Source organism: Ruegeria sp. A5, from assembly GCF_056543005.1.
The window spans coordinates 56,271-236,181 of sequence record NZ_JBQGAV010000007.1; the positions used below are offsets into that span (position 1 = coordinate 56,271).

The following is a 179,911-nucleotide window of genomic DNA, read 5'->3' on the forward strand; positions in this document are numbered from 1 at the left end:
TGTACGGGCATGAGGCGGAAGAGGGCGGTATTGTCATTTCGGGTCGGGTGGAGGTGACCGTGGGTGATAAGCGCAAGGTACTGGGACCAGGCGATGCTTATTATTTCGACAGTCGCACCCCGCACCGGTTCAGGCAGGTCGGCCCCGAAGTTTGCCGGGTCATCAGCGCCTGTACTCCGCCTACATTCTAAGCATCACGGCAGAAATTTCAGCACTATGCATCATAGTGTTGCAGTATCTCCTGGTTTGATCCACAGTATGATGCATAGTGCGGGAAATTCCTGCAGATAATCCAGGGTGTCCGCCGCCCAATTCAGAGAGTACCGGAATGAAAAAGAAACCTGCCACTCTGCCACGTGGCTATCGCACCTGCACCGCATCGCTTGCCGTCGCCGACGTCGATGCCGCGCTAACTTTCTACGAAAGCGCCTTTGATGCGAAGATACAGGCCTATGACGCGGATGAGGCCCCCGGCTTTGCCTCGATCAAAATCGGCAACTCGATGCTGTTTGTCACCGCCGGATGGGGTGTGCACGGCCCCGCCGTTCCGGGCACAGTCACACCGATTGGACATCATATGTATGTCGAAGATGTGGACACTGCCCTTGCAGCCGCGTTGGAAAGCGGTGCCAGCCTGATCGCTGAGGCGGCGGACACCTATTGGGGCGAACGCTGCGCCACGATTGCCGATCCGTTCGGTCATGTCTGGACGTTGGCGACCCGCGTCGAAAACCTGAAGCCAGCGGATATCAGTGAACGGCGCAAAGAGCTGCTGGACGCGGCGCAGATCGAGGCTGCATGAACGACGCCCCCCTTCCCACATTCACGATCCGTCAAAACGATCTGGCCATTCTCGCGGCTGAGGGTCGCATCGGCGACTATCCGGTCGCCGTTCGCACGGCGCGTGAGGTGATCAGCGGTGGCTTTGCCAACCACTCGGCGCATCCCAATACCTGGACTGTATACTTTCTGGTCGATGGCCAATGGGCGCTGGTCGAATCCACGCGCGGGCTGCGGCGGGAGTGGTCCAGCCTTGATCGGCTCGAGAAATGGCTGCGCAGTTGCGGATTCCGGTTCTTCTGGGTTCGCAACGACATCGATTTTGTGGAACCGCAGGCAGAAGATACCGCCGAGGAAGCCGCAGTATGAAGGCAGTCGCCTCGGAAAACCATAGCCTGAGGACAGCAGGCTTGCGTGACCACACGGTTTTATGTTCCGATGAAGAACGCCGGATCAAATCGGCGGTCGCAATCGGCAAGAAAATGAGAAGAAACGAAAAATGACCCCTTTTGCGATAACCGGAATCCAGATGCATGTCGGTGCGTTGCAGTCGAATGTCGACGCGATGCTGCACCGGATCGACATTATGATGGCGCGGTTCCCTTGGACCCAGATGGCCCTGTTCAGCGAACTGGCGCCTCATGGTCCGCTCGACCGGTTTGCCCAGCCCTTTCCCAATGACGACCTGTCGCGCTTTCAGGATGCCGCTCGGCGTTATGGGATCTGGCTGATCCCCGGTTCGATGTTCGAAAAGCACGAAGATGGACGGATTTTCAACACCTCGGTGGTGATCAATCCCGAAGGTGAGATCGTCTCAAAATACTCCAAGATGTTCCCGTTCAAACCTTATGAACAGAACATCGCATCGGGTACCGAATTCTGCATCTTTGATGTGCCGGATGTGGGCCGGTTTGGCCTGTCGATCTGCTACGACATCTGGTTCCCCGAAACCACCCGCCACCTGACTAGCCAAGGGGTCGAGGTTCTGCTGCACCCGGTTCTAACCGGCACAACCGACCGCGAGGCCGAGCTGTCGATCGCCAAGGCGACCGCTGCGCAGTTCCAATGCTATGTGTTTGACGTGAACGGGCTGGCCGCCGGGGGCGTGGGCCGCTCACTGGTCGTTGATCCCTCGGCCACCGTGCTGCACCAGTCTGCGGGACAGGAGGATATCTTCCCTATCGAGATCGATCTTGATCAGGTCCGCCGCCAACGCGAGGTCGGACTGAAAGGTCTGGGGCAGGTTCTCAAAAGCTTCCGCGACCGCGAGGCGGAGTTCCCGGTCTATGACCGTACTAGCGGGGCGGATGCCTATCTGCACACGCTCGGCCCGCTGCGCATTCCGCAGAAAGGCGACGTTGCGGGCGTCGCTGCATCCGACCCCAGAACGGCGCTGGGATATACTGAAGACGCCGCGACCAAGCCCGACAATCTGTATCTCTACAAAGGGCGCTCTGGCACAGACTGATACCGGCCCAGCTTTTCGGTATCGGCAGAAAGGAAAAATTTCATGCACGGCATTTCCGATAGCGAAAAGCTCCACACCATCTCGGACTACTACAGCGCCTCGCAATTGAGGGCAGACCGATGGAGCGCGCTGCGGGAAACGGCCGAGTCCCTGGATCAGGGCGGTAACGAAAAAGATCGGGACCGGGCACGGCAGTTGCTGCAGGCGCTGGCCCCGATCGAGGTGTATTTCGCTTTTCCGGGCGGATCGGCGTTCGACTATCTGCGTCGTTTGCAGGACCATGGAAACTTTGGCGATTTCTCAACCGCCGTGCGCCGGGTGTCGCGGGCGCTGACCTCAGGGGCCTATCGTCGCCGCTCGATCCCGTTGATCGCGGATGAGACCGAGGTTGATGAGTTCGAGGACGAGTCCACCCAAAGCCATGAAGCCCGCGCGCTGGGCCGCCCATATTTCGAGGTGATGATCGTTGACAAGGTCAACGAACATCAGGAACGGTTCCTGCAAACCAGCCTGCAACGGATGCGCCGCAGCGAAGATCCGTTTATTTATGAAACCGTTGTCGTTCCCAGTGTCGAGGATGCGCTGATCGGGGTTCTGTTCAACCAAAATGTACAGGCGGTCATTGTTCGCCCGGGCCTTAGCCTGAAGTCCAAGAACGAAACCAATGTTTTGGGCCGCTATATCAGCCTCTATGGCGAGGGCGCCGATCTTGATGCGCTGTCCCCCTCGGAATACGGCCCTGAAACCTGCCGCAGGATCGGCATGCTGCGCCCCGAGCTGGACGCTTATCTAATCACCGACCGTTCGGCGGAAGATATTGCCGGTCTCGATCTGGGCCTGTGCCGGCGGGTCTTCTACAATCAGGAAGACTTTCTGGAATTGCACCTGAACATCCTGCGCGGGGTGCAGCGGCGCTATAAGACGCCGTTCTTCACGGCGCTCAAGGAATACTCAAAACAGCCCACGGGCGTGTTCCACGCGATGCCGATCAGCCGGGGTAAATCGATTAGTCGCAGCCACTGGATTCAGGACATGGGGGCGTTCTACGGATCGAACATCTTCATGGCCGAAACCTCAGCCACCTCTGGCGGGCTGGATTCTCTGCTGGAACCCAAAGGTCCGATAAAAGAGGCGCAGGAGGCTGCCGCCCGCGCATTCGGCTCTAAACAGACGTTTTTTGCCACGAATGGCACCTCGACCTGCAACAAGATCGTGGTGCAAGCTCTGGTCCGGCCCGGAGACATCGTGCTGATCGACCGCGACTGCCACAAATCGCACCACTACGGCATGGTGCTGGCGGGAGCGAGCGTGGTCTATATGGACAGCTATCCGCTGCATGATTACTCGATGTATGGCGCGGTACCGATCCGAGAGATCAAGCACAAGCTTTTGACCCTGAAGGCCGAAGGCAAGCTGGATCAGGTTCGTATGGTGCTGCTGACCAACTGCACATTCGACGGCATCGTCTACAACGTGCAGCGGGTGATGCAGGAATGTCTGGCGATCAAAAAGGACCTTGTGTTCCTGTGGGATGAGGCCTGGTTCGGTTACGCGCGCTTTGCCCCGAATTCGCGCGTACGCACCGCGATGCGATCGGCCAATATCCTGCGCGAACAATTCCGCACCCCAGAACATGCCGAGGCTTATGCCAACCAGCAGGAGGAATTGAAGGGCGCGGATGATGAGACCCTACTGAACACCCGCCTGATCGCTCCGCCCGATGCGCGTGTTAGGGTCTATGCCACACAATCAACGCATAAAACGCTGACTGCGCTGCGGCAGGGCTCGATGATCCACGTCAATGACCAGCAGTTCAAAGGTGCGGTCGAAGAGGCGTTTCACGAGGCCTATATGACCCACACCTCGACCTCGCCCAACTATCAGATCATCGCCTCGCTGGATGTGGGCCGCAGGCAGGTCGAGATCGAAGGGTACGAGTTCGTCCAGCGGCAGGTCGAAAGCGCGATGGCGATCCGCCGGGCGGTGACGACGCATCCATTGCTCAAGAAATACTTCCGTCTGGTCACCGCAGGCGACATGATCCCCGAGCAATATCGCGAAAGCGGCATGACCAGCTATTTCGATCCCGATCAGGGCTGGGCCGATGTCTGGGATTGCTGGGCTAAAGACGAATTCGTTCTTGATGCCACACGTATCACGCTCCATGTGGGCGCAACCGGCTGGGATGGCGATACCTTCAAGACCAAGATCTTGATGGATAAATACGGCATCCAGATCAACAAGACCTCGCGCAACACCGTGCTGTTCATGACCAATATCGGCACCACGCGCAGTTCGGTCGCCTATCTGATCGAGGTGCTGGTCGAGATCGCCAAGGAACTGGACGATCTGATGGACGACGCCTCGAAAATGGAAAAACGGGCCTTCGACAAGCGCGTCAGGAACCTGAGCGAACACGTCCCGCCTCTGCCCGATTTTAGTCGGTTCCACGATGCATTCCGCTGTGAAGCAGGTACCGAAGCCGGTGATATCCGCACGGCGTTTTTCTTGTCCTATGACGAAGACAATTGCGATTACGTCGAGCCCGACAAGGAGATGTTGGAACGGCTCGAAGCCGGGGAAGAGATGGTCTCGGCCACCTTCGTGATCCCCTATCCGCCGGGTTTTCCCATTTTGGTACCGGGGCAGGTGATCAGCCCTGAAATTCTCAAATTCATGCAGGAACTGGACGTGTCAGAGATCCACGGATTCCGCGCTGATCTGGGCCTGCGCATTTTTACCGAAGACGCTTTGAAGTCAGTAAAGAACCCCTAAGGGGTCAGGGAGGACAACAATCATGCCAAAGAAGGTGCTGAAAAACATCTCGGAAATCCGCCGGTATTTCCATACCAACAAGGACCCGATCTATTTCGTATCGGCAACCAATTTCAACCTCTTGGGGCTGGATGAATGGGTGATGAACTTCACCTATATCTGCTACATGGATTGCTTTGACGGGCGACATCCGAACGTGTTTGTGCCTTCGGAAATGCCGCATGATGAGTTTCAGTCCATCGAAGACATCAACAATTATCTGCTGCAGCACAAAGAGGTCATCGACCTGGTCAAGCGGCGCGGCGGCAAGCCCAAGTTCGTCTTTCTGATGTTTGATGAGACGACCGAGAAGCTCGTCAAGGAGCTTGGCGGTCAGCTGTGGTTCCCCAAAGCCAAGCTGCGCACCAAATGTGACAACAAGATCGAAACTGTCCGTATCGGCAATAAGGCGGGTGTGCCTTCGGTGCCCAACACGCTGAGCGTTGTCAAAAGCTATGATCACCTGAAAAAGATCTGCGAAAAGGCCGGATTGGGGAATGATCTGGTGCTACAATCCGCCTTCGGCGACAGTGGCCATACGACGTTTTTCATCAAGTCCGAGGCCGATTTCAACAAGCACAAAGACGAGATCATCGGCGAAGGCGAGATCAAGATAATGAAGCGGATCGATTGTCGCGGGGCGGCGATCGAGGCCTGTGCGACCTCGGAGGGTACCATCGTTGGCCCGCTGATGACTGAGCTTGTGGGCTTCAAGGAACTCACGCCTTACCGCGGCGGCTGGTGCGGGAATGAGATTTTCTCGACCGCTTTCCCACCTAAGGCCCGCGAACAGGCCCGGCAGCTGACGTTCCAGTTCGGTGAAGAACTGCGGAAATCCGGCTATCGCGGCTATTTCGAACTCGACTTCCTGATCGACAAGAAAACCGATGAGCTGTGGCTGGGTGAACTGAACCCCCGCATCACTGGCGCCAGTTCGATGACCAACCACGCGGCCTTTGCACACGCCGATGCGCCGCTGTTTCTGTTCCATCTGCTGGAGTTTTCAAAGAAGCCCTTCGAGCTGGATGTCGAGGAACTGAATGCCCGCTGGGCGGATCCGGACATGATCGACAGCTGGTCGCAAATGGTAATCAAACACACCGATGACAGTGTCGACCGGATCACGCAGGCCCCACAGTCGGGCATCTACAAGATGCTGGAAGATGGCCGCGTCGTGTTCGACCGCTTCGACTATCACCGCCGCGCGGTGGGCGAGAACGAAGCGTTCTTCCTGCGTATCTCGAATGTCGGTGATTACCGCTATGAGGGTGCTGATCTGGGTATCCTCGTGACTCGCGGGCGGTCGATGACCAAGGGCTTCAAACTGACAGACAAATCGAAGAAGTGGATTCATGGGATCACTTCGGCTTATACGGCTGAACCGCTGCCCGCCGCACAACCGATGGAAGACCCCGCCTTCAAAATCATGTAGAAAGCCCCATGGCGCTTGTTTTTCGCTCAATTGACGAAGCGCAGCCCGGTCCCAAGCTGGCCGGGCTGTTTGCCGAATACTGGCCCGCCTACCGCAAATGGTGGGCGCAAGAGGGGTATTCGGCCCGCCCCACCTATCGCGAATGCCTCCGCGCGTTGCAAAAACACATGCCCGAGATTCTGCCGCTGTACGAAGAGATCGTCGAACTGGTCGGCGGCAGCGATAGCCAGGCACGGTTTCTCAGCTTTTACTGCCCGCCGAAATATCTTTCGGGCTGCAGCCAGGCGATTTGGCGTGGCAAGACACCGTTTCTGGTGCGCAATTACGACTACCATCCAAAAACCTTTGACGCTGCTCTGCTGAAAACCCAATGGGGCGGGCGCGGGATCATCGGGATGAGCGACGGCGTTCTGGGTCTGCTTGATGGCATCAACGATGCCGGTCTGACAGTCTCGCTCACCTTTGGCGGGCGGCGCGAGGTCGGCGACGGCTTTGGCGTGCCGCTGATCCTGCGCTATGTCCTTCAAACCTGCGAGACCACTGCGCAAGCGGTTGACTGCCTGTGCCGCATCCCTTGTCATATGAGCTATAACGTCACCGTTCTGGATGCGAAACACAATCACAGCACGGTGTACCTTGCCCCGGACCGGCACCCGCAAATCTCGGACCAACCAGTGGCGACAAACCATCAGGGCCATGTCGAATGGTCCACCCATGCGCGCTTTACGGCCACCGTGGAACGCGAAAGGTTCTTGCTCAACCGTCTCAACCAGCACCCGGAAAGCGAGAAGCGGTTTATCGATGCGTTCCTGCGTCCGCCGCTTTATTCAACGGCTTTCAGATCAGGTTTCGGCACGCTCTATACTGCGGTCTATCGGCCTGCGAAGAAGCAGTTGCAACTGCTTTGGCCCGGTGCCAGCTGGGACTTGTCCTTCGATGGCTTCAAAGAGGGTGAGCTGAGCCTGATGTTGCCCGACGAGGCCGAGCCTGCAGTCTGACAAGCGCGGTCGCCCTTCTAAACTTCTTGCTCTTGGACGGGCGACGCAATAATGGGAGCGCGACGCGCGGCAGTTTCAAACAAGGCCCGGCGGGATCAACACCACATATTTCTATGACGCGATAGGACCACGGAAAGCATGACCGGTACCTCCCCAAATTGGCTAAGATTGCTTCCTTACTTCGCCACCGCATTGGTGATGGTCCTGGTCTGGTCCTGGTATCTGACTGATCTGGGTGTTGGGAACATCTATCACTACGATGAATTTTACACTTATGACCGCAGTACAGGCTTTGCGCGCAATGGGGACTGGCTGGCGGTTTATTCCAACAACGAACCTAGCCTAAAAAAACCGCCCATGCAGTATTGGATGTCTGCACTGCTGATGGAGTTTGGCGTATCCGATATTCTGGCCTTGCGCCTGCCGTCGATGATCTTTGCGCTGGGCGCGCTGATGGCAACGGCCGTACTGGCGCGGGTGATGATCCCGGACAGCCCCTGGGCCATGCTGCCTTCGGTCCTGCTGGTGGCCACGTCGCTTCAGTTCTGGCAACACGCCACATCCGCGATGCTTGATACCGGTGCGGTTTTCTTTTCGACCCTTGGAATTGCAGCCCTGCTGGCAGCATTGGAAAAGCCGAAATACTGGCCTTATTTCGGCGCAACTCTGGTGTTGGCCGCTTTGCAGAAAAGCCCAACCCCGCTGGCCTTTCTGGCGCTGGCACTACTGACGCTGAAGTTGACCAACAGATGGCAGACGGAACCGTTCAGCGAGATCTGGCAGAACAGAACGTTTCGCCGGACGCTCAAGATTGCGATCCCGCTGGCCTTCGCCTGGCCGATCCTGCAAGAGCTTCGGTTCCTCTTTGGCGACTCGCTGGATGGCAACATCAAAGGCGAGATGCTGGATCGTTTTCGCCCATCGCTCAGCGATCGCGGCTTCGGGAAGCTCTATGATCTGATCATCGCCGGCGAGCCGTGGTTGCGGCTGCTGGGTTTTGTCGGCATCTGCGCTCTGCCATTTCTGCAAAAGCGGCCCAGACTTCTTGCTGCAACAGGGATAGCCGCGTTCTTCGTCATCATGATGTGGGCCGCAGCCGGCAAGGTTTATGCACGCTACACCCTGCTGATCCTGCCGATGCTGATGGTCGCCGCAACCGGTTTGTTGTTTTCGGTCGAGCGCCTGCGCTGGGCCGGGATGGTGGCCGCGCTGGGTCTGGTCTTTGTTGCAGGCGGCCTGTTCTATGACCGCGATGCCACCGATCTGGGCAAGGGCCGCGTGCGCTTGGGCGTGCCCGAGGCCGAGATTCTGACCCCTTTGGGTGCAATGTTGCAGCCGGATGAAACCCTGCTGCTCTGCGCCTATGACCGCGAGTTGCGCGTACCGCCCGGGGCCGCATCGGTCTTTGCTTCCAACGGTAGGCGCTTTGTCTACCTCAGACGGCTGGAGCTGCACAAATACCTCGACAGGTTCGGCTATACCACCGGCCCTCTGCGAGGGCTCTGTTCGGAGGGTGAGTTGTCTGAGCTGGCACCTGACCTGATCGGGCTCGAGACGCAGCCAACTGCGGTTGAGGGTTTGGTCTATTGGTCAGCAACCGGCGTCACGCCCGCCCCTGAATAGGAGACACGGTGCAATCCGCCCCATCGCTGAACAATGCCCCAACAAGTTGCGCAGATGTTGGCCTGCGATGCGGTGGCCACTTGAATTTTCGCCGTTGATCCCGCAAAAGCCCTGAGACTGAAACAAGTAAAGCTACCCACCATGCATGCTGATCATGATGCCAACGCTGACAATCGACCCACCGTGTCGATCGTGATTCCCATGCATAACGAACAGGGGGCTGTTCCTGGTCTTATCCAGGGCATCTGCGCTGCTGCGGCCGAATTGCCAGCGTTCGAGATTGTCGCGGTTGATGATGGATCGACCGATGGCACTTTTGCGGCGCTGCAACAGATGCAGAAAGACTGTCCGCAACTGCGCATCCTGCAGCACAAAACGGCCGGTGGCCAAAGTGCTGCCGTGCATTCCGGCGTCAAGGAAGCACGCGCGGATATCTGCTGTACGCTGGATGGCGACGGACAGAACCCGCCGGAAGAGTTGCCAAAGATCTGGGCGCCGCTGGTGTCGGGTGGCGATGCCTCGATTGGCCTGGTGGCGGGGCAACGGGTTGGCCGACAAGACACTGCGTCAAAGAAGCTTGCCTCGCGCTTTGCCAATGCACTGCGGGGCTGGATGCTGAAAGACGGCACACGTGACACCGGCTGCGGTTTCAAGGCGTTCCGACGGCAGGCTTTCCTTGATCTGCCCTTTTTCAATCATATGCACCGTTATCTGCCCGCTCTGTTCAAGGCTTATGGCTGGAATATTGCGCTGGTGGATGTGGCGCATCAGCAGCGTTTGTCGGGCGAATCCAAATACACCAATTTCGGGCGGGCCATGGTCGGCATCTGGGATCTGTTCGGCGTCGTCTGGCTGACCCGCCGCGCCAAATCCGTTTCCGCAACCGAGGCGTCCCGGTCATGAAAGAAACCATTCTGGAAATCCTGCATGTCGACAGCCCGACCGAGGCGCTCTGGGTCTTTATCGGTCTGGCCGGTCAGCTGATGTTCAGCGCCCGGTTTATCGTGCAATGGATCACGTCCGAGCGCGCCAAGAAATCCGTCATCCCGATGGCGTTCTGGTACCTTTCGATCGGCGGCGGGCTTATCCTGCTGAGCTATGCGATCTATCGCCGTGACCCGGTCTTTATTCTGGGTCAGTCGATGGGCCTGTCCATCTACCTGCGCAACATCTTCCTTATTCGCGCTGAAAACCGCTGATTGATCGTAACGCTTCTTTACGACCTGCCACCCATTACAAGTTTGTCGGCTGCACCCGTTCAGCGGGTAGCGGCCTACGGCCGCGTTGTGTGAACAACCTCTTATTGTTTCTGAAATTTTCGTGCTAGTATCCCGCGAATAGATTTTCAGAATTGTACTCGGAGGATATTTTCTCTTGCCCGATAGCTCACCCCGGTTGTTCAGATTGCGCCCTTTGGAAAAGGCGGATCTGGGAACAGTTGCGCGCTGGTTTCAGGATATCCATGACCTGGCCCTGTTCGACCGTACGTCGCGCATTCCGCAGAACCTGGTACAGACCGAGCAAAATTGGGAAGACGCGATAAACGCCTCAAAGGACTGCTGCAAATGCTGGTTCGCAATCGAATCTGACAGTGGTGATCTGGTGGGGATGACCGGGCTTGAAGCAATTTCCAGCGTCAACAGGGATGCGGTGGTTCCGGTTTTTGTCGACAAATCCATCCGTCGACATGGCGTGGCGGTGCGTTCGGTTGCGCTGATGCTGGATTTCGCATTCCGGCAATTGGGGCTGAACCGTATCACCTCGTATTACCGGGCCGACAATCACAGCAGCCGCGATCTGATCCAGCGAATCGGCTGCGAGATCGAGGGCACGATGCGTCAAGCCTGGTTCGCGGATGGGCAGTTCCATGACATGGTTGTCGTCGGCATGTTGCAGCAGGACTGGATCGCGCGTCGAGAGGTGCTCGCGCAGGAGTTAGGCACCCAAACAGTGGTCAGTTTTGATGCCTCTGGGTGGTCTTGGCCCCCCGATTCCGGTGCAGATACCTAAAATGTTACGTATTCTGAGTCATTTTTTGCTAAAACAGTCCTGTCGGATTCGACATGACAACACAATTGAGTATTGCCAGTGAACACGACCGGTTCGGACGCATCAATAAAACAGAAACTAGGCGCGGTGCTTTTTGCCGACGTTGTCGGCTATTCCCGCCTGATGAGCGAGAACGAGATGGATACGTATAACGCGTTGAAGTCTTTGCTTTCGCAGCTTGAATCGGCTTGCTCAAAGTATCAGGGCAAAATCATCGAAGTGCGCGGTGACGGCATCCTTGCCTTATTCGACACGGCGACCAGTGCAGTAGAGTTCAGCATCGAACTGCATCGGATCGCTGCGGAACATAATCAGGCGCGGGATGACGAGCACAACATCAAATTTCGCGCTGGCGTTCACATGGGCGAAGTTCTGATGGACGAACGCGGCATCCATGGTGACAACGTCAATATCGCTGCCCGCCTGCAGGAGATTGCCGAGCCAGAACGGGTTTATGTCAGCGCAGCCGTCTATGAACAGATCCGTAACCGCCTGCGCTATGGCTATGAATTCCTCGGTCCCAAGCAGCTCAAGAACATCATGTCTCCGGTCGCGACCTACTGTGTCCGAACCGAGGTCGAGGGTGCAACAATGGCCGCAACCCTACGTCCTGAGATGCAGCTGGAAGTGCTTGAAAGGCCCGATAACCCGTCGGTTGCGGTGCTGCCCTTTACCAGCCAAGGCGGGGATGAAGATGACAGCTGGGTCGCCGAAGGGCTGACCGACGACATCATCATGAACCTGTCCAAGTTCCGGAACCTGTTCATCATTGCCCGGAATTCCTCGTTCTTCTTCAAGACCCAGTCGATGTCGCCGCAAGAGGCCGCTCGGCGTCTGAACGTGCGCTATATCGCGCGCGGCAGTGTGCGCCGCTCGTCCAGTCGTATCCGGATCACGGCCGAGCTAATCGACGCCAACACCGAACGCACCATCTGGGGTGAACGGTTCGACCGTAAGCTCGATGATATCTTCGACATCCTGGATGAGGTGACCGAGTGCATCGTTGCCGCCACTGCAGTCATGATCGAGTCGCATGAAAAGCTGCGCATGGTGCAGGCAATCCCGTCAGACCTGCGGGCTTATGGTTCGGTTCTGCAGGGGCAGCACCATATTTTCAAATACACCCGCAACGACAACCGCAAGGCGCAGCATTGCTACGAATCCGCGCTTGAGCGCGACGGCGGGTATGCACGGGCCGCGGCGGCGCTGTCACGCACGCTCAACATCGATTGGCGCTATTCATGGACCGAAGACCCAAACAGCGCGCTGGACAAGGCCCTGTCGCTGGCTCAGCGCGCGGTGGAGCTTGACCCCACAGATGCGCGCGGGTTTGGAGAGCTGGGCTATGTGCAGCTTTATCGTAAAGAGCATGACTCGGCGATCGAATCCTACAAACGCGCCCTGCAGCTTAACCCCAACGATGCGGACATGCATTCGGACTACGCCGATGCGCTGGCCCATTGGGGCGACAACGAAACCGCCATCAAACATCTGCAGCAGGCGATGCGCCTGAACCCCTATTTCCCCGATCAGTACCTGTGGCATCTGGGCGGGGCCTATTATAATCTCAAACGCTATGACGACGTGATCTCATGCGTGAACAAGATGAACAACCCGACCGAGGGGCAGCGCGTGCTGGCCGCCAGCTATGCCCATAAGGGCGAGCTGGAAATGGCCCGCCAGATCGCCGACAAACACCGCGCAGCGCATCCCAATTTCTCACTATCGCGCTGGGCCAAGGTTCAGCCAGACCGCCTGTCTGACGACACGCAGCATTTTGTCGAGGGGCTCAAAAAGGCCGGGTTCTGAGCTGCTGCCCGATCTCGCCTATAAAAATCAACTCGCCTGTTCGCGGTCGAACTGCATGCGTAACCGCCTGACTTCATCCATTTGTTCATGCGACCAGAAGACGAGCGGTTTCAGCATTTCAAGCAAGCTTCTGCCCAAAGGTGTCAATTCATAAGACACTGCCACTGGCGGTCCGGGATCGACGGTGCGGGTCAAATAACCATCACGTTGCAACCCGCGCAGGTTTTCGGTCAACACACTTTGTGTGATGTCTCCGATACAGCGCTTGAGATCGCCAAAGCGTTTCGGCTCATCCTCCAGCGCAAGGATGATGATCATCCGCCATTTGCCCGTCACATTGGACAGTACGGAACGGATTGAGCAGTTGGAAGCTTCTGCCTTGTTGGCAACACCAATTGGTAGCATCTCAGTCTCTGGTATTGTTTCGAAACTTAATCGCACAATAGCGTCACGTTGGCCTCGGTACAACTCCCTGAAAATTCAGGCAGTAGCCTCAAGCATACCAGGTCATTTTAAAGTACGTAATTGAAATGTAGTATGGATTTGCTACCACGTATCCAGTAGATACGAATCACAGGAAATCAACATGTCCCCCAAAGAACTTGTAATCGCACTTTTTACGGCTGCCTTTGCTGAACATGATCCGGAGGCAGTGCTACAGCTCGTTACCCCGGACTATATTCAGCACAACCCGCAAGTCCCGACCGGAGCCGAAGGCCTGGCCGGCCTGATCCCTTTGGTCGAACAATCCGGGATGACTGCAACTACCCACCGGGTCATCACCGAGGGCGATATCGTTGTATTGCACAGCACGTTCGACAACGCGGACGCTTTTGGTGCACCGACCCTCGCCGCCTTTGACATATTCCGCGTCGAGAATGGCAAAGTTGCTGAACATTGGGACAATTTGCAGCCCGTTCCTGAAACAACAGTGTCGGGCCGTGGCATGACAGATGGGCCGACCGAGATCACCGATCTTGAGAAAACAGAAGAAAACAAGGCGCTGGTTCTGGGGTTTGTGCGTGACGTTCTGGGCGGTGCCGCGCCCGAGAAAGCCCCGATGTATTCCGAGGTCTACATGCAGCACAATCCAATGCTTGCCGATGGCATCGATGGCCTGATCGAGGGCACCAAAGCCTGGGCAGAGCAGGGGAATGTGATTACCAAATTCGAGCCGCAGATTGTGGTGGCCGAAGGCAACTTTGTCTTTGTCGCCTCAGATGCCACCGTCAGCGGGAACCCTTGGGCTTTCTTCGACCTATGGCGCGTCGAAGATGGAAAGATCGTTGAACACTGGGACGTCGTTTCACCTACGCCAGCCGAAATGGCGCACGAAAACGGCAAGTTCTGATCTTCGAAAGGGATGGCGGGTCAGGCATAAATGGCCCGCCAACCCAAAGCAGACGTTGGAATAAAACCAAACGTCAATCGGTCAGGATCATTTCAGCCTTCCTATTCACCACGCGCCTTTGCGCCGCTGACTTTGGCACCTGACACCTTAGCACCGGACACCTTGGCCCCGCTGACCTTCGCGCCCGAGACCTTGGCCCCGCTCACCTTGGCGCCCGAGACCTTGGCTCCGGACATCATCGGTGCGTCATATTCAAAATAGACGTCCAGCAGCACGTCTTCGATCTGACCGGCTGCGATATCCATGCGGATGGTGTAATCGGCCTGATCGTAGTTCCAGACGCGAATATCATTGGCCATCTGGTAATCCGCTGCCGCGACGCCCGAAACCGAGGGGTTCATCGGCGCGCGTGCGGCCTGTTGTGTGGTGTCCGGCGCGTTAGCGTCATTGCTGGTCTGCAGCTTGAAGCCATGGGGCAGGTTGCCACCCGTCGCGCTCTCGCCTTCGCCATGCACCAGAAAGATCGTGGGTTCCGGCATCTCGTAATAGGTGCCGTCATAGGCGAAGCCGTAAATCCGGGCCAGTCGTGCATCGCCTCCGAACTGGTCCCCGATGAAATTATTGACGCCGCGACCCCTCCGGCGGCCATCCTGTTCGATGAACAGCTGCTCCGAGTGACGGTTCGCGATCTGCTGCCAGTGGGTATGTTTGAACTGACGTCCGCGACGGATGTAGACAAACGAGTCGTGCGGAACCTTCTTCCGCTTGTCGAACTTGAACTTGTCGCCGTCCTTGATGACCTTGTAGATGCCGGACTTTTCGTTTGCCGCATCCCCGACCTGGACCAGAACACGATCGTCTTCCCGGACATGTACGCCGTCGATTTTGGTGAATTTCTTACTGAAGTCGTAGTCTTCCTCAACCTCTTCGGCCAACCGGACCGAGCGTTGTTTCAGTTTTAAATCACTTAACTCTCGCCCAAACAGTAATACCTCGGAAAAACTGAGTAAGGACTCAGACATATCACTTTCTCCCTATCGGGGGTCGACGCTGCCGATTGCCTCGCCTGTCCCGGTTTGCGCATTCAGTGCGCGTTGAATGTCACTATTATCACCCCGTGCGCGTAACCTGCCACAATAGCGGGGGAAAAACAAAGACTTTAAGGTTCATTCACCTCGGGTGACAGCGTACGAACCGACGCGGCATGGCTCGTCCCGTCGGGCTTGGTCAAACGGGGGCCGGGCGCTGTCAATCCGATGTGGCGCATGCGGAAATTGCCTTCGATAATCTGCCGGAATGCGCCGTCGGTGACCTCGTGATCGACCATGACCAAGGCGCGTTCAACGCCGAAGTAGCTCAGCATATCGGGGTCCAATTTCTCCCACGCATCTGCAAGATAGGACCCCAGCAAATCACGCGCTTCGATCAGGGCAACCCGAAAGCCTTCGGGGTCGGCTGCGTAATGTTCGTCGAACAGGTCCTGCATGATCGCATTGTATTCGTCGGTCCCTTCCAACTCGTCCGAGAGCTCCTCCATCTCCGGGTCGATCACGTCATGTGCTACCAGTCGTTCGTGGTAGATATCGACCAGAATATCGAACATCGCCCCGGTGAGTGGTTCCGACAGGGCGTGTTCGCTGGACCATCCATGCGAGAATTCAGAAAGCGTCCGGTCATTGGCGGCGATCCGAATTTGCGAGTTCTGCGACAGCTCGGCAAAGCGGCTCAGCCGGTTATAGGTATAAAGGTTGCCGCGCGTGTTTTTCAGCAATTCATCCACGACTGAGCCGAAATGCAGCGACGCCAACAGCGCCACCATATCGGCCGCCGATTCATGGAACCCGTAATATTCGCCGGTCGCGTCCTCTTCGGATGGCATGCCGACCACGCTGTAGATGATGGCATGGCCGATCTCATGCGCGACCACATCGAAGTTCAGGCTGTAGGGGCGGTATTCGTCACCGATATCGCGAGTGCCACCGGTTTCCAGAAATCCCCAACCGATATGCGCGTTATCTAGACTTGGCAGCAACGATAGCTCAAGCCGCTCGAAATCACGCGCGAAATGCCAGGGGATCGGGCGATTAAAATAGCCCTCCCACACATCCATGGTGAAATGGGCCGCTCCGAACAGATGGGCGGCTTCAAAGGCCGGGTCCTCGGGATCGATATGGATGAAATTGCCAAACTCATCGGGCTCGGGCGGCGGCAGGATATAGCCGTCCCATGCGGGCAGATACATCTCGGGGCCGTCTTCACCCTCGATCATCGCGCCATAGGGGGTCGTTTTGTCGACCGGGTACATCGCATACATGCGGGGGCCCGATGGGCCCGGGCCTATGGTCCCTTGCGGGGCCGATATTTCGACCAGTTCGGGCTTGGAATTCGGCTCTAAAAAGGGCGATTGCGGATATAGTAAGAACCGCGTGCCGGGGGGGTCATTCTCTGAATAGTCGGGCCAGATTGCCAATTTTCCCTCCCGTTATCCGCCGGTGTGCAGACCGGCTGCCAATCCGGGCTCTTGGTCAACCGGATCGCCACCAGCTTGGCAAAACATGAACTCGGCGGCAATCAAATCAACCAAGGCATCGCGCCCCTCAAGGCCAAGCCCGATCGCGTAGGAGTCAAGATCATCCGGCACCCTCTGGTCAAGACGTGTTTCAAAATACCAGATCAAGGCGCGCGTTCGAATAGCAGCGTTGCTTTGGTCCGGCGGCAACGCCGCTTTGCGCTGGGCCCGGTCGCGCAACGCGCTGTAGTCGCCCGAGCGTCGAAGCTCGGCTAGCAAAGCGGCATCCATTGTCTCGGCCAGCGTTTGGATTGCGATATCGACACGGGATTTGTCGGCCAGCATCGCCTCGTACTGCGTAAGGGTCAGGTCATTTTCTTCCAGCCATTCAAGCAAATCCGCGTGGCGGGGTAGCCGGGCCTCCAGCCGATGTTCGGTCATCTGCTTGACCACGGCGTCTTTATCCGGGTCCAACCCCTGTCGGAGGGTCTCGTCCTTGGACAGCAAGCCTAACGCTGCGCGATCACGCAGATGCGCGTAGAGAACCGGATCAAGCCGCAGCTCATCCACCAACGCCCGCGCCTCGCTATCCTGTTGTGCGGCTTCCCCATCCACACGGGCGCAGAGGTCACGCCAGACCAGCGTCCGTTCGGTGCGATTTGCGTCTGACACATTCGTTCCAGCATTCAGAAAGCGGGCCATCTCAGCCAGCATCGCGCGGGCGTCATCCCCTTTCGCATCCACCTGCCCCTCGGGTAACCATCGTAGAAAGGGTTGCGGGTCAGAAGTGCCCTCAAGGATGCGATCCCAAACCCGGTCACGGTAGTGCAAGTCTTTCGCCTTTTGCTGCAACGCGTCGCCCGTCTCTGACGACAACACACCCGCTGTCTTGGCTTGCGCAATGGTGGCGCGGATCGAGACCATAGGCTCGCTCAGCGGTGGAAAGCCAAGCTCGGCAGGGCCGTGCAGCACTGCCACTTCGTCGTCATCCTCGATTGTGCCGCTCAGGTAGTCCTCGAATATCTGCCCGATGCCGATCATCCCGAAATCCGCCAGCTCTGCCGCGCGCAGTGCACCCATGCTGGCACTGCCAAAGACTGGTACACCTTGCTCCAAGGCCCACAGGATTTCCTTGTGCCAGACCGAGGGCACCCCGTCGAAATACCCGTCTATAATCCCGATGGCACGCGGCTTTTCCCGCACTGCCCGATACACATCGCCCTGCTGAACCGGGGGTAGGATAGTGGCGTTCAGATGTTCGCGCACGGCTTCGGCCCGTAGCGTCGGCCCGACAAAAACAACCACACTCATGACATCACCGCTCGCGCACGGGGGCCTGCGACAAAGTCGGGATCGTCATGGGGCGCTTCCAAGCCCGGTATCACCGCGCGCACCACTGCGATGTCAATTTCGGGTCGCGACAGATCAACAGTGACCACCTGATCTATGCCTGCCTCGGACAGGCGCGCCAGCAACAAAGACAGGTCATCCGTGAAAGATCCGGTCACGTAGGTTGGGCATTCGGTGAAATCACCGATAGGCGCCGAGCCATCGATCAGTTCGCGGATGTATCCGCTGCGCCAGTTCCGGGCAGTGTCCGAGAACTCTTCCGGGTCCAGATCATCCCGCGCCCCTGAGATATAGGTCAACCGTGTTTGCGCCGCTTCGGTCAGCGCCCGCAGTAGGGCAATGGCGCGATCCGGGTGGCAGCCGTCGCCGATGCCGATATGGCCCGTCGTGCTTCCGCCCTCACAGATCGCGCAGCGAAAGCTGGCGATGCCGATGTCCGAGGTCGTTTCCCAGATTCCCAAATCCAGCCCCGCCGCAGTAATCTGTTCCATCGCCTCAAGGCAACGCGGGTCGTCCACTGTACGGGGATCAACACGCGGGGTTGCGCCCCGGTGGTGCCACAGCGTTGTGGCGTCACGCTCGATCAACTCGCAGATCGCGTGGCAACTGGCTTCGGTCACGTTGTTACCGGACGCCAGCCCGTTTGTCGTTCGCGGAAACGCCCGCTGCCCAGCCACGGGCGAGGTGGTATAATCGGTGTCCACCATCTCATACGGCACCCAGCAGGGCTGGCCCGAGGGCAGATCGCGCCCCAGCACCCACAGTATCGCCTGATGAGGGTCGAACTGCCCGCCGGTGACGCTGGGCAGACGGTCGGCATCGATCACATACTCCACCGCCAGATCAGCAAAGCTGGACAGCCGTAGCGGCAGTTCGATCCGCTCTGCGTGCCAGGATTCAATCGCTTCCATCACGCCCGAAGCCCGGGCTGCGCTCAGCGACAGCCCCTTGCCCAGCGACACCGCGACCGAGCGCGAGTTTGGCCGCGTCACCATCACTGTCGGCAATCCAACCCGGTCCAGTCCCGTCAGGTTGGCGATCCGGGTTATGCCCATCTGCTTGAGGAATGGTTTGACGATGGCCAGGGTCTCTTCCGGGTCGCGCAGCCGGTGGGTGTCTAGCACATAAGACTTCTGCGAATTCCCGGACATCCAAATGACCTTGCCAAATATCTGATAAACCATCGTAACCCGCCGGGCGGATCATGTCGGCGTCAGGATGCGGGATGAATGCGTAGTGGTCAACCGCGCACCGGCCCGGCAATCCACGCTTGCATGACCCGCGCGCTGCCGTTAAACGAGCTTCCGCATCGCCTCAATAGCTCAGCTGGTAGAGCAGGTCCTTCGTAAGGACAAGGTCGGGGGTTCGAGTCCCTCTTGAGGCACCATTATTTCAATTTTAATTGTTTATTATCAATAATATAATCGACAAGAGTTGCATTGCACCCACCCTTGAACCCACCCACTGGCCCTGTGCTCAAGTTGTTCCGGTGGGGTTATCTGTTGGCGTAGCCGTACCGTCTTACCCTGGCCGCTATCCGCATGTCCTTGGCGTCCAGCATCAACAGGTCAGTGGCCTGAAAGTGGTCCAGCGGATCTGGCGCGGCCTGTAGGATATGGCCGCCGATGATGCTCTTTATCTCGGGCAGAAACTGGTCCGACCAATGCCTGTTGACGGTGTAAAAGCTCATATCAAATCTCTAAAAAGAAAACGGGCGCAGAGAATACCGCACCCGATGGAGATGCCCGTCACGCGGCCTCCTCTTTGACCTCCTTCAGCGCCTTTTCTGCGGCCCTGATTGTCTGTTCCATCGGAGCCAGACCCTCGATGTAGGCCCTCATACTAATCTCGATTGCCCGCATTTCTTGATCATCGAGCAATTTCAGATTCTCCGTGAACTGAATCACTTTTTTTTTGAGACTAGCGGAACTCTGCAGCCATGCCTTTCGGATCGCCGCACGCCCGCCAGTCGATAGAAATACCTTCTTCTTTGCACCACAGCAGAAAGACATCATTCACGAGAATATCGCCATCCTCATCGAAACTCAGACCAGGGTCCGGCAGGTCGAACCATCGGCAAAAAGCCGTCACGCGCTGCTGGCAGGTAATCAAGTCAGAAAAATCTGTGACAAAGATGTCTGGGTTTGCGTCCAACTCTGTAATTTTGGTCTCAGCGTTCATTGCACTTGCCCTTTCCCAGTGGGTTCAAAGCCCGGTTGCATGTCGAGGGTGTCGGAGTACCGCCCCGCTTCACCGAAGTATCTTTTTGATAGTTGGTAATTTCGGTTTTCTAGTGATAATGATGAATGTGTTTTTGGGTCTTTTTGAGGCCAATTTAATGAGTTTGGATGATCTCGGAAGCAAGTGTTGAGCACTGACAGAAAATATCGCCCCGAAATTGATGGATTGCGATGCTTGGCCGTGATGCCCGTAATCGCGTATCATGCGGGACTTCCATTTTTGAATGGTGGGTACGCTGGTGTAGATGTATTTTTTGTCATTTCGGGTTACTTGATCACCAGTATTCTAATAGGTGACCTCGAACACGGACGGTTTTCGATTGCGCGATTCTACGAAAACCGCGCTAGGCGAATTTTACCTGCACTGTTGGCTGTAATACTTGCCTGTATCCCTTTTTCATGGTTTTGGATGACGCCGGATCAGTTCCAAGCTTTTGCAAAGAGCATAATATCCGTTAACTTGTTTATTTCAAACCACTACTTCTGGTCCGAAACCGGCTATTTTGACAGCGCTACCGAGCTGAATCCCCTCATCCACACTTGGAGCCTCGCAATAGAAGAACAGTTTTATTTGTTCTTACCAGTGCTACTGTGGCTGGTCTGGCGGCTCGGTAGGCACCCGACTATGTGGGTTATCGCCGGATTGACCCTTGCAAGCTTTTCGCTTTGCCTCTTTGGCATAACTCGAAAACCGGACATGACGTTTTTCTTGCTCCCGTTCCGAGCATGGGAACTTGGAGCCGGGGCACTGTGCGCGTTCTCGACTATTGGTGAGAAGCGTGGCTTGCAAAATCTGTTTGGTTGGTTGGGTCTCGTTATGGTTCTTGCGTCTATGGCAGTGTTTAATCATGAAACACCGTGGCCGTCGCAAGCAACGCTGTTACCAGTGGTCGGGACTGCGCTAATCATACTGTTTTGCCAGAAAGAGTCGGGTGCAGGTGCAATCCTTTCGTCACGTCCGTTTGTAGCAATCGGCCTTATCAGCTATTCAGCTTACCTATGGCATCAACCTTTGTTTGCTTACGCGCGAATAAGAAGTCTGAGTGAACCCTCAACTGGACTGATGGTCGTACTGGGCGCTTTGACACTCGCCTTAGCGGCCCTGAGTTGGAGATTCATAGAACAGCCATTTAGAAATAAGAACCGACCTTTCCCGCCAAGACGCCGACAAGTATTCGTCTTCTCCGCCACGGGGATGTTCCTGCTAGTGAGCATCGGCGGGTTAATCTTATGGGATGAGGGTGTCCCCAACCGCATATCCAAAGAACAATTGGCGTTTCTGGAACGCCACGAGCTAAATAGCAGCTGCTACTCAACCAACACCCGCGACCTTTCCAACCATCCGAAGAAAGCTTGCTTGTCCGGTCCACTTAATAAGCCTTCGGTTGTCATCGCAGGCGACAGTCACGCGGCTCCAATAGCCCAAATTCTGCAAGACCCATTAGCAGGCAAGGGGGTTACCAGCTACGCTTGGTCGTTTGTCGGTTGTGTTCCGATTCCGTCTCTTCATGCAAGAGTATTCGAAAAGCACACCGGTTGTGTCGAGTACAACAATAGGTTGAGGTCCTATTTGGATACTCTAGATAATCCAGTCCTGGTGCTTTCGGGCAGATGGCAAACTTATCTCAGAGAAGAGGCTTTTGATAACGGAGAGGGTGGAATTGAGAAAGGCCGCAGCTTCACTGTTGACGTAGTAAAGAATAGCGGAGCTTCGCAGGTGGATATTGAAAGAGAACGAGCCGTCTTGACAGCCTACCGTGAGGAGTTGCTGAGTTTGTTGGAGCGGTATCGAGTGTTGTTGGTTTACCCTGTACCAGAGGCAGGTTGGAATGTACCTCTGCTCGCATTCAAGAAGGCGCGTTTCACGAATCAAAGTAGCAGCGACATCTCTACTGACTCTATTGCGTTTCAGAATCGAAGTCGTGATGTTGTTGAGCTATTTGACGGTATCCAACACCCTAATCTTTATAGGATTAGGCCACATGAGGTTCTTTGCGATAGTTTTCAGTCCTCGAGATGCATGAATCAATTGGATGGTGACTTGCTATATAGCGATGACGACCACCTGTCACCCGCTGGCGCAGCGCTTCTATTACCGTTTCTGTTGGAGCAACTGGATACCGCGCTCAACTACCATTAGCACCTGCTTGTGCAGCACGTAAATGCTAGTGGGACAAAGTGAAGTTTGGTCATCCCGAATCTGACCAATGTTACAGACCGCCCCAGCAGAATAGTCCAAAATAGGTGCAGTTAATGAGTTAGCGTTGGTGTATTTGAGAACGCGGAATTTACAACATCCTCCCTGAGAAAGGGGCGCGCTCTTGGGCGTACCTCCTTTCTTTACCGCCTCGCGTGCTGCGAATTGCACCAATGGCTTTAGATTTCTGCCCCAAGAACGTCTCTTGAGTGCCCAATTTCACTTACTTCGGACAGCTATGGTGTTTGAGTGCAGTGAATGAGTAACAAGGTGAGTTCCAGATGAAGTTTGTCCCCGCTACCGCCCAATCAGTCGTTGTCCACGCGTACGAGCTAGCTGCCAACGAAATGGAAAAGAGCATGGCAATGTGGGCGGGTAGTCAACTCATGGCGCTTTACGACAAGCGCTCGGTGCTTTTGCAGGAACATGCCGACATCTGGGACGAGAAGCTCAAGACACGAGACCCTCTTTCTACGGCAAAGAGATGAATTCGGCACCTCAGAAGACATGAGGGCGGCTTCGGAATAGTAACCGCTGCGGGTGCGGGTGGTCACTGCCCTATGGATTTTATAGAGTTCCGTCCCTCCACTGCTGGTACCTCTTATTTCTCTTTGATGCCTGAGAGATAAAGTATGGCGGGTGGTGCACTTGGACCTACTTTCTGGCGGTACATACCAAGCTTGATTTTACCGACGGTGCCAGTCCCGAGTGTGCGACCTTTCCATTGGTAAACTACAGCGTCGTTGACCCATACAATAAAGTGCCCGTCGTCTGATGTGGACCACTTTGCGTCAACGTTTATCTTGTGCCAGCGACCTGTTAGGCTCGAAGCTGGAATCATGGTTCGAACAAGGCTTTCGTAGTTCCAATCAGTACTTTCGACACGCTTTAGCGCTATGAGTTTGTTGCCACGCACGGCGAACTGAAACGGATGTGAGTTTGCGCCCATCATAGAAAACTGGGTTACGATTATCTGCTGAGCACCTCTGTCGGTAAATCCAGGAGCAAAATAAACGTACCACTCATATTTTTTTCGCTGCCCGTTCTTGAATGCACTGTACTTCGCAAACTCGACCCTTTCGTTATTTTTAGAGCAATCGTCCCACTTTCTTTCACGTCCACAGTCCCCATAGCGAAGTTCCATTCGGACGGCTTTTCCATTGAAGCTACCCGGAGGATTGGCAACAATTTGAGCACCGTATGCCCTCGCTGGCGTCCACTTCTCGCGAACCAAATTATGGAACCCTTTTCCAACTACTTCTTTTGGAGCCTGTCCGCTCTTGACTACGCGTGTGATGGATTCCGCTTCTAGTTCGTGCGGTGTTATAATGAAGGCTAAGACGGCGAACGCCGTAATTACTGCAAATCTGAGCATTGGATCTCCAACAAATTGACTACAAACATTGTGGATACGCGGCCTATGGATAAACTGTATTTCAAAGATTATCAGACTAGTTAGACCAATTACCTCGGAGACTTACCCGGCCCGGATCGGGCAATAACGGGATATTCCGTAAATAGCCAAAGGTGACGGGGGATCACCTTTACCGGCTGAAAACTCAGCCCGTTATACAGGTGGTGCAACTTACCCCACCAGTCCTTGCCCGTAAATCGCCGTAAATATGGTGCCGCTCTGTTGTCGCCTCTATCATCAGGCGTAAGGCACCGGTTATTCGGGATGTTCCGAAAAACGCAAATCTGCCCCGACCCCCTGCTACATCTGCTACATGGGATTTGCTCCACCGTGGAGCGAACACCCCGAACAGCGTTCGCAGTGTCCCGCCCCCAAGCCTCGATACACGAGCTGCTGAGCCGGATTAGGTTGCGCGCGACTGGTAGGACAATTAGCGGTTTCTGTTCAGCCATCCCATTCTTCCCAACCTTTTCCTGGGCCAATGTAAGCACGCCGCGTCGATACATGGCCACATTCTCGGCAACTAAAGCGACTAATCTCACCTATCGCAGGACTGAAAACTCCACCAAGCCAAGGTCCGGCCAAATTCTTTACAACCGGGTCGTATTGAAAGGAAAGACTGACACAATCGGCGATGCCGCCGCACTTGAGGCAGGTTGCGATTTCATGGCCTCGTTTTTTGTCGAATTCCATGGATTATTCTACGCACAGCCTTGACTATCCGGCAACATTTCTCGCTCAGCCTAAATCAGCCTATTTTACGCTCACGCCGCTTCCGTACTGCCATCTTGCGACAACCTTCCTTGCGATGATTGGCGTCCCCATTTGACGATCCTTGAAGCGCCGCACTTGGGCAGGTAAATTATCCGAATGGAACCTGTATTCTGGCGCTTGCTATTTTTAGCCATCTGGGGCGGACTTATGTACCTATGGTATCTGGTTTGGTCCTGGTTCGTCGTTGACGTTCTGCATGCGTCCGTCGTGAACTGGCTTTCGCCTGCGTTGATGCTGACATTGCTGGTCGGAACCGTATGGTACTTTGCATCAGGGCGTGCTGCCCGCGACAAGGCCCGTTCCGCCCGTTCTCAAGACGAAATCGAGTAAGCCGGAAGTCACGTTTTCCGCACGTGTTGACTGCTGAAGAACAAGCGCCTCCTGAAGCAATCCCCTGACGACTTCATCGCGTGCCCTACCTTGAAGAGACAGGATGCCGCCAATCTCGGCATTGGCGTTGCGCCTGCGCGGCCCGTAGAGGATGGAATCGACTGCGGCATTGCCCACGTCGTCTATAGCCCGTTTCGCCCGTGAGAGCGGCCCTGGACGCCTACCTGTGTCCGTATCACGAAGGTCCACCAGTGCCCCCGCCGCCTCATCGCGAAACTGCGTCTGTGATCCCTCTAAAACGTCTCCACGTGTCTTTGCGAACGCGCTTTCAGCACGAAGGCGCTTGATAACCTTTTCCGCTGCTTCATCCCCTAGAACAAGGCGCAGCTTCTGGTCGTTCCTCCGGCGTTTTTGAACCTGTCGATAGCCCACCATGCAGACGGCAACGGCCTGTGCCATTGATTGGCAATTTCTCACAGATGCCGTTAGTGGTTCGCGCTCCGCAGCGGGTGACTGTGAGTGTCTTTTTACCTTCCATCTGCTCGCCATTTTCTGTCCGTTTCGCCTGCACATCTTTCAATTGAAGGTACTATATTACCCCAAGGAAGGCAAGAACGGGACAGGAACATCCACGCAAACGTGAGGTAAAATAGCACTTAACGACTTTTAGAAATTTACCTTTGTTTTCAAGGAGAAGTTAAATTAGGTTTCGGGGAAATAGGATTTGGCCGGTACGAACCAAATTTGAGGCAGGATCCCGTTGAGCCTGTTGTTGAATCAATCCAAGTTGGGGCATCGGCCAAACCTTAAGAAGCTGACTAGGTGCGAACACTATGGATTCACTTAAGTTAAATGAAATTCTGAGGTACTTGGCCACGGGTGCTATTCCTCCAATCTATTTGGTGATTGGATTCAAAGAACCTCTAAATTACTTGCTACAAGAGAATGCCCCAAGCATAGCTCTGGCGGGTATGTTTTTGATTTCCTTCTTAATCGGCTCTGCTTCATATTCCATGTATCGCGCATTACTTTACCCCGGCTTACTTTATTGTGCCGTGCGCATTGTGGGGAGCGACTCGACGCCACACGATATGGATATTACTCGATGGAAAAACCTCGCCAAAAATGGAAACTTGCAGAAATACTTATCTGAATGGGCATCGCAAATTCACTTCATGTATGTTTCATCCGTCCTAGGTCTCTTAACAATTGGGGTAGCCAGATTGGAGAACCTTTCCGCAACAGAATCAAACAGCTACCTGGTTGCGATTTCACTGCTCTCATTCGTAGCGGCCTTCATAAGCCATTGCCGCTATCTCAAAAGAGAAGCCGCGACCTTTGAGAGAGACGCTCACATCTGATTGCATTGGCCTGGTGAGGAGCACATGAACGGGACTGCTTCGGGTAAGTTGACGGAGTGGCTAGGTTGTCGTCATCCGTGCTGATTACTTTGTTTAGCGCCCCTCGCTGTGAGAAACGACCTGACCTTCGCTGTCGGACCCACGAAACGCAACAACAACCTGTGGAAGGTCAAACTTGTTTCCTGCATTGTGGAAAGGAAGGGCGGCGCAAACCTTAGGGTAATCTTAGGGTGGTATTCCCAATAGCGACAAAATTAGCGCATTGGTTTTGCCGACTAAGGGCTTGGTATTGCTTTTTTCTTTGGGAGTTGCGTAGCATTCCCACGCGATACTGCGCATGAAATGGTGCAGGATCGAAGCAACGGGGGCTACTGTGGCGGCGTACTCTGAAGCAAGGTCAACGCTCAAAGGGATCGAGGTTCCATTCGACCTCGTTGGAAAGCCTGCCGGTGTCTTCTTTCTGTTAAACGAGATTGAGCGCCGGAAATCGCATGCAAAAAAGGCGACGGATAGCGGGCCGTTCGAACTGAAGCCATTCATGCTAGTGGATGAGTTTATCTTTAATCAGCGTGCTTGAGACATGGGTTCCATTTCAGACTACATCTGACGTTTTTACCACTCGTTAACCAACTTTTGGGCATGGTCCTAGGATTGGTGCATGGAGCGGTAGCCATGAAAAAGTCGGCGATACTGGACAATCTTAAAGAGGTCATAGGCCGCGATAAGAAGAGGTTCGGCAAGTTAGTTAAGTATGATGGCCAGAGCGGCTTTTCAGAGGAAGAATTGAAGGGATTGGATGAGCTATATGCACGCTCCGCTCCGCCCGACGCTATCACTGAACCAGCACACCCGCCGTCATACGTTTACCGAGACCGACTTTCACCAAAGAATGCTGCTGGTGGTGGCCTGATTAAAGACGAGGATGGAGTTAACCGGCCTCACTATTGGGGACATCGTGAGCGACTGCGGCAACGCTTTCTCAAAGGCGGTCACGATCCAATGCCGGAATATGAACTTCTAGAATTGCTGCTGTTCAACGCAATCCCGAGGATCGATGTAAAGCCGTTGGCAAAACGTCTGTTGGCTGAGTTTGGTGACCTAAACGGTGTTATCGCGGCCTCAATGCATCGCATTCTCAAGGTAGATGGGGCTAACGACTGGGTTTACTATCACCTGCGCGTTGTCGAAGCCTTCGGGCACAGGATGGCTCAGGCGCAGATAATGAAGCGGGATGTTGTGTCCTCATGGGAGGCCCTGGTAACCTACTGCCGTACCGCAATGGCGCACCGCGAAGTTGAGCAATTCCGGGTTCTCTACATGGATCGGAAGAATGTTCTGATTGCTGATGAGGAACAGGCCAAGGGCACTGTTGACCACGTACCGGTGTACCCGCGTGAAGTCGTGAAACGGGCTCTGGAATTAAACGCCAGTTCGCTCATCCTCGTCCATAATCATCCATCAGGCGACCCCACGCCCAGCAACTCCGATATTGTTATGACCGAAAGGATAAAGGACGCCTGCGATACTATGGGCATTGTTATTCATGACCATGTTATTATTGGGAAGAAGGAAGAATATTCCTTTAGTACTAATGGCTTGCTCATACGTGTGTAGCAGCATAGCTGTTTATGACTGAGTACTATTGAAAGACTTGCCATGATTGAACTCACCTTAGTTTTAGCACTGTGTGTATTCATCGGTAGCTCGATTGGAAAAGTACTTACTTGGTGGGTAAACAAGAAACTGGATCAGCGCGCAGAACGTCGGTCTAATACTGCAGAGCAAGGAAAACCGTCTTGAAACGTTTTGTCTGCCTGATTGCCTTGCTAACCGCGTGCGCTTCAGAAGGAATTGTGTCTTCCGATATCTATGTCAGAGATGCTGATACGATTGTTCTATTTGGGAAGAATGGGACACCCGTTCGCTTTGAAGGTGTCGATGCTCCTGAACTGGAAACCCAGGCGGGACGAGTTAGCAAGGCTTGGATGATAGATTACCTGCAAGGCAAAACCGTGCGATGTGACCTGACCGGCGAGATGAACGGCGACCGCTACATAGGTACATGCTACGCGGACGGTGAAAATCTTAGTGCCGCTGTAATCAAGGCGGGGCATGCTTTGGATTGCCAGAAGTTCAGTGGTGGCCGATACAAGCACCTTGAAACCACCGAGGCCAAGTCACGGATCAAGCGGGCCAGTTATTGTAGGTAGTCGCGATGGTCAGTGATGATACAGTTGGTTAGTTGAAAATGTTAGATTGAGGCGACTATGATTTCTTTTTTGGTAGGTGTAGGTCTTCAATTCTTGGCAAATCTGCTGCTTGGATATGGTGGCCTATTCCTTGCCTATTATACGCTCGCCGAAGACATCAGGCCGGTCGTACAAGATGCAATTGTAAAAAGGTTATTCTGGATACTTCCTGTTCTTGGAGTTGGGCTTATCATTATCTTAGTTGGTATCGTGCCCTTGCCCTTTATCGTTTATGTGGACGTAACCAACTTAGGCCGGGACGAAGATATAGCACTGTTTCAGTGCATAATGGACACCTACAAACAAGCCTTCGGTGCTTTCATCCAATCGCTCTTTTCAAGATCAGATGAGTTGACCAGAATTCTCGAGGCTTGTTTCCTCGAACGCACTGGGCAGCAGTTGCCCAATGATCCGGGTGGTTTTGGATACAAAATAGAACTTGTGCCATGGTCTGCAGGTCGCCTTACCGGGATGATTCTTAGTATTATTGCTATGATGATTTTGCTTTTTCTCTCCCGAAGCTATTTGATGCGAACAGAGCCGAACACTACTAAAATCACCAATGCTTTTACGGCGATTATAGTTGGGGTGATGCTGCAGATTTTCTTACAGGGCACATCTGACCTCTTCCAGACAAAATTCCAAGAAGCGCCTGCGGTCATTCCTTATCTCCCTGTTTCTGATTTGGCCAAGAATGCTGGGAGTGAATAGCCATAAGCCTGAACGACCCCTCGCCACACAGGTCAGCCTCACCTTGAGCAAATTCTAAATTGAACGTCTCGGTCAACGGAACAATCAAACGAGCATCGAGAAGATACAACGACACCGCATCCCGAGCGCCGCGAGATAGCACGTTGTCTGCATTCCAACCCCAGTGTCCCCGTCCGGCATGAGTATTTAGCCAGCAATGTATCTCGCCAAGCTTGTAGCCGAACCCTTCTTCAGGAACCTGCACACGCACCCTGATAGGGAAGTATTTTTCATCTGCTGCTTTCTTCGGGGATCTGCTGCGCGTGACCATTACGCTTCGATAACGTCGATTAACTCCGGCCCGTCATCATCGCGGCCAATCGGTGCAACCTTGTGATAGCGCATCCGTCCATCCCATTCCGTGCCCAAGTTCTGCGCTTCGTCGTGGTCAATCTCACCCGACATCCACGGCACAAGGTTCTCATTCGTCAGAATAACCGGCGACCGTGCATGTATGTGTTCGATTTGATGTAGGGCAGGGCGCGTGAGGATTGTACAGGTGTTCAGACCCGATGAGAGGCGCGAGTAGAGGCCTGCGAAGTACATGCAGGGGTCATTGGTATCTGTCTTGATAACCCACGGCTGCTTGGCCCCGTTAGGACCTGTCCATTCATAGTAGAAACTGGCCGGGATAATGCACCTGCTGCTTTTCCAGGCGACCCGGAACGAACCTAGCTTATGCGCTGTTTCAATCTTCGCGTTGAAAGTGGTTAGCTTCCACTGTTTCACGTCTTCCTTGAACCAGTGCGGTACAAGCCACCAGCGCGCCGTAGAGCTTATCAGTCGGTCGTCGTGGATTAACGCCATATCCAACATCTGAGTTGGCTTGACGTTCCAGCTCATGGACAGGTCTTTGGCGTTTGGATCGCGCTCAGTTGGGATAGGAACGCCATTCACGATCCAGTTCTGCAGGGCATAGAGTTCCGCCCAGGTCATTTCAGGTCTGCCGAGTCGTCCGCACATCGTTCGAGCATAGCGAAACTAGGGGAACGTTTGGTGAACTTTTTCAAGTGTGATATGTATCAGTATCAGACTGGAGGAACACTATGCATAGCCCTTCTTCGCCCATCACCTCTTTTCGTGCCGGACTATCGGCACTTAGCTTATCCGAGCAAAAGGCGATATTCGATTGTCTGCCCGCAGCCATCCAATTCAGCATGTGGCAAGACCGACTGCTAGAAGGGGCTTCCGAATTATCGGATAGTTCGCAATGTAAATTACTGCGAGAACTGAGTGATATCCTTTCGCCCGAGAGCTATTCCGACCAAGAAAGGAACCAGGCAGTAATTGCACAAATTGACAGTATGTCAGCGCTTGCAGAAAGAGTATTCCCGGATCACTCCGTTTTCCAGAAATACACACAAAGACTGGGCGATAACGCGTGCGAAACCACAACCATTGAACAAGAAGAAGATGCATTGCCCACTTGTACTTGCTCGTCATCAAGATCCTGTATGTGGCGACACAACGATTGTGGTGCAATTCAAGAATGCCTCGCGGGCGGATGTAATCCCACTGTAAGAGGTTGCGGCATTCTCTGGCTACAAGCTTGCGATGGATTGTGTACTGGCAACTGGTGCTAAGACTTTAAGGGCAACTGCACAGGGACAATGTGGTTCTCTGATGCATCAGCAATTCAATATCTAACGCGCCAGGTAGCGACGGCTGAGCCTGCCGACACCCCCCATTTATAGTGGGCTGAATATGGCGGGCCACTTGTGGTATACTAAGCTGGCCTCCCAATCTGGGAGTAGGGGAAGAACCCACCGTCTCACAAATGATTGAGAGTGAAGGTGGTGAGGGGCTGGATGAGGGGGTCTTAGCCAGCCCCTCTCTCTTGAGGGGGTATACGGTGTGGTAGTGTTGTTCCGTTAAACCCAATCTACCCCGCTAGCGCCTTGTCCGAAATTGGGGGATTCCCGTAGACCCCTTATTTTCTTATCTCAGACACAATTCAAACACGCTGCACCGATACCAAGCAGGTGCGGCGCGTCGTGATGGGATTAGCGATTTCTATGAGGGGGTACGAGTTTGGCGCGTCGTACACCTCATCGCCATGGCTTTAGTGCTTATCAAATCGAAAGCCACATGATGCGGGAGTTCAATTGAACGTTATGGCAGCTCAAAAGAGTTCGGGCATGTGATTTCTCGATACCGCCAGCCTCCAGAAAGTGGCAGAAAGACAATCGTTCGGGCTTGAGAGGAAATTTGGTTGCTGATGCGAGTATTCGTACCTTTGTTCGTTTTTTACGCAAGTATTGCGAGTGCGGCACCGGATTGCCAGGAACGTACGTACGGTCAACCACGAGAAACAGAGTTGTACGAGCTACCAACAGAGCAGGAGGTGGGCTCCGTAGAAAAAACCGTTGCTGCCATTCCAGAAGGAGATTTGACAATTTCTCCAAGACCTCAATTGCGCCCATGCAAGTTTCGCCAATTCGAAATCGGACGCAAAATGATGCGTGAACGCGGAGCCGTTTGCGGCGATTGGACTATAATCGGAGAAAATCGCAAGCCTTTTTCAGGGAGACGTCGCGGGTGCGGCATTGCCGAACCTGTGCGCATTCGTATCGTGTCAGATGTTTATCTCAGCCAACTGGCGCTATTGGATTGCAAGACAGCTATTACGCTGAAGGCATGGTTGGAGAACACAGCAAAACCGGCTTTTGCGGATCTGAGAGGTGGCCTGAAGGGATTGCGCTTGTCCGGACACTACGCATGCAAGACACAGAACAATCAACCTGGCGCTCGCCTTTCTGCACATGCTCGTGGACATGCGATAGACATATCTTCCTTCATACTAATGGACGGCACTGTAATTACTGTTGGCGACGGTTGGGCGAACAATGCGACAAGCGCTGTTTTGCGTGAAGTTCACGCAGGTGCCTGTGGTTTATTCAGTACAGTACTTGGGCCAGACTCTGACCGCTATCATAAGGGGCATTTCCACTTTGATACGACGCGCCGCCGCAACGGGCCTTATTGCCGATAACCGCCACTATCTAGAAGTTGTTCTAGTTCTCGAGCCAGACGCAGATGCTCATTGACGGCTTTCCTCAGCTCCTGAGCTTCACGGCTGCGCATACCGTGCTTATAGGCCGGGTTGGCTTTGCCAGAACCATGTCCACCGCGTGCGCCATGCATTCGGCAGACAGTCCAGCCGCTGACCGCTGGGTTTTTGCAGGGAAGTCCCGTGCGTTTGGACTTCGCAGTGCATCGTGGGGCTGCGTGCGCCCTTTCCATGGGGTTGGTGGCATCTTTCATTTTTTGCCTCCCCCCGTCTCGACGTTACCAACAATAGCTTGTCCGCCGTCTTCAACGTTCACGTGCTGAACGGTGACCGTCTGTTTACCGCCGTTTCGGTGCTTGCGAAGGGTTTCAACCTGGGCGGCGAATGTACGCGAGAGTTTGTTGAATCCCGTGTAGTGGAGTTGGGCTTGAGGGATTGTCTCCGTGGCACCAAGCCACCGGGCCGACCGAATTGTTGCGACATGTGTGGCTGCCATCTGGACTGCCAGCATTCTCTCAACGGCATCTCGTGGCGCGATGTCGTGGATGATGGAAATCATGAACGCCCGCTCATCGTTTATTTCACCCGCGCTACCAGATTCCGCGTTGTTCAGTGCTTTCAGGCAATGAGCCATCAAAGCACTAGCCAGTTCATCGCAGTCGGTTCCGAACACTTCCCTTAGCCCGTCGTGCTTGGTTAGCTCGACAATGTTACCTTCTTTGTTGCTGCCTTCGAATTTGACCCCAGATTTGCTTGGCTCGCTTTTCTTGGGGACGATGTCGCCTTTGGTTTCGTCAGTCATTGCTCATGCCTCGCTTGTTGGATTGTTGGTGCAAAAGGTGTCCGTTTCCCCCAGACCCCCTGGTAGATTAAGGATGTCATCAATATTGAGCCGGGAGCCCCGCCGAAATGGGGTGTTTCCGGCACAATTTTTGAGCCGCCCTGTCATCATTTTTGTGCCGCCTCTGCTGTCCCCGGCACAAATTTAAGACGGTGCTGTCATGATTTTGATGACGGGGTTTTTCTTTTCCGTTGGTCCCATTGGGGTTGTGAATCGGGGCTTTCACAACCGGGAAATCCGCGCCTTCAGACCACTGCTTGTACAGCCTGCGGCCACTGTGGCCCTGTGCGGTAGGCAAGGATAACTCGGTGAGTTCAAACAGCGGGGAAGTAGCTACACCACTGTCACCAAGTTTGGGTGGCGTGGTTACTGCGATGAAGCCCTTGGCCTGCAATTCGCGGAAACCATTTGCGACGGTATTGCGCGTTACACCAAGACGCTCTGCCGCCTGCCGGACACTTAAACTGATCCTGCCGTTATTGTTATTGTCTGGGCCACGCCATTCCAGCTTTAGCCAAGGATACAGCGCCTGCGCGGTTGACGAGAGGGCCCGCCAAGCGGGCTCCTCCATCATGTTACGAACAAGCTTTGTGAAGTGCTCGCCGCGTTTCTCATTTCGCTTATCGCGCCCCATCTACGCAGCCTCCGCCTTGCTGAGCGCGTCTATGAACTCCGGCAGCAATGAGGCCCGGAATGACACGCCCTGTTTGCCGGGGCGCATGTCTCCGTCTTCTGAGATGAAGTAGACGCGAATATTGATGAGGTCGTGCCCCCGGAATTCATCCCGGCTGGCACGGTATTTCTCGCGACTGTTCTTGGGGATCTGTGTAATGAGGGCCATTAGCGGCCCTCCCTAAAATACAATGCAGCGACAATGCGAGCGGCAGCCTCAGTGAGGCCGTGCTTGCGGCGAAGAGTAGATACTTGCAGGTCAACGGTTCTCATGCCGCCACCTCGCCGGTTTCAATCAACTCGACCTGCGATACCAGAACATAGATGCCGAACTTTTGGCGTCCGGTGTCTGCATCGCCACGATACATCTTGCATTCGATGTTCACACCATCGTCGCGGCGCAGAGGTAGCACCTGGTCCGACAGGCGACAGTAGCTGGCGGCGTAGAGCGGCGACCGCATCAGCCCCTCAAGGACTTGGCGCTTGTGCTTGGATGCGCAGATTTCGCGCGGTTGCTGGCCCGGATCTGTGACCCGGTAGAGTGCCGGAGCCGTCAGGTTTGGAAGGTCTGCCCAGCGGTAAACGCGTAGCGCGTTGGCCGGAGGGAGTTCGAAGTCTGGTTTCTGCTCAGTACTCATTTTTTGCTCCTTGGTTGTTGCACCAAGGGCGAGAAACGGTTACAATCGCAACTATCCTGCCAGCCGCAATTGCATGCCGCCCGCGCCCTGTTCCTGGGTGCGGGTTTTGACTACGCAGCAACCTGTTTCTCGATTGCAGCGTCGATATCGTCTTCGTTCCAATAAACGCGTAGACCGAATTTGATTGGCTTAGGAAGACGACCCAGTTCTACATCGCGGTAGACGCTGGACCGGCTGCGACCACCTAGTTTGACTTGCAGGTCTTGGAAGGAAAGCAGTTTCATAGCTGTGCACCGTGTTGCTTCGTGGTGCACCAAATTTGGTAGAAAGCTATGTTTTTCGCATACGCCCTAATTCAGTAAATGGTCCGGACAAGCCGGAAGGAGAATTCTTCAAAGCGCCAACACTAACCAAATAATCATCAACTATGTGATGCCATATTGCGTCGGCACGCTCCCGAAATCCTTTAAACTTCGCATGCGTGCACCATGACTCTAGTGCTTTGTACTGCACATCTACCCCATGCTTATTCGCCACCATTGACACTGCGTCGCAAGCACTCAGGGTCGTTGGGCCGTCATGGCGCGTGAGTGTCAATTCAAAGAAGTCTCTTATGTCGAGTGCAATTTGGCGCATTAGAAATTTCTGAGTGAAATCTTGAGACAGCGGTGGTCCTCTGCGCTTTGCTCCAGGAAATTTGCCTAGAATGAGCATGTGGGCTTTCATTCTAAGGCTTTGTGGCATTTCTGCTCCTTCGAACACATTGCTTGCGCAAATGGATTTCAAAACGTCCAGCGCCTCAGGCAGCTTCTGCGCTGCACCTCCGAGAAAAACAGATGCTGCCTCATTGACTTCGTAATACACACCACCGCCCTCCGAAGGGACCGTGCGAATTCCCGGAATAAACGAGATTATCAAATGGGTGTACGAAACGTTCAAAAACTCCCCTAAGCCTTGCCCGCTCTGCTGAACGAGCTCTGTGAAAAGCTCATCTACTTGGATTGTGGCCTCATCAAAGCGAGTTTCCAATTCGGGACTGACCATTTCTCCTCCTTAGCCGCTAAACCCAGTCAAAAGAAGGGACCATCTCTTCATGAGAGCTCGCCGCTGCTCCAAGAAATCCGTCCGCTTGTACGACCGCTCGACAGAACCACCGACAACATGCCCGAGACAAGTTTCGGCAACCTCAAATGGCACGTTCTGCGTCTCTGCCACCCAATCCCGAAACGATGACCTGAACCCATGTGGACGCTCAACCAGTTCACTCCGTTTCATGTACGACCCCATCGTCATGTCCGATATCACGCCGCGCCGGACACCTGGGAACAGTATACCATCTCGCGCCATCGGTTTGGCTTGCTCGATAACCGCAAGGGCCTCTGCTGATAGTGGCACTCGGAAATCCTGTGTCGCATCTCTGCGGCCCTTCATCGATGCTGCCGGGATGGTCCAAACATCGCCGTCAATCTGATCCAGATGCAGGTTACGAAGCGGATAGGATCTAACTGCGGTGAGTATCAGCAAACGCAGAGCAAGCTCCGTTGTCGTTCCACCATCGAGACTTTGATAGAACGCAGGAACATCCTTCCAAGGCATAGCGGGGATGTTTTTTGCCTTGTGGCGCTGCTTACCCAATAGGGCCTTGGCTTTATCCGTCGCTTGTAGATCCACATCCAAACCAAGTGCTGCCGCGTGGCGCATCACGATAGACAACCGGTTCATGGCCTTTCGTGCCGTGTCCGCTTTGTCGTGCCAGATAGGAGCAAGCGTGTCGCGGATGTCCTTTTGATCCAGTTCGACAACAGGGACTTTGCCAAGTTTTGGCAACACATGAAGTTCCAAAGGTGAAAACCAGCGCCCTGCTTTACCGTCGCCTTTCAACTCCGCCTTTCGGCTTTCGAAGGCGTCTAGGGCAACATCCTTCAGAAGATGTAGTTTGCTTGCTTCCTCCCGTTTGAGGCGTTCCCGCTCCTTGATTGGGTCAGTTCCTTTGCGAGCCACAGCTCGCCAGTTCTCGGCTTCCTGGCGAACTTCCTTAAGCGACACCTCTGGGAATGAGCCCAAACCCATCTCCCGCCTGCGACCATGCACTGTGACACGCAAGAACCATTGAGCCCCGCCATCCTCGCGCCGATGGAACCACAGCCCGCCGCCGTCGGAGTATTTCCCCGGCGGTGCCGACTTCAGCGTCGATGCGCTGAGCTTGTTTAATGGCCGTGACACTCATCCACCTCTCTATCCACCCTCTATATATAGTATACGATGGGGCATAGTGGAACACGGTGGTACAGTTAAATCACTGAAAAACAACAACTTAGTAAAAATCTGGGGCATGGTGAAACACCCTGAAACAAGGATTAGATGCCCTCTTGAGGCACCATCCTCTTACGACAAGTCTTACCCGCGCTCAGATACTCATCTCGATACGCGCGCCCGGAAAACGCGATATCAGCGCTTTTGCTTTGGCACGTGGGGTCAGGCATAGGGCGGTTGAGAGCCCGTCTGCCAATGCTGCCTGCGAGGCTGAGATTGATACAGCCTGATAGGGCGCACCCAACCCTTTCGGGTTCAGGATATGCCCCTGATCGCCCTGCAGCATGGTGCCTTCGGGGGCCGAGGTTGCGACGGCGCGGTCCTGCAGTGTGATCCGTTTGGCGACAGCACCGTCGGGCTTGGCCAGCCCGACGCGCCACGGCTCGCCATTGCTCCGCTGGCCAAGGGCGGCGACTTCGCCCATATCCACCAGCACATCGCGCAGATCGAAGGATCGCATCAAAGCGGCAATCCGGTCAGTGATCGCACCTTGAGCAATCCCGTTCAGGGTAATCGCCGAGCGTCCGGGATGCGGCAGGCGGATCTCACCGGCGCTTACGTGAACCTTGTCCCAACCAATCGTCTGGCGTGCACGTTCCACTTGCGACCCCGCCGCGCCACTCGCGAGCGCTAGCCACAGGGGCTGGATCGTCGGATCAAACACCCCGCGCGAAGCGTCGTGAAGCGTGGAACACAGGCTCAGCACCTCCAGCAGCTCAGGCGCCGGGGTGACCAGGTGGCCGATCCGGTTAAGCTGACTGATCTGCGAGTGCGTCCGGTAGAGGCTGAATATATCCTCCAGCCGATTCAGCTCTGCCTCGACCGCAGCAAAGATCGGCGCGGCCTGTGCGTCCGTCGAGCCTTCCAGCCTCAGGCTGGCGGGTGCGCCCAGCGCAATACCGCGCCATTGGGCGACGTTGCCAGCAGCGGCGGGTACGGCGGCGCAGGCGGCTGAGATGGCCAGGAAACGGCGGCGGGTCAGAAGGGTCATGCGGGGGTCTCCAGCGCGAGGTCCAGATCGACGGGGCCCAGCACTTCGGCATCGGGAATATCAGACAGTGGCAGGGCAGCGCCGCCATATTCGGCAATGAACGCCTCTGCCGCGGCGGGGTCGCCAAAGGGCACGACTTCGCGCGCACCCATGCCGCCGGCCACATCGGCGCCGACGACAAAGGTCGCACCATCGGCTGCGATCCAGTTGGAAATCCCCGGTTGCCGCCAGCTGGGCGCGACGCTCATGTCACTGACATAGACAGCGGTGATCTTGGCATCACGTTCGGGGCTTTTCAGATAGGCCAGCATGTCGCGCACCTGCGCAAAGAACAAAGGCGCGGGATAGCCTTCCAGATGGATCTGCCCTTTGGGCCCGCCGTGTTCCGCGATGTTCATCTGGCAGAAATAACTCAGCGCATCCGGGGTGAGATCAACCGGGTCGGGGGCCTCGGCCACCTCTTCTTTGCAGGCCGTCAACGCGACCAGAGCGATCAGGGCAAGGTATCTCATGGCTCAACTCTCCGAAATGCGAGACGCGCAAGGGCAAAGCCCAGCACCGGCCAGATCAGCAGCGAGGCGGGCGCGGCCCAGACCGGCAGGGCCTGCGCTGCTCCGGTCATGCCCGAGGCTATCGCAACGCCCTCGGTTGCGGCGATGTTCCACAAACGGAATGCGTCGGCCGGGTTGGCCACCATCACCCACGGAAAGACGGATTGGGTGAAGGTGCCGCCCTTGTCCATGACGACGGCCCCCAACAGGCCCAGATCATAGAGGACGACAAAAACCAGCCAGAGCCCGGCCGACAAACCTGCCGCCGCCGTGGCCCCCTTTGCCAAAGCGGACAGCAGGTATCCCAGCGCCAGAAACACGGCGCCCAGCAGGATAGATGTGAGGATCAGGCGGACCAGAGCCATCAGGCTTTCCGGACCCGCGCCGCCAAAGAAGGCGGCCACCGCGCCTGCGGTGCCGAAACCGATGGTCATGGCGAAGGCCAATGCGGCCAGATGGGCGGTGAACTTGCCCAACAGGATTTCTCCGCGTCCTGCCGGGTAGGACAGCAGCAGCGACAGGCTGCCGCGATCCACATCGCCCGCGATGGCGTCAAAGGCGATCATCAGCGCCAGCAGCGGCGCAAGGTAGACCGACAGCGTGGTCATCGAGGCCACCGAAACGGTCAGCATGTCGACGCCTAAAGTGCCGGTTGGTGCGCTGCCCGCAAAGGTCAGCGCCAAGGCGAACAGAACCATGATCAGCGTGGCGACCAGCAGCCAGCGGTTGCGGCGCAGGATCAGCATTTCTGTGCGGGTGATGGCGAGGAAGCGGGTCATTGCAAATCCTCCTGTGCGTAGTGGCGATAGAGGTCTTCCAGCTTGGGCGGCGTCATTTCCACATCCGCCACCGCGTCGCCCAACCCGGCGATCCGGCGCAGCGCCTCCATCTTGTCTTCGGGTGCGCAGAGCAATTCAACGGATGCCCCATTGATCCGGTTGCCACCCAGTTCAGCGGCCAGCACATCAGGATTGGCACTGGCGCGCACCTTCAGGCGGATCGGCAGACCGGCCAGAGCCGACAGATTGTTCAGGGTGTCATCAGCGACCATCCGACCCTTGCGCATGATGGCGATGCGATCAGTACGGGCCTCGACCTCGGTCAGCGCATGGCTGGCGATTAGAACGGCTGTGCCTTGGGCAGCCAGCTCGTCGATGATGGCATAAAGGTCCTGCCGCGAGATCGGGTCCAGCCCGCTTGTCGGCTCATCCAGCAAAGCCACTTTCGGTTGTCCCAGCAGCACCTGCGCCAGACCCAAACGTTGCCGCATGCCTTTGGAATAGGTGCCGATCCGACGGTCCAATGCGTCGCTGAGACCAACGCGCTCCAACAGGCCAAGCACGTCGGCCTTTGCACCTGAAAGCTGCGCAAACAGGGTCAACTGCTCGCGCCCCGTCAAGGCGGGATGAAATGACACCGCTTCGGGCAGATAGGCCGTCTCGCGACGCGCCTGAGCACTACCGGGGGTGGCGTCTCCGATCCGAATGGCTCCGCCATGGATCGGCGTCAGGCCGAGGATAGATTTGATCAGCGTCGACTTGCCAGCACCGTTATGGCCCAACAGCGCAACGCGCTGACCGGGGGCAAGAGACAGGGTGATATCGTCAAGAACGCGGTTTTTTCCACGGTCCTTGAGAACATGGTCGATTGACAGGGCCTTATCCGTCATGAGGCACCTTTTTCATAGCTGGGAGTTCAGGGGCTTGCATCAATGGGTTGCTGTCCATCACGCCCCCCGGCAACAACGCCGGGAAGGCCGATTGCGACCAGCGCACCAGTTGCACGGCAGGCGAGCCGAGCAGCAGTTTGGCTGAGGGTTGGGTCCACAGCACATGGTCCATACTGTCATTGGGGCGATAGGGGGCATCGGCAATGCCGTTGCCATCCACATCATAAGCGGCGAAATCGGACCAGTAGTTGCCGCGTCCGTCTTCGGACCACTCGACCCATTTGGTCGAGACATATTTCACCTGCGTCCGGTTTCCGATGAATGAATTGCCAACGATGCGGTTGCGCTCGCTGCCAGCGGTAAAGTGGATGCCGATGCCGCATCCCTCAAACCAGTTATCGGTGAACTCGTTCTTGTTCGAGTTATAGAGGAAGGTGCATTTCTCTTTCGCACCTTTCACAACGTTTCCGGTGATGGTGCTTTTGTTGGCATAGTTCAGCATGACGCCATGTTCGCGGTCGCCGATCGAGACGTTATTGGCCACGGTCACATTGGTCGTGAACATCACCGCGTAGCCCAGATCATTGCCGATCGAGACGTTGTCGCTGACCACCGAATTGTCGGCATACATGTAATGCACGGCAAAACGCAGATCGCTAAACAGGTTGCCGGTGAAGGTGTTCTTCTTCGACGAGTTTACAAAGATTCCGTCGCGGCCATAGCGGATATCGTTGTCCTCAACCACCGCACCCGGCGCGTTCCAGACATAGACGCCATTGCCACGCTCGTTCATGCGCTGGTCTTGCCGCCCTTCAATCCGGTTTCGCCGGACGATACTGTCCTTGGCCCCATGGATGTCGATGCCATAGAGATTGCCCAGCAGCACATTGTCTTCGACCACCGGCGCATGGGCCGTCTTGGTCAACTGGATGCCGCTGTCGATCCCGTCATGGTCCGAGCCCGATCCGATCACCGTCAGACCGCGCACGGTCACACCCGGCCCGGTCACGGTGATGACGCTGCCTTCGCCTTGTCCGTCGATGGTGGCCTGTCCCAGCCCGTCAATCGTGACGGGCCGGTCCAGAACCAGCGTTTCTGTGTAAACGCCGGGGCTCAGGCGGAGGGTGTCCCCATCCGCCGCCTGCGCCAGTATCTCGTTGATGGCCCCTGCCCGGTTGGGCACATCCCAATCCGCCGCCCAAAGGGGCGAGCCGAGCAGGAGCGGTATGAGCAGGGACCAACGCATGGTTACGCGCTCCGCGGCTCAACGAACATCCGGCCGCGCATCTCCATGTGCAGCGCGTGGCAGAACCACTGGCAATAGAACCAGTGCACGCCCGGACGGTCGGCAATGAAGGTGACCGAGGCGGTGGCCTGCGGCGCAACCTCCATCGCGATGCCGAAGTTCGACAGGCACAACCCGTGGGTCACGTCATCCACGTCATCCAGGTTGGTGATATACAACGTTACCTCGTCACCCTGTTTGACGGTGAACTTCTCAAGGCTGAACACCGGCGCGGTCGAGGTCATGTAGACCCGCACCTTGTTGCCATCGCGGATTGGCTCCTCGGCGCCCTCTTCAAGGTCCACACCATCGGCGGCAGCCTGCTGGCGCGCTTCTTCCCACATCGGGTCGTTGCGATCCCAGACATTGACCGGGTTCACCTTGGACCGGTGCACGAGGATCGAGTCATGCGGTTCCGCGAAGGTCGGGCCGTCATGGACCACCTTCATCTTATCACCCGAGATATCGATCAACTGCTCGTTTTCCGGCTTCAGTGGTCCGACGTTCAGGAAGCGGTCTTTCGAGAACTTGTTCATCGAAATCAGCCACTTGCCATCAGCCTCAGCCGTTTCGCCCATCGAGGTCGAATTGTGGCCCGGCTGATAATGCACATCCACTTTGTCTAGGATCGGATCAACATCCGCACCACCGTAGGCTTCGATGGCCTTGGCGATGTCCCACTTCACCACCTGGCTGTCCAGGAACAGGGTGGTGTAGGCGTTGCCCTTGCCGTCAAACGCGGTGTGAAGCGGGCCCAGACCCAGCTGCGGTTCCGCCACGATGGCCGAGCGTGGATCGGCATTGTCGGCAAACAGCGCATCGACCTTTTCCACATCGATCACGGATACGGTCGGGGACAGCTTGCCGTTGATCATGATGTGTTTCTTGTCGGGTGCTGCGTTCACTCCGTGCGGCGAGTTCGGGATCGGGATGTAACGGGTCAGGTTACCGCCCGCCTCTTTGCGCCCGTCCACGACCTTGACGCCGTTCAGCTCCTGATAGTTGCCAGCAGCAATCGCGTCTTCGATGCCTTTCAGGTTGAACACGACCACGTGGTCCAGCTCATTCTCGGTCATCTCGGCCAGGTTCATACCCATTTCCGAGTTATACGAGGTCGAGAATGCGTATTTGCCCTGATAGTCGCAGTCAGTGTTGTCGAGGTTGCCCGACACCATCACCTGCCATGCGATCTCCATCGTGTCACCGTCGATGGCAGTGAAGATGTTCACATATTGCGACGGATCATCGAGGATCTCGCCATCATTGACCAGCGGTGCCTCGTGTTCGCCATTGGCGAAGATATAGCCGGTACGCGGGTATTTCTGCGGACGCAGACCGTGGATGTCATGCGCGTTCGGGATTTCGATGATCTTGTCGCATTTCATCACGTCGCAGCGGATGCGCGCGACGCGTGTGTTGGCCTTGTCATTCATGAACAAATAGCGGCCATCATAGGTGCCATCGGTGAAGGACATGTGCGGGTGGTGCAGGTCGCCATTGTCGTAGGTGACTTTGCCATTGGCGGCCAGGTACTGCTTGGTCTCTGGCAGCAGCCCTTCGGTCAGGATCTTCAGCGACTCGTTGGTCTGGCCCCAGCCGGTGGCCGAGCAGCGGTTGAATACCGGAATGCGCATCAACTCGCGCATCGACGGCACGCCGAGGATACGCACCTCGCCGGTCTGACCCGAGGACCAGAAGCCGTAATATTCGTCCAACTCGCCGGGCTCCAGCGCGGCATTGGCGGCGGCGCTGGCCTCTTTCGCGGTCATCAGGGTGCTGCCCAGACCGGTCCCGGCCAACACGGCGCCGGTTGCAGATGCACCCAGCAGTCCGCGGCGTGTGACGTTCAGTTTCTTATCGTGTTCCGACATGATCGTTCCTCCTTTTTAGGAAACGGTTTGCGGTTTGGCGTTCGGATGGTTCGCCGGTGGTTGTCCGAGGGGGGTTTTCGGTTGAACCGACCCTGTCTTGGCCCGCCGTTTCAACTGGCGGATAACGACGGGACATTTGTCCTCGGACTGGTAGAGCACCTGACAATGCAGGCAGGTGACGCACTCGTTCGGATTGATCTCACCGGTGGGGTGGATCGCCTGAACGGGGCATTCGTTGGCGCAGGTCTGACAGGGGGTGCCGCAATCCTTGTAGCGGCGCAGCCAGTCGAACATGCGGATACGGGCAGGGATCGCCAGCGCACCACCCAAGGGGCAGAGATAGCGGCAATAGAACCGTTCGATGAACAGCCCGATCCCCAGCAGGGTCAGCGCAAAGACCACGAAGGGCCAGTCGCGCATGAATTTCAGAATAATCGCGGTCTTGAACGGCTCGACCTCGGCATAGGTTTCAGCCAGCGGGATCGAGACAAAACTGATCCCGAACAACACGAGGAAGATCATGTATTTCGCGGGCCAGAGCCGCTCATTCAGGCCCCAGGGCAGTGTCCATTGCGGCACCTTGAAGGCCCGCGCGATCTTGTTGGTCAGTTCCTGCAGCGCGCCGAACGGGCACAGCCAGCCGCAATAAGCACCCCGACCCCAGAACAGCAGCGCGGCAGCGACAGCGAACCATTGGATGAAGACCAACGGGTCCAGCAAGAAGGCATCCCAAGAGAAGCCGGTGCGCAGACTGCCTGCCAGCGCCATCAGGTTCACCACGCTCAGCTGCGCATTGGCGTACCAGCCGATGAAGAACAGCGTCATGGTCAGGTATCCGATGCGGAACCAATAGAAGACGCGGGCGTTCATGGTGGCGTGGAACTGGAAGAAGAATGTCGCCGTCAGCACCAAAAGCATGACGCCCAGCACCCCGATCTCAACCGTGCGGTCCTTCCAGATGCGTTTCCAAAGCGCGGCCTTGGCTGCTGCCTCGCCGGTGGCGTCATCGACAACTACTGGCGCCGCAACGGGCAGCAGATACTGCTCGGGCAGTTTGTAGCCCAGATCGAAGGTCAGAAAGGTCTTCTCAACCGCGCCCACAGCCCGCTGCGCCAACAGTTGCAGGCGAAAGGGCTCGGCCGGATCAAACTCGGCCTCAGCGGGGATCTTGAAGATGTCCAATTCCGTGAAACTTGGGGCATCGGGTGCCGCAACCTTGCCCAACCGGCGCTGCTGCTTGTCGAAGAATCGCACCGAATTGTCGCCTTGGATCAACTGAATCCGGTCGAAAATCCCGCCCCGGACATAGCCCGAGCCCTTGAAGCTGTAGGCCCCACGCCCCAGCACCAGAATGGCCTGCTCGCCTTCGTCCAGCCAGTCGACCATGTTTTGATATTCGGCCTCACCCAGCAGCGACTTGCCGATCGACGGCACGGATACCAACGCCATATGCATATCAATATAGGTGTCATCTGGTTCGCCGGGTTCAGGGCGTTTGATGGCGCGCTGATCTCCGGTGGCTTCGAACGCAGCGTTGACCTGCCCGATATCCAGCGTTAGTCGCCGGACCGAGCCGTTGCCGGACAGGGTGTTCCAGTCGTATACCGCATCCTGCGCCAGATCGACTTCGCGTTTCGGCCCATCGGCCTGCAGCGGAGACAAACCGCCCAACCCCAGCGCCCGCGCCACCTTGATGCCGCCGCGCACAAGACTGTCATCAATCACCATGATCGTGACGGTGGCCCCCGAGATGATATCGAGGTCATGCCCCTCACCGCCGGTTTCAGCCTCAACCTTCAAGTCCAGACCGGCATAGCCTTCGGTCAGCTCAACCATGCGCGCGTTGGGGATGCCAATCAGAACGATGGGCTCCGAGTGTTTGACCAATTGCACACCGGTTAGCACCGCTTGATCATCGATGGCGGCGACCACATGGATCGGTTTGCCGGAATAGCCGGTGGTGCCAACGAAGTCAGAGGTTAGGAAGGCCCAGGCAACGGTCTCGCCGGCCTTCAGAACGGGTGCAACCGGAACGTCATCGCGGACCGGCCCAATGGCATCAGCACCGGGGGCCAGATCGGCGGGTTCAATCTCGGGCAGGAAGCTGGCGAGGCTGTCGGCATGGGCACTGATCGCCATCAGGCAGGACAGGGCAAGGGCCAGCATTATATGGATTGCGCGACTTACGGCCACGGCGCATCTCCTATACTTAGGGTGGACGCCATGGACGCGCGCAGGGCGCGTTCAGCAGTTTCTTGGGTCGGGCGCGGAGGTCCCCGGGTTTCGGGCCACAGCTTATGCGACTTGTACAACATGGAAGATTTGCTGTTCTGAAGCTGTACAACACGGAAGTTTCCGATTTGCGGTATCTGCACCAGCTCGGGTGCGGGCGCTGCACTGGTGACAGCGCACAGCGCGCAATCGGCGCATTTTGGGCAGTACGCGGTCGGGTCTTCGGTGTCCTCCTCAAGATCAACTTCAACCCAGACCGCGCCGCCTTCCGAGCAGATCTCCATCCAGACACTTTCACCGGGACTCGCCAGCGCCGGTCCAAAGGCCTGCAACAACAGAAGGAATATGCCTGCCAACCCACATGCCGCGCGAGTTGCGCGTACAGGGAGATTGTGCAGAGGGATCAGGGCAGGCATGGAGTCTCCGACTCGGAAAGCTATGCCTTTGGGGTATTGGATTCTACCGAGTCGCGACTTGACTTAGGTTAGGTGAAGCAATTTTCTGATTTTCTTTTCAAATCAATCGTCTGCCTCATCCATCAGGCCACGCACCCAGCGCCCTGCCAGCCATGAGGCGGGCACGCCCAAGGGGATGGACCATAAGATCGCAGGTACTGGTTCAATGGCACCAAACCCCGCGCTGTGCAGGATCAGCCCAGCCAGAAACAGGTTGATGGCCACGGTCAGAGCCGTGGCAGGATAAAGCAGGATGGCCAGCTTCCAGACCGGCCATTTGCCTTCAGTGGCTGGTGCCTTCCGAGAAGGTGATTTTGTTCCAGACATTGTACTTCCCAGACGGTTTGCGCATCGGCAGGCGGCGGACCTCTTCCAGCGTTTGCGCGTCATAGACGATCACCGCGCCGTCATCTTCCCAGATCGAAACCAGCGCGTGACTGCCATCCTTGGTAAACTCGACATGAGCCACGGTCTTGCCCGGCGCGGGGCGCAAAGTTTTCACGATTTCAAGGCTTTGCTTGTCGATCACGTGCATGGCATCCTTGTTCGGGCCAAAGAACACATCGGCCCAGACGTAAGGCGAGTTCTCATGGCTGCGCATGAAGAATCCTGGCCCTTCGGTTTTGATCCGCTTGACGGTTTCCCATGTTCCCATGTCGATCACCGAGACCGTGCCATCGGTCAGATGCGGCGTAGCCATCACGGTGGTGTCGCCCTGCTGCCAGGTGATCCCCGAACCTAAGTGAGGCATACCCGGCAGGTCCAGATCTGCGATCTTATGACCGATCACCAGATCAATCACCTGCCCGCCCTTGCCATCACGCGAGGCGCCCATAACGTATTCATAACTTTGATCGAAAAAGAAATCGTCCAGATAATCAGGCGTGGTGATCTTGCGCACGGGGAACGGGTCAGGGTTCTTGAACTGCCCCTCGATGCGGAAATCGTGGCCAATACCGGATTGCGGCGGGTTGGCCCCGTAGAACACCTCCCAAATCTCGGGGACATCCTTCAGCGCCAGAACAAAGCTTTCGCGCGGCGGTGCCTGATAAACGGCGGAAACGCGGCTGGGAACGCCCTTTTTGCTTTTGACTTCAATGACTTTCGCGACCGACAAGTCCTCTGTCGACAGCAGGGTCAGTGAGTTCGGTAAATAGTTCGCTACTGCCACCCATTTGCCGTCACCCGACATGGCGATGTTGCGGCTGTTTAACCCCGCGCGCACGCGGCCCACCTGTTTCAGCGCCCAGATATCATATTTCTGCACCCAGCCATCGCGCGACATGATGAAGACATAGCGCCCATCGGGGCTGAACTTCGGCCCACCATGCACGGCGAACGGGGTTTCGAACCGATCCAGAACCTCGAACGTATCACCGTCCAGCACACTGACATGATGATCGCCTGTTTCCACCACCAGCGTGATGTTCATCGGGTCGCTGTACCAGACAGGCGCGTCAACCGATACGTACTCATTATCCAGAGTCCGGCTGGCCATGATATCGGCCTCACCCCATTCGGGATCGGTCTCCAGCGGAGATTTCAACCATCCCGCCAGTTCCTCGATCTGCAACGCGTCCAACTCGTGCGAAAACGCAGGCATCTGGGTGGCCGTACGCCCTTCGGCAATCACCGCCGCCACGCGTGGCCCACGCATCCGTTTCAACGTCTCGGGGATCAGCGCCGGACCGACCCCACCCAGACGGTTTTCACCATGGCATGAGGCACAGAATTCGGCATAATCCGAAGGTGCATCAGCCCAAGCTGCGCCGGTCAGCAGCAGCGAGCAGAATGTGCCGATTTTCAAGGTGTCAAAAGAATTGATGCGCCGGATCATGGCTTTTCCCTCGGAACGGCGTGACCTGCAGACGCTCGCCTGCGCCCTGCACGCCGATTTCTTCGTTTGATAGATAGCAGGCCGGGTCCTCGGCCCACGGGTCGCCGGTCAGTTGCAAGGCACGGATGCGGGTGTTGCCACCGCAGACATCCTTTAACTGACAGGCCCCGCAACGCCCCTTCAAAGGACGCGGACGGGTACGCAGCATGGCGAGCATCGGGTCATCGCTGGTCCAGAGTTCCGAAAACGATTTGGTCTTCACATTGCCAACAGTGTAATCGGACCAATAGGTATCGGGATGCACGCGGCCGAGGTTGTCGATATTGGCCACGCCCAAACCGCTAGAGTTGCCACCCCACGCCGCAAGATGTTCCCGCACATTGGCAGCTTTGTCATGGTCGAAATGCAACCGAACCCAGTTCAGGAAATACCCGGCATCGGCATCGTTATTGCCAGTCACGATATCCAGCGGACGGCCGCCCGAGACGGCTTCCCACGCACGTTCCAACAACAAATCCAAACCCTTACGAGTGCGCAAATGCTCGGCATCCTCGCCTCGGTTCTTGTCACCGCGCCCGGCATAGACGAGGTGAGACAGGTAGAACTTGTCGACACCCTCATCGTCGCACAGTTGCAGCAGGTCAGGCAGGTGATGTTGCGTACCTTCGGTCAGGCAGAACCGCAGGCCCACCTTGATACCGCGTTTCTTACATTCGCGTACGCCGCGCAGAGCATCGGCAAAGGCGCCTTCGACGCCCCGGAACCAGTCATTTGTGGCCCCGATCCCGTCCAGCGAAATGCCGACATAGTTGAAGCCCACGTCGGCGATCATGTCGGCGGTTTCGTCGTAAATCCGCGTACCGTTGGTCGACAGTGCCAGCATCGGCACCAGATCGCGGGCGCGTTTGGCGATGTCGAAGAAATCGAACCGGTCCAGCGGTTCCCCACCCGAGAGGATCAGGGCCGGGACGCGGAATTGGCCCAGATCCTCAAGGGTTACCATGGCTTGCTCGTGACTGAGCTCACCGGGGAACGCGACATCTGCTGAAACGGTGTAACAGTGGCGGCATTTCAGATTGCAGCGCCGCGTCAGGTTCCAGATCACTACCGGCTTCACCGGGCCGGGACGGCGTCTGCGCACCGGTGTCGGTTTGACGAGCTGCTGCATGTATTCGGTCAGGCGGAACATGTCTCAGCCTTTCTTTTTCAACCGCAGCCCTGTCTTCTTCAGGATGCGCGTGGAATAGAGGATGTCCTTGGCCCGGCAGGCATCGCCCAGAATTGCGAAGATCTCGGCGCGTTTTTTCTCGACTTCGTCCCGGTCAGAACCGTGGACCATGGCGAACAGGTTATAGGGCCAATCGGGCAGGGCGCGGGGACGTTCGTAGCAGTGGGTGACAAAGGGCAGCGCCCCGATCCGTGCGCCCAATTCCGCGACCTGGCTGCCGTCTACATCCCAAACAGTCATCCCGTTTGCCGTCATCCCCAGCTTGTAGTGGTTCGGAGCGGCGGCGATACGGCGGATAACACCATGCGATTTCAGCTCCGCCAGACGATACAAAAGGGCATCCTCGTCCAACCCAAGTGTTTCGGCAACGGCTGCATAAGGCGCTGGCACAAGCGGCAGGCCGCTTTGCAGCGCTTCGATTATTTCTCTGTCCTGAACGTCGATCATGCTGCCACCCGGAAGCCGATGAAAAATTCCTGTAGTTTGGGGAAACGGAGAACTTCGATCCCCGTTTCCCGTTCGATCGCATCAGCGGCGGCCTCGATCCCTTCAGGCGTTTCGGTAGCCAGCACGAACCACATGTTCAGCCGGTGCGTACGCTCATAGTTATGGGCAACCTCGGCGTGCGCATTGACTTTGGTCAGGACGGTTTCGAATTCATCCTCTGGCACGGCCATGGCGCACAGGCAGAACGCTCCACCCATTGCAGCAGCGTCGAAAAACGGGCCGAAACGTGTGATGATCCGCTGCTCTTTCATTCGTGCGAGACGGGTTAGGAGTTCGTCTTCGGGAATCCCAAGTTCCTGGGCTACACTGGCAAAGGGATACGCGGTCAGCGGCAGGTCGTCCTGCATCCGGTTCAGGATTACGCGGTCGGTCGCGTCCATAGTCATGCTGCTGCCTCTTTCGGTTGGATCAACGCGCCGGTCTGTTTGAAACAACGGGTCGAAAACAGCACTTTGTTCCGTGCGCCTGCCAGTTCGGGCAGAGCGGCGGCTGCGGCCAGAACCTCCATCGCTTCGGGGCGCGAGCGTGCATGGATCATGGAATAGAGGCGATAGGGCCAGACATCCTTGACCGGGTTGCGCTCATAGCAAAGCGTCACGCCGGGATAGGCCGCCAGCGCCGGTCCAGCCGTGTCCACCTGTTCGGGCGGCATGTCCCAAACAACCATCGCATTGGCTGACCAGCCGAGCGCCCGGTGGCGCACGATAACCCCGAGACGAGAGATTATGCCTGCTGTTTGCAGCGCTTCGATACGCCCCATTACGTCGGAATCATCTCTGCCCAGCGTTTGTGCCAATGCGGCATAAGGAATCTCTGTCAGGGTCAGGCCCGAGCTGAGCGCCTGCAGCAACTCGCGATCTCCGGGCTGCATGGCTGAGCGATCCACCTTACGAAGGCCAGGAACATTGCGTGTTTTTCCCGACATACGAAAGCCCAAATCGACGTTGAATGGACGTACGAGGCGCAGGTCCAGAACCCGCAGTCCGGAACGCTGCGATATCCGTGCAAGGGTGTCATCGACATGGGTGCGATCCGGGCCGGTTGCGACGAACCAGAGGTTCCAGTCATCCTCCCGCTGGTAGTTGTGGTTCACGCCCGGTTCGGCGTCGATCAGGGCTGCAATCTCTTCCAACCGATGTTCGGGGGCCGCAACAGCGGCCAAGGTGCTGGCCGAAACCGCGCCCGGAGCGATGGTGGCACCCACGCGTGTAATCCGCCCGGTGGCCTGCATGCGAGTAAGGCGATCAATCACCTCGGCTTCGTCCAGCCCTAGCAAAGACGCCAACACCTGGAACGGACGCTCTGTAATCGGAAAGTCGCGCTGAAACTCGTCCAGCAAACGGCGGTCGATGGGATCGGTGATGTGTTGCATGTCAAAGCCCCATTCTGTGCGCACGGGCGGTGAAGAAAATGCCGGATGGGCTGTCGGCGTCGATCTCGCGCAGTTTTTCAAACGTTTGCGTGTCGTAGACCATAACCTTGTTGGCGTCGCGCACGCTGATCCAGACCTCATGCCCTCGCGGAGTGAACTCCATATGCAGTACGGCAGGGCCGGGTTTGAATTCGTGAATGATCTCCTTGGTCACAGAATCAATAACCTGAATGGTGTCGTTCAAAGGGTGGGCAAAGTTTACCCAAACCTGCCGCCCGTCAGGACGGGCCATGGCAAAGACCGGCTGACCATGGGTCTGCGTACGTCCGGTCTCGGTCAGAGTGTCGGCGTCGATCCACAGAACCTCGTGATGGCCGACGGCAGGCAGCACAAATTCGCGCCCCGTCAGCGCCCAGCCTTCGAGGTGAGGCATCTTGTAGACCGGCATCTCCTCTTGCCCGCGCCCATAGTTGGGCAGCACGCGGATGGGTTCGGGCGTCTCGGCCCAAAGGTCCAGCGCGGTCAGGCCATCCTCGCCAAACAAGCCGGTGATATAGGTGCGGCCATTTGCGGTGATCAGCGCGTCGTAAGGATTCTTGCCCATGTCGGGGATCTTGGTGATCGCGGGTGCGCCGTTGGAGAAATCAGCAATCCAGGTTTCGCCCGTGTCCCACATGGTAAAAACAAACCGGCGGCCGGGTGCATCGACCAATCCGATGGTTTTGCTGTCGGTAGGAATGTCCGCGACCATCTCTAGCGTGTCCGCATCGAAGACGCGCACACCGCCAGGTTCATAATTCGATACAGCGACCAGCTCGCCGTCATCCGAAATGGCACCGCCAATGGCGTTGCCCGCCTGCACGACCCGGTTCACGATCTGGCGGGTGACGATATCCACCTTAGTCAGGCCGCCGTCTCGTCCAAATACATAGGCAAAGCGTTCATCGGGTGAATAGACCAGCGAGGCATGGGACAGATCGCCCAGACCTTCGATCCGCGCCAGCGCTGCGCGGTCGGATTGGTCCACCAGAAGAACCGAGCCCTTGGCGCGTTCGATCACAAGTCCTAGGTCGCCGGTCGCCGTGGGTTCAGCCTGGGCGGTGGTCATCATAAGGGTGGCGGCGAGGGTAAGGATGAGCTGTTTCATTGTGCCTCCTGTGCCAGCAGGTAACGGGCGATCCATTCGGCCTCTTCTTCGCTGATCAAGGGCCGCCATGGGGGCATCGCGGTGTCGGGGATGCCGTCGAGGATCACGCCGGTCAGTACCTCGGCATCGTAGTGTTCCAGTGTTTTGGACCGCAGATCGGGGCCGAGGCCGCCTTTCAGCGATAACCCATGGCATGAGCCGCAATCCTGATGGACAAGGCGTTTCAGTGCGTTGGGGTCAAGCGTGTCAGCAGCGAAGGCCGTGGTGGCAACAAGCACTGCGGAAGTGAGAACAGCACGTGCTGCCCATCCTTTGCGTCCTCTCACAGCCGGTTGCTGTGCCGGCCTTCCGGAACCGAACTTAGCCATGCGCCTGCTCCAAAAGGTCGGCCACAGGCCGTTCTGCATAAAGTGAAACTACCTTGCCGATGATGAACAGCGTGGGCGCCTTTAGCCCGGCCTTGCGCACATCAGCGGCCAGCCGATCCAGCCGGGATACCATCCGGCGCTCATCAGGTGTGGTCGCTTTGCCTACCGCCAAAACCGGAGTTGAGCCGGGCAGGTTCTCGGTCATCAGTCCCATGGCGATCTGGCCGATATTGGCGACGCCCATATAGACGACTAAGGTCGAGTCCGGGTCGGCCAGACGTTTCCAATCCAGATCCAGCACCTTGTCGGCCTGTCGGTGCCCGGTGACATATTGCACCGATGTCGCCAACCCGCGATGGGTCAGCGGCACGCCTGTCGAACAGGATGCCCCCTGCGCTGCGGTAATGCCCGGCGCGTATTCGACTGGGATGCCGTTTGCCATCAGGTGCGCGGCCTCTTCCGATCCACGCCCGAAGATCATCGGATCGCCGCCCTTGAGGCGAGCAACGGTGTGACCGGCGCTGGCTTCTTCGACGAGGATTTCGTTGATGCGATCCTGCGGCACGGTATGACACTTGGGGGCCTTCCCAACCGGGATCAGCCGTGCGCCATCAGAGTGCAGATTGAGGATATCGGCCGAGACCAGACGGTCATAGACCACCACGTCCGCCTCTTGCAGCATCCGCAGCGCGCGCAGGGTCATCAGTTCGGGGTCACCGGGGCCTGCGCCAATCAGAAAAACCTTACCGCTCATGTGCAAACTCGCTTGGTCTGAATGTCTTCGGAGCCCGGAATTCCTGCGCGATCAGGGGACGTTGCTGGGTGAGCCGGGCGTGTCATGCGGCCAGACTGGCGTAATCGGAAAGGAACCTCCTTGACTAAAGTTAAGGAGCGCGGGAATTGCCCCGCGCTCCTTTCGGCTTGCCTGTATGATTGCCTCGGCTCAGGGTTCGACGGTGATCATGCCGATCATGTTCTGTGTCTCCCAATGTGGGCCGCACAGATAGTCCTGCGGACCCGGGATGAGGAAGGTCAGGTCAACCGTCTCCTCAGGAAACAAACGGTCGCTTTCGGGCTCGCTGCCGTCTTTCAGTAGGACCGAGTGACTGGTGCGCTTATCGACATTCACCCAGCGCACGGTTGTGCCCGGTTTCACGGTTAGCTCGGCTGGGCAGAACGTGTATTTGTACATCAGCACCACATCGGCATCCTCAACGGCGGAGGAGGGCTGACCGAACAGCTCGACATAGCGCTCTTCGGCTTCGGCACACAGCGCGGCGGTGTCCTCTGCCCATGCGGGCGCGGCCAGAAGCAGCAGCGCAGGGAGAAGGTGTTGGGGTTTCATTGTCCAAGTCTCCTCTTTTAAGCGGAAGGGGCCGGATTGCCCGGCCCCTCTTCCTTATTGTTTGACGACGTTGATGAAGGCATTGTCGTCGTCCAATGCCAGGCTGGTATCCAGCGTCACGTGGTGGAACCGTGCGGCGGCAAAGTCATCGTGGATGGCAAAGCCCACCGTATAGGTCTGACCGGCCTCCAGCGGCACGTCACCGGCTGCGCCCGAGTTCAATGGGCGGGTGAAGACCACGGTCCACATACCTGCATCAAGGCTGGCCGAGGCGGCGATCTCACCGTCATTGACCACGCGCTGTTCCAGCAGATAGCCGTTGGTGGCGCTGCCGTCCGCGTAGACGCGCATCAGGTCCAGATAGGTGCCATCGGCCAGATACTGCTCGATCTGATCGGCGGCCTGCAGCTTGTCCCAGCCACCCAGCGCCTTACCGCGGCGGCCTTTGATCTCGACCTCGGTGCGGCTTTCGCTGATGTATTTGGTCACAGTGTCCTGCGTGCTCAGCCGACCCGAGACATCGCCGTTTGCGGCAATCGCATCGGCACCCGGATCAAAGGGCATATAGGAGTTGTCCGCGTGGCACGAGGCCCAGCAGCCGACCTGATCGCCCAGCTCAATCCCAGTGCCGGTGATCATCATGGCCACCTTGATCTGGTTGTCCGGGTCCATCTTGCCGCCATCGACAAAGGGGGCGGGGTTGTGGCCCGCATCCGGCCATTGCAGACGGATATAGAGGGTCTCATCATCATGCGCGGCTTGAACGGTGGCGTCTATCACGCCGCGTTTGCCCGGGATCGGGGTTGGTTCCAGATCCCCACCGGCCACGATCTTGTTGCCGATCGCGTCCAGTTCGGCGGCGTGACAGGTGGTGCACTTGTCTCCGCCCTTGGTCAAAGGACGTGCTCCGCCGTGGGATCTGCCGTTCTGAACCCATTCAAACGAGGCCTGACCGGGATAGAACAGTTTCATATCTGAACCGGGGACAGCGGCCCAATCGATATTTGTGCCAACATCGCTGCCGCCACCTGCCGGGGCTGCGGCTTCTTCGCCAGAAGCTTTGGCACGCTCTTCCGCGACGGCTGCGTCAACCGCTGCTGCGATCTGGGCCTGTACGGCCTCTTGCTGGGCTACACGCGCGGCTTTCTCAGCCTCGGCATCGGCGGCTTCTTTGGCTTCGATGCGTTCGAGACTTGCCAGGTATTCGGCAGGAATTTCGCGAATGAAAGCGGGGTTCGGGGCTTCCAGTTCTTCCAGATACTCTTCATCCGCCCGGTCACGGGCGTCCGAATGCGCAATCCCCTTGTGGCAGTCAATACAGGTCTGACCAACGGTCATCGCGTTCAGGTGCTGCTGACGGGCGCGGGGTTTCTGGAACTCGGGCATCATCGACTCGAAGTCATGGCAGTTGCGGCACTCGCGCGAGTCCGTGGATTTCATCCGCTCCCATTCATTCATAGCCAGATGTACGCGCTTGGCTTCGAATTTCTCGCGCGTGTTTATGGTGCCGACCACCTTGCCATACAGTTCTTTGGACGCCTTGATCTTGCGGATGATCTTGTGAGTCCAATCCTTGGGCACGTGACAGTCGGAACAGACCGCGCCTACGCCCGAACGGTTCACGTCGTGGATTGTGCCGGTGTATTCTTCGTAAACGAAATCTCGCATCTCGTGGCACGAGACGCAGAATTCCTTGGTGTTGGTAGCTTCCATAGCGGTGTTGAACCCGCCCCAGAAGATGATGCCGGCGGCAAAGGCCGCAGCGATCCCGGCCACGGGCATTCCCCACAGGAAATACCGGCGCCAGATTGGTTTTTTCTTTTCCGGTTCGGAGGTCATATCCGGTCTCCGTTTTGGCTTCTTTTTCTGGCCCTGGATGTCAGGCCTGTGGATTTGGCTGATGAGTCAAACGAGGAAAGGGCGGGCGAGGGGCCCGCCCTTTCCGGTGCTGAGTACAAAACCCGTCAGGTGACGTGGTTCGAACGGTTGTAGACGTTGAACTTGCCGGTGGGTGCAAACAGTCCCTTCACGCGGCCGATCTCTTCCAGCGTCTTGGCGTCGAAGATCACGATCTCTCCATTTGGCTCTTTCGAGGTCGACCGGTTCCACTTGGACACCCAAACCTCGGATCCGTCTTGGTTGAACTCGAAGTGAACGGCGACGTTGCCTTCCTCTTCTGTGATCTGGATCGTTTTCACGATCTCACCGGTTGCCTTGTCGATGACCTGCACCGATTGCTGGATCTCAGGCTCGGGGTGCTTGGTCTGGTCGGCCCAGATGTAGTCCGAGTTCGGATGGGTCCGGATGAACAGGCCGGGTCCGTCGGTTTCCACCTCATAGCAGACCTTCCAGGCATCGTCCGGGCGGCCTTCGGGGTCGTTGCCCCAAACGGTAACCGTGCCTTCGCCCAAGTGGGTCGTACCGGCAACAGGACCGCAATTCGGGTCATCCCAGTTGGCGCCCGGGCCGGGGTGCGGCAGCGGCGCGGTATCGATCATAGCTTCCAGCTTGTGAGTCTCGGTATCGACCACGACCATCTTGTTCGACGCGTTTGCGGCGATCTGGAAATAACGGCCGGTCGGATCAAAGAACCCGTCATGCAGGAACTTTGCGCTGTCGATCTTGTCGATACGCAGGTTGTCCAGATCGGAGTAGTCCACCTGCCACAGCTGACCGAGTTCCTTGACGGCCACGATCCACGTGGGCTCGTTCGGGGTGGTGTAGATGGCGGCCACGCGGGCCTCTTCCACATAATCCCCGTCCACGTTGTAGCCGCGGGTCGAGACAACCTTTTTCGGCTCCATGGTTTCGGCGTCGACGATGGCGAAATGAGGGGGCCAATAGGCGCCACCGATGACGTATTTACCGTCACCCGATACCGCCACGTCGCGAGCGTCATAACCAATGGTAACCTCGGCAACCAGCATGTTCTCGGGGTTCTGCCACAGGTCGATCTTGGTCATCTTCCCGTCGCGGCCCATGGTGTACCAGAAGCGGCCCGGGTTTTCCGGTTCTTCCAGTTTGTGATGTTCCGAGGCTTTCAGAACGTGCACCGCATAACCGGTCGGGATATGCGCCAGCACTTCCTTGGTGTCACCGTCGATCACGGCCACCTTGCCCACGTCACGCTCGATGACCACGAAGAAGTTTTCCCAGTTGCGGCCATGCAGCGGCTCGGTCGGGTAGTCTTCGGGTTCGACATAGACCTTGCGGGTCGCCATCATCTGCTCAAGCGACATTTCTGGCGGTTGGGGCGGCTCCATCTGGATGTAGGTCGCCATATCGCGGATTTCTTCTTCGGACATCACGTCCGAGAAGTTGTTCATCCCGCCTTCGGTGCCCCATGCAATGATTTTTTCCAGCCGCTCCTGCCCCAGTTTCAGGGTGCCCGACTCGGTTACGGTACCATCGTCATTCTTCGTTTCAACCAGCGGCTCAAGGCTTTTGCCGGTTGCCCCTTTGCGCAACACACCGTGACAACCGGCGCAGCGTTCAAAGTAAAGTTGTTTTGATGATTCAAAGGCTTCCTTGCTCAGGGTTGGCTCTTCGGCAAAGACTGGCGCAGCGACGCTGCCCAGCAACATTGCCAAACCGACCCCTAAGGCGCGGCCAGTTCTGTTGTAGCTGATTCCAAGTGACATGATCACTCTCCATTTGCTGGTGAGGCAGGTCCTAGGGTGAAACATCACGCGTTTGTCATCCTTGACGAAAGTCAACGGAACGCGCGCAAATTGGAAATTGACGGGCTATAATGAGCCATAAAACAAAGGGAAAACCTGAGTTTCAGGGACATGTTTTTCGGATGCTTGATTTCGGTTAAGTCCATCACTGGTCGGCCTTGCTAAACCTGTTCCAACAGCCATTGAGGCCGAGGAGAACAGGCATGTCGGCAGTGATCGCGCGCGTATTGGGCGAGGGGTTTCGCATCTTTTTCCTGTCCGCCGGACTTTTTGGTCTGTTCGCGGGAGGCGCGTGGGGTTTTTGGTTGATGACGCAGACCGGGTTGGTCGGATACGAAGACCCAACCTATTCCATGAGTCCCCCAATGTGGCACGCGCATGAGATGATCTTTGGCTATGCCACAGCAGCTCTGGGCGGGTTCTTTCTGACGGCTGTTCCCAACTGGACCGGGACCCCAGAGGCGCGCGCCCGGTTCATCATGCTGGCTGCAGGTCTCTGGTTGGCCGGGCGGGTAGCGATGTGGTTCTCCGGTGCGCTGCCGCCTGTTCTGGTCGCTGTGTTCGATCTGGTCTTTGTTCCAATTCTGGCGGCAAAGATTGCTACTCAGCTGATCCGACGCCCCAAACCGCAGAACATGGTATTCCTTTTGCTGCTCAGTGCGATCTGGATTGCCAACTTGTTAACCCATTTAGAGTGGATCGGTGTGACCAGCGATACGCTGGACATCGGATTGCGGGCGGGGTTGCTGACGCTCTGTAGCCTAATCGCGATACTTGGTGGGCGCATTACGCCAGCTTTCACCCGAAATGCGATGAAACGCGCGGGAGAGCCCGAATCCAACTGGCCTATTTCGGTAGGAGCGTTTGATAAAGCCGCCATGGGGCTTGCACTGTCACTGCCGCTGAGCGTGCTCGTCTTTGGAATCGGACCTGTATCAGGCGCTATCGCGCTGATGCTTGGCGTTGCTCAGATCCTGCGCATGGCACGTTGGCGCGCACGCTGGGCACTGCGGCAGCCGATCCTGATCGCGTTGCATCTGGGGCTGGGCATGCTGGCGCTGGGCCTGATCCTGTGGGGGCTGGCAGTGCTGGGGTTCGGCAGCGAGATCGGGGCGCTGCATATTTTGGGCATTGGTTGCGTCGGCGGCATGACCCTTGCCGTGATGAGTCGGGCCGCCCTCGGCCATAGTGGCCGTGCCCTCGTGGCCTCGCCACCCATGGCGATCGCTTACGGTTTGATGGCGGCAGCCGCAGTTTTGCGCTGGGTCGGGTCGGCGTTTGACCAGGGATATCTGGTTGCGATGCTGGCCTCAGATGGGCTGTGGATCTGCGCCATCGTCTTGTATCTGGTTGCGATGTGGCCCGCGTTGACCGGGCCACGTCTAGCGGCCTGAGCAACGGTTCTTAGATTAAGAAGGTCGGAGCAACGCCCTGTCATTTTTAATATGCCGTTGCAGCAAAGTATGGATTTGTCTTCCGCGTTTTGGAATCTGGCGGGCTGCGATTGGTTGATGGTCTGGCAAAGCTAACTCTGGGAAGAGCGCAACAATTTCGGCCAGCGCCTCGGGCTGTATTCCTTTCAAGGCTTGCTTGCCTGTGAATAGGCTTTCTGACGGCGCGCCTTCCGCAAGCACGATCTCATGCCGGTCGAACAGAATATGGAAATACACCACGCCCTGAGCTGTCTCGTCGACGGTTATGCCATGTATGCCGACCAGCTTATGGGCTGGGACCAGAACCTCCTCGCTGTCGAACATGCGAACGGCGATACTCGAACGGATCAACATGCGATGCTGCGGCGAGACCAACAGATCACGTCGCGGCAGGTTGCTTCCCAGGCTGCCCGCTGTGATTCGGATCGGGCGCAGCTTGGGATTGAGCGCAAATTCAGACCTATCCAGAGCGCGCGCGCCGATCCAGCGAATTGGTTGTGGTCCATGATCCAAGGTGACAACCTTGTCACCAGCGGAAAGCGTTTCTATCGCGACATCACCATCAGGTGTCGCGATAAGCGTTCCGGCGGAGAAACAAGGAACATCAACGATGGAACCGGGGTCAGTCGTGTCCGGTGCGTTGCTCGGTGTAACGTTGACGACGCTCATCGAATACGTCACCCCGGGATCTAGGGGCTCAGAGGTTATGTAGCCAGCGTTGGTTCCTTCAACCTCGACAAGGTACACAGTGATTGTCCCACCGCCGGGATTCGTCAGAATGTAGGATTCTTCCAGATAGATGTCGCCGCTCAGAAACGTTGTCGAACCATCAAGGTTTGTTACCATTCCGATCTGTGTATCGTCGTCGCCATTTTCGTTGTTGAATCTGTCGCCGTTGAAAACATCCCCGGTATCGGGAACTGGCGGGCCAAACCCATTTCGAATGAAACCACCGGCCTCGTCCTCAACATTGAATACCCTTCGGTCCGTCGCGGGGTCATAGCTTGCGTCCAGGGTGATCGTATCAGGCCCAATTGTATTCACCGTAATGACGCCGGGTGCGTATCCGATGTATGAGTAGTTCGCCATTCTTTAACCACCACGCTTCAGGTGCCATCTACGCACCTCTATTCACCAATATATCGAGAACGCTCGCTTCAACTGTTCGAACGTCCGGAAACATGCTGTTCTAAGTACTATTTTTCAAGGCAATCTGAGGGCATTTTAGTGATACTGACGCAATTATGACCACAGGTGTCCAATTCCGCGCTTACTTTGGCATGCTTGACTTTCGTTAAGGCAGCCCTGCGACCCACCCGCCATTGTCATCAGACTAGCTAATCTGCGCAAAGGAGAGCGCAATGCGAGAAGTCATGACAAAGAGCATGGCTCGCAACATATTCTATGGCGGGTCACTGTTCTTCATCCTCATCTTCCTGGCCCTGTCGGCCCACTCGCACTGGTACATCGTCAACTCCGAGAATTCGGCGAAGCTTGATGACAGTGTGGTTCGGGGCAAACATGTCTGGGAAAAACATGCCTGCATCAACTGTCACACGATCCTGGGCGAGGGCGCCTACTACGCGCCGGAAGTCGGGAATGTGATGACCCGCTGGGGTGTGCTGGACGACCCGGAATCGGCCTTTGAAGCGCTCAAGGGCTGGATGGAGGCGCAGCCGACCGGCATTCCCGGTCGTCGGCAGATGCCCAATTTCAACCTCAGCGACGAAGAGATCCGCGATCTGACCAACTTCTTGATCTGGACGGACAACATCGATGCGCAGGGCTGGCCGCCCAACGAGGCAGGCTGAGAAAGGGAACGGAGCAATGAAATACGAATCCCAAAAAATCGCCTACGCCTACTTCGCAGTAGCGATGGCCCTGTTCGCGGTACAGGTAATCGGCGGCCTGCTGGCCGGTTTCATCTATGTATTCCCGAACTTCCTGAGTGAGCTTCTGCCGTTCAATATCGTACGGATGCTGCACACCAACTCTCTGATCGTCTGGCTGCTGCTGGGCTTCTTCGGTGCGGCCTACTTCCTGATCCCCGAAGAGACCGAGCGCGAGATCCATTCGACCAAGCTGGCCTATCTGCAGTTGATTATTCTTGTGGTTGGTACGCTGGGCGTGGTCGTGACCTATGTCTTCAACCTGTTCGAAGGCAACTGGCTGCTGGGCAAAGAGGGGCGCGAGTTCCTTGAACAACCCAAATGGGTCAAGGCGGGCATCGTCGTGGCCGCGCTGATGTTCCTTTACAACGTGTCACTGACCGTTCTGAAGGGCAAGAAGACGGCGATTTCGAGCATCCTTGTTCTGGGCCTCTGGGGTCTGGCGCTTCTGTTCCTGTTTGCTTTCTACAACCCGGGCAACCTGTCGCTCGACAAGCAATACTGGTGGTATGTCGTCCACCTATGGGTCGAAGGCGTATGGGAGCTGATCATGGCCTCGATCCTGGCCTACCTGATGCTGAAGCTTACGGGCGTTGACCGTGAGGTGGTCGAGAAATGGCTCTATGTCATCGTCGCCGCCGCGCTGTTCTCGGGCATCCTTGGGACAGGTCACCACTACTATTGGATCGGTACACCCGGCTATTGGCAGTGGATCGGTTCGATCTTCTCAAGCCTCGAGGTGATCCCGTTCTTCGCGATGATGGCCTTTGCCTTCGTCATGGTCTGGAAGGGCCGTCGTGACCACCCTAACAAGGCTGCTCTGCTGTGGTCACTGGGCTGTGCAACGCTTGCCTTCTTCGGTGCCGGTGTCTGGGGCTTCCTGCACACGCTGCACGGGGTGAACTACTATACCCATGGCACGCAGATCACCGCAGCCCACGGTCACCTGGCCTTCTACGGTGCTTATGTCTGCCTCAACCTGGCGATCTTCAGCTATGCGATGCCGATCCTGAAGAACCGTGATCCCTACAATCAGGTTCTGAACATGGGCTCGTTCTGGCTTATGACCAGCGGCATGGTCTTCATGACCTTCGTCCTGACCTTCGGTGGTACCGTGCAGACTCACATGCAACGTGTGGTCGGTGACTACTTCATGGACGTGCAGGACCAGATCGCGATCTTCTACTGGATGCGTCTTGGCTCTGGTGTGGTCGTGGTCCTTGGTGCGCTTCTGTTCATCTACTCGATCTGGGTGCCCCGGAAAGAGGTGATTGAACCCGGTGCCTCTGAAACCCCTGCGGAGTAATGGATATGGATGGCTCCATGAAACTGAATGAGGGGGCGGCGAACGCCCCCTTCTACCTCGCCCAAAGCGATGAATGCGATGTGTTCACCGCCGCCTACAACAACGACCTGCCGGTTTTGCTGAAAGGTCCAACAGGTTGCGGTAAGACCCGCTTTGTGGCCCATATGGCCGCCAAGCTTGGCCGCCCGCTTTACACCGTGGCCTGCCACGATGACCTCGCCGCCGCCGACCTGATCGGTCGCTACCTGTTGAAGGGCGGCGAAACCGTCTGGGTTGATGGCCCTCTGACTCGTGCGGTGCGCGAAGGCGCGATCTGCTACCTTGATGAGGTGGTCGAAGCCCGCAAGGACGTCACCGTTGTGCTGCACCCGCTGACCGATGACCGGCGCATCCTGCCGATCGACCGCACCGGCGAAGAGCTTGAGGCCGCGCCCGGCTTCATGCTGGTGGCCTCGTACAACCCCGGATACCAGAATATCCTGAAAACCCTGAAACCCTCGACCAGGCAGCGGTTCATCTCGCTGGAGTTCGACTTTCCTTCGCCCGAGATGGAGGCCGAAGTCGTCGCGCAAGAAAGCGGTCTGCCGCTTGAACGCTGTAAACCGCTGGTACGCCTTGCAGGTAAGTTGCGCGGGCTTAAGGGTCAGGACCTTGAGGAAGGCGTGTCCACCCGTCTGGTCGTTTATGCCGCGACGCTGATCGCACAGGGCATGTCCACCGACCGCGCCATCCTCGCCGCAATGATCGAACCTCTGACTGATGATGAGGATATCAAACGCGGGCTCCTCGATCTTGTCACGGCTGTCTTTGGGTGAGGCCGGCCGATGGTCAGGATCGATTTTGAGCCATGGGAACCCGAAGAAACGATCGGGAAACTGTGGCACACCCTTGCCAGTCGCCTTGATGCACCTGAAGTGCATGATGGAGCCGCGGTCGACCTCTCAGAGGTCGCAGGGCGGCTGGCAGTCCTCTTTCGAGGACTTGGGGGTAGTCCGGGCGTAGAATTGCGCCCGGTCTCGCCCGAGATTTCGCGCCACCGTCTGGGGTGGCGTCGTCGTCTGGCAACCGAGGCCGAGCTAATGCCGCGTGCGTCGTTCGATGGCGAAGTTCTGCGTTTGCCGGATCGGCTGGCGGTGTTTCCCGCGCGTGAAGCCAACGGTGCGCTTTATGTCTGGCTGGCCGCCGCCGCTGCACATGCCGGAACTCGTATCGACGAAGACGACCCGTTGCGCGCCGACCTGCATGCGCTTGTTGCCGCCCGACAGATGGTCGAGGCGGCGTTGCACAACGCCCCCGGCCTGCGCCCGCTATATGCGGAACTGTGTAAGGGCGTGCTGTATCAACGCGACATTTCCGGGCTGCCACCCGTCGAGGCAGCGGTTGAAGAATTGGTCCGCCACATGCTGGGTGACCCCGCGCCTTTGTCGCCAAAGGCTGAACATCTTCTAGCGTTGGATGACGACCTCACCGCCCCGCGCGGCTATCAGCATTTCCGGCCTGTCCCGCTGTGGCCCGAGTTGCGCCCGGTCGGGTTCTCCGAACATAACAAAGTGGAGAACCCCGAAACCGAAGGACCACCTGAGGAATCCGGCGAAAAAACTCACCGTGCCCGCCGCCGCAAATCGGATCAGGCCAACCGCAGCGACAGTTTCATCCTGCACAAGTTCGAAGCGATCCTCAGTTGGGCCGAGTTCCTGAACATCAACCGGCGCATCGACGATGACGATCCTGATAACGCCAAGAAAGCCGCCGATGATCAGGAAGAGATTGGCTTGGGTCAGATCTCGAAGGCGCCGCCGACCAAACTGAAACTTCATCTGGACCTCGCTCCGGAGGACGTGAACCGCGAACGCCTGTCGGGACGGGTTTTGTATCCCGAATGGGACGTGCGCATCGGCCAATACTTGCCCGATCATGTCAACGTTCTGACCTCGGATGCCGAGATTCGCGAAGATGCCGCCGAGTTCGGCAAAGACCCCGCCACTGCCCGCCGCATCCGCGCCGTGAAACGCCAGTTCGAGGCGCTGCGCCCGGGCCGCGTGATGACGCGCGGTCATCTGGATGGTGACCAATTGGATATCGAGGCAGCCGTTCGGGCGCAGGTAGACCGTTGTGCCAATGGCGAAGGCACCGAACGCATTTGGATGCAATCGCGCCCCGAGGCGCGCGATCTGGCGGTGTCTATCCTGCTGGATGTCAGCCGCTCGACCGAAAGCGCCGTCACAGGCCGCGCCGTGATCGACATTGAACGCGAGGCTCTTGCGGCACTCGCCTGGGGTCTGAACGCCTGCGGCGACGATTTCGCCATCCACGCTTTCAGCTCGCTGAAACGCCAGCGGGTTTACGTGCAGCGCTGTAAACGCTTCGACGAGCCGATGGGTGGTTTGGTGGAACAGCGCATAGCCTCGCTGCGTCCCGGCCACTATACCCGCCTCGGCGCCGCAATCCGCCATTGTTCCGCCGATCTGGCCTGCCAATCGCGCAAACGCCGGTTGCTGTTGATCATCACTGACGGCAAACCCAACGACCTGGACCATTACGAGGGTCGCCACGGTATCGAAGACACCTGCATGGCCGTGCGAGAGGCGCGTCGGGCAGGGCAATCGGTCTTTGGCGTTACCATCGACAAAACCGGCAAAAGCTGGTTTCCTCGCATGTTCGGTCAAGGCGGCTTCGCCGTCATCCCCGACCCGCACCGGCTGATCATGGCCCTGCCTCAGATCTACCGCCAACTGGTTGGAGCATGAGTGACGCCTCATTGATCGATGAGCTTCCGGGCGAGCTGCTGATGTGGGTTCTGATCATCTCGGAATTGCTGGTTTTCGGCGCGGGCCTGATTGCCTTTATGGGCGTGCGCCTGACCGACCCGACAGGATTTGCCGAGGCTCAATCGCACCTTTACCGGACAGGGGCGGCGCTCAACACGGTGGTGCTGGTCACCTCGGGCTATCTGGCGGCGCAGGCGCTGAAGTGGCGAAAAATCGCGCGCCGGGGCGTGGCCCGAATGGCCTTGATCACTGCCGCCGCGCTGGGTGTCGTGTTCCTGATCATCAAAGGTGCGGAATACGCGGGCAAAGCTGCACAGGGGATCACCTATGAGACCCACCCATTTTTCCTGTTCTATTATCTGCTGACCGGGTTTCACGCCGCACATGTGTTGGCAGGGGTCGGTATCCTGCTGCTGGTCGCCTGGCGTGACGATCCACGCAACATTGAGGCAGGTGCGCAGTTCTGGCACATGGTCGATCTGGTCTGGATCCTGCTTTTCCCCGTGATCTACCTGTTGGGATAATACGGATGCCCGCAGCTTCATCTTTTCCAAAATACTCCCGCCGGAGGCTCCCGAATACGCTCACACGCGCATGGCTCAGCCTTCTGGCGCTCAGCGTTGCATCTGCTCTGCTGACTGTGCTGCCCATCCCGCCAGCCGTTCTGGCGGGGTGTATTCTGGTCCTCGCACTGGCGAAATGTCGCGTTATCCTGGCTTGCTATCTTGATCTCGCAAACAGCCCGGCCTGGCTGCGGGGGTTCACCATGGTGCTGACAGGCTTTGTCATCATCATCTTCGCCCTCTACCTGATCTGACCAAAAAAACGCCGCCTCCGAAGAGACGGCGAAGTGTCACGCTAGGGGGCGCTTTTGTATTACTGGGCCGCCATCGGCATTCGGGCGATCTGACAGCGTTGCCAGAGGGCAGACAGCGCGCCGACAAGATGGTCGATATCTTCATCCGTGTGGACGGGCGACGGCGTGATCCGCAGACGCTCGGTCCCTTTTGGAACCGTGGGATAATTGATCGGCTGAATGTAGATGCCGAACTCTTCCAGCAGCGTGTCCGAGATAAACTTGCACTTCACCGGATCGCCAACCATCACCGGGATGATGTGGCTGGGGTTAGGAATATGAGGAATACCTTCCGCATCCAAACGGGCCCGAACCTTCGCTACACGGGCTTTCTGCAGGTCGCGTTCAGCATTCGATTGTTTCAAATGCCGGATCGAGGCCGCGGCCCCGGCGGCAATCGACGGCGGCAGGGCGGTGGTAAAAATAAACCCGCTGGCGAAGCTGCGCACGAAATCGCACAGCGCAGCCGAGGCAGCAATATACCCGCCCACCACACCGAACGCCTTGCCAAGCGTGCCTTCGATCACCGTCAGGCGATCCATGAGGCCTGCTCGTTCAGCGATACCACCGCCGCGTGGCCCATAGAGGCCAACGGCATGAACCTCATCCAGATAGGTCATCGCGCCGTATTTGTCGGCGAGATCGCAAATCTCTTTGATGGGGGCGATGTCACCATCCATCGAATAGACCGACTCGAACGCGATCATCTTTGGCGCATCGGGATCAGCTGCGGCCAGTTTGGTTTCAAGGTCATCCAGATCGTTGTGTTTCCAGATCACCTTCTGCGCCCGCGAGTGGCGGATGCCTTCGATCATCGAGGCATGGTTCAGTGCATCAGAGAATACGATCAGGCCGGGGATTTTCGCGGCGAGAGTGCCAAGGGCTGCCCAATTCGAAACATACCCGGAAGTAAACAGAAGCGCGGCTTCCTTTCCATGCAGATCGGCCAGTTCGGCCTCAAGCAGCACGTGGTCGTGAGTGGTGCCTGATATGTTTCGCGTGCCCCCGGCCCCCGCGCCGCAGCGATCCAATGCGTCATGCATTGCATCGATAACAGATGGGTGCTGACCCATGCCGAGATAGTCATTCGAACACCAGATCCGCACGTTTCGCTGGACAGATCCATCCGTCTGACGCGCGTTCGGGAAAGAACCACAGCGACGTTGCAAGTCTATGAAAACACGATAGTTCCCTTCATCCCGAAGGTCACTGAGGCTTTGACTGAAATAACGCTCGTAGTCCATGTTACGTGCTCCCCGGAATACTGGCTTTGAGCCGAGAATAGGGCAGCGAACCAAGCCGCAACATGACAATAGTCAAGTTTAGGCAACATAAAACTATGGTGCACAACTGCCGGCTCTGGCATAGCGTGGAACAGGGATGGACCGACCGCGCCCATGCGCCGGCAGGAAATAACGGGGGTATTCTCTTGTCTCACGAAGCACAAAAAGCGATCGCACGTCAGTCGCTGCTGCTGCGCAGTTTACCGGAACAGCATGTGGAAACACTGCTGAGCCACGCGATCTGGCGTCAGTATGACCGTGGTGAGACAATATTCCTGCAGGAGGAAAAAGCGCAGGCCATCCACGTCGTGCTTGAGGGTTGGGTCAAGCTGTTCCGCATGACCCCCACCGGGGCCGAAGCCGTCGTGAGCGTCTTCAAACGTGGTGACAGCTTTGGTGAGGCCGTAGCTCTGCGTAACGTTCCCTATCCTGTATCCGCCGAGGCCGTATCGGCCTGTGATGTCATGCATATCCCCAGTCCGATCCTGATCTCATTGATGAGAGAGGACCCTGAGATCGGTATTTCTATTCTGGCCGCGACCTTTACCCATCTTCACTCGTTGGTGGCGCAGCTAGAGCAACTCAAGGCTCAGACCGGAGCGCAACGCGTGGCCGAGTTTTTGTTGAATCTCTGCGACAGCGACAAAGGCGGATGCGAGGTTTTGCTGCCCTACGATAAGATGCTCATCGCAGGCCGTCTGGGGATGAAGCCGGAAAGCCTGAGCCGGGCGTTTTCGCGGCTCAAGGCGGTGGGTGTGAAGATCAACCGCAACCACGCCGAAATCTCGGATATCGCGCTTTTGCGGGACTATGCGGAAAGCGATCCGGCGGAAAACTGGGGGCGGTGACCCCGGAATTGCCGCCGGGCCCGACCAACCACTTCAGACGGTTGCGCCCTTGCGGCGAATGGCGGTGCCCAGACTTCCGGCGCAGAGACCAACGATAATTGCGATCAGCAGCGCTATCGTTCCAACGTGGGAAATCTGCCAACCGGCAAAGAGCAGAGGCGCGATCAGGCCAACCAATCCACCCATCAGTGCGCCCAACCAGTATTGGCGCGTCATCATTCCCAGTGCCAGACCCAGAATGCCGGGCAGACCCAGTACGTTGCCGCCGATGGTTCCAAGTATCTCTAACATCTCAGTCCCCACCTTGTTCCGAGCTTTTGTTCAGGAACGCGCGGATGTCGTCCCCTGATGCGGCTGCGTGTTCCTGCAGAACCTCACCGTCTACCTCTTTCGCAATCTTCTCATACGTTTCCAGATAGTTGGGTGGCAGGCTGTGCGCGATACCCTGATGGCAGTCGATACAGGTCATGCCGGTGTCGAGGGCGCGCTGGTGTTCGCTGGCGGCGCGGGTTTCCTGAAGGGTGAAGTCCATATAGTCGAAATTGTGACAGTTGCGGCATTCGCGGCTGTCGGATTCCTTCATCTTCTTCCACACGGCGGACGCCATGGCGAGACGATGGTCTTCATATTTCTCTGGCGTGCTGATCGTGCCGGCCAGCTCGTGATAAACATCCTTCACAGCCATGATCTTGGCTTTGATCTTGTGGTTCCACTCGTCCGGGACGTGGCAATCGGAACAGATGGCCCGTACGCCGGAATCGTTGTTGTAGTGGACCGTTTCTCGATACTCGCCCAGATTGGTTTCCATCGTGTGACAGGATACGCAGAATTCTTCCGTGTTGGTCAGCTCCAGCGCCCAGTGGAAACCACCCCAGAACAGGATGCCCGCCAGGAACCCGGCCAACAGAGTGAAACCAACGCTGAGGACGGCGATCGGGCTCCAGAACCAGGTCCAGAGGCGCCGGATGAGCCCTTGTTTTTCTTGGGAGTCGGACATGTCGCGCTCTCCTTTTCGACCTGAGTTCAGTTTCCGGAGGAAGGTTCAAAAGTGTTATCGACCAGCGGCAGCGCATCAGCTTGCGGCACGTGACACTGGTTGCAGAAGTACCGTGTTCCGGCGATCTGATCCAACTCGCGGCCTTCGCGGTCCAGATAGTGTGTCATCGACAGCGTTGGCGCATTGCGTTCACCGGCTTTGGTCCAGTCGTGGCACGACAGACACTGATTGGTACGCAGGTCGATCTGGTACTGTTCGATCGAGTGCGGGATCAGCGGTGGCTGCTGGCGATAGTTGCGCTGCATACGGCCTTCGACTGTGCGATGCACCTGATCCACAATGGCGGGTTCATCCACTTCGACACCTCGCAGGCTGTTGACCCCGGCAGATTGTGCAAGGGCCAGGCCACCGAGGAGCAGCGGCGGGATCAGGGCAAGGCCCACTAGGATCGACTTTTTCATCTTCTCACTCCTTCAAAAAGGTCTTGAGGCGCGCGGCTGAGGCGCGGCGGTTGGTTCCGGTGGTGCGACGGTCAGGGCGTCGAACCGATGGGTGAATTTGAAAACGTCTTCGGCACAGATATCGATGCAGCGACCGCAATTGGTGCAGTCGGGCGACAGGATCAGCGGGGTATCTTTGCCTTTCAGAGCCGGAGAGATCACGTGGTTTTCCGGGCAGACCGCGTAGCAGTCCATGCAGTCATCGCAGGCGGAGCGGTTGGCGGCGCTGACCCGCAGCATTGCTTTGGTGCCGATCAATCCGTAGAACGCGCCCACCGGGCAGACATGTCCACACCATCCGTGGCGCGAGACCAGCAGGTCGAACAGGAAGATCGCGGCGACCATGGCCCAGACGAAGCCCATGCCAAAGACCAACCCGCGATGCAGCATGGTGATCGGGTTGACCAGCTCCCAAGCGATGGCTCCGGTCAGGCCTGAGACGATCAGCACGGTGGCCATGATCCACAGCCGTGTGACGCGTTTGGGTTGCCAGCCTTTTTGCAGGCCCAGATTGCGGTGCAGCCAGTGGGCGCTGTCGGTTACAGGGTTGATCGGGCAGACCCACGAGCAATAGACGCGGCCTCCGACCAACGCGTAGGTCGCCAGAACGATGACGGCACCAATGGCGGCGGTCAGCTCGGGCCAGTGCCCTGCGATCAGACTTTGCAGCAAGACGAACGGATCGGTCAGGGGCAGTACGCCTAGGGTCAGCGACCCGGCCAGAGTGCCCTGCACGATCCAGATGCCGAACCACGGGCCCAACAGGAACAGAACCAGGAAGAACACTTGGCTGGCGCGGCGCAGCAGCAGGTATTTATGGGCACTCAGCCAACCTTTGGCGGCGATAGCTTCATGCCCCAGCGGCATGTTTGTGCGGACGGTCATTGAGTGACCTCCGGCAATTTGAAGCTGGGCTCAAACCTGCCCGGTGCGACAAGGTTATCGGTGCCCGGTCCCGGCAGGCGATCAGGCAAATCGATGATACCTTCGACGACGGGCGCGCCTTTGGCTTCTTTCTCTTCCCAGCCCTTGCGGTAATGGTCGGCGCTGCTGCCCCGGGCCAGTCGGGCGGGCAAAACCTTAATTGCGGCTTCAGGAAGAACGCAGCTTTTCTCGCAAACGCCGCAGCCGGTGCAATGATCGGCGTGAACGGTCGGAATGAAGATCGCGTGGCTGCCTGAGCGGGCGTTGTGCTCGGTCTCCAGCGTGATTGCCTCGTCGATGACGGGGCATACGCGATAGCAGACGTCGCAGCGCAGGCCGTGGAAGTTCAGGCAATTTTCCTGATCGACCAGAACGGCCACACCCATTTTGGCGTCGTCGATATTGTCCAGCCCGGGGTCCAGTGCACCGGTCGGGCAGGCCGCGACGCAGGGGATGTCGTCGCACATCTCGCAGGGAACATCACGGGCGGTGAAATACGGTGTTCCAGTGGCAACCGCATCTACACCCAGTTCCGCCAGTTTCAGCGTGTCATAGGGACAGTCCCGCACGCACAATCCACAGCGGATGCAGGCCGACAGGAAGTCTTTTTCCGGCAAGGCTCCGGGGGGCCGCAACGCCTCGGCCGGCAACGCCCGTGCGTCCCGCGCCAGCCAGGCCAGCAAGGACCCTGCTGCGACGCAGCCACCCGCTGCGCGCGCCGAGTCCTGCAGGAACCGGCGCCGCTGCGGCGAAAGGGGTGTGCCAACACGAGACATGGGGACGACCTTTGCCTTGCCAGCCTTTTACGCGCGCTCGACCTTACAGGCGCATTTCTTGAAGTCGGTCTCTTTCGACAGCGGGCAGGTTGCGTCTAGCGTCAGCTTGTTGGTTAGCTGGCCTTCGTCGAACCACGGCATGAACACCAGACCACGCGGTACTTTGTTCCGGCCTCGGGTTTCGACACGGCTGTTGACCTCGCCGCGGCGGGTAGACAGAACGATCTCCTGTCCGCGCCGCAGACCACGCTCGCGCGCATCATCCGGGTGCATGTAGACAACGGCGGCGGGATAGGAGCGGTGCAATTCGGGCACGCGGCGGGTCATCGAACCTGAATGCCAATGTTCCAGCACACGCCCGGTGCAGAGCCACAGGTTGAATTCCTCATCCGGTACCTCGGGGGCGGGTTCGTATGGCGCGAAGATGATCTTGGCCTTGCCGTCCTTATGGCCATAGAATTTCACGTCTTCGCCTTCAGGCACATACGGATCATAGCCTTCTCGGAAGCGGTACAGTGTTTCCTTACCATCCACGACTGGCCAGCGCAGGCCACGCGCCTGGTGGTAGGTTTCGAATGGGGCCAGATCGTGCGCGTGGCCGCGCCCAAACTCGGCATATTCCTCGAACAGGCCCTTTTGCACGTAGTAGCCAAAGTGCTCGGACTCGTCGTTGTCGAATCCTTCTGCGGTCTCTGACAGCGGGAACTTGTCGATCGTGCCATTGGCGAACAGCACGTCATACATGGTCTTACCACGATGTTCTGGCATGGTCGCCAGCAGTTCCTCGCCCCAAACCTCTTCAACGGTGAAGCGTTTGGAGAACTCCATCAACTGCCACAGATCGGATTTCGCTTCGCCGGGAGCTTTGACCTGTTGCCGCCAGAATTGGGTGCGACGCTCGGCGTTGCCATAGGCGCCTTCCTTCTCGACCCACATGGCGGTAGGCAAGATCAGGTCAGCCGACAGGGCTGTTACAGTAGGATAGGGATCGGAGACGGCAATGAAGTTCTCCGGGTTGCGATAGCCGGGATAGCCTTCTTCGTTGATATTGGGCGCGGCCTGCATGTTGTTGGTGCACTGCACCCAATAGGCATTCAGATCGCCGTCCTTCAGCTTGCGGTGCTGCAAAACGGCGTGGAATCCGGGTTTGGGTGGGATGGTGCCCGCAGGAATTTTCCACGCGGTCTCGCAAATCTCGCGGTGTTTATCGTTTGCCACAACCATATCAGCCGGCAGACGGTGAGCGAAGGTTCCGACCTCACGTGCCGTACCACAGGCCGAAGGTTGACCGGTGAGCGAGAAGGGCGAGTTTCCGGGTTCGGAAATCTTACCCACCAGCAGGTGCACATTGTACATCAGCGAGTTCACCCACGATCCGCGAGTATGCTGATTGAAGCCCATGGTCCACAGGCTCATCACTTTGCGGTTGGGGTCGGCATATTGCTGGGCCAGACGCTCAAGCTGAGCGGCAGGAACACCGGAGAGTTCCGATGTGTATTCCAGCGTGTATTCCGATACCGCTTCGGCATATTCTTCGAAGCTGATCGGCTCCATCTTGCCAGAGTTTGGATTCTCTGCCTCTTCCTGCAGCGGGTTGTTATCGCGCAGTCCATAGCCAATATCGGTGGCGGTCTTGGTGATGTTGACGTGTTTGTTGACGAACTCTTCGTTCACCGCGCCGTTCTGGATAATGTAGTTGGCGATATAGTTCAGGATCGCCAGATCGGTCTGCGGCGCAAAGACCATTCCATTGTCGGCCAACTCGAACGAGCGGTGTTCATAGGTCGACAGTACATGCACTTCGGATCCCGGTTTGGTCAGACGCGTGTCGGTCAGGCGTGACCACAGAATCGGGTGCATCTCGGCCATGTTCGAGCCCCAGAGCACGAATGTGTCTGCGTGCTCGAAATCGTCATAGCAGCCCATTGGTTCATCAATGCCGAAGGTGCGCATGAAGCCGACAACCGCCGAGGCCATACAATGGCGCGCGTTGGGGTCGATGTTGTTGGATCGGAAACCGGCTTTCATCATCTTGGCAGCAGCGTAGCCCTCCCAAACGGTCCACTGGCCCGAACCGAACATGCCAACGCTGGTCGGGCCTTTCTTGGCCAATGCCTCTTTCCACTTGGCAGCCATGACGTCGAAGGCTTCGTCCCAGCTGACGGGCTCGAACTCACCGTTCTTGTCATATTCGCCGTTGGTTTTGCGCAGCATCGGCGTGGTCAGGCGGTCTTTGCCGTACATGATCTTGGACAGGAAATAGCCCTTGATACAGTTCAGACCGCGGTTCACCGGCGCATCCGGGTCGCCTTGGGTAGCGACCACGCGCCCGTCTTTGGTGCCAACCAGAACCGAGCATCCGGTGCCGCAGAACCGGCAGGCGGCTTTGTCCCAACGGATATCAGGGTTGCCGACCTGAGCGCTGGCTTGTCCGGTCGCAAGGGGAAGTCCTGCGGCTGATGCTGTCGCAGCGGCGGCGGTTGATTTCAAGAAGGTCCGGCGGGATTCAGAGATGGTCATGACATGGGTCTCCGGCTTTAGATCTGGCGAGAAGCGTTAAGGTGCGGACGGGTCTCCGCGAGGTCTTCGAAATGATGGTAGGTCAGGGTCAGAGAGATCACACCCGGGATCTGGTGCAGATCCATGATCGTCTCGGACGCCATTTTTTCCGGCGTATCCTCGACCACAACAACAATGCGGCCATCCTCGGATGCCGCGTGAACTTCTGCCCCGTTTGTACTTGCAATCGCGGCCTGTGCACTCTGCGTGGTTTCGGGGGCTACATGGACGAGGCATCCACAGATATTCATAAGGCTACCTCCTGAGTGGGCGGGGTGTGGCGTTCAAAGCTGACAGAACCGGCAGGACAGGCGCTGGCACAAGCGCCACAGCCGGTGCAAATATCGGTGTCGAGTTGGGGTTCAGCACGACCACCGGTTTGCAGCCGAAAGCGGATCGCGTTGTGGTCGCAGACATCCTGACAAACCCGACAGCTGACACCATTCATCGACAGGCAAGAGGCCGACACCGCAGCGCGCCAAGGCCAATCAGCCACGTGTTCAGGATTCAGCGCCCCGGTCGGGCAAGCATTGGCGCAATCACCGCAAAAAGTGCAGGGGCCTGCGTCCAATTGCACAACAGGCCAGCCTTGCGCGTCGAAACGGATGATATCTTTAGGGCAGGCCTCGCGGCATTCGTCGCATTGAGTGCAAAGCTCAAGAAACTCGGTCACCGCACCCGGTGGGTGGATGGCTGATGTATCCTCGCGCAGCACTTTCCCTTTCAGGAATGCGCGTCGGCTGGCTAGCTTGTTCATTCGCTCGCGACCTTTGAGTGATCGACAGGGGTTGGCCTGCCTGACTCGGGTGTTAGCGTAGCACAGCGTGTAAGGAATTGACCTAGATCATTTTTGAACTGCTTATTTTTTCAGCATCCAGGGGCGGCAACACCCGAATATCAGGCGCGTTTCTCACCGATTGTAGCAACGCCAAGAACCGAGAGAACCTTTGCCTCGATCTGTTCTGCGTTCATTCCTGCGACGGCGTACATATCCGCCGGGCTCGCCTGATCGATGAAGATATCCGGCAGCACCATCGAGCGATACTTCAACCCTTCGTCAAACACGCCCTCATCCGCAAGCAATTGTGCAACATGGCTGCCAAAGCCGCCGATGGCCCCTTCCTCGATGGAGATCAGTGCCTCGTGATTGGCAGCCAGATCAAGGATCAGGTCCCGATCCAGCGGTTTGGCAAAGCGTGCATCGGCGATGGTGGGCTTGATCCCGCGCGCCGATAGCGCCTCTGCTGCTTTCTGCACCTCGGCCAGCCGCGTACCGAAAGACAGCAGCGCCACCCGGGCACCTTTCTGGATCAACCGGCCCTTGCCGATCTCCAATACTTCTCCGCGCTCGGGCAGATCAACGCCCGCTCCTTCGCCGCGAGGATACCGGAAAGCGATCGGGCCATCGTCATGTGCCACCGCAGTGGCGACCATGTGCATCAATTCGGCCTCATCTGCAGCCGCCATGACAACCATACCCGGAAGGTTGGCCATGTAAGCAATATCAAACGACCCCGCATGGGTCGCACCGTCTGCCCCAACCAGACCCGCACGGTCGATGGCAAATCGCACCGGCAGGCGTTGGATCGCCACATCATGCACAACCTGATCATAGCCACGCTGCAGGAATGTCGAATACATCGCACAGAATGGTTTCATGCCCCCGGCGGCCAGCGCAGCCGAGAAGGTCACGCCATGCTGTTCGGCAATCGCAACGTCGAAACAGCGCGACGGATAGCGCTCGGCAAACAGGTTCAGCCCGGTACCGTCCGGCATCGCGGCTGTAACCGCGACGATCTTGTCATCCCGCGCTGCTTCATCGACCAGCGTCTTGCCAAAGACCGAGGTATAGGAAGGCGCGTTCGAAGGCGCCTTTTTCTGCTCGCCCGTCACCACATCGAACTTGGCGGTCGCGTGACCCTTGTCGCGGGCCTGTTCGGCGGGGGCATACCCCTTGCCTTTCTTGGTCAGCACATGGATCAGGATCGGTCCGCTTGCCTTCGCCTTGACCGCACGCAGAACCGGCAGCAACTGGTCCAGATCATGCCCGTCGATCGGGCCAAGATAGGAAAAGCCGAGCTCTTCAAATAGCGTCCCACCCATAGCCATGCCTTTCAGCATATCCTTGGCGCGCTTTGCCCCTTCGCGGAAGGGTTCCGGCAGCAACGACACCGCACCTTTGGCAGCAGCTTTCAGATCGTGAAACGGTTCTTCGGCATAGATGCGCGATAGATAGTTCGATAGGGCACCCACCGGCGGTGCAATGCTCATCTCATTGTCATTGAGAATTACGATCAAGCGTTTCTTCAGGTGGCCTGCGTTGTTCATCGCCTCAAAGGCCATGCCGGCGGACATAGAGCCATCGCCGATCACAGCGATCGCATCGCCCAGCCCTTCAGGCGTAACGCCGCCCAGATCACGCGCGACAGCAAAGCCTAACGCGGCACTGATCGAGGTACTGGAATGTGCAGCGCCGAATGGATCATAGGCGCTTTCACTGCGCTTGGTGAATCCGCTCAGGCCGTCTTTTGTGCGAAGGGTGCGAATTCGGTCCCGGCGTTCTGTCAGAATCTTGTGCGGATAACACTGGTGACCTACGTCCCAGATGATCTTGTCTCGTGGCGTGTCGAATACCGCGTGCAGCGCCGTGGTCAGCTCGACGACACCCAGACCCGCGCCCAGATGCCCTCCGGTCACCGACACTGCCGAAATAGTCTCGGCCCGCAACTCATGTGCGACCTGATGCAACTGCGCATCTGAAAACTGCTTCAGATCTGCTGGGCGGCTCACAAGGTCCAACAAGGGCGTATTTGGGCGGTCAGACATTTGGCGTTCCTGGCTTAGCTGTCCCGGGCAATAACGAAGCGGGCAGCCTGCTTCAAGGTTTCTGCAGCGGGGCCATGTTCGTCCAGCGCAGCACAAGCCTGATCCACAAGCTCAATTGCACGGGATCTGGCGGCGTCCAGACCCAGTAGCGAGACAAAGGTCGCTTTGCCCGCCTCGGCGTCTTTCTGCAGCCGCTTTCCGGCCTTTTCGGCATCTCCTTCGACATCCAAAATGTCATCCGCGATCTGAAAGGCAAGCCCAAGCGCCTGGGCATATTGGCGCAAGGGGGTGGGATCGGCCTGCGCCAATCGCGCACCCGCGCAGGCGGACCATTCGATCAACGCACCGGTCTTGCCCGCTTGCAGATGTGTAATCTCATCCAGTGTCAGCGGCTCCGCCGCCGTCTCAGCGGCGATATCCAGCGCCTGACCCAGAACCATACCCTGTGCGCCGCTCGCTTTTGCCAGCGTTAGAGCCAGTTCAGCGCGTATTTCAGCGTTTCCAACCTCTGGTCGAGCGCAAAGCTCAAACGCAAGTGTCTGCAGCGCATCCCCGGCCAGAACGGCGGTGCCCTCATCCCATTTCACGTGCACCGTCGGGCGTCCACGCCTCAGGTCGTCATCATCCATGCAAGGCAGGTCGTCATGGACCAGAGAGTATGCATGCAGCGCTTCGATACCTGTCGCTGGCCAGATTGCCCGAGCTGTATCGACGCCAAGCAACCGCGCGCTTTCCAATACCAGAAACCCTCGCAGACGCTTGCCGCCCACGGTGGCATAGGCCATGGCCCGTGTCACATCCAGATCATCCAACGCGCTCAGAACCAGATCGAAATGGCTCTGAATCAGCGCGGCATCCTGTGCCAGCTTTTCACGAAACATTTACTGACCTTCGACAGGCGTCGTCCCGGTTGGCTGGCCATCTGCGTCCAGAGTGATCGCGGCCACTTTTTCCTCAGCACGCTTCAACTCATCCTCGCAGCGCTTCTTCAATGCGGCGCCACGTTCGTACAGCGCAATCGATTGATCCAGCGCCACATCACCACGTTCCAACTGGCCAACCACGGCCTCAAGCTCTTTCATCGCTTGTTCGAACGTCATCTGTTCAACTGGGGTATCGGTCATCGTGCTGCCTTTATCAGTTCTTCCACATGGGCGCGTGTCGCCTCGGCCAATGCGTTCAGATCATAACCGCCTTCCAGAGTCGAGACGATACGGCCATCACACACTTCATCGGCAATCTTGCACAGCTCCGCCGTGATCCAGGCGAAATCGCCCGTGGACCAATTGAGATTGGCCAACGGATCATCCTGATGCGCATCAAACCCAGCGGATATAATGATCAGTTCCGGCCTGAACGCCCGCAGACGCGGAAAGGCTTGCGCCTCATAGGCTCCCCGCATCTCGGCCCCACCCGTGCCCGGAGCCAATGGTATGTTCAAAACGGTCTCATAAGCACCGGTCTCATCCGGGCGGCCCGAGCCCGGCCACAAGGGCATCTGCTGGCTGGTAATCACCAAAGCGCGTTTCTCATCCCACAGCAGGTCTTGCGTGCCATTGCCATGATGCACGTCGAAATCCACCACTGCCACGCGGTTCAACCCGTGATGATCCAACGCGTGCTTTGCAGCCAGCGCGGCATTCCCAAACAGACAGAACCCCATGGCCGTCTCGGTCTCGGCATGATGCCCCGGAGGCCGAATAGCGCAAAACGCGTTCGGCGCTTCGCCGGTCAGTACCAAATCAACGGCCCGCACCACCGCGCCCGCCGCACGATAGGCCGCATCAACAGATCCCGGAGACATGAACGTATCCCCATCAATCTGCTTGAACCCATCCGGGGGCCTATGGTCGAGAATATCGCTGATATGGTTCTGCGGATGCACCCTTAGCAGATCATCATCCGCCGCCAACGGCGCCGTCACACGCTGAAGATCCAGCCCCTCAAGCGCATGCAGGATATGCTCCAACCGCGCAACCCGTTCCGGATGTCCCTCAGGTGTCACATGGTGCAAACAATCTGCATGGGTCAATAGGGCGGTTTTCATCAGGATCCCATCTTCATCTGGCTAAAAATACCTTCGCCGAAGGCTTAAGATCGCCGCGCAGCGGCAAAATCAATCCGGTGCCAACATATACCCTGCACCCCGTACGGTCTGCAGATACCGGGGTTGCTTCGGATCTTGCTCAAGCTTCCGACGCAAGCGGGTGATCTGTACGTCCACAGCGCGCTCCTGTGCCTGACCTTTGTCACGCCCCAGATCTTCGACCAGCTTGGCTCGGCTGATCGGTTCGCCGGGTTGAGCCGAGAATATTTTCATCAACTGGCTTTCGGTCGCGGTTAGGCGCACCGGGTCTTCGCCCTGCCACATCTCACCGCGTTCGATATCATAGCGAATGGGCCCAAGATGTAGAATCTTCGCCGCCGTGTCCTGTGCAGATGTCTCTGGCATCCGACGCAGAATGGCGTTGATCCTCAGCAGCAACTCTTTCGGCTCGAATGGCTTGGCCAGATAGTCATCCGCGCCCGCCTCAAGCCCGGCAATCCGATGCTCGGTCTCGCCCTTGGCCGTCAAAAGCAGGATCGGGGTGGAATGGGTGTCGCGCAGGGATCGGGTCAGGCTAACGCCGTCTTCGCCGGGCATCATCACATCCAGTACAATCAAGTCGAAATCGAGCCCCGACAAAACCCGCCGTGCGTGCGCTGCATCCCGCGCCGCGGTTACAAGAAAACCGCTGCGCATCAGGAATTTCTTGAGCAAATCACGAATACGCTCGTCATCGTCGACGATCAGAAGATGGGCGTCCATTTCGCTCATGAAGTCGTATCCCGCAGTTTCGTATATGCACGACGCATATCAGCATCCATCATCGCTTCAAGCACTTTGCGAAACCCGGCCACCGCTTCGGGGCCCGCATCTTTGTAGGCCGCACGCATCCGGGCGCGCTGGGCGTCAGATAGTTTGGCCTCGAGTGCCTTTCCTTTATCCGTCAGAAATAGGTGGCGTTCGCGTTTGTCCACTGTTCCGACCCGGCTTTCGACCAACCCATCTTCAATCAGGCTGCGCAAGACGCGATTCAGCGATTGCTTCGTGACACCCAATATGGCCAGCAGATTGTTCACCGTCGTTCCCGGCGCTCGGTTGATAAAGTGGATGGCCCGGTGATGCGCCCGACCATAGGCCAATTCAGTCAGGATGCGATCAGGATCAGCGGTAAAACCTCGATAGGCAAAAAACATGGCCTCGATGCCCTGCCTCAGTTGTTCATCTGTCAGAAACAACAGGCTTTCTCCGCCAAAGACCGGGGCGGGACGGATGTCGGTCATGTTGGGCCTCATTCGCAATATAACCTGACTTTATGTCAGCCTTATTGACATTCCAAGAGCGCGCAGGTATCGAATCGCAGTTTTTGCGCAACATTGTGTCCGATACGGACCTAAGCGGCGCAACATTCGGAAATATCGACCGCTTCAGGAGGTTTCGCATGGCTGGATATGACGATCGCGACGGTGTCATCTGGATGGATGGCGAATTGGTGCCCTGGCGTGAGGCCAATGTGCACATCCTGTCCCACGCGATGCATTATGCGTCTTCGGTGTTCGAGGGTGAGCGCGCTTACAACGGCAAGATCTTCAAAAGCCGCGAGCATTCCGAACGCCTGATCGCGTCGGCAGAGGCGCTGGATATGCCGATGCCATACTCGGTCGATGAGATCGAGGCCGCCAAGGAAGAAGCGCTCAAAGCCAGTGGTCTTCAAGATGCGTATATACGTGCGCTGGTCTGGCGTGGCTCGGGCGAGGATATGGGTGTGGCGTCCGCCAAGAATCCGGTTCGGATGGCCATCGCTGTTTGGCCTTGGGGTGCCTATTACGGTGACGCTAAGATGCAAGGCGCCAAGTTGGACATCGCCGAGTGGAAACGACCCAGTCCGGAAACCATTCCAGTCCATGCCAAGGCAGCAGGTCTTTACATGATCTGCACCATTTCCAAACACAAAGCTGAGGCCAAAGGCTGCTCGGACGCTTTGTTCATGGATTATAATGGCAATGTCGCCGAGGCGACGGGGGCAAATGTCTTCTTCGTTAAGGATGGCGAAGTGCACACCCCGCTGGCCGATTGCTTCCTCAACGGCATCACTCGTCAGACGGTGATCCAGATGCTGAAAGACAAGGGCATCACTGTTCATGAACGTCGGATCCGTCCCGAGGAGATGGCCGATTTCGAGCAATGCTGGCTGACTGGCACTGCAGCCGAGGTTACACCTGTCGGGCAGATCGGCGATTATACCTTCGAGGTTGGCGATCTGACCCGCGAAATCGCCGAAGATTACGAGAAATTGGTCCGCGCGTAAGTTAACACCGTATTGAACCCCCGCTCAGGCGGGGGTTTTGATTGCAGATCATGCAAATATGCATGCAGATCGTTCGAAGGTATGGACGCTGCCGGGCCAAGCCGTATCGTTGGCTCATGTTAGATCTTCTCAGCGATATCCTTACACGCCTGTCTCTGCGTGGCACATTTTATTTCCGCACATCCTTTACTCCGCCGTTTGGGATACAGGTGCCGGGCTTCGAGAACGTGGCCCGGTTTCACTTTGTGCAACGCGGTGAATTGAAGGTGCACCTGCCAACAACCGGCGAGACCTTGCGGTTGCGGCAGGGTGATCTGATTCTTATTCCCCACGGTGCGCCGCATGCGCTGCTGTGTAATGAAGTCAAACCCTATGATGCCTTGCCCCTTGAGCGGGTGTTAGAGCTGTCAGGCTACAAAGGCGATGGTGTCCTGGTTTATGGCGGTGAGGAAGACGAGCGCGATACGCAACTGATTTGCGGACATTTCTCATTCACCGGGCCAGCCGGGCGAAACGGAACCGGTCATATGCTGATCGACCGGTTGCCACCTTTTATACTGATCGAGAATTACGGTGAAGAAGCGGGTGCCTGGATCGAGGCGACATTGCGTATGATCGGATCTGAAGTGTCCGGTGCTCGTATCGGCGGTGACCTGATCGCGCTGAAACTGTCCGAAGTGCTGTTTGCGCAAGCGATCCGGGCATACCTTGAACATCAAAGTCCTCATGATGCCGCGCTTGCCGGATTTGCCGATCCGCGCATCTCGCGGGCGCTGACAGCATTTCACCAGTCTCCGGCGCAGGAGTGGAGCGTTGCGATGCTCGCGCGAGAAGCAGCAATGTCACGCACCGCATTTGCGCAGCTTTTCTCACAAAAGATGGGGACTACCCCGATGCAGTACCTGACGGACTGGCGGATGCAGATCGCGTGCCATGGGTTGACCGAAAATCGCTGGAACGTTGCGGATGCCGCAGCAGAAGTGGGATACGCGTCCGAGGCTGCGTTTTCACGCGTGTTCAAGAAGCAGGTCGGACTGTCGCCCGCCGCGTACCGTGCGATGCACTAATCGTACAGATCAATCGAACGATCTGCAATAAATGCAAAACGAACTGAGATGTTGCGTTCAATCACGCGCCCCTAATCTTTGATCATCACTGATTGAAGAAAGGAAGTTCACATGTCCCTGCGTTTTGTCACCCGCTCTGTCCATGCCTATCTTGACTACCCGGTTGCGATTGCGCTGATGGTTTTGCCTTTTGTACTGGGGCTGGGCCAGTCCAACCCGCTGGCACTCTGGCTGTCCGTTGTGACCGGCATTGCAGCATTCGTACTGACCGTTCTGACAGACCATCACCTTGGGATTTGGCGGGTTCTGCCATACAAGTTCCACTTGGCTGTTGATCTGCTTGTCGGCGTCACGTTCCTGTTTGCGCCCAGCCTGTTTGGATTTTCTGGGCTTGATGCGTTGTTCTACTGGGTGAACGGGGCCGCAGTCGTTGTGGTGATCTCGCTCAGCGCGCCCGAACAGAGCGCTATTGTTTGAAGTGAGTCAGAACCGTAGCGATCAGCTGGGCCATGCGGGCATCCGGATGGCCTTTTTTTGTTTTAGACACTAATAAGGCCAAATTTGCCCAATGGGTCGCCCCTGTTGCATCAGATTTTCAGGCTTGAATTTTCCGACAAAAACCATCAGATATAGCGCAACGCCAGATGACACCATCAAGCAACTGGTTCCGGGGCGATCTGTGGGCTCAGCAAAAGCAGATGTGAAAGCCCGCCATCGCCCCGGGAACGACCAAAGGAGCCCGCGATTGCGTGATCGATTTGAAGAACTGATGGCCGATCCCTGCTGTGCATCGTGTGATTGCGACGCGCTAACCTCAGAAGTCGCGGCCTATCTCGATCACAAGACCTGCAACGCCGAGCGCTGCCGGGCGCTCGAAGAACGCTCAGCCGCAACGATGTACGCAGTCAGGCGCGATTCGATGCGCGCGCTGAATGAGGGTGGTGCGCGGGCCTAGAAATCCACACCACGTTGGGCTTTGATGCCGGCTTGGAACGGGTGTTTTTCTTCGGTCATCTCGGTTACCAGATCCGCATAGTCCCTGAGGGCTTGCGGGGCATCCCGGCCAGTCAGGAACACACTGGTTTTGTCTGATCGGGTCTGAAGCCCTTCAATAACAGTGTCTACTGAAAGGTATTCGTAGCGCAGGGCGATATTGATCTCGTCGAGGACAACCAGATCGTAGTCGCCGCTTTTCATCAGATCACAGGCCTTGTTGAAGGCCGAAGTCGCTGCCGCGATGTCGCGCTCGCGGTCCTGCGTATCCCAGGTAAACCCTTCGCCCATCGTGTGCCAGGTGACCAGGTCGCGTTCCTCAAAGAACCTGCGCTCACCGGTTTTCCACTTGCCCTTGATGAACTGAACCACAGCCACTTTCTGGCCCCAGCCCAATGCCCGGATCACCACGCCAAATGCAGCCGAGGATTTTCCCTTGCCCTTACCTGTATTGATCAGCACCAGTCCCCGGCCGGGATCGACCGCTTCCGAGACTTTCTTGCGGTGCTTGGCTTGCACCTCTTGCATCTTTTCTTTGTGGTTCTGTGCGTCGCTCATCGGGAAACCTCATAGGTGTATCGCGACCCAAACTAGGGAAAGATTGCGAAAGGTAAAGTCAGGCTTTGGGATCCGTTGCTGATCGCGCTTTGGTCCGATCAAGGCCAAGTTGTCGTTCACGCAGGATCACCACGACGTTGCCTGCAATCACCAACGCCGCGCCGCCCAGCATCACCAGGGTTGGCAACTCATCGAACCAGAAATAACCAATGACAATGGCGAACAGCATTGTGGTGTAGTCATAAGGTGCCAGCATTGACGCTTGTCCAAACTTGTAGGACGAGGTCACCAGAATCTGCGCCACTCCGCCGATCAGGCCGATTGTCACCAGCAATGCGGCTTGCTCCCATGTCGGGATAACCCAGCCCCAAAACACTGTGAGACCCGAAAGCAAGGTCGCTGTGAGAGAGAAATAGAACACGATTGCGGCGGGATGATCCACCTGTACCAGTTGTCGAATATGTATCTGCACAAAGGCACGGGCAACGGTTGCAGCCAGCACGCAAAGCGCACCTATTGTTGCGGCGGTTTCGGCAGTGCCTGAACCCAGCCGGGGCCAGATCATGATCAGAACGCCGACAAGGCCAAGCGCGACGGCCCCGATACGAATCATTCGTATCCGCTCGCCCAACATGATTGCAGCCAGAATCAGCGTGAAGATCGGGGTTGCATATCCGATGGCGGTTACCTCGGGCAGCGGCAACAGGCTAAGACCAGTAAAGGTCAGCCCCATGGCCGAGGTTCCCAGAACCCCGCGCCAGAAATGGCCCATCGGCTTCTTGACGACAAAGCCGTGCACCAGCTCTCCTCGCCAGACAAGCCAGGCGATGATAACCGGAATCGCGAAAAGCGAGCGGAAAAACACCATCTCTCCCGGCGGGAAATCATCTGACAAAGCCTTGACCAATGCAGACATCGTCGTGAACAGCACGAGCGCACTGAGCTTGAGCGCCACGGCCAATGCCGGACGATGTGATGTTAAGGATTTCGCCATGGTCGCGAACCTGCGCCTTTGAGGCGGAAAGATCAACTGGCCAAAGTTGACGTATCAGAGATTGGACCAGTCTAGTGGAAGCTGAGCTCCAATTTCCTCTGACAGGTCCTTTAGAAACCTAATCATCCGCGCGGCTCGGTCCTGCGCGATGGCCCTGCCTTTTTCCGTCAGCATATCATTGGGTAAGCGCAGCAATTTTATTTGCCAGTGATCGATTGAAAAAATCAGGTCATTCGGCAAACGGTTTTCGGCAAACGGATCTGACGGGTCATAAAGGGTGCGTCCCAGGGCGCCCGATACTGAAAAGTTGCGGGCGATACCGATAGCACCCAACGCATCCAGACGATCGGCATCCCGTAATATTCGCGCTTCGGGTGTTTCGGGCTGGATGTTAGCCGAAAAGCTATGGGCGGCAATCGCGTGCTGCACGGCTCCAATTTCAGTGGTGGAATAGCCGAATTCTTCAAGAATAGGCTCTGATTCAGCGGCGGATCGCATCGAGGCCAGATGCCGATCCGGATCATCTTTTGACAGGTTGATCAGATCATGCAGATAACACGCCGCCAGCAAGACACGCGGGTTGGTTTCATCATCCGCAATCGCCTGCGCATTAACCCAAACCCGATCCAGGTGCGCCAGATCATGCGCCGGATCCGTCTGCATCCGTTGCCTGACGACAGCGCGCAGCGAAGCGCGCAGATCAGCCAATCTGTCCACGGTTCTCGCCGATTTGACCACGGTGCAGGAGCAGGTGATCAAGGATCACGCAAGCCATCATTGCCTCACCTACCGGAACGGCGCGGATGCCGACGCAGGGGTCGTGGCGGCCTTTGGTAATGATCTCGGTCTCTTCGCCGGATTTGGTGATGGTCTTGCGGGTGGTCAGAATGGACGAGGTCGGCTTGACCGCAAAGCGCACCACAAGATCCTGGCCGGTCGAAATGCCGCCCAGAATACCGCCAGCGTGGTTCGAGCTGTATTGAGGGCCGTCCTGTCCCATGAATATCTCGTCAGCATTGGCCTCGCCGGTCAGTTCGGCGGCGGCCATGCCTTCACCGATTTCGACCCCTTTAACGGCGTTTATCGACATCATGGCTGCAGCCAGATCAGTGTCTAACTTGGCATAAACCGGCGCGCCGAGCCCCGCCGGAACGCCGCGCGCGACCACTTCGACCACTGCGCCGACCGAGTTGCCGGATTTGCGCAGGTCGTCCAGATAAGCGGCCCAATCTTCGGCTGCTTTGGCGTCGGGCGTCCAGAATGGATTCTGTTCGATCTGCGACCAGTCGAAATTGGCACGGTCGATCTTGTGCGGACCGATCTGGGTCATATAACCGGTGATTTGAACATTCGGAGCGATCTGTTTGATAGCCTCACGCGCGAGTCCTCCGGCCGCCACACGTGATGCCGTTTCCCTCGCCGAACTGCGCCCGCCGCCGCGATAGTCACGGATCCCGTACTTCTGCCAGTATGTGATGTCGGCGTGTCCCGGACGGAACTTGTCCATGATGTCGCCGTAGTCTTTTGAGCGTTGATCGGTGTTCTCGATTATCAGCTGCACAGGTGTACCGGTTGTCTGGCCTTCGAATACGCCAGATAGGATCTTCACCTGATCGGGCTCACGCCGTTGGGTGGTGAATTTGTTCTGACCCGGTTTGCGCTTATCCAGCCAGTGCTGGATCATCGCTTCATTAATCTCAACGCCCGGGGGGCAGCCGTCGACCGTGGCCCCCAAGGCGGGCCCGTGGCTTTCACCCCAGGTGGTAACGCGGAAGAGGTGGCCAAAACTGTTCATCGACATGGGGCATGCTCCTTTGAGCGACGTGATTAGCGGGGAGTGCCTTGGTCCTCAAGCGGATTTGCATTTGCAGAGAAGCAAGCGCCGCCCTGTGGGCGGCGCGATTGGAATAAATCAGGCGGCTTGAGCCACCATGGCGCGGGTTGCGTTGATCTTGAGCGCTGCATGAGCTGCCTCGCGCCCTTTTTCGATGAAATGCGCGCGATAGATGGCGTTGTGGTGATCCGTTTCCTGATACTGATGCGGTGTCAGCGAGACCGACAGGACCGGAACACCTGAATCGAGCCCGGCCCGCATCAAGCCATCGACAACCGCTTGTGCGACGAAGTCATGCCGGTAGATGCCGCCATCCACTACAAAGGCAGCGCAGGCTACGGCGGCGTAGCGCCCCGTTTGCGCCAGGTCACGGGCCAGCAGGGGCATCTCGAAAGCGCCCGGAACGTCGAAGACATCAACCTGATCGGCTGAAATCAGTTCGAGAAACCCATCCAGCGCGCGATCCACGATATCTGAATGCCAGTTGGCTTTGACAAAAGCATAGCGGGTGTGTGTCATCATGATCTCCTTTCGTAACAGACACGTCACCCAAGGCGATCACGAGCAGGCACACCGCATTACCGGCGTGCTGCACGTTCTCTTTCATCCGGACTGTAACCGTCGGCTCTGGCTTCTCACCAGATCTGCTGACACCCCGGAGACCGGGGCCGCTCGCGGGCTTACGGGTCATGCCCGCATACCGCCGGTGGGGAATTTCGCCCCGCCCTGAGAACGAGTGGGACCTTGCCAAGGAGATATCGCTTCTGCAAGAGAAATTGGCAGGAGGACGAATATGCATCCCAATCCCACCTTTCGCGCCGAGACGCGCGAGCGTCACATCGAGTTTGCGCGTGACCGCGCCTTTGGTGTTCTGGCGGTGTCGACATCGGATGCACCGTTGTTAAGCCACGTTCCCTTTCTTCTGAACGAGGATGCTTCATCGGCTGACCTGCATCTGGTCCGGTCAAATCCGATTGTTAGGGCGCTGAAACAGCCGCAACCTGCGAAGATCGCTGTGTTAGGGCCGGATGGGTATATCTCGCCTGACTGGTACGAAGTCGATGATCAAGTGCCGACCTGGAACTATGTAGCGGTGCATCTGACTGGTGTGCTTGAGATGCGGCCAACGGACGAGCTGCGAAATCTGCTCGACCGGCAGGCGGCAGACTTTGAAAATCGCCTGCTGCCAAAGCCGCCATGGTTGGCGTCTAAGATGACACCAGACGCGCTGGATAGAATGATGCGCATGATCGTTCCCTGCCGACTCATGATCTCGGATGTCGACGGCACTTGGAAGCTGAATCAGAACAAACCCGATGAGGCGCGACATCGCGCGGCTGATCACGTGCACTCAGCAGGACTTGGCAGCGAGGTGGCGCGCTTGGCCTCGTTGATGCGCAAGGCCTGAGGCACGCGTTCTCGCCTTCCATTCATTGAGCGCTGAATGTGGCGAGATAAGCAGCGATGTCATCTGCGCCTTTTTTCAGCTTGACGCTCATGTTCGGGCGGGCGGTGTCATCATCCAGATATTCCTTGATGAACCCGATCGGATCCCGAGAATAGGCGGCGATGTTTTCTTCAGTCCACACAAGCCCTTCTTGCCCGGCGCGGATCATGTCGTCGGTGAACATCCCGATGGGCAAACGTTCACTTCCATAAAGATAATCGTTCTCAGTTCCAGCGGTGCGGCCAACTACGCCAAAGAGATTCGGCCCGGTGATGCCGCCTTTGACCAGAACCTCGCCATTTTTGATGATCGCATGGCACGAAGAGCATCTGTTATAGAGCTGTTCGCCTTTCGCCGGATCGCCGGCTGCGATCGCCTGTACTGAAGTCAGAAACGAAACAAAAACTACGGTTGCTGCTATTTTGAGCATTGAACATCTCCGGCTGGGAATATTGCGCCTGTGGCCTTTCACGTATTCCCGTATAGAGTGCAATAAAATTCTGGCAGATAATCACGTGTTTGAAATATCTATTTTATATTAATAATTTAAGAGAAATCGTATCGCGCTTAAATAGAAGGAATACAGTGTTCCTAAGGTAGAGATGCACGTGAAATCGGCGGCGTTCCCATAGGATGAGAAGATTTCTGTTCAGGGATCTACTAGCGCGGGTCGATGCCGAATCACGTCCCACCTGCCTGGCGCCAATTCGCCGCTCTGAGGGTCAAAATCTGCATTTGAGATTGAAATTTTGCCCTTTCACCGTGACATGAATGCTTAGATGCGGCGTATTGCGCGTTTAAGAGCGCTGGACGAACTCTATTCTCCCCGATAGATACCCCGTTTATGACGCCGCACTTGTGCGGTGCGCGAGCTTTATGCCCGTTCGCGGGCGCCAGATAATCGGAGATAACCTCGTGTCCCAAGCTGAAGACCACGAAGGCACCCGCAGAGATTTCCTCTACTACGTCGCTGGCGGCGCAGGTGTCGTTGCCACCGGGGCTGCCGTTTGGCCCCTGGTAAATCAAATGAACCCATCGGCAGACGTCCAGGCATTGTCCTCGATCCGTCAGGACGTGAGCGGGGTTGAGCCGGGCACGCAGTTGACCGTGAAATGGCTGGGTAAGCCGGTTTTCATTCGTCACCGCACAGGCGCCGAAATTCAGGAAGCGCAGGAACAGGATGCAGAAGGCGTAGACGCTCTGCCCGATCCGCTGGCCCGCAACTTCAACCTGAACCCTGATGCGCCAGCAACTGACGCAAACCGTGTCATGCCCTCACCTGAAGGCGAAGCACCGGGCGCATGGATCGTTCAAATGGGCGTTTGCACCCACCTGGGTTGTGTGCCTCTGGGCGATGCGGGCGACTTTGGCGGCTGGTTCTGCCCCTGCCACGGCTCGCACTACGACCTTGCCGGTCGTATTCGGAAAGGCCCCGCGCCTGAAAACCTGCCCATTCCGCCCGTTGAATGGGTAGACGCCACCACCATCAAGCTCGGCTAAGGGAGACCCAACTTATGTCCGGAATTCCCCACGATCATTACGAGCCGAAGACAAATGGCGAGAAGTGGCTGAACAGCCGTCTGCCCATCGTCGGCCTGCTTTATGACACCCTGATGATCCCGACCCCCAAGAACCTGAACTGGTGGTGGATCTGGGGCATCGTCCTGGCGTTCTGCCTGGCGCTGCAGATTGTCACCGGTATCGTTCTGGTGATGCACTACACCCCGCATGTTGATCTGGCCTTTGCCAGCATCGAACACATCATGCGCAACGTGAACGGCGGCTATATGCTGCGGTATCTGCACATGAATGGCGCGTCGCTGTTCTTTGTCGCGGTCTACATCCACATCTTCCGCGGCCTGTTCTACGGCTCGTACAAAGCCCCGCGTGAGATCACGTGGATCATCGGGATGCTGATTTACCTGATGATGATGGGCACCGCCTTCATGGGCTACGTTCTGCCCTGGGGTCAGATGTCTTTCTGGGGTGCGACCGTGATCACCGGCCTGTTTGGCGCGATCCCGTTTGTGGGTGAGGCGATCCAGACCTGGCTGCTGGGCGGACCTGCGGTGGATAACGCCACGCTGAACCGCTTCTTCTCGCTGCACTACCTGCTGCCGTTTGTCATTGCAGCGCTGGTGATCGTGCATATCTGGGCCTTCCACACCACCGGCAACAACAACCCCACGGGTGTTGAGGTTCGTCGCGGTTCTAAAGCCGAGGCCGAGAAAGACACTCTGCCGTTCTGGCCCTACTTCGTGATCAAGGATCTGTTCGCTCTGGCAGTCATTCTGGTCGTGTTCTGGGCCATCGTGGGCTACATGCCGAACTATCTGGGCCACCCGGATAACTACATCGAAGCCAACCCGCTGGTTACACCTGCGCATATCGTTCCTGAATGGTACTTCCTGCCGTTCTACGCGATCCTGCGGGCTTTCACCGGTGAGGTCTGGGTTGTGCAATTCGCCAGCTTCATCACCGGTGGCATCATCGACGCCAAGTTCTTTGGTGTTCTGGCGATGTTCGGTGCGATCCTGGCGATGGCACTGGCGCCCTGGCTGGACACCTCGACCGTGCGTTCGGGCAAGTATCGCCCGATGTTCAAATGGTGGTTCTATCTGCTGGTCATCGACTTCTTTGCCCTGATGTGGCTGGGTGCGATGCCTGCGGAAGAGCCCTATGCGACCTTCTCGCTGATCGCGTCCGCCTACTGGTTCGCCTATTTCTTCGTAATCCTGCCGATCCTGGGTGTCATTGAAAAGCCTGAGGCGCAGCCGGAAACCATCGAAGAAGACTTCAACGCGCATTATGGCAAGGCTGACGCCGAAGCCACGCCGGCCGAGTAAGAAGAGGGACCGGAAACATGTTCAAGAAACTTGCAATCGGTGCCGCGTTCGCTCTGGCCCTTGCGCCCGCCTCGACCTTTGCGGCAGGTGGCGGTGAGCAGCACATCGAAGACTTCCACTTCTCGTTTGAAGGCCCCTTCGGAACCTGGGATCAGAACCAGCTCCAGCGCGGCCTGCAGATCTATACCGAGGTCTGCGCGGCCTGCCATGGTCTGCAATATGTGCCACTTCGGACCCTTGAAGATCTGGGGTACTCGGAAGAGCAGGTCATCACCTACGCGGCCGACAACTTCGAGGTGTTCGATCCCGAGCTGGACGATTTCCGCCCGGCAATCCCGACCGACCACTTCCCGGCCAATACCGGTGTCGGTGCGCCTGACCTGAGCCTGATGGCGAAGGCCCGCGCCGGTTTCCATGGTCCTTACGGTCTGGGCATCAACCAGCTGGTCAAAGGTATGGGTGGCGCGGAGTACATTGCCTCGCTTCTGGATGGCTATACCGGTGAAGAAAAAGAAGAGGCCGGTACTATTCTCTATGAGAACAAGGCCTTCCCCGGCGGTTGGATTTCCATGGCTCCACCGCTGTCGGAAGATCAGGTTGAATTTGCAGACGGACATCCAGCTACGGTTGAGGCAATGTCTGAAGACGTTTCAGCGTTCCTGATGTGGACCGCCGAACCAAAGATGATGGAGCGCAAGAATGCCGGTTTTGTCGGCGTTCTGTTCCTAACAGTTCTGTCTGTCCTGCTGTACCTTGTGAACAAGCGCCTGTGGGCACCGATAAAGGGCAAACGTCTGGACTAAGGTCGACGTATAACTAAAAACTAAACCCCCGCGCCATCACGGTGACGGGGGTTTTTTTGTTGCGATGGTGTGGAAGGGGCCAGCCCCTTCTTGGCCTGCGGCCAATTCATCCCCGAGGTATTTTGGGCCAGATGAAGAACGGATCACACTTGTAATTGAGCTTTGCTGTGCCCCCGGATCGTCGCGATTACGATCTCGCCTTCGGGTTGGGCGTTGCCGAAGGTTACTTCGGTGAATTGTTCGGTGCGGCCCATTGTGGGATTTTCCATCAGGATATTGTGGGTTTTGCCGATCTGTGCCGTCAGATGCTTGATGACTTGTGCATCGCCGGCGGCGCGTAGGCGCGCGGCGCGTTGTTTGATGACATTGCCGTTGATCTGTTGCGGTATGCGGGCTGCCGGAGTGCCTTCGCGTTTGGAATAGGGGAATACATGCAGCCAGGTCAGGTTGCACTCGGTGACGAGCTTGAGGGAATTCTCGAAATGAGTCTCGGACTCGGTCGGGAAGCCAGCGATGATGTCCGCGCCAAAAGTCATGTCGGGTCGTAGTTTGATGGCGTCTTCAGTGAAACGAATCGCATCTTCGCGCAGGTGGCGGCGTTTCATGCGCTTCAGGATCAGATCGTCGCCATGCTGCAAGGACAGATGTAAATGGGGCATCAGGCGCGGCTCGGTCGCGATGGCGTGCATCAGGTTCTCGTCGACTTCGATCGAGTCGATTGAGCTGATGCGCAGGCGAGACAGATCGGGCACCAGTTTAAGGATGCGCATCACGAGATCGCCCAGTTTCGGCTGAGCGGGCAGATCCGCGCCCCATGAGGTCAGATCGACCCCGGTCAGAACAACTTCGTTGTAGCCCCTATCGACCAATCGTTTGATCTGATCCACCACAACGCCCGCAGGGACGCTGCGAGAATTGCCCCGGCCGTACGGGATAATACAGAAGGTGCAGCGATGATCGCAGCCATTCTGAACCTGTACATAGGCGCGTGAGCGGGTTCCGAAGCCATCAATCAGATGCCCGGCGGTTTCCGTGACAGACATGATGTCGTCAACCTGAACCGCCTCGGTCTGACCGATGAAATCGGCGGCCATGCCTTTCCAGGTATCCGGTTTCATCTTTTCGGTGTTGCCGATGACTGCGTCTACTTCGTCCATGGCAGCAAAGGTCTGCGGCTCGGTTTGCGCCGCGCACCCGGTGACGATCAGACGTGCCGAGGGGTTTTCGCGGCGCAGCTTGCGAATCTCCTGCCGCGCCTTGCGGACGGCCTCGGCCGTAACCGCGCAAGTGTTCACGATCACAGCATCCGTTAGCCCCGCCTGCTGCGACAGCTCTTTCATTGCCTCGGTTTCATAGGCGTTCAGGCGGCAGCCCAAAGTGCTGAACTTGGGTGGGTTCATTCCAGTGACCTCAGGTATTCAGGCGTCAGCGTGCCCGAAAACACATGGGCTGTGGGCCCCGTCATCCAGACCCCATCCTCGCGCCAGTCGATCCAGATTGTGCCGCCGTCCAGATCCACTTGCACCTTACGCCCAGTGAGGCCTCGACGTGAGGCAGCAACAGCCGTGGCGCAAGATGATGACCCCGAGGCCAGAGTGATCCCCACTCCTCGCTCCCATACCCGCATGCGGATGCGGTCGGGTGCGACTATCTGTGCGACCTGAACATTGGTGCGTTCGGGATAGAGTGGATGGTATTCGTAACGCGCGCCGAACTCTTCCATCGGAATGGCCTCGGCGTTGTCGACAAAGAAAGTGCAGTGCGGGTTGCCCATGCCAGTCGCTGTTGGACCACCTTCTATCGGCAGTTCCAGCGTGTCCATCTCTTCCGCCAGGGGAATCTCGTTCCAAAGAAGTTGGGGGTGCCCCATATTCACCGACGTCAGTCCATCGCCAGCGTCGCGGGCCTGTAGTGTGCCGCGTTCAGTTGTGAGCGTGAGTTCGGATTTGCCTGTTTCGTTCATCAAAAACCGGGCGATACAGCGCGTGGCGTTGCCACATGCAGCCGAAGTCGACCCGTCGGCATTGTAGAACACCAGATGCGCATCCGCTTCACCGCGTTCGATAACCGCCAACTGATCGAATCCCACGCCGTACTGCCGGTGCCCGATTCCCCTGGCAAGGGCCGGGGTGACCGGCACGGCATGCGCGCGCGCATCGACAACGACAAAGTCGTTGCCCAACCCGTGCATCTTCATAAAGGCCAAACCGGTGTCGAGTATCTGTTGCATGGCGGGCATATAACGCCGGTCCGGACATGAATCCACCCTGTCGCGTAGATTCCTGAAAAAAGGGGTTGACCCCCCTTTGTCACCTGCCTAATTAGGCCGCCTATCGGGGCGCTGAACTCATATGAATGTCGGCGAACTGAAGTACGAAATAAGGTCTTGAACCCGGTCGGGTATTTACCTTACAGAGTGCTGCGGATCGAAGAGATCCTAAAAAGAGTGGGCCGTTAGCTCAGTTGGTAGAGCAACTGACTTTTAATCAGTGGGTCGCAGGTTCGAATCCTGCACGGCTCACCACTTTTTTCAAAGAAAATAGATGCTTACCTCCTTGGTGGCAAACCGTCCGTCCGAATGTCAGAGTCGGACGGCAGTTACCGGGTTTACGCGCGTGCATTCCAGATTGGCAACAGAGAAAGAGACCGGTGAAGTACGATATGCGTCGCTACAAACGCCGTAATCGGATCGAGTTCATATTCGGCAGGCTGAAGAATTGGCGACGCGTAGAGAACCGATATGACCGAAGCTTGGTATTCTTTCTCTCAACAATCGCACTTGGCGCATTAGTTGTTTTCACGCTATGAGACTTGGCTCTAGGGCTCAAACCCATCTGGCACACCGAACAGTGGCGCATCCAGTGTGGTCCCGGTCAATGCACCCATGAAAGCCACCAGATCTGCGACCTGGGCATCGGTCAGTTCCAGCGGTTCGATGTCAAATTTCTGACGATGACGCTCCATCTCAAACCGGTCCTGCCAGACGATGAAATCAACATTCTCAAGCCACGGCACGTTGGGCAGCCCGGCCAAATCAGGGGTCCAGGCAGCGAGGCTCTGAGATGGGTTCAAGTGGTGGCGAATAATGCCTTCCAGATCGGGAAAGGCACCGTTGTGACCATAGGGCGCCGTCTCTGTCACATTGCGCAGCATCGGTGTGCGAAAGCGATAGGCGTCCTCAAGACGGTTGCTTTCACCCATATGACCCACGTCGCGGGCATAGGGGTCCCATTGGCGGGTCTTGCCCGGTCCAAATGGCGGCAAGCTCAGCGCGTGGAATTTTTGATCCGATAGCAACGGGCCGGAATGGCAGTTTGCGCAACCTGCCTCACCATAGAACAAGGTCATACCATCGTATTGCTCTGGCGTCAGAGCGGCATGGTCTCCGGCCAGATATTGATCAAACGGGCTGTTGGTGCTGCGCCATTCCAGCGCCATGAACGCGGCCAGCGCGTTGGTGATCTGAGTTATCGTGATGTCCTCGGTCGTGTCGATGTCCTCGAACGCCTTGACCATGGCGGGCCCATAGCGCGGATCGGTGCGTACCCGTTTGGCGAGGATCGGCCAGCCCTTGTCGATGCGGTCATGCACCGCGCCGGTGACCTGATTTTCGGCCACATTCCCGGCCATTTCAAACTGCGAAGTCAGCGGGAAAAGCGCCTGCGCGGCCAGCAGCGAATTCAAGCCGTCCGGTAACCACTCCTGCGCGGGCGAATTGAAGCCGTTACCGTAGACGTCAGAGATACTTAGGCGACCGTCATGGAAGACCGTGTGAAGGTCCTTTGCCCCAAGGTTCCAAAGCCCCGGCGAATTGCGGGGAATACGCTTGCGGATTTTGTCCGCTCCGGTGCCCGGCGTGCGATCTGGGCCAAGCCCCTGCCCGCCCTCGCCAATGCCCAGCGACAACCCGTCCGAGGTGCCAAAATCCGGGTGGTGGCAGTGGGCACAGCTGATGTTCTGGTTGCCCGACAAGATCGGATCGTAAAACAGTTGATGACCGATGGCGGCCTGTTCCATATCAAAGGGGATGAAATCGTCATCCGTCAGCGGGCGCGGCAGATCCTGAGCTGCCGCAGCCCCTGCCAAAAGGAAAGCAACCCCATGCGCCAGTTTGTATTTGCCCTGTGCCTTCTCGCGACCCCAGCGCTGGCTGAACTGGAACAAGCACGCGATCTGATGGAGGCCGGAGAGTTTGAAGCCGCGCGTGAGGAATTGCTGCCCGCCGCGCGCTCCGGCAATGCCGAAGCCGAGGAGCTGATCGGTGTGATGTACGGGTTGGGCCTTGGAGTCGAACAGGATTATGAGCGGGCGTTTGAATGGTACCTGCGCGCCTCGATGAAAGGACATCCCGGGGCGCAGTCCGGTATCGGCTGGTACTATGAGCTGGGACTGGGCATGCCCGCGCCTGATTTGGTGCGGGCCTACATGTGGTACACGCTCAGCGCCATTGGCGGCGATCCCGATGCGGCGATCAGCCTTGAGGAAGTGGTCAAGAAAATGTCGCCGGAGCAGATCGAGAAGGCGCATGTTCTGGTCAACGACTACAAAGGGTGGATGTACCCGTTTCGGTGAGGGCCGGACCCCAGGGCCCGGCCCAACAATTCAGTTCAGATCCGCATCACGTGAGGCATTAACATCCGCCTCGGCTGCTGCCACAGCGTCAGTCAACGCTACAAAGATCTCATCACCACGTGCCACATTGGACTGGAACCAGTCATAGACCGGGGTTGCGGCTTCTTTGAAAGCAGCTTTCTGGTTGGGTGTAAGGACATAAAGGTCACCACCGCCGGCAACGAAATCCTCATACGCCTGGATCGACTTGCGCTTGGGTGAGGCAAAGGTCGCCTGCTGCAGCGCATAAAACCCGTCGACTACCACGCGGCGCATATCTTCTGGCATCTCCTGGAACTTGGCGTTGTTCATCCACCACAGCGCACCCATGTAGGCATGCCCATCCAGCGTGACATATTGCAGGCCTGCATCAGGGAACTTCATACCCATGATATCAGTGATGCCGTTTTTCGAGCCCTCAACCACGCCGGTCTGGAAGCTGGTGAACAGTTCTGGCCACGGGATCGGGGTCGGTGATGCACCCAGTGCTTTGACCAGCTCCTGCGGCAAGTCGGCAACCACGGTGCGGATTTTCAGACCTTCCATGTCAGCCGGCTCAGCAACACGGCGTTGCGTATTGGCGAAGTTGCGCCAGCCACCTGTATTGCCGATTGTCATCAGACGGATCGCACCGCCGGAATCCTCCAGCGCCATGTCGCGCATCTGCCGGGTGAAATCACCAGATAGGACATGTTCGGCAATGCGGTCATCGGCCATCAGGTAAGGCAGGTCCAGAACCTGCACGTAAGGGAAGATGCCCGAGGCCCCTCCAGAGGTTGAGATGTAGATGTCGATCGTACCGTCTGCCACACCCTGCAGACACTCGGCACCGTTCGAGCAGAGCTGCGTACCTATGAACAGCTCAACCTCAATGGCTCCGTTCGAGGCCGCCTCAACGTAGTTCTTGAAAACGACCAGACCGTCATAGTCTTCGTCGTTTTCATTCGAGTTTGCTGTGGCGCGTAGCGTGTAGTCGGCGGCAGCCGCGGCAATCGCAGACGCGGCCACTAGCGACGTGGCCACCGCTGCGGTTTTGATAAATCTTCTGAGCATGCGTTTCCTCCCTGTGATACTCAGTTCAGTTTGCAAATCCCGTTATCCTCGGGATCGTCATGGATAGTGCGGGGATGTATGTGATCAAGAAGATCACGATGATTTCGACCGCCAGAAACGGCAGGATTGCCTTGGCGATGGTTTCAACCCGTTCCCGAGACACGGCGGCGGCTACGAACAGCACCAGCCCCATGGGCGGGGTGGCCAGACCGACAGTCAGGTTGACGCTCATGATAATGGCAAAATGGATCGGGTCTACACCGAGGCTGGTGAAGATCGGACCGAGGATCGGACCAAGGATGATGATCGCAGGGCCTGCATCCAGGAACATTCCAACAATGAACAGCAGCAGGTTGATCAGGAACAGCAGGATCAGCGGGTTTTCCGACAGGCTGAGGATCAGCGAGGCCAGTTGTTCGGGCGCATGGCTGAGGCTGACCACCGTCTTGAAGGCCATTGCCGCCCCGACCAACAACAGGACGACAGCTGAGGTCATACCTGCATTGCTGAGCACTTCGGGGACTTCTTTCCACGTCAATGTGCGCAGGACGAAGAAACCGATGATGAAGGCATACCCTACTGCGACTGCGGCGGCCTCGGTTGGGGTAAAGATGCCACCCAGTATTCCGCCCAGGATGATCACAGGGGTCATCAGTGGGAAGAACGCCTTTAGGCTGGCCTGACGGCGTTCCGGCCAAGTGTATTTACGGCTGGCGACCGGGAAGTCGTAGCGATCCGCCATCAGCTTGATCATGAGCATCAAACCGACACCGACCATGACCCCAGGCACGATGCCAGCGAGAAAGAGCGCAGCCACACTTTCACCCATGACATAGGCATAGATGATCATGATGCCCGAGGGCGGGATGATCGGCCCGATCACCGAACTGGCTGCCGTGATCGCGGCGGCAAATTTGCGGGTATAGCCTTGCTTCTCCATCGCCGGGATCAGCATTGACCCAAGCGCCGAAGTATCGGCGACAGCGGATCCTGAAAGGCCCGCGAACAGGATCGAGCTGAGGACGTTCACATGCGCAAGGCCGCCCCGCAGGTGGCCCATCAGGGCCTGGCTGAACTCCACAAGTCGGATGGTAATGCCGCCCCGGTTCATGAGTTCTCCGGCCAGCATGAAGAAAGGGATCGCCATCAGCGGGAAGCTATCCATACCGTTATAGACATTGCGATAGAGCAGCGTGATGTCGTTGGTTTGGCCACTCAGCCACAGCAAAATACCCGGAGCGGCCAGCAATGCAAAAAAGACCGGCAGGCCGATCAGCAGGAAAATCAGGAATGTGGGTAGGAACCAAATCAGCATTTATTCAGCCCCCACCGCAGCTTCGGGAATCTCAGGCAGAAGATGCCCTCCGCCCAGCATGGTCACGATGGACCGCAGGATCAGCTCGATATTGACCGAGATCAGAAGGATGATCCCCACCAGCAGTGACGCCATCATCCAACTGCGCGGAATGCGATACCATTCGTCGAACCCGAAAGAAGTGGGCAGATACAGGGCCGCAGTGGCGAACCGGCCACCAAATCCCGTCACCTCGGACCAGCCGATATTGACTGCAACCAGCAGGACGGCCAGCGAGATCAGCAGCAGGAATAGATTCAGCGAAAGGCCAAGCACGCGCGGCAGGAAGCGCTGCAGCATGTCGATGGCGACAAAACCTCCGCGTCGGAAGGCTGTGGGCGCCATCAGGCCCGTCATCCAGAGCATACAGAACCGCGCAGCCTCGTCCGGCCATGGCAGAGCGTTTCCAAGAACGTATCGAAAGAACACCTGGATCAGGATTGCGATCACCATGAATGCAATCGCAACGACACCAACCGCGCGGCCCAGTCGCAGCACGGTTTCGTTCACGAATGCAATCGGCGCTAACGCCGATGCCAGTCCGCCCATGCGGATCCTCCCTTGTTCAGCCGCGGGTTTGCCCCGCAGTCGTCATATCGCGCTTAGTTCTGCGCGAATTGGCCGAGTTTTCCGGCAAAGAAAGTCAGCGCGTCTCCATCCGCCATGCTGACTTTCAGAACTTTGCCCACCACGATCACATGATCGCCTGCATCGTGATAGGCGTGCTGCTCGCATTCGAACCGGGCAAGACTGCCCGGCAAGAGCGGGGTGCCGTTTACACATCGGTCATGTTCGATATCGCGCAACGCATGGGCGTCTTTTGAACAGCCAAAGCACAGCTCTGCCTGTTCAGCAGACAGAACATGCACGCTGAAATGACGTGCCGCGTGAAAATAGCGGAACCGGCGCGAATTGCGGTCGCCCGCCCACATCACCAGCGGTGGGTCCAGCGACAGGGACGAAAAGCTGTTGGCCGTAATGCATATCGGCCCATCCTCGCTGTCGCAGGTCACGACGGTAACACCCGTGGCAAAGCGCCCAAAAGCATCGCGCAGGGTTCGCGTGTCGTCTTTATGCGGGACGAAGGTATGATTCATATCGCGCGAGATTGCATTCATCATGGCACCTCATGTCCCAGCGCCGCCTCATACAGGCGGTACCAGCTTTCACGATCCAGCTTGACCTTCAAAGCATCTGAGACGCGCTTGATGCGGTCCAGATTGTTGGTGCCCAGCACCGGCAGGATGTTTGCCGGATGCGCCAGCAGGAAGGCAACCGCAACGGCAGCTCGGTCCACACCGAATTCTGCGGCGATCTCATCCGCAACAACACCGACCGGTGGGTTACCGGCCATCAGCAAGCCCCCACCCAACGGCGACCACGCCATCAACGGGTGACCGTGTTGTTGGTGGAACGCCAGATCGCCATTGGTAAACGGGCTGATCTCCCCAAGCGAGATTTCAATCTGATTGGTGACCAACTGGGTTTTCATCGCCGACTGCAGCAAGGACCAATCCCACGGACGGAAGTTGGACACGCCAACCGCGCCGACCTTGCCACTGGCGACTACCTCATCCAGCGCTGCACCGGTTTCATGGTGGTCCATCAATGGATCAGGGCGATGGATCAACAGCAGATCGATGTGGTCGATCGCCATTTCGGACAGCGACGTCTCCACCGATTTCAGAATATGCGCGCGCGACGTGTCGTAGTATTTGACCTTGGCCTCAGCATAGCGGCCAACCGGAGCGACGATGTCACATTTGGTGACGATCTCCATCTTCTGGCGCAGACTGGGATTGGCGCGCAAGGCATTGCCCAGAACGGCCTCGGCCGCGTATCCGCCATAAATGTCGGCCTGATCGAAGGTGGTAATCCCCTGATCCAGACAAGCCTGAATTTTGGCCTCAACATGCGCAGTCGACGTGTCACTGTCGTCGCCCAAGCGCCACATGCCATAGACAAGGCGGCTCATTTCCAGCGTGTCAGATAGTTTCACACGTTGCATCAGCGACGAACTCCGTTGCCCAGCGGGGTCGCCGGGGTGGTTGCAGGCACGCGCCCATAGGCTTCGGGCAGCGAGCAGGTTTTCAGGTTGGGCATCACACGGGCGCCAAAATGCTTGGCCTCATCCATGTGTGGGTAGCCCGAGAAGATGAAGGCGCGGATGCCCATCTTCTGATATTCTTCGATCTTGGACATGACCTGATCGGTTGACCCGACCAGCGCCGCGCCACAGCCCGACCGTGCGCGTCCGACGCCTGTCCACAAGCCCGGCTCGACATAACCGTATTCATCCGCCAGATCGCGGTTCTTCGCCTGATGCGCCACGCCCAGAGAGGTCGCGTCCAGCGCCCGTTCGCGGATGGCGCGGCCATATTCGTCATCCAGTTTCGAGACGATGTAATCCGCATATTCCTGCGCCTCAGCCTCGGTATCCCGAACAATCATGTGGACGCGCAGGCCGTAATCCAGTGTGCGGTTGTAATTCTCGGCCACAGCGTGAACGGCCTTCATCCGTTCGGCCAGTTGGTCCTTCGTCTCAGGCCACATCAGGTAGACATCGCAATGCTCGCCGCACAGGTCCAAAGCAGACGGCGAGTAGCCGCCGAAATACAGCAGTGGGCCACCGGTCTGGTAAGGCCGAGCCGGGTCGGTGGTCAGGCCTGAAAAGTTATAGACCTCGCCCGCATGGTTGATTTCGTCCTGCGTCCAGGCCTGTTTCAGGATCTCGACCACTTCGCGCGAGCGCTGATAGCGGAACGCGCTGTCGGCTTTCTCGCCGGGGAAGTCGGAAGAGATGATGTTGACTGTCAACCGCCCCTTAAGCATGTGGTCCAGCGTCGCGATGGTACGGGCCAGCATGATGGGCTGCATCTCGCCACAGCGCACGGCGGCCAGCAGGTTGATGTTTTCGGTAATCGGCGCGCAACCTGCAACAAAGCTCAGGGTGTCCTGTCCGACCTGATAAGACGATGGGCACAGGATATTGCGAAAGCCTTGCGCCTCGGCCTCTTTCACGATGCCTGAACAATGCTCCCAGCTGGATCGCAGTTCACCATCGGGCACACCCAGAAACTGGTAGTCATCCGAGCAAAGCGCTGCAAACCACGAAACCTCGGCCGCATCCAGGTCGGGGGATGTGATGGGGACGATGGTCATTTGATTCACGCTCCGTACATCTTTGACTTTCCTCTTGCGTAGCAAGCGCATTGATGTAGATCAATAGTGTATCAATTTTTCCTGCGACCGAGTGAAGCGCCCTCAATGTCCGCCAACAGCCGCAATCCAAATGCCCTGCCGATCTATGTCCAGATCTCAGAGCTTCTGATCCGCGATATTGCTGCGGGCCGTCTGATTGATGGTGAGCGTCTTCCACCTGAACGGGACATGGCTTCGAACCTAAATGTCTCGGTCGGGACCTTGCGAAAATCGCTCGCCGAGCTTGAGAAAAAAGGCATGTTGGAGCGTATTCAGGGCTCGGGCAACTACATCCGCGAGACCGGAACGCAGAACAGCGTCTATGCCATGTTCCGGCTGGAACTGCCCGAGGGCGGCGGGTTACCGCGTGCCGATATTCTGTCAGTTGATCATCTCAAGAAGCCTGCGAAGCTGCCGGAATTCGGCCTGTCTGATAGCGGTTCGCGCGTACGCCGGATGCGTTATCTGAATGACACAATCATCGCGGTCGAAGAAATCTGGCTGGACGAATCAGCCGGGACCATCGACCAGAACCTGCTGTCCGACTCGCTTTATCGCTATTACCAGCAACAACTTGGCTTCTGGATCACACGGGCAGAGGATCGCGTTTCTGTCAGTGCCCTGCCCGACTGGACACCTGAAGGCTTCACCAAACCTGCGGGCCAAGCCGCAGGGTATATCGAACGGTTCAGTTGGTCTGAGAAAGCTGAACCTATCGAGTTTTCAAAAACATGGTTTGATCCAGATCGAGCCACATATGTTCAACGCCTGAAATAAAAGGAACTGCGCATGACCCGGACCACCAATTACGGGCTGATCGGATGCGGCATGATGGGGCAGGAACACCTGCACAACATTGCTCTGCTTGAGGGCACGCGCGTCGCCGCAATCTTCGAACCCGACCCGGAGATGGCGCATAAGGCGCAGGCGATTGCACCCGACGCGCAGATGGTGTCTTCCCTTCAGGACCTTCTGGCAGTCAATGATCTGGACTGTCTAGTCATCGCCAGCCCCAACCACCTGCATGTTGATCAACTGGCCGAGATTGCGGAAACCCGCCCACTGCCACTGTTGATCGAGAAACCGTTGTTCACTGATCCCACCGATCTTGCACGGCTTGAGGAGTTGGAACGCAGTTTTCCGCACCCGATCTGGGTCGCGATGGAATATCGCTATATGCCCCCGATCACGGCGCTGATCGATGAAGCAGCGACCGCCGGTGGTGGGATCAAGATGCTCACGATCCGCGAACACCGCTTTCCGTTTCTCGAGAAGGTCGGCAATTGGAACCGGTTCAACCGTAACACTGGCGGTACATTCGTCGAAAAATGTTGCCACTTCTTCGACCTCATGCGCCTGATCCTGCAATCAGACCCGGTTCGTGTTTCCGCAAGCGGAGGCCAAGCCGTCAATCATTTGGACGAAGTTTATGACGGCGATACTCCAGATATTCTGGACCACGGCTATGTCATTGTCGATTTTGCTTCGGGCGCGCGCGCGATGCTCGAGCTTTGCATGTTTGCCGAGGGTTCGCGGTATCAAGAAGAAATCTCGGCCATTGGGCGCGATGCCAAGATCGAAGCGCTTGTGCCCGGCCCGGGCCGCTTCTGGCCCGAACATTTGGGCGACGCGCCTGTACCACAGCTGATCATCAGCCCTCGTGCACCGAAAGGCCCAATCCAGCGCGACATCCCCGTTGATCCCGAGTTGCTGGCGGCTGGCGACCACAATGGCTCGACTTATTATCAGCACAAAGGCTTTCTGGAGCTGGTCAGGGGCGAGCGCGCCAAACCCGAGGTCTCACTGCATGATGGGATCTGGGCTGTGCGTATCGGTCTTGCCGCACAACAGGCGTCAGAGCAGGGCCAAACGATCAGCCTAGCTGGGTGATTAACAGGGTCAGAAAATCACATTCAGCATCAACAGTGAGACGATCAAGAAAATGATCGTCATGATCCCGCCCGAACGGACGAAATCGGTCACTTTGTACCCAGCTGGCCCCATGATCAGCGCATTCACCTGATGGGTCGGGATAATGAAACTGTTCGAGGTCGAAATCGCGACGGTTAATGCAAAGACCGCCGGGTTGGCACCCGCCGCAACCGCAATTGAAACCGCAAGGGGCACCAACAGAACCGTCGCGCCGACGTTTGACATGACCAGAGAAAATGCCGTCGCCAGAATGGCGACGCCCGCCTGTAGCGCCCAATTCGGCCATCCATCCAAGATGATCATGATCTGTTGCGCAATCCATGCCGCAGTCCCGGTATTCTGCACCGCCTGACCCAACGGGATCAGACACGCCAGCAGAAAGACCGTGTTCCATCCAACTGCTCGATACGCCTCGTCAACACTGAGCACCCGGGTCAACATCATTCCTGCGGCTCCGGTCAGCAAACAGAGCGACAACCGCACATCCGTGAACAGGATCAGCGACAATGAGATCAAGAAGAACAAGAGCGCCCAGCCTACCTTTTGCGGGCGCAATTCGTCCTGCGGGAAATCAGACGTGACCACAACAAAATCCGGATCACGCTTTATCCGCATCAGGTTGTCCCAGCGGGTATGAGCAACCAACATGTCGCCAGCCTTGAACTTCTCAAGCCCGATCTGGGTGGATTCATGCGTCTCAGTCTCGACATGACTTAGCGTCTCTTCACCCCTGTGGATGGCGAGCAAAGACATTCCGTAGGTTTTGCGGAATAGCAATTCGCGAGGGCATTTGCCGATCAGTTTGCTGTCAGGCGTCACGACCACCTCTGCGACCCCAGCATTCGTGGGTGCGAACTCTTCGACAAACACATCCAGATCAGGCAGCACCGTCAGCCCGTACTTTTCGGCAAACTCTTCGACAACCCAGCGCCGTCCCACAATCGCTAAACGACAAGGCGCAGCAATCTCGGCTGTTAGCACCTGAACCATCGAGGTCTTGCCACGGTAAAAGGTCGAGATGATATAGAGATGATTTTCAAAGTTGATGTCGGCCAGTATCTGCCCGACCAGCGGGCTGTCGGCCGGAACCACAACCTCGAACACATCGGCCTTCAGCCCGTAGACCCGCTGAAGATATTCCTGAGTCCCGCGCCCGGTACCCGTACTCTCCGACCCTGAATCACCCGGCAGCACCCAACGTCCCAGCAGCAGGAAATATGCGATCCCCGTCAGGATCAGCACCGCACCTATGGGGGTAACGGAAAACAATCCAAAGGGTTCCATCTTCTGGGCTTCGGGCAGCCCTTCGTTTGCAGTTTGGATCAGGTCATTCAACAGAATAAGCGGCGAGGACCCGACCATCGTCATTGTCCCCCCCAGAATGGCACAAAACCCCATGGGCATAAGCAAACGTGACAACGGAATACCCGATCGCGATGAGATACGGCTAACCACCGGTAGGAACAACGCCGCCGCCCCGACATTTTGCATGAATGACGAGATAACACCGACTGTGCCCGAAACGATCGGCAGCACTCGGTTTTCAGACTTACCACCATATTTCAAAATGACGGACGCGACCTTGTTCATTAGGCCCGTTTTATCCAAACCAGCACCTACGATCATGACCGCAATGATCGAAATCACGGCATTGGACGCAAACCCGTCAAACAGATGAGGAACATTTGCCAGATTTTCGAGACCCGGTGCATAACTCAACAGACCCACGATGACCAACACCAGGATGGCCGAAAGATCGATCCTGACAATCTCGGACACAAACAAGAACACCGTGAAGGCCAAAAGCGCCGAGACCACACCCATTTCGTATGTAAACGCCAATTGCTCCACTGGGATCACCTGGTTCCAAAAGCAAATCTAATAGGCATTTCTAGGCAATCAGCGCGGGCCTGTCATGGACTTTGTCTGTTTGGTCGAAATCCATGATAACAATAACAACCGGCGACGTAGGGTCAGGCTTCATAACCGTTAGATGACGATAGCCCCGAGAGCGAAGGCTGCGAGACAGGCCCTTGGGCAGCGGTCATTGCCCCTCTCGCTCCAGCGCTTTCATCGACTGCATAGCGTCTTGTGTGGGCTATAGGCCGCAGAAGCGTTACGCCAGCGCAAATCATTGCGGTTGAAGAAAATCATTCCGCGCGACATACGCCTTTCGTCGACTTGGGGTTTTCCATGCGGCTTCGGAAAGAGGAGTTTCAAACCCGCAATCTGCGCGATGCTCGGTCAGAAAAGACTAACCAGATCAAAACTCTGTTCTCGATGTCGTGAAGCATGCAGTGCGATCAAAAATCGATGCATCATGACACGACAAAATCCATCGAACGTCATTGGAAATTTACGTGAAATCTCATAATGATCGGTGCAAAACAGCCGCCGAGAGTTTCAATGCAGTATCACAACAAGCCCTTTGATCAGCTTCAGATCGGAGACACCGCCGAGTTGACCCGGTTCTGCACAGAGGATGATTTTTATGCCTTCGCATCGAATTCCGGCAACCATAACCCTTTGAACCTGGCCGACGAAGATGGGGACGGTGATAACGTAAACGAGGCGATCGCGCCCGAGATGTTTCTTGGGGCTCTGATCTCGGCCGTTTTGGGGAATATCCTGCCGGGCGCGGGTACGTTGTATAAGTCGCAAAGCTTGGATTTTAGCGCCCGGGCATATGCGGGTGAGGAACTGCTGGCCAGAGTTACGGTTATCGAAAAACGCGATAACCGCGAGGTAGTTCTGAAAACTCAGGTGATGCGCCCTAGTGATGAGGTGCTGATCGTGTCCGGCATCGCGGTCGTGATCGCTCCGGAGAAAGAACTGTCATTCAATGAGATTGAAGTGCCTGGTCTGGTCGTCGAGCGGCACCGGCATTTTGATGCACTGCTCGATCGCTCGCGCCCGCTGCCTCCGATCCCCACGGCAGTTGTCGCCCCAGAAGAGCCCAACTCGCTGGGGGGGGCCTTATTGGCGGCGCGTGAAACCATCATCAAGCCGGTTCTGATAGGTGACCCCGACAAGATTGCTGCAGCAGCGCGTGAGATTGAGTTGCCCTTGGGTGACGTTGAGATCGTTCCCGTTAAGGACCATCTGGACGCCGCCAACAAAGCGGTTGATCTGGTTGTCGAAGGACATGTTGAAGCATTGATGAAGGGGCATCTTCATACGGACGAACTGCTACGGGCGGCGTTGCGGCGGGATCGTGGACTTCGCGCGGGGCGCCGTTTTACGCATGTCTTCGTCATGGATATACCCGGCCAGCCGCATCCCTTGCTGGTGACCGATGCGGCCATCAATATCGAGCCGGATCTGGAAACCAAGATCGACATCACGCAGAACGCGATCGATCTGGCAATCTCAATCGGAATTGGCGCTCCGAAAGTGGGTGTTCTGTCGGCGGTCGAGACGGTGAATCCAGCAATCCGGTCGTCGATTGATGCCGCATTGCTGTCGAAGATGGCCGAGCGGGGGCAGATCAGGGGTGGCTTGGTCGATGGGCCGCTTGCCATGGACAACGCGGTCAGCCTGGCCGCGGCGCGCACCAAAGGGATCGTGTCCGAGGTGGCCGGACGGGCAGACATTCTTGTCGTACCCAATCTGGACGCAGGCAACATGCTAGCCAAGCAACTGACGTATATCGCGCACGCCGAGGCTGCCGGGGTGGTGCTGGGCGCGCGCGTACCGATTATTCTGACCAGTCGCGCAGATGGCGAAAAGGCGCGGCTCGTTTCCTGTGCCGTCGCGGCCCTGCATGCGGCGCGGATGTCGGGTAAGATCTGATGGACCATATCATCACACTGAATTCAGGCTCGTCCTCGCTGAAGTTTGGGTTGTTCTCCGCGGGCGAAGCAGATCCGATCCTTGTCTGTTCGGGAGAGGTGGAACGCATCGGCAGCCGCGCGGCGCTCATCAAAGCAGAGACCACGGATGGCCGCGTGCTTGCCGATACCGCTTCTGAAGCGCTGTGCGATCAGGCCAGCGCCTTGGACTATATTCTGGATTTGCTGGAACGGCAGTTCCCGTCGGCGGGCGTGACCGCAGTTGGACACCGCATCGTGCATGGCGGCCCGGATAATGACAGGCCCATTCTGCTGACCCCCGAAAGCTTGCAGATTCTGGAAAAACTCGAGCCTTTTGCGCCCCTGCACCAACCTTACAATCTGCAGGGCGCACGTACTGCGATGGACAGGTTCCCCAATGCCAAGCAGGTTGCCTGTTTCGATACCGCTTTTCACCGCCACCACCCTTGGGTCAATGACACCTTCGCATTGCCGACCGAGTATTACGATATGGGCGTTCGCCGCTATGGCTTCCACGGTCTGAGCTATGATTACATCTCGGACCATCTGGCCAAGACTGCGCCGCTGATACATGGCGGACGGGTGGTTGTGGCGCATCTTGGCAACGGTGCCTCGATGTGCGCCATGATCGGAGGTCGCTCGGTCGGTTCAAGCATGGGGTTCTCGGCCATGGATGGTTTGCCGATGGGAACGCGTTGTGGCCAGCTGGATCCGGGTGTTGTGCTGTATCTGATGGATCAGCAAGGCATGAATGCGGATGAGATTTCGGATCTTCTGTATCGTAAATCCGGGTTGCTTGGCCTTTCCGGAATGACCAATGATATGCGTACGCTTGAGGCGTCGAATACGCCGGGTGCACGCAATGCCATCAACTACTACACGTTCCGGATACGCCGCGAGCTGGGCGCTTTGGCCGCTGTGTTGGGAGGTCTGGACGCCGTCGTGTTTACCGGCGGGATCGGTGAGAACTCGACCTATATCCGTGATCGTATCTGCACTGACATGGGGTGGTTGGGTCTTGAACTGGACCACGATGCAAACGCGGACAATCTGCGCGTCATCTCGACCGACCTGTCACGTGTGAAACTGATGGTCATTCCGACGAACGAGGAACTGGTGATCGCGCGTGCCGCGGCTGAGAAAGCCGCATAAATCCCAGTTTTTAGGCTTCTGTGCGCAAAATAATTAGGAAGATCGGGGAAAAAATCGCAGCACTACGGGAATCCCCCAATTTCGCGATCCGCGCAGGTGCGTTAACTTTTCATTAACTACCGGGCCAGTGCGCCCAATCCACTTTCACTAATTTCCCCCGATGAGGGGCTGGCTTCTTACCCCCTTGGCCGGCCCCTCGACCTTTTTTGGGGTCTATGCCTGCGTCAGGATTTTCCGAACAAGTGCAGGCAGTGCGGTACTGTTATCATAGCTGAGCGTGTGCGGCATGTCCGAAACCGGTGACTTTCGATATCCCTGTTCAAACAGCAAAAACGGGACCTGAGCCCGTTGCGCAGTTTCTGCATCAACCTCACTGTCGCCAACGAAGATCTGTGGGCCTGCGGCTTGAAGGGTCTTGAAACAGGCGTGCAAGTGCTCTGGATCGGGTTTGCGTATATCCAGCGTGTCTCCACCAAAGACCGTGTTGAAATAGGGTAGCAGGCCAAGTTCGCCCAGCACATGCCGGGCAGGGGCTTCGGGTTTGTTGGTGCAGACCCCAAGCGCACAGCCCATATCGCGAAGCTCATCCAGCGCCTGGATCACGCCGGGATAAACTACGGTCTGATCGCAGGCGCCTGCATTATAGTGCTTCAGAGTAAGCTGTGTCAGGTCCTTGTGAAGCGTTGGCTCCAGCCCGCAATGCGTCATCGCTCGCTCGACCAGCTTGGGCAATCCGTTCCCGACGAATCCCCGGATTGTATCCTGAGGCAATGAGGCCTGCCCCTGATCGTGCAGCATTCGGTTTACCGCAGCTGCAAGGTCGGCAAGGCTGTCTATCAGGGTGCCATCCAGATCAAATACGACAACTGCTGCCATCTGCGAATCCGCCTTTGTTTGTTGATGTCCAATGCCTAGGTCGTGCTGTGCGACGGCGCAATAGAGACCCGTGGGAGCGATTGAAAAAACAGCAGCTTGACAAACCTTACTATTTTTATCAGATTAATCACGCGAACAGATAGCCAGCCCAAAACAGGGTCAGCCAGATCAAGCGAAACGAAGACAGACAAGGCCAAGTGCCACAGATGCTCTGGAGATGCCCCAATGAACGCGCAAACCCCTACCTCGACCCTTAGCTACGCTGTTTCGATGCTTCCGGCCCACAAAGCGGAAGACCTCACCAATGGCGGCAATTTGGCCCATATCGAGCTGGGCGATCAGCTTTATACGCTGCGTATCACCCGCGCAGGCAAACTGATCCTGACAAAATGAGCGCACCTTCTTCGCGTGGCGGGGCGGCTGTTGGCCGTCTGGCTGACCTGAACCCCATTGAGGCCGGAGCCGTCATGTATCTGCGGCTTTGGGGTGATGGGGTCGAAGGCCGGGCAAATGCCGCAAGCGATTTTGACATCGCGCTGGGTGCAGATCAGGGACGCGCCACGATGCTGACGCTGGACCGGCTGTGTTCACTTTGTGCACATCACGGTCGCCGTCCGCTGGTGCGTCATGGGCTGGGATGTGCATGTCTGGGCGCTGATGAGAATTGTTTTGCCCAGATGATCGGTGCCGCCTCTGAAGGGGCGCGTGAAGATGCAATGATGATGGCCTCGCTGATCGTACGGCCCGATTTCGCCCCGGCACTGGCCTCGTTGTCCGAGGAACTGGGCTTGGCGTTACGCCGGATGACCGTTTCGATCCCTTTGCCGACGACCGGGCACCACCCCCCACATTCAGTGCTCCACTGATCGACGGCGACAAAACCCCAGCAATTTCGCTGGGGTTTGTGTTTCTTAGCAGCAGCCGCAGCCCGCATGATGATGATCGTGATCGCACATGGGGGCAGGGCTGTAGTCACCCACTTCGCCAAGAACCTCCCGCAGCGTCCAAAGAATCATGTCGACGTCCTCTGCTTCGATGGTTAGCGGTGGCCGGATTTTCAGGATATTGTCCTTGGGTCCCTCGCTACCGATCAGAATGCGATGATCGCGCATCCGATTCTTGACGTAGCTGCAAATCTCACCGCTTTCCGAGCCATCCGGGTTAATCAGTTCCACACCCAAGAAGAGGCCGATACCGCGCACATCGCCGACACAGCCAAAGTCAGCTTCGATCTGTTTGAGGCCATCCAGCAGGTGAGCCCCCATCACACGGGCGTTCTCTTGAAGGCCTTCATCGTCGACGATGTCCAGCACCTCTTTTCCGATCCGGCAGGACAGGGTCGATCCTCCGAAGGTCGAGAAAAACTCGATCCCGTTGTCGAAGCTTTCGGCGATCTCTTTGGTAGTGACCAGCACACCCAGCGGGTGGCCGTTGCCGATGGGCTTCCCCATTACCACTATGTCAGGCAGCGCGCCCTGATGTTCAAAGCCGAAGTAATAGTCGCCCAGGCGCCCGAGGCCAGTCTGGACTTCATCGGCAATGCAGACCCCTCCGGCGGCACGGATTTTTTCATATATCGCAGACAGATAGCCTTTTGGTGGAATGATCTGTCCCCCGACTGAGGGGAATGTTTCAGCGATGAACCCAGCTAGGCCTTGCCCTTTTGCCTGTAGTGCCGAAATCGCCGGATCAATCAGGTCAGCAAACTTCCGGGCGCGCTCGGGGTCATCACGCCGGAATGAGCCGCGATAGTCATCCGCGACCTCAATCAGTTCCACCCAATCTGCCTGCCCAATACCGCCAGGTTTGTTGAATTTGTAGGCCGAGATCGCCACCGCAGCGTTTGTGTTGCCGTGATAGCCGTGATCGGGCGTCACGATCCCTTTTGCCCCGGTATGCGCGCGCGCCAGACGCAGAGCCAATTCGTTGGCCTCTGTCCCTGAGTTGACGAAGAAACAAACCTCAAGGTGATCCGGCAGTTTCGACAATACCTTGTCGGCAAAAGCGGTTTGCGCCGGGTGCAGATAGCGTGTGTTCGAATTCATGCGCTTCAGCTGATCCGCTGCAACCGCCTGAATACGCGGATGCGCATGGCCTACATGCGGAACGTTGTTGTAGGCATCCAGATAGGGTCGCCCCCATTCATCGAACAGGTGATGCCTCCAGCCACGCACCAGCATGACCGGGTCGTCGTATGTCAGGCTGAGATTGCCGCCGAAGTGTGCGCGCCTGTCCTGCAGGATCGCCTGCTTGTCGGTTGGTCGATAGAAAACCTTTTCATCAGGCAAGTTCAACAGTGCTGCGGGGTTGGGGCAGACCGCGTGCCAAAGCTCGAGCTCATCAGGATCCGCTACGCCCGGCCAGTCGGCCTGCATACCGTCGGTCGTCAGCGCCAGTTGGAAATGCACATGCGGGGCCCATCCGCCATTCTGACTGGCGTCGCCCAGACGGGCAAAAGCTGCACCCTGAGCCACCGGGTCACCCGGTTTCAAACGCTCACTCACCTCAGGGTCCAGATGGCCATAAAGCGTGTAGAATGCATCCCCTTCGGGCGTTTCGTGGTGCAGGATCACAACCCCGCCATAGTCGAGATGCGCGTCCCTGTTTTCAACCGCTTCGACCCGACCGCTGAGAGGTGCATGCAGCACTGTTCCGGCGGGCGCAAACACATCCACGGCCAAATGCACAGTGCGCCGATCCGACGCTTTCCACGGTCCCTTGCGAAACCCTGGCTCAGCATAGATCAGGCGTGGCTCGCTGTAATACCCAAGCCAGGGGCCTTCCCCAAATTCTTCGCCGACCCGCGCCGCCTCGTCCAGCGGCATGTGGAACGGGTTTTGCGGCCAGGTCGAGTTCTCCACCGACAGTGAGCCCATTGGCGTGTCGCTCAGATCCTGCCCGAACATCTGCGCGAAATGTCCACGATGGTTGGACAGATAGGCATGGATGCGCTCGGCCCCATCCACAACGGGCAAGCCACACGCGGCGCGCAATCGGGCGGGCATGAGTGCGCCATTGATTGCCTCATTTTCAATCAATCGCCACGCCGGGGCCTGGCTGATCGTGACATACGGATCATCCGGGTTCTCAATCGCCATCAGCGTCGAATTCACCACGGACACCGCCAACCGTGCTTGCAACAAAGGCCAGATCAGGTCGATCTCATCCGGGCGTAACCGATTGGCGGCGTGATAACCGCGTACCAGCGCAGCCAATGCGCGCTCGGGTTTAGGGTGCTCCAGAACGACATAGGCCCCGGCAATAGCCAGATCGCAAACGCGCGGCGCCGCGCACATGTCGCCAAGATCGATCAGACCCGAGATGCTGCGTCGCTCGCCCAGATTGCCTTCAACAAGGATATTGTAATCATTGGCATCATTGTGAATCGCCTGTTTTGGCAATGCACCCAGTTGATCAGAGATCGCCTCAAAATCCGCTGTGATTTGTTGAACGCGCGCGCGTCGTGCCGGATCAGAGATGGCCTCTAGTTGGTCGACGATCCAACTCGCCCGCGTCAAATCCCATTTGAAATCCGCGCGATGCAAGCCCTCGTGGGTGAACCCCTCCAGCGCCCGGTCGGTTGCGCCCAGAACACGGCCCAGTTTTAGTATCAGGTCTTCGGTCTTGGGCGCGCTGCTTGCATAGCATGCCCCCGGCAGTCGTTCCTGCAGCCAGACCTGTCGCGGTTGCCCATGCGCGTCGGCAATCTCAGGCAACATCATCCCGTTCAAATCGGGATAAACGGCAGGAAAGGGCAATCCGGGCGCTGCTGCGCTGAGATGTCCCAGCGCCTTGACCTGCAGATCGACCAATGCCGCATCGCACCCCGCGCGCATCACCTTGAGCACATAATCCTGCCCGTTGGTGGCTTTGACCAGAAAGTTGAGGTCGTACTCCCCATCCAGACGCGTCAGACGGGCGTCCAAACCCCAGTGTTCACGCAGGCGACCAGCCCAGAAAGTGTTCAAGTCGCTCATGCGCTATCTCTTGCAACTGCCACGGTGATCCTCTTCATCTGGCCAAAAATATCTTCGGGCGGAGTCGCGCCCTGGCGCGATGGGGCAGACAGCCCCCCCCTTTGCTCAGTCCAGTGCTCGCAACCGTTTGAACAACGAGGACGTATCCCACCGGCCCCCGCCAAGTTTCTGCACGTCTTTGTAGAACTGGTCGACCAGCGCCGTCACTGGTAGTGAAGCCCCGGTCTCATTGGCGGTATCCAGACAGATTCCCAGATCCTTGCGCATCCAGTCGACTGCAAAGCCATGCTCAAAATGGTCATCCAGCATGGTCTCATACCGGTTCGCCATCTGCCAGCTGCCTGCCGCGCCTTGGCTAATCACCTCGACCACAGCCCGACCATCCAGCCCAGCCTTTTCGGCAAAATGTAATGCTTCGCTCAGGCCCTGCACCAGCCCTGCAATCGCGATCTGGTTGCACATTTTGGTCATTTGACCCGCGCCGCTGTCTCCAATGCGGCGGCAGATTTTGGAATAGACCTGCATCACCGGCTCAGCAGCACGATAAGCGTCCATGTCACCGCCGCACATGATCGATAGCACACCATTTTCGGCTCCCGCCTGACCGCCCGAGATCGGGGCGTCCACAAAAGCAACCCCCTGTGTCTTGCCAGCCTCGTACAACTCACGCGTGACCTTGGCCGAGACGGTGGTGTGATCAACAAATACCGCACCCTTGGCCATTCCGTGAAAGGCGCCATATTCACCTGTGCAAACCATACGCAGATCGTCGTCATTGCCAACGCAGGCCATCACGAATTCGGCCCCTTCTGCGGCTTGCCGCGGTGTCAGGGCCATCGCGCCGCCATGCTGGGCGACCCAAGCCTCGGCCTTGGATGCGGTGCGGTTGTAGACGGTGACTTCGTGGCCGGCAGCCTGAAGATGCCCGGCCATCGGGTAGCCCATGACGCCTAGGCCAAGGAACGCAACTTTTGCCATGTGATGATCCTCTCTGTTATCCGCTCCTGCCTCAAGCGGACGGCAGGTCGTGATGTTTAGAAAGGACAAAGCAAAGCTTGGGCCAAAGGGCAACCCTGCGTCACAATTTGCTGCCCAGATCCATAGGGATCGCGCGCCATTCGTTTCACATCTGAACTGGCGCGGATTTCAGCTTCGTATATCGCCAGCAGCTTTGAGTTCAGCCAATTCCCGCAGCAAACGCTGGTTTTCTGCTTGCAGAACAGCCAGTTGCTGACCCAGATCATTCAGATGTGGCCGAAGCTCGGCCTCGGTAAAGCGCGGCGTGATGTGGCGGGGGCAATTCCAGTCAAGCGCTTCAACCCTGATGATTGCGGCCCGTTCTGCCTCGGTCTCGGAGCCTTTGGTGTAAAGATCAGCCGCTGCTGCGGCACCTTCCGAGAATGTCATCCGGCCAAGTATCTTGAGGCGGCGCTGGCTCGCGTAGTCCATTAGTATCAGTGCCACGCGGTCATTCCCATCCAGGTTGCCGCGCGAGATATATTGTTTGTTACCAGACAGGTCCGCATAGCCGATGGTGTGCGGGTCCAGCACTTTCAGAAACCCTATCGGCCCACCGCGAAACTGCACATAAGGCCAGCCGGTTTCGGAGACGGTGGCCTGATAGAACCCATCGCGGGCGCGAATGAACGCCTCTTCGGTCGGTCCGATTTGATGGCCCTGTTTTGGTCCTCGGCTCAGGAATTTCGCATAGGTCGCGGCGGATCCCATCCGCTCTTGATGGGCGCGAACGGCGGGTGTGAAGGTCAGTTCAGAAAAGGCGCGGGGCATTATGCTGTCTCCTGGGTCTTCCGGGGCGTTTGCGCAATATGGTCGATGATGGCCTGCTCTGTCAGGCGTGGGAACACAGATGTGAACGTTTGGCCCCAAATTCGGCAACGGTGCCAAGGACGTTGCGTAGTATCTGTCCTGGACGCCACGTCACATGGATTGGAAGGAATCACACACCCGGCTAGTTTTGGGCAAACACCTGATCTGGAGAGCTATTTGATGTCGCTTTTTACCAGCACCGCCGCCTGGGTTACTGACGAACACCGAATGTTTGCTGAAATGGCGGGCCGGTTCATGGATGATGCCTTGGTACCCAATACCGAGAAATGGGCCGAGAACGGGGCGGTTGATCGTACCTTTTGGTTGCAGGCGGGAGAGACGGGTCTGATGGCCGGTTCGATTGCTGAGGAATATGGTGGCGTCGGCGGCGGGATGGGTTTCGATTCCGTTACTTTGTATGAGCAGACTGCGCGCGGGGACGCAGGATGGGGATATGGCATCCAGTCTATCGTGACCCACTACATCACCGCTTATGGCAGTGAGGATCAGAAACAGAAGTGGTTGCCGAAACTGGCCTCGGGTGAGATGATCGGCGCGCTGGCCATGACCGAGCCGGGCACGGGATCGGATGTGCAAGCGGTGAAGACGACCGCTGAGAAGGATGGCAATTCTTATCGGCTCAACGGGTCCAAGATATTTATCACCAACGGGCAATCGGCTGATCTGGTTATCGTGGCTGCCAAAACTGACAAGTCGTTAGGGGCGAAGGGTGTCTCTCTGATTGTGGTCGAAACCGACGGGGCTGATGGATTCCGGAGGGGGCGGAACCTCAAGAAACTGGGAATGAAGGGCAACGATACGGCTGAGCTGTTCTTTGAAGACGTAAAGGTGCCAATGACCAACCTGCTGGGCCCGGAAGAGGGGCAGGGGTTTTATCAACTGATGAAACAGTTGCCGTGGGAGCGCCTGACCATCGGGATCATGGCGCTGGGCGCAATCGATTTCGCCATATCGGAGACGGTGAAGTACGTCCAGGAGCGCAAGGCGTTCGGTCAGCGCGTAATGGATTTCCAGAACACACGTTTCAAGCTGGCCGAGTGCAAAACCAAGGCCGAGGTGCTGCGCAGTTTCGTCAATGACTGCATCGGCAAGCTGGAGGCCGGTGAGTTGGATGCCGCGACGGCCTCGATGGTGAAATACTGGGGCTCTGAGGTGCAGAACGAGGTTATGCACGAATGCCTGCAACTGTTCGGCGGTTATGGGTTCATGATGGAGTATCCGATCGCGCGGCTTTATGCAGATGCGCGGGTCCAGATGATTTATGGCGGGACGAATGAAGTCATGAAAGAACTCATCGCCCGTTCGCTGGACGTCTGAACCAAAACACTCCCGCCCGTCTTCGACATTCCTAGCGGAACGTCTCATCCCGTTGGGCCAGGCAAGCGCGGGCGCAGCCCGCGCTTGCCTGGCCCCGCTACCGTCCGCCGGACGCAAGGCCGAAGGCCGCGCAGGGTTTGGCTGTTGCTGGCGTTGATGCCTGACACTTCGCCTGTCATTGTGATCACGGAATAGTCAGACTTGGAGGGAACCTGGTATGGAGAATTCCAACAAAGATCGCATATCTGCCCTGCTCAAAAGCATCGAAACGGGCGATCCGGGCCCGGTGTCGGTGGTAGATGAAGCCCGATATATCCAGCACAATCCGCAAACCCATGAAGGCAGCGAGGGTCTTGCATCCCTATTCAAACGGCTGTCCCAGACCTCACCGCGCGTGAATATCGTACGCGCCTTTGAAGACGGCGATTTTGTCTTCGCACATACGGAATATGATTTCTCACGGCGGAATATCGGCTTCGAAGTGTTCCGGTTCGAAGACGGGCAAGCGGTTGAGCATTGGGACAATATCCAGAAGCGGTTGGGGCCAAACAGCTCGGATCACAGTATGGTGGATGGTCCGACTGAAGTTCGGGATGTCGAGAAAACCGAGGAGAACCGGGCCTTTGTTCGCGCCTTCGTCGAAACCGTGTTGATTGCCGGGGATCTCGACCAGATAGAGGCCTGTATCAATACTTCCGCTTACGTAGAACACAGCCCGCAGCTCTCGGATGACTTGACTGCCTTGAGGACCGCATTGGCCGATAGGAACGCCCTAAACTATCAGTATCTGCATCGGGTATTGGCGGAAGGGGATTTTGTACTGACCGTGTGCGAAGGTGAATATCAGGGCACTCACAGCGCATTTTATGATCTGTACCGCGTTGCGGATGGCAAGATCGTCGAACACTGGGACACGGTTGAGGCCATCGCACCACGCAGCGAATGGAAGAATGATAACGGTAAGTTCTGAGGTTGCGTTAGGCGTGGGCGTCTGCCCCAATCTGTTCACTGATCCAGGCTTGGAAAGACCGTAACGGCTCGGGCATCGAGCGGTCATGCGGCCAGACCAGATAATAGCTGCCAAGGCTCACGCGCGGCCCGTCCCATGCCTGGACAAGCCGCCCGGTGCGCAAATCATCCTGCACCAGATATGACGGTAACAGAGCCACGCCCAACCCATGAATCGTGGCCTGAATCATGGTCGAAAACTGATCGAACAGCATCCCCCGCAGGCCGGTGACGGGCTGGCCCTGTATCTCAAACCAGCGCTCCCAGGCATCCGGACGCGACTCCAGATGCAGCAGTGGCGCGGCGCGGAGAGCATCCAAGTTACTGAAATTGAAGGCGGTAAGGGCAGGGGCGCAGACGGGCAGGACCTGTTCCCGCATGATCGGCAGATACTGAACGCCTGCCCAATCCTGCTGACCGAAATGGATCGCGGCATCAAATGGTTCAGACATGAAATCAAACGGTTTGAGGCGGGTCCCCAGATTGACGGTGACCTCAGGGTGCCGTCGCGCAAAATCCTGAAGGCGGGGTGCCAGCCAATGCATGCCGAACGCGGGAAGGATCGATAGATCAAGTGACCCACCCGCCGGATTGGCTTTGAGTTTCAGTGCGGCCTGCGCCAGATCCTGAACAGCAGACCTTGCGGTTTGCACATAGTCTTTGGCTGCTGGCGTCAAGTGCAATCGCATCTGGCTGCGCTCAATCAACTGGACTCCCAGCTGATCCTCCATCGTCTTCAATTGCCGGCTGATCGCGCTTTGTGTCAAGGACAGCTCAGCCGCAGCAGCAGATGCGCTGCCCAGCCGATCTACGGCTTCAAGTGCAAGCAAGGACGAGATTGAAGGCAAGAAACGGCGGGGTGCAATCATATGACAATTCCTCATACCTATTGAACGCAATAGCACTGGTTTTTTCCTACCGCCAGAGCGATGAGTGGTGCGCCACATCACTTTTGTGGTCGAGCGGGTGCCGTACCATCCGCGATCTTGAAATTCACGTCGGAGCGCGGGACAAATCAGCAAGCGGGTCGCGCCCGCGCAGAGGTTCCCCAAGGCCGATGACACCAACAAGACAAAAGCGAGAGACATGGACCGCGCCCAGATCGTACATGAGAATTTCCTGACCCGTGTCGCAAATCGTGATTTTCCCGACGGAGCCCCGCCGCGCGTCGGTCTGGGCGATTCTGAAGCCGTTTCGCTATTCCGGTCGCAAGTTCTCAGCCGCGCGTTGGATCGGACCAGCCGGGCGATGCAGAAGGCAGGGCAGGGGTTCTACACCATCGGCTCATCTGGCCACGAAGGGATGGCCGCCGTCGCGCACGCATTGCGCCCAAGCGATATTGCCTTTCTGCATTACCGGGATGCTGCGTTTCAGATCGCGCGCGCCGAACAGGTGCCGGGCCAGCAGATCGCGTGGGATATGCTGCTCAGCTTTGCGTGCTCGAAAGAGGACCCGACCTCGGGCGGGCGGCACAAGGTGTTGGGATCAAGGGCGCTGATGATCCCGCCGCAGACCTCGACCATCGCCAGCCATTTGCCCAAAGCCGTTGGTGCGGCTTATGCGCTGGGGGCAGCCCGGCGACATGCGCCCGAACATCGCGTGTTGCCGGAAGACGGGATTGCGATGTGTTCATTTGGGGATGCCTCGGCCAATCACTCCACCGCGCAGGGGGCGATCAACACGTCAGGCTGGACCAGTGTGCAATCGACACCGCTGCCGCTGCTGTTCGTGTGTGAAGACAACGGGATCGGGATTTCGGTCAAAACGCCCAAGGGCTGGATTCAGGCGTCGATGGAGCATCGTCCGGGGATCAAGTATTTTCAGGCCAATGGGTTGGACATTTATGAAACCCATGCGGTCGCGAAAGAGGCTGCAAATTATGTCCGCAAGCGCAGGAAACCGGCCTTCCTGCATCTCAGAACCGTGCGGCTTTATGGCCATGCCGGGGCGGATGTGCCCACGACCTATCTGCCGAAAACTGAGGTTGAGGCGGATGAGGCCAATGATCCGCTTTTGCACACCGTACGACTGCTGGATCAGGCGGGTGCATTGTCGCCGGATCAGGCGTTAAAAATCTACAGCGATACCTGCACCCGAACGGATCGTGTGGCTACAGAGGCTGCCAGCCGTCCCCATCTTGCCAATGCGACCGAAGTGATGGCAAGCCTGATCCCGCCTAAGCGCCCTTGTAAAGCGACCAACGGCCCGAGCGCTGAGGCGCGTGCGAAGACCTTTGGCGCAGATATGCGCGCGATGGATGAGCCGCAGCCGCTCAGCCGCCTGATCAACTGGGCGCTGACCGATCTGATGTTGGAACATGCCGAGATCGTTTGCATGGGCGAAGATGTGGGCCGCAAAGGTGGCGTTTATGGCGTCACACAAAAGCTGCAGCAACGCTTTGGTCCGGACCGCGTGATTGATACGCTGCTGGATGAACAATCCATTCTGGGTCTCGCGATCGGTATGGGCCATAACGGTTTCATCCCGATCCCCGAGATCCAGTTTCTGGCCTATCTGCACAATGCCGAGGACCAGATTCGGGGCGAAGCCGCAACTTTGCCGTTCTTCTCGAACGGGCAGTTCACCAACCCTATGGTGCTGCGGATTGCGGGGCTGGGATATCAGAAGGGCTTTGGCGGGCATTTCCATAACGACAACTCTCTGGCCGTTTTGCGGGATATCCCTGGTGTCATCATCGCCTGCCCGTCGACCGGGGCGGATGCGGTGCAAATGCTACGCGAATGCGTGCGGTTGGCGCGCGAAGAGCAGCGGGTAGTGGTGTTTCTTGAACCGATCGCACTCTACCCGATGCGCGATCTGCATGCGGCGCAGGATGGCGGGTGGATGACCACCTATCCTGCGCGGGATCAGAAAATTGCGCTGGGCGATGTGGGAGTACACGGGGACGGCACCGATCTCGCCATCGTGACCTATGGCAACGGGCATTACCTGTCGCAACAGGCCCTGCCCGAAATTGAGGCGGCAGGTCTGAAAACCCGGATTATCGATATGCGTTGGCTAGCTCCTTTGCCAGAGGAGGCCTTGCGTGAAGCCACCAAAACATGCGCGCATGTTCTGATCGTCGACGAATGCCGCAAGACCGGCAGCCAGTCCGAGGCGCTGATGACTTTCTTCGCCGAAGAAAGTCCCTCCACCCCAACCGCCCGCGTTGTGGCCGAGGATTGCTTTATCGCAACCGGCCCGGCCTATGCCGCGCCTCTTCCTTCGAAAGACGGTATCGTTGCCGCAGCGCTGGCTTTGACAGGAGCAGCCTCATGACCCGCACCGCCGTTGTGATCTGCCCGGGCCGGGGCACTTATAACAAGCCTGAGCTGGGCTATCTGCACCAACATCATTCGGATCGAATGGACTTGTTACGCAGCTTCGACGCCATTCGCGCCGGAAGCGGACAGGATGCGATTACTGCCTTGGATGGGGCTGATCGCTTTAGCGTAGGGAAGTACTCGCGCGGCGATGTGGCCTCACCCCTGATCTATGCTGCCGCGTTGGCCGATGCGCAGGCATTGGCCAGCGATATTGAAGTCGTCGCCGTCACTGGTAACTCGATGGGCTGGTATATTGCGCTAGCCACCGCAGGGGCATTGACCCCTGGGAACGGGTTTCGCGTGGTCAATACGATGGGCACGCTGATGCAGAAGCACCTGATCGGCGGTCAACTGGTTTACCCATTCGTCGATGAGACATGGGCGAATGATCCTGCCCGCAAAGCCGCATTGCTGGATGAGGTGGCGAGGATCGATGCGTTGCGCAATCATTCTCTGGCGCTTTCGATCGATCTGGGCGGGATGCTGGTATTGGCAGGCAATGAGGCGGGTCTGACGGCGTTTGAGGCGGCACACCCCACCGTGCAGGATCGGTTCCCATTGCGGCTGGCCAATCACGCCGCCTTTCATACGGCGCTGCAGGCCCCGGTGGCGGCGGAAGGTCGGGCGCAATTGAGTTCTGATCTTTTTGCTCAGCCCAAGTTCCCGATGATTGACGGGCGTGGCAAAATCTGGTGGCCCGGCGCAACTGACACGAGTGAGTTGTGGGACTACACGCTGGGCCATCAGGTGACCGAGACCTATGACTTCACCCATGCAATCCAGACGGCCGCACGCGAGTTCGCACCCGATCTGTTCATCGTCACCGGCCCCGGTGCAACGCTGAGCGGCGCGGTGGCGCAGTCTCTGACACTGGGGCACTGGCGGGGCATGACAGATAAGGCGTCATTCCAGTCGCATCAGGAGGCGGATCCGTTCCTCATCGCTATGGGGCGGGCTGACCAGCGCGCCCTTGCAACCAACTGAGACCAGCCTGATGATCGGCGAAACTTTGGCGAGGCCCGGGCATGCGCGACTATGATCAATCGTTATGGCGGCAGACCTGTCGCGAGCGTATCGACACGCAAAAGCATTCTGATGACGTAAGCGTTGATCTTGCCGTGATCGGCGGTGGTTACACCGGGTGTTCTGCGGCCTTGACCGCAGCAAAAGCGGGGGCTTCGGTGTGCCTGCTCGAAGCGCATCAGATCGGCCATGGCGGATCAGGGCGGAATGTCGGTCTCGTCAACGCAGGGCTTTGGCTGCCACCCGATCAAATTCGGTCGCATCTGGGGCAAATGGCGGGGGATCGGTTGATCGATCTGCTGGCTAACGCGCCGTCAGACGTGTTCGAGTTGATTGAAGCGCACGGGATTAACTGCGAGCCTGAGCGGCAAGGCACGTTGCATTGTGCTCATTCGGCCTCGGGCTTTGGTGATCTGCGTACCCGCCACGCACAGCTGAGCGCTTCTGGTGCGCCGGTCGAATTGCTCGATACTGACGCATCACGACAGCGTACGGGCAGCCCGGCAGTCCACGGCGCATTGTTTGACCCCCGCGCGGGTACAATTCAGCCGCTGGGCTATGCGGTGGGACTGGCCCGCGCCGCACAGAATGCGGGGGCGCAGATATATACGCAAAGCCCGGTTCGATCTTTGCGGCAGGAAGCCGGGGTTTGGGTGCTGCAGGGGGATGGTGGAACCGTACGCGCCAGATCGGTCATTCAGGCGACCAACGCTTATCATCAGGGCATCGCCGATACGGCGCCCGACTATGTGCCGGTCTATTACTTCCAATACGCCACCGCGCCGCTGTCTCATAACCTGCGGGCCAGCATATTGCCCAAGGCAGAGGGCTGCTGGGATACGGGCCTGATCATGACATCCTTCCGATTGGACCATGCAGGACGGTTCATCATTGGCGGCATGGGCGATCTGAGCAGCGCCGGAGGTTTTGTCCACAAATCCTGGATCAGGCGAAAACTGGCGGCGCTGTTTCCGCAATTGGCGGATCAGCCGTTGATTGAGGGCTGGCATGGGCGGATTGCCATGACTTCGGATCATATTCCCAAAATCACTCTGATCGGTCCAAATGCGTTAGCAGCGCATGGGTTTTCGGGGCGTGGGATCGGGCCGGGCACCGTGTTCGGGCGTTTGATGGCCAAAAGCCTGCTCAAGGACGATCCGTCCTTGCTGCCGGTTCCGTCAGTGGCTGAGTATAGCGAAAACTGGACTGGTCTGCGCCGCGCTTTCTTCGAAACCGGCGCGGCGCTGACACATCTTGTTAAGGCGCGGTTCTGAGTTCAGACAGACCGGGTGATGCCGCCATCGACGCGGATGTTCTGCCCGGTTATGTAGCCTCCGCCTTCGGAGGCGAGCATAGCCACGACCGAGGCGATCTCATCATAGCTGCGCCCGTAGCGGCCCATTGGGATGCGTGTGCGGAACTCTTCTTTTTCCGGAAGGCTGTCGATGAACCCGGGCAAGACGTTGTTCATGCGAATGTTGTCGGCGGCGTATTTGTCCGAGAACAGCTTGGTAAACGCCGCCAGCCCGGCGCGGAATACGCCCGAGGTAGGAAAAACCGGGTCCGGTTCAAACGCAGCAAAGGTTGAGATGTTGATGATCGATCCACCGCCCTGCGCTTGCATGATAGGGGTCACCAACCGCGTAGGTCTTACGGCATTCATGAAATAGACATCCATGCCGGTGTGCCAGTCCTCATCGGTCAGCTCAAGCACCGCTGCGCGGGGTCCGTGCCCGGCTGAGTTCACCAGCACATCGATCCGCCCCCAATGGGACATTGCTGCATCGACCAGTTTCTGCAGGTCATCATTCGACTGGTTCGAGCCCGTGATGCCCATGCCACCCAATTCATGTGCCAGCGCCTCGCCCTTGCCCGACGAGGACAGGATGCCGATTTTGAAGCCATCAGCCGCCAGTCTGCGCGCGGAATCCGCGCCCATGCCGCTGCCGCCTGCGGTGATCAAAGCTACTTTTTCCATCTTCACGCTCCTATGCATTATTTCGCAAGAAGATGGCGCAGCAACCTCGATTTGACCAATCAGTTCTGTTGCGCAGTGACAGTAGAAAATCTACAGTTTAGCTATGCCCGCTCTTCCACCTCTCAACGCGATGCGCGCCTTCGAGGCCTCGGCACGCCACCTGAATTTTCGTCTTGCTGCGGAAGAAATCGGCGTAACCCAAGGGGCCGTTGCGCAGCAGGTGCGGGGGTTGGAGGCGCGGCTGGGCACTGCACTCTTTGAACGACTACCACGTGGGTTGCGCTTGACCGAAGCGGGGCGTCGGTTCCACGCGCCGCTGCGTCGGGCGTTTCGGCTGATTGAAGAGGCTGTCGATGAGCTGGCTGATCAGCGGCAGATCACGATCTCGGTCACGCCCAGCTTTGCCTCAAAATGGCTGGTGCCGCGTCTGAATGATTTTGTGACCCGCCATCCCGATATCTCGGTGCAGGTTGACGCGCGCGAGCGGTTGGCGGATTTCCAGTCTGATGGAATTGATATCGCGGTACGCCAAAGCCGTTCACCGGTTGCGCGCGGTCTGCAAGCGACACCTTTGTTCTCGACCGAATTCGTTGTTGTGGGCAGTCCGGACCTCGCATCACAAATTTCTGGTCCAGACGACCTGATGCAACACGTTCTGCTCAGCGATTCCCATGGTCTGTGGCCTTTGTTTCTTGAACGCGCCGGGGTCGAAGGGAAGCCACGGATGATGAGTTTCAGCCAGACAAGCCTGGCGATAGACGCCGCTGTCTCGGGGCAAGGATTTGCGCTGGCCAATGCGCCACTTGTGTCTGCGGAACTGACTTCGGGTCGGTTGGTGCAGCCACTCTCTGAGGTGCTGGTTGACGATCTGAGCTTTTTCATTGTCACCCCGCAGAAACCGCGTCAGCGGGAGTTGGTGAAACAGATGCGCGACTGGTTGCTTTCTCAGGTCTGAAGCGAGGCCGCAATCGCGTCGATCCGTTCCCGTAACCAGCGATGTGCCGGGTCGTTGGCCGAGCGTTGGTGCCAGACCATATAGATTGACACTGCTTCGCATTTGAACGGCAGTGGTGCGCTGTCCAGCGTGGCAAGCGGCCCGCGTTTCATCAGTGCCGTGTCGGTCGAGATCAGGTCGCTGCCTTTCACGAAAGGCGGGATTGCGTTGAAATGCGGCAGGGTTACGACGGGCGGTCTGATCTGGCTTTGATCCACGCCACGCATCACGGCACGGGCGTTGCGCCCGTCGGCAAATCGCACCTCGACATGATCGCTGTTGCAATAGGAGCGCCAATCCTCAGGCGGATCACGGTGAGCGGCATCATAGAATACCAACAACGGGCTGGTGATCAGCCGCTTCTGAAAGATATCCGGCCCATCCGGTGGCAGCGGGGTGAGCATCAATTGACACCGGTCGCTGCGCAGCAAGTCCGGGTCGGGAACACCCGACGGGATGAACTCCAGCCGCAACCTGACGCCTTCGGCGCGTGTCGCCCGCAGAAGTTCGGGAAAGATCAACTCACGCGGCATGTCGTTGGTGGCGATCTGAATGTCAATCTGTTCGGACAGCGGATCAAACGGGCGACCTTCTGTCAGGGCGCGCATGTTGTCCAGCACCTGTTGCACCGGCTCTTTCAACGACAAAGCGCGTTCGGTCGGGGTCAACCCCTGACCGGATCGGACAAATAGTGGATCGCCCAGCACTTGCCGCAACTTGCCCAGCGTATGGCTGATGGCCGATTGCGTCACCCCTAACCGGTCGGCAGCTTTCGACACCGAGCTTTCTTCGAGTATCGTCAGGAACACCCGTAGGACCTTGCCGTCCAGATCTGTGAAATCAATTCTGCTCATACCATTTATGATTATTCATGAATGGATTTGGTGTCCATGCCGGGGTAGGGGAAAGGGCAGCTAACTGGAGGCGCGCGATGGGGATCCGCTTTTTCTCGGACAAGAACAGACCTGTTCACATGGGTCCGTTCCCGCTGGAACGGCTGGCGCGGCAGGGTCGGATGCCTGATCTGGCGCAGGTCGAACCGATGTGTGCGCTTAGCTTTCGCAGGCCCGAGCAGCCCGAAAGCATCGTGAATGCGATGGGCGAGTTTCAGGCGATGATGGACGCAATTCGGGATGGATTTGTGAACCCCGTCGCATCGGAAATTCCTGCCAACCCAGCAGATCGTGCCAATCATCTGAAAGCGTTTGGCTATTTCAACGATGCGTCGATGATGGGCTGTGGGCCGCTACCCGCGGAGGCGATGCTGGCTGAGCCTCGGCGCAACCCGGATATCGACCGGCTGGCTCATGCGCTTAGGACGCGGCAAACCAAAACGCTGGCCTCGGGCATCGATCTGATCATGGCGGATCTAAAAGAAAGCATGGAGGCCGCGCCACGCCCGATGGACTGTCATCGCCATACGCTCGTGTTTCTCTATGAGTTCAACCGCGATCCGGACCCCTCGGAGCCCGGGTCCGATTGGATCATGGATGCGCAGGATCACCGCGCCTGTTTGCTTGCCACCGAGAATGCAGTGGTCATTGCCAACTACATCCGCCTCCTGGGTTTCGATGCGCGGGCGCATACGGCGATGTCCTCTGAGGTTGATCTGGGCAAGCTGGCGGTTGCTGCGGGTTTGGCCTCGGTTGAGGATGGTGCGGTTGTGGTGCCCTGGTTGGGTAAGCGGTTCGGATTGGCCGCTGTGACCACCGAAATGGAGATCGCGCATGACCGACCCTTGCAACCGCTGGCCGAACAACCGTGGTTCCGCACGCAAGGACCTGCATGGTGGCTGGGTGCAGGCTTCGCCAAGAACGCTCTGAACCGGGATGCCTATGCCAAGCGGCGCTATGTGGACGGGGCACATCCTTTTGAAAACCTCAAACGAGTCGAAACACCGACCACCTATATCGACGAGCAAAACGTAGCCCGGGTGCCCAAACGCGCAGACATGTTTGCGCGGGCTCAGTTCGGCGACATGGGAAAATCGCTGCAGGACGCGACCAAGGGCGGGCATTACGTGCGCAAATCCGCCCCCAGCTTTGCCCAACGCCGCGCGCTGGGCGCGTTTGTTTTGCTGCAGGACGGTGACAGCGCCGAGGCTATACAACCCACAGATACCGAAAGAAATGCCGCGAATATCAAGGCTGCAACCTATTTCCTTGGGGTCGATGCGGTCGGGCTCAGCCGGTGCCCCGAGTGGAGCTGGTATTCCCATGACGCCACCGGAGAAGAAATCGTTCCGCCCCATGATCAGGCGATCAGCATGATCATCGACCAGGGCTATGAGACGATGGAAGGCGCCAGCGGGGATGACTGGATCAGCGTGGCCCAATCCATGCGCGCCTATCTGCGGTTTTCACTGCTGGGGGGCGTGATCGCGCAGCAAATCCGAAATCTCGGCTACAAGGCCAAAGCGCATACGGTGATGGATGGCGAGGTGCTGCAACCGCCGCTGCTGCTGTTGTCGGGGTTGGGGGAGGTCAGTCGGATCGGTGAGGTGATCCTGAACCCCTATCTTGGCCCGCGCCTGAAATCCGGTGTCGTGACAACCGACATGCCGATGACGCATGACAAACCCATCGATTTCGGCCTTCAGACGTTTTGCGAAAGCTGCAACAAATGCGCTCGGGAATGCCCTTCGGGCGCAATCACTGCCGGGCCAAAGCTGATGTTCAACGGCTATGAAATCTGGAAATCCGACAGCCAGAAATGCGCCACTTACCGTATCACCACGCCCGGGGGGGCGATGTGCGGACGATGCATGAAGACCTGCCCATGGAATCTGGAAGGTATATTCAAGGAACGCCCGTTCCGATGGGCCGCGATGAATATTCCGCAGGCCGCGCCTGCATTGGCCAAACTGGATGATGCGGTCGGCAATGGTGGTCTAAATAACATCAAGAAATGGTGGTGGGATATCGAGCTGGAACCTGACGGGGCCTATCGCCCGTCGCAGCACCCATTGAACCGGCGGGACCTACAAAAAGACCTCGATTTGAAGTACGAGGATCAGACGCTTGCTGTCTACCCCGCTCCTCTCGCTCCGCACCCATGGCCCTATCCCTTCAACATGGACCGGGAAGCCGGAATTGCCGCCTATGAGGCGATGGTCACAGCTGAAGACTACAAAGCGAGCAAAACGGCAGGCGATATGTCAGTGATCCACCGTTATCAGGTCGCAGGGGACGCCCCGGTGATGCGGGTGGAACTAACCAAGGTCGACAAGATGACCTCGGATGTCACCAAGTACGAGTTCTCAACCCTCGACGGTGCGCCCTTACCGAAATGGACTGCGGGCGCGCATCTGGACGTGCTGGTTTCGCCCGAATTCCTGCGGCAGTACTCGATGTCGGGCGATCCCTCCGACCGCAACACTTATCAGATCGGCGTGCTGCGCGAGGATGAGGGGCGCGGCGGCTCGGCCTTGCTGCATCGCATCTTCAACGAAGGGCGCAAGGTCTTCATCTCAAAGCCGATAAACCATTTTGAGCTGGACGAGACTGCAACCAAAACCTTTCTGATGGGCGGCGGAATTGGCATCACGCCGATGATTGCTTTTGCCCACCGACTACATGCGATGGGCAAACCGTTCGAGCTTCACTATTCCGCCAGCACACGAGCAGGTGCCGGATATCTGGATGATCTGGCGGCTGTGCCATGGGCCGATCACGTGCACTATCACTTCTCGGACGAGGGCACACGGGCCGATCTGGAGGCTGTTCTGGGCGGATATCAGGACGGATGGCACGTTTATACCTGCGGCCCTGACCGCTATATGGACGGCGTCATTCACGCAGCCGAACGGCAGGGGTTTCCGGAAGGTGCACGGCATCTCGAATATTTCTCGGTGTCGGAACAGCCCGAATATGAGAACCATCCGTTCACTCTGAAATTGGCGAAATCGGGTCGGGAGTTGACTGTACCCGCTGACAAAGATGCGGCGCAGGTACTTAATGAGGCGGGCTTTCACGTGGATGTGAAATGCGCTGATGGGATCTGCGGGGTCTGCAAATGTGACGTGATTTCAGGTGAGATCGAACACCGCGATTTCGTTTTGTCCAACAAACAACGCGAAGGTGCGATCATACTGTGCCAAAGCCGGGCGGCCCGGGCAGACGGGGTGATCGAGATCGATCTGTGATTGCTCTCGATAAAACGACATTTTGAATCCCAAAAATTGGTCGTTCCAGCCATGGACGCCGCCGACTTGCTGCACTAACGTCCCCGGCGAACCCCAGTCTATCCTGATCAACAGGTGTGAGGTACTTTCATGGATTATCACAGCCCCGCCAGCTTTGCCGAGGCGTCGGCTCTGGCCGCAAATGCAACGGGCATCACTCGGTTTCTGGCAGGCGGCACCGATGTGCTGGTGCAGTTGCGCTCGGAATTGGTGACGCCCGATACGCTGATCGACATCAAGAAGATCGATGGCGTTAGCGAAATTACCCGCAATGCCGATGGCAGCTGGACGCTGGGCGTCGCCGCGACCGGCGCCGAGATGAGCGAGCACGCCGCGTTGGGCCGCGATTGGCCGGGTGTGGTCGAGGCGATGGACCTAATTGGATCGACTCAGGTACAGGGGCGTGCGACGCTGACCGGGAATCTGTGCAATGGCTCTCCGGCGGCGGACTCGGTGCCAGCGATGGTTGCGGCAGGCGTTACAGTCACCGTGACGGGCCCGGACGGCACACGAGAGGTGGCGGTCGAAGACATCCCGACGGGACCTGGAAAGACCTCACTGGCCAAAGGCGAACTGATCTCGGCGGTCAACATTCCAGCGCGTGGCGACAACGCCGGTGACGCCTATCTGCGCTTTATCCCGCGCACCGAGATGGACATCGCGGTGGTTGGTGTGGGCGTAAACTTACGACTGGATGGCGATACCATCACCGAGGCGCGCGTCTCACTGGGGGCTGTCGCACCAACCGTCTTGCTGGTTGAAGACTGCGCCAAAGCGCTGATTGGCAGCGCGTTGGATGACGCGGCGCTGGACGCGCTGGCTGCAGCGGCATCGGCTGCCTGCAATCCCATCGATGACAAACGCGGCACTATTGCATTCCGCACCGAAGTTGCTGGCGTTCTGGCCAAGCGCGCCGCAAAAATCGCCTATGCCCGCGCAAAGGGAGAAGACGTATGAGTAAGTTCCACGTATCCACCACCGTGAATGGGGACGCGGTCGAATACCTCTGCGACCCGCGCGAAACCCTGCTGGACTGTCTGCGCGACAAGCTGAACCTGACCGGCGCGAAAGAGGGCTGCGGCACCGGCGATTGCGGTGCTTGTTCGGTCAGCGTCGATGGCCGTTTGGTGTGTTCGTGCCTGATGCTGGGCGTCGAGGCTGAGGGCAAGCAGATCGAAACAGTTGAAGGGATCGCGGACGGCGACGTCCTGCATCCGCTGCAAAAGAAGATGATTGAGTATGCCGCCCTGCAATGCGGCATCTGTACCCCGGGTATTCTGGTGGCGGCCAAGTCGCTGCTGGAAAAGAACCCCAATCCCACCGAAGAGGAAACCCGGTACTGGCTGGCGGGCAACCTCTGCCGCTGCACCGGCTATGACAAAATCATTCGCGCCGTGATGGATACGGCGGCTGAGATGCGGGAGGCTTCGTAATGGCACTGGACGATCGCAAATCTGACTTCACCTTTGTCGGCACCCGACCCGATCGCCCTGACGGTCTGGACAAGGTGACGGGCCGCGCCAAGTTCGGTGCGGATATCTCAGCCCCCGGCATGTTGCATGGCGCCATCCTGCGTTCACCCCATGCCCATGCGCGGATCGTCAAGATTGATGCTTCAAAGGCCGAGGCCCACAAAGACGTCAAAGCCGTCGTGACCCGCGCCGATTTCGCCGATGTTCCGTTCAAGCCGGGGCTGGAAGGCGAATTCTGGAACGTGCTGGAAAATGTCATGGCGGGCGAAAAGGCTCTGTATGACGGCCATGCGGTAGCAGCAGTTGCAGCGACATCAGCCTTGGCGGCACGCGATGCGCTGAAGCTGATCGAGGTTGAATATGAAGTTTTGCCCCACGTCACAGATGTGGACAAGGCGATGGCCCCCGACGCGCCTGTCATCCGCGGAGGCGCGGCGGACTACTCGGTGCCCGAGGGGATGCACCCCAACGTAGTGCGCTATCACGAAAGCGGCCACGGAGATGTCGAAGCCGGATTTGCCGAGGCGGATCTGGTAATTGAGGACAGCTTCGTTACCGAGGCAACCCATCAGGGTTACATTGAACCTCATGCCTGCATGGGGTCTCTGGGTACTGACGGCAAAGGTGAGCTTTGGTGCACCACCCAGGGCCATTGGATCGCACAGAAAACCTGCGCGGCGTTGCTGGGCATCGAAACCTCACAACTGCGTGTGATCGCGTCTGAGATCGGCGGCGGCTTTGGTGGTAAGACCACTGTGTTCATCGAACCGGTTGCGTTGGCGCTCAGCCGCAAGGCCAACCGCCCCGTAAAGATCGTGATGACCCGGTCCGAGGTGTTCTGTGCGACCGGCCCGACCTCATCGGCGTCGATGGATATCAAGATCGGTATGAAGAAGGACGGCACCATCACGGCAGCCGAAGGCATCTTCCGCCTGCAGGGCGGTGCCTTCCCGGGTGCGCCGGGCGACATGACCGCCATGTGTGCCTTTGCGCCCTACAACCTGACCAACGTTCGCCAGGTCGGTTATGACGTAATGGCCAACCGCCCGAAACAGGCCGCCTATCGCGCGCCAGGCGCTCCGATGGGTGCGTTTGCGGTCGAATCCGTTCTGGATGAGCTGTGCAATCAACTCGGCCTCGACCCGGTGGATGTGCGCCTAAAAAACGCCGCGCATGAAGGCACCAAAGCCAGCTATGGCCCGACCTATGAGCGCATAGGTCTTGTCGAAACGCTTGAGGCCGCCAAGGCGCATCCGCATTACTCGGCCCCGTTGAAGCCGGGGCAAGGGCGCGGGATTTCCTGTGGGTTCTGGTTCAACCATGGTGGTGAGACCTCAGTATCTCTAGCACTGTCCGAGGACGGCTCGGCCCAAGTCATGGTCGGTACGCCGGACATCGGCGGATCACGTGCGTCGATGGCTCTGATGGCAGCTGAAGTTCTGGGTATCCCCTACGAGAATATCCGCGTGACCGTCGCCGATACGGCAACGCTGGGTTACAATGACGTAAGCCATGGCAGTCGCGTGACCTATGCCTCGGGTCTGGCGACAATCAAGGCGGCGCGCCATGCGGTCGAGCAGCTATGTGCCCGCGCAGCGGCCAGTTGGGGAATTCCGGTTGATGCGGTGAAATGGGAGAACGGTTGTGCCGTGCCCTCAGGCCCCAATGCCGGTGACTTCGATCCGCGCCCGCTGGCCGATATCACCGCCCATATGGGCGCGACCGGCGGCCCGATCTCGGGCCATTTCGAGGCTACGCCGGAAGGCGCGGGTGTATCCTTTGGCACCCATATCGTGGATGCCGAGGTCGACCCGGAAACCGGCAAGACCAGCATCACCCGCTACACGGTCATTCAGGACGCGGGCAAGGCGATCCACCCGACCTATGTCGAAGGCCAGTATCAGGGCGGAGCTGCGCAGGGCATCGGCTGGGCGCTGAACGAGGAATATATCTATGGTGAGGATGGCCGCTTGCAGAACTCGATTTTCCTCGATTACCGCATCCCGGTCGCCAGCGATCTGCCGATGATCGACACGGTGATTGTCGAAGTGCCCAACCCCGGCCACCCGTTCGGTGTGCGTGGTGTGGGAGAGACCGGCATCGTGCCGCCCTTGGCCGCCATCGCCAACGCGGTCTCCAACGCGGCCGGTGTACGCCTGAAGCAACTGCCAATGTCCCCGCCGCGCATTCTTGCCGCGCTCAAGGACAATGGTTGAGGTCCACCTCTGGTCTAGCCTCCGGTCTTTGACCGGGGGTCGCGAGGTGGTCGAGGTTGAGGCCGCCACCACGGGCGAATTGCTGCAGGAACTGGTGCGTATACATCCCCGGCTGCAGGCACCGATCGATGCTGGGGTCTCGGTGGCGTTGGACGGGCGCATCATCGCGACCGGACTGTCTGAGCCGATTCCGGAAGGTGCCGAGGTTTATCTGATGCAGCGTCTCAGGGGCGGTTGAAGGCGAAAGGTCTAATCGACCCCCTCCCTCACGCGAAATCACGGGATAGGATGAACGCGCAACACTGCTCGGTCAGATCTTGGAAGCGCGAACGCTCGCGGACATAGAGATACACTTGCCTTTTGTCGTGAAGGTCCGTGATCGGGCGGTAAGACACCGCCTCCGGCAAGAATTCGGCAACGGTTTGAGGAAGCACCGTGATCCACTCGCCCGATCGCACTAGTGTGATAAGTGAATGCGTGTTGTGAATTGTGATCTCGGCGTTTTTGATTGCCGTATGGAAAGCCGGCGTTTGAATCAGATCGCATAACATGTTTCGGACAAAGGGCGCGGTGGCCATGTCGGGGATAGTCAGCGGTTCAGCGCGTGTGATCAGAGGATGATCCGAGGCCGCGACCAATCCAAAGGAGTCCTGAAATAGCGGAATGGTTCGGATGCCGTTCAGGGCGTGATACCCGGATGCGATTCCGATATCTGCCTGATCCTGAGCGATAGCATCCAACACCTGCTGAGTGTCGGTGTCGCGCAGCTCGATCTTCACCCCGGGGGATTCGCTGCTCATGTGGTGCAATAGTGGTGGAAAGATCAACGCGCCAACCGACGGGACGGATACGATCCGGATCAATCCCTGTTCAGCCAGCGCGGCGGCTTCGATATTCTGGACGGTCTGATCGAATTGGCGCACTTGCCGCAAGCCCAGATCGAGTACCTGCTCACCCAGCGGGGAAAGCTGGTTCTTGCGCTCGCCTTCGAACAGCTTTTTGCCCAGATGGTCTTCGAGCTGCTTCAATGTCATCGAGACGGCTGATTGCGTTCGACCAAGGCGGTCGGCGGCCTCGGACAGTTTCCCGGTCTGGGCCACCGTGCAAAAGCAACGCAGCATCTCAATCTTGATTGCCAACTTCAGGTTCCTTGAAGTTTGTTTAAGTTATTTGAGTTTGACTGATGTGCATCGGAAAATCCATCCTGTGACAAACGAATTCTGACTCTGGGGCGCATTGTGACCAAACTGAACCTGATCGCTGGCGAATGGCTGGCAGGCGAAAGCGAAATCGAAAACCGCAACCCTTCTGATCTGACTGACCTGGTTGGTATGTTCGCGCAAGCCAGCAGCGACCAACTTGAAGCGACGCTGGATCAGGCACGTGTCGCGCAAGCTGAATGGGCTGCCTATGGGCTGGAACGTAAGCAGGCAGTTCTGAACGCCATCGGTAACGAGCTGATGACCCGCGCCGAGGAACTGGGCACGTTGCTCAGCCGGGAAGAGGGCAAGCCGCTGGCCGAAGGTAAGGGCGAGGTCTATCGAGCGGGTCAGTTCTTTACCTACTACGCCGCTGAATGTCTTCGTCAGATTGGGGAAAACGCCGACTCCGTTCGCCCCGACATCGAGATTGACGTGCGCCGCGAAGCGGTGGGTGTTGTCGCCATTATCAGCCCGTGGAACTTTCCCACCGCGACCGCTTCGTGGAAGATTGCGCCCGCGCTGTGCTATGGCAACGCTGTGGTGTGGAAACCGGCGAACATCACCCCGGCCTCGGCCGTGGCACTGACCGAAATCATCGAACGGCAGGACATTCCCAAGGGTCTGTTCAGCCTGGTGATGGGCTCGGGCCGTTCGATTGGCCAACGTCTGGTCGAAAGCCCCAAGGTCAACGCGATTTCCTTCACCGGTTCGGTTCCGGTCGGCAAGGGCATCGCGGCGGCGGCGATCCAGAACCTGACCAAGGTACAGATGGAGATGGGGTCGAAAAACGCGCTGGCCGTGATGGACGACGCCGATCTGGATCTGGCGGTGAAGCTGGCACTGGGTGGTGCATTCGGCGGCACCGGTCAAAAATGCACCGCCTCGTCGCGGCTGGTGGTTCACGCGGGCATCCATGATGCCTTTGTCGAAAAGCTCGTCGCAGGTGCGCAGGCGATGAAGGTTGGTCACGCGCTGGAGCAGGGCATTCAGATGGGTCCCGTCGTCAGCCAGCAGCAATTGAACGAAAACCTGGCCTATGTCGATCTGGGTAAGTCCGAAGGGGCCGAACTGGCCTGTGGTGGTCAACGTCTGGAAATGCCGCATGACGGCTTCTACATGTCGCCCGGCGTTTTCCTGAACACTACCAACGACATGCGCATCAACCGCGAGGAAATGTTCGCGCCGCTGACCAGCGTGATCAAGGTCGGCAGCTATGACGAGGCGCTGAGCGTGGTGAACGACACCAATTTCGGCTTGACCTCGGGCATCGTGACCAAATCTCTGGCCCGCGCCACCCATTTCCGCCGCAACGCGCGCACCGGTGTGGTGACCGTGAACCTGCCTACCGCGGGCACCGACTACCACGTGCCCTTTGGCGGACGCGGCGACAGTTCCTACGGTCCGCGCGAGCAGGGCAAGGCGGCGGCGGAATTCTACACCACCGTCAAAACCGCCTATATCAGCGCAGGCCCGGTCTGATGCTGATCGACGGGCTGCAATATGCCAACTGGTCGGAAAAGATATTCCGCCAACTGCGCGAGGGGGGCGTGGATGCGATCCACGTCACCATCGCCTATCATGAGAACTTCCGCGAAACGGTTCTGAACTTTGAGAAGTGGAATCGCTGGTTCGAGCAATACCCGGACCTGATCATGAAAGGCCGTTGGGCCAGCGACATCGACATCGCGCGCGAAACGGGGCGGACGGCTGTGTTCTTCGGGTTTCAGAACCCATCCCCGATCGAAGACGATATCGGTCTGGTTGAGGTTCTACATGATCTGGGCGCTCGCTTCATGCAGCTGACCTATAACAACCAGTCGCTGCTGGCGACCGGCTGTTACGAGGCCGAAGACACCGGCATCACCCGCATGGGCAAGCAGGTGATCAAAGAGATGAACCGCGTGGGCCTTGTTGTCGACATGAGCCATTCGGCGGATCGGTCGACCATCGAAGCGGCGGAATTGTCCGAGCGCCCCATTGCCATCACCCATGCCAATCCGCACGAATGGTCACCTGCTTTGCGCAACAAGCGCGATGCGGTGATCCGGGCGGTGACGGAAAATGGTGGGATGCTGGGCTTTTCGGTCTATCCTCATCACCTGAAGGACAAGTCCGACTGCACGTTGGAGAGTTTCTGCGAGATGATCGCCCGAACGGCTGAGAAATACGGTGCCCAGCATCTGGGGATTGGCACCGACCTGTGTCAAGATCAGCCCGACAGTGTGGTTGAATGGATGCGCGTGGGGCGCTGGACAAAACAGATCGACTATGGCGAGGGTTCGGCCTCGGCCCCCGGTTTCCCGCCAATGCCGGGCTGGTTTCGGGACAATCGCGACTTCGGCAACATCGAGTCCGGCTTGCGCGCCACTGGCATGAACTCCGACGAGGTCGCGGGGATCATGGGCGGCAACTGGTACCGCTTCTTTGCCGATAATTTTGGGCCACAAGGCATATGATGGACCAAAGCCCGCATATCGCACGCCGCGACCCGGCCACTGTGATGCGCCTGTCCCGTTTGGGATCGTTGCATCAATGCCGTCTTAGTTTTATGCGGCAATTGACCCGTCGGATGGCTGCCGAAAACTGGACATTCACCCGCCCGGTCTTCCAGATTGATGAAAAGGGCGTCGGTCACGCGGTCTACACCGCACAAGGTCCCGAACGCGCTTATTCGTTGGTGGCGTTTGCCCATGATTTGCCACCCGAGCAACGCTCGGATCGTGTGATCGCCGAGGCATGGGACGCGACTTTTGCGTTGTTTGACGGAATTCCTGACCCGGAAGACATTGAGCGGCTTTCGCAAAACGTACCTCTGCAAGAGGCCGGGCGTGTAAGCGAAAACGAGCTGTCCTTGTCACGGGCCAACCGCTCGGTGCGTCTGTGGGCACATGTCGTGGATCGTCTTGCCACCGGTCAGCAGCCCGACCTCGAACAGATTTACAAGGTCGGTTACCTGATGCGGACAACCGCCGTCTATGGCTCGGGCAAGTTCGGCGCGGCGGATCGTGAGAGGATTGCAGACCGAGACGAAGTCAGCGCGCCATTTCAGGCCGAGATGCTTTCGGTCTACCTGACGCGGACCTTCGTGCGCGATCTGGTGCAACATATGGCCCGCACCAAGGGTGGCGACCAGACCGCAGAGTTGAACCCGGAAATCGCGCGTTGGCTGGGTATAGGCAATTCGACCGGGCTAGGTATGGCGCCTTTCATCGTCAATCACCCGATCCTGTTCAACAACTGGATCATGGTCCGGGAAGAGGCGATCTCGCGGGTTCGGTCCATTGAGACCGCAACAGAGGCAGAAGCGGCCAAGTTTCGCAACATCTTCGCTCGTAGCAGATTGTCGATCTCGTGGTGGAAGTCCGAGCATCCAATCCAGATCGAAAAGCTCGCGGCGCTGAATGCTGACTTGTGCGCAATATCGGACTATCTCGACAAGACCGATCTGACGGGCAATCAGCCGTGGGACCGCTTGATCTTGTGGTCTCAGGCTGCGCTCAGCGAAGAAGGGCAGGAGTTGCTGGCCTCGCTGATCCTTGAACCCTACGGTGAACTGGTCGATGGGCTGACCAGCTGTATGGCAGACAGCAACGGTGCGGCGCATGTGATTGATGGCACGATGACCGTTGGCGCGGTGCGCGACCTGATCCGCGCCAGCTTTGGCTGGGCAATGGGTCTGGACTGGAACGCGCCCGAACACTGCGCGCGCGCTTGGTATGTGTCCGAGGAAAAGCTCGAGCCCCGGCTGGGTGAGCGGTTTGACGAACCGATTGCAGACTACGAACAGCCGCTTGCCCCGGCGCGCGACGCGGCTCTGGCCGAAAGCGCGCTTTCGGAATGGGCGGATGGTGCACCCATAGCCGAGTTCCTACTTGAACACCCTGAACACCGCCACACGATCCGTCGCGCGCAAATGAGCCACGTCGCGCCTTACGGCGAAATTCGCGACAACACGATCAGCGCGGATGTTCTGCCGATCGACATGCTGCGTGCCAAACTCTCGTTCTTTGGTGCCACGCATTTCGATCCTCGTTCAGACCGCTGGGTACGTATCTGCATGTATGCTGGCGCACCTTATCCCGAAGAGTTAAGCAGCAAGACTGCCGATCTGTGGGTCTATCCGGAGCTTGGACCGTGAACGTATCGCTGAATGAGGTCGAAGCCACGGCCAAACGCGCCGCGCGCGGAGCCGGATACCCCTGGGGACTGGCGGAAGAGGTCGGCAAAGCCACACGTTGGCTATGCGCGCACGGGATTGATGGCACGAATTCCCTTGCGCAATTGTTGGAGCAAGGTCTGGCGGCCTCGCTCAAGAATCACCGCCCGGTTGAGATGCAGTCGGCTTGGGCGGGGCAAGGCGTGCTTTGCCCGATCATCACGGGCGCTTTGCTGTCTGATCGGTCTGACCTGCTGCACGCAGGTCCCATACGTATTCAGAAGCTCGCAGTACCTGTTTTTCTGCTGCCCTTCGTAGCCTCGGCGGCACGCGCCCAGAATAACGTGATCACGCATACGTGCGATCTGTTCAGGGCCGCAACGGATGGCGATCGTCTGGAGGCGGGGCAGGATTGGCCATCGTTTTCTGATCACACCCAGATCACGCTGGGCGGCCAACTTACCACCCCTCGACCGCACGTGACCCGCGCATCCCCGGACCCGGTTTGCTGGGACACCCTCAACCGATTTGCCCATCGCACCTACGCGCCTGCTACCGAAGAATCCCGACTGTTGGGTGCCGGCGCTGGCCTGTCCGACAATGACTGAATGAGAGAGCGACATGATCGAAACCCGTACCCTTAGCCTTGCTGAAATCGAGGATATTTCTTTCCGTGCATTGGTTTCCGCGGGCACCAGCGAAGAAAACGCGCGCCCATTGGCAATTGCAACCGCCGCAACCGAGGCGGACGGGGTGGCGAGCCATGGTCTGGCCTATATCCCGATCTATTGCGAACATGTTCAGTGCGGCAAGGTAGATGGGCAGGCCACCCCTCAGCTGTCCCAGCCGCGCCCCGGCGTAGTGACGGTCGACGCCGCGACCGGGTTCGCCCACACGGCGATCGACACGGGATTTGAGGTGTTGACCAATACGGCGCGCACGCAAGGCGTTGCGGTGCTGGCGATCCGCAACAGCTATAACTGCGGCGTTCTGGGGTATCACACCTACCGGCTGGCGCAGGCTGGTTTTGTGGGACTTGGGTTCACCAACGCGCCCGCCTCCATCGCGCCGTCCGGTGGTGCCAAACCGGTGGTCGGAACCAACCCATTTTCAATCGCGGTCCCTGGAAACGACGGCCAACCCGCATTACTGATCGATCAAAGCGCCAGCACCATCGCCAAAAGCGAGGTCATGAAACACGCGCGCGAAAGCAAACCAATCCCGGTTGGCTGGGCGTTGGACGCAGATGGCAACCCTACGACCGACCCGAATGTTGGGCTTAAGGGTTCCATGGCCCCATCGGGTGGGTACAAGGGGGTTGGCGTTGCCCTGATGACCGAGGTTTTGGCTGCAGCGCTGACCGGTGCCACGCTTGGGATACACGCCTCACCTTTTTCGGGAACCGCCGGTGGGCCTCCGAAAACAGGTCAATTCTTTATTGCAATTGACGCTTCTGCGACTGCGGATGACGCATTTTCTTCCAGAATTGTCGATCTTGTCGAAGCGATCCGATCTCAGAACGGCGCACATTTGCCCGGTGACGGCCGCCAGGCAAAGCGTTTGGTGGCCAAGAACGATGGTGTGGCTGTCAGTGTAGCGACCCTCGACAAAATAGAAGCTCTGCTGACGTAGGGCTCGATGGCGAAGCTCCGGGACGCTCATGAAGATCTTTCTGGAAATCAGGACACGTGCGAATAGGGAGGAAACACATGTCTATGAAGGAACCTTTTACCGATCTGGAGATCAAGCGATCTTCGGGCGGGTTTTATGAAGGGCACAGTGTTGAGATTGCCTTGCTGAGCAAGTCAATCATGGTCGCGCTGGTTATCTGGGCGCTTGTCTGGCCCGCAAATGCAAACGGAGTTCTTGGAAGCCTGAACTCGCGTCTGCTGGAAGATTTCAACGCCTTCTATATCATTATTGTCGGCTTTTTTGTCTTTTTCCTGTTTGTCGTGGCGGCGCTGCCGCAAACCGGTAAGCGGCTTATGGGCCCAGAGGGCGAAAAACCAGAATTCTCGGATTTCTCATGGTTTTCGATGATGTTTGGCGCGGGCTTGGGCGTCGGTCTCATGGTGTTCGCTACCGCTGAGCCTTTAGGGCTGTGGGGATCGAACCCGGTTGTCATCGCGGGCGATGTCGTCGGCAATAGCGAAGACGCATTGCAGTCGGGATATCGCTACACTTTCCTGCATTACGGGTTTCACGCCTGGGCGATCTATGTGGTGACCGGTCTGTCGCTGGCCTATTACGCCTACACGCGCAACATGCCCCTGACTATTCGCACCGCGCTGACACCTCTGTTCGGCAAGCTGATGAACGGCTTCCTGGGCCACGTCGTGGATGTGCTGGGCGTGGTGGCAACCATTTTGGGTGTTTCAGTTACCATCGGGTACGGGGTTTCGCAGTTCATCGACGGCTTATACGCCATTTCGGGTATGGAATGGATGATGGATCTGACCGGTGACGCACCGGCCCCCAGCACTGTTGGTCTGCTGGCTGGCCTCATTGTGATCATGGGCCTCTCGATCATCTCGGCTGTCTCTGGTGTTGGTCGTGGCGTCAAGTACCTGTCTAACCTGAACCTGGTGTTGTCGCTGATCCTGTTGCTGGTCTTTGTTGTCTTTGGGTCGTTCCTGTTCGCGATGACGACTTACGCAACTGCATTTGTCGATTACATCCAGCACTTCATTTCGCTCAGCTTTGGTGCTTTCAATCCGCAATCGGCGGCGGCGTTTGATGCTGCCCTGCCGAGTGAAGCAGCGCCGTTTGCCGATGCGCTTTATGCCGGTGCGACCAATCCTTGGGGATCGTTTGACGGGTTCAAATCTGGCCTGGAAGGCGACGCCGCCGCGCTGCCGGAATCTGTTCTGGCTTCGGTCTACGCCGCAGGTGATCCGGGTCGGCAGTTTGGCTGGCAAGCGGGCTGGACCACGTTCTACTGGGCCTGGTGGATCGCGTTTTCGCCGTTCGTTGGCCTGTTCCTGGCGCGCATTTCCAAGGGACGCTCTGTGCGTGAGTTCATCATCGGTTGTGTCTTTGCCCCTGCGCTGGTCTGCTTTGCGTGGATGACCATTCTGGGTGGCACCGCGATCGATCTCGAACTGAATGGCACCGCCGAAGGCGCCATCATCGGGGCCTCGAACACCGCCAAGCTGTTTGTCACCTTGCAAGAGATGATCACCGGTGGGCTGTTATCCGGCATCACCGTGATGTGCGTCATCCTGATCATGACCTTCCTGGTCACCTCGGCGGACTCGGGCATTCTGGTGATGAACACCATCATGTCTGGCGGAGATCAGAACATCGGCAACAAGCACAAGATCGTCTGGGGCCTTATCCTGACAGCGGTGATTGGCGCTCTGATCCTCGCTGCGGGTGAAAACAATCCGATGGACGCCTTGCGAAATGCGATGATCATCGGTGCGCTACCCTTTACGATGGTCATGGGCCTGATGTGCATAGCGCTCGCCAAGGCGCTTTATCGCGATGGTCTGAGGCAAAAGCAGACCACAGCACCTGCGGAATAAACCTAGGCACGGGCGGTTGTGATGCAACCGCCCGCTGTCATCAGGCGCTTGTGCGCGCGTCAACTTCAACCCAATTCAATGAAAATGCCAGTGGCAGAGACGCCACGTGATCGTGCACCACTCGAAGCATTATGTCGGACGTGAAGATGGTGCTGCTGGAGAGAATTGAACTCTCGACCTCTCCCTTACCAAGGGAGTGCTCTACCTCTGAGCTACAGCAGCGCTGTGGGCGGGTGATTAGACTCAAACGAAACGCGGCGCAAGGGTGTCTGGACGGTTTTTTTCTACTCCTGTAGAGAAAGGCAATGGCAGACAAAAATTCACCTAAAAAACACGGCAAGTCCGGGGAAACGCGCGAAGACCGTCTAAAGGCGGCGCTAAAAGCGAATATGGCGCGGCGCAAGGCTCAGGCCAAGGCGCGGGCCACCTCCGGGGACAAAGCCGGCAAGGACGAGGGATAAGAGCAAATGGATTCGATTCTGGTAACGGGTAATGGCCCGCTGAACGGGCAGATTCCCATTGCGGGGGCCAAAAATGCGTGTCTGACGCTGATGCCCGCGACCTTGCTCAGCGAAGAACCGCTGACGTTGACCAATGCGCCGCGTTTGAGTGACATCAAGACCATGACGGCGCTGCTGCGGTCGCTGGGGGCCGAGGTGTCTTCGCTGCAGGATGGTCAGGTCATTGCGATGTCCAGCCATGACCTGAACAGCCACACGGCGGATTATGACATCGTGCGAAAAATGCGCGCTTCGAACCTGGTGTTGGGGCCGATGCTGGCGCGGCTGGGGCAGGCCGTGGTGTCGCTACCTGGTGGATGTGCCATTGGCGCGCGCCCGATGGATTTGCATGTCGAAGGGCTTGAGGCGCTGGGCGCCGAGATCGAGCTTAAAGATGGCTATCTGCGCGCGAAGGCGTCGGGCGGGCTGAAAGGTGCTGTGCATGAGATGCGCTTTGCCTCGGTCGGCGCGACCGAGAACATCGTCATGGCCGCTACGCTGGCCAAGGGCACCACGGTGCTGAAAAACGCCGCGCGCGAGCCCGAGATTGTCGATCTGGTCGAATGCTTGCGCAAGATGGGCGCGCAGATTTCGGGTGAGGGGACCTCGACCATCGAAATTCAGGGTGTCGATCGTCTGCACGGCGCGACCCATCAGGTGGTGACCGACCGGATTGAGCTGGGCACTTATATGCTGGCCCCGGCGATCTGCGGGGGCGAGGTTGAGCTGCTGGGCGGGCGCATGTCGCTGGTCGAATCCTTCGCCGCCAAGCTGGATGCGGCGGGGATCAGTGTTTCTGAAACCGACAAGGGGCTGAAAGTTTCTCGTAAGAACGGGCGTGTGACCTCGGTCGATGTGGTCACCGAACCCTTCCCCGGCTTCCCGACCGATCTGCAGGCTCAGATGATGGCGCTGATGTGCACTGCCGAAGGTGTGTCCGTGCTTGAAGAGCGTATTTTCGAGAATCGCTTTATGCATGCGCCCGAACTGGTGCGCATGGGCGCGAATATCGAGGTACATGGCGGCACGGCCACCGTAACCGGGGTCGAACGATTGAAAGGTGCTCCGGTGATGGCGACAGACCTGAGGGCCTCGGTCTCGCTGATCCTTGCCGGAATGGCGGCGGAAGGTGAGACGGTTGTCAGTCGGGTCTATCATTTGGACCGCGGATATGAACATGTGGTGCGCAAGCTGGAAGGCGTGGGCGCAAAGATCGAACGGATTAAAGGTCAATGACAGACGCGAGTTTCAAAGACGGCCGCGAGGCACCGCTGAACCTTGGAGCCGAAGATGCCGATGACCTCCAGGTGATTGCGACCCTGACGCAGGATGCGGTTTTCCCGGTGACCGAGATGACATGGCAACCCGGCCAGCGCCGCTTTGCGCTGTTGCTCAATCGCTTTCGCTGGGAAGACAAGGATGCCGCTGCCCGGCGCGGTCGCGCCTACGAGCGGGTGCAGGCCGTTTTGATGTTCGGCTCGGTTCTGTCGGTAGCGAGTCAGGGCATCGACCGCAGCGACAAGGACATGATCCTGTCTCTGCTCTCGGTCGAATTCGAGCCAAGCGAGGATGGCGCGGGGCAAATCCTGTTGACCTTGGCAGGCGACGGCGCGATCCGCCTGTCGGTTGAGGCCATCGATGCAACGCTCAAGGATGTGACGCGTCCCTACAAGGCGCCTTCTGGACAAGCGCCCCATCACCCCGAGTGAAGAATAAACGTGGCATCGCTCAGGCCTTCCCGAATCCGCCACGCGGCATCACGGTGCGGCGGGCAACCGTGTTTGATGTATTCGACATCAGCCGTGTTCTGATCCGATCGATCCGTGACCTCTGTCGGGCGGATCATCTGGATAATCCCGAAAACCTTTCCCGCTGGTCTGCCAATAAGGATCCGGCTTCGGTCCGAAACTGGATCGATAGTGGAGCAATCCTTTGGGTCGCTACGCAAGTGGGAGTGGTTACTGCAGTGGGCGGTTTAAGTGGCGAGGGTGAGATATCTCTGCTCTATGTCGATCCCGATCACGCAGGGCGCGGGCTCGGAGCAGCGCTGCTGCATCGGTTGGAAGAGGAACTGCAGACACGTGGCGCCTCTGAGGCGCATCTGCACGCGAACAAAACGGCACATTCGTTCTATCTGGCGCACGGCTGGCATGATGTCGGCGACCCGACGGAATGGCACGGCATCCCCCAGTTCCCGATGCGCAAATCGCTGCACCCAGCGGCCTAAGGGTTGAGGCCACCCGGCCCGGGCGATAAGACCCGTTGAAACGCTTCCGGAGTCTCTCACATGCCCGCTTTCCTCGATACGACCTCCGCCGGTTTCGAACCTGCATTTCAGGCGCTGTTGTCCGCCAAGCGCGAGGACAGCCCCGATGTGGATGCGGTCGTGGCGCAGATCATCGATGATGTGCGGACCCGTGGTGATGCTTCGGTGATCGAACTTACCGCGAAATTCGACCGGCTGGAGCTGACGCCCGAGACCATGGCCTTTTCATCCAATGAGATCGCCGAGGCCGTTGCGCAGGTCACGCGCCAGGACCGGGCCGCGTTGGAACTGGCTGCAGAACGCATTCGTGCATATCACGAAAAGCAGATGCCCGAGGATCATCAGTGGACCGATGAGGCAGGCGCAACACTCGGCTGGCGCTGGTCGGCGGTGTCGGCTGCGGGGCTTTATGTGCCGGGCGGATTGGCTTCATACCCGTCGTCGGTTCTTATGAACGCAATACCTGCGAAGGTGGCGGGCGTAGACCGGTTGGCCATTGTCGTCCCCACACCTGAGGGTCAGGCAAACCCGTTGGTCCTGTTGGCAGCGCAATTATCTGGTGTGGATGAGATTTACCGCATCGGCGGTGCGCAGGCGATTGCCGCTTTGGCCTATGGCACCGATACGATTGCGCCGGTGGACAAGATCACCGGGCCGGGCAATGCTTTTGTCGCCGCTGCCAAACGTCGGGTTTTTGGCAAAGTCGGCATCGATATGATCGCGGGCCCCTCGGAAATTCTGGTCATTGCAGACAAGGACAACGACCCCGACTGGATCGCGCTGGACCTGCTCAGCCAGGCCGAGCATGACGAAAGCGCCCAATCTATTTTGATCACGGATGACGCAGAATTTGGTCAAGCCGTGACGCAAGCGGTGGAAAAACGTCTTGAGACCCTGCAACGCCGCGCCATCGCCCGGGCCAGCTGGCGCGACTTTGGTGCCGTAATCACTGTGCGCGATCTGGACGAGGCTGCCGCGTTGTCCAACCGCATCGCGCCCGAACATCTGGAACTCTGCGTGGCCGACCCGGTGGCGTTAAGCCAGCAAACGATCCATGCCGGTGCCATTTTCCTTGGCCAGTACACGCCCGAAGCCATTGGCGATTATGTCGGCGGCCCCAATCACGTGCTGCCCACAGCGCGTTCGGCGCGCTTTTCGTCTGGCCTTAGCGTGATGGATTTTCTCAAACGCACAACGCTCAGCCAGATGACACCCGAAGCTTTGCGCGCCATCGGCCCGGCGGCTGAAACGCTTGCGCAATCCGAAAGCCTCGAAGCGCATGGCCTGTCCGTTTCGGCGCGCCTTAACCGGCTGAATGGCTGAAGTGACGCAATGACTTGGCGCTCATGGCGCTTCTGTACGTTGCTCAATGAAAATCGTTGTTATAGGTCTGTGCAGACGCAAGGATTGTGACCGTTAAGATGACCCGTATTTCGCATATCGAACTGGACGACCGAAATCTGCCCCCGCCGACACCGGAGATCGAGCAGGAGCGGAAGGTCGCCATATATGATTTGCTTGAAGACAACTCGTTCACGCTGCCAGCACGCGACGATCGGATGATCCCCGACGGGCCCTACCATGTGCAGCTATCAATCCGTGATAAGCGACTGGTTTTCGATATCGCCACCGAAGCCAGCGAGAAGGCGGCTGAGTTTCATCTGTCGCTTGGTCCATTCCGGCAGGTCGTAAAAGACTATTTTCAGATCTGCGAGAGCTATTTCGATGCGGTGAAAACACTGCCGCCCAGCCAGATCGAAACGATCGATATGGCTCGGCGCGGCATCCACAACGAAGGCAGCCGCGTATTACAGGAAAGGCTGGAAGGCAAAGCTGAGGTTGATACTGATACTGCCCGCCGCCTCTTTACGCTCATCTGCGTCCTTCATTTTGGAGGCTAACGGGTGACGCCTCTGCCGCAGTCCATTCTGTTCTGTTGCGACCACAATTCGGTTCGGTCACCCATGGCCGAAGGCATCATGAAGAAGTTTTACGGCACCGGCACCTATGTGCAATCCGCCGGTGTGCATAACGATCTTGAGATCGATGGGTTCTGCATCGCAGCCTGTCAGGAGATTGGCGTTGAGCTGTCCCGTCACCGCTCGCGTTCTTTTGACGAAATGGAGCAATGGGGCGATGACCTCAGTTCATTTGATCTGATCGTGGCCCTGTCACCCGCCAGCCAGCGAAAAGCGCTGGAACTGACGCGTTTTTTTCACCTGGATGTCGATTATTGGCCAATTATGGACCCTACCGGACTAGGTGAAACCCGCGAGGACAAGCTACGTCATTATCGACAAACCCGAGATCAGATCATCGCGCATCTGAAAGACCGCTGGGGTGAACCGACGGAGTGACCATGAACCCGACCGTGAAAACTTACTTTGATGCCTTCAATGCCGGTGACGTGGATGGCATGTTGGCCTGCCTGTCGGATGACGTGGCCCATCATGTCAACGAAGGTCAGATTCGCGTCGGCAAAGAGAAATTTGCCGCCTTCTGCGCGCATATGAACCGCTGCTACCGCGAGAACCTGACGGATATCGTGATCTTTGAAGCCGAAGGCGGTACCCGTGCTGCGGCTGAGTTCATCGTCAACGGAACCTATCTGGAAACTGATGAAGGTCTGCCAGAAGCGTATGGGCAGACTTACCGCTTGCCTGCGGGTTCGTTTTTTGACCTTAACGACGGCAAGATCACCCGCGTGACCACGTTTTACAACCTTGCGGACTGGACCAAACAGGTCTCGAATGGCTGAGATTTCGCAGGTCCGCGCAATGACCGGATCGACATTGGTCGACGCGTTGGATGAAGTCGCGCGCCTGCGGATCGACGTATTTCACGCTTGGCCATATCTCTATGATGGCGATCTGAAGTATGAGCGGAAATACCTGCAGTCCTACGTCGATAGCGCCAGGGCCATCGTTGTCGGAGCGTTCGACGGTGATACTTTGGTGGGTGCTTCGACGGGTGCACCTTTGACGGATCACGCCGACGATTTCGCGGCCGCGTTCGAAGGCTCGGGCCTATCGCTGGGCGATATCTTCTATTGCGCAGAATCGGTTCTGCTGCCGGAGTATCGCGGGCAGGGAGCAGGCCATACGTTCTTTGATCTGCGCGAAGCCTACGCCCATGCGATGGGATTCACCAAAAGCGCCTTCTGCAGTGTAGTACGCCCTGACGACCACCCCATGCGACCAGATCATTACCGCCCGTTGGATGCCTTCTGGCGCGCGCGGGGATATGCGCCGCTTCCTGGCGTCGTGGCGCTATTCTCGTGGAAGGATCGAGGCGACGATTGCGAAACCCAAAAGCCGCTTCAATTCTGGATTCGGGATTTATAAGCCATCCATGCGCGTCGCGCCGGGTGTTTGAAACGGGTTGTGGCATTGTGAGTTGGCGATGACATGTGCGGCCGAATTTGCCTGAAACACCCTATGATTGTATAGTTTCACCTATTCAATTGCGCGTTTTCATGGGGAAATTTGATGAAGTCCGTTTTCAATCGCCTGATTCCGGCCTTGGTGCCGCTGACTTTGATCACCGGTTGTGCCTACGAGAACAGGGCCTTTAATGCCGAGCAAACCGTGCTGTCGAATACATCGGGAGACGTTATCCAGCACGCTGTAGGGATCGGGGGTGCGTTTGAAACGGCACCAAAAACATTTCAGTCCACCAGCCTGTTGCTTGAACGCGGTCCTATTCGTACGTCGTATTATGCGCTGCAACTTTCAGATGCCTACAAAAGGCTGGGCGACGAAGCAGCGCGCAATCGGGACCTGACAGCGGCGGCACTGATCACTGTAGCAGGCGGTGCCGCGCTTGGAAGTGCGGCCTCGATCTCAGGAAAAGACCTGGCCTTGGTCTTGGCCGGTGGAGCTTTGATCAATGAAGGCGTTAAATACGTAAACCCTAACAGCGCGGCGCAGGCTTTCTACGTGGCATCCGAGTCAATGGCGTGCGCAAGCGCTGCGATTGCCGCCCATGTGCCCGTGGACACTCCACCTGACATTCGTGTGTCTTCTCTGGCCCTTTGGTACATTCGAAAAATTGAGGTTTTGCTGCGCGCGGGATTGAAGCGGGACGTACCGGACTGGAACACGTTGCTCAAAAACCTTGGTTTGACGAGGCAAGGAGCCAATGAGGTGGACGCTCTGCGAGCTGGAGACATAAACCTCAGTGCATTGGAAGTAGACTTGGAAAAGTGCCTGAGGCGAGAACCGGTCGAGAAAGGCAAAGCCAAGACTTAGTACGTCGTGCGGGAGACTTTTCCGTGGTACAAAAAATACGCCTCTGTTTTTGACCTCAATCCGAAAACTGCCGCCGTTTTGCTGCGCGGATCTCGCGAGCTTGTTGTTCTTGACCAACGCGAAATGAATCCTCGACGAAATCCATATGCGTGCGTGCGGCGGTTTCTGCACGGTCCGGGTCGCCATCGATGATGGCCTGCGCGATTGCCTTGTGCTGATCAAGCAGTGCTTCACCCGTGCCGTCCATCGAGCGCAGGAAGCGGCGGTTGTAGAACACGCCTTGGCGCGTGAGGTCATAGATGGATGCCATCATGTGGATAAGGGTCGTGTTTTGGCTCGCATCGACAACGGCGGCGTGCAGTCGAAAATCAGCCTCTTCACTGGCATCCTGATCGTCATTCTCCCAGGCTCGCTGCATTTCATCGATGATTTCGGCGATCCGTTCCTTGTCGGACTGTGTGGCGCGCTGTGCGGCGAGGCGGCTGGCAAAGGCCTCTTGCTCGCGCCGGTATTCAAGATAATCGTAGAAAGCACTGCCGTGCCGGGCATAGAGCGACAGAAGGGCGGGCGACATGGCACGACCGGTCAGTGGGGCGATAAAGGTGCCCTCGCCATGTCGCACGGTCACCAAGCCGCGATTTTCGAGGATTTGGAGTGCTTCGCGCAGCTTGGGGCGTGAAACGCCTAGGGCTTCCGCAAGCTCCCGTTCAGACGGGATTTTGCGACCCTCTTTCAGGATTCCATCAACAATCATTGTCTCGATTTGTGCAACGACAGCATCGGCAATTGATTCGTGACCAACGGGATCAAAGAGGCTGTTCGTGCTCATAATTCCTGTCCGGTAGTTAGATTAAAGATCGTCGAAGTTGTTTATAATATTTACCACTAGCTTTCGACATTGCAAGAAAAACTACCCAAAAATACGGATGCTCGCTGCGCGTATAAGCGTTTGTTTTTATTGAGTGTCGCAAAATTATTCGAAAATTCCAGGTTATGATAGGTCAATCTTCGTTATGAGCCACACCACCGCGGTGTAGCCAAATTGGTAAATAAAATTGTTGACTGAATTATAAGGTAAACAATATTTACCACTTAAGCCGTGCTCGCGGCGAGAGTGACAGCCAGACCACCGGCTGATCTTTACCTTGGAGGAGAACCCATGAAGACCACCCTGACATCGCTTGCCGTTGCGGCCTCGCTGCTGGCAGCCCCGGTTGCCCACGCGGCGGATAAGATGCTGCTAAAAACCCCAATCGCGTTTTCAACCGCTCTACCGGGCCTCGGCTCGCCGATCCCGCGCGTGGCCGAACAGCTGGACCTGATGTCCGGCGGCACGCTGAAGATGAAGGTTTACGAACCGGGCAAGCTGGTCCCGCCGTTTGAAATTCTGGATGCGGTGTCTTCAGGCAAGATCAATTCGGGCTATACCACTGCCGGCTACTGGGCGGGTAAGATCCCGGCTGCACCGTTGTTCTCGGCCGTTCCGTTTGGCCCTGAGGCGGGCGAATACATGGCGTGGCTCTACTATGGCAACGGCATGAGCTTGTATCAGGAGATGTATGATCAGGCCGGTTTCAACGTCCATGTCATTCCCTGCGCCATCATCGCCCCCGAAACCTCGGGCTGGTTCGCGAATGAGATCAACAGCCCCGAGGACCTGAACGGCCTGAAGATGCGCTTTTTCGGTTTGGGTGGCGAAGTGATGCAGAAGCTGGGTGTGGCCACCTCGCTCCTGCCCGGAGGTGAAATCTTCCCGGCACTGGAAAAAGGCGCGATCGACGCGACCGAATTCTCGATGCCTGCCATCGACGCACGCCTCGGTTTCCACAAGTTGGTCAAGTACAACTACTTCCCCGGCTGGCACCAGCAAGCGACAGTGTTTGAACTGATGATCAACAAGGACGTCTGGAACGAAGCCAGCGATCAGCACAAAGCGATCATCGAAAATGCCTGTAAGGCTTCGATGGCTGACAGCTTTGCCGAAGGTGAGGCGATCCAACACGCTGCGCTGCTGGACAACGTTGAAAACAATGGTGTTCAGATCAAGCAGTGGAACGACGAGATGCTGTCGACCTTCCGCGCGACCTGGGAAGAGGTTGCCGCAGAACAGGCCGCCAACGACGAATTCTTTGCCAAGGTTCTGGCCGACATGAACGAATTCCGTGACGGTTATGCGGTCTGGAAAGAGAACGCATTCCTCCCCCGCAAGTAAATTTGCCGCTTGCGATTATCCGGGGGCGGCTTCCTTCCGCCGCCCTCGGACCCTTCTGATTTTCTTTATTTTCCCCAACGACCCGGGCGCATTCACGTCCCCACTGCCGAACTCTTGAGGAGGAGACCATGGCCGAGACACAGCGTCATCAGGACGACCCGATTGAAGTCTATGAAAGCATCCTTGAGCATGGGGAGCCCGATCGCCAGAAACTGGCCGTTGCCATCGACAACGGCGTCAAGGCGGTGGGTCATGTGGTCATGTGGGCCAACTTGCTGCTGGTTGCGGCCATCGTTTCGCAAGTGGCGATGCGCTATCTGCTGAACCAGAACTATCCCAAGCTGGATGAGATTCAGTGGCATTTCTATGGTCTGGTGACGATGATCGGCATTTCTTATGCGCTGGTCACCGACAGCCATGTGCGGGTGGACCTGCTGCACATGCAGCTCAGCCAGCGCGCGCGGCGGATTATCGAGATCATCGGAATCTTCACCCTATTGGTGCCGTTCATCTATTTGATGATCGATCAGGGGTATGACTATTTTTACGAAAGCTGGCGCGTCAATGAATCCTCGGACAGCCCTACCGGTCTACCTGCGCGTTGGGCTTTGAAAGGTGTGATCCCGGCCAGTTTTGTATTGCTGGCATTGGCTGCGGCGGCGCGGCTGATCCACGACGTGCACGCCCTGATCGTCAATCTCGACGAGGAACGGCAAGGCAAGGGCCTGCGTCTGATCGTCTGGGCGCTGTTGGGCTTTGCTGTGGTGGCGACCGCGCTGACCTTCCTGGTGGAAACGACTGAGGAAAAACTGGTCATCGCGATGTTCCTGACCTTCATCGCGCTGCTTTTCACCGGCTTCCCGGTGGCATGGACGCTGGCCGGGGTCGGGGTCGCATATTGCGGGCTCGCTTATCTGTTCGACAACGGCATGATGAATTGGACCGGGCTTGAGGAAACTCTGACCGGTCTGGACTATCTGACGCTGGGCGCGGTGGTGAACCGGGTCTATGCCACCATGTCAAATGCGGTTCTGGTGGCCTTGCCGATGTTCATCTTCATGGGCCTGATGCTGGACGAATCCGGTGTGGCCGAGCGTCTGATGACCTCGATGCAGCGCCTGTTTGGTACGGTGCGCGGCGGGCTGGCGATCACGGTGACAATGATCGGTATCATCCTGGCCGCCTCAACTGGCATTATCGGAGCCTCGGTGGTGCTGCTGGGCGTGCTTTCGCTGCCGTCGATGATGGAGCAGAAATACAGCCCCTCATTGGCCGCCGGTGTGGTCAGCGCTTCAGGCACGCTGGGCATCCTCATCCCGCCGTCGATCATGCTTGTCATCATGGCGGACCAGATGGCGCTATCGGTCGGCGACCTATTTATGGCTGCAGTGTTCCCCGGCGTGATCATTGGCGCGCTCTACCTGACCTATATTTTTGTCATCGCCCTGATCAAACGCGACGTGGCCCCAGTACCCGAAGGCGCAACCCGTCCTGACTGGAACGCAGTCAAGGACGTGCTGATTGCAGTCTTGCCGACGCTGGCCCTGATCCTCGCCGTGCTGGGCTCGATCTTCGCGGGTTTGACCACACCGACCGAAGCCTCGGGCGTGGGCGCGTTGGGAGCCACTCTGCTGGCGCTGGGATATCGCAAGCTGACGCTGGCCAAGCTGGTGAATGTGCTGAAAGCAACGTTCAACACCACCGCCTATATTTTCGCGATCTTCCTTGGTGCGACGGTGTTCTCCTATGTCTTGCGCGAACTGGGCGGCGACGCGTTGATCGAGGATATGATCCACGGTACCGGGCTCGGCCCAAATGGCACTGTCTTCATGATCCTGTTCATCGTCTTCCTGCTGGGCTTCGTGCTGGACTGGATCGAGATCACGCTCATCGTTCTGCCCTTGATGCGCCCCATCGTGAACGGGCTGGGCCTGGATATCGACGGCTTCGGTGTCATCGATGAACCTGCGCTGGTGTGGTTCGTAATCCTTGTGGCGGTGACGTTGCAGACCTCTTTCCTGACACCTCCGGTTGGATTTGCGCTTTTCTATCTGAAAGGGGTCTGCCCGCCCGAGATCAAGCTGACTGACATCTACAAAGGGATTATCCCATTCGTGATACTGCAGCTGACCGGCCTGTTCTTTGTCTTCTTGTGGCCGCAACTGGCCACGTGGTTGCCCTCGGTCGCGTATTAACGGAGGGTAGCGGGATGAACGATGCCGATCTGATCAAGCGTCTTCAGGCCATTTGTGGGCGGCGGCGCGTTTTGACTTCGTCGCGCAGCACCCGCCGCTTTCGCCGGGGGTTCAGATCAGGTGAAGGGGACGCGCTCGCGGTGGCTCAGCCCGCCACGCTGCTGGAACAATGGCAGGTGCTTCAAGCCTGCGTTGCCGCCGACAAAATCGTCATCATGCAAGCCGCCAATACCGGCCTGACCGAAGGGTCTACGCCCAAGGGTAGCTACGATCGTGATGTAGTGTTGATCAACACGCGGCGGATGGACGATCTGCATCTGATCAATGAAGGCAAACAGGTCATCAGCTTTCCGGGCAGCACACTGTTTGCGCTGGAAAAGCTGCTGGACCCGATTGGCCGCCAGCCGCATTCGGTGATCGGATCTTCGTGCATCGGTGCCTCAGTCGTTGGCGGGGTGTGCAACAACTCGGGCGGTTCGCTGGTCGAGCGCGGCCCCTCCTATACCGAGCTGTCACTGTACGCGCGGATCACTCAGGATGGCGAGCTTGAGTTGGTCAATCATCTAGGCATGCAATTGGGTGATACACCCGAAGAAATCCTGACCCGACTGCAGAACGGTGATTTCTCAGCAACTGATATCGAGACCGACAATCGCAAAGCCTCTGACACCGATTACGCCCGTCGGGTGCGTAATGTAGATGCTGAAACGCCAGCACGCTTTAACGCTGATAAGTCGCGTCTATACGAAGCAGCGGGCTGCGCGGGTAAACTGGCGGTTTTTGCGGTTCGGCTGGATACATATGCCAAGAACGAAGCAGAACGTACTTTCTACGTCGGGGCGCACGACACCGAGGCATTCACGGAATTGCGCCGTCGCATCCTGTCCGACTTCAAAACCCTGCCGGTCAGCGCTGAATACATGCATGAGGAGGTATTCGATATCTCTGACCGCTATGGCAAAGACACCATGGTGATGATTGACAAGTTGGGAACCGACCGTTTGCCCACTTTCTTTGCGCTGAAGGGCGCGGTGGACGCGCGTTTGGAAGGCATACCGGTTCTCGGCAATTTTACCGATCGTTTCATGCAGTTCGCGATGCGACTTTGGCCCGATATCCTGCCGCGCCGGATGCGGGCCTATCGGGATCGGTATCCGCATCACCTGATACTCAAAATGCGCGATGGCGGTATCGATGAAGCGCGCGATCTACTCAATGACATGACTGCCGAAGACAAGCTGGATTTCTTTGAATGCGACCTGCGTGAGGCAAAGATCGCTGGGCTACATCGTTTTGCTGCCGCAGGTGCAGCCATTCGTTATATGAAGGTTCATGCAGCCGAAGTGGAAGATATCATCGCCCTAGATATCGCGCTGCGCCGCAATGACGTCGACTGGTTCGAAGACTTGCCAGTTGAGATCGCGGATCAACTGGTCGGCAAACTCTACTATGGCCACTTCATGTGTCATGTTCTGCATCAGGATTACATCGTCAAGAAAGGCGCAGACCCGAACGCGTTGAAGGCCGCAATGCTAAAGTTGCTGGACAAACGCGGCGCTGAATACCCGGCCGAACACAATGTCGGCCACCTCTATGCGGCCAAACCCGATCTGGCAGCTTTCTACAAGTCGATCGATCCCACGAACAGTATGAACCCGGGAATCGGAAAGATGTCCCGCAACAAGCACTATTCGTGAGACGGAACGCTGCTGACCCGTATCCGTTGGATACTACTTGAAGCTGCGGCTGTCCTTGATCTGATCCCAGGCCCAGACGACCTCTTGCAACTGCTCTTCCTGAGATCGGTCACCACCGTTCATATCCGGGTGCAGCACTTTGATCAGCTTCTTGTAGGCTTTGCGAATCTCTGCCTTCGACCAGCTATCTTGCGCTTCGAGGATCTCAATCGCGCGGCGCTCGGTCGGTGGCAGGCGTCGACCGCCGGAATTGGCGCGGCCGGGATTTTTGGTGGCGTTTTCGCCTAGAACCTGATGCGGGTCCTCGATCCCCAGACGTGCCCAGGCACGGGCCTCAGGGTCGCCCATCGGTTTGGTCTCACGCTCCCACACTTTGTCCTTCGAACGCTGCGCGTTTAGTTCGGCCTCGGTGGTGCCGTCGAAGAAATTCCATTTCTGGTTATATTCGCGCACATGTTGCTGGCAGAACCAGAAAAAATCATCCAGCACGTCCGGAGCTTTGGGCGCGCGAAACTTACCGGGTTCTTCACAGCCCTCATGATCACAGATTCGCACCGAAGTTTCGGACGCACCTGACATACCCCGACGGCCGCGCGGCTTCTTTTTCTTAGCGCTCGACACGGACATATCGAATCCGAAGGGATCTGACTTTACCATCTGCACAACCTCACGAAGGCATCTTTTCGACTCGGAGGCAGCAGTTTAATCTAAGCAGCCGAAAGTAGAAGAGGGGGACGGCAATTTATTTGCCGTTGAGCATAAAAATGAGCGTGACCGACGAAATCCGTGAACGATTGCAGGCAGCATTTAACCCGCGTGAGCTGGAGGTGGTTGACGACAGCGAGAGCCATCGTGGTCACGCTGGATATCAGGAGGGCGGTGAAAGTCATTTCAACGTCCTTATTCGTTCTGCGGCTTTCGAGGGGCAATCCCGCGTTGCCCGCCATCGCGCAGTACATACGGCATTGGGGGATATAGTCCCCCGTATCCATGCGCTTGCTCTGGATATCGACGTCTGACAGTCGCGGCCTTGGTTCAGATAAGCGACGATTACGTCGCCAATTCTCTGCGGATTTAATCTCGATCAAGGCATCGCGATACATGACCCTCTAATATTCGCCTCGTCGATCTCCGGTTAACCGGAGCGATCAGATTTGCGGATAATGAGGGCTTTTTAGATGATGACCAAAGCCAGAACGTGGTTCTCGGCACTGTCGACAGTTTCATTGCTGTCGGTTGTTGTTGCGTTCCCGGTTCACCATGCCCAGGCGGAACAGCCGGGCCCGGTAGAAGCCATTGAGTTCGACCAAGCCAAGGCGGCACTTGGCAAACGTTTGTTTTTTGACCCGCGCCTGTCTGGCGACACCGAACTGTCCTGCGCCAGCTGCCACCAGCCGGAAAACGGCTTTACCGACGGGCGGGCCCTATCGGATGCCTATGCCGGCAGCCTGCATTTCCGCAACGTGCCGACGCTGATTAACAGCGCCAAGCGCGCCGCGTGGTTCCATGACGGTCGCATTGGCACCAACCTCAACGACGCGACCCGCGAAAGCATCACCGAGACATACTCGATGAACATGGATATGCGTTTGATGCAGGAACGCATCAAGCAAGATCCGGTTTATGTCGAGATGTTCGAAGCCGCCGGATTTGGCGAGCCGTCGAACGGCGGGGTCCGTAACGCCATCCCGGAGTATTTGAAAACGCTGATTTCGCGCGGCGCGCCGTTCGATACCGGCGAGATGTCGGAAGACGCCAAGGCGGGCTATGAGCTGTTCAATGCCAGCGGCTGCAATTCCTGCCACTCGGGCGAGCGGTTCACGGATGATCTGCCGCACAATATCGGCGTGGGCGACAACCCCGATATCTGGGCGACCCCGGAACGTCACATCACCTTTGTGACCATGATGAAGTTCCTCGGCGTCGAGAATTACATGAACCTGCGCGCCGACCCCGGTGCGTATATCCGCACTCACACCGCCGATACATTCGGCACGTTCATGACACCCACGCTGCGTGAGCTGACCTATACCGCGCCATTTATGCATAACGGCTCGATTGCGACGCTCGAGGATGTGGTGGCCTTCTACAACGCCGGTGGTGGCGAAGATGAAAACAAGGATCCGCGCATCAAGCCGCTTGGCCTCAACGAGACCGAACAAGCACAGCTGGTGGCCTTCCTTAAGGCGCTGTCTGGTGAGCCGCTGACCGGCCCGGACTTTGTCGCCGAGGACATCAATACGGATTATGCGCCGATCGAAAACTGGCAAGACGCGACAAACTGAGGAGTGGACCCATGAAAGACCTAAAGTCTTACCTTTCAGGCACAATCGCCACCGCTGCCCTGTTTGCCGTCCTAGGTGCACAGGCGATTGCGGAAACCAGCATCGAGATTGAGGCCGGCATCGGTGGCGCAGACCCCGATGTAGACTCGCCGCTGGTGGCGCTGGGCGAGCCGCCGATCCCGCTGGACAACCCGCAAACCGACGCCAAGATCGAACTGGGCAAGATGCTGTTCTTTGATGCCCGTCTTGGCGGGAATCCGTCGACGCCCTGTTCGGCCTGCCACATGCCGGATGTCGGCTGGGACGTCGAGGCACCGATCTCGTTCGGCTATCCGGGCACGACCCACTGGCGCAACAGCCAGACCATCGTGAACTCGGCCTATTACGGCAAGCTGTTCTGGGCAGGTTCCTCGAAAAGCCTTGAGAACCAGGCCAAATCCGCCGCAGGCGGTGCGGTCGCCGGCAACGGTGAGGCTGACATGATGGAGGCCCGTCTGGCCTTTGTCCCCGAATATGTCGAACGCTTTAACGATGTCTTCGGCGATCAATGGCCGCGCATCAGCAACGCATGGCGCGCCATCGCAGCGTTTGAACGGACCATCGTTCAGACCGACACGCCCTTCGACAACTATCTGCGCGGGGATGATGCGGCGCTAACCGACGAACAAAAACGCGGGCTGGAACTGTTCACCGGCAAGGCGCAATGTTCCGAATGCCACAACGGCGCGCTGCTGTCGGATGAGAAATACTACAACACCGGCGTACCCGCCTATGATGGTTGGCAGGACGATGGTCTGGCGCAGGTCACCTTCCGGTATGAGCTATATGCCAAAGGCTCGACCGAAGAGATGTATCGCCACACCAAGGACGACCCCGGCTTCTATTTCCGCACCAAGGAAAAGGCCGACAAGGGCAAGTTCCGCACGCCCAGCCTGCGCTACACCCTCTATACCGAACCCTACATGCACAATGGCATGTTGGAGACGCTTGAGGATGTGGTCGAGTACTACAACCAGGGCGGCGGCGAGAATGAGTTCGCTGAAAACAAATCCCCGCTGATCCAACCCCTTGGCCTGAATGATCAGGAAAAGGCGGATCTGGTGGCCTTCCTGAAATCCCTGTCCGGCGAGGAAATCCTGATCGAGGAACCCGAACTGCCGGACTACCAGCCGCTTCCTGCGGTTGCAGCAGAGGAGTAAGCGTCATGACAGATCATAACGCAACCGGATGCAGCTGTTCGGGCGAGGCCAAAAAGGCCTGCACCGTGAACCGCCGCCAGTTCCTGTTCGCCTCGGGTGCCACCACCTTTGCCGTGATGGTGACCATGCCCACCCGCCATGGCCAGGCGGAACAGGTGCCCGCTTTGGTATCGACCTATCCGCGCAAGCTGATCGGCAAACTTTCCGAGTTGGAACAGGATGTGCCGGTCGAGTTCTACTACCCGGATGAGGGCGACTATTCGGACTCGATCCTGGTCAAGACCGGCGAGGAAAGCGGCGGCGGCATCGGTCCGCAAAAAGACGTTGTGGCCTTCAACCTCACCTGCACCCATCAGGGCGGGTCGATGTATGACAGCTACAAGCCTGAACATAAGGTGCTGGGCCCGTGCCCGTTGCACCTGTCCACCTATGACGTGACACGGCACGGCATCCTCGTCTCGGGGCAGGCCTATCAGTCGCTGCCGCAGGTCCTTTTGGAGCTGGATGGTGACGATATCTACGCCGTTGGCATGTTCGGCCTGATCTACGGCCGTTACGACAACCTCATTGCATAAGGGAAGCGGAATCATGGCAACCCCGTATTACGTACCCGAAACCAACGTCCCGCTGCCGCCCAAAGGAGCCGAGGTCATCTCGACCGCCTGCGACTACTGCATCGTGGCTTGTGGTTACAAAGTCTACCGCTGGCCCGTGACGGCCAAACCCGGTGGCCCAACTGCGGACGAGAACGCCTTTGGCGAGGATTTCCCCGTTGCACCGTTGGGTGCCTGGGTCGCGCCGAACCAGCACAATATCGTACTGCACAAAGGTCATCCGCACCACGTGGTGATCATCCCTGACAAGGACACGCAATACGTCAACACCGAAGGCGACAGTTCCTTGCGGGGCGGATGTATCGCGCAGAAATGCTATAACCCTCAGACGCCAACACGCGACCGCCTTAAGACGCCGCTGATGCGGATCTATGGCACCTTGATGCCGGTTCCGTGGGATCTGGCGCTGGATGTTGCGGCTGAGGTGGGCAACCACGTGATCGCCAAGCACGGTACCAATGCCTATGGCGTAAAAACCTTCAGCTATCAGTATATCGAGAACACCTATGCGATCTCGAAATACGCGCTGCGCCATATCAACACCGCGAACTTTACCTTCCATGACACGCCGTCCGATGTCACCTCGACCCCCGGTTTCCGGGATGCGGGTTTCGACAATTTCGGCCCGTCGTATGAGGACTGGCGCGATGCGGAAACCCTTCTGGTCTGCGGCACCGACCCGTATGAGACTAAGACTATCCTCTATACCCAGTGGATGATGAAGGGGATGCAGAACGGTCAGAAAGAGATCTATCTGATCCCGCGCCGGTCTGCCGGTGTGGCCCATGCTGAAAAGATGGGTGGCCTGCATATCGACGTTCTGCCCGGCACCGACCTTCTGGTCGTCAACGCCATCGCCCGCGTCATCGTGGAAAATGGCTGGGAAGACAGCGACTGGATCAAGAAATGGGTCAACAACAAGTGGGAAAGCTCGTCCGGCTTCGGTCAGGGCACAAGGAACACGCCATGGCAGTGGCGTACGACCTGGGGCAAGTTCCAGACCCAAGGCTTCGAGGATTGGAAAGAGTGGCTGCTGTCGCAGGACGAATTCGCGCCTGAAACCGCTGCTGCTAAGGCCGAAATCGACGTGCAGAAAATCTATACTGCCGCCGAATGGCTGGCCAAACCCAAGGCGGATGGCACCCGGCCCAAAACCTCGGTCATGATCGAGAAAGGGTTCTACTGGTCGAACAACACCGGCAACACACAGGCGATCTCCGCGCTGGGCATCATCTGTGGCTGTGGCGGTCGTCCGGGTCAGGTAATTGGCCGGGCCGGTGGGCATCAGCGGGGCGGCGTGAAGGGCGGGAAATACCCGCGCAACAAATCGCCCGAGAAGCTGCCCGGTCGCCGTCGCCGCGCCATGGATACCGACCGGTATCTGATCGCAGGTCATACCCGTATGGCCCATGTGATCGGCACAACATGGATTCAGGCGATGTGTGGTTCGCAACAGTTGGCTGACAAGTTCGAGGAACTGACCGTCCGCAACCCGCATCAGATTGCGTCTTTCGACAAGCAAGAAATGATCGACACGCTGAAGGCCCGCGCCGACAGCGGTGGCATGGTGATGATCAACCAGGACATCTATCTGCAGGATCCGATCGGCAACCGCTATGCCGACATCGTGTTCCCTGCAGCGACCTGGGGCGAAGAGGACTTTCTGCGCGCCAATGGCGAACGCCGCCTGCGCCTTTATCAGAAGTTCTATGATGCGCCCGGTGCGGCCAAGCCCGACTGGTGGATCATTGCGCAACTGGCACAGCGGATGGGCTTTGACGGGTTCGACTGGCAGAACTCGAACGAGGTTGCCGAAGAGGCCGTGCGCTTTACGCGCGGGTCGCGCAAGGACTTCCACGCGGTCTACCGTCTGGCCAAGAAAGAGGGCAAGGGTCTGCACCAGAAGGTCCGAGAATTCGGCACCGATGGTGTGCAATGCCCGGTCATGCTGGATGCCGACGGTGTCACGCTGATTGAAACCAAGCGTCTGCATGACACAACCCGCACGCTGCCTGATACCGGTGCGGCTGGTGCGGATGTATTCAACAAGAAGCTGACGCACTTCAACAGCCAGACCGGCAAGTGCAACATCCAGAAATCGCCGTGGGGCCTGTTCTCGGATTACTGGGAATGGCTGAAACCCAACAAGAACGAAGGCGAGTTGTGGGCCACATCCGGTCGGATCAACGAACGCTGGCAGTCCGGTTTCGACGACCGCCGCCGCCCCTATATCGTGCAGCGCTGGCCGGAAAACTGGGTCGAGATTCACCCCGACGATGCGGCCGAGCGTGGCATCGAAAGCGGTGATTACGTGATGGTTTACTCGGAACGTGTTCCGGGCAACAAGCACACTTTGCTGGGTGTGGAAGGCGACGACTTCCAGTTCTCGAAACTGATGGAGAACGGGCATATCGAACTGACCAAAGCGGCGATCACCGCCGTGGCAATGGTTACGCCCGCCATAAAGAAAAGCGTCGTTTACATGGACTTCCTGCACATGCAGCAGCCCGCCAACGCGCTTGAGGGCCGGATCGTCGACTGGATCAGCGGCAACTACAACTACAAGATGGGCGTTGCCAAGGTCCGCAAGCTGGGGCCGAGCCCCTACAAGACCTCGTTCCGCACGATGTCCTTCGCGCCGCGCGATATCGCCTGACGCTTTTCCGGGGGGCGGACGCCATGCCGCCCCTCGGGTCCGGTCCCACTGCAGAAGGGACCACCTGGAAGGCAGGCTTCGGTTGGGAAACCTGTCTTCCACATTCACCCAACCCGTCCCAACGCAAAACATGGCAGACCTGATATGAACATGCATTCCGATACCGCCCTGCGTGACGAGGCCACCAGCCTGTTCTCCGACTACGCAAAATCTGATTATGACGTGATCCGCCTGCGCGCCATTCAGGCCCTGGCCGCCATTGGGGCCAGTAACAGCCCGGCCTTGATCGAGGCGCTGTTGGATGATGACGAAGACGTCCGGCAAGACGCAGCCCAAGCGCTGGGCGCGCTGGGCGTGCAGGAGGCCGCGCCGCAACTGCTGGAAAACTTGATCCATGATCCCTGCGGTGAGGTGAAACTGGCCTGCGTCACCGCCTTGGCACAGCTGAACGCCAAGGACGCCACGCCGTACCTGCGCACCCTCGTCACTGGACGCGGCGAGGATATCACGTGGGACGAGGACGAGCTGCATCAGGATGAATGGGACGACTGGCTGGATACTCAGATCGCGGCGATCAAAGCGTTGGGTCGCATGGGCGATGCGGCTGCGATTGAACCCATTGTCATGGCCCTGATGGACGAAGACGGGCAGGAACTGGGGGATGTGGCCTGCGAAGCGCTGGGCCAGATCGGTACGCCGTCCGTGCCGACCTTGGGTGTGTTCGCCCAATCCTCGAACCGCCGTCTGCCTCACCGCGCTCTGCGCACGCTGGCCGGGATCGGTGGAGCCGAGGCCGAAGCCATCTTGCGCAAAGCCACTACCGACAAGGACGGGGCCGTGCGTCTGATCGCATATGAGGCGCTGATGCCGAACGACCCGGCGCTGGTCGAACAGGCCCTGACAGATGCGGTCGAGGATATCCGCATCGCAGCGCTGAACCAGTCCGGCCTTTCCGAACCCGAACTGCTGGACCGCATGATGCGCGACCCCGGCGCCAAGGTGCAACTGGCGCTGATCGACCGGCTGGACCGCAGCCAGCCTATCGTTGATCAAGACGACCTGCGCTGGCAGGTGCTGGATTTCCTCGCAACCGGACAACAGCCTGAGGTCTCGGCGCAGGCGCTGGGCCTGCTGGCGGCGTTGGCCCCGCAACTGGTGGCAGATCGGCTGAACGCGCTGTTCTCGGTCGAGGCGGACGACCTCAAGGCCGAGCGTATCCAATGGGCCATCGTCGACGCGCTGGCGACCTCGCCCCTGCGCGAGGCGGCAGAATGGCTGCAACGCGCCTGCCGCGCGCCCTTCCGGTCGGTGCGGCTGAAGGCCGTGGCCTCGCTGGCGATGATTGTTACTGACACCGACCGCCCGCATGTGAACCAGCAGCAGGGCCGCGAATTGCTGCTGTCCTTCGCGCTAGCCCCGATGAGCGTGGTCGAAGACGCGCACGAGGAAGAGGCCCCGCAAACCGACATCGCCGCGCTGGAAGAGGCAGGGCTGGATGTATCCGACGGTGGTGAAAACGGCCCTACCTCCAGCCTCGGCGCGATCCTTGGCCATGACGCTATCGCGGCAGAGATGAAGAAAGAGGCCGAGGATGATGACCTGCACCCCCTGACGCCACGCGAGCAGGCATTGTTGGTCAAGGCCACCCGCCATCCCAAACGCCGCCGCGTGGCGTTGGATGACAATGCCGAAGCCTTGGAGCGTGAGACCCGCATTTCGGCCATCCGCCTGCTGGGCGACGTCACAGGTATGCAGATCATGCTGGCGCAGATCGCGCAGGACCCCGAGACCGAGATCGCTGCGCAGGCGCTGGCGGCACTGGGCTTGTCGGTCGCGCGCAACGGGTCCGAACTGAACCAGTCGCATTTGATCGAGCTGATCACACAGGGGCTTTCGCATACCGATGCCAATCTGTCCCTGCAGGCGCTGAACCTGCTGCAACAGGCTGACCTGCCACCGCAGGATGCGCTGCGGGGCAAATTGCGGGCTATGCTGAAAACCGGAGATACTGCCTTTCGTATCGACGCCATGCAGATTCTGACCCGCTGGGACGGGACGGCCGATGTGGCGCGCAGCTTGCTGGACGATGTCTCGGCCCCGGTACGGCAGGCGGCGATGCGGCTTTTGTCTGAAACGGCCCCGGATCAGGCAGGTGCGGCCATCGTACCCTTCCTTCTGGCCAATCCTGAGCAACGGATCGTGACCTATGTCAATGACAGCACCCCTGCCTTGGTGCCCATTGGGCGCGAATTGTTGGCCGGATTGCGCGACGAGAATCGCCGCGCCCAGTGGCCGGTGTTGATCAGCGCTTTGGCCGACCTGTTGGGAGACCCCTACCGGGCGGTCTGAAACCGGAGGGATAGATGGCGATTTCGCTGAAACTAGGCGCGGCGATTCTAACGGGGGCAATGGCTTTTGGTAGTGTCGCACTGGCCGAGGAGATCCCCGAGGTTGCCGTAGTTCATCAGGTCATCGACCTGAACGCCGACACTCCGGCGCATGCATTTCGGTTCGAACCCAAACTCCTGCAGGTTCCCGCTGGGGCGACTGTGCGTTTCAAAGGCTCGACCGGGCGGCACACGGTCACTGCCATTCCTCGAATGATACCCGTGGGCGCGCGCGTCTTCGAGATTCGGGGCAAACCCGAACTGGATCTGACTTTCGAGAAAGAGGGAGTCTACGGCATCCGTTGCCGCGTTCATGGGCGTCACGGAATGGTCATGCTGCTGGTAGTTGGTGATCCAAGCTCGAATCTCGAAGAAGCCAAGGCCTATCTACCTAAACTTGGAGAGGCCGAGCGGGTCGGTTTCGAAGAGCTCTTTGCGTATATGGAGGCCCAAAATGGCTGATGGATGTGCCTGCGACCACCATGCTCATATGTACCTGACCGTAGATGACGCCCTGAGGCGCGGTTTGTCCGTGGCCAACCCCATCACGGATATCGAAACACTGCCGCTGGTGCAGGCCATTGGCCGGATATTGGCCGAGGATTGCGCCAGCAAGGTAGACATGCCCGCCTTCGATAATTCGGCCATGGACGGCTATGCCGTTCGCAGCGGCGATCTGGGCGAGGGGCCCGTGTTCGAACTACCGGTTGGCGGCCGCATAGCTGCTGGCGATAGCGGCGCACACGATGCGCCGGATGGCAGTGCCTTGCGTATATTCACAGGAGCGCCGGTGCCGTCCGAGTTCGATGCGGTATTAATGCAGGAAGACTGTGAGTTTCAGTCCGATCGCATCCGGTTCAACCGCCGTCCAAAATCCGGTCAGCATATCCGTCGCGCGGGCGAGGATTTGAAAGCTGGTGCCCCGATCCTGCGGCGCGGGTGTGAAATTACTGCGCGTGAGGCCGCCGCGTTGGCCTCGGCTGGTTATGGCGAGGTGAAGGTTTATCGCAAGCTCAAGGTCACGATCTTTTCGACCGGCAGCGAGCTGCGCCAGCCGGGTGAAGCGCTTGGCCCCGGACAGATCTACAACTCGAACCGGTACATGCTTTTGGCTTTGCTGGATAAACCCTGGATCGAACTAGCCGACCGAGGCCCGGTCGAAGATGATCCGGTGCTGCTGAAGCAGGTCTTGAGGGAGGCCTGTAATAGCTCGGACCTGATTATCACCACGGGCGGTGTTTCGGTCGGGGACGAAGACCACATGCCGCGCCTGTTCAGTGAAATCGGTGGCGAAACCGAGGTGATGAAAGTGGCGATGAAACCCGGCAAGCCGATCATGTTCGGTTGTCGGGGTGATGCGCTTTATGTGGGCCTGCCGGGAAATCCGGTTTCGGCCTTTGTGACGTGGCAGATCATTGGTGCGCGGATGATGGAACGCCGTGCCGGTCTGCATCGGAACAAACGCACCCCCGAGCAGGCGGTTTTGGCAGAACCTCTTCAACGCCGCGCGGGGCGGCGTGAGTACCGCCCGGTAAGCATCGACGGATGTACACCGAATGGCGCACCGCGATTGCGCCTGATGGCCGAGTCTTACAGCGGGCGCGTTGCCCTTCTTGCACAGGCCGATGGTCTGGTAATTATTCCGGCAGAAACTGAGAAGCTGCCAGCCGGAGAAGCTCTGGATTTCCTTCGATTCTAGATGGATCCCGATGCGCTTTAGGTATCAAATTCTTTGGTCAACGAGCGCCCTTTGCTGTCGATAACACGCGGCTGTAGGCCTTTGGTGCCGACCTATGTCGGGACCTTTGGGGATCGCCGAATGCTCTGTCGCGAATGTGCGCGCGACGGGCAGCTAGGTGACGTCCTTGAACATGTAAGTGGTCGGCTCCAGCAGATCCTCAAACGGGTTTCGGCAATAGTTCGGGATCTCTCCGGCAATCTGAAAACCCATCGACTGATACAGCAAGCGTGAAGGATCGCTGCTACGGGTGTCCAGCACCAGCATTGTACGTTTCAATTCCCGAGCTCGCTCATGCAGTGCCTCCATCAGCGACCGACCCAAACCGCGACGGCGAGCCTGCGGATGAACCAGCAGCTTTGCAACATCCGCGCGATGCGGCTGGTTTGGCATTGCGGCGGGGATCAGTTGCACCGTGCCCAGAATGCGTCCGTCACCATATGCGACAAACAGATCGAGTGTCTCCGCGCGGAGTTCGGGCTGCACCCTGTCCCGCCAATAGGCGCGGGCATCGTCCCGCGAAAAAGGAAGGACGAACCCGATACTGGCGCCGGTATGGACACAGCGGTGCAGGATATCGGTCAGATCCTCAAGCGCTTCGTCGAAATATTCCTGTGGCAATCGCGTAATCATATCAGCACCAAAAGATAGCGCGCACCGCGTTTGGGTCCGGTTTCGAACTGCGTTGGCCCCGACAGGTGATAGCGAAGGCAGTCGCCGCCGCTGAGCGCATGGGCAATCCCGTCCACTGTCAACGTTAGCCCTCCATCAAGTAGGATCAGGTGGTGCTCCTGTCCCGGCTTGGGCGGAGTATCGTAGGTGATGACAGTACCTGGGGGCAAATGACCTTCCATTACTTCCCCACTGAGGCCGGTCGCCGGTGGTGAAACCGAACGGCGAGTAAACCCGCTTTCGGGCTCATACCATTCAGGCTGCTTCTCGAAAGGTACTTTGGGATCGAAACTGTCTTCGACCATCATCAGCAGGCGTGACATGGGCAGGCCGTATGCCGCGCATAAACGGCCAAGCGTTTCAGCGGTAGGGCTGACATCACCGTTTTCCATTCGCGACAGTGTCGCCCGGCTGATCCCACTTTGGTCTGCCAACTGCTCAAGCGACCAGCCATGACCCTGGCGCAGCTCGTTCAGACGCTTAGCGAGGCGGTTTGATAGTGTGTCGAGCATGGCTCACATATGGGAATCAGTTACGAATATGGGATTATTGCCTTGCTTTACCTCAAACACAATAGAAAAAGGGCGCAGAAATCTGCGCCCTTTTGCTGCTCGGGTATCGGACTGGATTACTTCCAGCCAACTTCGTTATAGATTTTCTGTGCCTCGGGGATGTTTTTGGCGGCCTCTGAGAGGTTCACCTCATCCGCTTTGAATTCCCCCAGAGCGGCCACGTTCTCAGCCAGCGCGACGCCTTCGACAGCGGGGTATTCATCGTTTCCGTTCGAGAAGTAGACCTGCGCCTGATCGCTTGCGAGATACTCAAGGAACTTAATCGCGTTTTCTTTGTTCGGCGCGTTTGCTGCAACACCCGCACCCGACAGGTTCATATGTGCACCTTCGGCGTCCTGTGCCGGGAACTGCACGCCGATCATCTCGATATCCGCGCTTAGACCCTTGACGTCTTTGCGCATAGCGCGTGCCATATAGTATGTGTTGGCAACCGCAATCTCGCACTCGCCTGACACGATGCCGCGCAGCTGGTCTGTGTCACCGCCCTGAGGTTCGCGTGCCATGTTGGCGGCGACACCTTCAGCCCATTTCCTGGCTTCCTCCGCGCCGTGATTTGCAATGATCGATGACAATAGTGTCTGGTTATAGATATTGCCGGACGAGCGAATGCAGATCTGCCCTTTATACTCCGGTTTTGCCAGAGCCAGATAGGTTGCGGGTGGGTTGGCGACATCAGCCTTGTCAAAGAAGATGATCCGTGCGCGCTGAGAAAAGCCGTACCACTGATTGTCTTCGTCCTGAAGGTTTGCCGGAATACGCTCCTCTAAGATTGCGCTCTCAACCGGCTGCAGGATGCCTTCGCTCTTGGCACGGGCCAGGCGCGAGCTGTCGACCGTCAGCAGGACATCAGCAGGCGAATTCGCGCCTTCTGCTTTCATCCGTGCGATCAGTTCGTCGGCCTTGCCTTCGATGCGGTTGATGGTGATGCCGGTGGCCTCTTCGAAGTCGGAATACAGGCGTTCGTCGGTGTCGTAGTGGCGCGAGGAATACAGGTTCAGCTCGCCCTCGGCTGCGGCAGAGGTGGCGATCAGGGCCGTCAGGGTGGCGGCAAAGCAGGTAGAGGATTTCAGCATCATTTGTCCCAACATTGAAAATCGTGACGGGAATTAACCCGACTGATTTGGTCAATTAAACGATTCTCGGTGGGATGCAAGGAAATCCGACAAAATTAGTTGGTCAAAACGTCGCTGAACTTACCTTGCCGGACGGCCCCTTCAGGATTGACGCCGCCTACTTTGTTTTCTTTCGGGTTGCGGTGGGACGGGTGACGGTGCCGGCTCGGGGTCCGGATCGTCGCTGAGCACCGGTTCTTTGGTCAGCATCGCCTGTGTTACCGCTTCCATGTATTTCTGCAGCATGACCGGCGGATCAGCTGGGGCCAGCTTGATTGACAGCCTACTTGCGCCTTCCTGATTATAGGCATAGCGCGAGGAATAACTTGCGTTGACCTGCGCCGCCACGGGGCCCCAGCCACCTTTGACCGATGCGCTGCCTGATTTCTCGGTCTGTTTGGTCATCGAGATCGCCATCTTTACCTCGATCTCGGCCTCTTGCACCGCATAGAACGCGGGTAGGAAACCCATCGACACGAGGCTGAATTCCTTTGGGGGACCATCGGGGTTGGATAGATCGGGAAGCTGGATCTTCTGATCCGCCATGTATTTGGCGATATCAGTCGAATGTCTATCCAATTCAGTTTGCGACTCTGCCACGGAAATCGCCAGTTTCTGAACCATTTCCGCGAAAGGGACGTTTAGCAGTTCCTGCCCGATACTCATTTCCAATCTCCTTTGTGAATTCAGTCTCTATCAATAATCTTCGTTGCGGACCGTCTTTTGACCGAGAACGAGACCTTCGCTGCGTTCTGGCTGACCGCCTGTTTCTTCGCGTTTGTAGCGAACTGGGCTTTGTCGCCATCCCGACCAAGCCCAACAAAGGCTTCGACCTGGACATTGTCGATGGTGAAATCGTCGCTGCCGTCGGATCCTGCAAGGATCTGTTCGCCCAGGGCCTGCGAAAAAACCTGCGCATCCACGATCTGCGTATCTTTGTCTTCAACCTCCATTCCGCTCTGGCCTCCGGCCATTGGGTTCACCACCGGAGAACCCGAGCCCATCAGCATGCCACCGCCTCCTTCTTCCAGATCGTCGATCTGGTCTTGCAGGTCCTGGATCGTCTCCAGCAACACGACCTCGCGCGCCTCCAGCGCGGTCAGGCGGTTTTCCAATGACTGAAGCAGTGTGGTGAACGCCTCGGGCAGTTCGGTGACGCGCACATCTATAGGCTGTTTTTTGGGGGTCTTGTCCTTTTTAGTCGCCATCGACCCCTCCACCAGAACCACCTTCATCCACCGGTCCCGGCGCGAACCGCATCCGCATGGTCGACGCGCTGCTTGCATCGAGCGTATCTGTCTGCGTCAGTTTTGGCCCACACAGAAACGCGCCAATGATCCCGCGTTTGCCTTCTTCTGTGGTACTGGTCATCTCCATGACGACCTTCAATTCTACATCGACATCCTGCATGTGGTAAAAGACTGGCGGAATGCCCATCTCGCGCAGTTCCTGAGGATAGTTCTTCAGCGCGTTCAACTGATCCAGACTAAGCTGTTCGGCGGCTTGGGCCACGCTTCGGCCTATATCGGCCACCATCTCGGTCAGGGTTGTTCCTAATAGCGTATCCAGATCATCGTTGGCCAACCCGACCTCCCGTCATAAAAAACAGGGAAAGCGTAGCACGAGACCGTCTCATAACAATACTAAATCTCAGAACCGGACTTTCGGAGCGATTTCCGGCACTTCCGCCGACACGAAAGGGCGCTAGAAGCAGGGCATAAAAAAACCGCGCTCGAAAGCGCGGTTTTTTTTATTAGGTTCGTGCAGCCCTTAGCCCTGGCGAGCTTTGAACTTGCGCTGCGTCTTGTTGATCACGTAGACGCGGCCTTTGCGACGCACAACCCGGCAATCACGGTGCCGGTTCTTGAGCGAGCGGAGCGAGTTCTTGACCTTCATGGGTCTGTCTCCAATCTGCGGCGCCTTCATCAAAGACGTGGCCAGCGCCTGGGTTAATCGGGTGCCCCGGAAAGACCAGAGCAATGAATTCATGGTGGGCGGTACAAGGATCGAACTTGTGACCCCTTCGATGTCAACGAAGTGCTCTACCGCTGAGCTAACCGCCCATGAAACCGTTGCGTGACCTGCCCCATAACGAAATGGGGCGCGGAACCCCGCGCCGGTAGCGGGGTCTATAAAAGGAGTCGTTGGGGGGATCAAGGGGTTTGGCAGAACTATTTTACGGTCTATGTTGAGTGCGAACAACGGAGAGCCCATGCCCGACGCCGCCACCAATGCAGCCTATATTCTGGATATGCCCGCAACGCGTACGTCCTGCGTGGTATTTGCCTCGCCCCATAGCGGTCGGACCTATCCCGAGTCTTTGTTGAAGCGGTCTGTTTTGAACCGCAATATGATTCGGTCCTCCGAGGATGCGTATGTCGATCAGCTTTTTTCCTCAGTCGCTGAATTCGGTGCACCGCTGCTCGCCGCGGCCATGCCGCGCGCCTATCTGGACCTGAATCGCAATTCGGATGAATTGGACCCCGCTTTGATACAGGGTGCGCGTCGTCACGGACATAATCCGCGGGTTACCTCGGGCCTCGGGGTGATTCCCCGCGTGGTCGCCAACGGCAGGGCGATCTACAGCGGCAAGCTGACTATGGATGAGGCGCGCCTGCGGATCGATACCTATTGGCGTCCATACCATACTCGTCTGAAATCTCTGCTGGCGGAATCGCATCAGATGTTTGGGCAGGCCATTCTGATCGATTGCCACTCGATGCCGCACGAGGCGGTGGCGCTGGCCGGCGGCTCGCGCCGGGCCCGACCGGAAATCGTTTTGGGCGATCGGTTCGGTGCGGCCGCTTCAGGTGTGATCGTTGATCAGATCGAGGCCGCTTTTGCCGACGCGGGTCTGAATGTGGCGCGCAACACGCCTTTTGCTGGGGCCTACGTCACCCAGACCTATGGTCGACCTGCCCGCCATCAGCATGCGGTTCAAATCGAGATCGATCGGTCACTTTATATGAACGAGGAAACGATCCAGCCGAACGGCAACTTTGAGGCGTTGCGTGATGTGTTGCGGCAGGTCACCGCGCAGATCACCAGTATCGGGTCCGATCCAATGTCACTTGCCGCCGAATAGACCTAGCGCAGCGCACGACCTTTTACGATTGCATCACTGCCGAAACGGCGCCGGATTTCGTCCGTCGCACGTTCGGCCTGTGATCGGCGTTCTGCACCGGGATCCAGAAGGTCGCCCGAGATATCGGCCTGATCCTCTGAACACAGGTCAGACAGGCCGCATCCCAAAAGGCGATAGGGACCCTGATCGCCAACCTGATCAAATAGCCCACGAGCGGTGCGATAAATCCGATCCGCTATCTGAGTCGCATCGCGTAGTGATATCCGCCGGGTGATGATCTTGTGGTTGGCCTGTTTCAGCTTCAGCGTCACCACTCGCCCAGCCAATCCCTTGGCTTTGGCCCGGTCGGCTACCTTTTCAGACATACGCCACAGATGCCCGTCCAGAATTTCAAGACTGGCGGTATCCTCGAAAAAAGTGGTCTCATTACTGATCGACTTCATCGGCTCATGGGCCGATACGCGCCGTTTGTCCTGCCCTCGCGCCAGATGCCACAGACGGTAGCCCATTGATCCGAACCGCGCGGTCAGCGCCTCCTGATCCCAGCGCAGAAGATCAGCAAATGTGCGAATCCCTGCGCGATTCAGAGATTCCTGCGCCGCCGGACCAATTCCCCAGATTAATCGCACCGGCCGGTCATGCAGGAAATCAGCCGTCTCGGCCTTGCCGATCACTGAAAAACCCCGAGGCTTGTCGAGATCCGAGGCCACCTTGGCCAGAAACTTGTTATGGCTCAAGCCAATCGATCCCGTCAGGCCCAGCTCATCTTTCATCCTCTTGACCAGACGCGCAAGCATGACCGCTGGCGGTGCACCATGCAGCCGCTCGGTGCCGGATAGGTCCATGAACGCCTCATCCAGCGACAGTGGTTCAACATCAGGTGTCAACTCGTCCATCATGGTGCGTATCTCGCGCGAGACGCTGGCATAGACCGACATACGCGGTTTGATCACCACCGCTTCGGGGCATAGTTGAAGCGCCTTGAACATTGGCATGGCTGAACGTACCCCGCGAACGCGGGCCACGTAACATGCAGTTGATACCACCCCGCGCTTGCCGCCGCCAATGATCACAGGCTTGTCGGCAAGTTCGGGATTGTCGCGCTTTTCGACCGAAGCATAAAAAGCATCGCAATCCATATGCGCGATCGTCAGGTCAAACAGCTCTAGGTGCGATTTGACCCTCGGGCTACTGCAAGTTGGGCAGCGCGGCCCTTGCTTAATTTCCTTCAGGCAGTCGCGACAGATGGCGGGCATGATGTAGTTTCTTTCCGGCCAGCGGCGGATTGATCAAGACATTCGATAGGTTAATAAGTATCGCGAATGGATAAGGATAAAAAGAGTACCGATGGACTTCGCCGGCGCAAAAATAGCGTTGTTTCTGGGGCGCAAGCTGCTGGTCATTCTAAGAGATGATCGATCAGACATTCCGTTTCCAGGTCATCTCGATTTTCCAGGCGGCGGGAAAAAGTCAGGCGAAACACCGATCGAATGCGCGTTGCGTGAAACAGATGAAGAGGTTGGGCTGCGCCTGTGCGCAACCGATCTTGTCTGGTCACGGCAATATGGTCAAAGCTGGTTCTACGTCGCCCTGCGCCCGCCGGAAGATGTTGGTCTGATCCGTTTTGGGGACGAAGGGCAGGGGTGGAGGCTGATTTGTCCGCAGGATTATCTGTCGAATCCGTTGGCCATTCCAAATTTTGCAGATCGCCTTCGGGATTATTTGTCGGAAACGGCGCAGCTTTGAACGGGACTTCGAAAGAAAACCCCCCGCGCCTGCGGGGGGAGGTAACGAGCCTCAGGAAGAAGAGATGGCCCGTTGGGGAGTGTCTTGCGTGTAGAATCGCCGAAAATGGCGTTTTTCGATAGCCACAAGCCGAACGCCATAAAACTCATGTTTTTCATGTGTGTTTTCGGGCACAGGGACGATTTGGCGCGGTGGCGCGAAAAATTGACCTAACGTCAATTGCTTGAGCACCGTTCCTTCCGCAATTTTTGGCTTTTCGCCTAATGGTGAGTCAATGAATTTAACTCGCTCAAAACTGCTTGTGCGGCGGCTTTGGGATCATCCGCCTGATAAATCGGGCGACCCACGACGATATGATCGGCCCCATCGCCGATTGCACTGGCCGGGGTTGCGACCCGCTTTTGGTCGCCCAAAGCTGCGCCAGCAGGGCGTACCCCAGGGGTTACAATCAAACGACCTTCGGATTGGGGCAGGGCGCGGATTAGCGCGGCTTCCTGAGGGCTGGCGATGACGCCATCAGCTCCGGCCTCGAAAGCCTTGGCCGCGCGTTCTACAACGAGGTCCTGCACGTCACCCGCTTTCAGAAGGCTTGCATCCAGATCGTCCCTGTTCAGTGATGTCAGGACGGTTACCGCCAGAATTTTCATGTCCTTGCCTGCAGCGCCCTCCTTTGCGGCGCGTACGACATGCGGATCACCATGCACCGTCAAGAAGTCCAGATCGAACTGAGCCAACCCACGCACTGCATTTTCTACAGTGTTGCCGATATCGAACAGCTTCATGTCCAAGAAAATGCGCTTTCCGTGATCCTGTTTCAACTCGTTGGCCAATGCCAGACCGCCGCCAGTCAACATACCCAGCCCGATCTTATAGAACGAAACCGAGTCGCCCAGCCGCTCGGCCATGGCTAGACCCTGCAGGGCGTTTGGGACGTCGAGGGCTACGATAAGGCGGTCATCGGACATGGGGCGCTCCTTTTTGGCAAACGTTTGCGTCCTAACGGGTTCAGGGCGATCTGTCCATGTGTGAAGCCCGAGGTGACGCAGTTCACTCATTATTTTGCGCAATGTGCTAAAGTGCCGACGTTCAGAACAGGGATAGAAACGATGAAAAAGGTAATTGTACTTGGCGCGGCACTGATGTTGGCCGCATGCGAAGACGCGCCTCAAAGCGATCCGCCCGAAACCGGTGTCGCGCCGGCTCCAACCAATGACAATCTTCTGTTAGTGCGTGGGTACCGATCGGAAGACGACTGGTGTCAATTGACCGGGGAAACAGCCTATACCGGCAACTTCCTCGATCATACGGCTGATCTGGTTTCATGCCCCACAGGCAGCAGTGCCGAGCAGTCTTTGGTCGAAATGTATAACGCTGAATTGATGGGAGAAACTGGCGGTTATTCCGTCTACTCGATTCCGCGCGGATGACGCCGATTTATATGCTCTAGCCCCTTGAATGGGAAAAGACATTTCCCAAATTGAATGTGAGGCCCAGACCGACGCGTGCCGCCAAGCGGGCGCATCAATACGGGGCGCTTAAGAAAAGGAGAATGCTATGGACTTGAACAAGTTCACCGAGCGGGCACGGGGTTTCGTGCAAGCCGCGCAGACCATTGCGCTGCGCGAGGGGCACCAAAGGCTGGAGCCCACACATATCTTGAAAGCATTGATGGACGACGATCAGGGGCTGGCCAGCAACCTGATCACACGCGCTGGCGGCGCACCGAACCGCGTGGTTGAGGCGTTGGACGCGGCCATGGGCAAAATCCCGAAGGTCAGCGGCGACGCGAGCCAGATCTATATGGACGGCCAGACCGCCAAGGTTTTGGACGAGGCAGAGAAGCTCGCCACCAAGGCGGGCGACAGCTTTGTGCCGGTTGAACGCGTTCTGATGGCGCTGTGTATGGTGAAATCCAAAGCCAAAGAGGCTTTGGAGGCCGGTGCTGTATCGGCCCAGAAACTGAACGAAGCGATCAACGATATCCGCAAGGGCCGCACTGCTGACACCGCATCGGCGGAAGAAGGCTACGACGCGCTTAAAAAATATGCGCGCGACCTGACCGAGGCTGCAGCCGAAGGCAAGATCGACCCGATCATCGGGCGGGATGAGGAAATCCGCCGTTCGATGCAGGTTCTGTCGCGCCGCACCAAGAACAATCCGGTACTGATTGGTGAACCCGGCGTCGGTAAGACCGCGATTGCCGAGGGCATGGCCCTGCGCATCGTCAATGGTGATGTGCCGGAATCATTGAAGGACAAGAAGCTTCTCGCGCTCGACATGGGTGCGCTGATCGCCGGTGCTAAATATCGCGGTGAGTTCGAAGAACGACTGAAGGCTGTTCTGACCGAAGTTACCGAAGCCGCCGGTGAGATCATACTGTTCATCGACGAGATGCACACGCTGGTAGGTGCAGGTAAATCCGACGGTGCGATGGATGCCGCCAACCTGATCAAGCCTGCGCTTGCCCGGGGTGAGTTGCATTGTATCGGCGCGACGACGCTGGATGAGTACCGCAAATACGTCGAGAAAGACGCAGCCCTCGCCCGCCGGTTCCAGCCGGTGATGGTCACTGAGCCGACAGTTGAGGACACGATCAGCATCCTGCGCGGTATCAAGGAAAAGTACGAGCTGCACCACGGTGTGCGCATCTCGGACTCGGCGCTCGTGTCGGCGGCGACCCTGTCGCATCGCTACATCACCGACCGCTTCCTGCCTGACAAAGCCATCGACCTTGTCGATGAAGCGGCTTCGCGTTTGCGGATGGAGGTGGATTCCAAGCCCGAGGAACTCGATCAGCTGGATCGTCAGATCCTGCAAATGCAGATCGAGGAAGAGGCGCTGAAGCTTGAAGATGACGCGGCCTCGAAGGATCGTCTGGAAACCTTGCAAAAGGATTTGGCCGACCTGCAGGAGCAATCCGCCGAGATGACTGCTCAGTGGCAGGCAGAACGTGACAAGCTCGCGGGTGCCCGTGATCTTAAGGAACAGCTCGACAAAGCTCGCGCTGATCTGGAAATCGCGAAGCGCGAAGGGAACCTCGCCAAAGCGGGTGAGCTGTCCTACGGTGTCATCCCTGACCTTGAGAAAAAGCTGACCGAGGCTGAAAACGCCGAAAGCAACGCCATGATGGCCGAGGAAACGGTGCGCCCAGAACAGATTGCGTCGGTGGTCGAACGCTGGACCGGTATCCCGACCTCGAAAATGCTGGAAGGCGAGCGTGAGAAACTGCTGCGGATGGAAGACGATCTGCATTCCCGCGTGATCGGTCAGGATGCGGCGGTCACTGCCGTTGCCAACGCCGTGCGCCGTGCGCGTGCCGGTCTGAACGACGAAGGGCGCCCGCTGGGCTCGTTCCTGTTCCTCGGGCCGACCGGCGTGGGTAAGACCGAGCTGACCAAGGCCGTGGCGAACTTCCTGTTCGACGACGACAACGCGATGGTGCGTATCGACATGTCCGAGTTCATGGAGAAACACGCGGTCGCCCGCCTGATCGGTGCCCCTCCAGGCTATGTCGGCTATGATGAAGGCGGTGTGCTGACCGAAGCCGTGCGGCGCAGACCCTATCAGGTCGTGCTGTTTGACGAGGTCGAAAAGGCACACCCGGATGTGTTCAACGTGCTGCTGCAGGTCCTAGACGATGGCGTCCTGACCGATGGTCAGGGTCGTACCGTCGACTTCAAGCAGACGCTGATCATCCTGACGTCGAACCTTGGGTCTCAGGCACTCAGCCAGTTGCCCGAAGGGGCTGACAGTGCGCAAGCGCGGCGGGATGTCATGGACGCGGTCCGGGCTCATTTCCGGCCTGAATTCCTGAACCGTCTGGACGAAACCATCATCTTTGACCGGCTCAAACGGGCCGATATGGATGGCATCGTCGATATCCAGATGGCACGTCTGCAGAAACGTCTGGCTGCCCGCAAGATCGAGCTGGCACTGGACGATGGCGCGAAGGAATGGCTGGCCAATGAAGGCTATGATCCGGTCTTCGGTGCCCGCCCATTGAAACGCGTGATCCAACGCGCCCTGCAGAACCCGTTGGCCGAAGCACTGCTGGCCGGTGAGATAAAGGATGGTGAGACCGTTCCGGTGACCGCCGGAACCGATGGTTTGATCATCGGCGATCGGCTGGGAACGTCCGAGCGTCCGCGCCCGGATGATGCAGTCGTGCATTAAATCTCAGGTAATGAAGAGACCCGCCATCCAGGCGGGTCTTTTTTTGGTGGCTTGTATTGCGACTAAGAGCGTTCAGACCTGCCCGGTCAGATCCTGCGCCAGCATCATTGCGTTGCCGTCCGGGTCGTAAAATGTGGCAGTGCTGACCATCCCCTCAATCGTCTCGGTTTCGCCGTCAAACCGAACTCCGGCCCCTTCCAAAGCATCGCGTGCGCTTGCGATATCAGCAACACCAAAGACCGGAACGGTGTTTCCGGGCGCTGGTTCTGCCTGCTCGCCCAAACCAAGGGTCACGCCTTCGGTTTTGGTGAGCATCTCGCTCCAACCCGCCTCATCAATATGATGGATCAACTCAAACCCGAGCTTGTCATTATACCAGCGCGCACTGGCGTGGCGATCTTTGACCGAAATGGCGAGAGTGATGGTGTTTTCTAAGGAAACGAGGGCCATGGAACTTTCCTTTTGTCCTAAAATAAAGTAACTATACTTTATGGACATTAAATTACTTGTCAAGCTTACCTCTCGGGCCTGGTCGCTGAACATTCTTGCGCAGCTGCACCAGGGGGTTCCGGGCAGGCAGGCCCCATTGCACGCCGCGACCGGGGCAAGCCGGACGTCATTTGCGGCAAGTCTTGAGCATCTGGTCAGCCTTGGCTTGCTTGAACGGAACCCGGGCCACGGCCACCCTTTGCGCCCTGAATTCCGTTTGACCAAAGCCGGGGTTCAGGCGGCGGCTGTAGCGGCAGAAATCGTGGCCTTGGTGCCGCATGATACCGAATTGAAGCTACTGCGTCGTAGCTGGACGGTCCCTATTCTGGCGTTGACCCGCCAACCGCGGCGCTTTTCAAGGCTCAGGTCTGATCTTCAGGTGATCACTGATCGCGCATTGTCATCCTCGCTCAAGCAATTAGAGGAGCAGGACTGGGTGCGACGCGATATCGAAACTTCGGCCCGGCTGCCTTTTCCGACCTATCAGGCGGTCAATCTTGGGTGCGAAATAAACCGTGTTGTCGGCTTGAACATCGGGTGACCGTTATCCTCGCGCCCAAGCCACCTAATTTTCGTTACAATCTGTTCGCTCAATCGTGACGCCTGTTTCCTTGGCTCTGTGCTATCAGACCTTACCTCAGTTTCGAGGTTAATGGATAACGGAGAACCAAATGGCGCATCGCTGGACCAACAAACTGACGCATGCGGACGTCACCCCAAGGGCGGCGTTTCTGAACCGGCGACAGGTCATGGCCGGTTTTGCGGGTGTCGGGCTGGCGAGTCTGGCGCGGCCAGCGGCGGCCGAGGCGCTTGAACCGAATACCTGGGAAGAGATTACTTCCTACAACAATTATTATGAGTTCGGGACACGCAAGGATGATCCTGCGAAATATGCACACACACTGGTAACCGAGCCCTGGAGTGTAACCATCGACGGTCTGGTCGACCGCCCTGGTGAATATGATTTCAAAGACATCATGTCTGAAATGACTGTTGAGGAGCGAATCTATCGGTTCCGCTGTGTTGAGGCCTGGTCGATGGTGATACCTTGGAACGGGTTTGAACTGGCAGATCTACTCGGCATGGCTGGCGTTCAGGACGGCGCGAAATACGTGGCGTTTGAGACCGCCTATCGTCCCGATGAGATGCCGGGTGTGGCGTATCCGGTACTAGACTGGCCATATCGCGAAGGGCTGCGTTTGGATGAGGCGATGCATCCGCTGACCATTATGGCTACTGGGATCTACGGCAGCGACATCCCGAACCAGAACGGCGCGCCTTTGCGATTGGTGGTACCGTGGAAATACGGCTTCAAATCGATCAAATCGATCGTGCGGATTACCTTGACGGATACCCAGCCTCCGACAAGTTGGAACATGGCAGGTCCTAGGGAATATGGGTTCTACAGCAATGTGAACCCCAATGTGGATCACCCCCGATGGTCGCAGGCCTCGGAACGTCAAATCGGCGGAGGTCTGTTTGCCAAGCGAATCCCGACGCTGATGTTCAACGGATATGAAGATGAGGTCGCCAGCCTTTACGAAGGCATGGATCTGGCGAAGAACTACTGAGATGATGCGGCGGCTCAACGACCTCTTGCGACGGCTTCCCAATTGGGCTGTATATCTGCTGGGCGCGCTGCCTGCGCCCTGGTTGTTTTATCAGGGCATGACCGGGGGTCTCGGGGTCGAGCCGATCGAGGCGCTCGAGCACGAGTTTGGCGAACTGGCGCTGCAGCTTCTGATTTTGGGTCTCGCGATTTCGCCCTTGCGTCGCTTCGCTGGCCTAAATCTGATGAAGTTCCGCCGCGCGATAGGTGTACTGACATTTTCCTATGTCGCATTGCACCTGTTGATCTGGCTGGTTCTGGATGTTCAGATTCCCAGCCAAATCTGGGCGGACATTATCAAGCGGCCCTATATCACGGTGGGCATGGCTGCCTTTGTACTGTTACTGCCGCTTGCAATCACGTCCAACAACTGGGCGGTTCGCCGTTTGGGGCCTCGTTGGCGCAAATTGCATCGTCTGGTCTACCCGGCAGCAATTCTGGGCGCGCTTCATTATGTGATGCTGGCGAAGGGGTTTCAGATCGAGCCATTGGTCTACCTGGCTATTATTCTGGGCCTTCTGGTCATGCGCCTGCCGGTCACATCATTCCTGATCCGGTTTAGGCAAGCCGATTCAGCCTGACTCGCAGGCGAGTCTGTGGGTAACAGTGTGAATAACATATCCATGGCGCTGATTTGCGATGGTCTGTGTCCGCGACTTCCGGGTTGAATGGCTGGATGCTCTTCGTAACCATTTGTTTTAGCAATATAAAATTCTGCTTTTGCGTTTTTTTGCGGTTTTTTGATTTTTCCACTTGCGGCTTTTGGGCGATATACTTAGAACGCCCTTCACCGGCGCTGCTGAGGTGCTGGGACGCGGTGGAAGCTGCGGAGACGCTCGGGAGAGACTGGGGGCATCTGAGGTTTTT

The 179,911-nt window shown here is 57.6% G+C and carries 183 protein-coding genes, 4 tRNA genes and 1 riboswitch (1 of these 188 running past the window's edge); of the genes, 93 read left to right on the top strand and 94 right to left on the bottom strand.

All coding sequences use genetic code 11. From position 1 onward, the window contains the following. From ACR0AY_RS15510 to ACR0AY_RS15565, 12 genes are all read left to right on the top strand, one after another. Window positions 1–191 carry the final stretch of a cupin domain-containing protein gene (locus ACR0AY_RS15510; RefSeq protein ID WP_170425413.1) on the top strand. It extends 376 nt beyond the left edge of the window, so the window shows 191 of its 567 coding nt (coding positions 377–567); its start codon lies off the left edge, out of view; the stop codon is at window positions 189–191. Between the two features lie 137 nt (window positions 192–328). Further along, the gene (locus tag ACR0AY_RS15515; RefSeq protein WP_170514261.1) at window positions 329–802 is read left to right on the top strand and encodes a VOC family protein; all 474 of its coding nucleotides are present in this window, start codon (window positions 329–331) and stop codon (window positions 800–802) included. Further along, on the top strand, window positions 799–1,149 hold the full coding sequence (locus ACR0AY_RS15520) for a hypothetical protein (protein ID WP_170397963.1): 351 nt from the start codon (window positions 799–801) through the stop codon (window positions 1,147–1,149). Before ACR0AY_RS15515 ends, ACR0AY_RS15520 begins: the two co-directional genes overlap by 4 nt. 130 nt (window positions 1,150–1,279) lie before the next feature. Next, window positions 1,280–2,248: a carbon-nitrogen hydrolase family protein gene (locus ACR0AY_RS15525; RefSeq protein ID WP_170407972.1), complete on the top strand. Its 969-nt coding sequence runs from the start codon at window positions 1,280–1,282 to the stop codon at window positions 2,246–2,248. A 42-nt stretch (window positions 2,249–2,290) separates the two neighbouring features. Continuing rightward, window positions 2,291–5,023 carry an aminotransferase class I/II-fold pyridoxal phosphate-dependent enzyme gene (locus ACR0AY_RS15530; protein WP_170514264.1) on the top strand — a complete coding sequence of 911 codons (2,733 nt, stop codon included), beginning with the start codon at window positions 2,291–2,293 and terminating at the stop codon, window positions 5,021–5,023. A gap of 22 nt (window positions 5,024–5,045) precedes the next feature. Beyond that, window positions 5,046–6,494, top strand: a complete 1,449-nt coding sequence (locus ACR0AY_RS15535; RefSeq protein WP_170407976.1) for a biotin carboxylase — start codon at window positions 5,046–5,048, stop codon at window positions 6,492–6,494. An 8-nt stretch (window positions 6,495–6,502) separates the two neighbouring features. After that, entirely contained in the window at window positions 6,503–7,492 is a 990-nt protein-coding gene (locus tag ACR0AY_RS15540; protein WP_170514267.1) for a C45 family autoproteolytic acyltransferase/hydrolase, read from the top strand. Window positions 7,493–7,630: 138 nt separating this feature from the next. Continuing rightward, window positions 7,631–9,115: a glycosyltransferase family 39 protein gene (locus ACR0AY_RS15545; RefSeq protein ID WP_170514270.1), complete on the top strand. Its 1,485-nt coding sequence runs from the start codon at window positions 7,631–7,633 to the stop codon at window positions 9,113–9,115. A gap of 141 nt (window positions 9,116–9,256) precedes the next feature. Beyond that, complete coding sequence (locus tag ACR0AY_RS15550) at window positions 9,257–10,018, top strand: glycosyltransferase family 2 protein (protein WP_170514273.1); 762 nt, start codon at window positions 9,257–9,259, stop codon at window positions 10,016–10,018. Then, complete coding sequence (locus ACR0AY_RS15555) at window positions 10,015–10,314, top strand: lipid-A-disaccharide synthase N-terminal domain-containing protein (RefSeq protein ID WP_039542759.1); 300 nt, start codon at window positions 10,015–10,017, stop codon at window positions 10,312–10,314. The genes ACR0AY_RS15550 and ACR0AY_RS15555 overlap by 4 nt, the downstream gene beginning before the upstream one ends. Window positions 10,315–10,489: 175 nt before the next feature. Further along, the gene (locus ACR0AY_RS15560; protein WP_170514276.1) at window positions 10,490–11,125 is read left to right on the top strand and encodes a GNAT family N-acetyltransferase; all 636 of its coding nucleotides are present in this window, start codon (window positions 10,490–10,492) and stop codon (window positions 11,123–11,125) included. Window positions 11,126–11,251: 126 nt separating this feature from the next. After that, a complete protein-coding gene (locus tag ACR0AY_RS15565) occupies window positions 11,252–12,973 on the top strand; it encodes an adenylate/guanylate cyclase domain-containing protein (protein ID WP_480454420.1) in 1,722 nt (573 codons plus the stop codon). Between the two features lie 27 nt (window positions 12,974–13,000). Here the strand turns inward: ACR0AY_RS15565 and ACR0AY_RS15570 are convergent, their stop codons facing one another. After that, window positions 13,001–13,291 carry a winged helix-turn-helix transcriptional regulator gene (locus ACR0AY_RS15570; RefSeq protein ID WP_480454378.1) on the bottom strand — a complete coding sequence of 97 codons (291 nt, stop codon included), beginning with the start codon at window positions 13,289–13,291 and terminating at the stop codon, window positions 13,001–13,003. Between the two features lie 268 nt (window positions 13,292–13,559). Here ACR0AY_RS15570 and ACR0AY_RS15575 point away from each other — a divergent pair, with 268 nt between their 5' ends. Further along, window positions 13,560–14,324 (top strand): nuclear transport factor 2 family protein, encoded by a 765-nt coding sequence (locus ACR0AY_RS15575; protein ID WP_170514280.1) that lies wholly within the window; start codon window positions 13,560–13,562, stop codon window positions 14,322–14,324. A gap of 101 nt (window positions 14,325–14,425) precedes the next feature. On the opposite strand, the gene ACR0AY_RS15580 is transcribed toward ACR0AY_RS15575, so the two are convergent. The 4 genes from ACR0AY_RS15580 to ACR0AY_RS15595 form a co-directional block, all read right to left on the bottom strand. Then, complete coding sequence (locus ACR0AY_RS15580) at window positions 14,426–15,346, bottom strand: pentapeptide repeat-containing protein (RefSeq protein ID WP_170397991.1); 921 nt, start codon at window positions 15,344–15,346, stop codon at window positions 14,426–14,428. Between the two features lie 137 nt (window positions 15,347–15,483). Beyond that, window positions 15,484–16,794, bottom strand: coding sequence for a gluzincin family metallopeptidase (locus ACR0AY_RS15585; protein WP_170514282.1), 1,311 nt, complete (start codon window positions 16,792–16,794; stop codon window positions 15,484–15,486). A 12-nt stretch (window positions 16,795–16,806) separates the two neighbouring features. Further along, entirely contained in the window at window positions 16,807–18,144 is a 1,338-nt protein-coding gene (locus tag ACR0AY_RS15590) for a TfuA-like protein (RefSeq protein ID WP_170514285.1), read from the bottom strand. Then, window positions 18,141–19,334 (bottom strand): YcaO-like family protein, encoded by a 1,194-nt coding sequence (locus tag ACR0AY_RS15595; RefSeq protein ID WP_170514659.1) that lies wholly within the window; start codon window positions 19,332–19,334, stop codon window positions 18,141–18,143. Before ACR0AY_RS15595 ends, ACR0AY_RS15590 begins: the two co-directional genes overlap by 4 nt. Window positions 19,335–19,494: 160 nt before the next feature. Here ACR0AY_RS15595 and ACR0AY_RS15600 point away from each other — a divergent pair. Beyond that, a tRNA-Thr gene (locus ACR0AY_RS15600) sits at window positions 19,495–19,570 on the top strand. Between the two features lie 108 nt (window positions 19,571–19,678). Here the strand turns inward: ACR0AY_RS15600 and ACR0AY_RS15605 are convergent. Genes ACR0AY_RS15605 through ACR0AY_RS15615 form a run of 3 tightly spaced genes read right to left on the bottom strand, consistent with a single transcriptional unit; the run spans window position 19,679 to window position 20,364 of the window. Next, window positions 19,679–19,873 (bottom strand): hypothetical protein, encoded by a 195-nt coding sequence (locus ACR0AY_RS15605; RefSeq protein ID WP_170514321.1) that lies wholly within the window; start codon window positions 19,871–19,873, stop codon window positions 19,679–19,681. A 58-nt stretch (window positions 19,874–19,931) separates the two neighbouring features. Further along, window positions 19,932–20,063: a hypothetical protein gene (locus tag ACR0AY_RS15610; RefSeq protein ID WP_480454381.1), complete on the bottom strand. Its 132-nt coding sequence runs from the start codon at window positions 20,061–20,063 to the stop codon at window positions 19,932–19,934. Window positions 20,064–20,103: 40 nt separating this feature from the next. Further along, window positions 20,104–20,364, bottom strand: a complete 261-nt coding sequence (locus tag ACR0AY_RS15615; protein WP_170514324.1) for a hypothetical protein — start codon at window positions 20,362–20,364, stop codon at window positions 20,104–20,106. Between the two features lie 186 nt (window positions 20,365–20,550). Here ACR0AY_RS15615 and ACR0AY_RS15620 point away from each other — a divergent pair, with 186 nt between their 5' ends. Next, window positions 20,551–22,563 carry an acyltransferase family protein gene (locus ACR0AY_RS15620; RefSeq protein WP_170514326.1) on the top strand — a complete coding sequence of 671 codons (2,013 nt, stop codon included), beginning with the start codon at window positions 20,551–20,553 and terminating at the stop codon, window positions 22,561–22,563. Window positions 22,564–22,901: 338 nt separating this feature from the next. Further along, entirely contained in the window at window positions 22,902–23,108 is a 207-nt protein-coding gene (locus ACR0AY_RS15625; RefSeq protein ID WP_170514329.1) for a hypothetical protein, read from the top strand. A gap of 113 nt (window positions 23,109–23,221) precedes the next feature. Here the strand turns inward: ACR0AY_RS15625 and ACR0AY_RS15630 are convergent, their stop codons facing one another. Then, window positions 23,222–23,995 carry a heparin lyase I family protein gene (locus ACR0AY_RS15630; protein ID WP_170514332.1) on the bottom strand — a complete coding sequence of 258 codons (774 nt, stop codon included), beginning with the start codon at window positions 23,993–23,995 and terminating at the stop codon, window positions 23,222–23,224. A gap of 483 nt (window positions 23,996–24,478) precedes the next feature. After that, entirely contained in the window at window positions 24,479–24,727 is a 249-nt protein-coding gene (locus ACR0AY_RS15635) for a hypothetical protein (protein ID WP_480454382.1), read from the bottom strand. Window positions 24,728–24,904: 177 nt separating this feature from the next. Between ACR0AY_RS15635 and ACR0AY_RS15640 the strand changes: the two genes are divergently transcribed. Continuing rightward, window positions 24,905–25,138 carry a hypothetical protein gene (locus ACR0AY_RS15640; protein WP_480454384.1) on the top strand — a complete coding sequence of 78 codons (234 nt, stop codon included), beginning with the start codon at window positions 24,905–24,907 and terminating at the stop codon, window positions 25,136–25,138. A 364-nt stretch (window positions 25,139–25,502) separates the two neighbouring features. On the opposite strand, the gene ACR0AY_RS15645 is transcribed toward ACR0AY_RS15640, so the two are convergent. Further along, entirely contained in the window at window positions 25,503–25,676 is a 174-nt protein-coding gene (locus ACR0AY_RS15645) for an HGGxSTG domain-containing protein (RefSeq protein WP_480454421.1), read from the bottom strand. Between the two features lie 295 nt (window positions 25,677–25,971). Between ACR0AY_RS15645 and ACR0AY_RS15650 the strand changes: the two genes are divergently transcribed. The 4 genes from ACR0AY_RS15650 (at window position 25,972) to ACR0AY_RS15665 (ending at window position 29,459) form a co-directional block, all read left to right on the top strand. Continuing rightward, the gene (locus ACR0AY_RS15650) at window positions 25,972–26,499 is read left to right on the top strand and encodes a hypothetical protein (protein WP_170514339.1); all 528 of its coding nucleotides are present in this window, start codon (window positions 25,972–25,974) and stop codon (window positions 26,497–26,499) included. Window positions 26,500–27,171: 672 nt separating this feature from the next. Beyond that, window positions 27,172–28,113, top strand: a complete 942-nt coding sequence (gene radC / locus ACR0AY_RS15655; RefSeq protein ID WP_170514342.1) for a RadC family protein — start codon at window positions 27,172–27,174, stop codon at window positions 28,111–28,113. Between the two features lie 182 nt (window positions 28,114–28,295). Beyond that, window positions 28,296–28,709, top strand: a complete 414-nt coding sequence (locus tag ACR0AY_RS15660; RefSeq protein ID WP_170514345.1) for a thermonuclease family protein — start codon at window positions 28,296–28,298, stop codon at window positions 28,707–28,709. A 57-nt stretch (window positions 28,710–28,766) separates the two neighbouring features. Then, window positions 28,767–29,459 carry a hypothetical protein gene (locus ACR0AY_RS15665; protein WP_170514347.1) on the top strand — a complete coding sequence of 231 codons (693 nt, stop codon included), beginning with the start codon at window positions 28,767–28,769 and terminating at the stop codon, window positions 29,457–29,459. 309 nt (window positions 29,460–29,768) lie between these two features. Here the strand turns inward: ACR0AY_RS15665 and ACR0AY_RS15670 are convergent, their stop codons facing one another. Beyond that, on the bottom strand, window positions 29,769–30,461 hold the full coding sequence (locus ACR0AY_RS15670) for an SOS response-associated peptidase (protein ID WP_170514350.1): 693 nt from the start codon (window positions 30,459–30,461) through the stop codon (window positions 29,769–29,771). Between the two features lie 83 nt (window positions 30,462–30,544). Here ACR0AY_RS15670 and ACR0AY_RS15675 point away from each other — a divergent pair, with 83 nt between their 5' ends. Further along, window positions 30,545–31,081 (top strand): bacteriocin fulvocin C-related protein, encoded by a 537-nt coding sequence (locus ACR0AY_RS15675; protein WP_170514353.1) that lies wholly within the window; start codon window positions 30,545–30,547, stop codon window positions 31,079–31,081. Window positions 31,082–31,716: 635 nt separating this feature from the next. Beyond that, window positions 31,717–32,490: an extensin family protein gene (locus ACR0AY_RS15680; RefSeq protein WP_170514662.1), complete on the top strand. Its 774-nt coding sequence runs from the start codon at window positions 31,717–31,719 to the stop codon at window positions 32,488–32,490. Here ACR0AY_RS15680 and ACR0AY_RS15685 read toward each other — a convergent pair. The 28 genes from ACR0AY_RS15685 to ACR0AY_RS15820 all read right to left on the bottom strand — a co-directional run bounded on the left by ACR0AY_RS15685 (window position 32,478) and on the right by ACR0AY_RS15820 (window position 57,471). After that, on the bottom strand, window positions 32,478–32,762 hold the full coding sequence (locus ACR0AY_RS15685) for an HGGxSTG domain-containing protein (RefSeq protein ID WP_170514356.1): 285 nt from the start codon (window positions 32,760–32,762) through the stop codon (window positions 32,478–32,480). The genes ACR0AY_RS15680 and ACR0AY_RS15685 overlap by 13 nt on opposite strands. Continuing rightward, the gene (locus ACR0AY_RS15690; protein WP_170514359.1) at window positions 32,759–33,310 is read right to left on the bottom strand and encodes a hypothetical protein; all 552 of its coding nucleotides are present in this window, start codon (window positions 33,308–33,310) and stop codon (window positions 32,759–32,761) included. The genes ACR0AY_RS15685 and ACR0AY_RS15690 overlap by 4 nt, the downstream gene beginning before the upstream one ends. 79 nt (window positions 33,311–33,389) lie before the next feature. Then, window positions 33,390–33,983, bottom strand: coding sequence for a hypothetical protein (locus ACR0AY_RS15695; protein ID WP_480454387.1), 594 nt, complete (start codon window positions 33,981–33,983; stop codon window positions 33,390–33,392). Then, window positions 33,984–34,190 carry a transcriptional coactivator p15/PC4 family protein gene (locus ACR0AY_RS15700; RefSeq protein WP_170514365.1) on the bottom strand — a complete coding sequence of 69 codons (207 nt, stop codon included), beginning with the start codon at window positions 34,188–34,190 and terminating at the stop codon, window positions 33,984–33,986. Between the two features lie 100 nt (window positions 34,191–34,290). After that, window positions 34,291–34,659 carry a hypothetical protein gene (locus tag ACR0AY_RS15705; protein ID WP_170514368.1) on the bottom strand — a complete coding sequence of 123 codons (369 nt, stop codon included), beginning with the start codon at window positions 34,657–34,659 and terminating at the stop codon, window positions 34,291–34,293. Between the two features lie 110 nt (window positions 34,660–34,769). Further along, window positions 34,770–34,943 carry an AlpA family phage regulatory protein gene (locus ACR0AY_RS15710; protein WP_170514371.1) on the bottom strand — a complete coding sequence of 58 codons (174 nt, stop codon included), beginning with the start codon at window positions 34,941–34,943 and terminating at the stop codon, window positions 34,770–34,772. Between the two features lie 46 nt (window positions 34,944–34,989). Further along, on the bottom strand, window positions 34,990–35,703 hold the full coding sequence (locus tag ACR0AY_RS15715; RefSeq protein WP_170514374.1) for a hypothetical protein: 714 nt from the start codon (window positions 35,701–35,703) through the stop codon (window positions 34,990–34,992). A gap of 9 nt (window positions 35,704–35,712) precedes the next feature. Next, a complete protein-coding gene (locus ACR0AY_RS15720; protein ID WP_170514377.1) occupies window positions 35,713–36,882 on the bottom strand; it encodes an integrase arm-type DNA-binding domain-containing protein in 1,170 nt (389 codons plus the stop codon). A 184-nt stretch (window positions 36,883–37,066) separates the two neighbouring features. Then, window positions 37,067–37,963, bottom strand: a complete 897-nt coding sequence (locus tag ACR0AY_RS15725) for an FAD:protein FMN transferase (RefSeq protein WP_170514379.1) — start codon at window positions 37,961–37,963, stop codon at window positions 37,067–37,069. Further along, a complete protein-coding gene (locus ACR0AY_RS15730; RefSeq protein WP_170425503.1) occupies window positions 37,960–38,475 on the bottom strand; it encodes a nitrous oxide reductase accessory protein NosL in 516 nt (171 codons plus the stop codon). The genes ACR0AY_RS15725 and ACR0AY_RS15730 overlap by 4 nt, the downstream gene beginning before the upstream one ends. Continuing rightward, window positions 38,472–39,293 (bottom strand): ABC transporter permease, encoded by an 822-nt coding sequence (locus ACR0AY_RS15735; protein WP_170408066.1) that lies wholly within the window; start codon window positions 39,291–39,293, stop codon window positions 38,472–38,474. Before ACR0AY_RS15735 ends, ACR0AY_RS15730 begins: the two co-directional genes overlap by 4 nt. After that, window positions 39,290–40,183: an ABC transporter ATP-binding protein gene (locus ACR0AY_RS15740; RefSeq protein WP_170408068.1), complete on the bottom strand. Its 894-nt coding sequence runs from the start codon at window positions 40,181–40,183 to the stop codon at window positions 39,290–39,292. The genes ACR0AY_RS15735 and ACR0AY_RS15740 overlap by 4 nt, the downstream gene beginning before the upstream one ends. Next, window positions 40,173–41,429 carry a nitrous oxide reductase family maturation protein NosD gene (locus ACR0AY_RS15745; RefSeq protein ID WP_170514384.1) on the bottom strand — a complete coding sequence of 419 codons (1,257 nt, stop codon included), beginning with the start codon at window positions 41,427–41,429 and terminating at the stop codon, window positions 40,173–40,175. The genes ACR0AY_RS15740 and ACR0AY_RS15745 overlap by 11 nt, the downstream gene beginning before the upstream one ends. A 2-nt stretch (window positions 41,430–41,431) precedes the next feature. Continuing rightward, window positions 41,432–43,339 carry a TAT-dependent nitrous-oxide reductase gene (nosZ, locus tag ACR0AY_RS15750; protein ID WP_170514387.1) on the bottom strand — a complete coding sequence of 636 codons (1,908 nt, stop codon included), beginning with the start codon at window positions 43,337–43,339 and terminating at the stop codon, window positions 41,432–41,434. 15 nt (window positions 43,340–43,354) lie between these two features. Next, window positions 43,355–45,505, bottom strand: a complete 2,151-nt coding sequence (locus tag ACR0AY_RS15755) for a 4Fe-4S binding protein (protein WP_480454423.1) — start codon at window positions 45,503–45,505, stop codon at window positions 43,355–43,357. Between the two features lie 17 nt (window positions 45,506–45,522). Then, window positions 45,523–45,987, bottom strand: a complete 465-nt coding sequence (locus ACR0AY_RS15760; protein WP_170513563.1) for a DUF2946 family protein — start codon at window positions 45,985–45,987, stop codon at window positions 45,523–45,525. Window positions 45,988–46,089: 102 nt separating this feature from the next. Further along, entirely contained in the window at window positions 46,090–46,353 is a 264-nt protein-coding gene (locus ACR0AY_RS15765) for a hypothetical protein (protein ID WP_170398115.1), read from the bottom strand. Continuing rightward, window positions 46,310–47,863, bottom strand: a complete 1,554-nt coding sequence (locus tag ACR0AY_RS15770; RefSeq protein ID WP_170514390.1) for a nitrite reductase — start codon at window positions 47,861–47,863, stop codon at window positions 46,310–46,312. Before ACR0AY_RS15770 ends, ACR0AY_RS15765 begins: the two co-directional genes overlap by 44 nt. Beyond that, window positions 47,838–49,052 (bottom strand): heme d1 biosynthesis radical SAM protein NirJ, encoded by a 1,215-nt coding sequence (nirJ, locus tag ACR0AY_RS15775; protein WP_170514395.1) that lies wholly within the window; start codon window positions 49,050–49,052, stop codon window positions 47,838–47,840. Before nirJ ends, ACR0AY_RS15770 begins: the two co-directional genes overlap by 26 nt. 3 nt (window positions 49,053–49,055) lie before the next feature. After that, a complete protein-coding gene (gene ahbB / locus ACR0AY_RS15780; RefSeq protein WP_170514398.1) occupies window positions 49,056–49,538 on the bottom strand; it encodes a siroheme decarboxylase subunit beta in 483 nt (160 codons plus the stop codon). Beyond that, window positions 49,535–49,984 (bottom strand): AsnC family transcriptional regulator, encoded by a 450-nt coding sequence (locus tag ACR0AY_RS15785; RefSeq protein ID WP_170514401.1) that lies wholly within the window; start codon window positions 49,982–49,984, stop codon window positions 49,535–49,537. Before ACR0AY_RS15785 ends, ahbB (ACR0AY_RS15780) begins: the two co-directional genes overlap by 4 nt. Then, the gene (gene ahbB, locus ACR0AY_RS15790; protein ID WP_170398130.1) at window positions 49,981–50,970 is read right to left on the bottom strand and encodes a siroheme decarboxylase subunit beta; all 990 of its coding nucleotides are present in this window, start codon (window positions 50,968–50,970) and stop codon (window positions 49,981–49,983) included. The genes ACR0AY_RS15785 and ahbB (ACR0AY_RS15790) overlap by 4 nt, the downstream gene beginning before the upstream one ends. A 1-nt stretch (window position 50,971) precedes the next feature. After that, window positions 50,972–52,117: a cytochrome D1 domain-containing protein gene (locus tag ACR0AY_RS15795; RefSeq protein ID WP_170408090.1), complete on the bottom strand. Its 1,146-nt coding sequence runs from the start codon at window positions 52,115–52,117 to the stop codon at window positions 50,972–50,974. Next, window positions 52,114–52,485, bottom strand: a complete 372-nt coding sequence (locus ACR0AY_RS15800) for a c-type cytochrome (RefSeq protein WP_480454391.1) — start codon at window positions 52,483–52,485, stop codon at window positions 52,114–52,116. Before ACR0AY_RS15800 ends, ACR0AY_RS15795 begins: the two co-directional genes overlap by 4 nt. After that, complete coding sequence (gene cobA, locus ACR0AY_RS15805) at window positions 52,478–53,239, bottom strand: uroporphyrinogen-III C-methyltransferase (RefSeq protein WP_170514404.1); 762 nt, start codon at window positions 53,237–53,239, stop codon at window positions 52,478–52,480. Before cobA ends, ACR0AY_RS15800 begins: the two co-directional genes overlap by 8 nt. Before the next feature lie 189 nt (window positions 53,240–53,428). Beyond that, a complete protein-coding gene (locus ACR0AY_RS15810) occupies window positions 53,429–53,830 on the bottom strand; it encodes a cupredoxin domain-containing protein (RefSeq protein WP_170514408.1) in 402 nt (133 codons plus the stop codon). Between the two features lie 54 nt (window positions 53,831–53,884). Then, window positions 53,885–55,669, bottom strand: a complete 1,785-nt coding sequence (locus ACR0AY_RS15815) for a NapC/NirT family cytochrome c (protein WP_170514411.1) — start codon at window positions 55,667–55,669, stop codon at window positions 53,885–53,887. A gap of 125 nt (window positions 55,670–55,794) precedes the next feature. Then, on the bottom strand, window positions 55,795–57,471 hold the full coding sequence (locus tag ACR0AY_RS15820) for a cytochrome D1 domain-containing protein (protein WP_170398146.1): 1,677 nt from the start codon (window positions 57,469–57,471) through the stop codon (window positions 55,795–55,797). A 242-nt stretch (window positions 57,472–57,713) separates the two neighbouring features. On the opposite strand from ACR0AY_RS15820, the gene ACR0AY_RS15825 reads away from it, so the two are divergent. Further along, the gene (locus ACR0AY_RS15825) at window positions 57,714–58,904 is read left to right on the top strand and encodes an NnrS family protein (protein ID WP_170514414.1); all 1,191 of its coding nucleotides are present in this window, start codon (window positions 57,714–57,716) and stop codon (window positions 58,902–58,904) included. 15 nt (window positions 58,905–58,919) lie between these two features. Here ACR0AY_RS15825 and ACR0AY_RS15830 read toward each other — a convergent pair whose 3' ends face one another. After that, window positions 58,920–60,032 carry a Hint domain-containing protein gene (locus ACR0AY_RS15830; protein ID WP_480454394.1) on the bottom strand — a complete coding sequence of 371 codons (1,113 nt, stop codon included), beginning with the start codon at window positions 60,030–60,032 and terminating at the stop codon, window positions 58,920–58,922. A gap of 272 nt (window positions 60,033–60,304) precedes the next feature. Between ACR0AY_RS15830 and ACR0AY_RS15835 the strand changes: the two genes are divergently transcribed. From ACR0AY_RS15835 to ACR0AY_RS15860, 6 genes are read left to right on the top strand one after another with little or no spacing between them, the layout of a single operon-like run. Then, window positions 60,305–60,754, top strand: a complete 450-nt coding sequence (locus ACR0AY_RS15835; RefSeq protein WP_170398152.1) for a c-type cytochrome — start codon at window positions 60,305–60,307, stop codon at window positions 60,752–60,754. A 16-nt stretch (window positions 60,755–60,770) separates the two neighbouring features. Further along, window positions 60,771–62,138, top strand: coding sequence for a cbb3-type cytochrome c oxidase subunit I (locus ACR0AY_RS15840; protein ID WP_170398155.1), 1,368 nt, complete (start codon window positions 60,771–60,773; stop codon window positions 62,136–62,138). Window positions 62,139–62,143: 5 nt separating this feature from the next. Continuing rightward, window positions 62,144–62,953, top strand: a complete 810-nt coding sequence (locus ACR0AY_RS15845; RefSeq protein WP_170398158.1) for a CbbQ/NirQ/NorQ/GpvN family protein — start codon at window positions 62,144–62,146, stop codon at window positions 62,951–62,953. Between the two features lie 9 nt (window positions 62,954–62,962). Beyond that, a complete protein-coding gene (locus ACR0AY_RS15850) occupies window positions 62,963–64,885 on the top strand; it encodes a nitric oxide reductase D protein (protein WP_170514417.1) in 1,923 nt (640 codons plus the stop codon). Next, the gene (locus ACR0AY_RS15855) at window positions 64,882–65,430 is read left to right on the top strand and encodes a cytochrome c oxidase subunit 3 (protein ID WP_170514419.1); all 549 of its coding nucleotides are present in this window, start codon (window positions 64,882–64,884) and stop codon (window positions 65,428–65,430) included. Before ACR0AY_RS15850 ends, ACR0AY_RS15855 begins: the two co-directional genes overlap by 4 nt. A gap of 5 nt (window positions 65,431–65,435) precedes the next feature. After that, on the top strand, window positions 65,436–65,723 hold the full coding sequence (locus ACR0AY_RS15860) for a cytochrome C oxidase subunit IV family protein (protein WP_170514422.1): 288 nt from the start codon (window positions 65,436–65,438) through the stop codon (window positions 65,721–65,723). Window positions 65,724–65,782: 59 nt separating this feature from the next. Here the strand turns inward: ACR0AY_RS15860 and hemA are convergent, their stop codons facing one another. After that, window positions 65,783–67,006, bottom strand: a complete 1,224-nt coding sequence (gene hemA, locus ACR0AY_RS15865; RefSeq protein ID WP_170514425.1) for a 5-aminolevulinate synthase — start codon at window positions 67,004–67,006, stop codon at window positions 65,783–65,785. A 185-nt stretch (window positions 67,007–67,191) separates the two neighbouring features. On the opposite strand from hemA, the gene ACR0AY_RS15870 reads away from it, so the two are divergent. Continuing rightward, the gene (locus ACR0AY_RS15870; protein ID WP_170398170.1) at window positions 67,192–67,893 is read left to right on the top strand and encodes a Crp/Fnr family transcriptional regulator; all 702 of its coding nucleotides are present in this window, start codon (window positions 67,192–67,194) and stop codon (window positions 67,891–67,893) included. 33 nt (window positions 67,894–67,926) lie between these two features. Here the strand turns inward: ACR0AY_RS15870 and ACR0AY_RS15875 are convergent, their stop codons facing one another. The 14 genes from ACR0AY_RS15875 to ACR0AY_RS15940 form a co-directional block, all read right to left on the bottom strand. Continuing rightward, window positions 67,927–68,184 carry a hypothetical protein gene (locus ACR0AY_RS15875; RefSeq protein ID WP_170408114.1) on the bottom strand — a complete coding sequence of 86 codons (258 nt, stop codon included), beginning with the start codon at window positions 68,182–68,184 and terminating at the stop codon, window positions 67,927–67,929. Between the two features lies 1 nt (window position 68,185). After that, window positions 68,186–68,890 carry a NapC/NirT family cytochrome c gene (locus ACR0AY_RS15880; protein ID WP_170514428.1) on the bottom strand — a complete coding sequence of 235 codons (705 nt, stop codon included), beginning with the start codon at window positions 68,888–68,890 and terminating at the stop codon, window positions 68,186–68,188. 26 nt (window positions 68,891–68,916) lie between these two features. After that, window positions 68,917–69,351: a nitrate reductase cytochrome c-type subunit gene (locus ACR0AY_RS15885; RefSeq protein WP_170514430.1), complete on the bottom strand. Its 435-nt coding sequence runs from the start codon at window positions 69,349–69,351 to the stop codon at window positions 68,917–68,919. Between the two features lie 12 nt (window positions 69,352–69,363). Next, on the bottom strand, window positions 69,364–70,275 hold the full coding sequence (gene napH, locus ACR0AY_RS15890) for a quinol dehydrogenase ferredoxin subunit NapH (protein ID WP_170514433.1): 912 nt from the start codon (window positions 70,273–70,275) through the stop codon (window positions 69,364–69,366). Then, window positions 70,272–71,090, bottom strand: coding sequence for a ferredoxin-type protein NapG (napG, locus tag ACR0AY_RS15895; protein WP_480454397.1), 819 nt, complete (start codon window positions 71,088–71,090; stop codon window positions 70,272–70,274). Before napG ends, napH begins: the two co-directional genes overlap by 4 nt. A gap of 27 nt (window positions 71,091–71,117) precedes the next feature. Next, a complete protein-coding gene (gene napA, locus ACR0AY_RS15900) occupies window positions 71,118–73,610 on the bottom strand; it encodes a nitrate reductase catalytic subunit NapA (RefSeq protein WP_170408120.1) in 2,493 nt (830 codons plus the stop codon). A gap of 17 nt (window positions 73,611–73,627) precedes the next feature. Further along, window positions 73,628–73,900 carry a chaperone NapD gene (locus ACR0AY_RS15905; protein WP_170513617.1) on the bottom strand — a complete coding sequence of 91 codons (273 nt, stop codon included), beginning with the start codon at window positions 73,898–73,900 and terminating at the stop codon, window positions 73,628–73,630. Further along, a complete protein-coding gene (gene napF / locus ACR0AY_RS15910; RefSeq protein WP_170514439.1) occupies window positions 73,897–74,406 on the bottom strand; it encodes a ferredoxin-type protein NapF in 510 nt (169 codons plus the stop codon). Before napF ends, ACR0AY_RS15905 begins: the two co-directional genes overlap by 4 nt. A 140-nt stretch (window positions 74,407–74,546) precedes the next feature. After that, window positions 74,547–76,475 (bottom strand): 1-deoxy-D-xylulose-5-phosphate synthase, encoded by a 1,929-nt coding sequence (gene dxs / locus ACR0AY_RS15915; protein WP_480454399.1) that lies wholly within the window; start codon window positions 76,473–76,475, stop codon window positions 74,547–74,549. A 14-nt stretch (window positions 76,476–76,489) separates the two neighbouring features. Next, complete coding sequence (locus tag ACR0AY_RS15920; RefSeq protein WP_170514445.1) at window positions 76,490–77,356, bottom strand: polyprenyl synthetase family protein; 867 nt, start codon at window positions 77,354–77,356, stop codon at window positions 76,490–76,492. Then, the gene (locus tag ACR0AY_RS15925; RefSeq protein ID WP_010443127.1) at window positions 77,357–77,599 is read right to left on the bottom strand and encodes an exodeoxyribonuclease VII small subunit; all 243 of its coding nucleotides are present in this window, start codon (window positions 77,597–77,599) and stop codon (window positions 77,357–77,359) included. After that, a complete protein-coding gene (locus ACR0AY_RS15930; protein ID WP_170514448.1) occupies window positions 77,596–78,522 on the bottom strand; it encodes a histone deacetylase family protein in 927 nt (308 codons plus the stop codon). The genes ACR0AY_RS15925 and ACR0AY_RS15930 overlap by 4 nt, the downstream gene beginning before the upstream one ends. A gap of 69 nt (window positions 78,523–78,591) precedes the next feature. Continuing rightward, window positions 78,592–79,293, bottom strand: coding sequence for a response regulator (locus ACR0AY_RS15935; RefSeq protein WP_170514451.1), 702 nt, complete (start codon window positions 79,291–79,293; stop codon window positions 78,592–78,594). After that, window positions 79,290–79,802, bottom strand: coding sequence for a MarR family winged helix-turn-helix transcriptional regulator (locus ACR0AY_RS15940; RefSeq protein WP_170398209.1), 513 nt, complete (start codon window positions 79,800–79,802; stop codon window positions 79,290–79,292). Before ACR0AY_RS15940 ends, ACR0AY_RS15935 begins: the two co-directional genes overlap by 4 nt. A 158-nt stretch (window positions 79,803–79,960) precedes the next feature. On the opposite strand from ACR0AY_RS15940, the gene ACR0AY_RS15945 reads away from it, so the two are divergent. The 4 genes from ACR0AY_RS15945 (at window position 79,961) to ACR0AY_RS15960 (ending at window position 82,849) form a co-directional block, all read left to right on the top strand. Then, window positions 79,961–80,827 (top strand): branched-chain amino acid aminotransferase, encoded by an 867-nt coding sequence (locus ACR0AY_RS15945; RefSeq protein ID WP_170514453.1) that lies wholly within the window; start codon window positions 79,961–79,963, stop codon window positions 80,825–80,827. Between the two features lie 116 nt (window positions 80,828–80,943). Further along, window positions 80,944–81,894, top strand: a complete 951-nt coding sequence (locus ACR0AY_RS15950; RefSeq protein ID WP_170408132.1) for an AraC family transcriptional regulator — start codon at window positions 80,944–80,946, stop codon at window positions 81,892–81,894. A gap of 111 nt (window positions 81,895–82,005) precedes the next feature. Next, entirely contained in the window at window positions 82,006–82,371 is a 366-nt protein-coding gene (locus ACR0AY_RS15955) for an SPW repeat domain-containing protein (protein ID WP_170398218.1), read from the top strand. Between the two features lie 268 nt (window positions 82,372–82,639). Next, window positions 82,640–82,849, top strand: a complete 210-nt coding sequence (locus ACR0AY_RS15960; RefSeq protein ID WP_170398221.1) for a hypothetical protein — start codon at window positions 82,640–82,642, stop codon at window positions 82,847–82,849. Here the strand turns inward: ACR0AY_RS15960 and cobO are convergent. The 5 genes from cobO to ACR0AY_RS15985 form a co-directional block, all read right to left on the bottom strand. Beyond that, window positions 82,846–83,445, bottom strand: coding sequence for a cob(I)yrinic acid a,c-diamide adenosyltransferase (gene cobO / locus ACR0AY_RS15965; RefSeq protein WP_170398223.1), 600 nt, complete (start codon window positions 83,443–83,445; stop codon window positions 82,846–82,848). The genes ACR0AY_RS15960 and cobO overlap by 4 nt on opposite strands. Before the next feature lie 58 nt (window positions 83,446–83,503). Further along, on the bottom strand, window positions 83,504–84,439 hold the full coding sequence (locus ACR0AY_RS15970) for a DMT family transporter (RefSeq protein WP_170398226.1): 936 nt from the start codon (window positions 84,437–84,439) through the stop codon (window positions 83,504–83,506). Between the two features lie 54 nt (window positions 84,440–84,493). Next, window positions 84,494–85,156, bottom strand: coding sequence for an HD domain-containing protein (locus ACR0AY_RS15975; RefSeq protein WP_170514455.1), 663 nt, complete (start codon window positions 85,154–85,156; stop codon window positions 84,494–84,496). Further along, entirely contained in the window at window positions 85,140–86,240 is a 1,101-nt protein-coding gene (gene aroC / locus ACR0AY_RS15980) for a chorismate synthase (RefSeq protein ID WP_170514458.1), read from the bottom strand. Before aroC ends, ACR0AY_RS15975 begins: the two co-directional genes overlap by 17 nt. Before the next feature lie 111 nt (window positions 86,241–86,351). Next, window positions 86,352–86,792: a 6,7-dimethyl-8-ribityllumazine synthase gene (locus ACR0AY_RS15985; protein ID WP_170408142.1), complete on the bottom strand. Its 441-nt coding sequence runs from the start codon at window positions 86,790–86,792 to the stop codon at window positions 86,352–86,354. A 72-nt stretch (window positions 86,793–86,864) separates the two neighbouring features. Beyond that, a riboswitch (FMN riboswitch) is annotated at window positions 86,865–87,011 on the bottom strand. A 55-nt stretch (window positions 87,012–87,066) separates the two neighbouring features. Between ACR0AY_RS15985 and ACR0AY_RS15990 the strand changes: the two genes are divergently transcribed. Further along, complete coding sequence (locus tag ACR0AY_RS15990) at window positions 87,067–87,681, top strand: FMN-binding negative transcriptional regulator (protein ID WP_480454402.1); 615 nt, start codon at window positions 87,067–87,069, stop codon at window positions 87,679–87,681. Between the two features lie 22 nt (window positions 87,682–87,703). Here ACR0AY_RS15990 and ACR0AY_RS15995 read toward each other — a convergent pair whose 3' ends face one another. Then, entirely contained in the window at window positions 87,704–88,150 is a 447-nt protein-coding gene (locus ACR0AY_RS15995; protein ID WP_170425585.1) for a c-type cytochrome, read from the bottom strand. A 485-nt stretch (window positions 88,151–88,635) separates the two neighbouring features. Here ACR0AY_RS15995 and petA point away from each other — a divergent pair, with 485 nt between their 5' ends. The 3 genes from petA to ACR0AY_RS16010 are packed head-to-tail and all read left to right on the top strand — an operon-like array spanning window position 88,636 to window position 91,369. Continuing rightward, window positions 88,636–89,220, top strand: coding sequence for a ubiquinol-cytochrome c reductase iron-sulfur subunit (petA, locus tag ACR0AY_RS16000; RefSeq protein ID WP_170514465.1), 585 nt, complete (start codon window positions 88,636–88,638; stop codon window positions 89,218–89,220). Between the two features lie 14 nt (window positions 89,221–89,234). Beyond that, on the top strand, window positions 89,235–90,566 hold the full coding sequence (gene petB / locus ACR0AY_RS16005) for a cytochrome b (RefSeq protein WP_170514468.1): 1,332 nt from the start codon (window positions 89,235–89,237) through the stop codon (window positions 90,564–90,566). A 17-nt stretch (window positions 90,567–90,583) separates the two neighbouring features. Beyond that, entirely contained in the window at window positions 90,584–91,369 is a 786-nt protein-coding gene (locus tag ACR0AY_RS16010; protein WP_170514470.1) for a cytochrome c1, read from the top strand. Window positions 91,370–91,512: 143 nt separating this feature from the next. Here ACR0AY_RS16010 and mtaB read toward each other — a convergent pair whose 3' ends face one another. Then, complete coding sequence (gene mtaB / locus ACR0AY_RS16015) at window positions 91,513–92,769, bottom strand: tRNA (N(6)-L-threonylcarbamoyladenosine(37)-C(2))-methylthiotransferase MtaB (protein WP_170514474.1); 1,257 nt, start codon at window positions 92,767–92,769, stop codon at window positions 91,513–91,515. Then, window positions 92,766–93,608: a diaminopimelate epimerase gene (gene dapF / locus ACR0AY_RS16020; RefSeq protein ID WP_170514478.1), complete on the bottom strand. Its 843-nt coding sequence runs from the start codon at window positions 93,606–93,608 to the stop codon at window positions 92,766–92,768. Before dapF ends, mtaB begins: the two co-directional genes overlap by 4 nt. Window positions 93,609–93,817: 209 nt before the next feature. Here dapF and ACR0AY_RS16025 point away from each other — a divergent pair. Next, window positions 93,818–93,893 (top strand) — tRNA-Lys (locus ACR0AY_RS16025). After that, on the top strand, window positions 93,845–94,177 hold the full coding sequence (locus ACR0AY_RS16030; RefSeq protein WP_480454424.1) for a transposase: 333 nt from the start codon (window positions 93,845–93,847) through the stop codon (window positions 94,175–94,177). The genes ACR0AY_RS16025 and ACR0AY_RS16030 overlap by 49 nt, the downstream gene beginning before the upstream one ends. Window positions 94,178–94,186: 9 nt before the next feature. Here ACR0AY_RS16030 and ACR0AY_RS16035 read toward each other — a convergent pair whose 3' ends face one another. Beyond that, on the bottom strand, window positions 94,187–95,455 hold the full coding sequence (locus tag ACR0AY_RS16035) for a cytochrome c peroxidase (RefSeq protein ID WP_170514484.1): 1,269 nt from the start codon (window positions 95,453–95,455) through the stop codon (window positions 94,187–94,189). 15 nt (window positions 95,456–95,470) lie between these two features. Between ACR0AY_RS16035 and ACR0AY_RS16040 the strand changes: the two genes are divergently transcribed. After that, window positions 95,471–95,941 carry a tetratricopeptide repeat protein gene (locus ACR0AY_RS16040; RefSeq protein WP_170408184.1) on the top strand — a complete coding sequence of 157 codons (471 nt, stop codon included), beginning with the start codon at window positions 95,471–95,473 and terminating at the stop codon, window positions 95,939–95,941. Window positions 95,942–95,971: 30 nt separating this feature from the next. Here the strand turns inward: ACR0AY_RS16040 and ACR0AY_RS16045 are convergent, their stop codons facing one another. From ACR0AY_RS16045 to ACR0AY_RS16070, 6 genes are read right to left on the bottom strand one after another with little or no spacing between them, the layout of a single operon-like run. Continuing rightward, window positions 95,972–97,033, bottom strand: a complete 1,062-nt coding sequence (locus tag ACR0AY_RS16045; RefSeq protein ID WP_170514487.1) for a TRAP transporter substrate-binding protein — start codon at window positions 97,031–97,033, stop codon at window positions 95,972–95,974. Between the two features lie 25 nt (window positions 97,034–97,058). Continuing rightward, a complete protein-coding gene (locus tag ACR0AY_RS16050) occupies window positions 97,059–98,348 on the bottom strand; it encodes a TRAP transporter large permease (protein ID WP_170398321.1) in 1,290 nt (429 codons plus the stop codon). Continuing rightward, window positions 98,349–98,936 carry a TRAP transporter small permease subunit gene (locus ACR0AY_RS16055; protein ID WP_170514490.1) on the bottom strand — a complete coding sequence of 196 codons (588 nt, stop codon included), beginning with the start codon at window positions 98,934–98,936 and terminating at the stop codon, window positions 98,349–98,351. A 53-nt stretch (window positions 98,937–98,989) separates the two neighbouring features. Beyond that, window positions 98,990–99,505, bottom strand: a complete 516-nt coding sequence (locus tag ACR0AY_RS16060) for a flavin reductase family protein (protein WP_170514668.1) — start codon at window positions 99,503–99,505, stop codon at window positions 98,990–98,992. Beyond that, on the bottom strand, window positions 99,505–100,395 hold the full coding sequence (locus tag ACR0AY_RS16065) for an aldo/keto reductase (RefSeq protein ID WP_170514493.1): 891 nt from the start codon (window positions 100,393–100,395) through the stop codon (window positions 99,505–99,507). The genes ACR0AY_RS16060 and ACR0AY_RS16065 overlap by 1 nt, the downstream gene beginning before the upstream one ends. After that, window positions 100,395–101,549, bottom strand: coding sequence for an LLM class flavin-dependent oxidoreductase (locus ACR0AY_RS16070; RefSeq protein ID WP_170514496.1), 1,155 nt, complete (start codon window positions 101,547–101,549; stop codon window positions 100,395–100,397). Before ACR0AY_RS16070 ends, ACR0AY_RS16065 begins: the two co-directional genes overlap by 1 nt. A gap of 105 nt (window positions 101,550–101,654) precedes the next feature. Here ACR0AY_RS16070 and ACR0AY_RS16075 point away from each other — a divergent pair, with 105 nt between their 5' ends. Continuing rightward, window positions 101,655–102,365 carry a GntR family transcriptional regulator gene (locus ACR0AY_RS16075; protein ID WP_170513702.1) on the top strand — a complete coding sequence of 237 codons (711 nt, stop codon included), beginning with the start codon at window positions 101,655–101,657 and terminating at the stop codon, window positions 102,363–102,365. A 12-nt stretch (window positions 102,366–102,377) separates the two neighbouring features. After that, window positions 102,378–103,478, top strand: coding sequence for a Gfo/Idh/MocA family protein (locus tag ACR0AY_RS16080; protein ID WP_170514501.1), 1,101 nt, complete (start codon window positions 102,378–102,380; stop codon window positions 103,476–103,478). Between the two features lie 9 nt (window positions 103,479–103,487). Here ACR0AY_RS16080 and ACR0AY_RS16085 read toward each other — a convergent pair whose 3' ends face one another. After that, a complete protein-coding gene (locus tag ACR0AY_RS16085) occupies window positions 103,488–105,344 on the bottom strand; it encodes an SLC13 family permease (protein ID WP_170398548.1) in 1,857 nt (618 codons plus the stop codon). A 582-nt stretch (window positions 105,345–105,926) separates the two neighbouring features. Here ACR0AY_RS16085 and ACR0AY_RS16090 point away from each other — a divergent pair. Next, entirely contained in the window at window positions 105,927–107,312 is a 1,386-nt protein-coding gene (locus ACR0AY_RS16090; protein ID WP_170513721.1) for a bifunctional enoyl-CoA hydratase/phosphate acetyltransferase, read from the top strand. Continuing rightward, window positions 107,312–108,484, top strand: a complete 1,173-nt coding sequence (locus ACR0AY_RS16095; protein ID WP_170514504.1) for an acetate/propionate family kinase — start codon at window positions 107,312–107,314, stop codon at window positions 108,482–108,484. Before ACR0AY_RS16090 ends, ACR0AY_RS16095 begins: the two co-directional genes overlap by 1 nt. 213 nt (window positions 108,485–108,697) lie before the next feature. Here ACR0AY_RS16095 and gph read toward each other — a convergent pair whose 3' ends face one another. After that, complete coding sequence (gene gph / locus ACR0AY_RS16100; protein WP_170514506.1) at window positions 108,698–109,360, bottom strand: phosphoglycolate phosphatase; 663 nt, start codon at window positions 109,358–109,360, stop codon at window positions 108,698–108,700. A gap of 225 nt (window positions 109,361–109,585) precedes the next feature. Here gph and hemP point away from each other — a divergent pair, with 225 nt between their 5' ends. Together hemP and ACR0AY_RS16110 are read left to right on the top strand one after the other, a co-directional pair. Next, window positions 109,586–109,753 (top strand): hemin uptake protein HemP, encoded by a 168-nt coding sequence (gene hemP / locus ACR0AY_RS16105; RefSeq protein WP_170398358.1) that lies wholly within the window; start codon window positions 109,586–109,588, stop codon window positions 109,751–109,753. Further along, the gene (locus ACR0AY_RS16110) at window positions 109,750–110,226 is read left to right on the top strand and encodes a hypothetical protein (protein WP_170408198.1); all 477 of its coding nucleotides are present in this window, start codon (window positions 109,750–109,752) and stop codon (window positions 110,224–110,226) included. The genes hemP and ACR0AY_RS16110 overlap by 4 nt, the downstream gene beginning before the upstream one ends. Window positions 110,227–110,271: 45 nt before the next feature. Here the strand turns inward: ACR0AY_RS16110 and ACR0AY_RS16115 are convergent, their stop codons facing one another. The 3 genes from ACR0AY_RS16115 to ACR0AY_RS16125 all read right to left on the bottom strand — a co-directional run bounded on the left by ACR0AY_RS16115 (window position 110,272) and on the right by ACR0AY_RS16125 (window position 115,125). Beyond that, window positions 110,272–113,337 (bottom strand): aminotransferase class III-fold pyridoxal phosphate-dependent enzyme, encoded by a 3,066-nt coding sequence (locus ACR0AY_RS16115; protein ID WP_170514509.1) that lies wholly within the window; start codon window positions 113,335–113,337, stop codon window positions 110,272–110,274. A gap of 105 nt (window positions 113,338–113,442) precedes the next feature. After that, entirely contained in the window at window positions 113,443–114,369 is a 927-nt protein-coding gene (locus tag ACR0AY_RS16120; protein WP_480454425.1) for an NAD(P)-dependent oxidoreductase, read from the bottom strand. 114 nt (window positions 114,370–114,483) lie between these two features. Beyond that, window positions 114,484–115,125 carry a pyridoxamine 5'-phosphate oxidase family protein gene (locus ACR0AY_RS16125; RefSeq protein WP_170514515.1) on the bottom strand — a complete coding sequence of 214 codons (642 nt, stop codon included), beginning with the start codon at window positions 115,123–115,125 and terminating at the stop codon, window positions 114,484–114,486. 219 nt (window positions 115,126–115,344) lie between these two features. Here ACR0AY_RS16125 and ACR0AY_RS16130 point away from each other — a divergent pair, with 219 nt between their 5' ends. Together ACR0AY_RS16130 and ACR0AY_RS16135 are read left to right on the top strand one after the other, a co-directional pair. Beyond that, on the top strand, window positions 115,345–116,502 hold the full coding sequence (locus tag ACR0AY_RS16130) for an acyl-CoA dehydrogenase family protein (RefSeq protein ID WP_170514518.1): 1,158 nt from the start codon (window positions 115,345–115,347) through the stop codon (window positions 116,500–116,502). A gap of 217 nt (window positions 116,503–116,719) precedes the next feature. Then, window positions 116,720–117,472, top strand: a complete 753-nt coding sequence (locus tag ACR0AY_RS16135; RefSeq protein ID WP_170514521.1) for a nuclear transport factor 2 family protein — start codon at window positions 116,720–116,722, stop codon at window positions 117,470–117,472. 7 nt (window positions 117,473–117,479) lie between these two features. On the opposite strand, the gene ACR0AY_RS16140 is transcribed toward ACR0AY_RS16135, so the two are convergent. After that, on the bottom strand, window positions 117,480–118,379 hold the full coding sequence (locus tag ACR0AY_RS16140) for a LysR substrate-binding domain-containing protein (protein WP_170514522.1): 900 nt from the start codon (window positions 118,377–118,379) through the stop codon (window positions 117,480–117,482). A 217-nt stretch (window positions 118,380–118,596) separates the two neighbouring features. Between ACR0AY_RS16140 and ACR0AY_RS16145 the strand changes: the two genes are divergently transcribed. Genes ACR0AY_RS16145 through ACR0AY_RS16155 form a run of 3 tightly spaced genes read left to right on the top strand, consistent with a single transcriptional unit; the run spans window position 118,597 to window position 123,133 of the window. After that, on the top strand, window positions 118,597–120,789 hold the full coding sequence (locus ACR0AY_RS16145; RefSeq protein ID WP_170514525.1) for a thiamine pyrophosphate-dependent enzyme: 2,193 nt from the start codon (window positions 118,597–118,599) through the stop codon (window positions 120,787–120,789). Continuing rightward, window positions 120,786–121,820 carry an ACP S-malonyltransferase gene (locus ACR0AY_RS16150; protein WP_170514528.1) on the top strand — a complete coding sequence of 345 codons (1,035 nt, stop codon included), beginning with the start codon at window positions 120,786–120,788 and terminating at the stop codon, window positions 121,818–121,820. Before ACR0AY_RS16145 ends, ACR0AY_RS16150 begins: the two co-directional genes overlap by 4 nt. A 41-nt stretch (window positions 121,821–121,861) precedes the next feature. Next, window positions 121,862–123,133 (top strand): NAD(P)/FAD-dependent oxidoreductase, encoded by a 1,272-nt coding sequence (locus ACR0AY_RS16155; RefSeq protein ID WP_170514532.1) that lies wholly within the window; start codon window positions 121,862–121,864, stop codon window positions 123,131–123,133. Between the two features lie 2 nt (window positions 123,134–123,135). On the opposite strand, the gene ACR0AY_RS16160 is transcribed toward ACR0AY_RS16155, so the two are convergent. Further along, on the bottom strand, window positions 123,136–123,837 hold the full coding sequence (locus tag ACR0AY_RS16160) for an SDR family oxidoreductase (protein ID WP_480454405.1): 702 nt from the start codon (window positions 123,835–123,837) through the stop codon (window positions 123,136–123,138). Window positions 123,838–123,940: 103 nt separating this feature from the next. On the opposite strand from ACR0AY_RS16160, the gene ACR0AY_RS16165 reads away from it, so the two are divergent. After that, complete coding sequence (locus tag ACR0AY_RS16165) at window positions 123,941–124,792, top strand: LysR substrate-binding domain-containing protein (RefSeq protein ID WP_170514539.1); 852 nt, start codon at window positions 123,941–123,943, stop codon at window positions 124,790–124,792. Here ACR0AY_RS16165 and ACR0AY_RS16170 read toward each other — a convergent pair. Then, on the bottom strand, window positions 124,783–125,685 hold the full coding sequence (locus tag ACR0AY_RS16170; protein WP_170514542.1) for a LysR family transcriptional regulator: 903 nt from the start codon (window positions 125,683–125,685) through the stop codon (window positions 124,783–124,785). The genes ACR0AY_RS16165 and ACR0AY_RS16170 overlap by 10 nt on opposite strands. A 77-nt stretch (window positions 125,686–125,762) precedes the next feature. On the opposite strand from ACR0AY_RS16170, the gene ACR0AY_RS16175 reads away from it, so the two are divergent. From ACR0AY_RS16175 to ACR0AY_RS16195, 5 genes are all read left to right on the top strand, one after another. Then, window positions 125,763–128,975, top strand: coding sequence for a reductive dehalogenase (locus tag ACR0AY_RS16175; RefSeq protein WP_170514545.1), 3,213 nt, complete (start codon window positions 125,763–125,765; stop codon window positions 128,973–128,975). A gap of 129 nt (window positions 128,976–129,104) precedes the next feature. Then, window positions 129,105–129,971, top strand: a complete 867-nt coding sequence (locus tag ACR0AY_RS16180) for an FAD binding domain-containing protein (protein WP_170398402.1) — start codon at window positions 129,105–129,107, stop codon at window positions 129,969–129,971. Continuing rightward, window positions 129,968–130,447, top strand: coding sequence for a (2Fe-2S)-binding protein (locus tag ACR0AY_RS16185; protein ID WP_170408211.1), 480 nt, complete (start codon window positions 129,968–129,970; stop codon window positions 130,445–130,447). Before ACR0AY_RS16180 ends, ACR0AY_RS16185 begins: the two co-directional genes overlap by 4 nt. Then, window positions 130,447–132,702 carry a xanthine dehydrogenase family protein molybdopterin-binding subunit gene (locus ACR0AY_RS16190; protein ID WP_170514548.1) on the top strand — a complete coding sequence of 752 codons (2,256 nt, stop codon included), beginning with the start codon at window positions 130,447–130,449 and terminating at the stop codon, window positions 132,700–132,702. The genes ACR0AY_RS16185 and ACR0AY_RS16190 overlap by 1 nt, the downstream gene beginning before the upstream one ends. Continuing rightward, entirely contained in the window at window positions 132,695–132,940 is a 246-nt protein-coding gene (locus ACR0AY_RS16195) for a MoaD/ThiS family protein (RefSeq protein WP_170408213.1), read from the top strand. The genes ACR0AY_RS16190 and ACR0AY_RS16195 overlap by 8 nt, the downstream gene beginning before the upstream one ends. Window positions 132,941–132,968: 28 nt before the next feature. On the opposite strand, the gene ACR0AY_RS16200 is transcribed toward ACR0AY_RS16195, so the two are convergent. Then, window positions 132,969–133,841, bottom strand: coding sequence for a LysR family transcriptional regulator (locus ACR0AY_RS16200; RefSeq protein WP_170514551.1), 873 nt, complete (start codon window positions 133,839–133,841; stop codon window positions 132,969–132,971). A gap of 99 nt (window positions 133,842–133,940) precedes the next feature. On the opposite strand from ACR0AY_RS16200, the gene ACR0AY_RS16205 reads away from it, so the two are divergent. The 6 genes from ACR0AY_RS16205 to ACR0AY_RS16230 all read left to right on the top strand — a co-directional run bounded on the left by ACR0AY_RS16205 (window position 133,941) and on the right by ACR0AY_RS16230 (window position 141,587). Continuing rightward, window positions 133,941–135,383: an aldehyde dehydrogenase family protein gene (locus ACR0AY_RS16205; protein WP_170514554.1), complete on the top strand. Its 1,443-nt coding sequence runs from the start codon at window positions 133,941–133,943 to the stop codon at window positions 135,381–135,383. Further along, on the top strand, window positions 135,383–136,360 hold the full coding sequence (locus ACR0AY_RS16210; protein WP_170514557.1) for a membrane dipeptidase: 978 nt from the start codon (window positions 135,383–135,385) through the stop codon (window positions 136,358–136,360). Before ACR0AY_RS16205 ends, ACR0AY_RS16210 begins: the two co-directional genes overlap by 1 nt. Further along, window positions 136,360–138,042 (top strand): hypothetical protein, encoded by a 1,683-nt coding sequence (locus ACR0AY_RS16215; protein ID WP_480454407.1) that lies wholly within the window; start codon window positions 136,360–136,362, stop codon window positions 138,040–138,042. Before ACR0AY_RS16210 ends, ACR0AY_RS16215 begins: the two co-directional genes overlap by 1 nt. Continuing rightward, complete coding sequence (locus ACR0AY_RS16220) at window positions 138,039–138,668, top strand: DUF3726 domain-containing protein (protein ID WP_170514563.1); 630 nt, start codon at window positions 138,039–138,041, stop codon at window positions 138,666–138,668. Before ACR0AY_RS16215 ends, ACR0AY_RS16220 begins: the two co-directional genes overlap by 4 nt. Before the next feature lie 13 nt (window positions 138,669–138,681). Next, a complete protein-coding gene (locus ACR0AY_RS16225) occupies window positions 138,682–139,692 on the top strand; it encodes an Ldh family oxidoreductase (RefSeq protein ID WP_170514566.1) in 1,011 nt (336 codons plus the stop codon). 77 nt (window positions 139,693–139,769) lie between these two features. Further along, complete coding sequence (locus ACR0AY_RS16230; RefSeq protein WP_170514568.1) at window positions 139,770–141,587, top strand: BCCT family transporter; 1,818 nt, start codon at window positions 139,770–139,772, stop codon at window positions 141,585–141,587. A gap of 147 nt (window positions 141,588–141,734) precedes the next feature. Here the strand turns inward: ACR0AY_RS16230 and ACR0AY_RS16235 are convergent. Beyond that, window positions 141,735–141,809 (bottom strand) — tRNA-Thr (locus ACR0AY_RS16235). An 83-nt stretch (window positions 141,810–141,892) separates the two neighbouring features. Here ACR0AY_RS16235 and ACR0AY_RS16240 point away from each other — a divergent pair. From ACR0AY_RS16240 to ACR0AY_RS16285, 10 genes are all read left to right on the top strand, one after another. Then, on the top strand, window positions 141,893–142,048 hold the full coding sequence (locus ACR0AY_RS16240) for a hypothetical protein (RefSeq protein ID WP_170425679.1): 156 nt from the start codon (window positions 141,893–141,895) through the stop codon (window positions 142,046–142,048). Window positions 142,049–142,054: 6 nt separating this feature from the next. Next, on the top strand, window positions 142,055–143,323 hold the full coding sequence (murA, locus tag ACR0AY_RS16245) for a UDP-N-acetylglucosamine 1-carboxyvinyltransferase (protein ID WP_480454410.1): 1,269 nt from the start codon (window positions 142,055–142,057) through the stop codon (window positions 143,321–143,323). After that, window positions 143,320–143,796: a DUF2948 family protein gene (locus tag ACR0AY_RS16250; protein WP_170408222.1), complete on the top strand. Its 477-nt coding sequence runs from the start codon at window positions 143,320–143,322 to the stop codon at window positions 143,794–143,796. Before murA ends, ACR0AY_RS16250 begins: the two co-directional genes overlap by 4 nt. Beyond that, the gene (locus ACR0AY_RS16255; RefSeq protein WP_170514593.1) at window positions 143,793–144,314 is read left to right on the top strand and encodes a GNAT family N-acetyltransferase; all 522 of its coding nucleotides are present in this window, start codon (window positions 143,793–143,795) and stop codon (window positions 144,312–144,314) included. The genes ACR0AY_RS16250 and ACR0AY_RS16255 overlap by 4 nt, the downstream gene beginning before the upstream one ends. Window positions 144,315–144,374: 60 nt before the next feature. Beyond that, a complete protein-coding gene (hisD, locus tag ACR0AY_RS16260) occupies window positions 144,375–145,676 on the top strand; it encodes a histidinol dehydrogenase (RefSeq protein WP_170514596.1) in 1,302 nt (433 codons plus the stop codon). A gap of 98 nt (window positions 145,677–145,774) precedes the next feature. Next, window positions 145,775–146,254 (top strand): UPF0262 family protein, encoded by a 480-nt coding sequence (locus ACR0AY_RS16265; protein WP_170398457.1) that lies wholly within the window; start codon window positions 145,775–145,777, stop codon window positions 146,252–146,254. A gap of 3 nt (window positions 146,255–146,257) precedes the next feature. Then, on the top strand, window positions 146,258–146,710 hold the full coding sequence (locus ACR0AY_RS16270) for an arsenate-mycothiol transferase ArsC (protein WP_170398460.1): 453 nt from the start codon (window positions 146,258–146,260) through the stop codon (window positions 146,708–146,710). A 2-nt stretch (window positions 146,711–146,712) separates the two neighbouring features. Further along, a complete protein-coding gene (locus ACR0AY_RS16275; RefSeq protein ID WP_170398462.1) occupies window positions 146,713–147,111 on the top strand; it encodes a ketosteroid isomerase-related protein in 399 nt (132 codons plus the stop codon). Further along, window positions 147,104–147,697, top strand: a complete 594-nt coding sequence (locus ACR0AY_RS16280) for a GNAT family N-acetyltransferase (protein ID WP_480454411.1) — start codon at window positions 147,104–147,106, stop codon at window positions 147,695–147,697. Before ACR0AY_RS16275 ends, ACR0AY_RS16280 begins: the two co-directional genes overlap by 8 nt. A gap of 144 nt (window positions 147,698–147,841) precedes the next feature. After that, window positions 147,842–148,603 (top strand): hypothetical protein, encoded by a 762-nt coding sequence (locus ACR0AY_RS16285; RefSeq protein ID WP_170514606.1) that lies wholly within the window; start codon window positions 147,842–147,844, stop codon window positions 148,601–148,603. 55 nt (window positions 148,604–148,658) lie between these two features. Here the strand turns inward: ACR0AY_RS16285 and ACR0AY_RS16290 are convergent, their stop codons facing one another. After that, window positions 148,659–149,432 (bottom strand): FadR/GntR family transcriptional regulator, encoded by a 774-nt coding sequence (locus tag ACR0AY_RS16290; RefSeq protein WP_170408227.1) that lies wholly within the window; start codon window positions 149,430–149,432, stop codon window positions 148,659–148,661. A gap of 330 nt (window positions 149,433–149,762) precedes the next feature. Here ACR0AY_RS16290 and ACR0AY_RS16295 point away from each other — a divergent pair, with 330 nt between their 5' ends. From ACR0AY_RS16295 to dld, 3 genes are all read left to right on the top strand, one after another. Further along, window positions 149,763–150,815 carry a TRAP transporter substrate-binding protein gene (locus tag ACR0AY_RS16295; RefSeq protein WP_170398473.1) on the top strand — a complete coding sequence of 351 codons (1,053 nt, stop codon included), beginning with the start codon at window positions 149,763–149,765 and terminating at the stop codon, window positions 150,813–150,815. A 128-nt stretch (window positions 150,816–150,943) separates the two neighbouring features. Next, window positions 150,944–153,010: a TRAP transporter large permease subunit gene (locus ACR0AY_RS16300; RefSeq protein ID WP_170514610.1), complete on the top strand. Its 2,067-nt coding sequence runs from the start codon at window positions 150,944–150,946 to the stop codon at window positions 153,008–153,010. Window positions 153,011–153,024: 14 nt separating this feature from the next. Beyond that, window positions 153,025–154,707, top strand: a complete 1,683-nt coding sequence (gene dld / locus ACR0AY_RS16305) for a D-lactate dehydrogenase (protein WP_480454413.1) — start codon at window positions 153,025–153,027, stop codon at window positions 154,705–154,707. Window positions 154,708–154,740: 33 nt separating this feature from the next. On the opposite strand, the gene ACR0AY_RS16310 is transcribed toward dld, so the two are convergent. Then, window positions 154,741–155,364: a DnaJ domain-containing protein gene (locus ACR0AY_RS16310; RefSeq protein WP_170398478.1), complete on the bottom strand. Its 624-nt coding sequence runs from the start codon at window positions 155,362–155,364 to the stop codon at window positions 154,741–154,743. A 107-nt stretch (window positions 155,365–155,471) separates the two neighbouring features. On the opposite strand from ACR0AY_RS16310, the gene ACR0AY_RS16315 reads away from it, so the two are divergent. From ACR0AY_RS16315 to ACR0AY_RS16350, 8 genes are all read left to right on the top strand, one after another. After that, on the top strand, window positions 155,472–155,726 hold the full coding sequence (locus tag ACR0AY_RS16315) for a BolA family protein (protein ID WP_170398480.1): 255 nt from the start codon (window positions 155,472–155,474) through the stop codon (window positions 155,724–155,726). Between the two features lie 162 nt (window positions 155,727–155,888). After that, window positions 155,889–156,992: a cytochrome-c peroxidase gene (locus ACR0AY_RS16320; protein ID WP_480454414.1), complete on the top strand. Its 1,104-nt coding sequence runs from the start codon at window positions 155,889–155,891 to the stop codon at window positions 156,990–156,992. A gap of 11 nt (window positions 156,993–157,003) precedes the next feature. Further along, complete coding sequence (locus ACR0AY_RS16325; RefSeq protein WP_170514616.1) at window positions 157,004–158,191, top strand: cytochrome c peroxidase; 1,188 nt, start codon at window positions 157,004–157,006, stop codon at window positions 158,189–158,191. Window positions 158,192–158,196: 5 nt separating this feature from the next. Then, the gene (locus ACR0AY_RS16330) at window positions 158,197–158,766 is read left to right on the top strand and encodes an arsenate reductase (azurin) small subunit (RefSeq protein ID WP_170514619.1); all 570 of its coding nucleotides are present in this window, start codon (window positions 158,197–158,199) and stop codon (window positions 158,764–158,766) included. A 13-nt stretch (window positions 158,767–158,779) separates the two neighbouring features. Continuing rightward, window positions 158,780–161,461: an arsenate reductase (azurin) large subunit gene (locus tag ACR0AY_RS16335; RefSeq protein ID WP_170514622.1), complete on the top strand. Its 2,682-nt coding sequence runs from the start codon at window positions 158,780–158,782 to the stop codon at window positions 161,459–161,461. A gap of 144 nt (window positions 161,462–161,605) precedes the next feature. Next, on the top strand, window positions 161,606–163,810 hold the full coding sequence (locus ACR0AY_RS16340) for a HEAT repeat domain-containing protein (RefSeq protein ID WP_480454416.1): 2,205 nt from the start codon (window positions 161,606–161,608) through the stop codon (window positions 163,808–163,810). 14 nt (window positions 163,811–163,824) lie between these two features. Further along, a complete protein-coding gene (locus ACR0AY_RS16345) occupies window positions 163,825–164,310 on the top strand; it encodes a plastocyanin/azurin family copper-binding protein (RefSeq protein WP_170514628.1) in 486 nt (161 codons plus the stop codon). Beyond that, complete coding sequence (locus ACR0AY_RS16350) at window positions 164,303–165,547, top strand: molybdopterin molybdotransferase MoeA (protein ID WP_170514630.1); 1,245 nt, start codon at window positions 164,303–164,305, stop codon at window positions 165,545–165,547. Before ACR0AY_RS16345 ends, ACR0AY_RS16350 begins: the two co-directional genes overlap by 8 nt. A 153-nt stretch (window positions 165,548–165,700) precedes the next feature. On the opposite strand, the gene ACR0AY_RS16355 is transcribed toward ACR0AY_RS16350, so the two are convergent. From ACR0AY_RS16355 to ACR0AY_RS16390, 8 genes are all read right to left on the bottom strand, one after another. Further along, window positions 165,701–166,219, bottom strand: a complete 519-nt coding sequence (locus ACR0AY_RS16355) for a GNAT family N-acetyltransferase (protein WP_170514633.1) — start codon at window positions 166,217–166,219, stop codon at window positions 165,701–165,703. Next, the gene (locus tag ACR0AY_RS16360) at window positions 166,216–166,770 is read right to left on the bottom strand and encodes a helix-turn-helix transcriptional regulator (RefSeq protein ID WP_170514636.1); all 555 of its coding nucleotides are present in this window, start codon (window positions 166,768–166,770) and stop codon (window positions 166,216–166,218) included. Before ACR0AY_RS16360 ends, ACR0AY_RS16355 begins: the two co-directional genes overlap by 4 nt. 116 nt (window positions 166,771–166,886) lie before the next feature. Next, window positions 166,887–167,903 (bottom strand): Fe(3+) ABC transporter substrate-binding protein, encoded by a 1,017-nt coding sequence (locus ACR0AY_RS16365; protein ID WP_480454417.1) that lies wholly within the window; start codon window positions 167,901–167,903, stop codon window positions 166,887–166,889. Between the two features lie 141 nt (window positions 167,904–168,044). Beyond that, window positions 168,045–168,608, bottom strand: a complete 564-nt coding sequence (locus ACR0AY_RS16370; RefSeq protein WP_170398500.1) for a hypothetical protein — start codon at window positions 168,606–168,608, stop codon at window positions 168,045–168,047. 20 nt (window positions 168,609–168,628) lie between these two features. Further along, window positions 168,629–169,150: a hypothetical protein gene (locus ACR0AY_RS16375; protein WP_170514639.1), complete on the bottom strand. Its 522-nt coding sequence runs from the start codon at window positions 169,148–169,150 to the stop codon at window positions 168,629–168,631. Further along, window positions 169,140–169,526 carry a hypothetical protein gene (locus tag ACR0AY_RS16380; RefSeq protein WP_170398504.1) on the bottom strand — a complete coding sequence of 129 codons (387 nt, stop codon included), beginning with the start codon at window positions 169,524–169,526 and terminating at the stop codon, window positions 169,140–169,142. The genes ACR0AY_RS16375 and ACR0AY_RS16380 overlap by 11 nt, the downstream gene beginning before the upstream one ends. A gap of 186 nt (window positions 169,527–169,712) precedes the next feature. Beyond that, window positions 169,713–169,838 (bottom strand): type B 50S ribosomal protein L36, encoded by a 126-nt coding sequence (gene ykgO / locus ACR0AY_RS16385; protein WP_005648635.1) that lies wholly within the window; start codon window positions 169,836–169,838, stop codon window positions 169,713–169,715. Window positions 169,839–169,930: 92 nt separating this feature from the next. Next, window positions 169,931–170,005: transfer RNA gene (locus ACR0AY_RS16390), tRNA-Val, on the bottom strand. Window positions 170,006–170,154: 149 nt separating this feature from the next. Between ACR0AY_RS16390 and ACR0AY_RS16395 the strand changes: the two genes are divergently transcribed. Continuing rightward, entirely contained in the window at window positions 170,155–171,027 is an 873-nt protein-coding gene (locus tag ACR0AY_RS16395) for an N-formylglutamate amidohydrolase (protein ID WP_170514642.1), read from the top strand. Window positions 171,028–171,029: 2 nt separating this feature from the next. Here the strand turns inward: ACR0AY_RS16395 and ACR0AY_RS16400 are convergent, their stop codons facing one another. Then, window positions 171,030–172,283 (bottom strand): DNA polymerase IV, encoded by a 1,254-nt coding sequence (locus ACR0AY_RS16400; protein ID WP_170514645.1) that lies wholly within the window; start codon window positions 172,281–172,283, stop codon window positions 171,030–171,032. A 91-nt stretch (window positions 172,284–172,374) separates the two neighbouring features. On the opposite strand from ACR0AY_RS16400, the gene ACR0AY_RS16405 reads away from it, so the two are divergent. After that, window positions 172,375–172,773, top strand: coding sequence for an NUDIX hydrolase (locus ACR0AY_RS16405; protein WP_170408240.1), 399 nt, complete (start codon window positions 172,375–172,377; stop codon window positions 172,771–172,773). 260 nt (window positions 172,774–173,033) lie between these two features. Here ACR0AY_RS16405 and pyrF read toward each other — a convergent pair whose 3' ends face one another. After that, window positions 173,034–173,738, bottom strand: coding sequence for an orotidine-5'-phosphate decarboxylase (gene pyrF / locus ACR0AY_RS16410; RefSeq protein ID WP_170514647.1), 705 nt, complete (start codon window positions 173,736–173,738; stop codon window positions 173,034–173,036). Between the two features lie 141 nt (window positions 173,739–173,879). Here pyrF and ACR0AY_RS16415 point away from each other — a divergent pair, with 141 nt between their 5' ends. Further along, window positions 173,880–174,200, top strand: coding sequence for a hypothetical protein (locus ACR0AY_RS16415; RefSeq protein ID WP_170398514.1), 321 nt, complete (start codon window positions 173,880–173,882; stop codon window positions 174,198–174,200). A gap of 127 nt (window positions 174,201–174,327) precedes the next feature. Next, window positions 174,328–176,946: an ATP-dependent chaperone ClpB gene (clpB, locus tag ACR0AY_RS16420; RefSeq protein ID WP_170514650.1), complete on the top strand. Its 2,619-nt coding sequence runs from the start codon at window positions 174,328–174,330 to the stop codon at window positions 176,944–176,946. Window positions 176,947–177,018: 72 nt separating this feature from the next. On the opposite strand, the gene ACR0AY_RS16425 is transcribed toward clpB, so the two are convergent. Next, window positions 177,019–177,396 (bottom strand): VOC family protein, encoded by a 378-nt coding sequence (locus ACR0AY_RS16425; protein WP_170398520.1) that lies wholly within the window; start codon window positions 177,394–177,396, stop codon window positions 177,019–177,021. Window positions 177,397–177,436: 40 nt separating this feature from the next. Here ACR0AY_RS16425 and ACR0AY_RS16430 point away from each other — a divergent pair, with 40 nt between their 5' ends. From ACR0AY_RS16430 to msrQ, 3 genes are all read left to right on the top strand, one after another. Further along, a complete protein-coding gene (locus ACR0AY_RS16430; RefSeq protein WP_170514653.1) occupies window positions 177,437–177,976 on the top strand; it encodes a winged helix-turn-helix transcriptional regulator in 540 nt (179 codons plus the stop codon). 130 nt (window positions 177,977–178,106) lie between these two features. Further along, a complete protein-coding gene (gene msrP / locus ACR0AY_RS16435) occupies window positions 178,107–179,006 on the top strand; it encodes a protein-methionine-sulfoxide reductase catalytic subunit MsrP (RefSeq protein ID WP_170514656.1) in 900 nt (299 codons plus the stop codon). Between the two features lie 4 nt (window positions 179,007–179,010). Next, complete coding sequence (gene msrQ / locus ACR0AY_RS16440) at window positions 179,011–179,625, top strand: protein-methionine-sulfoxide reductase heme-binding subunit MsrQ (protein ID WP_170425736.1); 615 nt, start codon at window positions 179,011–179,013, stop codon at window positions 179,623–179,625. Window positions 179,626–179,911 lie beyond the last annotated feature (286 nt).

Bases quoted from the DNA above. Each gene is read 5' to 3' on its own strand.
- ACR0AY_RS16040 (WP_170408184.1), top strand. From the start codon at position 95,471: ATGCGCCAGTTTGTATTTGCCCTGTGCCTTCTCGCGACCCCAGCGCTG.
- ACR0AY_RS15740 (WP_170408068.1), bottom strand. From the start codon at position 40,183: ATGACGGATAAGGCCCTGTCAATCGACCATGTTCTCAAGGACCGTGGA.
- ACR0AY_RS15925 (WP_010443127.1), bottom strand. From the start codon at position 77,599: ATGACCGATACCCCAGTTGAACAGATGACGTTCGAACAAGCGATGAAA.
- ACR0AY_RS16170 (WP_170514542.1), bottom strand. From the start codon at position 125,685: ATGAGCAGAATTGATTTCACAGATCTGGACGGCAAGGTCCTACGGGTG.
- ACR0AY_RS15570 (WP_480454378.1), bottom strand. From the start codon at position 13,291: ATGATCATCATCCTTGCGCTGGAGGATGAGCCGAAACGCTTTGGCGAT.
- ACR0AY_RS15935 (WP_170514451.1), bottom strand. From the start codon at position 79,293: ATGAGCGAAATGGACGCCCATCTTCTGATCGTCGACGATGACGAGCGT.
- ACR0AY_RS16065 (WP_170514493.1), bottom strand. From the start codon at position 100,395: ATGCAACGTGTGAAACTATCTGACACGCTGGAAATGAGCCGCCTTGTC.
- ACR0AY_RS15985 (WP_170408142.1), bottom strand. From the start codon at position 86,792: ATGACACACACCCGCTATGCTTTTGTCAAAGCCAACTGGCATTCAGAT.
- ACR0AY_RS15880 (WP_170514428.1), bottom strand. From the start codon at position 68,890: ATGTCCGACTCCCAAGAAAAACAAGGGCTCATCCGGCGCCTCTGGACC.
- ACR0AY_RS15765 (WP_170398115.1), bottom strand. From the start codon at position 46,353: ATGTCTGGAACAAAATCACCTTCTCGGAAGGCACCAGCCACTGAAGGC.
- ACR0AY_RS15670 (WP_170514350.1), bottom strand. From the start codon at position 30,461: ATGTGCGGACGACTCGGCAGACCTGAAATGACCTGGGCGGAACTCTAT.
- ACR0AY_RS15705 (WP_170514368.1), bottom strand. From the start codon at position 34,659: ATGAGTACTGAGCAGAAACCAGACTTCGAACTCCCTCCGGCCAACGCG.
- ACR0AY_RS16180 (WP_170398402.1), top strand. From the start codon at position 129,105: ATGGATTATCACAGCCCCGCCAGCTTTGCCGAGGCGTCGGCTCTGGCC.
- ACR0AY_RS15605 (WP_170514321.1), bottom strand. From the start codon at position 19,873: ATGAGCTTTTACACCGTCAACAGGCATTGGTCGGACCAGTTTCTGCCC.
- ACR0AY_RS15920 (WP_170514445.1), bottom strand. From the start codon at position 77,356: ATGTTTCGTGAAAAGCTGGCACAGGATGCCGCGCTGATTCAGAGCCAT.
- petB (WP_170514468.1), top strand. From the start codon at position 89,235: ATGTCCGGAATTCCCCACGATCATTACGAGCCGAAGACAAATGGCGAG.
- ACR0AY_RS15640 (WP_480454384.1), top strand. From the start codon at position 24,905: ATGGAACCTGTATTCTGGCGCTTGCTATTTTTAGCCATCTGGGGCGGA.
- ACR0AY_RS15990 (WP_480454402.1), top strand. From the start codon at position 87,067: ATGCATCCCAATCCCACCTTTCGCGCCGAGACGCGCGAGCGTCACATC.
- ACR0AY_RS15725 (WP_170514379.1), bottom strand. From the start codon at position 37,963: ATGACCCTTCTGACCCGCCGCCGTTTCCTGGCCATCTCAGCCGCCTGC.
- ACR0AY_RS15515 (WP_170514261.1), top strand. From the start codon at position 329: ATGAAAAAGAAACCTGCCACTCTGCCACGTGGCTATCGCACCTGCACC.
- ACR0AY_RS15550 (WP_170514273.1), top strand. From the start codon at position 9,257: ATGCATGCTGATCATGATGCCAACGCTGACAATCGACCCACCGTGTCG.
- ACR0AY_RS15545 (WP_170514270.1), top strand. From the start codon at position 7,631: ATGACCGGTACCTCCCCAAATTGGCTAAGATTGCTTCCTTACTTCGCC.
- ahbB (WP_170514398.1), bottom strand. From the start codon at position 49,538: ATGATCGACGTTCAGGACAGAGAAATAATCGAAGCGCTGCAAAGCGGC.
- ACR0AY_RS15815 (WP_170514411.1), bottom strand. From the start codon at position 55,669: ATGACCTCCGAACCGGAAAAGAAAAAACCAATCTGGCGCCGGTATTTC.
- ACR0AY_RS16335 (WP_170514622.1), top strand. From the start codon at position 158,780: ATGGCAACCCCGTATTACGTACCCGAAACCAACGTCCCGCTGCCGCCC.
- ACR0AY_RS15590 (WP_170514285.1), bottom strand. From the start codon at position 18,144: ATGAGTGTGGTTGTTTTTGTCGGGCCGACGCTACGGGCCGAAGCCGTG.
- ACR0AY_RS16155 (WP_170514532.1), top strand. From the start codon at position 121,862: ATGCGCGACTATGATCAATCGTTATGGCGGCAGACCTGTCGCGAGCGT.
- pyrF (WP_170514647.1), bottom strand. From the start codon at position 173,738: ATGTCCGATGACCGCCTTATCGTAGCCCTCGACGTCCCAAACGCCCTG.
- ACR0AY_RS16315 (WP_170398480.1), top strand. From the start codon at position 155,472: ATGAGCGTGACCGACGAAATCCGTGAACGATTGCAGGCAGCATTTAAC.
- ACR0AY_RS16175 (WP_170514545.1), top strand. From the start codon at position 125,763: ATGGGGATCCGCTTTTTCTCGGACAAGAACAGACCTGTTCACATGGGT.
- ACR0AY_RS15820 (WP_170398146.1), bottom strand. From the start codon at position 57,471: ATGTCACTTGGAATCAGCTACAACAGAACTGGCCGCGCCTTAGGGGTC.
- ACR0AY_RS16405 (WP_170408240.1), top strand. From the start codon at position 172,375: ATGGACTTCGCCGGCGCAAAAATAGCGTTGTTTCTGGGGCGCAAGCTG.
- ACR0AY_RS15580 (WP_170397991.1), bottom strand. From the start codon at position 15,346: ATGTCTGAGTCCTTACTCAGTTTTTCCGAGGTATTACTGTTTGGGCGA.
- ACR0AY_RS16050 (WP_170398321.1), bottom strand. From the start codon at position 98,348: ATGCTGATTTGGTTCCTACCCACATTCCTGATTTTCCTGCTGATCGGC.
- ACR0AY_RS15645 (WP_480454421.1), bottom strand. From the start codon at position 25,676: ATGGAAGGTAAAAAGACACTCACAGTCACCCGCTGCGGAGCGCGAACC.
- ACR0AY_RS15595 (WP_170514659.1), bottom strand. From the start codon at position 19,334: ATGTCCGGGAATTCGCAGAAGTCTTATGTGCTAGACACCCACCGGCTG.
- ACR0AY_RS15800 (WP_480454391.1), bottom strand. From the start codon at position 52,485: ATGGCTAAGTTCGGTTCCGGAAGGCCGGCACAGCAACCGGCTGTGAGA.
- ACR0AY_RS15885 (WP_170514430.1), bottom strand. From the start codon at position 69,351: ATGAAAAAGTCGATCCTAGTGGGCCTTGCCCTGATCCCGCCGCTGCTC.
- ACR0AY_RS15540 (WP_170514267.1), top strand. From the start codon at position 6,503: ATGGCGCTTGTTTTTCGCTCAATTGACGAAGCGCAGCCCGGTCCCAAG.
- ACR0AY_RS16360 (WP_170514636.1), bottom strand. From the start codon at position 166,770: ATGCTCGACACACTATCAAACCGCCTCGCTAAGCGTCTGAACGAGCTG.
- ACR0AY_RS16115 (WP_170514509.1), bottom strand. From the start codon at position 113,337: ATGAGCGACTTGAACACTTTCTGGGCTGGTCGCCTGCGTGAACACTGG.
- ACR0AY_RS15710 (WP_170514371.1), bottom strand. From the start codon at position 34,943: ATGAAACTGCTTTCCTTCCAAGACCTGCAAGTCAAACTAGGTGGTCGC.
- ACR0AY_RS15945 (WP_170514453.1), top strand. From the start codon at position 79,961: ATGGCTGGATATGACGATCGCGACGGTGTCATCTGGATGGATGGCGAA.
- ACR0AY_RS15840 (WP_170398155.1), top strand. From the start codon at position 60,771: ATGAAATACGAATCCCAAAAAATCGCCTACGCCTACTTCGCAGTAGCG.
- gph (WP_170514506.1), bottom strand. From the start codon at position 109,360: ATGGCAGCAGTTGTCGTATTTGATCTGGATGGCACCCTGATAGACAGC.
- ACR0AY_RS16395 (WP_170514642.1), top strand. From the start codon at position 170,155: ATGCCCGACGCCGCCACCAATGCAGCCTATATTCTGGATATGCCCGCA.
- ACR0AY_RS15755 (WP_480454423.1), bottom strand. From the start codon at position 45,505: ATGCTGGCCCTTGCCCTGTCCTGCCTGATGGCGATCAGTGCCCATGCC.
- ACR0AY_RS15950 (WP_170408132.1), top strand. From the start codon at position 80,944: ATGTTAGATCTTCTCAGCGATATCCTTACACGCCTGTCTCTGCGTGGC.
- ACR0AY_RS15635 (WP_480454382.1), bottom strand. From the start codon at position 24,727: ATGGAATTCGACAAAAAACGAGGCCATGAAATCGCAACCTGCCTCAAG.
- nirJ (WP_170514395.1), bottom strand. From the start codon at position 49,052: ATGTTCCGCCTGACCGAATACATGCAGCAGCTCGTCAAACCGACACCG.
- ACR0AY_RS16350 (WP_170514630.1), top strand. From the start codon at position 164,303: ATGGCTGATGGATGTGCCTGCGACCACCATGCTCATATGTACCTGACC.
- ACR0AY_RS15665 (WP_170514347.1), top strand. From the start codon at position 28,767: ATGATTTCTTTTTTGGTAGGTGTAGGTCTTCAATTCTTGGCAAATCTG.
- ACR0AY_RS15690 (WP_170514359.1), bottom strand. From the start codon at position 33,310: ATGACTGACGAAACCAAAGGCGACATCGTCCCCAAGAAAAGCGAGCCA.
- ACR0AY_RS16185 (WP_170408211.1), top strand. From the start codon at position 129,968: ATGAGTAAGTTCCACGTATCCACCACCGTGAATGGGGACGCGGTCGAA.
- msrQ (WP_170425736.1), top strand. From the start codon at position 179,011: ATGCGGCGGCTCAACGACCTCTTGCGACGGCTTCCCAATTGGGCTGTA.
- ACR0AY_RS15770 (WP_170514390.1), bottom strand. From the start codon at position 47,863: ATGATCCGGCGCATCAATTCTTTTGACACCTTGAAAATCGGCACATTC.
- ACR0AY_RS15970 (WP_170398226.1), bottom strand. From the start codon at position 84,439: ATGGCGAAATCCTTAACATCACATCGTCCGGCATTGGCCGTGGCGCTC.
- ACR0AY_RS16295 (WP_170398473.1), top strand. From the start codon at position 149,763: ATGAAGACCACCCTGACATCGCTTGCCGTTGCGGCCTCGCTGCTGGCA.
- ACR0AY_RS16225 (WP_170514566.1), top strand. From the start codon at position 138,682: ATGATCGAAACCCGTACCCTTAGCCTTGCTGAAATCGAGGATATTTCT.
- ACR0AY_RS15860 (WP_170514422.1), top strand. From the start codon at position 65,436: ATGCCCGCAGCTTCATCTTTTCCAAAATACTCCCGCCGGAGGCTCCCG.
- ACR0AY_RS16145 (WP_170514525.1), top strand. From the start codon at position 118,597: ATGGACCGCGCCCAGATCGTACATGAGAATTTCCTGACCCGTGTCGCA.
- ACR0AY_RS16265 (WP_170398457.1), top strand. From the start codon at position 145,775: ATGACCCGTATTTCGCATATCGAACTGGACGACCGAAATCTGCCCCCG.
- ACR0AY_RS16300 (WP_170514610.1), top strand. From the start codon at position 150,944: ATGGCCGAGACACAGCGTCATCAGGACGACCCGATTGAAGTCTATGAA.
- ACR0AY_RS15625 (WP_170514329.1), top strand. From the start codon at position 22,902: ATGAAGTTTGTCCCCGCTACCGCCCAATCAGTCGTTGTCCACGCGTAC.
- ACR0AY_RS16275 (WP_170398462.1), top strand. From the start codon at position 146,713: ATGAACCCGACCGTGAAAACTTACTTTGATGCCTTCAATGCCGGTGAC.
- ACR0AY_RS16140 (WP_170514522.1), bottom strand. From the start codon at position 118,379: ATGATTGCACCCCGCCGTTTCTTGCCTTCAATCTCGTCCTTGCTTGCA.
- ACR0AY_RS15825 (WP_170514414.1), top strand. From the start codon at position 57,714: ATGTCGGCAGTGATCGCGCGCGTATTGGGCGAGGGGTTTCGCATCTTT.
- ACR0AY_RS16085 (WP_170398548.1), bottom strand. From the start codon at position 105,344: ATGGGTGTGGTCTCGGCGCTTTTGGCCTTCACGGTGTTCTTGTTTGTG.
- ACR0AY_RS15905 (WP_170513617.1), bottom strand. From the start codon at position 73,900: ATGAATATCTGTGGATGCCTCGTCCATGTAGCCCCCGAAACCACGCAG.
- ACR0AY_RS15680 (WP_170514662.1), top strand. From the start codon at position 31,717: ATGCGAGTATTCGTACCTTTGTTCGTTTTTTACGCAAGTATTGCGAGT.
- ykgO (WP_005648635.1), bottom strand. From the start codon at position 169,838: ATGAAGGTCAAGAACTCGCTCCGCTCGCTCAAGAACCGGCACCGTGAT.
- ACR0AY_RS15850 (WP_170514417.1), top strand. From the start codon at position 62,963: ATGGTCAGGATCGATTTTGAGCCATGGGAACCCGAAGAAACGATCGGG.
- ACR0AY_RS16230 (WP_170514568.1), top strand. From the start codon at position 139,770: ATGTCTATGAAGGAACCTTTTACCGATCTGGAGATCAAGCGATCTTCG.
- ACR0AY_RS16190 (WP_170514548.1), top strand. From the start codon at position 130,447: ATGGCACTGGACGATCGCAAATCTGACTTCACCTTTGTCGGCACCCGA.
- ACR0AY_RS16165 (WP_170514539.1), top strand. From the start codon at position 123,941: ATGCCCGCTCTTCCACCTCTCAACGCGATGCGCGCCTTCGAGGCCTCG.
- ACR0AY_RS15520 (WP_170397963.1), top strand. From the start codon at position 799: ATGAACGACGCCCCCCTTCCCACATTCACGATCCGTCAAAACGATCTG.
- ACR0AY_RS15555 (WP_039542759.1), top strand. From the start codon at position 10,015: ATGAAAGAAACCATTCTGGAAATCCTGCATGTCGACAGCCCGACCGAG.
- dld (WP_480454413.1), top strand. From the start codon at position 153,025: ATGAACGATGCCGATCTGATCAAGCGTCTTCAGGCCATTTGTGGGCGG.
- murA (WP_480454410.1), top strand. From the start codon at position 142,055: ATGGATTCGATTCTGGTAACGGGTAATGGCCCGCTGAACGGGCAGATT.
- msrP (WP_170514656.1), top strand. From the start codon at position 178,107: ATGGCGCATCGCTGGACCAACAAACTGACGCATGCGGACGTCACCCCA.
- nosZ (WP_170514387.1), bottom strand. From the start codon at position 43,339: ATGTCGGAACACGATAAGAAACTGAACGTCACACGCCGCGGACTGCTG.
- ACR0AY_RS15930 (WP_170514448.1), bottom strand. From the start codon at position 78,522: ATGAAAACCGCCCTATTGACCCATGCAGATTGTTTGCACCATGTGACA.
- ACR0AY_RS15715 (WP_170514374.1), bottom strand. From the start codon at position 35,703: ATGGTCAGTCCCGAATTGGAAACTCGCTTTGATGAGGCCACAATCCAA.
- ACR0AY_RS15685 (WP_170514356.1), bottom strand. From the start codon at position 32,762: ATGAAAGATGCCACCAACCCCATGGAAAGGGCGCACGCAGCCCCACGA.
- cobO (WP_170398223.1), bottom strand. From the start codon at position 83,445: ATGAGCGACGCACAGAACCACAAAGAAAAGATGCAAGAGGTGCAAGCC.
- ACR0AY_RS15760 (WP_170513563.1), bottom strand. From the start codon at position 45,987: ATGCCTGCCCTGATCCCTCTGCACAATCTCCCTGTACGCGCAACTCGC.
- ACR0AY_RS16075 (WP_170513702.1), top strand. From the start codon at position 101,655: ATGTCCGCCAACAGCCGCAATCCAAATGCCCTGCCGATCTATGTCCAG.
- ACR0AY_RS15995 (WP_170425585.1), bottom strand. From the start codon at position 88,150: ATGCTCAAAATAGCAGCAACCGTAGTTTTTGTTTCGTTTCTGACTTCA.
- ACR0AY_RS16325 (WP_170514616.1), top strand. From the start codon at position 157,004: ATGAAAGACCTAAAGTCTTACCTTTCAGGCACAATCGCCACCGCTGCC.
- ACR0AY_RS16215 (WP_480454407.1), top strand. From the start codon at position 136,360: ATGGACCAAAGCCCGCATATCGCACGCCGCGACCCGGCCACTGTGATG.
- ACR0AY_RS15785 (WP_170514401.1), bottom strand. From the start codon at position 49,984: ATGACTATGGACGCGACCGACCGCGTAATCCTGAACCGGATGCAGGAC.
- ahbB (WP_170398130.1), bottom strand. From the start codon at position 50,970: ATGCAACACATCACCGATCCCATCGACCGCCGTTTGCTGGACGAGTTT.
- ACR0AY_RS16425 (WP_170398520.1), bottom strand. From the start codon at position 177,396: ATGGCCCTCGTTTCCTTAGAAAACACCATCACTCTCGCCATTTCGGTC.
- napA (WP_170408120.1), bottom strand. From the start codon at position 73,610: ATGACCATCTCTGAATCCCGCCGGACCTTCTTGAAATCAACCGCCGCC.
- hemP (WP_170398358.1), top strand. From the start codon at position 109,586: ATGAACGCGCAAACCCCTACCTCGACCCTTAGCTACGCTGTTTCGATG.
- ACR0AY_RS15835 (WP_170398152.1), top strand. From the start codon at position 60,305: ATGCGAGAAGTCATGACAAAGAGCATGGCTCGCAACATATTCTATGGC.
- clpB (WP_170514650.1), top strand. From the start codon at position 174,328: ATGGACTTGAACAAGTTCACCGAGCGGGCACGGGGTTTCGTGCAAGCC.
- dapF (WP_170514478.1), bottom strand. From the start codon at position 93,608: ATGCCCGCCATGCAACAGATACTCGACACCGGTTTGGCCTTTATGAAG.
- ACR0AY_RS15745 (WP_170514384.1), bottom strand. From the start codon at position 41,429: ATGCGTTGGTCCCTGCTCATACCGCTCCTGCTCGGCTCGCCCCTTTGG.
- ACR0AY_RS15955 (WP_170398218.1), top strand. From the start codon at position 82,006: ATGTCCCTGCGTTTTGTCACCCGCTCTGTCCATGCCTATCTTGACTAC.
- ACR0AY_RS16415 (WP_170398514.1), top strand. From the start codon at position 173,880: ATGAAAAAGGTAATTGTACTTGGCGCGGCACTGATGTTGGCCGCATGC.
- ACR0AY_RS16370 (WP_170398500.1), bottom strand. From the start codon at position 168,608: ATGAGTATCGGGCAGGAACTGCTAAACGTCCCTTTCGCGGAAATGGTT.
- ACR0AY_RS15615 (WP_170514324.1), bottom strand. From the start codon at position 20,364: ATGAACGCTGAGACCAAAATTACAGAGTTGGACGCAAACCCAGACATC.
- ACR0AY_RS16210 (WP_170514557.1), top strand. From the start codon at position 135,383: ATGCTGATCGACGGGCTGCAATATGCCAACTGGTCGGAAAAGATATTC.
- ACR0AY_RS15530 (WP_170514264.1), top strand. From the start codon at position 2,291: ATGCACGGCATTTCCGATAGCGAAAAGCTCCACACCATCTCGGACTAC.
- aroC (WP_170514458.1), bottom strand. From the start codon at position 86,240: ATGTCGATGAACAGTTTTGGCCACCTCTTCCGCGTTACCACCTGGGGT.
- ACR0AY_RS15730 (WP_170425503.1), bottom strand. From the start codon at position 38,475: ATGAGATACCTTGCCCTGATCGCTCTGGTCGCGTTGACGGCCTGCAAA.
- ACR0AY_RS15630 (WP_170514332.1), bottom strand. From the start codon at position 23,995: ATGCTCAGATTTGCAGTAATTACGGCGTTCGCCGTCTTAGCCTTCATT.
- ACR0AY_RS15735 (WP_170408066.1), bottom strand. From the start codon at position 39,293: ATGACCCGCTTCCTCGCCATCACCCGCACAGAAATGCTGATCCTGCGC.
- hemA (WP_170514425.1), bottom strand. From the start codon at position 67,006: ATGGACTACGAGCGTTATTTCAGTCAAAGCCTCAGTGACCTTCGGGAT.
- ACR0AY_RS16290 (WP_170408227.1), bottom strand. From the start codon at position 149,432: ATGAGCACGAACAGCCTCTTTGATCCCGTTGGTCACGAATCAATTGCC.
- dxs (WP_480454399.1), bottom strand. From the start codon at position 76,475: ATGTCTGACCGCCCAAATACGCCCTTGTTGGACCTTGTGAGCCGCCCA.
- ACR0AY_RS16355 (WP_170514633.1), bottom strand. From the start codon at position 166,219: ATGATTACGCGATTGCCACAGGAATATTTCGACGAAGCGCTTGAGGAT.
- ACR0AY_RS15795 (WP_170408090.1), bottom strand. From the start codon at position 52,117: ATGAAACAGCTCATCCTTACCCTCGCCGCCACCCTTATGATGACCACC.
- ACR0AY_RS15525 (WP_170407972.1), top strand. From the start codon at position 1,280: ATGACCCCTTTTGCGATAACCGGAATCCAGATGCATGTCGGTGCGTTG.
- ACR0AY_RS16055 (WP_170514490.1), bottom strand. From the start codon at position 98,936: ATGGGCGGACTGGCATCGGCGTTAGCGCCGATTGCATTCGTGAACGAA.
- cobA (WP_170514404.1), bottom strand. From the start codon at position 53,239: ATGAGCGGTAAGGTTTTTCTGATTGGCGCAGGCCCCGGTGACCCCGAA.
- napF (WP_170514439.1), bottom strand. From the start codon at position 74,406: ATGAACAAGCTAGCCAGCCGACGCGCATTCCTGAAAGGGAAAGTGCTG.
- hisD (WP_170514596.1), top strand. From the start codon at position 144,375: ATGCCCGCTTTCCTCGATACGACCTCCGCCGGTTTCGAACCTGCATTT.
- ACR0AY_RS16080 (WP_170514501.1), top strand. From the start codon at position 102,378: ATGACCCGGACCACCAATTACGGGCTGATCGGATGCGGCATGATGGGG.
- ACR0AY_RS16135 (WP_170514521.1), top strand. From the start codon at position 116,720: ATGGAGAATTCCAACAAAGATCGCATATCTGCCCTGCTCAAAAGCATC.
- ACR0AY_RS16240 (WP_170425679.1), top strand. From the start codon at position 141,893: ATGGCAGACAAAAATTCACCTAAAAAACACGGCAAGTCCGGGGAAACG.
- ACR0AY_RS16430 (WP_170514653.1), top strand. From the start codon at position 177,437: ATGGACATTAAATTACTTGTCAAGCTTACCTCTCGGGCCTGGTCGCTG.
- ACR0AY_RS16125 (WP_170514515.1), bottom strand. From the start codon at position 115,125: ATGCCCCGCGCCTTTTCTGAACTGACCTTCACACCCGCCGTTCGCGCC.
- ACR0AY_RS16110 (WP_170408198.1), top strand. From the start codon at position 109,750: ATGAGCGCACCTTCTTCGCGTGGCGGGGCGGCTGTTGGCCGTCTGGCT.
- ACR0AY_RS16280 (WP_480454411.1), top strand. From the start codon at position 147,104: ATGGCTGAGATTTCGCAGGTCCGCGCAATGACCGGATCGACATTGGTC.
- ACR0AY_RS15695 (WP_480454387.1), bottom strand. From the start codon at position 33,983: ATGGGGCGCGATAAGCGAAATGAGAAACGCGGCGAGCACTTCACAAAG.
- ACR0AY_RS15535 (WP_170407976.1), top strand. From the start codon at position 5,046: ATGCCAAAGAAGGTGCTGAAAAACATCTCGGAAATCCGCCGGTATTTC.
- ACR0AY_RS15675 (WP_170514353.1), top strand. From the start codon at position 30,545: ATGCATAGCCCTTCTTCGCCCATCACCTCTTTTCGTGCCGGACTATCG.
- ACR0AY_RS16130 (WP_170514518.1), top strand. From the start codon at position 115,345: ATGTCGCTTTTTACCAGCACCGCCGCCTGGGTTACTGACGAACACCGA.
- ACR0AY_RS16365 (WP_480454417.1), bottom strand. From the start codon at position 167,903: ATGCTGAAATCCTCTACCTGCTTTGCCGCCACCCTGACGGCCCTGATC.
- ACR0AY_RS16400 (WP_170514645.1), bottom strand. From the start codon at position 172,283: ATGCCCGCCATCTGTCGCGACTGCCTGAAGGAAATTAAGCAAGGGCCG.
- napG (WP_480454397.1), bottom strand. From the start codon at position 71,090: ATGTCTCGTGTTGGCACACCCCTTTCGCCGCAGCGGCGCCGGTTCCTG.
- ACR0AY_RS15855 (WP_170514419.1), top strand. From the start codon at position 64,882: ATGAGTGACGCCTCATTGATCGATGAGCTTCCGGGCGAGCTGCTGATG.
- ACR0AY_RS16090 (WP_170513721.1), top strand. From the start codon at position 105,927: ATGCAGTATCACAACAAGCCCTTTGATCAGCTTCAGATCGGAGACACC.
- ACR0AY_RS15875 (WP_170408114.1), bottom strand. From the start codon at position 68,184: ATGTTAGAGATACTTGGAACCATCGGCGGCAACGTACTGGGTCTGCCC.
- ACR0AY_RS16375 (WP_170514639.1), bottom strand. From the start codon at position 169,150: ATGGCGACTAAAAAGGACAAGACCCCCAAAAAACAGCCTATAGATGTG.
- ACR0AY_RS16310 (WP_170398478.1), bottom strand. From the start codon at position 155,364: ATGGTAAAGTCAGATCCCTTCGGATTCGATATGTCCGTGTCGAGCGCT.
- ACR0AY_RS16340 (WP_480454416.1), top strand. From the start codon at position 161,606: ATGAACATGCATTCCGATACCGCCCTGCGTGACGAGGCCACCAGCCTG.
- ACR0AY_RS16285 (WP_170514606.1), top strand. From the start codon at position 147,842: ATGAAGTCCGTTTTCAATCGCCTGATTCCGGCCTTGGTGCCGCTGACT.
- ACR0AY_RS16250 (WP_170408222.1), top strand. From the start codon at position 143,320: ATGACAGACGCGAGTTTCAAAGACGGCCGCGAGGCACCGCTGAACCTT.
- ACR0AY_RS16045 (WP_170514487.1), bottom strand. From the start codon at position 97,033: ATGCTCAGAAGATTTATCAAAACCGCAGCGGTGGCCACGTCGCTAGTG.
- ACR0AY_RS16330 (WP_170514619.1), top strand. From the start codon at position 158,197: ATGACAGATCATAACGCAACCGGATGCAGCTGTTCGGGCGAGGCCAAA.
- ACR0AY_RS16010 (WP_170514470.1), top strand. From the start codon at position 90,584: ATGTTCAAGAAACTTGCAATCGGTGCCGCGTTCGCTCTGGCCCTTGCG.
- ACR0AY_RS15650 (WP_170514339.1), top strand. From the start codon at position 25,972: ATGGATTCACTTAAGTTAAATGAAATTCTGAGGTACTTGGCCACGGGT.
- ACR0AY_RS15940 (WP_170398209.1), bottom strand. From the start codon at position 79,802: ATGACCGACATCCGTCCCGCCCCGGTCTTTGGCGGAGAAAGCCTGTTG.
- ACR0AY_RS15830 (WP_480454394.1), bottom strand. From the start codon at position 60,032: ATGGCGAACTACTCATACATCGGATACGCACCCGGCGTCATTACGGTG.
- ACR0AY_RS16150 (WP_170514528.1), top strand. From the start codon at position 120,786: ATGACCCGCACCGCCGTTGTGATCTGCCCGGGCCGGGGCACTTATAAC.
- ACR0AY_RS16345 (WP_170514628.1), top strand. From the start codon at position 163,825: ATGGCGATTTCGCTGAAACTAGGCGCGGCGATTCTAACGGGGGCAATG.
- ACR0AY_RS15575 (WP_170514280.1), top strand. From the start codon at position 13,560: ATGTCCCCCAAAGAACTTGTAATCGCACTTTTTACGGCTGCCTTTGCT.
- ACR0AY_RS16160 (WP_480454405.1), bottom strand. From the start codon at position 123,837: ATGGAAAAAGTAGCTTTGATCACCGCAGGCGGCAGCGGCATGGGCGCG.
- mtaB (WP_170514474.1), bottom strand. From the start codon at position 92,769: ATGAACCCACCCAAGTTCAGCACTTTGGGCTGCCGCCTGAACGCCTAT.
- radC (WP_170514342.1), top strand. From the start codon at position 27,172: ATGAAAAAGTCGGCGATACTGGACAATCTTAAAGAGGTCATAGGCCGC.
- ACR0AY_RS15845 (WP_170398158.1), top strand. From the start codon at position 62,144: ATGGATGGCTCCATGAAACTGAATGAGGGGGCGGCGAACGCCCCCTTC.
- ACR0AY_RS16070 (WP_170514496.1), bottom strand. From the start codon at position 101,549: ATGACCATCGTCCCCATCACATCCCCCGACCTGGATGCGGCCGAGGTT.
- ACR0AY_RS16195 (WP_170408213.1), top strand. From the start codon at position 132,695: ATGGTTGAGGTCCACCTCTGGTCTAGCCTCCGGTCTTTGACCGGGGGT.
- ACR0AY_RS16320 (WP_480454414.1), top strand. From the start codon at position 155,889: ATGACCAAAGCCAGAACGTGGTTCTCGGCACTGTCGACAGTTTCATTG.
- ACR0AY_RS16095 (WP_170514504.1), top strand. From the start codon at position 107,312: ATGGACCATATCATCACACTGAATTCAGGCTCGTCCTCGCTGAAGTTT.
- ACR0AY_RS15700 (WP_170514365.1), bottom strand. From the start codon at position 34,190: ATGGCCCTCATTACACAGATCCCCAAGAACAGTCGCGAGAAATACCGT.
- ACR0AY_RS16060 (WP_170514668.1), bottom strand. From the start codon at position 99,505: ATGAATGCAATCTCGCGCGATATGAATCATACCTTCGTCCCGCATAAA.
- napH (WP_170514433.1), bottom strand. From the start codon at position 70,275: ATGACCGTCCGCACAAACATGCCGCTGGGGCATGAAGCTATCGCCGCC.
- ACR0AY_RS15810 (WP_170514408.1), bottom strand. From the start codon at position 53,830: ATGAAACCCCAACACCTTCTCCCTGCGCTGCTGCTTCTGGCCGCGCCC.